At 52.9% G+C, this 230686-nt stretch carries 217 protein-coding genes and 6 tRNA genes (1 of these 223 cut by a window edge); 108 read left to right on the forward strand and 115 right to left on the reverse strand.

Features of this window, described 5'->3' with window-relative positions; translation table 11 throughout:
• Positions 1–221 precede the first annotated feature (221 nt).
• The gene (gene sleB / locus J5W02_RS08700) at positions 222–902 is read left to right on the forward strand and encodes a spore cortex-lytic enzyme (protein ID WP_219965312.1); all 681 of its coding nucleotides are present in this window, start codon (positions 222–224) and stop codon (positions 900–902) included.
• A gap of 83 nt (positions 903–985) precedes the next feature.
• Here the strand turns inward: sleB and J5W02_RS08705 are convergent, their stop codons facing one another.
• The 22 genes from J5W02_RS08705 to rpmH all read right to left on the reverse strand — a co-directional run bounded on the left by J5W02_RS08705 (position 986) and on the right by rpmH (position 20333).
• Positions 986–2209, reverse strand: coding sequence for a GH25 family lysozyme (locus tag J5W02_RS08705; RefSeq protein WP_219965313.1), 1224 nt, complete (start codon positions 2207–2209; stop codon positions 986–988).
• 228 nt (positions 2210–2437) lie between these two features.
• A complete protein-coding gene (locus J5W02_RS08710) occupies positions 2438–2950 on the reverse strand; it encodes a hypothetical protein (RefSeq protein ID WP_219965314.1) in 513 nt (170 codons plus the stop codon).
• A gap of 220 nt (positions 2951–3170) precedes the next feature.
• Positions 3171–4718 (reverse strand): ABC transporter substrate-binding protein, encoded by a 1548-nt coding sequence (locus J5W02_RS08715; RefSeq protein ID WP_219965613.1) that lies wholly within the window; start codon positions 4716–4718, stop codon positions 3171–3173.
• 390 nt (positions 4719–5108) lie between these two features.
• Positions 5109–5185, reverse strand: a tRNA-Val gene (locus tag J5W02_RS08720).
• Positions 5186–5224: 39 nt separating this feature from the next.
• A tRNA-Glu gene (locus J5W02_RS08725) sits at positions 5225–5299 on the reverse strand.
• A 6-nt stretch (positions 5300–5305) separates the two neighbouring features.
• Positions 5306–5382, reverse strand: a tRNA-Met gene (locus tag J5W02_RS08730).
• A gap of 93 nt (positions 5383–5475) precedes the next feature.
• Positions 5476–6156: an N-acetylmannosamine-6-phosphate 2-epimerase gene (locus J5W02_RS08735; protein ID WP_219965315.1), complete on the reverse strand. Its 681-nt coding sequence runs from the start codon at positions 6154–6156 to the stop codon at positions 5476–5478.
• A 30-nt stretch (positions 6157–6186) separates the two neighbouring features.
• Complete coding sequence (guaB, locus tag J5W02_RS08740) at positions 6187–7665, reverse strand: IMP dehydrogenase (RefSeq protein WP_219965316.1); 1479 nt, start codon at positions 7663–7665, stop codon at positions 6187–6189.
• A gap of 179 nt (positions 7666–7844) precedes the next feature.
• Positions 7845–8393, reverse strand: coding sequence for a GNAT family N-acetyltransferase (locus J5W02_RS08745; RefSeq protein ID WP_219965317.1), 549 nt, complete (start codon positions 8391–8393; stop codon positions 7845–7847).
• A 32-nt stretch (positions 8394–8425) separates the two neighbouring features.
• Entirely contained in the window at positions 8426–9166 is a 741-nt protein-coding gene (locus tag J5W02_RS08750) for an acyl-[acyl-carrier-protein] thioesterase (protein WP_219965318.1), read from the reverse strand.
• An 85-nt stretch (positions 9167–9251) separates the two neighbouring features.
• The gene (gene serS / locus J5W02_RS08755) at positions 9252–10529 is read right to left on the reverse strand and encodes a serine--tRNA ligase (protein ID WP_219965319.1); all 1278 of its coding nucleotides are present in this window, start codon (positions 10527–10529) and stop codon (positions 9252–9254) included.
• Between the two features lie 58 nt (positions 10530–10587).
• Complete coding sequence (locus tag J5W02_RS08760; protein ID WP_219965320.1) at positions 10588–11442, reverse strand: ParB/RepB/Spo0J family partition protein; 855 nt, start codon at positions 11440–11442, stop codon at positions 10588–10590.
• Between the two features lie 11 nt (positions 11443–11453).
• Positions 11454–12221, reverse strand: coding sequence for a ParA family protein (locus J5W02_RS08765; protein ID WP_219965321.1), 768 nt, complete (start codon positions 12219–12221; stop codon positions 11454–11456).
• Positions 12222–12460: 239 nt separating this feature from the next.
• Entirely contained in the window at positions 12461–13264 is an 804-nt protein-coding gene (locus tag J5W02_RS08770) for a ParB/RepB/Spo0J family partition protein (protein ID WP_219965322.1), read from the reverse strand.
• Between the two features lie 209 nt (positions 13265–13473).
• The gene (gene rsmG, locus J5W02_RS08775) at positions 13474–14187 is read right to left on the reverse strand and encodes a 16S rRNA (guanine(527)-N(7))-methyltransferase RsmG (RefSeq protein ID WP_219965323.1); all 714 of its coding nucleotides are present in this window, start codon (positions 14185–14187) and stop codon (positions 13474–13476) included.
• A gap of 1 nt (position 14188) precedes the next feature.
• Positions 14189–16063, reverse strand: a complete 1875-nt coding sequence (mnmG, locus tag J5W02_RS08780; RefSeq protein ID WP_219965324.1) for a tRNA uridine-5-carboxymethylaminomethyl(34) synthesis enzyme MnmG — start codon at positions 16061–16063, stop codon at positions 14189–14191.
• A 24-nt stretch (positions 16064–16087) separates the two neighbouring features.
• A complete protein-coding gene (mnmE, locus tag J5W02_RS08785; RefSeq protein WP_219965325.1) occupies positions 16088–17479 on the reverse strand; it encodes a tRNA uridine-5-carboxymethylaminomethyl(34) synthesis GTPase MnmE in 1392 nt (463 codons plus the stop codon).
• 120 nt (positions 17480–17599) lie between these two features.
• Positions 17600–18445 (reverse strand): RNA-binding cell elongation regulator Jag/EloR, encoded by an 846-nt coding sequence (jag, locus tag J5W02_RS08790; protein ID WP_219965326.1) that lies wholly within the window; start codon positions 18443–18445, stop codon positions 17600–17602.
• Positions 18446–18467: 22 nt separating this feature from the next.
• On the reverse strand, positions 18468–19532 hold the full coding sequence (locus J5W02_RS08795) for a YidC/Oxa1 family membrane protein insertase (RefSeq protein ID WP_219965327.1): 1065 nt from the start codon (positions 19530–19532) through the stop codon (positions 18468–18470).
• Between the two features lie 24 nt (positions 19533–19556).
• A complete protein-coding gene (gene yidD, locus J5W02_RS08800; protein WP_141826727.1) occupies positions 19557–19784 on the reverse strand; it encodes a membrane protein insertion efficiency factor YidD in 228 nt (75 codons plus the stop codon).
• Positions 19781–20116, reverse strand: a complete 336-nt coding sequence (gene rnpA / locus J5W02_RS08805) for a ribonuclease P protein component (RefSeq protein ID WP_219965328.1) — start codon at positions 20114–20116, stop codon at positions 19781–19783. The genes yidD and rnpA overlap by 4 nt, the downstream gene beginning before the upstream one ends.
• Before the next feature lie 82 nt (positions 20117–20198).
• Positions 20199–20333 (reverse strand): 50S ribosomal protein L34, encoded by a 135-nt coding sequence (gene rpmH / locus J5W02_RS08810; RefSeq protein ID WP_038322395.1) that lies wholly within the window; start codon positions 20331–20333, stop codon positions 20199–20201.
• 354 nt (positions 20334–20687) lie between these two features.
• Between rpmH and dnaA the strand changes: the two genes are divergently transcribed.
• The 20 genes from dnaA to J5W02_RS08910 all read left to right on the forward strand — a co-directional run bounded on the left by dnaA (position 20688) and on the right by J5W02_RS08910 (position 40272).
• A complete protein-coding gene (gene dnaA / locus J5W02_RS08815) occupies positions 20688–22001 on the forward strand; it encodes a chromosomal replication initiator protein DnaA (RefSeq protein WP_219965329.1) in 1314 nt (437 codons plus the stop codon).
• 306 nt (positions 22002–22307) lie between these two features.
• Entirely contained in the window at positions 22308–23420 is a 1113-nt protein-coding gene (gene dnaN, locus J5W02_RS08820; protein ID WP_219965330.1) for a DNA polymerase III subunit beta, read from the forward strand.
• A 2-nt stretch (positions 23421–23422) separates the two neighbouring features.
• Complete coding sequence (locus J5W02_RS08825; protein ID WP_219965614.1) at positions 23423–23635, forward strand: RNA-binding S4 domain-containing protein; 213 nt, start codon at positions 23423–23425, stop codon at positions 23633–23635.
• On the forward strand, positions 23632–24699 hold the full coding sequence (gene recF, locus J5W02_RS08830) for a DNA replication/repair protein RecF (RefSeq protein WP_219965331.1): 1068 nt from the start codon (positions 23632–23634) through the stop codon (positions 24697–24699). Before J5W02_RS08825 ends, recF begins: the two co-directional genes overlap by 4 nt.
• A gap of 15 nt (positions 24700–24714) precedes the next feature.
• Complete coding sequence (gene remB, locus J5W02_RS08835) at positions 24715–24987, forward strand: extracellular matrix regulator RemB (RefSeq protein WP_219965332.1); 273 nt, start codon at positions 24715–24717, stop codon at positions 24985–24987.
• 11 nt (positions 24988–24998) lie between these two features.
• Complete coding sequence (locus tag J5W02_RS08840; RefSeq protein ID WP_219965333.1) at positions 24999–25394, forward strand: hypothetical protein; 396 nt, start codon at positions 24999–25001, stop codon at positions 25392–25394.
• A 54-nt stretch (positions 25395–25448) separates the two neighbouring features.
• Positions 25449–27389 carry a DNA topoisomerase (ATP-hydrolyzing) subunit B gene (gene gyrB, locus J5W02_RS08845; protein WP_219965334.1) on the forward strand — a complete coding sequence of 647 codons (1941 nt, stop codon included), beginning with the start codon at positions 25449–25451 and terminating at the stop codon, positions 27387–27389.
• A 122-nt stretch (positions 27390–27511) separates the two neighbouring features.
• The gene (locus J5W02_RS08850) at positions 27512–28171 is read left to right on the forward strand and encodes a hypothetical protein (protein ID WP_219965335.1); all 660 of its coding nucleotides are present in this window, start codon (positions 27512–27514) and stop codon (positions 28169–28171) included.
• Between the two features lie 21 nt (positions 28172–28192).
• Positions 28193–28759, forward strand: a complete 567-nt coding sequence (locus J5W02_RS08855) for a YcxB family protein (protein ID WP_219965336.1) — start codon at positions 28193–28195, stop codon at positions 28757–28759.
• Positions 28760–28771: 12 nt separating this feature from the next.
• The gene (locus J5W02_RS08860; protein ID WP_219965337.1) at positions 28772–29323 is read left to right on the forward strand and encodes a YcxB family protein; all 552 of its coding nucleotides are present in this window, start codon (positions 28772–28774) and stop codon (positions 29321–29323) included.
• Complete coding sequence (gene gyrA / locus J5W02_RS08865; protein ID WP_219965338.1) at positions 29323–31869, forward strand: DNA gyrase subunit A; 2547 nt, start codon at positions 29323–29325, stop codon at positions 31867–31869. Before J5W02_RS08860 ends, gyrA begins: the two co-directional genes overlap by 1 nt.
• Positions 31870–31884: 15 nt before the next feature.
• Positions 31885–32529 (forward strand): lysozyme inhibitor LprI family protein, encoded by a 645-nt coding sequence (locus tag J5W02_RS08870; protein ID WP_219965339.1) that lies wholly within the window; start codon positions 31885–31887, stop codon positions 32527–32529.
• 147 nt (positions 32530–32676) lie between these two features.
• The gene (locus tag J5W02_RS08875; protein WP_219965340.1) at positions 32677–33222 is read left to right on the forward strand and encodes an NUDIX domain-containing protein; all 546 of its coding nucleotides are present in this window, start codon (positions 32677–32679) and stop codon (positions 33220–33222) included.
• Positions 33223–33232: 10 nt separating this feature from the next.
• Complete coding sequence (locus J5W02_RS08880) at positions 33233–33472, forward strand: hypothetical protein (RefSeq protein WP_219965341.1); 240 nt, start codon at positions 33233–33235, stop codon at positions 33470–33472.
• A gap of 218 nt (positions 33473–33690) precedes the next feature.
• The gene (locus J5W02_RS08885; RefSeq protein ID WP_219965342.1) at positions 33691–34674 is read left to right on the forward strand and encodes an ABC transporter ATP-binding protein; all 984 of its coding nucleotides are present in this window, start codon (positions 33691–33693) and stop codon (positions 34672–34674) included.
• Positions 34671–35375: an ABC transporter permease subunit gene (locus tag J5W02_RS08890; RefSeq protein WP_219965343.1), complete on the forward strand. Its 705-nt coding sequence runs from the start codon at positions 34671–34673 to the stop codon at positions 35373–35375. The genes J5W02_RS08885 and J5W02_RS08890 overlap by 4 nt, the downstream gene beginning before the upstream one ends.
• 13 nt (positions 35376–35388) lie before the next feature.
• On the forward strand, positions 35389–37062 hold the full coding sequence (locus tag J5W02_RS08895) for a Gldg family protein (protein ID WP_219965344.1): 1674 nt from the start codon (positions 35389–35391) through the stop codon (positions 37060–37062).
• Position 37063: 1 nt separating this feature from the next.
• Positions 37064–38506, forward strand: a complete 1443-nt coding sequence (locus J5W02_RS08900; RefSeq protein ID WP_219965345.1) for a DUF4340 domain-containing protein — start codon at positions 37064–37066, stop codon at positions 38504–38506.
• A 208-nt stretch (positions 38507–38714) separates the two neighbouring features.
• A complete protein-coding gene (locus tag J5W02_RS08905) occupies positions 38715–39068 on the forward strand; it encodes a P-II family nitrogen regulator (RefSeq protein ID WP_219965346.1) in 354 nt (117 codons plus the stop codon).
• Positions 39058–40272 carry a cation:proton antiporter gene (locus tag J5W02_RS08910; RefSeq protein WP_219965347.1) on the forward strand — a complete coding sequence of 405 codons (1215 nt, stop codon included), beginning with the start codon at positions 39058–39060 and terminating at the stop codon, positions 40270–40272. The genes J5W02_RS08905 and J5W02_RS08910 overlap by 11 nt, the downstream gene beginning before the upstream one ends.
• 42 nt (positions 40273–40314) lie before the next feature.
• Here the strand turns inward: J5W02_RS08910 and J5W02_RS08915 are convergent, their stop codons facing one another.
• From J5W02_RS08915 to J5W02_RS09045, 28 genes are all read right to left on the reverse strand, one after another.
• Complete coding sequence (locus tag J5W02_RS08915) at positions 40315–41397, reverse strand: type IV pilus twitching motility protein PilT (protein WP_219965348.1); 1083 nt, start codon at positions 41395–41397, stop codon at positions 40315–40317.
• 18 nt (positions 41398–41415) lie between these two features.
• Positions 41416–42033, reverse strand: a complete 618-nt coding sequence (locus tag J5W02_RS08920) for a hypothetical protein (protein WP_219965349.1) — start codon at positions 42031–42033, stop codon at positions 41416–41418.
• A gap of 13 nt (positions 42034–42046) precedes the next feature.
• Positions 42047–42490 (reverse strand): hypothetical protein, encoded by a 444-nt coding sequence (locus tag J5W02_RS08925; RefSeq protein WP_219965350.1) that lies wholly within the window; start codon positions 42488–42490, stop codon positions 42047–42049.
• Positions 42491–42503: 13 nt separating this feature from the next.
• Positions 42504–42968 carry a DUF4860 domain-containing protein gene (locus tag J5W02_RS08930; protein WP_219965351.1) on the reverse strand — a complete coding sequence of 155 codons (465 nt, stop codon included), beginning with the start codon at positions 42966–42968 and terminating at the stop codon, positions 42504–42506.
• A gap of 16 nt (positions 42969–42984) precedes the next feature.
• Entirely contained in the window at positions 42985–43311 is a 327-nt protein-coding gene (locus J5W02_RS08935) for a hypothetical protein (RefSeq protein ID WP_219965352.1), read from the reverse strand.
• Positions 43312–43339: 28 nt separating this feature from the next.
• The gene (locus tag J5W02_RS08940; RefSeq protein WP_219965353.1) at positions 43340–44410 is read right to left on the reverse strand and encodes a type II secretion system F family protein; all 1071 of its coding nucleotides are present in this window, start codon (positions 44408–44410) and stop codon (positions 43340–43342) included.
• Between the two features lie 50 nt (positions 44411–44460).
• Positions 44461–45537, reverse strand: coding sequence for a transglutaminase-like domain-containing protein (locus tag J5W02_RS08945; RefSeq protein WP_219965354.1), 1077 nt, complete (start codon positions 45535–45537; stop codon positions 44461–44463).
• Between the two features lie 32 nt (positions 45538–45569).
• Positions 45570–46784 carry a BTAD domain-containing putative transcriptional regulator gene (locus J5W02_RS08950; RefSeq protein WP_219965355.1) on the reverse strand — a complete coding sequence of 405 codons (1215 nt, stop codon included), beginning with the start codon at positions 46782–46784 and terminating at the stop codon, positions 45570–45572.
• 131 nt (positions 46785–46915) lie between these two features.
• Positions 46916–47422, reverse strand: coding sequence for an anaerobic ribonucleoside-triphosphate reductase activating protein (gene nrdG, locus J5W02_RS08955; RefSeq protein ID WP_219965356.1), 507 nt, complete (start codon positions 47420–47422; stop codon positions 46916–46918).
• Positions 47412–49745, reverse strand: coding sequence for an anaerobic ribonucleoside triphosphate reductase (locus J5W02_RS08960; RefSeq protein WP_219965357.1), 2334 nt, complete (start codon positions 49743–49745; stop codon positions 47412–47414). Before J5W02_RS08960 ends, nrdG begins: the two co-directional genes overlap by 11 nt.
• Positions 49746–49986: 241 nt before the next feature.
• Entirely contained in the window at positions 49987–51000 is a 1014-nt protein-coding gene (gene mgrA / locus J5W02_RS08965; protein ID WP_219965358.1) for an L-glyceraldehyde 3-phosphate reductase, read from the reverse strand.
• Position 51001: 1 nt separating this feature from the next.
• On the reverse strand, positions 51002–51415 hold the full coding sequence (locus J5W02_RS08970) for a winged helix-turn-helix transcriptional regulator (protein WP_219965359.1): 414 nt from the start codon (positions 51413–51415) through the stop codon (positions 51002–51004).
• A gap of 170 nt (positions 51416–51585) precedes the next feature.
• Positions 51586–52734: an MFS transporter gene (locus J5W02_RS08975; RefSeq protein ID WP_219965360.1), complete on the reverse strand. Its 1149-nt coding sequence runs from the start codon at positions 52732–52734 to the stop codon at positions 51586–51588.
• Between the two features lie 75 nt (positions 52735–52809).
• Positions 52810–53484: an epoxyqueuosine reductase QueH gene (locus J5W02_RS08980; RefSeq protein WP_219965361.1), complete on the reverse strand. Its 675-nt coding sequence runs from the start codon at positions 53482–53484 to the stop codon at positions 52810–52812.
• Positions 53485–54084: 600 nt separating this feature from the next.
• Positions 54085–55869, reverse strand: coding sequence for an aspartate--tRNA ligase (aspS, locus tag J5W02_RS08985; protein ID WP_219965362.1), 1785 nt, complete (start codon positions 55867–55869; stop codon positions 54085–54087).
• Positions 55870–55919: 50 nt separating this feature from the next.
• Complete coding sequence (hisS, locus tag J5W02_RS08990; protein ID WP_219965363.1) at positions 55920–57212, reverse strand: histidine--tRNA ligase; 1293 nt, start codon at positions 57210–57212, stop codon at positions 55920–55922.
• Between the two features lie 116 nt (positions 57213–57328).
• A complete protein-coding gene (locus J5W02_RS14745) occupies positions 57329–57457 on the reverse strand; it encodes a hypothetical protein (protein ID WP_255575658.1) in 129 nt (42 codons plus the stop codon).
• Positions 57458–57472: 15 nt separating this feature from the next.
• A complete protein-coding gene (locus J5W02_RS08995) occupies positions 57473–57877 on the reverse strand; it encodes a methylglyoxal synthase (protein ID WP_038322367.1) in 405 nt (134 codons plus the stop codon).
• Between the two features lie 35 nt (positions 57878–57912).
• A complete protein-coding gene (locus J5W02_RS09000) occupies positions 57913–58659 on the reverse strand; it encodes a nucleotide-binding protein (RefSeq protein ID WP_219965364.1) in 747 nt (248 codons plus the stop codon).
• 118 nt (positions 58660–58777) lie between these two features.
• Positions 58778–60946: a penicillin-binding transpeptidase domain-containing protein gene (locus J5W02_RS09005; RefSeq protein WP_219965365.1), complete on the reverse strand. Its 2169-nt coding sequence runs from the start codon at positions 60944–60946 to the stop codon at positions 58778–58780.
• A gap of 15 nt (positions 60947–60961) precedes the next feature.
• Positions 60962–61474 carry a rod shape-determining protein MreD gene (mreD, locus tag J5W02_RS09010; protein WP_219965366.1) on the reverse strand — a complete coding sequence of 171 codons (513 nt, stop codon included), beginning with the start codon at positions 61472–61474 and terminating at the stop codon, positions 60962–60964.
• A gap of 1 nt (position 61475) precedes the next feature.
• On the reverse strand, positions 61476–62408 hold the full coding sequence (gene mreC, locus J5W02_RS09015) for a rod shape-determining protein MreC (RefSeq protein ID WP_219965367.1): 933 nt from the start codon (positions 62406–62408) through the stop codon (positions 61476–61478).
• Positions 62409–62497: 89 nt separating this feature from the next.
• Positions 62498–63511 (reverse strand): rod shape-determining protein, encoded by a 1014-nt coding sequence (locus J5W02_RS09020; RefSeq protein ID WP_219965368.1) that lies wholly within the window; start codon positions 63509–63511, stop codon positions 62498–62500.
• A 190-nt stretch (positions 63512–63701) separates the two neighbouring features.
• The gene (locus J5W02_RS09025; protein ID WP_255575659.1) at positions 63702–64271 is read right to left on the reverse strand and encodes a Maf family protein; all 570 of its coding nucleotides are present in this window, start codon (positions 64269–64271) and stop codon (positions 63702–63704) included.
• Positions 64272–64281: 10 nt separating this feature from the next.
• Positions 64282–64548 (reverse strand): DUF4321 domain-containing protein, encoded by a 267-nt coding sequence (locus J5W02_RS09030; protein WP_219965369.1) that lies wholly within the window; start codon positions 64546–64548, stop codon positions 64282–64284.
• Complete coding sequence (gene dut, locus J5W02_RS09035) at positions 64545–65006, reverse strand: dUTP diphosphatase (RefSeq protein ID WP_219965370.1); 462 nt, start codon at positions 65004–65006, stop codon at positions 64545–64547. The genes J5W02_RS09030 and dut overlap by 4 nt, the downstream gene beginning before the upstream one ends.
• A 20-nt stretch (positions 65007–65026) precedes the next feature.
• Positions 65027–67093, reverse strand: a complete 2067-nt coding sequence (locus J5W02_RS09040) for a U32 family peptidase (RefSeq protein ID WP_255575660.1) — start codon at positions 67091–67093, stop codon at positions 65027–65029.
• Entirely contained in the window at positions 67080–67601 is a 522-nt protein-coding gene (locus J5W02_RS09045; protein ID WP_219965371.1) for a cell division protein ZapA, read from the reverse strand. Before J5W02_RS09045 ends, J5W02_RS09040 begins: the two co-directional genes overlap by 14 nt.
• Before the next feature lie 652 nt (positions 67602–68253).
• On the opposite strand from J5W02_RS09045, the gene J5W02_RS09050 reads away from it, so the two are divergent.
• Together J5W02_RS09050 and J5W02_RS09055 are read left to right on the forward strand one after the other, a co-directional pair.
• Positions 68254–70722, forward strand: coding sequence for a glycogen/starch/alpha-glucan phosphorylase (locus J5W02_RS09050; RefSeq protein WP_407928373.1), 2469 nt, complete (start codon positions 68254–68256; stop codon positions 70720–70722).
• 27 nt (positions 70723–70749) lie between these two features.
• Positions 70750–72618, forward strand: a complete 1869-nt coding sequence (locus J5W02_RS09055) for a glycoside hydrolase family 13 protein (protein WP_219965372.1) — start codon at positions 70750–70752, stop codon at positions 72616–72618.
• Between the two features lie 75 nt (positions 72619–72693).
• Here J5W02_RS09055 and J5W02_RS09060 read toward each other — a convergent pair whose 3' ends face one another.
• Positions 72694–73329 carry a helix-turn-helix transcriptional regulator gene (locus J5W02_RS09060; RefSeq protein WP_219965373.1) on the reverse strand — a complete coding sequence of 212 codons (636 nt, stop codon included), beginning with the start codon at positions 73327–73329 and terminating at the stop codon, positions 72694–72696.
• A 207-nt stretch (positions 73330–73536) separates the two neighbouring features.
• Between J5W02_RS09060 and J5W02_RS09065 the strand changes: the two genes are divergently transcribed.
• The 3 genes from J5W02_RS09065 to J5W02_RS09075 all read left to right on the forward strand — a co-directional run bounded on the left by J5W02_RS09065 (position 73537) and on the right by J5W02_RS09075 (position 74661).
• Positions 73537–73917, forward strand: coding sequence for a RidA family protein (locus J5W02_RS09065; RefSeq protein WP_219965374.1), 381 nt, complete (start codon positions 73537–73539; stop codon positions 73915–73917).
• A gap of 93 nt (positions 73918–74010) precedes the next feature.
• Positions 74011–74087: transfer RNA gene (locus tag J5W02_RS09070), tRNA-Arg, on the forward strand.
• A 349-nt stretch (positions 74088–74436) separates the two neighbouring features.
• A complete protein-coding gene (locus J5W02_RS09075; RefSeq protein WP_219965375.1) occupies positions 74437–74661 on the forward strand; it encodes a PF20097 family protein in 225 nt (74 codons plus the stop codon).
• Positions 74662–74792: 131 nt separating this feature from the next.
• Here J5W02_RS09075 and J5W02_RS09080 read toward each other — a convergent pair whose 3' ends face one another.
• On the reverse strand, positions 74793–75296 hold the full coding sequence (locus J5W02_RS09080; protein ID WP_219965376.1) for a hypothetical protein: 504 nt from the start codon (positions 75294–75296) through the stop codon (positions 74793–74795).
• 244 nt (positions 75297–75540) lie between these two features.
• Between J5W02_RS09080 and J5W02_RS09085 the strand changes: the two genes are divergently transcribed.
• The 6 genes from J5W02_RS09085 to J5W02_RS09110 all read left to right on the forward strand — a co-directional run bounded on the left by J5W02_RS09085 (position 75541) and on the right by J5W02_RS09110 (position 82789).
• Positions 75541–76293 carry a DeoR/GlpR family DNA-binding transcription regulator gene (locus tag J5W02_RS09085; RefSeq protein ID WP_255575662.1) on the forward strand — a complete coding sequence of 251 codons (753 nt, stop codon included), beginning with the start codon at positions 75541–75543 and terminating at the stop codon, positions 76291–76293.
• Positions 76294–76519: 226 nt separating this feature from the next.
• Positions 76520–77452 carry a 1-phosphofructokinase gene (gene pfkB, locus J5W02_RS09090; RefSeq protein WP_219965378.1) on the forward strand — a complete coding sequence of 311 codons (933 nt, stop codon included), beginning with the start codon at positions 76520–76522 and terminating at the stop codon, positions 77450–77452.
• Positions 77453–77477: 25 nt separating this feature from the next.
• A complete protein-coding gene (locus tag J5W02_RS09095; protein ID WP_219965379.1) occupies positions 77478–78740 on the forward strand; it encodes a zinc-binding dehydrogenase in 1263 nt (420 codons plus the stop codon).
• Positions 78741–78796: 56 nt separating this feature from the next.
• Complete coding sequence (locus tag J5W02_RS09100) at positions 78797–79951, forward strand: ABC transporter ATP-binding protein (protein ID WP_219965618.1); 1155 nt, start codon at positions 78797–78799, stop codon at positions 79949–79951.
• 2 nt (positions 79952–79953) lie between these two features.
• The gene (locus tag J5W02_RS09105) at positions 79954–81606 is read left to right on the forward strand and encodes an ABC transporter permease (RefSeq protein WP_219965380.1); all 1653 of its coding nucleotides are present in this window, start codon (positions 79954–79956) and stop codon (positions 81604–81606) included.
• 73 nt (positions 81607–81679) lie between these two features.
• Positions 81680–82789, forward strand: coding sequence for an extracellular solute-binding protein (locus tag J5W02_RS09110; RefSeq protein WP_219965381.1), 1110 nt, complete (start codon positions 81680–81682; stop codon positions 82787–82789).
• A 99-nt stretch (positions 82790–82888) separates the two neighbouring features.
• On the opposite strand, the gene J5W02_RS09115 is transcribed toward J5W02_RS09110, so the two are convergent.
• The 5 genes from J5W02_RS09115 to J5W02_RS09135 all read right to left on the reverse strand — a co-directional run bounded on the left by J5W02_RS09115 (position 82889) and on the right by J5W02_RS09135 (position 88491).
• Entirely contained in the window at positions 82889–83485 is a 597-nt protein-coding gene (locus J5W02_RS09115; protein ID WP_219965382.1) for a class II aldolase/adducin family protein, read from the reverse strand.
• Entirely contained in the window at positions 83482–84756 is a 1275-nt protein-coding gene (gene otnK / locus J5W02_RS09120; protein WP_255575663.1) for a 3-oxo-tetronate kinase, read from the reverse strand. Before otnK ends, J5W02_RS09115 begins: the two co-directional genes overlap by 4 nt.
• Positions 84757–84799: 43 nt before the next feature.
• Positions 84800–85462: an aspartate/glutamate racemase family protein gene (locus J5W02_RS09125; protein WP_219965383.1), complete on the reverse strand. Its 663-nt coding sequence runs from the start codon at positions 85460–85462 to the stop codon at positions 84800–84802.
• A 151-nt stretch (positions 85463–85613) separates the two neighbouring features.
• Positions 85614–87035 carry an NAD(P)H-dependent oxidoreductase gene (locus J5W02_RS09130; protein ID WP_219965384.1) on the reverse strand — a complete coding sequence of 474 codons (1422 nt, stop codon included), beginning with the start codon at positions 87033–87035 and terminating at the stop codon, positions 85614–85616.
• Between the two features lie 67 nt (positions 87036–87102).
• Entirely contained in the window at positions 87103–88491 is a 1389-nt protein-coding gene (locus tag J5W02_RS09135) for a CitMHS family transporter (protein WP_219965385.1), read from the reverse strand.
• Between the two features lie 207 nt (positions 88492–88698).
• Here J5W02_RS09135 and J5W02_RS09140 point away from each other — a divergent pair, with 207 nt between their 5' ends.
• The 7 genes from J5W02_RS09140 to J5W02_RS14755 all read left to right on the forward strand — a co-directional run bounded on the left by J5W02_RS09140 (position 88699) and on the right by J5W02_RS14755 (position 95953).
• Positions 88699–89565, forward strand: a complete 867-nt coding sequence (locus J5W02_RS09140) for a LysR family transcriptional regulator (protein WP_219965386.1) — start codon at positions 88699–88701, stop codon at positions 89563–89565.
• A 201-nt stretch (positions 89566–89766) separates the two neighbouring features.
• Positions 89767–90978 carry an MFS transporter gene (locus J5W02_RS09145; RefSeq protein WP_219965387.1) on the forward strand — a complete coding sequence of 404 codons (1212 nt, stop codon included), beginning with the start codon at positions 89767–89769 and terminating at the stop codon, positions 90976–90978.
• A 230-nt stretch (positions 90979–91208) separates the two neighbouring features.
• Entirely contained in the window at positions 91209–92423 is a 1215-nt protein-coding gene (locus tag J5W02_RS09150) for an MFS transporter (protein ID WP_219965388.1), read from the forward strand.
• 217 nt (positions 92424–92640) lie between these two features.
• Positions 92641–93762 (forward strand): ABC transporter ATP-binding protein, encoded by a 1122-nt coding sequence (locus tag J5W02_RS09155; protein WP_219965389.1) that lies wholly within the window; start codon positions 92641–92643, stop codon positions 93760–93762.
• Entirely contained in the window at positions 93759–94397 is a 639-nt protein-coding gene (locus J5W02_RS09160) for an ABC transporter permease (RefSeq protein WP_219965390.1), read from the forward strand. Before J5W02_RS09155 ends, J5W02_RS09160 begins: the two co-directional genes overlap by 4 nt.
• The gene (locus tag J5W02_RS14750) at positions 94394–95005 is read left to right on the forward strand and encodes an ABC transporter permease (protein ID WP_255575664.1); all 612 of its coding nucleotides are present in this window, start codon (positions 94394–94396) and stop codon (positions 95003–95005) included. The genes J5W02_RS09160 and J5W02_RS14750 overlap by 4 nt, the downstream gene beginning before the upstream one ends.
• Before the next feature lie 33 nt (positions 95006–95038).
• Positions 95039–95953, forward strand: coding sequence for a glycine betaine ABC transporter substrate-binding protein (locus tag J5W02_RS14755; protein ID WP_255575665.1), 915 nt, complete (start codon positions 95039–95041; stop codon positions 95951–95953).
• A gap of 75 nt (positions 95954–96028) precedes the next feature.
• Here J5W02_RS14755 and J5W02_RS09170 read toward each other — a convergent pair whose 3' ends face one another.
• From J5W02_RS09170 to J5W02_RS09185, 4 genes are all read right to left on the reverse strand, one after another.
• Complete coding sequence (locus J5W02_RS09170) at positions 96029–96664, reverse strand: TrkA C-terminal domain-containing protein (protein WP_219965391.1); 636 nt, start codon at positions 96662–96664, stop codon at positions 96029–96031.
• 135 nt (positions 96665–96799) lie between these two features.
• Entirely contained in the window at positions 96800–97774 is a 975-nt protein-coding gene (locus J5W02_RS09175; RefSeq protein ID WP_219965392.1) for a Gfo/Idh/MocA family protein, read from the reverse strand.
• A 155-nt stretch (positions 97775–97929) separates the two neighbouring features.
• Positions 97930–99174, reverse strand: coding sequence for a dicarboxylate/amino acid:cation symporter (locus J5W02_RS09180; RefSeq protein ID WP_219965393.1), 1245 nt, complete (start codon positions 99172–99174; stop codon positions 97930–97932).
• Positions 99175–99210: 36 nt separating this feature from the next.
• Positions 99211–100419, reverse strand: coding sequence for a MalY/PatB family protein (locus J5W02_RS09185; RefSeq protein ID WP_407928367.1), 1209 nt, complete (start codon positions 100417–100419; stop codon positions 99211–99213).
• Between the two features lie 259 nt (positions 100420–100678).
• On the opposite strand from J5W02_RS09185, the gene J5W02_RS09190 reads away from it, so the two are divergent.
• Positions 100679–101170 (forward strand): MarR family winged helix-turn-helix transcriptional regulator, encoded by a 492-nt coding sequence (locus J5W02_RS09190; RefSeq protein ID WP_219965394.1) that lies wholly within the window; start codon positions 100679–100681, stop codon positions 101168–101170.
• 219 nt (positions 101171–101389) lie between these two features.
• Entirely contained in the window at positions 101390–101614 is a 225-nt protein-coding gene (locus tag J5W02_RS09195) for a hypothetical protein (RefSeq protein ID WP_219965395.1), read from the forward strand.
• Between the two features lie 51 nt (positions 101615–101665).
• Here the strand turns inward: J5W02_RS09195 and J5W02_RS09200 are convergent, their stop codons facing one another.
• Positions 101666–102505, reverse strand: a complete 840-nt coding sequence (locus J5W02_RS09200; protein ID WP_219965396.1) for a DegV family protein — start codon at positions 102503–102505, stop codon at positions 101666–101668.
• 207 nt (positions 102506–102712) lie between these two features.
• Here J5W02_RS09200 and J5W02_RS09205 point away from each other — a divergent pair, with 207 nt between their 5' ends.
• From J5W02_RS09205 to J5W02_RS09230, 6 genes are all read left to right on the forward strand, one after another.
• Positions 102713–103264: a TIGR01440 family protein gene (locus J5W02_RS09205; protein WP_219965397.1), complete on the forward strand. Its 552-nt coding sequence runs from the start codon at positions 102713–102715 to the stop codon at positions 103262–103264.
• Between the two features lie 96 nt (positions 103265–103360).
• Positions 103361–103519 (forward strand): hypothetical protein, encoded by a 159-nt coding sequence (locus J5W02_RS09210; RefSeq protein ID WP_219965398.1) that lies wholly within the window; start codon positions 103361–103363, stop codon positions 103517–103519.
• A gap of 41 nt (positions 103520–103560) precedes the next feature.
• Positions 103561–103737 carry a hypothetical protein gene (locus J5W02_RS09215; RefSeq protein ID WP_219965399.1) on the forward strand — a complete coding sequence of 59 codons (177 nt, stop codon included), beginning with the start codon at positions 103561–103563 and terminating at the stop codon, positions 103735–103737.
• Positions 103738–104167: 430 nt separating this feature from the next.
• Positions 104168–105034, forward strand: coding sequence for a methylenetetrahydrofolate reductase [NAD(P)H] (gene metF, locus J5W02_RS09220; RefSeq protein ID WP_219965400.1), 867 nt, complete (start codon positions 104168–104170; stop codon positions 105032–105034).
• Positions 105031–105669, forward strand: coding sequence for a vitamin B12 dependent-methionine synthase activation domain-containing protein (locus tag J5W02_RS09225; RefSeq protein ID WP_219965401.1), 639 nt, complete (start codon positions 105031–105033; stop codon positions 105667–105669). The genes metF and J5W02_RS09225 overlap by 4 nt, the downstream gene beginning before the upstream one ends.
• Before the next feature lie 4 nt (positions 105670–105673).
• Entirely contained in the window at positions 105674–108037 is a 2364-nt protein-coding gene (locus J5W02_RS09230; protein WP_219965402.1) for a homocysteine S-methyltransferase family protein, read from the forward strand.
• Between the two features lie 390 nt (positions 108038–108427).
• On the opposite strand, the gene sdaAA is transcribed toward J5W02_RS09230, so the two are convergent.
• Both sdaAA and sdaAB read right to left on the reverse strand, forming a co-directional pair.
• Complete coding sequence (gene sdaAA, locus J5W02_RS09235) at positions 108428–109309, reverse strand: L-serine ammonia-lyase, iron-sulfur-dependent, subunit alpha (RefSeq protein WP_219965403.1); 882 nt, start codon at positions 109307–109309, stop codon at positions 108428–108430.
• A 35-nt stretch (positions 109310–109344) separates the two neighbouring features.
• Positions 109345–110004 carry an L-serine ammonia-lyase, iron-sulfur-dependent subunit beta gene (gene sdaAB, locus J5W02_RS09240; RefSeq protein ID WP_219965404.1) on the reverse strand — a complete coding sequence of 220 codons (660 nt, stop codon included), beginning with the start codon at positions 110002–110004 and terminating at the stop codon, positions 109345–109347.
• 291 nt (positions 110005–110295) lie between these two features.
• Between sdaAB and J5W02_RS09245 the strand changes: the two genes are divergently transcribed.
• Genes J5W02_RS09245 through J5W02_RS09305 form a run of 13 tightly spaced genes read left to right on the forward strand, consistent with a single transcriptional unit; the run spans position 110296 to position 121546 of the window.
• Positions 110296–110748 carry a MarR family winged helix-turn-helix transcriptional regulator gene (locus J5W02_RS09245; RefSeq protein ID WP_219965405.1) on the forward strand — a complete coding sequence of 151 codons (453 nt, stop codon included), beginning with the start codon at positions 110296–110298 and terminating at the stop codon, positions 110746–110748.
• 12 nt (positions 110749–110760) lie between these two features.
• Positions 110761–111609, forward strand: a complete 849-nt coding sequence (locus tag J5W02_RS09250) for a DegV family protein (RefSeq protein ID WP_219965406.1) — start codon at positions 110761–110763, stop codon at positions 111607–111609.
• A gap of 19 nt (positions 111610–111628) precedes the next feature.
• Positions 111629–112609 (forward strand): beta-ketoacyl-ACP synthase III, encoded by a 981-nt coding sequence (locus J5W02_RS09255; RefSeq protein ID WP_219965407.1) that lies wholly within the window; start codon positions 111629–111631, stop codon positions 112607–112609.
• A 16-nt stretch (positions 112610–112625) separates the two neighbouring features.
• The gene (fabK, locus tag J5W02_RS09260; RefSeq protein WP_219965408.1) at positions 112626–113573 is read left to right on the forward strand and encodes an enoyl-[acyl-carrier-protein] reductase FabK; all 948 of its coding nucleotides are present in this window, start codon (positions 112626–112628) and stop codon (positions 113571–113573) included.
• Positions 113561–114484: an ACP S-malonyltransferase gene (gene fabD, locus J5W02_RS09265; RefSeq protein ID WP_219965409.1), complete on the forward strand. Its 924-nt coding sequence runs from the start codon at positions 113561–113563 to the stop codon at positions 114482–114484. The genes fabK and fabD overlap by 13 nt, the downstream gene beginning before the upstream one ends.
• A complete protein-coding gene (gene fabG / locus J5W02_RS09270; protein ID WP_219965410.1) occupies positions 114478–115218 on the forward strand; it encodes a 3-oxoacyl-[acyl-carrier-protein] reductase in 741 nt (246 codons plus the stop codon). The genes fabD and fabG overlap by 7 nt, the downstream gene beginning before the upstream one ends.
• Positions 115219–115238: 20 nt before the next feature.
• Positions 115239–116390, forward strand: a complete 1152-nt coding sequence (locus tag J5W02_RS09275) for an NAD(P)H-dependent flavin oxidoreductase (RefSeq protein ID WP_255575666.1) — start codon at positions 115239–115241, stop codon at positions 116388–116390.
• Positions 116387–117622 (forward strand): beta-ketoacyl-ACP synthase II, encoded by a 1236-nt coding sequence (gene fabF, locus J5W02_RS09280; RefSeq protein ID WP_219965411.1) that lies wholly within the window; start codon positions 116387–116389, stop codon positions 117620–117622. The genes J5W02_RS09275 and fabF overlap by 4 nt, the downstream gene beginning before the upstream one ends.
• A gap of 9 nt (positions 117623–117631) precedes the next feature.
• Positions 117632–118084: an acetyl-CoA carboxylase biotin carboxyl carrier protein gene (accB, locus tag J5W02_RS09285; RefSeq protein WP_219965412.1), complete on the forward strand. Its 453-nt coding sequence runs from the start codon at positions 117632–117634 to the stop codon at positions 118082–118084.
• Between the two features lie 11 nt (positions 118085–118095).
• Complete coding sequence (gene fabZ / locus J5W02_RS09290) at positions 118096–118509, forward strand: 3-hydroxyacyl-ACP dehydratase FabZ (RefSeq protein ID WP_219965413.1); 414 nt, start codon at positions 118096–118098, stop codon at positions 118507–118509.
• Between the two features lie 20 nt (positions 118510–118529).
• Positions 118530–119864 carry an acetyl-CoA carboxylase biotin carboxylase subunit gene (gene accC, locus J5W02_RS09295; RefSeq protein WP_219965414.1) on the forward strand — a complete coding sequence of 445 codons (1335 nt, stop codon included), beginning with the start codon at positions 118530–118532 and terminating at the stop codon, positions 119862–119864.
• A gap of 6 nt (positions 119865–119870) precedes the next feature.
• A complete protein-coding gene (gene accD, locus J5W02_RS09300) occupies positions 119871–120740 on the forward strand; it encodes an acetyl-CoA carboxylase, carboxyltransferase subunit beta (RefSeq protein WP_219965415.1) in 870 nt (289 codons plus the stop codon).
• Entirely contained in the window at positions 120737–121546 is an 810-nt protein-coding gene (locus J5W02_RS09305; protein WP_219965416.1) for an acetyl-CoA carboxylase carboxyltransferase subunit alpha, read from the forward strand. Before accD ends, J5W02_RS09305 begins: the two co-directional genes overlap by 4 nt.
• Before the next feature lie 140 nt (positions 121547–121686).
• Here J5W02_RS09305 and J5W02_RS09310 read toward each other — a convergent pair whose 3' ends face one another.
• The 5 genes from J5W02_RS09310 to J5W02_RS09330 form a co-directional block, all read right to left on the reverse strand.
• A complete protein-coding gene (locus tag J5W02_RS09310; RefSeq protein ID WP_219965417.1) occupies positions 121687–122922 on the reverse strand; it encodes an ABC transporter permease in 1236 nt (411 codons plus the stop codon).
• Complete coding sequence (locus J5W02_RS09315) at positions 122909–123634, reverse strand: ABC transporter ATP-binding protein (protein WP_219965418.1); 726 nt, start codon at positions 123632–123634, stop codon at positions 122909–122911. The genes J5W02_RS09310 and J5W02_RS09315 overlap by 14 nt, the downstream gene beginning before the upstream one ends.
• Positions 123631–125247 carry an efflux RND transporter periplasmic adaptor subunit gene (locus J5W02_RS09320; protein WP_219965419.1) on the reverse strand — a complete coding sequence of 539 codons (1617 nt, stop codon included), beginning with the start codon at positions 125245–125247 and terminating at the stop codon, positions 123631–123633. Before J5W02_RS09320 ends, J5W02_RS09315 begins: the two co-directional genes overlap by 4 nt.
• A 224-nt stretch (positions 125248–125471) precedes the next feature.
• On the reverse strand, positions 125472–126308 hold the full coding sequence (locus J5W02_RS09325) for a TIGR03915 family putative DNA repair protein (protein ID WP_219965420.1): 837 nt from the start codon (positions 126306–126308) through the stop codon (positions 125472–125474).
• Positions 126287–127615, reverse strand: coding sequence for a putative DNA modification/repair radical SAM protein (locus tag J5W02_RS09330; protein WP_219965421.1), 1329 nt, complete (start codon positions 127613–127615; stop codon positions 126287–126289). The genes J5W02_RS09325 and J5W02_RS09330 overlap by 22 nt, the downstream gene beginning before the upstream one ends.
• 427 nt (positions 127616–128042) lie before the next feature.
• Between J5W02_RS09330 and J5W02_RS09335 the strand changes: the two genes are divergently transcribed.
• The 10 genes from J5W02_RS09335 (at position 128043) to J5W02_RS09380 (ending at position 137019) form a co-directional block, all read left to right on the forward strand.
• On the forward strand, positions 128043–128825 hold the full coding sequence (locus J5W02_RS09335) for a DeoR/GlpR family DNA-binding transcription regulator (RefSeq protein ID WP_219965422.1): 783 nt from the start codon (positions 128043–128045) through the stop codon (positions 128823–128825).
• Positions 128826–128843: 18 nt separating this feature from the next.
• A complete protein-coding gene (locus J5W02_RS09340) occupies positions 128844–129836 on the forward strand; it encodes a dihydroxyacetone kinase subunit DhaK (protein ID WP_219965423.1) in 993 nt (330 codons plus the stop codon).
• A gap of 46 nt (positions 129837–129882) precedes the next feature.
• Positions 129883–130527, forward strand: a complete 645-nt coding sequence (gene dhaL, locus J5W02_RS09345) for a dihydroxyacetone kinase subunit DhaL (RefSeq protein ID WP_255575667.1) — start codon at positions 129883–129885, stop codon at positions 130525–130527.
• 39 nt (positions 130528–130566) lie between these two features.
• Complete coding sequence (gene pfkB / locus J5W02_RS09350; protein ID WP_219965424.1) at positions 130567–131496, forward strand: 1-phosphofructokinase; 930 nt, start codon at positions 130567–130569, stop codon at positions 131494–131496.
• 19 nt (positions 131497–131515) lie between these two features.
• Positions 131516–132367, forward strand: a complete 852-nt coding sequence (fba, locus tag J5W02_RS09355; protein WP_219965425.1) for a class II fructose-1,6-bisphosphate aldolase — start codon at positions 131516–131518, stop codon at positions 132365–132367.
• A gap of 61 nt (positions 132368–132428) precedes the next feature.
• Positions 132429–133409: a substrate-binding domain-containing protein gene (locus J5W02_RS09360; protein ID WP_219965426.1), complete on the forward strand. Its 981-nt coding sequence runs from the start codon at positions 132429–132431 to the stop codon at positions 133407–133409.
• Between the two features lie 81 nt (positions 133410–133490).
• Complete coding sequence (locus J5W02_RS09365; RefSeq protein ID WP_219965427.1) at positions 133491–134996, forward strand: sugar ABC transporter ATP-binding protein; 1506 nt, start codon at positions 133491–133493, stop codon at positions 134994–134996.
• Positions 134997–135012: 16 nt separating this feature from the next.
• Positions 135013–135981 carry an ABC transporter permease gene (locus J5W02_RS09370; protein ID WP_255575668.1) on the forward strand — a complete coding sequence of 323 codons (969 nt, stop codon included), beginning with the start codon at positions 135013–135015 and terminating at the stop codon, positions 135979–135981.
• 249 nt (positions 135982–136230) lie between these two features.
• Positions 136231–136575 (forward strand): hypothetical protein, encoded by a 345-nt coding sequence (locus J5W02_RS09375; RefSeq protein ID WP_219965428.1) that lies wholly within the window; start codon positions 136231–136233, stop codon positions 136573–136575.
• Between the two features lie 21 nt (positions 136576–136596).
• Positions 136597–137019 (forward strand): GNAT family N-acetyltransferase, encoded by a 423-nt coding sequence (locus tag J5W02_RS09380; protein WP_219965429.1) that lies wholly within the window; start codon positions 136597–136599, stop codon positions 137017–137019.
• A 105-nt stretch (positions 137020–137124) separates the two neighbouring features.
• Here J5W02_RS09380 and J5W02_RS09385 read toward each other — a convergent pair whose 3' ends face one another.
• The 6 genes from J5W02_RS09385 to J5W02_RS09410 all read right to left on the reverse strand — a co-directional run bounded on the left by J5W02_RS09385 (position 137125) and on the right by J5W02_RS09410 (position 145383).
• Positions 137125–139674, reverse strand: coding sequence for a transglutaminase domain-containing protein (locus tag J5W02_RS09385; RefSeq protein ID WP_219965430.1), 2550 nt, complete (start codon positions 139672–139674; stop codon positions 137125–137127).
• A 33-nt stretch (positions 139675–139707) separates the two neighbouring features.
• Positions 139708–140688 carry an ABC transporter ATP-binding protein gene (locus J5W02_RS09390; protein WP_219965431.1) on the reverse strand — a complete coding sequence of 327 codons (981 nt, stop codon included), beginning with the start codon at positions 140686–140688 and terminating at the stop codon, positions 139708–139710.
• The gene (locus J5W02_RS09395) at positions 140681–141691 is read right to left on the reverse strand and encodes an ABC transporter ATP-binding protein (protein ID WP_219965432.1); all 1011 of its coding nucleotides are present in this window, start codon (positions 141689–141691) and stop codon (positions 140681–140683) included. Before J5W02_RS09395 ends, J5W02_RS09390 begins: the two co-directional genes overlap by 8 nt.
• A 12-nt stretch (positions 141692–141703) precedes the next feature.
• Complete coding sequence (locus tag J5W02_RS09400; RefSeq protein WP_219965433.1) at positions 141704–142630, reverse strand: ABC transporter permease; 927 nt, start codon at positions 142628–142630, stop codon at positions 141704–141706.
• Between the two features lie 4 nt (positions 142631–142634).
• Positions 142635–143576, reverse strand: coding sequence for an ABC transporter permease (locus J5W02_RS09405; RefSeq protein ID WP_219965434.1), 942 nt, complete (start codon positions 143574–143576; stop codon positions 142635–142637).
• A 160-nt stretch (positions 143577–143736) separates the two neighbouring features.
• Positions 143737–145383: a peptide ABC transporter substrate-binding protein gene (locus J5W02_RS09410; protein WP_219965435.1), complete on the reverse strand. Its 1647-nt coding sequence runs from the start codon at positions 145381–145383 to the stop codon at positions 143737–143739.
• A 313-nt stretch (positions 145384–145696) separates the two neighbouring features.
• On the opposite strand from J5W02_RS09410, the gene J5W02_RS09415 reads away from it, so the two are divergent.
• Positions 145697–146929: an ROK family transcriptional regulator gene (locus J5W02_RS09415; protein ID WP_219965436.1), complete on the forward strand. Its 1233-nt coding sequence runs from the start codon at positions 145697–145699 to the stop codon at positions 146927–146929.
• A gap of 106 nt (positions 146930–147035) precedes the next feature.
• Positions 147036–147608 (forward strand): DUF6143 family protein, encoded by a 573-nt coding sequence (locus tag J5W02_RS09420; protein ID WP_219965437.1) that lies wholly within the window; start codon positions 147036–147038, stop codon positions 147606–147608.
• Positions 147609–147645: 37 nt separating this feature from the next.
• Here J5W02_RS09420 and J5W02_RS09425 read toward each other — a convergent pair whose 3' ends face one another.
• Complete coding sequence (locus tag J5W02_RS09425) at positions 147646–149139, reverse strand: ClC family H(+)/Cl(-) exchange transporter (RefSeq protein WP_219965438.1); 1494 nt, start codon at positions 149137–149139, stop codon at positions 147646–147648.
• Between the two features lie 348 nt (positions 149140–149487).
• On the opposite strand from J5W02_RS09425, the gene J5W02_RS09430 reads away from it, so the two are divergent.
• On the forward strand, positions 149488–149751 hold the full coding sequence (locus tag J5W02_RS09430) for a helix-turn-helix transcriptional regulator (protein WP_219965439.1): 264 nt from the start codon (positions 149488–149490) through the stop codon (positions 149749–149751).
• Positions 149723–150190, forward strand: a complete 468-nt coding sequence (gene def, locus J5W02_RS09435; RefSeq protein ID WP_219965440.1) for a peptide deformylase — start codon at positions 149723–149725, stop codon at positions 150188–150190. Before J5W02_RS09430 ends, def begins: the two co-directional genes overlap by 29 nt.
• Positions 150191–150262: 72 nt before the next feature.
• Here def and J5W02_RS09440 read toward each other — a convergent pair whose 3' ends face one another.
• Together J5W02_RS09440 and J5W02_RS09445 are read right to left on the reverse strand one after the other, a co-directional pair.
• Positions 150263–150730, reverse strand: a complete 468-nt coding sequence (locus J5W02_RS09440) for a VOC family protein (RefSeq protein ID WP_219965441.1) — start codon at positions 150728–150730, stop codon at positions 150263–150265.
• 104 nt (positions 150731–150834) lie between these two features.
• Positions 150835–150923: transfer RNA gene (locus J5W02_RS09445), tRNA-Ser, on the reverse strand.
• A gap of 200 nt (positions 150924–151123) precedes the next feature.
• Between J5W02_RS09445 and J5W02_RS09450 the strand changes: the two genes are divergently transcribed.
• Together J5W02_RS09450 and J5W02_RS14760 are read left to right on the forward strand one after the other, a co-directional pair.
• On the forward strand, positions 151124–151570 hold the full coding sequence (locus J5W02_RS09450; RefSeq protein ID WP_219965442.1) for a cell wall hydrolase: 447 nt from the start codon (positions 151124–151126) through the stop codon (positions 151568–151570).
• 18 nt (positions 151571–151588) lie between these two features.
• Entirely contained in the window at positions 151589–152152 is a 564-nt protein-coding gene (locus J5W02_RS14760) for a hypothetical protein (protein WP_255575669.1), read from the forward strand.
• Positions 152153–152223: 71 nt separating this feature from the next.
• On the opposite strand, the gene J5W02_RS09460 is transcribed toward J5W02_RS14760, so the two are convergent.
• The gene (locus tag J5W02_RS09460; protein ID WP_219965443.1) at positions 152224–153045 is read right to left on the reverse strand and encodes a hypothetical protein; all 822 of its coding nucleotides are present in this window, start codon (positions 153043–153045) and stop codon (positions 152224–152226) included.
• Between the two features lie 154 nt (positions 153046–153199).
• Here J5W02_RS09460 and J5W02_RS09465 point away from each other — a divergent pair, with 154 nt between their 5' ends.
• Positions 153200–154450 (forward strand): ATP-binding protein, encoded by a 1251-nt coding sequence (locus J5W02_RS09465; protein WP_255575670.1) that lies wholly within the window; start codon positions 153200–153202, stop codon positions 154448–154450.
• Between the two features lie 20 nt (positions 154451–154470).
• A complete protein-coding gene (locus tag J5W02_RS09470; protein WP_219965444.1) occupies positions 154471–155727 on the forward strand; it encodes a peptidoglycan-binding protein in 1257 nt (418 codons plus the stop codon).
• A 160-nt stretch (positions 155728–155887) separates the two neighbouring features.
• Here the strand turns inward: J5W02_RS09470 and J5W02_RS09475 are convergent, their stop codons facing one another.
• The 10 genes from J5W02_RS09475 to J5W02_RS09520 form a co-directional block, all read right to left on the reverse strand.
• A complete protein-coding gene (locus J5W02_RS09475; RefSeq protein ID WP_219965445.1) occupies positions 155888–156703 on the reverse strand; it encodes an NlpC/P60 family protein in 816 nt (271 codons plus the stop codon).
• Position 156704: 1 nt separating this feature from the next.
• Positions 156705–157505: a serine hydrolase gene (locus J5W02_RS09480; RefSeq protein WP_219965446.1), complete on the reverse strand. Its 801-nt coding sequence runs from the start codon at positions 157503–157505 to the stop codon at positions 156705–156707.
• A gap of 1 nt (position 157506) precedes the next feature.
• Positions 157507–158424, reverse strand: a complete 918-nt coding sequence (locus J5W02_RS09485; protein WP_219965447.1) for a S66 peptidase family protein — start codon at positions 158422–158424, stop codon at positions 157507–157509.
• A gap of 1 nt (position 158425) precedes the next feature.
• On the reverse strand, positions 158426–159364 hold the full coding sequence (locus J5W02_RS09490) for an ATP-binding cassette domain-containing protein (protein WP_219965448.1): 939 nt from the start codon (positions 159362–159364) through the stop codon (positions 158426–158428).
• Positions 159357–160397, reverse strand: coding sequence for an ABC transporter ATP-binding protein (locus J5W02_RS09495; RefSeq protein ID WP_219965449.1), 1041 nt, complete (start codon positions 160395–160397; stop codon positions 159357–159359). The genes J5W02_RS09490 and J5W02_RS09495 overlap by 8 nt, the downstream gene beginning before the upstream one ends.
• 12 nt (positions 160398–160409) lie before the next feature.
• The gene (locus J5W02_RS09500; protein WP_219965450.1) at positions 160410–161405 is read right to left on the reverse strand and encodes an ABC transporter permease; all 996 of its coding nucleotides are present in this window, start codon (positions 161403–161405) and stop codon (positions 160410–160412) included.
• A complete protein-coding gene (locus J5W02_RS09505; protein WP_407928368.1) occupies positions 161405–162406 on the reverse strand; it encodes an ABC transporter permease in 1002 nt (333 codons plus the stop codon). The genes J5W02_RS09500 and J5W02_RS09505 overlap by 1 nt, the downstream gene beginning before the upstream one ends.
• Before the next feature lie 102 nt (positions 162407–162508).
• Positions 162509–164365 carry a peptide ABC transporter substrate-binding protein gene (locus tag J5W02_RS09510; RefSeq protein WP_219965451.1) on the reverse strand — a complete coding sequence of 619 codons (1857 nt, stop codon included), beginning with the start codon at positions 164363–164365 and terminating at the stop codon, positions 162509–162511.
• Positions 164366–164429: 64 nt separating this feature from the next.
• A complete protein-coding gene (locus J5W02_RS09515) occupies positions 164430–165524 on the reverse strand; it encodes a dipeptide epimerase (protein WP_219965452.1) in 1095 nt (364 codons plus the stop codon).
• 173 nt (positions 165525–165697) lie between these two features.
• Positions 165698–166465, reverse strand: coding sequence for a serine hydrolase (locus J5W02_RS09520; protein WP_219965453.1), 768 nt, complete (start codon positions 166463–166465; stop codon positions 165698–165700).
• Between the two features lie 373 nt (positions 166466–166838).
• Between J5W02_RS09520 and J5W02_RS09525 the strand changes: the two genes are divergently transcribed.
• The 7 genes from J5W02_RS09525 to J5W02_RS09555 all read left to right on the forward strand — a co-directional run bounded on the left by J5W02_RS09525 (position 166839) and on the right by J5W02_RS09555 (position 176456).
• Entirely contained in the window at positions 166839–167933 is a 1095-nt protein-coding gene (locus tag J5W02_RS09525) for a galactose ABC transporter substrate-binding protein (RefSeq protein WP_219965454.1), read from the forward strand.
• A gap of 113 nt (positions 167934–168046) precedes the next feature.
• Positions 168047–169546, forward strand: coding sequence for a sugar ABC transporter ATP-binding protein (locus J5W02_RS09530; protein ID WP_219965455.1), 1500 nt, complete (start codon positions 168047–168049; stop codon positions 169544–169546).
• A gap of 208 nt (positions 169547–169754) precedes the next feature.
• Positions 169755–170795: a galactose/methyl galactoside ABC transporter permease MglC gene (gene mglC, locus J5W02_RS09535; protein ID WP_407928374.1), complete on the forward strand. Its 1041-nt coding sequence runs from the start codon at positions 169755–169757 to the stop codon at positions 170793–170795.
• 147 nt (positions 170796–170942) lie between these two features.
• Positions 170943–172547, forward strand: a complete 1605-nt coding sequence (locus J5W02_RS09540; RefSeq protein WP_219965456.1) for a response regulator — start codon at positions 170943–170945, stop codon at positions 172545–172547.
• Between the two features lie 56 nt (positions 172548–172603).
• Positions 172604–174433, forward strand: coding sequence for a sensor histidine kinase (locus J5W02_RS09545; protein WP_219965457.1), 1830 nt, complete (start codon positions 172604–172606; stop codon positions 174431–174433).
• A complete protein-coding gene (locus J5W02_RS09550) occupies positions 174420–175394 on the forward strand; it encodes a substrate-binding domain-containing protein (RefSeq protein WP_219965458.1) in 975 nt (324 codons plus the stop codon). The genes J5W02_RS09545 and J5W02_RS09550 overlap by 14 nt, the downstream gene beginning before the upstream one ends.
• A gap of 12 nt (positions 175395–175406) precedes the next feature.
• Positions 175407–176456 (forward strand): galactose ABC transporter substrate-binding protein, encoded by a 1050-nt coding sequence (locus J5W02_RS09555; RefSeq protein WP_219965459.1) that lies wholly within the window; start codon positions 175407–175409, stop codon positions 176454–176456.
• A gap of 43 nt (positions 176457–176499) precedes the next feature.
• Here the strand turns inward: J5W02_RS09555 and galE are convergent, their stop codons facing one another.
• From galE to J5W02_RS09570, 3 genes are read right to left on the reverse strand one after another with little or no spacing between them, the layout of a single operon-like run.
• Entirely contained in the window at positions 176500–177495 is a 996-nt protein-coding gene (galE, locus tag J5W02_RS09560) for a UDP-glucose 4-epimerase GalE (RefSeq protein WP_219965460.1), read from the reverse strand.
• Positions 177492–178463 (reverse strand): galactose-1-phosphate uridylyltransferase, encoded by a 972-nt coding sequence (galT, locus tag J5W02_RS09565; protein WP_219965461.1) that lies wholly within the window; start codon positions 178461–178463, stop codon positions 177492–177494. Before galT ends, galE begins: the two co-directional genes overlap by 4 nt.
• 21 nt (positions 178464–178484) lie before the next feature.
• Positions 178485–179771 (reverse strand): galactokinase, encoded by a 1287-nt coding sequence (locus J5W02_RS09570; RefSeq protein WP_219965462.1) that lies wholly within the window; start codon positions 179769–179771, stop codon positions 178485–178487.
• 242 nt (positions 179772–180013) lie between these two features.
• Between J5W02_RS09570 and J5W02_RS09575 the strand changes: the two genes are divergently transcribed.
• A complete protein-coding gene (locus J5W02_RS09575; protein ID WP_330659717.1) occupies positions 180014–180499 on the forward strand; it encodes a sigma-70 family RNA polymerase sigma factor in 486 nt (161 codons plus the stop codon).
• On the forward strand, positions 180492–181880 hold the full coding sequence (locus J5W02_RS09580) for a serpin family protein (RefSeq protein WP_219965463.1): 1389 nt from the start codon (positions 180492–180494) through the stop codon (positions 181878–181880). The genes J5W02_RS09575 and J5W02_RS09580 overlap by 8 nt, the downstream gene beginning before the upstream one ends.
• 50 nt (positions 181881–181930) lie before the next feature.
• On the opposite strand, the gene J5W02_RS09585 is transcribed toward J5W02_RS09580, so the two are convergent.
• On the reverse strand, positions 181931–182101 hold the full coding sequence (locus tag J5W02_RS09585; protein WP_219965464.1) for a hypothetical protein: 171 nt from the start codon (positions 182099–182101) through the stop codon (positions 181931–181933).
• A 135-nt stretch (positions 182102–182236) separates the two neighbouring features.
• On the opposite strand from J5W02_RS09585, the gene J5W02_RS09590 reads away from it, so the two are divergent.
• Positions 182237–182479 carry a helix-turn-helix domain-containing protein gene (locus tag J5W02_RS09590; RefSeq protein ID WP_219965465.1) on the forward strand — a complete coding sequence of 81 codons (243 nt, stop codon included), beginning with the start codon at positions 182237–182239 and terminating at the stop codon, positions 182477–182479.
• 136 nt (positions 182480–182615) lie between these two features.
• A complete protein-coding gene (locus tag J5W02_RS09595) occupies positions 182616–183503 on the forward strand; it encodes a flagellin N-terminal helical domain-containing protein (RefSeq protein ID WP_219965466.1) in 888 nt (295 codons plus the stop codon).
• 42 nt (positions 183504–183545) lie between these two features.
• On the opposite strand, the gene J5W02_RS09600 is transcribed toward J5W02_RS09595, so the two are convergent.
• The 4 genes from J5W02_RS09600 to J5W02_RS09615 form a co-directional block, all read right to left on the reverse strand.
• A complete protein-coding gene (locus J5W02_RS09600; RefSeq protein WP_219965467.1) occupies positions 183546–185666 on the reverse strand; it encodes a cell division protein FtsA in 2121 nt (706 codons plus the stop codon).
• A 94-nt stretch (positions 185667–185760) separates the two neighbouring features.
• Positions 185761–186450 carry a Crp/Fnr family transcriptional regulator gene (locus J5W02_RS09605; RefSeq protein WP_255575671.1) on the reverse strand — a complete coding sequence of 230 codons (690 nt, stop codon included), beginning with the start codon at positions 186448–186450 and terminating at the stop codon, positions 185761–185763.
• A gap of 198 nt (positions 186451–186648) precedes the next feature.
• Positions 186649–186960: a thioredoxin gene (gene trxA / locus J5W02_RS09610; RefSeq protein ID WP_219965468.1), complete on the reverse strand. Its 312-nt coding sequence runs from the start codon at positions 186958–186960 to the stop codon at positions 186649–186651.
• An 87-nt stretch (positions 186961–187047) separates the two neighbouring features.
• A complete protein-coding gene (locus J5W02_RS09615; RefSeq protein WP_219965469.1) occupies positions 187048–187932 on the reverse strand; it encodes an NAD(P)/FAD-dependent oxidoreductase in 885 nt (294 codons plus the stop codon).
• Between the two features lie 252 nt (positions 187933–188184).
• Here J5W02_RS09615 and J5W02_RS09620 point away from each other — a divergent pair, with 252 nt between their 5' ends.
• Entirely contained in the window at positions 188185–190635 is a 2451-nt protein-coding gene (locus J5W02_RS09620; protein ID WP_219965470.1) for a DsrE/DsrF/DrsH-like family protein, read from the forward strand.
• On the opposite strand, the gene J5W02_RS09625 is transcribed toward J5W02_RS09620, so the two are convergent.
• Positions 190632–190793, reverse strand: a complete 162-nt coding sequence (locus J5W02_RS09625; RefSeq protein ID WP_219965471.1) for a hypothetical protein — start codon at positions 190791–190793, stop codon at positions 190632–190634. The two genes, J5W02_RS09620 and J5W02_RS09625, sit on opposite strands and share 4 nt — an antisense overlap.
• Before the next feature lie 157 nt (positions 190794–190950).
• Between J5W02_RS09625 and J5W02_RS09630 the strand changes: the two genes are divergently transcribed.
• Genes J5W02_RS09630 through J5W02_RS09640 form a run of 3 tightly spaced genes read left to right on the forward strand, consistent with a single transcriptional unit; the run spans position 190951 to position 194011 of the window.
• Complete coding sequence (locus J5W02_RS09630; protein WP_407928375.1) at positions 190951–192402, forward strand: NAD(P)/FAD-dependent oxidoreductase; 1452 nt, start codon at positions 190951–190953, stop codon at positions 192400–192402.
• Positions 192399–193670, forward strand: a complete 1272-nt coding sequence (locus J5W02_RS09635) for an NAD(P)/FAD-dependent oxidoreductase (RefSeq protein ID WP_219965473.1) — start codon at positions 192399–192401, stop codon at positions 193668–193670. The genes J5W02_RS09630 and J5W02_RS09635 overlap by 4 nt, the downstream gene beginning before the upstream one ends.
• The gene (locus J5W02_RS09640) at positions 193667–194011 is read left to right on the forward strand and encodes a DUF1667 domain-containing protein (RefSeq protein ID WP_219965474.1); all 345 of its coding nucleotides are present in this window, start codon (positions 193667–193669) and stop codon (positions 194009–194011) included. Before J5W02_RS09635 ends, J5W02_RS09640 begins: the two co-directional genes overlap by 4 nt.
• A gap of 59 nt (positions 194012–194070) precedes the next feature.
• Here J5W02_RS09640 and J5W02_RS09645 read toward each other — a convergent pair whose 3' ends face one another.
• The 4 genes from J5W02_RS09645 to larE form a co-directional block, all read right to left on the reverse strand.
• Positions 194071–194640, reverse strand: coding sequence for a glycerol-3-phosphate responsive antiterminator (locus J5W02_RS09645; RefSeq protein ID WP_219965475.1), 570 nt, complete (start codon positions 194638–194640; stop codon positions 194071–194073).
• A 92-nt stretch (positions 194641–194732) separates the two neighbouring features.
• A complete protein-coding gene (larC, locus tag J5W02_RS09650) occupies positions 194733–196040 on the reverse strand; it encodes a nickel pincer cofactor biosynthesis protein LarC (RefSeq protein ID WP_219965476.1) in 1308 nt (435 codons plus the stop codon).
• Positions 196040–196798, reverse strand: coding sequence for a nickel pincer cofactor biosynthesis protein LarB (larB, locus tag J5W02_RS09655; protein ID WP_219965477.1), 759 nt, complete (start codon positions 196796–196798; stop codon positions 196040–196042). The genes larC and larB overlap by 1 nt, the downstream gene beginning before the upstream one ends.
• A gap of 19 nt (positions 196799–196817) precedes the next feature.
• Complete coding sequence (larE, locus tag J5W02_RS09660; protein ID WP_219965478.1) at positions 196818–197564, reverse strand: ATP-dependent sacrificial sulfur transferase LarE; 747 nt, start codon at positions 197562–197564, stop codon at positions 196818–196820.
• A 348-nt stretch (positions 197565–197912) separates the two neighbouring features.
• Here larE and J5W02_RS09665 point away from each other — a divergent pair, with 348 nt between their 5' ends.
• From J5W02_RS09665 to J5W02_RS09685, 5 genes are all read left to right on the forward strand, one after another.
• Positions 197913–198323: a DUF3842 family protein gene (locus tag J5W02_RS09665; RefSeq protein ID WP_219965479.1), complete on the forward strand. Its 411-nt coding sequence runs from the start codon at positions 197913–197915 to the stop codon at positions 198321–198323.
• Positions 198324–198392: 69 nt separating this feature from the next.
• Positions 198393–198469 (forward strand) — tRNA-Arg (locus tag J5W02_RS09670).
• A gap of 32 nt (positions 198470–198501) precedes the next feature.
• Positions 198502–198900, forward strand: a complete 399-nt coding sequence (locus J5W02_RS09675; RefSeq protein ID WP_219965480.1) for a hypothetical protein — start codon at positions 198502–198504, stop codon at positions 198898–198900.
• Between the two features lie 30 nt (positions 198901–198930).
• On the forward strand, positions 198931–199554 hold the full coding sequence (locus tag J5W02_RS09680; RefSeq protein WP_219965481.1) for a potassium channel family protein: 624 nt from the start codon (positions 198931–198933) through the stop codon (positions 199552–199554).
• Positions 199555–199597: 43 nt separating this feature from the next.
• Complete coding sequence (locus tag J5W02_RS09685) at positions 199598–200263, forward strand: potassium channel family protein (protein WP_219965482.1); 666 nt, start codon at positions 199598–199600, stop codon at positions 200261–200263.
• Positions 200264–200354: 91 nt separating this feature from the next.
• Here the strand turns inward: J5W02_RS09685 and J5W02_RS09690 are convergent, their stop codons facing one another.
• The 3 genes from J5W02_RS09690 to J5W02_RS09700 form a co-directional block, all read right to left on the reverse strand.
• Positions 200355–201740, reverse strand: a complete 1386-nt coding sequence (locus tag J5W02_RS09690) for a TrkH family potassium uptake protein (RefSeq protein ID WP_219965483.1) — start codon at positions 201738–201740, stop codon at positions 200355–200357.
• Between the two features lie 19 nt (positions 201741–201759).
• The gene (locus J5W02_RS09695) at positions 201760–202275 is read right to left on the reverse strand and encodes a QueT transporter family protein (protein ID WP_219965484.1); all 516 of its coding nucleotides are present in this window, start codon (positions 202273–202275) and stop codon (positions 201760–201762) included.
• A 192-nt stretch (positions 202276–202467) separates the two neighbouring features.
• Positions 202468–203868 (reverse strand): hemolysin family protein, encoded by a 1401-nt coding sequence (locus tag J5W02_RS09700; RefSeq protein ID WP_219965485.1) that lies wholly within the window; start codon positions 203866–203868, stop codon positions 202468–202470.
• Positions 203869–204211: 343 nt separating this feature from the next.
• Here J5W02_RS09700 and nifJ point away from each other — a divergent pair, with 343 nt between their 5' ends.
• Positions 204212–207775 (forward strand): pyruvate:ferredoxin (flavodoxin) oxidoreductase, encoded by a 3564-nt coding sequence (gene nifJ, locus J5W02_RS09705; RefSeq protein WP_219965486.1) that lies wholly within the window; start codon positions 204212–204214, stop codon positions 207773–207775.
• A gap of 154 nt (positions 207776–207929) precedes the next feature.
• On the forward strand, positions 207930–210182 hold the full coding sequence (locus tag J5W02_RS09710) for a vitamin B12-dependent ribonucleotide reductase (protein ID WP_219965629.1): 2253 nt from the start codon (positions 207930–207932) through the stop codon (positions 210180–210182).
• A 6-nt stretch (positions 210183–210188) separates the two neighbouring features.
• Here J5W02_RS09710 and J5W02_RS09715 read toward each other — a convergent pair whose 3' ends face one another.
• On the reverse strand, positions 210189–210731 hold the full coding sequence (locus tag J5W02_RS09715) for a cob(I)yrinic acid a,c-diamide adenosyltransferase (RefSeq protein WP_255575672.1): 543 nt from the start codon (positions 210729–210731) through the stop codon (positions 210189–210191).
• 260 nt (positions 210732–210991) lie between these two features.
• Here J5W02_RS09715 and J5W02_RS09720 point away from each other — a divergent pair, with 260 nt between their 5' ends.
• On the forward strand, positions 210992–212392 hold the full coding sequence (locus J5W02_RS09720; protein ID WP_219965487.1) for a S1C family serine protease: 1401 nt from the start codon (positions 210992–210994) through the stop codon (positions 212390–212392).
• Positions 212393–212462: 70 nt separating this feature from the next.
• Here J5W02_RS09720 and J5W02_RS09725 read toward each other — a convergent pair whose 3' ends face one another.
• From J5W02_RS09725 to J5W02_RS09750, 6 genes are read right to left on the reverse strand one after another with little or no spacing between them, the layout of a single operon-like run.
• Complete coding sequence (locus J5W02_RS09725) at positions 212463–214268, reverse strand: serine hydrolase domain-containing protein (protein WP_219965488.1); 1806 nt, start codon at positions 214266–214268, stop codon at positions 212463–212465.
• 3 nt (positions 214269–214271) lie between these two features.
• Positions 214272–214769 carry a hypothetical protein gene (locus tag J5W02_RS09730; RefSeq protein WP_219965489.1) on the reverse strand — a complete coding sequence of 166 codons (498 nt, stop codon included), beginning with the start codon at positions 214767–214769 and terminating at the stop codon, positions 214272–214274.
• Positions 214766–215788, reverse strand: coding sequence for a class B sortase (gene srtB, locus J5W02_RS09735; RefSeq protein ID WP_219965490.1), 1023 nt, complete (start codon positions 215786–215788; stop codon positions 214766–214768). The genes J5W02_RS09730 and srtB overlap by 4 nt, the downstream gene beginning before the upstream one ends.
• Positions 215789–215820: 32 nt before the next feature.
• Positions 215821–217095 (reverse strand): competence/damage-inducible protein A, encoded by a 1275-nt coding sequence (locus J5W02_RS09740; RefSeq protein WP_219965491.1) that lies wholly within the window; start codon positions 217093–217095, stop codon positions 215821–215823.
• Between the two features lie 12 nt (positions 217096–217107).
• Entirely contained in the window at positions 217108–218283 is a 1176-nt protein-coding gene (thiI, locus tag J5W02_RS09745; protein WP_219965492.1) for a tRNA uracil 4-sulfurtransferase ThiI, read from the reverse strand.
• A 13-nt stretch (positions 218284–218296) separates the two neighbouring features.
• A complete protein-coding gene (locus tag J5W02_RS09750; protein ID WP_219965493.1) occupies positions 218297–219433 on the reverse strand; it encodes a cysteine desulfurase family protein in 1137 nt (378 codons plus the stop codon).
• A gap of 172 nt (positions 219434–219605) precedes the next feature.
• Between J5W02_RS09750 and J5W02_RS09755 the strand changes: the two genes are divergently transcribed.
• The gene (locus J5W02_RS09755) at positions 219606–220007 is read left to right on the forward strand and encodes a Fur family transcriptional regulator (RefSeq protein ID WP_219965494.1); all 402 of its coding nucleotides are present in this window, start codon (positions 219606–219608) and stop codon (positions 220005–220007) included.
• 61 nt (positions 220008–220068) lie between these two features.
• Here the strand turns inward: J5W02_RS09755 and J5W02_RS09760 are convergent, their stop codons facing one another.
• Positions 220069–221190 carry an MGDG synthase family glycosyltransferase gene (locus tag J5W02_RS09760; protein WP_219965495.1) on the reverse strand — a complete coding sequence of 374 codons (1122 nt, stop codon included), beginning with the start codon at positions 221188–221190 and terminating at the stop codon, positions 220069–220071.
• Between the two features lie 282 nt (positions 221191–221472).
• On the opposite strand from J5W02_RS09760, the gene J5W02_RS09765 reads away from it, so the two are divergent.
• From J5W02_RS09765 to J5W02_RS09780, 4 genes are all read left to right on the forward strand, one after another.
• A complete protein-coding gene (locus J5W02_RS09765; RefSeq protein WP_219965496.1) occupies positions 221473–223125 on the forward strand; it encodes a VanW family protein in 1653 nt (550 codons plus the stop codon).
• 193 nt (positions 223126–223318) lie between these two features.
• Positions 223319–224308, forward strand: coding sequence for a glycosyltransferase family 2 protein (locus tag J5W02_RS09770; RefSeq protein WP_219965497.1), 990 nt, complete (start codon positions 223319–223321; stop codon positions 224306–224308).
• 24 nt (positions 224309–224332) lie between these two features.
• A complete protein-coding gene (locus J5W02_RS09775) occupies positions 224333–225376 on the forward strand; it encodes a lysylphosphatidylglycerol synthase transmembrane domain-containing protein (protein ID WP_219965498.1) in 1044 nt (347 codons plus the stop codon).
• 84 nt (positions 225377–225460) lie between these two features.
• Complete coding sequence (locus J5W02_RS09780) at positions 225461–227359, forward strand: NAD(+) synthase (protein WP_219965499.1); 1899 nt, start codon at positions 225461–225463, stop codon at positions 227357–227359.
• A 232-nt stretch (positions 227360–227591) separates the two neighbouring features.
• On the opposite strand, the gene J5W02_RS09785 is transcribed toward J5W02_RS09780, so the two are convergent.
• The gene (locus J5W02_RS09785; protein WP_219965500.1) at positions 227592–228392 is read right to left on the reverse strand and encodes a lytic transglycosylase domain-containing protein; all 801 of its coding nucleotides are present in this window, start codon (positions 228390–228392) and stop codon (positions 227592–227594) included.
• A gap of 227 nt (positions 228393–228619) precedes the next feature.
• On the opposite strand from J5W02_RS09785, the gene J5W02_RS09790 reads away from it, so the two are divergent.
• Positions 228620–229063 carry a SpoVA/SpoVAEb family sporulation membrane protein gene (locus tag J5W02_RS09790; RefSeq protein ID WP_219965501.1) on the forward strand — a complete coding sequence of 148 codons (444 nt, stop codon included), beginning with the start codon at positions 228620–228622 and terminating at the stop codon, positions 229061–229063.
• Between the two features lie 17 nt (positions 229064–229080).
• Positions 229081–230100 carry a stage V sporulation protein AD gene (spoVAD, locus tag J5W02_RS09795; protein ID WP_219965502.1) on the forward strand — a complete coding sequence of 340 codons (1020 nt, stop codon included), beginning with the start codon at positions 229081–229083 and terminating at the stop codon, positions 230098–230100.
• 41 nt (positions 230101–230141) lie between these two features.
• Here the strand turns inward: spoVAD and J5W02_RS09800 are convergent, their stop codons facing one another.
• A protein-coding gene (locus tag J5W02_RS09800) for a phosphohexomutase domain-containing protein (RefSeq protein WP_219965503.1) crosses the window boundary here: on the reverse strand, positions 230142–230686 show its 3' portion. The gene runs 979 nt beyond the window's last position; only the last 545 of its 1524 coding nucleotides appear in the window; the start codon falls outside the window, past its right edge; it ends in the stop codon at positions 230142–230144.

The raw sequence follows: 230686 nt of genomic DNA on the forward strand, positions 1-230686 counted from the left end.
GTAAGGCGCTTGACTATAATACCAAATACATCCCCGTAAGTCAACCCTTTTTCTAAACTTTTTTAAACTTTTTTTAACATTTGTATTTTTACCGCGCTGTTTAGTCATTTATCCCCTGTTTTTTCGCGTATTATGATGAGTTTTTGTAAAACTTTCATTATTTCAGCCTGCTTGGGATAAATTGCAGCGGAAGGGAAAAAATTTGTACAGAGGTGTTCAATATGGAAAACAAATTCAAATATGTCTGGGCAATGATTATTGTAGTGCTGGTAAACATCCTTGTGATATCGATTGTCACCAATCTGGGCGGCTCTGTACTGACGCTTTCCAAGGTCGGTTCTCAGGGAGCAGAAGTTAAAAGTATTCAGACAAAGTTAAGAGATCAGGGATATTATAAAGGAAAGATCGACGGTATCTTTGGAAGTGGGACAAAGAGCGCCGTTGTCAGCTTTCAGAAAGCCAAAGGTCTGACCCCCGACGGAATTGCCGGCGCAAAAACACTGAAGGCGCTGGGTCTGGGCGGTTCCGCTGGCGCACAGGGCGGTTTCAGCAGCACGGATGTCACTTTGCTGGCCCGCGTCACGTCCGCTGAATCGCGGGGAGAGCCTTACTCCGGACAGGTTGCGGTTGCGGCGGTCATTCTGAACCGGATTGAGCATCCGTCGTTCCCCAACACACTGGCGGGCGTTATTTATCAGCCGGGCGCATTCAGCTGTCTGAATGACGGCGGAATCAACGCCCCGGTTTCCGACTCAGCCTACAAAGCCGCGCGCGATGCGATCAACGGCTGGGACCCGTCGGGCGGCGCCATCTATTATTATAACCCCGCAAAGTCCACAAGCAAATGGATTTTCTCCCGCCCCGTGATTACGGTCATCGGCGATCATCGCTTTTGCAGTTAAGCGGCTTTTTTCATTATAACATTGGCGCAGAACGGTTTGATCGCTCTGCGCCAATTATCTTCCTATATATATGTCAGAAATGCTTACGCCACCGTTACTACGCAGCGGCGCACCGGGCTCTGATTCGGCAGCACGGAATAAATGGAGGTGGTTCCCGCGCCGACACCCAGAATTTTTACATAATAGCTTCCGTTCTGAAGCTTCTGATAAACGATCTTTGCCACGCCGGAATTTCCGGTCGTAAAGGACGGCTTGCCGGTAATCCCGTTCGGGGTAAACTTAAACTGATAGCTCTGCCCTGGTTTTACGGAAAGCGAAAATCCCGTGTCGGAGAGAATGGTACTGTCCGCCGGCGTCTGAACCGGCGCTGCGGCCGCGGCCGAAGAAAGATAATCCGTATAGCAGTAGTCCATGTCGGAGGCGGTATTGATTCCGCCTACCAGTCCGGCGTCACTGTACTGCCACATGGTATAATTCCCGCTGTAGCCGGGGGAAGGAACATAATAGTGCGCCACCCATTTGTCGTATCCGCTCAGCGAGGGGCTGCTGAGTTTGGAGTTAAACATGCTGGTGTTACTGTAGATGCCTGTCTTGTAGCCTGAAGCGGTAATGGTGCCGCAGAAAGCGTTTACAATCGCCGCGAGCTGGTCGTTCGTCAGGGACGCATGATCGGCGTCGCCTTCAATATTGCTTTCAATATCATAAAAAACAGGATAATCCAGATGGCGGCCGTTCAGAATGGTAAGGCACATCTGCGCCTCCTGTACGGCGATCTCAGGGGTGGTTGCGTAACTGACATGATATACGCCGACTTTGATTCCGTTGGCTGTGGCGGCCATATAGTTGTCCTCAAAGCAGTCGTCCGTCTGGGTTTCCGGCATTTCGTTGCCGTAGCCGGTACGCAGAATGGCGAAGTCCACTCCCGCGGCTTTCACGGATGACCAGTCAACCAGACCCTGATGCTCGGACACGTCAATGCCCTTTAAGACCACATGCACGTCGCAGGAAGCGCTGCGGCCGTCCTGCGCAGTGACGGTAACCGTCGTTCTTCCGAGCGAATAAGCGGTCACGGTGCCGTCCGCCACAGAGGCGACGGCGGAGTTGCCCGACGCCCAACTGGCCTGCGAAACGGACGAACCGCTGTCAGTGGCCGTCAGCACGGCGGTTTCTCCTACTTTCAGATAAAGAGTTTCACTGCTGAGCACAAGGGTTCCGCCGGAAGTACCGGTATCCGCTGCAAAGGCGGCTGTGCTGAGCGATACGGCCATTGCCAGTACCAATAACAAGGCGACCCATTTTTTCTTCATTTCAGTTCCTCCATCAGTTCATATAAATTTTCCCGCATTCAGGTAAAAGATCATGATACAGATGATTTATCGTTTTGCCGGAATCTTCCATAAAATGGTATTTCTAAAAACTTATTATATTCCTGCTTCCCCGTCCGTGTCAAGAACTGAAAAAAGGAGAGCGGCGACTTTCCGTAAACAAAAAAAGGACCTTCCGGCGGATGCCGGAAAGCCCAACTGTTTCTCTGCTTATTTTTTGAACTCTTTAAACAGCTTGGTAGCTTCATCCTGATGCTGTTTGTTCTGATCGGAATCGACGGTGTCTTTATAGATCATAATATATTTTCCGCTGTCGGAAATCACCGCGGGAACGGTTTGGTTCATAATGGTGAACCGGCTGTTCGCCTTTACCTCATCCAGAACGGCAGAAGCCTCGCTGGAAAGGCTGTCGGTGTTAAATTCATAGAGCTCTACGGTAACATTGTTTTTGCCGTTGTAGGCGAACTGATATTTCGCGCCCTTTTCTGCTCCGATAAAATCCGCTTTCATTTCCGTGGGAGTACCCGAAATTGCGGAGTTGGCGGTAAGGTACTTTTCAAGGCCGTCCAAATTGTCAGCCATATTGTCCGAGCCGACCGCGGAGGAAACCGTCTGGGAAGAAGCGCTCGGCGCCGACTGGGCACCGCCCACGTCGCCCATTCCGCAGGCCGCAAGGGAACCGGCCATAACAACCGCCAGTGCAAGGATTAAAATTTTCTTCATTTTTATGATATCCTCTCTTAAACAAAAAAATCGAATTCTTTGCTGCGACGACCATGGCACAGGCATGTTTCAGGGAATCCTTAATAGCTTGCCCAAAACCAAAATTTTAATAGAAAGAAAACGCCGTCTAGGTAATTATCTGATTTTTACACCGATTTGTCAACACCATACAAAAAAATCCCCGCCTCCCGAAAGAGGCAGGGAAAAAGCAGGAGGCAGCTCAGCTGTTTTTGGTAACCCCGGCCAGCGGAAGCATGCCGGTCGCGTGATAGAGGAAGTTCTGAATTTTAGGCGAAGTAGCGATCAGGTTGGTGGAGTGCGAAATGGGAAGCCACGGCGACTCCTTCGCGATCAGCTTTTCCGCGTCGCTGTACGCGGCGTTGCGCTGTGCACCCATCGGCATCTTGACCGCCTTTGCAATCATGTCCTTGTACTGCTGATTATTGAACCGGGCGTAGTTCATCCCCGGGTCATCCACGGCAAGCAGGTTCAGGAAGTTGTCGGCGTCGCCGTTGTCGCCAATCCATCCGGCAAAGCAGATGTCAAAGTCGCCCTGCTGCTGTTTGGTCTTGTAGGTAGTCCAGTCGTACGCGTCGATGGTGCAGGTGACGCCCACTTTGGAAAGGTACCCCTGAATCGCCTCGGCAAGCGTCTGGCCGTTTGCCGGGTTATACATGCGCGCGCTGGTATAGGTAATCATATGTACCTGCGTAATGCCCGCCTCTTTCAGCGCGACTTTCGCGGCTTCCGGATCATAGGCCGCCTGCTGAACCGACTTGTCATAGCCCGGCATGAACGTGGGCAGGATGGAAGTCGCAGCTTCCGAATAGCCCTTATACAGGGTTTCGACCAGCTCAGGGACGTTGATGGCGGCGGAAATCGCCGCGCGGGCTTTCGCGTTGTTGAACGGGGCACGGCTGCAGTTGTACGCCATATAGTTGATGTTCATACCGGGTGATTTGATAATCTGATTCCCGGCTGAAGTGACCTGGTCGACTACGGTATGGTCGATTCCGTCAATGATATCCACTTCCCCGTTATTCAGCGCGACCACACGGGCGGAATTGTCCTTGATGGTGCGGAAAACTACATTTTTCGTCAGCGCCTTGGTCCCCCAGTAGTCGTCATTGCGCACCAGCACCGTGTTCTGATCTTTCTGCCAGCTGACAAATTTATACGCCCCGGTTCCCACGGGATGTTCATTGACGTTATTGTTGTTATCCTGCAGCGCCTTGGGGCTGACAATCAGTGCGCCCAGGTTCATGGCCAGGTTGTTCAGGAACGGCGTGCAGGGTTCTTTCAGGTTGATTTTGACGGTGTTCTCGTCCACCACCTGCACATCTTTTACCGCGCCGTATACAAACGAGGCGTAGCTCATGTCTTCCGTGACTTTGGGCGGAAGCTGACGGTCAATGTTGAATTTGACCGCGTCGGCGTTAAAGTCGGTGCCGTCCTGAAATTTTACCCCTTTACGCAGATGAAAGACATAGGTGAGGCCGTCGGCGCTCACGTCCCAGCTTTCCGCAAGGCAAGGCTCGACCTCCGTGGAATCCTTTTTATATTTCAGCAGGCCCTCATAAAGATTGCTCATGATCTTAACCGACTCAACATCGTCTACCAAAGCGGGGTCCAGACCGCGCGCGTCTGCCGCGGAACCGTACACCAGCGTGTCGTTTTTTCCGCTTTTCGCGGCCTGAGAGGAGCCCGCGCCGCCGGACGCGCTTTGTGCCCCCTGTTTTCCCGCGCAGCCAGCCATAGCAGACAGCATTAACGCGGCAGTCAAAACCAGAGCCGCTAATTTCTTTATCTTCACTGCTTATTACCCCTTCCTGTTCCATAGCTTATTTTTATTATCCTACCACATTAAAGGGATAAAGGCAAGAGAAATGTAAATATCGTCAGCTCTAATCCTGCATTTTTACCGCAAAATTATTAAAATATTGGCGTATATCCGTAGAATATGAATTTTTCATTTTGTATCATTCAATTTCAACAATCAGCCTCCTCAAATGCGGACGCACAGTGTCTTTTGCGCCTTCGGCGGGTGTCGCCCCAAACGGTCGGCAAAACATTCTCAACCGTACGCGAATTGCATCCGGACTCAGTCCGGTTCGAGTCCCCGATAAAAAAAAGCACCCGACTGGGTGCATTTCTTATTTGGTGGACACAAGGGGACTCGAACCCATGACCTCTCGCGTGTGAGGCGAGCGCTCTAACCAGCTGAGCTATGCGTCCATAGTCCGCGTGTACAGGATAACTTGGTTCAAAAAAATATGGTGACCCGGACGAGATTCGAACTCGTGAAACCGCCGTGAAAGGGCGGTGTCTTAACCGCTTGACCACCGGGCCATATCATGGTAGCGGCAATTGGATTTGAACCAATGACACTTCGGGTATGAACCGAATGCTCTAGCCAACTGAGCTATGCCGCCATATGCTCTGTGTTGAAACGGAGCGTTTTATATTATAACCTGATATTCTTGTGTTTGTCAACACATTCTCTCAATAATTTTAAAAAAACTATTTTAAGTCCTCTTTTTACTCCCGATTTCCCTTGTAAACCGGGCGGTAATCTCCTGCGGACGGGTAATCGCGCCGCCCACTACCGCACAGTACGCTCCCGCGTCAAGGACTGCTTTCAACTCCTGCGGAGTCTGGATTTTCCCCTCCGCAATGACGGGAACCGAAAGCTCCCGGGCCAACCGGCGAATCAGCGCCAGATTCGGCCCCGGCAGATTTTCAGAGTACGGCGTATAGCCGCAGAGCGTGGTGGAAACACAGTCAAAACCGATTTTTTCGGCATTGACCGCTTCCTCATAGGTGGAACAGTCCGCCATTGCCAAAACATTCCCGCTTTTGACCAGCGCGGCCAGATCCTCCAGTCTTTCCCCGTTCGGCCGCTTCCGCAGCGTCGCGTCCAGCGCAATCATTGCGCAGCCGGTGCGGAGCAGCTCCCGGATTTCGTTTTCCGTGGGGGTAATATAAATATCGGAATCGGCGTATTGCCTCTTGATAATTCCAATGACGGGCAGGTCGGTCACCCTCATGATTTCAAGGATGTCCTCCGTGCCCTGTGCGCGAATTCCCACAGCGCCGCCGGCTTCTGCCGCCAGCGCCATCCTGCCCATAATCATCGAGCTGTGCAGGGGCTCGCCCGGGAGTGCCTGACAGGAAACAACCAGTCCGCCTTTTATCTCACCGAGCATCAGTATCCCCCGATTTCCAATAAAAATTTATTATACGGAGAAGGAATAGTTTGGCGCTTCCTTCGTAATCTGAATATCATGCGGATGACTTTCTTTCAAGCCCGCGCCCGTAATGCGGATAAACCTTGATTTTTCATGAAGAACCTGTATGTTTTCACAGCCGGTATAGCCCATGCCGGAACGGATACCGCCGATCATCTGGAAAATAGTGTCCGACAGAGGTCCCTTGTACGGCAGACGGCCTTCCACGCCTTCCGGAACCAGCTTCTTTTGATCCTGCTGGAAGTAGCGGTCCTGGCTTCCCTGGCCCATTGCCGCAAGGCTGCCCATGCCGCGGTACACCTTAAACTGACGGCCCTGATAAAGCTCGGTCTCTCCGGGGGATTCCTCGCAGCCCGCGACCAGCGAGCCGACCATGACCACGTTTGCGCCGGCGGCGAGCGCCTTGACAATATCGCCGGAGAACTTGATTCCGCCGTCCGCGATCACCGGGATTCCGTATTTTTCCGCGGCACACGCGGCGTCATAAATCGCGGTAATCTGCGGTACGCCGATGCCCGCGACAATTCTGGTGGTACAGATGGAGCCGGGGCCGATCCCGATCTTTACGCAGTCCGCGCCCGCTTCAATCAGCGCGCGGGTCGCTTCGCCGGTGGCTACGTTTCCGGCGATCAGCTGTACGTTCGGGAACGCTTTTTTGACTTTTCTGACCGCTTCAATGACGCCGTCGTTGTGACCGTGAGCAGAGTCAAGCGCAACTACGTCCACCTGCGCCTTTACCAGCTCCGCAACACGCTCCAGCACGTCTCCGGTGGCGCCGATCGCCGCGCCGCAGAGAAGACGGCCGCCCGCGTCCCTTGCGGAACTGGGGTAACGTACGGCTTTCTCAATATCCTTAATCGTGATAAGTCCCTTCAGATTGCCCTTATCGTCAACGATCGGGAGCTTTTCAATTCTGTGTCTGCGCAGAATCTCCTGTGCCTGCGCAAGGGTTGTCCCAACCGGGGCGGTGACCAGATTTTCCTTGGTCATGACCGCGGAAATCGGCTGGTCGTAGTCCTCGTCCGTCATAAACCGCATGTCGCGGTTCGTAATGATGCCCACAAGCTTGCCGTTTTCACAGATCGGAACGCCGGAAATCCGGTATTTTGCCATAATTTCGTTTGCGTCGTGTACAAAATGCTGAGGAGAGAGGAAAAACGGATTTACAATGACCCCGTTTTCAGAACGCTTGACCCGGTCCACCATGTCGGCCTGCTTTTCAATCGGCATGTTCTTGTGGATGATACCGATGCCGCCCTCACGGGCAATCGCAATGGCCATGTTGCTTTCGGTAACGGTGTCCATGGCCGCCGTCATCAGCGGGGTGTTCAGCTTAATGGTTTTGGTAAGCTGCGTGGAAAGATCCACCTCTCTGGGCAGCACATGGGATTCCGCCGGGATCAGCAAAACATCGTCAAACGTCAGCCCTTCTTTTACAAACTTTTCTGAGTAGTTCGTATTTAACATCTTGTCCTCCTGTCACATTCACGCCGCTGTAAAAACTGTAATTTCCAGCCGCTTTCTCTCTTCATGCAATTTTTATATATTTTGTTATTATATCATTTGATTCACAAATATTCAATCGTTAAGTAGCAGATTTTCACTTTTCCATAAAGCGGAAAGCCGGCCGGGACGGCTTTCAGAATTTACAGGCTTTTCAGCATCAGCAGCTGCGCCCCGTAGCTGCCGTCTCGGTACCGGAAGGACTTTTCCATGGTACCGTATGTATGAAAACCGAACTTTTGGTACAAGGCAATGGCCCGCTCGTTCGTGGCAACGACCTCCAGCTCAAGCTGCTCATACCCCGCCTCTTTTGCGCAGGCAATGATTTCCGGAAGGATTGCCGAGGCAATTCCGATTCCCCAGTATTTTTCCTTTACCGAAATACCAAAAGCGGCGCGGTGCCGGCATCTTTCAAACGGAGCCGACGGGGAAATTCCCGCGGTCGCAACAATCTCTCCGTTTACTTCGGCGGCGATCAGCAGACTTTTCGGGTCCGACCAGTGGCTATCCAGAAAGTCACGCTCGTCCTCCTCCGTCAGGGTAATTTCATCCTCGTAGCGTGCCATAAAGACGGTTTCGCCTGAGGTCACCCGCAGTTCCTCCAGAACCGCCGCGGCGTCTTTCGCTCCCGGGCTTCTTAAAATACAGCCTTCCCCGTTTCTCAGCTTAACTTTTTTCTCTTCCAGAATCATATGTATCCTCCTAAAGCGGCCGCGCTTGCTTTTTATTTTTTCGGCACAAGAGTCGCCGAAGCGGTAAAGCCGCATCCCCTATTGTGGACGCCCTGCATCAGCACCTGACCGTTTTCCTTTGCGGCGTAGATTTTGAGGACGTCGCCCTGCGCGCTTTCATTTACATAATTGATCTGTACCTGTGCATACTGGCTGCCCTGTGCGCCGTCCGGCAGAAAATCCGTCAGGATATCGCCGTAGATGGTGTTGTTCAGGTGACGGTTATAGTCAAGGTCGGAGTAGTAAATGGGCCGTTCCCCCACCAGCGGCAGGTCGTCCGGCACCGTGATCTTCACCATCCGATTCTCCGGCGCTACCTTCTCCCCGGAAAAAATACCGTAATCGAGGAACTTTTTCGGGCGCATGACTTTATGCGTCACCGGGTCGGCTATGACGGAGGTCTGCATGACCTCAATGATTTTTTCATCCCCGCTGTATAGGATAAAATCGCGGTAAAACTGGGCTCCGTTTACCCCGCGCGGATGCGTTTTGATGGTAATTTTCTCATTATGTACCGGCATCCGTTTGATTTTGGCGCGGTTGGTAATTAAAAGAAAGACCATTCCGTCCTCATACAATTTTTCATAGCTTAGTCCCACAAGGGCAACATGCTGTTCGCTTGTTTCCTGACACATGCGCATCAGCACACTCAGCTTTAAAAGACGCTGTGCGCCCACCTCGTAGCTGGCCACCCGCACCTCGCGCGTATATTCGTTAATGATGCTTTGATTCATATTACACCCTCTGTATCTGTATAGGTAGGGAATACCCCCTGCGGAGCTTCCTTTTCAGGAACCCTCAGGGGGATTCATTTACGGTTTATCTGATGACTTCGCAGCCCATATACGGACGCAGTACCTCCGGTACGGTCACACTGCCGTCGGCGTTCTGATACTGCTCCACGATGGCGGGAATCACGCGGCTGGTCGCAAGACCGGAAGCGTTCAGCGTATGGACAAACTGCAATTTCTTGTCCTCTCCCCTGTACTTCACGTTGCCCCTTCTGGCCTGATAGTCCCTCGCGTTGGAGGCGGAGCTGACCTCTTTGTAAATCTCCATGCTGGGGATCCAGACTTCAATGTCGTAGGTGCGCGCCATGGAGAACGAGCAGTCGCCCGCGGCAAGCTTGCTCAGGCGGTAATGCAGACCGAGCTTCTGCACCAGCTTCTCCGCTTTGCCAACCAGCTCGGCAAACGCGGCGTCCGACTGTTCCGGCGTGGTGTACTGCACCATTTCCACCTTATTAAACTGATGCCCGCGGATCATGCCGCGCTCTTCGGAGCGGTAGCTGCCCGCTTCTCTGCGGTAGCACGGAGTATAGGCAATATATTTGCGCGGAAGCTCTTCCGGCGTAAGGACTTCGTCGCGGTGCAGGTTGACCAGCGCGGTTTCCGCCGTGGGAAGCATAAATTTCTTATCGGTGCTGGTCGGATTCTGAATCCAGTACACCTCATCGGTAAATTTCGGGAACTGGCCGGCCACATAGCCGCATTCATAGTTGAGCATGTGCGGGGGAAGTACCAGCTCATAGCCGTCGCTCAGATGCTCGCTGATAAAGAAGTTGAGCAGCGCCCACTCCATTCTGGCGCCCATCCCGCGGTAAACCCAGGAACCGGCACCGGCCAGCTTCGCGCCGCGCTGGTAGTCGATCATGCCAAGGCTTTCACAAAGCTCCACATGGTTTTTCGGCTCAAAATCAAACGTTGGCTGCTCTTTAAAGAAACGGATGGGTTTGTTGTTTTCCTTGCCGCCCGCCAAAAGGTCTTCATCCGGCATATTCGGTAAAGAGAGCAGCAGGGTCTTCTGCTTTTCCTCCAGCTCGCCGAGCTCGGCGTCACTCTCTTTGATTTTTTCGGAAAGCGTCTTCAGTTCCGCCATCAGGGGAGCGGTGTCTTCTCCGGCTTTTTTCATTACGGGAATTTTCTTGGTAGCGGCATTCTGTTCCGCTTTCATGGATTCGACTTTTCCGGTTACTTCACGGCGTTCCTCGTCAATTTTGAGGATGTCGTCCACCAGTGCGTCCACGTCGATGCAGCGTTTTTTCGCGCCTGCTTTTACTTGCTCCGGATTGCTGCGAATCAGTTTAATATCCAGCATATTTTATTCTCCTTTATATTCCAATGATTTCTATATTTCTTTGTTTTCCACAGTTTTGTCATTCTTTGTTGAAAAGCGCGGCCAAATCGCTCAGATCCTGCTCGCCATAAAACTCAATTTGCAGCACCCCGCGCTTCTTTGTTCCGCTGACCTGCACCTTGCGGCCCAGATGCTCGTTGAGTGCCAGCTCCACTTCACTAAAATAGGGAATGCGCTTCTTTTCTTTCGGCTGTCTGGAAACGGGCTGTCCGTTTGCCTTTTTAGACATTTTTTCCAGTTCCCTTACGGAAATACCCTGCTCCACAGCCATTTTTGCGGCCTTGAGCATTTCAGCCGGATTCGGAAAGCTCAGCAGGGTTCGGGCATGTCCCGCGGAAAGCAAGCCGGACTGCACCAGTTCAAGCACCTGCTGCGGCAAATTCAGCAGCCGGAGCGCGTTTGCCACGGTGGGGCGCGATTTTCCGACTGTTTTGGATACTTCTTCCTGTGTCATCCCGTAGGTGTCCATCAATGACTGGTAGCCCTGCGCTTCTTCCAGCGGATTCAGGTCTTCGCGCTGAAGGTTTTCTATGAGCGCCAGTTCCATGACTTCGCCGTCGCTCATTTCACGGATCACCGCGGGGATTTCGGTAACGCCCGCCATGCGCGCCGCCCGCCACCGCCGTTCGCCTGCTACGATCTGATATCCCCCTCCGAAAATCGGCCGCACCAGCAGCGGCTGCAGCACCCCGTGCTGCGAAATGGAGTCGGCGAGCTCGGCCAGCGCCTCGTCGTTAAAGTCTTTTCTTGGCTGTGCGCGGTTGGGTTCTATTTCACTGATTTTCAGCGCAACCGCCGCGTTGCGGTCCTCGGTATCGTTTTCCGCGAAAATCGCATCCAGCCCTTTCCCAAGTCCGCCTTTCTTTGCTGCCATCGCTCTCCCCCCTATCCTTTATTCGTTTGAATGATTTCATCCGCCAAAGTATCGTAGGCAACGGCTCCGCGCGAGCTTTTGTCAAAATACTGAATCGGCCTGCCGAAGCTTGGCGCTTCGGAAAGACGCACCGCGCGCGGGATTGCCGTGGCAAATACCTTTCGTGGAAAGTATTTCTTCACTTCCTGCACCACCTGCTGGGTCAGGTTCAGCCGCCCGTCGTACATGGTAAGCAGTACGCCCTCAATGTCCAGCTGGCTGTTGTACTGCCGCTTAACGCGGCGAACGGTGTTCATCAGCTGTGACAGGCCCTCCAGCGCATAGTATTCACACTGAATCGGAACCAGAAGCGTGTCCGCCACGCACAGCGCATTGGTGGTAATAATTCCAAGCGAGGGCGGGCAGTCAATAAAAATGTAATCGTAATGCTCCCTGAGCGGCACCAGCGCGTTTTTCAGGATGGATTCCCTGTGGTCAAGCGTGACCAGCTCAATTTCTGCCGCCGCCAGATCCATACTGGACGGAATAATGTCCAGATTTGTAAATTCCGTGTGAATAATCACATCCGGTGCCTTTGCTTCGCCAATCAGCACTTCGTAAATGGTGTTTTTCACCGCCCGGCGGTCCACACCGACGCCGCTTGAAGAATTCCCCTGCGGGTCAATATCCACCAGCAGCGTCTTCTTTCCTTTCGTGCCCATCGCGGCGGAAAGGTTGACAGAAGTCGTCGTTTTACCAACGCCGCCTTTTTGGTTTGCAATTGCTATAATTTTTCCCATTCTTTCCCCTCCGGTTGCAGGTATCCGCCCGCAGAAACACGGTTTTTACATAAACTTGTCCCGATTTCGGGTGTAAGCGGAATAATGTATTTATTATAGCACTCTTTCCCCGGAAGATAAAGATTTTTTGTCCCTTTTTTGCCAATGTTTCATGTGAAACAAAACAGGCCGAACGTACTGTTCGGCCTGCCTTGTGGGAAATGATATAGGGAAATAGGAGTAAACTCTTATACTTAAACTCAGGCAGGCTTTTTTCCACCGGTTGCCTGCGCTTTGGGAATGCGCACCAGACATTCAATATAATCGTCTGTTTCGCTTTTCAGCGTCTGTGCGTTGATTCCGCTTTGTTTCATGGTCTCTATGGCATGGTTAATGGTATTCAAAAACACGCGCACATCTTTAATAACAAAAGTGCGTTTGCTTTTCGGTTTTTGGTTTTCTTCCAGAAGCTTGTCCACCAAATCGTCCGTCTGCTGTACGTTCAGGTGCTTCGCAATAATTTGGCCAAGCACTTTTTCCCGGGTTTTTTCTTCCTTAATCCGCAGCAGTGCGCGGGCATGCCGTTCGGTCAGCCCGCAGGCGGTGATCTTTTCCCGCTCTTCTTCGGAAAGCTTCAGCAAGCGAAGCTTGTTGGCCAGTGTGGACTGGCTTTTTCCCAGACGAAGTGCCGCTTCTTCCTGCGTGACGTCCCACTGCTCAATCAGGCGGCGGATGCCCTCCGCTTCCTCAAAAATCTGAAGATCCTGCCGCTGAAGGTTTTCAGTCATGGCAAGGACGGCGCTGGTCTCCGGTGAACAGTCGCTAATCATGCAGGCAACCGTGGACAAGCCAGCTATCTTGCAGGCCCTCAGCCTGCGCTCACCCGCAATCAATTCGTAGCCGCCTTTTACCCGACGCACGGAAATCGGCTGAATAAGACCGTTTGTCCGGATGCTTCTCGACAGTTCCAGAAGCTCCTGTTCATTGAACGTGCGCCGCGGCTGCGCCGGATTTGGATGGATTGAATCGATGTTGATCTGCACTACTTTTCGTTTTTCACCCATAAGATGCAAATTCGCCGCCTCCTTGCTTGTCCCTTTTTGTTTAGGATAGCACGGAGCGCGGCGATATTTTGTAAAAATATGGTAATTCAAATTTTTTTTATTTGTTTCTTTTTGACAATTTGTGCATTTTCGGGTTCATTTTACACGATTCCTGTTCCTATGGAGCATTTCGCCGGTTCTAAAAACAGGTTCTGCTGCATAGGCCAAATTTAGAGCGGGCTTTTGGCGATCTTCGCCCCATGCCTGGGATAAATTGCGGACAACAATTTCGTCCGTTTCACCAGCACCAGACTGCGGCTGTCCCCGTTCGGCAGCTCAAATTTCTCAATTCTGTGCAGCTTACAACCGAGCAGCGAAATGGCGTTTTTGGCAGCAAGGACTTCTTCCTCCGGGTCAGGGCCTTTCATGGCGATAAAGACACCGCCGATTTTCAGGAACGGCAGGCAATATTCGCACAGCAGATTCAGCGGCGCGACCGCCCTTGCCGAAGCGAAATCATATTTTCCCCGATAGGCTGCCTGCCGTCCGGCCTCCTCCGCGCGCGCATGGACAAATTCCGCGGCGAAATTGAGATTCTCCGCCAGATCTTTTAAAAAGGTCAGCCGTTTGTTGAGTCCGTCCAGCAGGGTCAGTTTGATGTCCGGCCGCATAATTTTCAGCGGCACGCCGGGAAACCCCGCGCCGGTGCCGACATCTATCAGCTTTGTCCCCTGCGGCAGCTCCAGATACTTTAAGATCAGAATACTGTCCAGAAAATGCTTGTACGCAACTTCATCAGGCTCCTTAATGGCGGTCAGGTTGATTTTCTGATTCCAATTCAACAGAATCTCCAAATATTGTTGAAAACTATCCGCTTGCTCCCCGGTCAGCGCAATTCCCGCGTTTTGAGCGGCGGATGTCAGCAGTTCACGAATATCCTCCATGTTATTCCCCCTTTTTGCGTGCAAGCCAGATCAGCAGCACCGAAATATCCGCCGGGCTGACTCCAGAAATGCGGGAAGCCTGTCCCACGTTTTCCGGATTCACCTTTTGCAGCTTTTCCTGTGCTTCGGTTCTCAAACCGATAATTTCTTTATAATTGATCTTTGTGGGCAGACGGCGCCCTTCCAAACGGCGCATTTCCGCAATGTCCGCTTTCTGCCGTTTAATATAACCCTCATATTTGATTTCAATTTCCACGTTTTCAAAAACCGCGGCGGGCAGCTCCGGTCTATCCGTATCCATTTCTTTCAGAATATCATAGTTCAGCTGCGGACGGCGAATTAGCTCCGCCAGGCGCACCCCGGTGGTTACCGGCGATGTTTCATGTGAAACAAGCAGTTGATTCAGGGCTTCAGACGGGGGCAAAACGGTCTTTTCCGCCCGCAGTAGCTCCTGTTCCTTCTGTTTTTGTTTTTGCTGGAACCGTTCCCAGCGATCGTCGGAAATCAGCCCAATCTCCCTGCCGGTCGGCGTCAGCCGTTCATCGGCGTTGTCCTGACGGAGTACCAAACGGTACTCGCTGCGGGAGGTCATCATCCGGTAAGGGTCGGTGCATCCTTTGGTAATCAAATCGTCCACCAAAGTTCCAATATAGGAACCGGCGCGGTCAAGAATCATCGGTTCCCTGTTCTGTACTTTCAGTGCGGCATTGATTCCGGCCACCAATCCCTGTGCCGCCGCCTCCTCGTAACCGGAGCTGCCGTTAAACTGCCCCGCTCCGTAAAGTCCGGGAAATTCGGGGAATTCCAGCGTTGCTTCCATTTGAAGCGGGTCAACACAGTCGTATTCAATTGCGTAGGCGCAGCGCATGATTTCCACATGCTCAAAGCCCTTGATGGTACGGTAAAAAGCAATCTGCACTTCCTCCGGCAAAGAGGAACTCATCCCCTGCACATACATTTCTTCCGTATCCATCCCGCAGGGCTCTATAAAAAGCTGATGACGCTTTTTATCGGGAAAACGCATCACCTTATCTTCAAAGCTGGGGCAGTAGCGGGGCCCGACCCCCTCAATCTTTCCGCTGTATAAGGGGGAACGGCCAATATTTTTCAGAATTACCTGTTTGGTATCGTCGTTTGTCCAGGAAATGTGGCAGACCGCGCGGTTTTTCAGCGGCATCAGGGAATCGTAGGAAAAAGGAACAACGGGCTCGTCTCCGTCCTGTACCTCAAGGTCGGAAAAATCAATACTGGATTTCAGCACGCGCGCGGGGGTGCCGGTTTTAAAGCGGCGAAGACGCAGGCCGATTTTTTTCAGCGCCGCGCCGAGAAACGCGGAGGGAAACATTCCGTCCGGCCCGCCCTCGTAAGAAACGTCGCCGACATAGATTTTTCCGCCAAGATAAGTACCGGTTGCTATAATGACCGCTTTCGCACGGTAGGTCGCTTCCATTCGGGTCGTGACCAGCCAAAGCCCGTCCTCTCCCTGCTCCAGATCCACAATCTCCGCCTGTTTCAGCTGAAGATTCGGCTGTTTCTCCAGTTTGTGTTTCATGATCTTGCTGTATTCCCGGCGGTCAATCTGTGCGCGCAGCGAATGAACGGCAGGGCCCTTGCCAAGATTCAGCATTCTGCTCTGCAGCATCGCTTCGTCAGCGGTTTTCCCCATTTCTCCGCCCAGCGCGTCTATTTCGCGCACCAGATGTCCTTTTGCCGTTCCGCCGATGGATGGGTTGCAGGGGCAGTTGCCCACCGCATCCATATTGATTGTAAAAATGCAGGTGCTGCAGCCAAGGCGCGCGGATGCGAGCGCGGCCTCAATTCCGGCGTGTCCGGCGCCGATCACTACAACATCATAATTTCCGGCATCATATCTCAAGAGTATTCCTCCAATATCCTATTTTTACTTTCCCACACAGAAATGCGAAAAAACGGAATCCACAACCGCTTCCGACGCGCGTTCTCCGGTCAGCTCCAAAAGCGCGGAAACCGCGCCTTCAATCGATACCGTAACGGCGTCCAGCGTCACGCCGCTTTCCACCGCTGTCAGGGCCTCGCGCACACAGTCCCCCGCCCGCCGCGCGTCATCTCGCTGGCGCTCGGTAAACAGGATTCCGTCCGCGGGATTCAGCTCCGATGTACGCAGGACTTCCGCAACCGCGTCCCTCATCTCCTGAAGCCCATCGCCGGACAGCGCAGAAATATATACAATTTGTTGAAAATGTTTTTTAATATACTTTATGTCAATTGCAGGGGGTAAATCGCTCTTATTCACCACCGCAATTGCCGAAGAATCCCGAATCGCCGAAATCAGCTCGCGGTCCTCTTCATTCAGCTCCTGCGAAGAATCAAACACAGCCAGTACCAACTGGGCTTCGCGCAGCTTGCCGCGCGCACGGTCAACGCCGATTTTTTCCACGGGGTCATTGGTAATATGGATGCCCGCGGTATCCGACAGACACAGCGGGACGTCGCCGAGAATCACGGTATCCTCCACAATGTCTCGAGTTGTTCCGGCGTATTCGGTAACAATACTGCGCTCGCACCCGGCAAGCAGGTTCATTAAGGTGGACTTTCCAACATTGGGACGTCCGGCAATCACCGTCGCAACCCCTTCGCGGATTGCCCTGCCTGCGTCGAACTGGCGCAGAAGGGTTTCAATTTCCGACTTGACGGTCAGCAAGGTCGTTTCCAGTATTTCCGGATTGACCTCCGGAATATCGTCCTCCGGATAATCCGCCCACGCGGAAAGATGCGCGGCGGCTTCGATCAGCATCCCGCGAATTCTGATGATTTTCTTTTCCAGCGCGCCGTCATGCCCGGCAAGCGCGGCTTTCGCGGCCTGCTCCCCCTGCGCGGAAATAATCTGCATGATGGATTCCGCTTCGGTCAGTCCGATCTTCCCGTTTAAAAACGCACGGCGGGTAAATTCACCCGGCCCGGCCGGAACCGCGCCCGCGGCAAACACCGCTTTGAGTACGCGGCGCATAATATACAGTCCCCCGTGGCAGGAAAGCTCCACCACATCTTCGCCGGTAAAGCTGGCGGGAGCGGTAAAATTCAGAGCAATCGCTTCGTCTATATCCGTTTCCCCGTCGTGGACTCTGCCGTAAAGGGCGGTGTAGCCATTGATTTCCTCCAGTGTTTTTCCATGTCTGGATAGAAACACTTTTCCGGCGATTTCTTTAGCCTGCGGGCCGGAAATTCTGACAATTCCGATTCCCCCGGGCGCCTGCGGCGTAGAGATTGCCGCGATTGTTTTTGTGGACGGAGTATACCCGTTGTTATTTTTCATTCTTTACCTCGTAAGAGTCGATCCCTTTTGTACTGCGCGGCACTTTCATCTTATTGTACCGCGTATGATAAAAAACAAGGGCGATTCAAATGAACCGCCCTTAGTACTTCCGTTATAAGATTATTTCTTGACGTCAATGCGGCCATAAAGCAAAGCTTTGCCTTCATTTTTCGGCGCTTCTTTTTGCACTGGCTGCCGAACAGGAGCGGGACTGGCGCTCGGCCCGGAACCGACGCTCGGTGCGGATTTCGGCGGCCTGTTGTTAAACCCCGTGCGCGGTTTGTCATTGTACGGACGGCGGCCCTTGCCGTAGTTATTTCTGCGGGGAGCCGGGCGTTCTCCGGCTTCCGGCCCGATTACAACATGGCGGGCAAGGTCTTCACCCTCGGACCAGGATTTTGCGCCCTCAATCGTTTGAACGGCGGTATGGATGATTCTGCGCTCATAGGGGTTCATGGGTTCCAGGGAAGAATTGCGCCCGGTTTTAATCGCCTTTGCCGCAATTTTCTTTCCGAGAATTTCGAGTGTTTCCTTGCGTTTTTCGCGGTAATTTCCAATATCAATGGTAATTCTGTAATAGGAATTGTCAATATGATTGGCAACCAGACCGGTCAAGTACTGAAGCGCGTCCAGTGTTTCCCCGCGATGTCCGATGATAAAGCCAATATCATCGCCGGAAAGAGAAAGCTGAGCGCCATTCTCTTCTTCTGTAATCTGAATTTCCACCGCTGGAAGACCCATATGGTTAAGGATCTCTTTCAAGTACTTTGCCGCGGCTTCTGCCGGGCTGCTTTTGATAAAGACCCTTACCTTTGCAGGGCTTCCGCCGAAAAGGCCGAAGGTCTTTTTGGTCGGCATTTCCAAAATTTCGAATTCCGCATCATAGGATTCAACGCCGAGCTCCCTGCACGCGGCTTCTTTTGCCAGCTCAACGGTTTCACCGGTTGCAATCGCTTCTCTTATCACGGTATTCCCTCCCCGGTTCGTCTTATTTTTTCATTCCTAAATAATCATCCGAATTCGTTTTTCCGCTTTTCGTTTTTGGTTTTGCGCTGCCTGCTTTTGGGGCTGCTTTCTGCTGCTGGGTGCTTTTTTCCTGCCTTGCGTAGGAGCCGCCGGCAACAGGCTTCATTTTAGACTCATTCTCTTCCAGAAGGGCAACTCTCTGCGCTTCCGCCTTCGCGTTCAAATCCGCAGGGCTGAACCAGATATTCAGAATAATGGTTTGCAGAAAACCGAATACGGTTGATATAATCCAATAAAAGCCGACTGCCGCGGGCATTGTGCAGGCAAGCCATGCACTGAACAGCGGCATCAGATAGAGCATTCCTTTCATGCATCCCTGCTGCTGCTGCATCCCCGGCTGCATCTTCATCATAAAGTACTGGGTTACCAATGAGGAAACCAGGCACAGTGCCGGAATGATCCAAAGGTTGGAACGGAAAAGCGTGCCGAAGATATTCGCGCCGTCGCTCGGCGTGTCCAAAAGGTTCAGACCCATAAACTGGAACCCATGGCTGAAGGACTCTATTTTTGCAAGCTCACCCGCGCTGAACATCGTCAGCTGAGGTCTGAGCTGTTCAAAATGCTTGACAATTTCTATCTGTGCGTACTGCGCGGAAAAAGTTGCGCCAAGACCGGGGATCTGCTTGAGCATCTCAACAGCCTTTGTAATTCCGTCAACAGAAAGATGAAGGGCGTTTGCAAGCGGGTTTTGCACCGTATAAAACAGGCCAATCATGATGGGAAAAGGAATAAATGTCGTCAGGCAGCCGCTTGCCGGATTCACCCCTTCTTTGTCGTACATCTTCTGGGTTTCTTCCTGAAGCTTTACCTTGTCGTTTCCGTATTTTTTCTGCAGTTCTTTCTGCTTAGCAGCCATTTTGCTGTTCGCGGCCATCGATTTCTGCTGATTGATGGAAAACGGGAACATGACGATTTTCAATACAAGGGTGAACAAAATAATCGCGACGCCGTAATTCTGAATCAGCGTATAGAAAAACCAAAGCAGATAGCCGAGAATGTTTCCGAAAAAATTAAAAATCTCCGTCATATGGGCAATACTCCTCTATATTGGTTATCGCTTGTCCCGCTTTTCCGGAACGGGGTCATACCCCCCGCGGCTGAACGGGTTACAGCGCAGTATCCGAAAGAATGCAAGCCAAAATCCTTTAAACGCACCAAAACGCTCAATCGCCTCTATTGCGTAATTCGAGCAGGTGGGATAATATTTGCAGCACGGCTTTTTGTAGGGTGAAATTGCTTTCTGATAAAACCTGATAAGCAAAATAAGCGGGCGCTTCATTTTAAAACCCCCGCGTTTTTCAGCTGCACCACCATCGCACGGGAAATGTCCGTGCTTTTTACAAAAGGTGTTTTGCCCCTGGCCACAAAAATAATATCATATCCCGGAGCAATTTCCGGCACCAGGGTTCTGAAAGCTTCACGGATTACCCGACGGGAACGGTTTCTTTTCACGGCGTTGCCGATTTTTTTGCTGGTGGTAATTCCTACCCGTACATTTTTACTGCGATTTTTCAGAACATAGGAAATCACAACAGGGCTGACATACGACTTTCCCCGTGCGTAAATCCTGCGAAAATCCTTGTTTTCTTTTATGGGAATCAATAAATCCATACTTAAAATCGCACCACAATTCTGATTTGTTCCGTGAAGCAGCAAAGCTAAAAAGAAAGGCCACTCACCGTGGCCCTTTTGCTTAGTAGCTCAAACGTGCTCTGCCCTTTGCTCTGCGGCGGGCCAAAACCTTACGGCCGTTGCTTGTGGACATTCTTTTTCTGAAACCATGCTCCTTTTTTCTGTGGAGCTTCTTTGGTTGATAAGTTCTCAGCATGAAAAAACCTCCTTTCGGGGTACAAACCTTGCAATATAGCATTATATATTAAATATGCGCAGCCTGTCAACCTAAATTTTGTCCCCCGTACCGAAAAATATTGGAATTTATCACTGTACAGGCTGATTTTTTTTGGGGTTGAGCTATATAAATCAATATACCACAATTCCCTGTAAAAGAAAAGTGGAACCGACACATTTAAAAAAAATTTATATTCTATGTGTAATGCGCGCGTGCAATACAATATAGTGTATTTTAGACAATAATTGAAATTTGAAATAAATTCTGTTTTGTGGTAATATAATTTATGTTATGCCTATGAGTATAAATAATTGTTAAAATGAGGTTTAAAGAATGGAATCCTTTACCGAGGTCTGGAATCTGGTCTGCGATTATTGCAAAAGCAAGATTACCGACATTGCTTATTCCACATGGATCAAACGCATAGAACCGGTCAATCTTGACTTTGCGCAGGGAGTTGCGGTCATCAAAGTCCCAAACGAACTCCACCGGCAGACCATCAAACATTATTATATGGATATGCTTGATGAAGCATTCACACAGATTTTCGGTCAGAAAATTCAGATACGCGTCTGTACGCCGGAAGAGGCGGGGGCGGAAAAGCAGAGCGACGAAACGCCCGCCATCAACGACGATTACGAATTTACATTCGACACCTACATTGTGGGTTCCTCCAATAAATTTGCGCACGCCGCCTCCATGGCGGTAGCGAACAAGCCCGCCACCCTATATAATCCGCTTTTTATTTACGGAAATTCAGGGCTGGGCAAAACGCACCTTCTTTATGCGATCTGCAATGAAATCAGCCGGACCAATCCGGAAATGAACATTATTTATATTAAAGGCGACGAGTTTACCAACGAGCTGATTGAGGCGATCCGCCGCGGCACCACCGCGGAGTTTCACAACCGTTACCGGAAGGCGGACGTGTTCCTCGTAGACGATATTCAGTTTATTGCCGGAAAAGATTCCACCCAGGAGGAATTTTTCCATACCTTTAACACCTTATATGAAGCAAAAAAACAGATCGTACTGACTTCCGACCGGCCGCCGAAGGATATTGCCACTCTGGAGGAGCGTCTGCTCACCCGTTTTGAGTGGGGCCTGACCGCGGATATCCAGCCGCCGGACTTTGAAACGCGAATTGCCATTATTAAAAGGAAAGCGGAGCTTCTGGAAATTGATCTTCCGGACAATGTCGCCGAATACATAGCCAACCGGCTGAAGAATAACATCCGTCAGCTGGAGGGCGCGGTGAAAAAAATGAAAGCCTACTACCTGCTTGCCGGGGAAGACCCCAGCATTACGACGGCGCAGGCGGCAATCAGCGATATTATCAACAACGACCAGCCCACCCCCTTCACCGTAGAGAAAATTATTGACGAAGTCGCGCGCACTTTCGGTACGACCGGCGAGGACATCCGTTCCTCCAAGCGTTCCGCAAACATTTCAAGCGCGCGTCAGATGGCTATTTATATAGTAAGGGAAATTACGCAGCTGCCAATGACCTCCATCGGCGAGGAATTCGGCGGACGCGACCATTCTACCGTTGTCTATGCGATACAGCAGGTAGAAAAAGGGATTAAGCGCGACCAGAAAATCAAGGCGACCGTCGAAGATATTATTAAGAATATCCGTGACCGCTAAAAAGTGGAAAACCTGTTGACTTTTCAACAAATTCTGTTAATCTGCGTTTTTAACAGGTTTTTAGACCATTCGAAGTATTTAACTTGTTTTCAACATTCCCCACAGAGTTTTCAACACCCGGTTAAATACTTCTCTTTTATACGAACAGTTAACAAAATCTTAACATAAAAATCACAGACGGCAATGAACCAAAAATTCACGCCGCAACAGGGTTTCCGGAATCTTTCAACTTTTCAGTGCCGCCTACTACTCTTACTAAATTAAATCTATACTATCTATTATAAAAAGGAAGCAGAGGGTGAGTTTATGAAAATAACCTGCAAACGGCAGCAGCTGAACGAAGCTGTGTTGAATGTTCAGCGTGCCGTGTCCACAAAATCATCTGTTCCCGCCCTGGAAGGCATCCTGCTCAAAACAGGCGAGAATGAAATTACCTTATGCGGCTATGACCTGGAACTGGGCATGACCACAAAAATAGAAGCTCAGGTGGAAGAGCCGGGCAGCATCGTTCTGAGCGCCCGCCTGTTTGGCGACATTGTCCGCCGTCTGCCGGCGGAAACCGTCTACCTTGCCACTGACGAAAAAAAGATCACCTCCATCAAAAGCGGGCCCGCCGATTTCTCCATTGTGGGAATCCCCGCGGAGGAATACCCCGAGCTGCCGGCCATCACCGGAGAAACCTCCATCCGGATTGCGAACAATATCTTAAAGAGCATGATCCGGCAGACGATTTTTGCCGTCGCGGAAAGCGACGCAAAACCCATCCACACCGGTACCCTGTTTGAACTGAGCAAAAATAAGATCCGTCTGATTTCCGTGGACGGCTACCGTCTTGCTCTGCGGGAAGAAACCGCTGCCTGCGGCGAAGAAACCAGCTTTGTTGTACCGGGCAAAACACTCGGCGAAGTCCTCAAGCTTCTGAGCGACGACGACACCGAGCTGGAAATTCAAATCGGCAGACGCCACATTTTGTTCCAGATTGGAAATTACTGCGTCATTTCCCGCCTTTTAGAGGGGGAATTTCTCGACTATAAAGCCGCAATTCCAAATACCAGCTCAACAGAGATCATTGTTTCCACCCGTTCGTTCATCGACAGCGTGGAGCGTGTCTCCCTTTTGATTACGGACAGACTGAAAAGCCCGGTTCGCTGTGTGTTTGAGGACGGGGAAATCAAGGTTTCCTGCTCCACTTCCATCGGTCACGCCAACGATCAGCTTTCCGCAAAAATTGACGGCGCGGGCGTGGAAATGGGTTTTAACAACCGCTATCTGCTTGACGCTCTTCGCAACACCGAGGGCGACGAGGTAAAAATACAGCTCAACGGGGCTTTAAGCCCGATGAAAATCCTTCCGCGGGAGGGGGATGCGTTCCTCTTCCTGGTGCTGCCGGTTCGTCTGAAAAGTGAGGCTCAGATATGAAGATTGAAAAAATTGTCATCGATACCGAATTTATCCGTCTGGACGCTCTTTTAAAGCTTGGCGGCGCGGTGGACACCGGCGGCCGGGCAAAATTTGTTGTGCAGGCCGGTGAAGTGAAGGTCAACGGCGAAATCTGCACCATGCGCGGAAAGAAAATGAGAAACGGCGACAAAGCCGAGTATAACGATGTGACATATGAGGTGTGTAACGGGTGATTATCCAGCACCTGGAAGCTGAAAACTACCGAAATATCCGGCGCTGCGTGATAATTCCGCAGAATGGGATCAATATAATCTATGGAAAAAATGCGCAGGGAAAAACCAATTTACTGGAAGCGGTCTGGCTTTTTACCGGCGGCCGTTCCTTTCGGGGAGCGAAGGACGCCGACCTGATTCTGCAGGGGGAAGCCGGCGCAAAGCTCAGTCTGGAATTTTTCAGCGGCGAGCGCGTTCAGACGGCGGAAATTACGATTGAAAACGGGCGCAGAAGCGCTGCTTTAAACGGGATTCCGCAGAAAAACGCGTCCGGTCTGGTCGGAAAGTTCTTTTCCGTGATTTTTTCCCCGGAGCATATCGCGCTGGTGCGCGAGGGCCCCTCTCAGCGGCGCGATTTTATAGACGCCGCGCTCTGTCAGATCAAACCCGGTTATGCCGCGCTTTTGGCTCGATATAATCGAACGCTGAATCAGCGAAACACCCTTTTGAAAGATATTCCCCGTCATGCCGAGCTGATGGATACGCTGGAAATCTGGGATGAAAAGCTTGCTTCCTACGGCGAAGCGGTCGTCCTCGGCAGAATGGACTATATTCATAAAATCCGGGAACCGGTCAAAGAAATTTACGCCGGGATTTCCCAGCATACCGAAACCATCGATTTAACCTATCAGAAAAGTGCTGAGAACCTCAAAACGGCGCTCAAAGCGTCCCGCAGGGAGGATGTGGCACTGGGGCACACCAGCGTGGGGCCCCACCGCGACGACATGGATATTTCCATTGACCAGCGCTGTGCCCGGTCGTTCGGTTCACAGGGACAGAAGCGTTCCGCCGTCCTTGCTTTGAAGCTTGCGGAGGCCGAAATGCTTTACCGCCAGACCGGGGAAAGACCGGTGATCCTTCTCGACGACGTCATGAGCGAGCTGGATTCCGGCAGACAGGATTATCTGCTTAATCACCTGAACAGCTGTCAGGTTTTTATAACCTGCTGTGAACCCGGTGCCATAAAGCAGCTCCGGGAAGGCGCCCTGTTTGAAATGGACAGCGGCACCCTGATAAAAAAATAGGAAAGGTTTTATTTTATGTATCTTCATCTAGGGCAGGACACGGTGATTAAAGTCAGTGATATTGTGGGCATATTCGATATGGAAACTTCTACCATTTCCCGGTCGACCAGAGATTATCTTTCCGCGGCTCAAAAAAAGGGCCGGGTCGTCAATGTTTCTATGGAAATGCCGAAATCCTTTGTACTTTGCTGTGATAAAAGCAACCGGATGACCGTTTATATCACACAGATTTCTTCTTCCACCCTTCTGAAAAGAACAGGGTTTATCGACGAAATATCTAATGTTTAATGGGTGAAAAAATGAAAAAATTCCGAAAGGCACGATGTCCGCACTGCGGAAATAAACTGAGCCTGCTGCAAAGCTGGACCCTGAAAACCCAGGGCGAATACAAATGTCCTAAATGCGGCGGCTACTCCAATATTGAGCTTGATTCCGCCGTCTACATTTTTGCCATTGCCGCAATCGTGCTCAGCGGGCTGATTTATCTTGTTTGGATGATAAGCGTAGGAGTGCTCAGCCTTGTTTCCATTTTTATGATTATGCTGCCGTATTTCCTGTTTTATCTGCTCTGTTTTTTTCTGGTCAGGCTGAGAAAACCTACAGCCCGAAGAAAGCCCCCCGCCGCCGGCCGGCCGCAGCCGTCCCCCCAGCAGCAAACGCAGAAAATTTATGATAGAAACAGCAGGAGACTCTGAACCGTTTCGGCTTAAAAGAAATATACAATATGGATTATAATTGGAGGGTTAGACTTGGAGTTTAGCGAAATTACGCAATCCAAACAAAAATATGACGAAAATCAAATACAAGTACTGGAAGGTCTTGCCGCGGTCAGAAAGCGCCCCGGCATGTATATCGGCTCTACCGGACCGCGCGGTCTGCATCACCTTGTTTATGAAATCGTGGACAACGCAATCGACGAGGCTCTCGCGGGCTTCTGCGATAAAATAGAAGTGAAAATTCTGCCCGGGGACGTTATCAGCGTCTTGGACAACGGGCGCGGAATTCCGGTCGGAATCCAGCATCAGATGGGTATCCCGGCGGTTACGGTCGTTTTTACCGAGCTGCACGCGGGCGGCAAATTCGGCGGCGGCGGGTATAAAGTTGCCGGCGGTCTGCACGGCGTGGGCGCCTCCGTTGTGAACGCGCTGTCCGAGTGGCTGGAAGTCGAAGTCTATAACGAGGGCAAGGTCTATTTTCAGCGTTTTGAACGCGGAAAAATCGTGACCCAGCTGGAAGTGCGCGGGGAAACGGATAAAACCGGCACGCTGGTCACCTTTAAGCCGGACGCGGAAATTTTCCGTGAAACCACCGTTTATGACTATGAAACCCTGCAGACGAGACTGCGTGAGCAGGCATTTTTGAACGCCGGTATTCACATTGAGCTGTCCGACCTGCGCGAGGAAAGCAATCCGATTCAGGATAACTACTGCTACCACGGCGGCATCAGCAGCTTTGTGGAATTTATCAATAAGAAAAAAGCGGTCGAGATCATTCATCCCGACATTATTCATTTTACTTCCGTCGCCCCCGATAATTCGGCAACAGCGGAAGTCGCTATGCAGTATAATGATTCCTATAACGAACTGATGCTTTCCTTTGCCAACAATATTCACACAACGGACGGCGGTACGCACGAGGACGGCTTTAAGCGCGCCCTGACCCGTGTGATGAACGATTATGCCAGAAAATACAATATTCTGAAAGAAAATGATAAAAACCTTTCCGGCGACGACGTCCGTGAAGGTCTGACCGTCATTATCAGCGTAAAGATGAAGGACGCCCAGTTTGAGGGCCAGACAAAGGCCCGTCTGGGAAATACCGAAATCGGTACGCTGGTCAGCAACCTGATTACCGACAAGATGACCGCGTATCTGGAGGAGAACCCCGCAACCGCCAGAGCAATTTTTGACAAAGCGCTCGCCGCTTCCCGTGCGCGTGACGCCGCGAGGAAAGCCCGCGATCTGGTTCGGCGGAAATCCGCGCTGGAAAACGCCGCGCTGCCGGGCAAACTTGCCGACTGTCAGAGCCGGAATCCGGACGAAACAGAAATTTATATCGTTGAGGGAGATTCCGCCGGCGGTTCCGCCAAAGGCGGACGCGACCGTAAATATCAGGCAATTCTGCCGCTTTGGGGCAAAATGCTCAACGTGGAAAAAGCCAGACTTGACAAGGTGTACGGCAATGAAAAGCTGATGCCTGTCGTAACCGCGCTGGGCTGCGGAATCGGGGAAGAGTTTGACCTGAACAAACTGCGTTACGGCAAAATCATCATTATGGCCGATGCTGATGTCGACGGTTCCCACATCCGCACGCTGCTTTTGACTTTCTTCTTCCGGTTTATGAAGCCGCTTGTGGAGGAAGGCCATGTTTACCTTGCGCAGCCTCCGCTTTTCCGTTTGAGCAAAGGGAAAAACCATTACTATGCGTTCAGTGACGAGGAACGCGATCAAAAAATGGCGGAGCTTGCCAGCAACTATGAAATTCAGCGCTACAAAGGTCTAGGTGAAATGGACGCCGAGCAGCTTTGGGAAACAACCATGAATCCCGAAAGCCGCACCATGCTGCGCGTGGAAGTGGAAGACGCCGCCGCCGCGGACGAAGCCTTTACCATTTTGATGGGCGATAAGGTGGAACCGCGCCGTGCCTTTATAGAGAGCAACGCGAAGTACGCGAAGAATCTCGATATTTGACGCGTACTTTTTCCCCTTGGTTTGGCTTTTTTGCAGGCAAAATTGGGTTATAATATTTACAATATGTAAATATTGATGTATAAAATACAATTTGTAGTACATAGGCAGAAGGAGAATTTCTCATGAAACATTTTGTGAAAGAACAGGATACCGCTTCCAAACCTCCTGAACCCCGGGGGGAACAGACCCCCGACGAGGATCAGCGAGAAAAGGACAGAGTAGAATGGGACGGTTCCGAAGCGGAACTGGTTGCCGATGAAACAGCGCTTGCTTTTGAAGAACAGCAAACGGGAATCAAGCTGAAATATACGCTGACCTCCGGCGAAATTTTTAAGGTGCTCTGGAAAAGTCAGTACACCGCGGCAAGGATGACGCTTTCCGTGATTGCGGTCGTGTTAAGCGCCGTGATGACCGCCGTTTTTCTGACACAGTTCCGCGCGACGGGTGACAGCCGGTATCTTTCTCTGGCCGTGGTATGTCTGCTGCTGATTTTGACGGTCGCGGTTTTTCCGACGGCAGTCATCAGGGTGCATTCGTCAAAAATCGCGGACGGCCGGGAAATCCGCATGAAGGTTTACCCCGATCATATTGAAATGGGGCTGCCGGACAAAAAGTGGGAGATTGCGCTTGACGGAACCAGCGAATGTGTTCAGGTGGAAAATCTGATGGTACTGTACATAGACGACAGAAATATGGTGATTCTTCCGCTGCGCTGCGTGGAGCCGGCTGTTTTGCCGGAAATACAGGCGATGATTTTGGCGGGGACACACCCGAAAAGCTAGAAACGGAGAGGAGACGAAAAAATGCCGACGTTTTACGAAGGCGGGCCGGTTCACACGGTGGAACAGACCGTTGGCTCGGAAGATTACGCCGAGGCTTACTACACGGCGCAGAGCGCGGTTTCCCCCATGCATAGAAAATGGGTGCGCGCCGGAATCTGCCTTTCCGCGGCAATCGTCATCGCTTCCTTTATTCCGTTTTACCGCGCCCGGTTTTTTACCTGCTGGGGGCCTGCCTGCGGCATTGTGCTGGCGCTGGCGCTCGGATTTCTGTTCTTTTTCATTCAGCCGAACGATATTCGGAAATGGGCGGCGGAGCTGTACCGTTCCAACCGGCTTTTGGAGCTGCCGCAGAAAATAGAAATTTACCGGGACAGCGTCGTCATTGAAACCAGCTGTGAGAAAATTCTGGAATATTGGACCGATTTCAGCAAATGCATAGAAACCCCCGCCGCGTTTGTCGTGACCGGCGGGCGGGAAAGGGACTTGCTGCTGATAAAAAAGCAGGGACTGTCTAACGAACAAATTAAGAAAATTTCCGAACACCTTGCCGGCGCGTTTGCTTCGCGCTATGTGAAAAGCGGGCGTTAAGGAGGGATTTATTTGCCTGAAAGCCCAGTTTCGGTAAGCTGTCTTACCACAAAATTCGATTATGCCGACTATAAGGCCGCGGCGGCGAAAGCCGCCATGAGGAAGAGCGAAAAGATTACTCTGAAAATTACGGGAACCGTTCTGATTTTAACCGCGTTTCTGCTAAGGGCTTTTGTCTACGGAAATTTTTATCAGAACTTTATTTATGCGGCCATGGCCGCGGTCGGCGTGATTATCGGCTGTTTTTACGATATGATTGTTCTTTACGCCGTTCGGCGGCACGCCCTGAATTACTTTACGGCAAACAGTGAAAAATTTATCGCGCAGACCACGGAATTTTCTGAGGAAACCATAACCTTTCAAACCGAACGGTATACGGCGGCGATCCCCTATGAGATGCTGTATAAGGCGTATGAGGACGCGAGGGTTTTTATCATATACACCGGAATCAATGAAACGAAGTTTATCCCCAAAAGAGCGATGAACGAAAGCGAATGTACCAGGATTCACAAAATTCTTGAGACAAAGCTTCAGGAAAAATATCAGCAGGAAGGTGCCCGCTAATGGACGAATTTCAGGAGAATCAAAAAATTATAAACGTTGATCTGGAAAAGGAAATGAAACAGTCGTTTCTTGCCTATTCCATGTCGGTCATTGTTTCACGCGCGCTGCCGGATGTACGCGACGGCTTAAAACCGGTTCACAGAAGAATTCTGTATACCATGTTTGAAAACGGCCTTTCTCCGGACAAGGCTTACCGTAAATGCGCCGACACCGTCGGTTCCGTGCTGGGCCGTTACCATCCGCACGGCGACGCTTCGGTTTACGACGCGCTTGTGCGTCTGGCACAGGACTTTTCCATGCGCTATATGCTGGTGGACGGACACGGAAACTTCGGTTCCGTGGACGGCGATCCCCCGGCTGCCTACCGTTACACCGAATCCCGCATGAGCAAAATCGCCGTGGAAATGCTGGAGGATATTGACAAGGATACCGTCGATTTTCAGCCGAACTACGACGACCGTCTGAAAGAGCCGACTGTTCTGCCCAGCCATTTTCCGAACCTGCTGGTCAACGGCTCCACCGGGATTGCGGTCGGTATGGCTACGAATATTCCCCCGCACAATATGGGAGAAGTCATTGACGGCATGTGTACGCTGATTGATAATCCAGACGCTTCTTTGGATGATTTGATGCAGCATATCAAGGGGCCGGACTTCCCCACCGGCGGCATCATCATGGGCCGGGCGGGTATCCGCGCCGCTTACGCCACCGGCCGCGGCCGCATTACGGTGCGCGCCCGCGCGGAAATTGAAGAGGAAAAGAACGGTCGCTTCAACATTGTTGTGTCGGAGCTTCCGTATCAGGTCAATAAAGCAAGACTGGTCGAAAATATCGCCGAGCTGGTCAAGGACAAGCGCATCGAGGGAATTTCCAACGTGGAAGACCACTCCGACCGCGAGGGCATGCATATGCTCATCAGCGTGAAGCGCGACGCTTCCCCGCAGATTGTTTTGAATCAGCTTTATTCCTATACCCAGATGCAGACGACATTCGGCGTCATCATGATCGCCATTGTCAACGGCGAACCCAAAACGCTGACGCTGAAGGAAATGCTGCAAGAATATATTTCGTTTCAGGAAAGCGTCGTTCGGCGCCGCACCCTGTTCGACCTGAAAAAGGCCGAAGAGCGCGCCCACCTTCTGGAAGGCTTGAAGATCGCAGTAGACAACATAGACGAAGTGATTTCCATTATCCGCAGTTCCAAGGACAGAGCCACCGCAAGGGGACGTCTGACCGAGCGTTTCGGACTGGACGAGCCGCAGACACAGGCGATTGTGCAGATGCCGCTTGGTGCGCTCACCGGTCTGGAACGTCAGAAACTGCTGGACGAAATTGCCGCGCTGGAGTTGAAGATAGCGGATTACAAGGATATTCTCAGCAATGAGACGCGGCTGCTCGGCATCATCAAGGACGAGGCAATCGCGGTGAAAAATAAATTCAGCGACGAGCGCCGCACGGAAATTGCGACCGTGAGCGGAGAAGTCGATATTGAAGATTTGATTCCGCAGGAGGAATGTGTGCTGACCCTGACCAACTTCGGCTATGTCAAGCGCCAGAAGACGGACACCTACCACATTCAGCGCAGGGGCGGCCGCGGCGTAAGCGGAATGACAAGGCGTGAAGAGGATGTCGCGAGCGATATGTTCGTTATCAACAGCCACGACTATGTCATGTTCTTTACCAATCTGGGCCGTGTGTACCGGCTGAAATGCTACGAAATCCCGGAGGGTTCCCGCACAAGCAAGGGAATGAATATTGCCAACCTGCTGCCGATTGCGCAGGATGAAAAGGTTACCTCTATGATTCGTGTGCCGGAATTTGACGAAGAAAGCTATCTGTGTATGGTAACGCGCAAAGGCATTATCAAACGCACCAGCCTCTCGGCTTACAATACCGCGCGCAAGGGCGGCGTGATTGCCATTGATCTGGACGAGGGCGACGAGCTTTCGTGGGTGCGCATGACAAGCGGCGACACGCAGCTTCTGGTGGCAACCCGTCTGGGCATGGCAATCCGGTTTGATGAAAGGGATGTCCGCCCCATGGGCAGAACCGCCCGCGGGGTCAAGGCAATTACCCTGAAGGAAAGCGATTATGTAATCGGAATGAGCTCCCTGCGTGAGGGCGGTCTGGTACTGACGGTTTCCGCAACCGGCTACGGGCGTCTTTCCGACATCAACGACTATCGGATTCAGTCCAGAGGCGGTAAGGGTCTGACCAATTATCATATTCAGAAATATGGAGAGGTTGCCGCGATTAAAGTAGTCGATCTGGAAGACGACGTGATCTTGATTTCTTCCGATGGAATCATTATTCGCATCCCGGCGAATTCCATCCGCGAATGCGCAAGACCCTCCAAGGGCGTGCGCGTGATGCGGCTGAACGAAACCAGCGAGGTAGTCACCCTTGCCCGTACCGCGCACGAAGAAGATGAAGTGGATGCGCTGCCCGTGGATGAGGGCGACGCGGAGGACGGCTGCGAAGACGAGCCGGAGGATCTGGAAGAGAATCTCTCAACGGATACGCAGGAAGAAAACACCGAGGAATAAGAAAGGGTGCTGTGAATGAATCACTGGAAAAAGCTTTGCATTGCCGCGGTTCTCGCCGTGGCGGTCACGGCGTTTGCCGGGTGCGGGATGCTTAACAAGGGCGGCGAAAGCTCCGTTCCGGCGAGCAGTTTTGGCGAATCCTCGCAGGGCGTGGAGTCCCAGCCGGCAAGCAGCGCGCAAAGCGAGCCGCAAAGTTCCGGGACGGCGTCCGTGGGGCCCAGCGAACCGGCCGAATCCCAGCCCGGCCCGGTCATCGATATAGAAACAGACAGCCCGGAATTCAACGCGCTGTTTAAAAAGAATCCGATCGACAAGCAGTATATTACGGAGTCCAACAAGGCTTTCTCCAATGTGGAGATGGTTCAGCTCTCCAATAAGTACGCCGGAATCTGGAAAAAAGAAGTTAATTCCGCTTACGAAAAAGTGACGAAGCTGGCAACGGGCGACGCCCTTTCCAAGATCAAGTCCGATCAGACCGCGTGGGTCAACGGCAAAACCGCCGCGCTGAAAAAAATCAATGACGAGGCGCAGGCCGCGGGCGGAACAATGGCGCAGGTCAACGCGGCAAGCGCAACGATGGATTATTACCGCAGCCGTGCCGCTCAGGTTTACCGCCAGCTGTACTCTTTCGATCAAAACTACACTTACGCGTTCAAATAGCTTATTTTCTATACGTTCTGTTGTGTTTTCACTTACTATTACTTTATGTAGTCAATTATTCAGATAAATTTCCTTGTTCCGCCCTGCCGGACAGAAGAATCCGGCAGGAGCGGCTTACTGAAAATAGCGGTGATTAGGGAGAAAACGATGGAATTAAACGAGAAAACCCTGAGTAGAAACGATGTTTACGAAGGAAGAATCCTCAAATTTCATGTGGACAAGGTGGAGCTGATCAACGGAAAAACCTCTACCCGGGAGTGTGTTGACCACCCGGGCGGGGTCAGCGTGGCCGTTTTGACGGAAAAAGATGAAATTCTTTTAGTCCGGCAGTTCCGTTACCCCTATAAAGAAGTCGTTCTGGAAACGCCCGCGGGTAAGCTGGAGCTCGGCGAAGACCCGTTCGAGGCGATGAAGCGCGAGCAGCTGGAGGAAACCGGCACCACCGGTTCCCACTATCTCGATATGGGAAAGCTTTACCCTTCCCCCGGTTATTCCAACGAAGTGATTTATCTGTACGCCTGCCGTCTGGATACGCTGGGCAAAACCCAGTTTGACGAGGACGAGTTTCTTGAAACGGAAAAAATCCCGATTGACGAGGCGGTGCGGATGGTAATGGACGGGGAAATCCCCGACTCTAAAACCCAGGTGCTGGTTTTGAAAATCGCCCGGTTGTTAAAGGATGGAAAAATCTAAGGGGTGCGCCATGAAAAAAAGAAAATTTACAGAGCTGAGCGAGCCGCAGAAACGGTTTTATATGTATCTGGGCCTTTTGATTGCCTCCCTGTTTTTTGCCATTGGAAATCCGCAGGGCAGCTGGCTGCCAATCGGGCTTGGAATCGGGATGATCGTGGTGTACGCGCCCGACGCTCTCCGCCGGCTGAAAAACGGCAGGAAAGAACACGGTGACGGGGAACCGGAAGACCAAAACGATCAGGACAGATGAACGCCGCTCGGGAATCACGGTTCCCGAGCGGCTCTTTTCTTTTATTTCCCGACCTTTTTTCACACAGCCATCACATAAAGTTTATAAAATAGCATGGAATCATTCAAAGAAAGTTTACACTCTGAAAGCTGCGAATTGCTACAATAATATGGCGTACCGGCGGGCTTTGTCCGCTTTATGATCAATTCAAAATAATGGAAACATCAGGAGGGATCTGCATGATTGAGGTGAAAAACCTCTCAAAGCGCTACGGCCCGAACGTCGCTTTGAACAACATCAGCTTCTCGGTCGAAGAAGGAACGGTCGTCGGTTTTTTAGGGCCGAACGGCGCGGGAAAGTCAACCACTATGAATATTATAACCGGATATCTGTCGGCCAGCTCCGGTTCGGTTACGGTCGGCGGGTACAATACGCTTGACAATCCCAATGAAGTGAAAAAGCTGATCGGGTATATGCCCGAAATTCCGCCACTCTACCCGGATATGACGGTGAAGGAATACCTGAATTTTATGTATGACCTGAAAAAGGTGACCCTGCCAAGAGAGAAGCACCTGAAAGAGATCTGCGCGCTGGTGAAGATCACCGATGTTTATCCCCGTCTGATTAATAACCTGAGCAAGGGCTACAAGCAGCGTGTCGGATTTGCGCAGGCGCTTTTGGGCAACCCTCCTGTTCTGATTCTTGACGAGCCGACCGTCGGGCTTGACCCCAAACAGATTATCGAAATCCGCAATCTGATTCATAATCTGGGGAAAAAACATACGATTATTTTAAGCTCCCACATCCTGCCGGAAATTCAGGCGGTCTGTGAGCGCATCATCATTGTCAACAAAGGAAATCTGGTTGCGGACGGCACACCGGACAGTCTTTCCCAGAACCTGAGCGCCGACCATAAACTGATTCTCCGCGTAGAGGGGAACGAGACGGAAGTAAAAAATGCCCTGAAAGCCGTTAAGTTTGTGGAAACCGTACAGAGCTGCGGAGAAAAGGAACCGGGTGTTTTTGAGTATGAGGTAGAGGCTCGCGACGGCCGCGATGTGCGCCGGGAGCTTTTCCGCGCGGCCGCGTCAAAGAACTTCCCCATTCTGTCCATGACCAACGCCGGGCTTTCGCTGGAAGACGTTTTCCTGCGCCTGACCAGCGCCGCTTATCTGCAGGATACCGTTTCTGAAACCATTACGGAAGGAGAGGAAGAAGAATGAGAGCAATTACCAAACGAGAGCTGAAGGCGTACTTCACTTCCCCTATCGGCTATGTCTGCGTCGCCACCATTTTGGCGCTGTACGGCTATTACTTCTTTCAGGTACTGATGCTGCGCTCTTCCTCCTATATTTCCAACGTATACAGTACCATGTTCATCTGGAGCATGATGATTGTTCCCATCATCACCATGCGCAGTTTCAGCGAGGAAATGCGCAACCGCACCGATCAGGCGCTTCTGACCGCGCCGGTGGGCGTTACCTCCATTGTGGCAGGTAAATTTCTGGCGGCGTTCGCCGTGTTCGCCATCGCCATGGTTGGTACCCTGATTCCCGTGGCCGTGATCGGGCTGTTTTCCGCGCCGGAATGGGCGCTGATTTTCGGGAATTTCTTCGGTTCCCTGTTGTTCGGCGCGGCGATGATCTCTATCGGCGTGTTTATTTCTTCGCTTACCCAAAGCCAGATCGTCGCCGCCATCGGCACGTTCGGCGTATCCATCCTTCTGCTAGTTGTGGATCAGCTGACCGGCCTGGTCAGCAATCCGGTCGCGGTCAAGCTGATTGGATGGCTTTCCTTCAATACGCGTTATCAGCCGTTTACCAAGGGTATATTCGATATTTCAAGCCTTGTCTTTTTCCTGAGTGTCATCGCGGTCTTTATTTTCCTGACCGCCCGCAAGCTTGAAAGCAGAAGATGGAGCTAAGGGGGGTATGAAAATGAATCAGGATAAGAATCACGAGATAGAAAACGATACACCGGAAACAGAAGCCGCCGAAGAAAACACCGTGGAACAGGCGGAAATCCCCGCAGAGGAAACTACCGCGGAAAACGGGAATACACAGGAAACGGAACAGACCGAAGACACAATTTCCCCTGAAAAGAATGATAAAGACGATGGCTTTACCGCAAAAGTCAGCGCTTACACAAAAAGCAGCAAATTCCGCCGCGGGGGAATTTCCACCGCGTTTACCGCCGGCTTCATTGTCATTGTCATCCTCGTCAACGTGATCGTGAGCGTACTGGCGCAGCGGTACCCGTCCATGAACCTGGATCTGACGAAAAACAAGGTCAACACCCTTTCCGTGCAGGCACAGGAAGTGGCTGCCAAGGTCAACGTGCCCGCCACAATTTATATTATGGCGACGGAAGCCCAGACAAAGGGCGACCAGCTTCTGGCGGATTACGGCATCAAGTACAGTCAGGTGGGCGAGCTAGCTGAGAAAATCGCCGAGAAAAATTCCAATATCAAGGTGGAGTACGTTGATCTGGACAAAAATCCCACCTTTGCCAATACCTATAAAAACGACAATCTGGTTGCGGGCGACGTGCTGGTAAAAACGGAGAAACGCTACCGCGTACTGGCTTACACTGATTTGTTCAACGTACAGTACGGCGCGGACGGAAGCACAACCGAAACCTATTCCATGGTGGACAGCGCACTTGCCTCCGGGCTTAATTCCGTCATCGCGGACACGGTTGCGGTCGCTTCGTTTGACACGGGCCACAGCGAGCAGCTGGAAACCACCACCTATAAAAAGCTGCTGGAAAACAACAGCTTTGAAACGAAGGACTTTAATTTACTGACGGACGCAATCCCGGACAACACCCGTTTGGTGGTTCTGGGCTGCCCCGCTACGGACTATACCGACGCGGAGCTTGAGAAGCTGGATACTTTCCTGAGCAGCGCGGAAATTCCGGGCGACCGCTCCCTGCTGATTACCTTCCACCCCAGCCAGAAGGAAATGCCCAAGCTTTCCGCTTTTCTGAAGGAATGGGGGATTGAGGTGCCGCAGGCCGTGGTTGTGGAAAGCGACCAGAGCAAATATTACACCGACGACGCCAGTTATATCCTGTCCACGGTGCAGACGGGTCTGAGCCTGGGCGGACAGTCCGATTACGGCTACTTTACCACCCCGCAGTCCAACCCGGTGAACATTTTGTTTGAAACCAAAGGAAGCAAAACCACTTACTCTCTGGCAAAGTCCAGCGATACCTGTTATCTGGTGGACAACAATACCAAACAAGACGAAACTCCCCAGAAGGCCTCCTACAATACGGCGGTCCTTTCACAGGATACCGTAAAATCCGGCGCGAAGGAATACAAGGCGAATGTCATTGCGCTGGGAAGCACCATGATGTTCTTGGGTGAAATTATGGGCGCGAGTACCTTCGGCAACGCAAAATATGTGGTGGATCTTTCCCGCTACGCGACCGGTACCACCAACGCCGCTACCGCAATCACGGAAACCTCGGTACAGACCAATGTTTCCGACATTACCCTGAGCGCGGAAATGAGCGTTTTGCTTGGGATTGGGGTGTTTACCCTGCTGATTCCGCTGCTCGTAGCCATTGCCGGCATTTGTGTGTACCACAAGAGGAGGCGCCTGTAAAATGAAGACCAGCACAAGGAATTTGGTGATTGTGGCCGGATGCATCGTCGTGCTCGGCGGCGTGGCCGCCGCGCTGCTGATGACGGGGGAAAAAGACGGCGTTTCTTCCTCCGCGGCATCCGCTTCAACCATTGAGCTTGTCTCCAAAACAAGTCAGGACATCGTTTCCATCTCCGTAAAAAACAAAAAGGGCAGCTATACGATTGTGCCGGTGGAAAAACCGGCCGCCGCCGCTTCTTCGGTTGCTTCCGGCACTGCCTCCGCCGTGGCGGAGACTACCTATATGGTCAAGGAGCTCGGCGGGGTGCCGATTAACAGCACCGCCGCTTCTCAGGTCGTGCAGAACGGGTTCAGTCTGGTCGCAACCAAAAATCTGGGTACGGTCAGCGACCTGAGCGAATTCGGATTAAAAGACCCGCAGGCTACTGTGGAAGTCGCTTTCAAGGACGGAAGCAGCTATAATTACAAAATCGGGAATCCCTCTGCCACGGACAGCACCGCGTACTATATGTGCGGTGAAAATTCAGAAAATGTGTATATTGTCAGCATTGACAGCGGGATTCTGGAAAGTAAAACCTATTTTGTCAGCAAAGAAATTATGAACATTACCAGCAGTACCGGCGTAAACGACTTTACCAAAATAACGCTGAGCGGAACGAATTTTCCAAAACCGGTGACCGTAATGAAAAGCGGAACCGAGGGGATCATTACTTCCCCGGTCAGCGCACCCACGGACGCTGAAAAGCTAAGTGCGGTGGAGTCGGCGCTTGCCAGTTTAACCGCGGATTCTGTGGCTGATGTAAACCCGGACGCTGCGGCGCTGAAAAGTTACGGACTTGACAAACCCACGGCGGTAGCCGATTTTACGGTCAATCAGAAAAGCTACCGGCTGCTGGTCGGCGCATTGAAGGATTCTTCCTATTATGTTAAGCTCGACAATGTGGAAGCCGTGTATCTGGTGAAAGCGGAAAATCTGGACGCCTGGGTAAAAGCCAGTGCGTTCACGCTTCGCAGCAAGGACATTCTCAAACCCGACATTACAGAGGTGAAATCGCTTTCTGTGGAGGCGGGCAGCACGCTTTGGAATTTTGCCGTCGCAAGGACGAAGGATGAAACAAAGTCCACGGAAGATAAAACGGAATACACCTACGGGGTGACGGGCACAAACGGCAAAAAACTGGATTACGAGAAGAATTATACCCCGTATTTTGAACAGGTCACGGGCGTACAGCTTCTGGAACCGGCGGACACCAAACCGGCCGGAACGCCGGAGCTAAAGCTTCAATATGCTTATTTTGACAAGGACGGAACGGACACCGTCGAGTTTTACAAAACCGGTGACCGGCTGTACACCGCGGTGGTCAACGGCGTGGTCTATGGGGTGGTGACACAGGACGATGTTCAGAAAATGATTACCGGAGCAAAAGCACTGCAGGAATCATAAACAAGTGTGGAAAATAAAGGGATTTATTCTTAGTAAGAAGAATAAATCCCTTTTTGTCTGCAAAAATGCAGGATGAGAAAAATCATTATCATGTTGCACATGAAATGGTTAAAACCCGCCGCTTATTTTATTACTATCTTATTTGAAATTGAAAAGGGCGAGTGATATACTTTTATATGATAAGAAAAAAGTTTAAAGGAGGTAAGCCATGAAAGTACTGTTTTTTGTACTCAATAAAACAGAGAAGCTCGACGCGGTCCTGACGGCATTTGCTCACCGGAACATTAAGGGAGCCACTGTTTTGGAAAGCATGGGCATGGCGCGGCTGTTGAGCCGGAAGCACGATGAGGATGAAATTCCGTTTTTAGGGTCACTGCGGACCCTGTTGAATCCTGAAAGAGAAAAGAATAATGTCATTTTTGCGGTTATTGAAGACGACCAGCTGCAGGAAGCGGTTAAAATTATTGAAGAGGTTGTCGGGGATCTTTCTGTTAACAACTCAGGCGTAGTCTTTTCTGTGCCAATTGATTATTCTAAGGGGATCTTCGAAATTGGAAATTAAAATTATTTTAGACGTTGCAATTATCCTTTTCTCAGGAATTCTATTCGGCAGGATCGGTAAACTTTTTAAACTTCCGAATGTTACGGGATATCTTGTTGCAGGCCTTTTGTTGGGGCCTTCCGTTTTCAATGTAATCCCTATGGATATGGTCGATAGTTTCGCCGTAATTTCTGATATCGCGCTGGGGTTTATAGCCTTTTCGGTGGGAAGCGAGTTCAGCTTGGACTACTTTAGAAAAGTAGGGCTGGCGCCAATCATCATTGCGATAACGGAAGCATTCGGCGGAATTATTTTTGTGACGGCGGCTCTGATCTTTTTTGGATTTGACTTTAAGCTGTCCATCATGCTGGGTGCGATTGCGGCGGCCACCGCTCCTGCACAGACCATTATGGTCATTAACCAGTATAAGGTAAAAGGTTCGCTGACCTCTATGCTGCTCAGCGTAGTGGCGCTGGACGATGCGGTTGCACTGATTGCGTTTGGATTTGCCACAACATTAGTCAATATGATGAATTCAAGTGTGCATACCAATTTGCTGATGTCCATTCTGAGTCCAATTTATGAAATTGTGGTTTCGTTTATCCTTGGGGCTGTGGGAGGAGTGCTGATGAAGCTGATCTTCCGCTGGTTCAAAAAACAGTCCAACCGGATTTGTATTATTATCGGATTTATTCTGCTGACTTACTGGACGGCGGACATCGTGAACGGTTCTCCGCTGCTGGCCTGCATGACGCTGGGCGCTATTCTGGTAAATATTTATGAGGAAACCGACAGTGTGGTCAAAATTACCAATGACTTCACTCCGCCGATTTTTATGATCTTCTTTGTAATATCCGGTGCGGGTTTCAAAATATCCGCGCTCAGCGGAATTGGAGTAATCGGCCTGTTGTACGTTGTTATGCGTGTCATTGGCAAATGGGCCGGCGCCTGGTTTGGGGGTAAGGTCACAAAACAGGAAAAGAAGATCTGCAAATACTTAGGTCCCACCTTAATGCCGCAGGCTGGGGTGGCGCTGGGTCTGATTGTGGTTGCGGGCACCGCGGTGCCGAATTATGCCGCGCAAATCCGTGTCATTATTCTTTGCTCCACATTTATTTATTCCATTATTGGGCCGGTTGCCGCAAAGCTTGCTCTGCAAAAATCAGGCGAACTGGTTTTACCGCCAAAGCAAAAACCAAACGATCTTGCTTCGCAAAATCAATAAAACACATAGGAAAAGGCAGGGAGCGTTTCGCTCCCTGCCTTTTTAGCTGTCCAGTTTCTTTTTTAAGGTTTCCGGGTTAGCCGCGTAAATTAACGCGTTTTCAGCGGAAATTTTGCCTTCCTCCCAGAGCCGGAGTAAATCCATGTCCATGGCGACCATTCCGTCGCATGCGCAGGAATAAATGGTGTTGTCGATCTGATGCACCTTGGATTCCCGGATCAGGTTGCGGATGGCCGGGTTGACCAGCATAATCTCAAACGCGGGAACCAGTCCGCCGTCCACCGTGGGGATCAATTGCTGGGAAACGACCGCCTGCAGCACCATGGAAAGCTGTACGCGAATCTGCTGCTGCTGGTTCGGCGGGAAAACGTCGATAATGCGGTCAATGGTGTTTGCCGCGCCCACCGTGTGCAGGGTGGAAAGTACCAGCTGGCCGGTTTCCGCCGCGGTCATTGCGGTGGTAATCGTTTCGTAATCGCGCATTTCCCCCAGCAAAATCACGTTGGGGGCCTGCCGCAGGGCGGCGCGCAGCGCCTGCACATAGCTTTTTGTGTCGTTGGCAAGTTCTCGCTGACTCACAATGCTCCGATCGTGCCGGTGCAGATACTCGATGGGATCTTCTATCGTGATGATATGGCTGTTGCGCGTATGGTTGATCTTATCAATAATACAGGCGAGCGTGGTGGATTTTCCGCTGCCCGCCGAGCCGGTAATCAGCACAAGTCCCTTTTTAATTTTATTCAGATCGATTACCGTGTCCGGAATATGCAGAACCTTCGGGTCGGGCAGCCGGAAGGCGACCACCCTGAGTACAGCCGCCATGGAACCGCGCTGCAGGTAGGTGTTGCAGCGAAAACGGCACAGTCCCTCGATGGAAAAGGAAAAATCATCGTCCCCGCTTTGCAGAAAGGGCTGAATGTCCCGTCCGCTGCCGAGCGTATAGATCTTTTCAATGCATTTTTTGGTGTCTTCCGGCTTCAGTCGGTAGGAGCTTAATCCGTCCATGTCCACCGGATGAATCCGGTCACAGGTTTTGAAGGAAAGGGGGTAGCCCGAAATAATAAAAATATCGGACACCTTTTCTTCCACGGCTCTTTTCAGAATCTCAATAATATCGAATTCCATGCAATCACTCCATCGCGCTTATTGGGCGCTGCTGCCCTGCCAAAGCTCCAGCGTATCGCCGCCGTCGCTTTCAAGCGCCTGAGGCGTAAGCTTCCGGCCCGTGATCCGGTAGCGCTCCCTGTCCCCGAATGCACCGACCGCCAGCCGCGTTTCAATTTGCCTGCCGCTGCCCGCGTCGGATAAAAAACGGACAGTCAGCTCGCCGGTGTCCGTGGGTTCTACCGTGACTCCGTCCAGACGGGTCAGTAGCATCTGGGCAAAACTGCGGCAGCACACAGCACTTTTTTGCTCCAAAGACGCTTGGCTCTGCAAAATAGCTGTTACTTTTTGTAATTCAGATCGATTTTTATACTCATTGTAGTTTTTTAGGGCATCCAGAGGGGTTCCCGCCGCCGCTTTTGCGGCATCCTCTTTCGCGCTCAAAAGCGCGGTGTCAATTTTCTGGAGCTTTTGCTCCGCCAAAGCCGTTGCGGCGTAATAGTTTTCAACTGTTTCCGCGTTTTTGGTGGAAATCTTATTGTCCGCGTTCGCCGTGACATAGGAAAGAATCCCAAAGGTGGTCAGGCAAAGCACAACAAAAATCATCAGGATGGAGGACGCGCCCACACCCAGATGAACATTCCCTTTTCTTGTCACGGAGGCACCTCCTTCAATTTTGTGGCAGGTATTTCGCGGAGCGCAGAGAATAAAGACTGTCTTCCCCGCCGTTTTTTATCCGGCTGACGGCGATCTTCGCGGTGACCATGGTGCCGCCCTCAGAGGGACTTTTTTTCAGGGTAACGTCAACGGTGTAGCGAGGGTCGGACGCCGTCGGTTTCCACTCCTGATTGTAGTTCAGGCGGTAGCTTCCGCCGCTTTCCTGCTTTGCGGTTTTCAGCGCTTCCGGCAGCTGGTCCGGTGAAGAGAGGGCGGAAACCTGCTCCGCAATGTTTTCCGCCTGAATCACCGCGGTACTCAAATCGCTGCTCTGATGCGCGCGGTTGTTGGCCTGCACAAAAAGCTGCAGGGTAACCGTGACGGAAATTGCGAAAAACAGGATGACCAAAATCATCTCTACAAAAAAACTGTTGACCGGTACCGAAGTCCGCTTCATTCCATCACCTGCTTTATGTAAGCGAAAGACTGAGCGCAAGTCCGCGGCTGGTTTCGCCGCTGACCGAAAGGTTCAGCCTGTTCCCGTTTTTTTCCATTTTAAAAGAGGACACCGGCGTAATTCTGTCGCCGCTGCCCACGCTGAACCCGTTTTCAGCGCTGGTGAAATATTCCATAAGATAGCCGTTGCAGTAGTAAATGTAGGTTTTATATTCCCGCTCATTGTAAGCGGAACGGATCACCAGCGTCTGCTGCCCGTCAAGGGTTTCCACAGAAACATCACGGCTGTCCGCACAGTGGACTTTATTGGTAATATAGGAAAGGGTGGCGCGTGTTTCGTTGTTGCTGTCCATTTTTCCTACGATTCCGCGGTAAACGTTTGCCCCGATCAGCACCAAAAAAAGAGAGCAGACCGCAAAAAGGCAGAATATCAGCAGGATAAAAACCGTGTAGACGGAATGCGAATTTCTGCTGTTCAACCGATATCCCTCCCCGTTAAGATTCGGCGCCCTTTTCCAGCACCTGTACCGACGGCATGATATTGCTGCCCGCCGTTTCGTACTGGACGACGTATTTGCTGTGGTCGATTTCAATGCCGTAATGGTCCTCCAGATATTGAATGTCCGGGGGATAAAATCCCTCTACCGCGTAGCAGCTGATAATCGCTTTCTGCACGGCCGCCCGCGTCACCCGAAGCTTTTCCGCGCTGTTAGCGCGCACGGCGCTGGTAAACCCGCCCCAAAAAAGGAACAGCACGGCGCTGAAAACAAGGACGGAAAGCAAAAGGTCCCTGTAAGCGAATTTCTTTTTGTAAAGCCTCAAGCAATCATCCCCTTTTCCCTGTTTTTCCTTAACCGATGGAGGACATAATCCCCATCAGCGGAAGCATCACGGAAAGCAGAATCGCGCCGATAATGATGGAAAGCGCCGCTACCATGGCGGGCTCAATAATGGAAACCGCGCGGCTCACAGACTCGTCCGCGTCCTCGCTGTAAATCTCAGCCAGGTGGCGCATCACGGAATCCAGGCTTCCGGTTTTGCCGCCGACACGAACCATGCCCGAGTAGATGCCGGGGAAAATATCCGCTTCCCCCAGCGCCTGTGTAAACGAGGAACCGGCGCTCATGCGTTCGCGGCAGCGGTTGATTTTTTCAATAACGGCCTGATTGCTCAGAATGCCCGGAACCAGTTCCAGCGTCTGTTCGGTGTCGTATCCGCTGGAAAGCAGCATGGAAACGGCAGACGCGAAGCGCGCCAGCGCAATTTTTTCCGAAAGCTGCCTTGTCAGCGGAAAATTGCTCAAAAAGCCGGTCATCCAGCGGTAGCCTTTTTCCGTTTTATAAAGGAGAAGTCCGGTCAAAAGGAAAAGGAACATCAGAAAAATCAGCACCAGCGCCCAGCTGCCGATTCCATTGCCCGCGCGCATAACGGCGGCGGCCGCGTCGGAAATGTCGCTGCCCATATCCAGAAAGACCTCATTAAAAATCGGCAGGACTTTAAGAACCAGTACGGAGACAACCGCGGCCATCATCAGCACCAGGATAAACGGGTACAAAAGCGCGCCGCGCACGGAGCTGCGCAGCCTTTCATCCCGCTCGTAGTAGAGGGCCAGCGCCTCCAGTACATTGTCAAGATTGCCCGCCTTCTCCCCAATATTGACCATATTGACCATGTATTTCGGGAAAGCGCCGGTGCTGTTCAGTGCCAGATACAGCGAGCCGTGCTGTTCCACCGCCGCATGAATCCGGTGAATCAGCTCCTTGCCCTTTTCATCCGCTATGTTTTCACTGATGGTGCCGATCCCTTCCTGCAGGGGGATGCCCGCCCGCAGCAGAAGAACCACCTGAGAACAGAAAAGAGAAATATCACCCGAAGATAATGCTTTTGTTTTACGCGGAATCACAGTCGGGTTTTGATCCATGGCCAATCCTCCAAACCGCCAATAGGCTTTATTGTACCGATTCCCCGCGGTCAATAGTATTTTTCCGCCGTATAGGTTCCGGCGGACTGTCCGGCCGCGGCAAAAGTGGAATCATAGCGCTTCCACCCGTCCAGATAAATATCGTTCCAGGCGTGGTACCCCGCGCTGGTATTGCCAATGACCAGCCGCGCGGGGACTCCCTGTGAGCGGCACATGGCCGCCATCAGCGCCGCATAGTCAAAGCAGATGCCCGTTTTGCTGGAAAGCGTGCTGTCCACGCTGGGCAGATAGCCCGCTTTTACACTGGCTGCTTTTTTATAATCATACTTGATGGTAGAGGTAATAAATTGATAAATGGAAGAGACCTTCTGCGCGTTGCTGGTGGCCGAAGCGCAAAGGCTCTTTGCCTTGGCAGCCGCCGCAGAGGAAGCGGTGTAACTGACGTACTGGTTAGGGTAAAGAGTGTAGCCCCAGCCGCTGACGGCAGCGCTCAGTTCCGTGGAACAAAGCTCCGCGTAGCTGTCCCCCGAAACATTTTCCATAAAGCGGACTTTGTAGGAACCGCTGCCGCTCTGCAGCGGAAGGGTGACATACGCCCCGTCGCCCGCAAGATTGTATTGGTAATAGGCGGAGCCGCCGTTAAAATAAATCAGCACTTTGATGATCGAGGTTCCGCTGTAGCGCACCAGTATGTAACCCTGCGCGGCGTTGCTGTAATCGACCGACGCGCCGTTCCTGCTGAAGATCTCCGTCCCGGTTGCCTGCGGCATTTTTGCCGTAACGGCCGGCATCGGCTGGGGGGCCGGCTGGGAAGGAGCCGCCGTCGGCGGCAGGGACGAGCTCATCAGGATCGTTTCCGAGGAAGCGCTCAGCACCTTTGAAACAAGGCTCTGCATAGAAGAAGCCGGAGAGCTGGACGCCGCCGAAGAGGGCAAAGAGGAAGAAGAATCCGCGGCGGCGGAAGAGGTTTGTGCCGAAGAGCTTTCTTCGGATGATTCCGCCGATTGTGCCCAGGAACTCACAAAGGAAGAAACCGGCTGCGCCGAGCTGCCGGCGGGAGGATAAGAACAGGCGGGCAGCAGGAGCGCGAGCAAAAACACAAGACATATGGATTTGTATTTCCGCATAACGTTCCCCCTCAGCCCCAAATTCACACAGCCTACTCCGCTGAATCGAGCGCGTTAATTCTGGTGGAAATTTTTACGTTTTCCCGCCGGTACCGGAAGTGGAATTTCTGCATGATCCGGTCAACGACCATTTCAGCGTTTTCGTAGTTGATGAGGGGAAGCATCACAATAAACTGAGTGGCGCTGTAGGAAGCGACCGTGTCCCCTTTTCGCAGACTGTCCATAATCGTTGATTTCAGCCGTTCACTGGCGAGTTTGGAAATCCGGGGCCCCGGTGGTTCTCCGTCCAGACCACTGATTGTGAACAGCACAATAAACACCGAATTTCCGGTGCGCGTGATCGAACGCGCCTGAATCCGGTAAATCGATTTGAATACATCGTAATCGCAGTAATAAGCACCCTCTGCCGCGGAAGCTTCTTTCAGGTCGTTTTTGATGACGCCCAGATCCATTTCCACGTTGTTAATGTTGTTGACCAGCTGCTTATACAGCACGCGCATGGATTCGGAAATATCCACGCCAAGCTCCTTGTAAAACAGGTCGATCACATGGTTGTAGTGATCCAGTGCTTTGTTGCGCTGACCGGTGGAAAGGTAGCCGAACAAAATCATTTTGTGGATGGATTCCTCCAGCGGGCAATAGTTGAGCGCGTTTTCACAAACCTCAATCACTTCATGAAAACGGTGCAGGTCGATCAGCAGCCCGCAGCACCGCAGCACGCACCGATTGTAAAGGTTCGAGTAGTACGCGCTGGCGGAGATCACCCAGTTGCCGTAAAAGGATTTGGGCAGAAATTCGCCGCAGTAAAGCTGGAGTGCGCTTTGAAACGATTTCACCCGCTCCTCCTGTGTTTTGGAAACGTCGCTCCCCTGTTTGTAAAGCTCCGTAAACTGTTCCGTGTCAATGACACAGGAATAACTGTTGTTCCAGGAATATGTATTATGAATATACTGAATATATTCTGCCTTGTCGTTTCCGGAAAGGCCCTTTAAAAGTTCCCGCGCGCGGTAAACCAGGTTTTTCAGCGCGTTCAGCGGATCATTGCATTGATTGTCCGGCCACAGAACATTAATCAGTTTTTCGGTGGAAGTATTCTTATGGCGGTTGGCAATCAGGTACTGGATCAGCATCCACACTCGTTTGGTACGGCCCTTTAGATTGGTGAGCTGATTCCCATTAATCGTAATGGCAAACTCACCGAACATTTTGATTTGTATTTGTTCCTGTGCAGCGAAATCGGAGCGCATAAACACTCATCCTTTTCCCAGAATATATATATAATTATGGTAACACATGGAAAAGAAATTGACAAGAAAATTATACACAAGAGCAAATATTTTTACAAAAAAGAAGCATTCTCCGTAAGGAGAATGCTTCTCTATTCGACATCATCCAACACGATTTCACCGGCCGCCCTCGTTCGGTTCATGTCGATGACACGCTGGTTCCGGCTTCCCCGGAAAACAAGGGTCAGGTCTTTCTGTTCCAGCAGGAACGGCCCGTCGATCAGCACGTCGGCCGCCCGGAGCAGCGCGTCGGTGTCCGGGTCGTGCCGGGCGGAAAGCTCCTCATAGGGATAGCCCGTAAAAACAGTCAGATCCAGCTTTCTTCCGTGAATTTTCTCCGCCAGCTCCACCAGCGGCTTGGGCTGGCAGAAAGGCTCCCCGCCGCTGAAGGTCACGCCCTTCAGGAGCGGGTTTTCACAGATTTCGGTGAAAAGATCATCAATATCCACCCATTTGCCGCCTTCAAAATCATGCGACTGCGGGTTGTGGCAGCCGGGGCAGTGGTGGGGGCAGCCCTGTGTGAACACCACATAACGGAACCCTCTTCCGTCTACAATCGACTCCGGCTCTGTGCCGCAGATTTTCAGCTTAGAGCCCATGCTTTACTCTGTCCCTTTCCTCCGCGCGCTTCGCGTTGTTCCAGCGGTCGGTGGTTCCTACCAGATAGCCGGTGATCCTGCGGATACGCTCAAATTTGGGGCCGCCGTCGTTTTCGGTGCGGTGGCATTTGGGGCATTCGTTGTCGATAATCCCGTTGTAGCCGCAGACCGGGTCACGGTCAACCGGGTGGTTCACCGAGCCGTAGCCGATGCCGTGTTCCTTCATGCAGCGGATGACCGCTTCGAACGCGTCGATATTTTTGCAGGTGTCGCCGTCCAGCTCCACATAACTGATGTGGCCCGCGTTGGTCATTGCGTGGTACGGGGCTTCCAGTTCAATTTTCTGAAAGGCCTTGATCGGGAAATACACGGGGACATGGAACGAGTTCGTGTAGTATTCGCGGTCGGTAACGCCCGGAATTTTGCCGTATTTCTTCTGGTCAATCCGCACAAAGCGGCCGGACAGCCCCTCTGCCGGGGTGGCAAGCAGGGTGAAGTTCAAACCGGTTTTCGCCGATTCGTCGTCCATGCGCTTACGCATGTAGGAAACGATTTCCAGGCCGAGCTTCTGACTTTGGGCGCTTTCCCCGTGGTGCTTTCCGGTCAGCGCTTTCAGCGTTTCGGCAAGACCGATAAAGCCCATGCTCAGGGTGCCGTGCTTGAGGACTTCCTCTACACTGTCGTCGGGGTCCAGTTTTTCGGAATCCATCCAGACGCCCTGCCCCATCAGGAACGGATAATTATATACTTTTTTGGAGCACTGAATTTTGAACCGGTGCAGAAGCTGGCGGATAATCAGCTCCATGCGTTTGTCCAACAGCTCATAAAAGACTTTCAGGTCGCCCTTTGCTTCAATGGCAATGCGCGGAAGGTTCAAAGAGGTAAAGCTCAGGTTTCCGCGTCCGCAGGTCACTTCTTTTGTCTTGTCGTGGACATTGCCCATGACGCGGGTGCGGCAGCCCATGTAGGCTACTTCCGAATTGTAGTCGCCTTCTTTGTAGTACTGAAGGTTGAACGGGGCGTCAAGAAAGCTGAAGTTTGGGAACAGACGCTTTGCGCTTACCTTGCAGGCCAGTTTGAACAGGTCGTAGTTGGGGTCGCCCTCGTTGTAGTTGACGCCTTCCTTTACCTTGAAAATCTGTACCGGGAAAATCGGCGTTTCCCCGTCGCCCAGTCCGGTGGAGGTGGCGTTCAGCAGATTGCGGATTACCATGCGCGCTTCCGGGGAAGTGTCGGTGCCGTAGTTGATGGAGGAGAACGGAACCTGCGCGCCCGCGCGGGAATTCATGGTGTTCAGGTTATGGATTAAAGCTTCCATTGCCTGGTAGGTAGCGGCTTCGGTATTGCTGGTGCCGGTCTTTACGGCGTACCGGTGCGCGCGCAGCGCTTCCTCTTCCGTAATTTGGGCAAAGCCGTTTTTCCGCTGATGCTCCGGCAGGTAAGCTTTCAGTTTTTCACCGTACTGGTCGGCGGCGGAAAGGGTTATTTCCGCCGGGATCTCTGCGCGGATTGTTTTCGCCAGTGCGTCGGCGTCCTTTTCGTCCATGCCGTTGGCAACCTGAAAGAACTGGGAAAGCGCTTTGAAATAAGCTTTCCGGAAAGTCTTTGCGACGCCCGGCGCCATGGAATAATCAAAATTGGGGACAGCCTGTCCGCCGTGCATTTCGTTCTGGTTGGCCTGAATCGCAATACAGGCCAGCGCCGCGTAGGAGCGGATGTCGTTCGGCTCGCGCAGGGCGCCGTGTCCGGTACAGAAGCCGTTCTTGAACAGCTTAATCAGATCGATCTGGCAGCAGGTCTCCGTCAGCATATAAAAGTCCTCGTCGTGGATATGGATGTCGCCGTCAATGTGCGCGGTGGCAATATCCTTTGGAAGGACGTAGTTATTGATAAAATACTTGGAACCTTCGGAACCGTATTTCAGCATGGTTCCCATGGCGGTGTCCGCGTCAATATTCGCGTTTTCACGCTTGATGTCGGCGTCCTTGGCGTCACGGAAGGTCAGCTCCTTGTAGATGTCCATCAGGTCGCCCTCGGCCTGGCGAATCTTGGTGTGTTCCGCGCGGTACAGGATGTAAGCCTTTGCTGTTTTAGCGTAGTCGGCGGCAATCAGCGTCTCTTCCACCTTGTCCTGCACCTGCTCAACGGTGGGGACACTCTCTCCCTCAAAAGCCGCGACCACCTTTTTGGTCAGTCGGCTGAGAACAGGAGATTCCATCACCTCGTCGGCGACCGCCTGATTGGCCTTAAAAATCGCGTTGCGGATTTTTTCCTGATCGAACACGACGACAACGCCGTTGCGTTTCTGTATATTGACAGCCATTTGGATCCATTCCTTTCCAATCGAAAACTCCGTAATTTCCCGTTTTTCACAGGGGGTAATTAGAATTTTATCTCAATACCATGTGTTTGTCAAGGACAAAAAATACAAGATGTTGTGTTAATGTTTTGTCTATTTCAAATATAACGCTATATGTACCAACTTGATACAAATGTCAGTTTTGAGCACAAAGCTCCCCCCTTTCGGGAGGAGCTTGCAGGATCTGTACGGATACTGTTTACCGTCAGTCCAGAATATCATCGATTTCCCTGATTTCTTCTTCGGAAAAATCAAGGTTATTAAGCGCGCCTATATTTTCCTCCAGCTGGGAAACGCGGCTTGCGCCGATCAGTACGCTGGTCATGACCGGCTGGTGCAGTACCCACGAAAGGGCAAACTGCGCGGTGGTCTGTCCACGGCGCGCCGCCAGTTTGCCGAGCGCGACCACTTTTTCCAGCGCCTCCGGCGTTACGCGGTCCTTGTTCAAGGAGATGGAAGCACCCGCCGCGCGGGAGTCCTGCGGAATCCCGTTGTTGTACTTTCCGGTCAGCAGCCCCTGTGCCAGCGGGCTGAACGCGGTCGCGCCCATTCCACAGTCGGAAAGAGCCGTAAACAGGCCGTCGCGCTCCACTTTTCTGTCCAGCATACTGTAGCGGGACTGACAGATCAGACAGGGAACGCCCATTTCCTTCAGAAGGGCGGAAGCCTCCCTTGCCTTTTCCGGGCTGTAGTTGGAAATACCGGCGTAAAGCGCCTTGCCGCTTTTGACGGCGTGCGCCAGCGCACCCATGGTTTCTTCCAGAGGAGTCTCCGGGTCCATGCGGTGGTGATAAAAAATATCGACATAATCCAGTCCCATGCGCTTCAGGCTCTGGTCAAGGCTGGCGAGCAGGTACTTGCGGGAACCGAAGTCGCCGTACGGGCCGGGCCACATAGTATAGCCCGCTTTGGTGGTAATGACCATCTCGTCACGGTAGGGATGCATATCCTCCTTCATCAGGCGGCCGAAGGTTTCCTCCGCGCTGCCCGCCGGGGGGCCGTAGTTGTTGGCAAGGTCAAAAACGGTGATACCAAGGTCAAACGCGCGGCGGGTGACCGCGCGGGCGGTCTCATACTGGTCGTAGGTTCCGAAATTCTGCCAGTATCCGAGCGAAACGGCGCTCAGCTTCAGGCCGCTGTTGCCGCAGCGGCGGTACTGCATCTGCGCGTAGCGCGTGTCGTCCGCTGTGTAGCGGGGAACCAGTGTGTATCGTTCCATCTTATTTCTCTCCTTTGATCTGTTGTTTTAAGGCCCAGGCGCACAAAAGCTCTACCGCGGGGATCAGGTCGGCCCCCGCTGGAGTGATCCGGTACTCCACCTTCGGCGGAATCTGCTGGAACTGCTGACGCGCAATCAGCGCAGCGGCCGTCAGCTCGCGAAGGCTCTGACTGAGCATCATGTCGGTGATCGGGGGGATCTGCTGCTTGATTTCGCCGTAGCGAAGGCTTGCGTTGTTGCGCAGCGCCCATAGAATACGCAGCTTCCACTTGCCGCCCACGGCGGCCAGCGCGTACTGCAGCGGGTCTTGGGAAGGTACCGCGTCCGCCGCGATTTCCAAAATGCTTTCAGCGGAGTCCTGCCGCGGTTCCGCTCGTTTTGCCCGCTTCTTTTTCTTTTCCTTGTCCTTTTTCATGTTCTGCCTCCTACGCTTCAGGCCATCCCGTAGAACGCGCAGCCGCAAAATTACCCCGCCGTTTTCCGCCGCCTGATTTTCGACTTCCCTTATCACTCTATAATATTGAGTATATCATGAATAATAAGCATATCATAACACCCACGGGCCGGATTGTAAATAAAAAAATCTTACCGGTTTTCCGCCCGGCGAAAGATACCGTAGGACAGAAGCGCCGCCGCGCAGAAGCCCGCGCCCAGCAGCAGGCCGCCCGCCACTCCCGCCTGCGCCGCTTTGCCAAACAGCAGATTGGTGCCGGCGGACACCAGATCAGTCACTACGGAATAGGAGGAAAGCACGGCGGCCCGGTTCCCGGCGGTGACCGAGCGGTTCTGTACCTCCATCTGGATCGGTACAAACAGAGAGGCGCAGATTCGCAGCAGCATCATGCAGCCAACGGAAAGGACAGGGTTCGCGCAAACGGCCATTGCCGCGCAGGACGCCCCCGCCAATAGAAACAGCAGAACACAGGCTCTGGTTTCCCCCAGCCGGGCGACCAGCCGGTGAGAACGCGCCGCGAAAAGGCCGGCAAGAATCACGGGGATATACAGCAGACCCATGGTCTCCGGGCGGATTCCGCCGCGCAGGTACTGCAGTTGGTTGAAAAAAATGGTAATCGTCTGATTGCACTCCGCAAGCAAAGCGCTGGACAGCAAAAACAGCAAAAATATTTTATTGTTTTTCAGGCTCGCGAACATGTCGAAAGCTTGTTTGCGGAAATTTTTGGAGTTTTCAACATAGTTTTCAACTTCTGTTGAAAAGATTGTTAAAACCAGCGACAGACCGTAGCTGAATACTGTCAGAAGCGCGGACAGGGAACTGCTGCCGTGCAGAAAAACGGAGAAAACAGTCGATGCGAAGAGCAAACCGGCGGAATTCAAAGCGGAGTAGATGCCGAAAACACGCAGAGAATGGTCTTTCCCTGCCGAAAGGTAGAGGAACGCGCTGTCACAGCCGGAAAGACCGCTGATGACGACGGATAAGATCAGCCGCTCCAGCAGAAACATGGAAAAACCGGTGGCTTTCCAGAACACGATTTTAGAAACAAAAAATAGAAAATTACAGATTAACAAAGTGCGGCGGTAACCGATGCGATCCGCCAGAAACCCCCATGGAATCTCCAGCGCAAGGCTTACCACCATACTGATGCTCTCAATCAGAGTGATTTCGAAAATCCCCAGCCCGCGCTCCTGCCGGTACAGGGTGGCAATGGGCGCGTAAAACACCATCCCCTGCAACAGCGAGATGCCGTACAGCAGAGAAACATTCCTTTTATTCAATGGAAAAACCTCCGTCCGATTTCAAGAACAAAACCCGCCCCGTTGAAAATTCGGGCCGGCTTTTTCCCTGAAAACTCAGGACGGAAGGTTTTCCACAGGCTGTCCGTCCGGTGTGGAAAAGTTTTGAACTTTTAAGCGGCGTTCGTGCTCCGCTTTGGAGAACACGCACCCGCAGTAATCCTGCCGGTAAAGATCGTATTGCTCGGAAAGCTCGATGGAACGTTTGTATCCGTTTTTCTTTTTAAAATCGGAGTAAAGATAGCGCACGCCGAATTCTTTTTCCAGCTCTGCGCCGATGGCGTTCAGTTTTTCCGCGTTTTTGTAGGGGCTGATGGAAAGGGTGGTGGTGAAGTAATCGAAGCCGCCCGCCTTTGCTGCCTGTGCGGCTTCCCGCAGCCGCAGAGAGTAACAGGCGAAGCAGCGCTCGCCGCCCTCCGGTTCAGCCTCGTGCCCGTTGGCAAGGGCAAAAAAGCGGTCGGTGTCATAGTTTCCTTCCAGAAAGGAAACCGGGTGTTTTACCGGGAGCGCAGCAATCAGCCGTTTCACTTCCTCCACGCGCTTGCGGTATTCCCCTTCCGGGGAAATATTGGGATTATAATAAAATAAGGTAATGTGAAAATAGTCCGAAAGGTACTCCAGCACATAGCTGCTGCACGGCGCGCAGCAGGCGTGCAGCAGAAGAGTGGGCGCTTCGCCGTGCAGGCCGGAAATCACGCCGTCCAGCTCTTTCTGATAATTTATTTTTACCATGATACCCTCCTTTTCTGCTTTGGAGCCTTGCTTTCCCGTATATCGTCAATGAAGACCAAAGCAAGAAAATGCAGACCCCCTCAGTCAGGTTGCGCCTGCCAAGCCCCTTCGGAGAGGAGGCCGACAGAGGCCAAACCCGTTCGTATCCCTTCGTCAATGAAGACCACAGCAGTATTGTATCTCCTAAAGACACCTTGGGGATACCTGGGAGTGCAGGGGGATTTTATGGAACCCTCCCGCCGGGAATTAAAAATCCCCCTGCGCGTACTTTGCCTACTTTCGTACAAGATCGAAAGTAGGGGCCCGCCCGGCCTGAGGGCAGGACCATGCGGTCGGCAAGCGCCTATGGCGATGCTCTCAGACAGTTATATGTTAAATCGGCGGCGAAGCACTCCCGCAGCGGCTCCTTCCGATGCAGACCTGATTCAGGAAAGGGAAAAAGAATAAGGGTGTCCCGGAGGGCGTGGAAACAGGAATGCTTTTTCTATTTTTTATTATAGCAGGTTATAGGATTTGCTACAATATTTCCATTATGATAAAAAGAAAAAACCTTTCCCAAAATATAAAAGGCGCTCCGCAATACAGCGGAGCGCCGGATAGTTATTCTTTCGGAAGAATGCCGATTCCCAGCTCGGTCAGCTGCTGTTCGTCTACATCCGTCGGAGCGCCCGACATCAGCTCGGAAGAAGAAGCGACCTTCGGGAACGCAATCACTTCGCGAATGCTGTCGCAGTCAAGCATCAGCATCACCAGACGGTCAAGGCCGAACGCCATGCCGCCGTGCGGCGGGGCGCCGTAGCGGAACGCGTCAATCAGGAAGCCGAAGCGTTTCTGCGCTTCCTCGGGGGTAAAGCCCAGCGCCTTGAACATGCGCTGCTGTAATTCGGGATTGTTGATACGGATGGAACCGCCGCCCACCTCGTTGCCGTTTAAGACCATGTCGTACGCAATGGCGCAGACATTGCCCGGGTCGCTTTCAATCCTGTCGATATCCTCCACACGCGGCGCGGTGAACGGATGGTGCATTGCCATAAAGCGGTTTTCTTCCTTGCTGTACTCAAACAGAGGGAAGTCCGTCACCCACAGCAGGCAGGGCTTGCTCTTGTCAATCAGGTCAAACCGCGCGGCAAGCTCGCAGCGCAGCGCGCCCAGCGAGCTGTATACCACGGTGTCCTCGTCGCTCGCGACGATCAGCAGCACGTCGCCGGTTTCTGCGCCCATGGTTTTGCGGATCGCCGCAATCTCCTCCGGAGCAAGAAACTTTTCAAAGGAAGAGGTTTCGCCGCTTTCCGGCAGCCTTGTCCACGCGATTCCCTTTGCGCCGTAGGGCTTCACCCATTCGGTCAGCTTGTCGATCTCTTTGCGGCTGAGCTTGTCGGCCAAACCCTTCAGGTTAATGCCGCGCACGCTTCCGCCGCCCTCAATCGCGCCCTTAAACACACGGAATTCAGTATGTTTTAAGTCCTCTGTCAGGTCGATCAGCTCAAGGCCGAAGCGCAGGTCGGGCTTGTCCGAACCAAAGCGGCGCATTGCCTCGTGCCAGGTCATGCGGCGGAACGGAGTCTCTATGTCAATGTTTAGAACCTGCTTGTAGACCTGCTTCATGAAGCCTTCGCCAATGGCCATGACGTCGTCCTGATCCACAAAGGACATTTCCAGGTCGATCTGCGTAAATTCGGGCTGACGGTCAGCGCGCAGGTCCTCGTCACGGAAGCAGCGGGCAATCTGCATATAGCGGTCAAACCCGGAAAGCATCAAAAGCTGCTTGTAAAGCTGAGGCGACTGCGGCAGTGCGAAGAAATTGCCCGGGAACACACGGGAGGGCACCAGATAGTCGCGCGCCCCTTCCGGTGTGGATTTAATCAGAACCGGCGTTTCGACCTCAATAAATCCGTTGTTGTCAAAGTAGTCGTGAGCCACCTTCACGATTTTATGCCGGCCGATAATCTTATTCTGCTCATCCGGACGGCGAAGGTCAAGGTAGCGGTATTTCAGCCGCAGATCCTCTTTTACGTTGGAATTTTCCACAATTTCAAACGGCGGGGTTTCGCTCTTTGCCAGAACACGCAGCTCCTGCACCTCAATCTCAATTTCTCCGGTCGGGATTTCGGTGTTTTTAGAGGAACGCTCGCGCACAGCGCCGGAGACCGCCAGTACATATTCCGCGCGCACGGAAAACGCCTTGTCAAAAATCGCGCGGTCGGTCGCGTCGTTGAACGCAAGCTGAAGAATGCCCGTGCGGTCGCGCAGGTCGATAAAGATCAGCTGGCCCAGATCGCGCTGGCGCTGTACCCAGCCGCAGACCGTCACGGTTTTGCCGATGTCGGCGGCGCGCAGCTCGCCGCAGTAGTGGGTTCGTTTCATTCCTGTCATGAATTCTGCCATTAATATAGCCTCCAATAATCATTTTAAAAGCAAAGAATGAAGGGGAAAAATCAGAAATCGATGGAGTCCTCATCCTTCGTCTGCAGTACAACAAATTGCTCCACAAAGTCCTTACTCAGATCAATTTTCGACTTTTCACCGGTCTTCATATTTTTGATAACGGCTTTTTTGGTTTCCAGCTCGTTGTCGCCCAGAACCAGTGAATATTTCGCGGCAATCTTGTCCGCGTATTTCATCTGCGCTTTCAGCCCGCGGTCGTTGATGTCGCACGCCGCGCTGATGGAATATTCCTGTAGGCTGTGCGTCAGCTGAAATGCCGCTAGCCTTGCCGCGTCGCCGAGGGCGCCGATAAACAGATCACAGGTTTCCGGCTCCGGGAACTCGACCTTCTGCGCGTCCAGAATCATCATCAGCCGCTCCATGCCGAGGCCGAAGCCCAACGCGGGCATATGCTGGCCGCCCATTTCCTCCACCAGTCCGTCGTAACGGCCGCCGCCGCAGACGGTGCTCTGCGCGCCAAGGTCGGTGGAAATAAATTCAAACACCGTTTTGGTGTAGTAGTCCAGCCCGCGTACAATGGAGGGGTTGACGGTATATTCAATATCGACCGCGTCAAGGTAAGTTTTTACACCCTCAAAGTGCGTGCGGCAGTCGTCGCACAGATAGTCCAGCATCCGAGGCGCGCCCGCGGCGATTTTGGAGCAGATGGGGCTCTTGCAGTCCAGAATCCGCATCGGGTTGCGCTCCAGACGTCCCTGGCACGTTTCACAGAGCTGATCCTTATAATTGCTGAAATATGTCCTTAATGCCTCGTAGTATTTTGCGCGGCAGTCGGGGCAGCCGATGGAATTGATTTCAAGCCTCAGGTTCTGAACGCCGAGGCGGTTAAAAATGCTTTTTGCCGTGCCGATCAGCTCGGCGTCCGCCATGGGAGACGGAGTGCCCAGCATTTCAAGGCCGAACTGGTGGAACTCGCGCAGGCGGCCAGCCTGCGTGTTTTCATAGCGGTAGCAGGAGGTAAAGTAGTACAGCCGGAGCGGCAGCCCGTCATTGTACATGCCGTGCTCCAGCATGGCGCGCACCGCGCCCGCCGTGCCCTCCGGCCGAAGGGTAACAGAGCGCCCGCCCTTGTCGTTAAAGGTATACATCTCTTTCTGCACCACGTCGGTGGTTTCTCCCACCGAGCGCTGAAAAAGCTTGGTGTCCTCAAAAACCGGGGTGCGGATTTCCCCGAAGCCGTGAATTTTGGCCTCGCTGCGCATCACATCTTCCACAACCTGCCATTTTTCGGTTTGTGCGGGCAGTAAATCCTGTGTCCCCTTTTGTGCTTTTATCAGTTCCATAGCGTTTCTCCTTGAAAATAAAATAATATAAAAATGCAAAAAACCCCCGTCCCAGCCAAAGGGACGAGGGAGAATATCCTCGCGGTGCCACCCTTTTTCAAGAGCCGAAGCTCTCCTCAAAAGCCCCGAAACGCGGGGCGGCGCAACGGCTCACGGATGTCTTCCCCAAAGCTTTTCTGCAGGCGCGCTTTCAATCTGGGCACGCCCTCCCTGTGGCCAAGCGTTTGGGTACTCCTTCCGGTCATTGCCGAAATCAAAAATTACGCTTTCGGATTCAAAATATTGCGCCAGTCCAAATCGCCGCGCTCCAGACCGTGGATCAGAACCTCGGCGGTAGCAATGTTGGTCGCCACGGGAATGTTGTGCATGTCGCAAAGGCGCAGCAGATTCATATCGTTGGGCTCATGCGGCTTCGGATTCAGCGGATCGCGGAAAAACAGCAGCAGGTCGACTTCGTTGCAGGCAATGCGCGCGGCAATCTGCTGGTCGCCGCCCTGTGAGCCGCCTAAAAACCGCTGGATTTCCAGTCCGGTTGCTTCTGAAACCATTTTGCCCGTCGTGCCGGTTGCACAGAGCAGGTGGCGGCTTAAAACGCCGCAGTAAGCGATACAGAATTGAACCATCAGTTCTTTTTTAGCGTCATGCGCAATCAGAGCAATGTTCATATTTATTTCCCCCCTAAAACTAGGATTATGTAAAATTAAAATTTCTGCAGCGCGGCCAAAGGCACATGTTCGCCTTCCAGCCTTGCGGCAAGCCGGCCCAAAGCCATTGCGCCGACGGATTTCTGCGGGGCCGGTTCACAGTTGGAAGCGGCGGCCGCCAGATGAGTGTCCTCGGGAATCACGGCGATCAGCCGTACCCCGGCGGAGTCGATAACGGAATCAAGGTCCGGGTAGAATCCCTGCGTGTAGAAATTATGCCCGCTGAAACGGTTGATAATCAGCCGCTGCTGCTTTATTCCGGCCTGATCCAGTAAAAAATGCGCTTTATTTGCGTTTCGTACACAAATAGGGTCCGGCGTAGTAACGATCAGCGCGCGCTGAGCCGAAGCCGCCGCGCTCGCAAACCCTCCGCCTACGCCGGCGGGGCTGTCGATCAGCACATGGTCGTAATACCGGGAAAGTACCGATACGAGCTGTTTCATAATATTGGGGCTGATTACATCGTCTTCCCTTGCGGGGGCGGGTAACAGAAACAGCCTTTCCGAAAAAGGACAGGAATAAACGGCTTTCATGGGTTCGGCACGGCCCGAAACCACGTCCGCAATGTCAAAGACCTGCTGCTCCGAAACACCGAGCATATGGTCAAGGCACCCCAGACCGGCGTCGCCGTCAATCAGCAGTACCCGCCTGCCCCTGGCTGCCAAAGCAAAACCAAGGCCGGCTGTTACGGTGGATTTCCCTACACCGCCCTTACCAGATGTGATGACTGTTGCGACACCCATAATAAAAACCTCGCTCTCATATTACCACAAACATTCCTGGTAGTCAAAGCGTTTTTATTGTCGTAAATACACAAAACAAAACATTTAATATTTTATTAACAATTCAGATACGCCGGGATCAGCCCGCGGAGGAACCGGAAGAAGGGGACGACGGATTCCCCGACACGGTACCGGACACCGTACCGGAAGACGCTCCGGAGGAAGCGTTGCCGGACGCGGACGGCATCACAAGGTTTCCGTTTGCGTCCACGGTTTTGCCGTAAAAATACGCGTCGAAAATATCCTTTGCAACGGCGTTGCAGTACATGCTGGTCGCGCCGTGTTCCAGAACGACCGCCACGGCGATCTCCGGGTTTTCGTACGGCGCGAAAGCCACAAAGGTCACATTGTCGGAATGCGGGGTCTGCACCGCGGTGCCGGTCTTTGCGGCAATGGCGATCCCGTAGTTTTTAAAGGTGGAGCTCGCCGTACCGGCGGTCGCCACGCTGCGCATGGCCGCTTTGACATAATCGATGTACGACTGGGAAACGCCGATATTGTCCACCTCCTCCGGGGCGGCTTGGGTAATTACATTTTTACGGGCATAATCGGTCACCTTGTTGACAAGGTGGGGTTTCAGCCGCACGCCGTTGTTTGCAATCGTGGCGGTATAGGTTGCAAGCTGCAGCGGCGTAAACTTGTTGTCGGCCTGACCCACGGCGGCCTCGACGGTATCGGCGTCGAACCATCCGCCGCCGCCCGCGGCGGTGCGTTCCGAAGGACCGCCCAGAATACCGGCGCTTTCATGCAGTTCAATCCCGGTTTTCACGCCCAGCCCGAAGCGTTTGGCATACAGGTTCATATTGGTGATCCCCAGCCGGTATCCCACTTCATAAAAGAAGGAGTTGCTGGATTTCTGAATTGCGTAGTTCGCGGTAATCATCCCGTAGTTGCCGATACTGCCCAGAACCAGACCGGTGTCCGCAAAACGGGTGTATTTGCTGTTGCCTTCCAGACGGGTGGAGGTCGTAATCGCTTTTTCCTGCAGCGCGGCCAGCGCGACATAGGGCTTTATGATAGAGCCGGGGGTAAACACCCCGTTAAAAGCGCGGTCGATCAGCGGTTTGTCCTTGTTGTTAATCAGGGAGGTGTAATAGTTGGTGTCGTTCAGATATTCCGTCAGGTCGTAGGTGGGGTAGGTGGACGCCGCCAGCACGGAGAAATCCTTGACCCGCAGCACCACCGCGGCGCCCGCAACGCAGTCCTCGCCGTGGGCGCTTGACATCCCCTTGTAGTGCTGGGCGGAGAGCTTGCGTCCGTTTTCCTGAGTCGCTTTAATGTTGTTGGCGAGGGAAACATTGAGCACGTTCTGGACTTTGCTGTCAATGGTCAGATACACCGTATCGCCGGAGACCGGCGCGGTTTTTACCGTTTCAGAAGAGAGCGAGCCGGTGCGGGTGGTTTCCACCACTTTTTCCCCGGCTTTGCCGCGCAGCATGCTTTCAAAAGCCTGTTCAATGCCGCTTTTGCCCAGACGGTCGTTAAACGCGTAGCCCTTGTCCTTCAAGGTGTTGTATTCCTCCTGAGAAATAGAACCGATCGTCCCCAAAACATGAGGAATCAGGCTGCCGCTGGGGTACTCGCGCACAGTGGTGACCTTGACGGTCGCGCCGGGCAGCAGCGAGGAATTCTCACTGATAATCGCGATGGTGTCCCGGCTGACGTCCTGTGCAAAGGTGTACGGCGCCGAAATACCGAAAGCGGATTTTGTCATGTTATAGCGCACGGAAACAATGTTGCGCGTGTCCGCGGCGGAGTAGCCGGTCACGTCGTATTTTTCGATCAGGTGAGACATGCACAGGTCCGCCGTGGCGTAGGTGTTTACATTCGCGTAGTCCTCCGATTTCAGCGTGGCGACTTCCTTGTCCATACCGGGAATAAACTCGTACTGCCCCTTCGAATTCAGCCGGACGGGCAGGTTGTCTGTCCATTTTTCTCCGCGCTGGTTCAGCAGCTGAATCAGCTGGTAGATTGTTTTGTTCTGTGTTTCGGCTTTCATATAGGCGCGGTCAAACACAATGGCGTAGCCGGTTTTGTTTACGGCAAGGCCAACGCCGTTTACGTCAAGGATTTCGCCGCGGGCGGCATCCATCACGACGGTCGAGGAACTGGTTCTGTTTGCCGTTTCCAGAAAGGAGGCGCCGTTTAAAATCTGCCAGTCCACAAGGCGCAGGGTATAAACCGCCATAATGGCGAAAACAATCAGTCCCAGAGCCCAGTAGCGGGAATATTCCTTCAGCTTGTCCAAGGCGAAACCTCCTTTTCATTCTTCTTTTGCCCGGATTTGCAGGGCGAGCGCCCTGTTAAAGTAGTACGCAACCGGCATAATGACGATTGTGTAAACAAAGCGGGGAATGTAGTGCGCGGTCAGCGCGTAAACCGCGTGGGAGTAGCCGAACAGCAGGTAAAAGAAAACCCACTGCAGCAGAATCACCGAAGCGGTGGAAATCAATGCGATCAGCATAGAAGTCAAAAAATTCGTCTGGATCAGATTGGCCGCGATCAGCCCCACGCTGTAGCAGATTACGGAGAGCAGAAGCCCGTGAAAACCCAGCACGCCGCCTGCGCCGAAGTCGATGAGCAGACCGCACAGCAGTCCGAAGACCATGGAAGCGGTCTCTTTCTCAAACATGGCGATGGAGAGCGCAATGGGAATCAAAAGCACCGGCCGTGCGCCGAACAGGTCGGGAACAAGGCCGGGGGTTTCCTGAACCATATAGAAAACCAATATTTCAATCGTATAGGCAAAATAACGCAGAGCTTTCAGTTTTTCCATCTTATTTTCCTCCGGATGAAACGGTGGAGGAGGAGGAAGGAGTAGAGGAATTGCCGGAAGAAGGAGTGGAGGAGGAAGCGGAGCCGTCGGGAAGCGCCTGACCCTGTCCCTCAAAGGCGGTGATTACCATCACGTCGCGCACAGTTTTCACATCTACAAAAGGCTTTATCTCCGCGTAGAGCGAAACATCGTAGGGGTCGTTTTTCACCGCGTTGACCGTGCCGATGGCAAGGTTGCGCGGGTATACCCCGCCCAGACCGCTGGTCACAATGATGTCGCCGGCTTTGACCGTGGTGTCCGCGGTCAGGTAGCCGAGCTTGAGGGTTCCGCTGTCGGCAAACTTGATGTCGCTGCTGACAACGCCGGAATCACGGTTGACCTTGTCGATCGCGCTGATTTTTGTGTCGGCGGAAAGAATCGTGGTCACTCGGCTGTAGCTGGCGTTTACGCTGGAAATCCAGCCGACCACGCCGCTTTCCGTAATCACGGGGTCATTTAACGAAATACCGGCAAGGGACCCCTTGTCGATTTGGAAATTGTAAAATAGGTCGTTCGGGTCACGGCCGATCACCGCGGCAGAGACCGGTTTGAAATCCTGATTTTCGTTTTTCAGCTCCAAAAATTTGCGCAGCTGCGCGTTTTCCTGCTGGTAGCTGTAGTATTTAATCAGTTTTTTGTTCAGATCTTCAACCTGCTTTTTCAGCGCCGCGTTTTCCGCCGCAAGTTCTTCGTTGGTGCGTGTGGCGTTCTGCGCCGCGACGGCGGCGTTATTGGTGACCACGGTGCTGACCCGCTGCATCGGCGTGGAAATCAGGCTGAGCAGATTTGCGGTCAGGGAACTGCCGGTGCTTGCCGTATAGAGCATCAGTCCGAACATGACAAACACAACAGTAATCATCGTCTTAAAGCTGTTGGAATGAAAAAAGTCTTTCAACGCAGCACCTCCTTAATCAAGTCGTTCGGCGCGTTTTCCCAAAAGTGCAAAAAGCGGAGAGTTTTTACCCTCCGCTGAAGTTATTTGCCTTATTTTCTGTTGTTTTTATAGTAGGAAGAGGGCATGCTCACTTCGAGCATCTTGCCTGTTCCGTCAACAACACAGTCCAGCGGGCTTTCGGCAATATGGACGGGCATTCCGGTTTCCTGTTCGACCAGTCTGTCCAGGCCGCGCAGCAGGGCGCCGCCGCCGGTCAGCATGATGCCGTGGTCAATAATATCTGCGGAAAGCTCCGGAGGGGTTTTTTCCAGCGTGGACTTCACCGCGTCAATAATCAGCGCCAGCGGGTCACTCAGCGCTTCCCGTACTTCTTCCGCGGAAATGGTCACGTTCTTCGGCAGGCCGTCCACAAGGTTGCGGCCCTTGATTTCCACCGTGGCGTTCTCGTTGTCCTCTGTCGGGAAAGCGGAGCCGATCTTGATTTTGATTTCCTCCGCGGTACGTTCGCCGATCAGCAGATTGTATTTCTTTTTCACATAGGAGATAATGGATTCGTCAAATTTATCGCCCGCAACGCGTACGGAAACCGAGGTGACAATGTCGCCCAGCGAAATGACGGCGACCTCCGCCGTACCGCCGCCGATGTCGACGACCATGCTGCCGGTCGGTTCGCTCACGGGCAGCCCCGCGCCGATTGCCGCGGCCATGGGCTCTTCAATCAGTTCCACGTTATTGGCGCCGGCCTGACGGGCGGCGTCCTCCACCGCGCGGCGTTCCACTTCCGTAACGCCGGACGGGATACAGACAATAATATGCGGGCGGGAAAATGCGTTGGATTTTACCGCCTTGCGGATAAAGTGCTTGAGCATGGTGGCGGTAATGTCGAAGTCGGCAATGACGCCGTCCTTCAGCGGGCGAACCGCAACAATGGAGCCGGGGGTACGGCCGATCATTTCCTTTGCCTGTGCGCCTACGGCCAAAACGGTATCGGTACGGACGTCAACGGCGACAACCGAAGGCTCGCGCATGACGATCCCTTTTCCTTTCATAAAAACCAGAGTATTGGCTGTGCCCAAATCGATCCCTATATCTTTTGAAAACATGAATTTTTCCCCTTTCAAACCTGGCAAAAAATAAAATCGCAACAGCGTTTTCCATTCAACTGCAGAGTAATTTTGTGTTTCAGCCTGCAGGCATCAATAGAACTGCTGTAAATCACTTATTAGACAGTATTTATTATAACCTCAAAAGTTCTATTTCTCAACTGTTAATTCAGAAAGCGTTTAATTTTTATCAGGATTCTTTCGATGAATTTTTAAGCCCCGCCAAAATACGGTTGATTTTACCAATCGGCAGGCCCATTACGTTATAAAAATCCCCGTCGATCCGCTTGATAAAGAGCGCGCCCCGCCCCTGAATTGCGTAGGCGCCCGCCTTGTCCATTGGCTCCGGCGTTTCACAGTAGGCGCTGATTTCGGCTTCGCTCAGCGGGTAAAACTCCACTGAGGTGCATTCGTGCCCGCGAATCATTTCCTTGCCGCAGATCACGCAGTAACCGGTATAGACCTGATGGACGTTTCCGGACAAAAGCCGCAGCATTGCTTTGGCGTCTTCGGGGTCCTTTGGCTTGCCGAGTACCCGCCCTTTGTAAACGACCACGGTGTCCGCCCCAAGCACGGTGTCCTGCGGGTTCAGCTTGGCCACCGCCTCCGCTTTCCGGGCGGCGAGCTGCTCCACAATCTGGATGGGGGGCGTTCCCCGCAGATATCCCTCGCTGACGTCCGAGGACGTGACGTTAAATTCATAACCGGCCATTTTCAGCAGTTCGCTGCGGCGGGGCGAAGTGGATGCAAGAAGCAGCATGGGTATCCTCCTATTCCCTTACTTTGATTTTAATATAGGCAACAATAGAGGCCAGAAGCAGAATCGCCTGCGCGACATTGATTCCGACCATCATTCCGAAAGTGATTTTGACAACGGCAAGATTCAGCTCCACAGTGGACAGGCCGAATTTTGCCGAAGCACCGAGCCAGGAAAGATAGGAAATCCCGGCGCAGGCCGTACCAATAATCTGCCCTAAAACCACCGCCAATACAAGCAGAATAATCAACAAAAGTGTTTTGATGCCGCTTTTTTTCATTTTTTAATCCCCTGTTTTCCCGTGGAGCCGAAAGCGCCCGCGCCGCGGTCGGTCTCGCCCAGATCATCGGTTTCCTCCAGAACGGGCAGCAGCACCGGCATTACCACAAGCTGCGCGCAGCGCTCGCCCGGCTGCAGCGTATAGGGTTTGTCGCTGCAGTTAGTCATCCCCACCAGAATTTCGCCGCGGTAATCGCTGTCGATCACGCCGACCGCGTTCGGGAGGGATACGCCGTGGTTGACCCCCAGCCCGCTCCGCGCGAAAATCAGCCCCACCGTGTTTTTATCCGGCAGCGCAATGGCGATCCCCGTGGGAATCTTGTATAGTCCGCGCGGCTCAATGGTGAGCGGCGCGTCCAGACAGGCGTACAGATCAAACCCCGCCGCGCCCGTGCTGGCGCGGGTGGGAGTAACGGCATTCTGATTCAGTTTTTTTATTTTTAAAACAGTATCTGTCATAAAATCCTCTATTAATAAAGTTATTCGATTCCCCTGTAATAAAGCCCGCGGGTCAGTTCCCCGTTGCCCGGAGCGCCGGTCAGATACCGGTTGATGACTTCCTCCGCCTCATATGCGGTCTCGGTGGTAAAGCGCAGAACTCCGAAGTCCTGATTGCGTACCTCCGCAAGCCGGTCGGCCATGTAGAGCGGAACGGAGTTCAACACCTCGCTGCACGCGCCGAAGCACTGCACCGGGAAGCGGATTCCCTTCCGGTCGGTCAAAAACGGCGCCGTTTTGCAGTTCTTGCACCCGCCCGCGTTCGCCGCGGGACAGTTGCGGGTGAGCATCAGCGGCAGCCGTCCGTAAAGAAGAAGCCCCCTCGGCAGTTCCCCGCCGATGGCGGCCGCCTGCGCGAGCGTCAGTTCAAAGGAAAGCTCCGTGTCGGAAAGGCCGAATTCGCGGTACCATTCCAGAGCGGCGGTGTTGGTGATATTGAGTGAAAATCCGCCGTGTACGGTCAGCCCCAGTTTTCCGGCAAGCGCGGCCGCACCGAGGTTGCCCGCCCAAACTTCGGAAAAGCCCGCCTCTTTTGCGTTCAAAAGGCGCGCCCGCACAGCTTTTTCCATCCCGAAGATGCCGCGCGGGATTTCCAGCGCGACGGGATAGCCGTCTTCCTTTAATCTTTGGAGGGTATTCAAATCCGTATTGTACGGAAGATAAACCAGTTCACACTGCTTTGCGGCAGAGGGAAGAACCGCACTCGTAAAACGTGCTCGCAAACGCATTTTTCCGGCCGTGTGGGTGCCCGCCGCGGGAATTTCACACATCTGGAACGGAATTTCCACGCGGCGCATGCGCATCTGCTCCAGCTTTTCCAGCGCCTCGCGGCGAAGCTTGTTCAGCAGAGAGACAGGAACGGAAAGCCCCTCCCCGATCTCACAGGTGATTTCGTCGGTGTAAAACGGCGTACCGCCCGTCTTTTTCAGCTGTTCGACACAGCGCTCTTCGTCAATCGCACGGTTGAGCGCTGGCTGGGGTGGCTCCCCAAGGGTGACGCGGGCCGTGCGGCCTTCCCCGTCGGCGGCAAAAAGTTCCACCGGCTGATCCTTTTGAATGGTCAGGCGGAACGAAACGGGAATCCTCTGGTACTCCTGGTTGTAAAGGCCGTGCAGCTCTGAAAACACCGCGCTCGTCGCGCCGGTCACGTCCTCTTTGGAGCGCACGCCGAACATATCGCGGCCCAGCTTCCCGTCCAGATACCCGGTGGTAAAGCCGGAGCGCGAAAAGACCGCGTCCAGATTCTTTACCAGCTCCGGGGGAACCGGTTCCCCGTCGGCAGCCAGCCGGCTTGCGCGCGCGGCCGCGGCAACATATTCCGGCCGTTTCATACGGCCCTCTATTTTTGCGCTGAAAATCCCCGCACGGCTGAGTTCATCCATGCGGCCGATCATCGAAAGATCTTTTAAGCTCAAGTCGTGCCCGGTTCCGCCGGTAACGGAAAACGGCAGCCGACACGGCTGGGCGCAAAGGCCGCGGTTGCCGCTGCGGGAGCCTAAAACGGAGCTGAAATAGCACTGTCCGCTTACGGACATACAAAGGGCGCCGTGAACAAACGCTTCCAGCTCCACGGGAGTGGACTCGTGGATTTCCGCGATTTCTTTCAGAGACAGCTCGCGGGAAAGCACCACGCGCTTGATTCCCGCGTCATAAAGCGCCGCGGCGCCCAGCGGGGTGTGGATACTCATCTGGGTGGAGGCGTGCAGCCGCAGACCCGGCGCGCATTTCCGCAAAAGCCGGATCAGTCCGGGGTCCTGCACAATCAGCGCGTCCACCGGAAGGGTGCACGCGTAAGAAACAAAATCGAGCGCTTTTTGCAGCTCGTCCTGCAAAAGCAGCGTATTCACCGCAAGGTAGACCTTTACCCCGCGGGCATGGCAATATTCCACGGCGGATTTCAGCTCGCCGCTGTCAAAGTTTTTGGCGCTGGCTCTTGCGCTGAACGCGCTGCCGCCCAGATACACCGCGTCTGCCCCCGCGCGCACCGCGGCGGTCAGGCTTTCCGGTGATCCGGCCGGGGCCAGAACCTCTATCTTACTGTTCGTCATTTTTCTTTTCAAAGAAGCTCATAAAACCTTCCTGTTCAGCGGTAATGCTCGGATTGACGCGGGAATAGCTTCCCGCCTGCGGCCTTTGTACGGGGGAACCGGGAACAACCGGCTTCTGCGCGCGGATTTCCTGCGCGGGCTTGTCCGCGTCGGGCTCGCCGTCCTCTGCCAGACGGGCGCGAAGAGTCTGTACTTCCCTTTTCAGGCGCTCAATTTCGCGCCGGGCCTCTTCGGCCTCCATACGGGCGTGGGAAGAGTCCTCCAGATAATCCTTGATCTGGGAGCGAAGGTTGTCCGCTCCGTTCACGGATTTATGGGATTCATCGCAGAAACGCAGCGCCGTGATGACGGCTGCCATGGTGATGGAAACACGCTCGTTTTTGCCTGTGATATCGTCCATGGCTTTTTCCACTTCGTCGCCGATTGAGCGTACATAGCTCTCGCTGTCGTCCGAGCTGATGACGCACTCACAGCCGCAAATATTTAATTTTACCCTGTTTTTACTCATGAAGTCATACCCTTTCACACAACAGCGAATTTAGAATTGTTTACATTATAATATATTTTAACATAATATGAAAGAGCTTTCACTATTTTTTACGGACCTCCCGGTCGAGATGCGGACCTCCCGGTGGGGATGCGGACCTGCCGGTCGGGATGCGCCTACGGCGGCGCTCTCAGGAAGCAAGGGGAAATTCCCCCAGTCGGGCTTCGCCCGCCCGCCTCCTCAAAGCGGGGCCCAATTCCCACCTTCCTCTTAGAGGGAGATGGCGCGCCGGAAGGAGTCTTCCAGACTCATGAGAGCCCCGCCGCGTTTGTGCGCAAATGGAATTGTGATTTCTTACGGGAAAAGCAGCGGATACGCTTTTCTTTGCCTTGCAATTTTGTGAACATTGCATAATTTTCAATGAAAAATACGTTGTAATAACAGAAGAACATTTTAAAAATTAAAAACATGAAAAAACGGCTATGCGGCTTAATATTATTATATATTTCTTTTGAAATTCAGAACCCTTTCCCTGTTATTGAAAAAAAGCGAATATTGGTATATAATAGACACAAATGAAATGATGGGATTTTGGAATCCCAACAGGGAAAATGACAGATTATTGCACAAGGAGGCGCCGCAAAAACGCGGCGGTTCCCTTCTAATGGAGGATATGATGATGAATTACAGGCAGCCGGTCGGCAAAATCAAGGAAACGCTTCTGTCCACGCTTGACCGTGTTTTCGGCGTCAGCCTTGAGAACGCGACCGACGAGCAGTGCTACAAGGCGGTTGCGCTCACCGTGCGAGATTTAATGGCCGCGGGCCGCAGCGAATACATGGCAAACGCGGAAAAAACCCACACCAAACAGGTTTACTACCTGTGCATGGAGTTTCTGCTGGGCCGTTCGCTCAAAAACAACCTGTTCAATCTGGGAATCGAAGAAGATTTCCGCAAGGCGCTGGCCGAGCTGGGGCTGAAGCTGGACTGTCTTTACGAGCAGGAACCGGACGCGGGTCTGGGGAACGGCGGACTGGGCAGGCTTGCCGCCTGTTTTATGGATGCCCTTGCCACACAGGGCTACCCCGCCACGGGGTATTCCTTGCGGTACGAGTACGGCATTTTCCGCCAGAAACTGGTGGACGGCTGGCAGACGGAGCTGCCCGACTTTTGGCTTCCGGGCGGGAAAATCTGGATGCAGGCGATTCCGGAAAAGAGCGTGGAGGTTCATTTCAACGGACATATTGAGGAATACTGGAACAACCAGTACCATGTGGTCAACCATAAGGATTACACAAAAGTAACCGCCGTGCCGTACGACATGTATATTGCCGGGATGGACGGCCGCGGAATCAGCCGGCTGCGCGTTTGGGCGGCAAGCTCCGCGGAGTTTGACATGAACCTGTTTAACTCGGGCAACTATATGCGCGCGATGGAACAGAACGCCATGGCGGAAGTGATTACCAAGGTGCTTTACCCCGAGGACAACCATCTGGAGGGAAAGAGCCTTCGCCTTTCCCAGCAGTATTTTCTGGTTTCCGCCACCATTCAGGATATTATCCGCCGCCATCTATTTAAATACAGCACGCTGGACAATCTGCCGGATCTCGTGGCCATCCACCTGAACGACACCCATCCGGTGCTTGCCATTCCGGAAATGATGCGCGTGATGCTCGACGAGTGCGGTTACGGCTGGGACGCGGCGTGGGACATCGTTACCCGTACCATCGCCTATACGAACCACACGGTTATGAAAGAGGCGTTGGAGTGCTGGGGGGTCGAACTGTTCCAGTCCCGTCTGCCCCGCATTTATCAGATTGTAGAGGAAATCAACCGCCGTTTCTGCGCGCAGATGCATGAAAAGGGCGTGGACGGTTACAAGGTAGGCCGGATGGCTCCGCTGAACGACGGCTATGTGAAAATGGCAAACCTCGCGGTGGTCAGCAGCCACAGCGTCAACGGGGTCTCCCAGCTGCACAGCGACATTCTGAAAAATACCGTATTCCACGATTTTTATACCGAGATGCCGGAAAGATTTACCAACGTGACCAACGGGATCGCCCACCGGCGATGGCTGAATCAGGCGAACCCCGGGCTTGCCGGGTTGATTACCGGACTGATTGGTGATAGTTACATCCATGACGCCGCGCAGCTGCAGAAGCTTGGGCGCTTCGCGGACGACGCTTCCGTACTGGGGCAGATGGCAAAAGTAAAGCGGGAAAACAAGCTCCGTCTCGCGGAGTATATTAAAAAGGAAAACTGCATGGAAGTGGACCCGGACTCCATTTTTGACGTGCAGGTTAAGCGCATGCACGAATACAAGCGCCAGCATATGAATGCTCTGCACATTTTGTCCGTTTACCAGTGGCTGCGGGAAAATCCCAACGCGGAATTCACCCCCCATACCTATATTTTCGGCGCGAAAGCCGCCCCGGGCTACTATTTTGCAAAACAGATGATCCGCTTTATTGTTGATCTGGGCAACACCATCAACAGCGACCCGCGTGTCAATCAGAAGATGAAGGTCATCTATCTGGAGGATTACCGCGTGACGCTCGCGGAGCTTTTAACCCCTGCCGCCGACCTGAGCGAACAGATTTCGCTCGCGGGAACCGAGGCTTCCGGTACCAGCAACATGAAGTTCATGATTAACGGAGCGGTCACCATCGGTACTTTGGACGGCGCGAATGTGGAAATTCACGACGCGGTCGGCGACGACAATATTCTTTTATTCGGCATGACGGCGGCGGAGGTTGACGCGCTCAAGCCGAATTATGACCCGAGGACGTACTTCAACGCTAGCCCGGCCATGAAACAGGCGGTCGAGGAGCTGAACACCGGTTTCTGCGGCGTGAAATTCAACGATATCGCCGATTCTCTGCTGAATCACGACCCGTATATGGTGCTGGCTGATTTTGATTCCTACGCCAAAGCGCAGAAAAAGGCGGAGACTCTTTACGGCGACGCGAAAAACTGGCAGCGCATGTGCCTGATGAACACGGCAAACGCCGGCCGTTTTGCGGCCGACCGCGCCATTCGCGAGTACGCGGAAAACATCTGGCACGCCCAGCCCCTGCCGGAAGATGCCGCGGAAAAAGAAACTCCGCTCAAACGCGCGCGTCTGGGCAGAAAAAGCAAATAACTGCGTACCTTCATGGGAGGAATATCCATGTTTAATTCCCGCAATCCGGTGTTTCGCGACCCCGTCGGGGCGGTGGCGGACGGCACGCCGGTGCATTTTAAGATTACTCTGCCGCGCTCCCTGCACTGCAGTGCGGCACGGCTGATGATAAAGGACGATTTTACCGGAGAAGATCTCATTCGGGGCATGTTCTGGTGCGGCATGAACGGCGGCGACGCCGAGTGGTGGGAGTGCCACTTTACGCCGGAAAAACCGGGGCTTTTCTTTTACCGGTTCCAGACCGATACCGAACGCGGAACTTTGCAGATCGCGCGCGGCCGCGGCGGCGAAGGCATTTTCAGCGACGCGCCTGCCTTTTGGCAGCTGACGGTGTACGACCGGGAATTTACCACTCCGGACTGGCTTGCCGGCGGGATTCTGTACCAGATTTTCCCCGACCGTTTTGCCCGTTCCGGCCAGCCGAAAACCGGCGTTCCCGCCGACCGCAGGCTGCACGAAAACTGGGAGGAACAGCCCGACTGGCGGCCCAATGAGGACGGCCGGATTACCAATACCGACTATTTCGGCGGCGACCTGCGCGGGATTGAGGAAAAACTCCCCTATCTTCAGTCGCTGGGGGTCACCTGCCTGTACCTCAACCCGATTTTTGAGTCGCACTCCAACCACCGGTACGACACGGCGGACTATTCCAGAATCGACCCGCTTCTGGGCAACGAAGAGGATTTTTCCCGCTTGTGTGCCGCCGCGGAAAGGGTAGGCATCCGGGTGGTGCTGGACGGCGTGTTCAACCACACGGGCAGCGACAGCGTTTACTTTAACCGGCAGAACCGCTACGCAGCTCCCGGCGCGTACCATTCCAAAAATTCCCCGTACTACCCGTGGTACACCTTTCGTCATTGGCCGAAAGATTACGACTGCTGGTGGGATTTTATTACCCTGCCCAGCGTAAACGAAAGCGACCCCTCTTACCGGGCGTACATCAACGGAAAAGGCGGGATTATCCAAAAGTGGCTTTCTGCCGGAGCTTCCGGCTGGCGGCTGGACGTAGCCGACGAGCTGCCGGATTTTTTTCTGGAGGAACTCCGCACAACGGCAAAGACGCAAAAAAGCAACGCGCTGATTCTGGGAGAAGTCTGGGAGGACGCGTCCAATAAGACGGCTTACGGCCAAAGGCGTCGGTATCTTTTAGGAAACCAGCTTGACAGCGTGATGAACTATCCGTTCCGAAGCGCGGTTCTGGGCTTTCTGACCGGAGCGGACGCCGGGGATATGATGGAAATCATCCTCAATATTCTGGAAAATTATCCACCGCAGGTCGTCCGCCTGCTGATGAACCATATTGGCACTCACGACACCGAGCGCGCGCTCACCGTGCTTGCGGGCGAGCCTTTAAACGGACGCGGCCGTGAGTGGCAGAGCACCGCGCACCTGTCAAGGGAGCGCCGCCGCCGCGGGCTGCGGCTGATGCGGCTTGCCTCGCTGATGCAGTTCACCCTGCCCGGCGTACCCTGTGTTTACTATGGCGATGAAGCCGGAATGGAGGGCTACCGCGACCCGTTCAACCGCGCCTGCTACCCGTGGGGGCACGAGGAAAAAGAGCTGGTGGAGTGGTACCGACTGCTGGGCAGGCTCCGCCGCAACTGCCCGGCGCTGAAAGAAGGGAATTTTCTTCCGCTTTTTGCTGACGGCTCCTGCATGGGTTACGTCCGAAGGGAGAAAACATCCGTCCTGCTCTGCGTCATCAACGCGGGAGCACAGAGCCGCACGGTGGAAGTCCCCGGGGAATGGCGGCTGTCCCGCGCGGTGATCGGCGTGGTGCCGGACGAAAACAACACGCTGGTTCTTGAACCCGAGGACTGCGTCGTTCTGCTGAAAAAGGAACGGTCGGAGTTTTAAGAAGAAAAGTGAAGATAAAAACAAGAATGCGCTTTGAACAGGATGAAACCCCGTTCAAAGCGCATTTATGATCCTTCATTTTTTATTCAGATACCGGTAGACCGTTGCCTCGGAAATTCCCAAGCGGGCAGCGATTTCCGACACCGCACCTTTCATCCGTAAAATCCCCTGCTCGTTCAGCTTGCGCACGAGTCGTGTTTTTTCCTCCATGGACATCCTCTTCGGCGGAATCCCCATTTCCTGAACAGCGGCTTCAATCATGGATTTTCCCGTGGATACCACCGGACTTTCCAGATTTTCAAACACTTCGCCGGGCTCACCGTCCGCGCCGGGGAACCGACGGAGAAACGCCTCCACATCCGCGCGGAACGTACTGACCCCGGAAACGTCGTTGTTGACGCAGAGCATTCCGACCAGCCGGCCCTCGTTTTTAATGTAATAAGTGGAGGAAAGAAAATCCTTTCCGTTTCCAAAGCCATGGTAGTTGGCCAGATAATCCTTTTCCCGGTAGCTTCCGTCCTGGATAATCCTGTGCGCCAAATCCGTCATCGGGCTGCCGATGCTCCGGCCGGAGTGATTGTTGCGTACGGCAATGACCGACTGCTCCGGGTTGGAAATGTCGTGCAGCAGCACTTCGCAGCTTGGCCCGCAGATATCCGCAATAAAATCCACCATGGGAATATACATTTTCAGAAGTTCCTGGTCTGTCACAAAAAAGCCCCCGATACGGTAAGTTTCATTTTCTATTTAACATATCATTATTGACTAAGAATTACAAATACTATTTTGCCAAAGACTTTGAAAACCGATAATAAAATTATTATCATCATAATAAAAAATATTGCAAACAGTTTCCGTAACCATTATAATAGGAAGCAGAAATGCGGTACGATAATCATGATAAAGGAGTTTTTTAAAATGGGAAACAAAGTGATTCATACGGAAAATGCGCCGAAGGCAATCGGCCCTTACTCTCAGGCGGTGGTGTCAGGAGGTTTTGTATTTGTTTCCGGTCAGCTGCCGGTGGATCCCAAGACCAATGAAATGCGCGAGCCCGACTTTACCGCGCAGACCAAACAGTCCATGGAAAATATCCTGAGCATTTTAAAGGAAAACAATCTGACGGCGGACAACATTGTCAAGACGACGATTTTTGTCAGCGATCTGGGCGGCTTTGCGCAGGTAAACGAGGCCTACGCAGCCTTTTTTGACAAGACCTATCCCAGCAGAGCCTGCGTGCAGGTCAGCCGCCTTCCGAAAGACGCGCTGGTGGAAATCGAGGCTATTGCAAGCCTGTAACCCCCGAAACAAAAATATGGGAAGAAAAAATAAGTTGCATTTCCCTCCTAAATGTGATATGATACTTAGGCGGCTTAAAGAAAGCCGCTAAATGCGCTCGTAGCTCAGCTGGATAGAGTGCTTGACTACGAATCAAGAGGTCGCGGGTTCGAGTCCCTCCGGGCGCGCCAAAAATAAGGACAAGGCTTTTGCCTTGTCCTTATTTTTCGTCTGTCACGAGGCGAAAACCCCGGTGCAGGTTGGGAGCACGAACAAAATTAATATTGCATAAGTGAGTTTGCAGAAAGAGCTTTACCAGTAGCTTCAGGGTGTGGACGCCGAAGGCGCAAAAGACGCTGTGCGTCCGCGGAACGCGGGTAGAGCGTGCCAACACCCGAGTCCCTCCGGGCGCGCCAAAAGCCCCGGTGCAGACACGGTAGAGCAAAGAAGCCTTCGTGAGAAAATCAGTTTTCCCTATTCATATAATCAATTTAAGAATGTATAATATTACAGTTGTTACAGCTGATGAGGAGGGAAAGAATGATCAACGATAATATTTGTCCATATTGTGGAAATAGTATGAGTTTGGGCTATTTGGGCGGAGTCCGTTATCAACTTGAATGGATTCCAGAAGGTGAAAAAGAAAGGCGAACAATTTTATCTAAAAATACTGGAATACCCCTTAATAAAACAAGCATCTTAAAATTTAATAAAGTCTATGCCTATCATTGTGATAAATGTAATTTATTTATTATTCATAAATAAAAGTTATAATAATAAGCATTTACATTGCTGAAATACAATGATAATACAAACGCGGGTGAAGCGTGCCAACACCCGAGTCCCTCCGGGCGAAAACCCCGGTACGATTTGTGAAAATAACCGTTTCGAGTGCATCAGGTGATCCGATTAATTGACCAATAAACAGGCCCGAATGTCAGGGATAAATTAAAGGTATCCGCAAAGTAATAAAGGCCGACGACGTCGCCCGCGTTCAGCTCAACTTCGCCGGAAAGCGTTACCGTACTAGCTTGCAAAATGGCCCGAATATTCACAAGGGAAATATTAACGTCCAGAACAGGCAAATAGCCGGTAATCAGATCTGTGGCAGTGGGAGCCGACCGTCTTACCGAAAAATACGGCATAATCCCCGAGCCAAGAGTGACTTGTATGACTACGGCCAAATTGTAATTGATCGTCGCTTTTAAACCATATCTTCCGGTTGCCGGCACAGTGTAATTTCCGGAGGTCGTGTCAAAGCTGCCGCTGTTAAAAAAAGGAGACGTAATGATGGTCCAGGGATTCAGCTGAGCGTCTGCGGATTTGGTAATGGAAGAAGCGGTCGCCGCGAAACCTTCCTGTACGGGAGTGGGAAATGAAATTGGCCATATATTCAGCATGGTATTGAGTCAGCTCCTGTATTGCTGTTATCAATTTTAAAAGGAATTATACAAAAGTTGCAGGGAGATCTGCTATAATATATTCATGGATTAACCGATTTGTCCACTCTGCTGCGGAAGCTCCGTTTGCGAAACAACAAATATATTTCCGTGAAACCATCATAATCGTTTGACAAGTATTTTTTCATGCTATATAATTGTTTCAATAACTTTTGTTGTTGTTATAAAAGATAGGATGGGAAGAATGAAGCAGCGAAGAGAACAAATTGTAGAATTGGTGAACAGTGAAGGTGCAGTGAGCTTTGCGAAACTGAAGACTACCTTTCCGGAAGTTTCGGAAATGACCCTGCGCAACGATCTGAAATTTTTAGATCAGACCCGCCAGATCGTCCGCGTTTACGGCGGGGCAAAATCGGTGGAGGTCGTTATTGGAACGGATGACTTGTTCTATAAACGCAACACACGCAATATAGAAAGAAAGCGGCAGATTACTGAAAAAGCCATCAAGCTTTTGCATCCGGGAACTTCCGTGTTTTTGGATTCCGGAACCACCACCACGGAGCTGGCGCGCGTATTTCCCGATGAATCCTACCTGATTTTTACTGGTGGAATCAGCTGCGCGCTGGAGCTGGCGCATTTGACACAGTCCCAGATTCACATTTTGGGTGGACAAATGAACCGGTTCAGCCTGAGCGTGAACGGAATCAGCAGCGTCAAGGCGATTGAAAACGTCAATTTCAACATCGCTTTTCTGGGGGTGACCGGGTACAGCCAGGAGACGGGCTTTAACTGCGGAGTGGAAGATGAAAACGAACTGAAAAAAGCCATCATCCGAAAATCCGAAAAAGTGGTCGCATTAATGGATTCGGAAAAAGTGGGAATTGTCAACACTTTTACTTTTGCCACGCTCAAAGATATTGACGTTGTTATTTCGGATGACGATTTGGACCCGGATACCAAAAAAGTCTTTCAGTCCAACGGAATTGAGGTTTTGTAAGGCATAATTCTTTCAAAAATATAATGATGTTTGAGAAACCGCTTTTGTTTTATCAAAACAAAAGCGGTTTCTTGCAAAATAAAATAAATTTGTAGATTTAGTAAAAAAATTTACCATATTATTAGAAATTTTAACACTTGAACCACAACATAATTGTTGATATTATAATTACATGTTTTAAAACAATAAGTTTTCGACAATATTCTACAATATTTTGGAGATCATTATGATTACAACGGTTACACTCAATCCCGCAATGGACAAAACAGTTGAAATCCCGAATTTCACCGCGAACCTGGTGAACCGGGTCACGGCCATGCGCGCCGACCCCGGCGGAAAAGGAATCAACGTCAGCAAGGGAATTGCCTCGCTGGGCGGAACCAGCCGCGCGGTGGCGGTATTGGGGGGAGCAACGGGTTCTAAAATTGCCGATGCCCTGAAAGATGGGAATCTGCAGCCCGATTTTTTGTTTACCAATCAGGAAACGCGAACCAACACAAAAATCATCGACCCGGTTCGCCGCACCAATACCGATATTAACGAGCCCGGCAGCCCAATGGAAGAAGGTGTTCAGCGGGCCGTGCTGGCAAAGCTGAAAAACGGGCTGAAAAAAGACGACATTGTTGTACTGGCGGGCAGCCTGCCCGCGGGCGCGCCCCGCACCCTGTACCGCGACTGGATTTTGGAATGCGCCGCGGCAGGGGCAAAGGTATTTCTGGACGCCGACGGCGATTTGCTGGAACATGGAATTGAAGCGGCGCCCTACTTAATTAAGCCCAACCGCGAAGAACTTTCCAGACTGTTCCAAAGCTCCCTGAATTCGCTGGAGGAAATCATTACAGCGGCAAAAACGCTGGTACGCGGCGGCATTCAAAAGACCGCGGTTTCTCTGGGTGCGGACGGCGCGCTGCTGGTTACCTCGGGCGAAGTTCTGTATGCCGAGGGGCTGCGGGTTCCCGTGGGCAGCACAGTGGGTGCCGGCGACTCTATGGTGGCCGCTTTCGCCTACGGCGAAGAAACCGGAATGACTGCGCGGGAGACCTTCCGTCTGGCAATGGCGGCCGGAGCCGCGAGCGTCATGTGTTCCGGCACACAGGCGGCAAGCCGTTCCTCGATTGAAAAGCTGCTGCCGATGGTAAAGGTTCAGTCATTGGATTGATTGGGATAGAATAGGAGGTTAAATCATGAAAACGAAAGCACTGCGCCTGTACGGCGCGTCCGACCTGCGGCTGGAGGAATTCGAGCTGCCGGAGATTAAGGAGGACGAGATCCTTGTCAAGGTGGTGTCCGACAGTATCTGCATGTCCACCTACAAATGCGCGATTCTGGGGGAAAAACACAAGCGTGTTCCCGACAACGTAGCCCAGCACCCCACGATTATGGGCCATGAGTTTGCCGGTAATATTATAAAGGTAGGAAAAATGCATCAGGACAAATTCCGCCCCGGCATGAAATTCACATTGCAGCCCGCGCTGAATTATAAGGGAACCATGTGGTCGCCCGGGTACTCCTACGAATTCTTCGGGGGAGACGCGACCTATTGCATTATTCCTCATGAAGTAATGGAACTCGGCTGCCTTTTGGAGTATAAGGGAAAATCCTACTATGAAGCTTCTCTGGCGGAACCGATGTCCTGTTCCATCGGCGCGTTTCACGCCTGTTACCACACAAAAATGGGTGTTTATCACCATGATATGGGCATTAAGGAAGGCGGAAGCCTCGCGATTCTGGCGGGCGCCGGCCCCATGGGACTGGGCGCGCTGACCTACGCGCTGCACAGCGACCGCCGTCCCTCCCTTGTTACGGTGGCCGATATCAACGAAGACCGGCTGGCCCGTGCAAAAGCGCTGTTCCCCGCAGAGGAAGCAAAGAAGGACGGGATTGAGCTGTATTTTGTGAATACGGCCAATATGGAAAATCCCGCGGCGGAGCTGAAAAAGCTGGCGGGCGGCGGTTACGACGACGTCTTTTCCTACGCGCCGGTTCCCAGCGTGGTGGAGCTGGCCTCCGCGGTTCTGGGGCGCGACGGCTGCCTGAACTTCTTTGCCGGCCCGACCGACCCGCAGTTCAGCGCAAAGATGAATTTTTACGACGTTCACTACAATTCCACCCATGTAATGGGTACTACCGGCGGAAATACCGCGGATATGCTCGAATCCCTGGAGCTGACGGCGGCGGGCAGAATCAACCCGGCGGTCATGGTCACCCACATTGGCGGACTGGACAGCGCCGGAGAAACTACGCTGAACCTGCCGAAGATTCCCGGAGGAAAAAAGGTCATCTATACCCATATTGAAATGCCGCTGACAGCAATCAGCGATTTCCGCGAAAAGGGCAGGGAAGACAAACGGTTCGCCGTGCTTGCGGATATTGTGGAAGCGAACAACGGCCTCTGGTGTGGCAAGGCGGAGGAGTATCTGCTCAAGGAATGGGAGCAAACGGATTAATTACATAGAGAAAACGAATCAGTGCGTGCAGATTTTTCAGAATGGAGAAGGTAGTTATGAGTGTGGGAATCAAGATTAAGGATGCGGTCAAAAAATACGGGCAGAACACGGTCATTCCCGATTTGTCGCTGAACATCCGCAACGGGGAGCTGTTTACCCTTCTGGGGCCGTCCGGCTGCGGAAAAACAACACTGCTCAGGATGATTGCCGGGTTTAACAGCATTGAGGGCGGCGAGTTCTATTTTAACGACAAACAGATCAACACCATGGACCCCGGCAAGCGCAACATCGGCATGGTCTTTCAGAATTACGCAATCTTCCCCAACATGTCCGTCCGTAAAAATGTGGAGTTCGGTTTGAAAACCAAGAAAGTACCCCCGGAAACCATCAAGGAAGAGACGGACAAGTTTTTGAAGCTGGTGCATGTGGACCAGTACGCTGACCGTATGCCGGACAGGCTTTCCGGCGGTCAGCAGCAGCGCGTGGCGCTTGCCAGAGCGCTGGTCATCCGCCCGGACGTGCTTCTGATGGACGAGCCCCTGTCCAATTTGGACGCAAAGCTCCGTGTGGAAATGCGCACGGTCATCAAAAATATTCAGCGGGACGTGGGAATCACCACCGTCTACGTTACCCACGATCAGGAAGAAGCCATGGCGATTTCCGACCGGATAGCCGTTATGAAGGACGGCGTCATTCACCACTGCGGAAAACCGAAGGATATTTACCAGCGGCCGGCGGATTTGTTCGTCGCAACCTTTATCGGAAAATCCAACCTGCTGAAAGCAAGATTTCTGACGGAAAGCGGGCGTCACTACCTGGAATTCCTGAACGGATACCGTGTGCCGTTTGAAAAAGTGCTGAAAAACGCCCCGGATCAGTCGGACGTGGTGGTTTCCGCCCGCCCCGAAGAGCTGCTGGTTCACCCGGCGGGGGAAAACGCACCCAAAGAAGGACTCCGCGCGGTCATATCGGACAGCGTGTTCCTGGGACTGAACACCCATTATTTTGTTAAGCTGGAAACGGGCGAAGAGGCGGAAGTTATTCAGGAGTCCCGCATCGACTCGCTTCTGCCCCCCGGCAGCAAAATCATTCTGACCCTGAATGTGGAAAAAGCCAATGCGTTTGACGCACAGACCACAAAGAGCATCATGGAAGGGGTCAACAACAGCACGGATGCCCCGGCTGAAGCGGTAAACGGGGAGGAAGGCTGATTATGGACACAACGAAAAAGAGACTGGGTTTCTGGAGTTTTGTTTCCTTTGGAATCATGGCTTTGATCCTGCTGTTTCTGGTCTACCCGATTTTCGGGCTGATGAAAGAGGCCTTTTTTACGCAGGGCAGCGGATTTACGCTGGACGCCTTCCAGAAATTCTTCAGTAAAAACTACTATTACCAGACCATTGGCAACAGCTTTCAGGTATCGCTCGCGGTTACCGTCATCAGCCTGCTGCTGGGGATTCCCTTTTCTTATTTCTATACGTTCTTCCAGCTGAAAGGGAAAAAACTGCTGTTTGTCCTGTGTCTGCTCTGCACGCTTTCCGCGCCTTTCATCGGCGCGTATTCCTGGATTTTGCTGATGGGCAACTCCGGACTGGTCACCAATTTTTTAAAAACGTTCGGCATTACGGGAATCAGTATCTACGGCTTCGGCGGAATTGTGCTGGTTCAAACGCTCAAGCTCTTCCCTCTAGTGGTTATCTATATGAACGGAGCGTTCCGGGATATTGACAATTCCCTGATGGAAGTGGCGGAAAGCATGGGCTGCAAAGGGGTCAAGCGGTTTTTCAAGGTGCTGATGACCCTGACGATGCCCACCATTCTGGCCGCGGCGCTGCTGGTGTTTATGAGGGCTTTCGCGGACTTTGGCACGCCGGCATTGATCGGGCAGGGCTTCCAGACGTTCCCGGTACTGATTTACAACGAGTACTTAAGCGAAAACGGAGCCGACTTCCATTTTGCGGCGGCAATCAGCTTTATTGCGATTATTGTAACGGGAGTTATCTTCCTGATTCAGAAATTCGCCACCAATAAATTCAGCTTTACCATGAGCGCGCTCCACCCCATTGAACCAAAAGAGGCCAAAGGGGCGGGCGGGTTCCTGATGCACGCGTTCTGCTATCTGCTGGTCGCAATCGCGCTGGTTCCCCAGATCTATATTATCAATATGTCTTTCCGCAACTACAACAACAGCATTCTGCGCCCCGGCTATTCCCTTGTGAACTACCAGAAGGCCATACAGAAAATGCTGTACCGTTCAATCGGAAATACGATTGTCATCAGCGTGGTCACGCTTGCCATTATTATTGTGGTCGCGATTCTGATCGCTTATCTGGTGGTCAGAAAAGGAAATGTTTTCAACAACGCAATCGACACCATTTCCATGCTGCCGTACATTATGCCCGGCGCGGTCATCGGTATTTCCCTTGTCATTGCGTTCAATAAATCACCGTTTGTGCTCAACGGCACACTGGCCATTATGATTATCGCGCTGGTAATCCGAAGAATGCCCTTTACCAGCCGTTCCGCCACAGCGGCCATGATGAAAATACCGGAAAGCATTGAGGAGGCCGCCGTCAGTCTGGGCGCGTCCAAGCTGAAAACACTGGTGCGCATCACGGTTCCCATGATGTCCAGCGGGGTTATTTCCGGCGCGGTATTAAGCTGGGTTTCCATCATTACGGAAATGTCCAGCGGCGTAATCCTCTACAACAATAAGACCATTACTCTTACGGTCAGTACCTATAACGCGATTGTTCGCGGAACCTTTGGCGTAGCGGCGGTGTTTGCCGCGGTCACGACGGTCTTTACCGTGGTCTGCCTGTTTATCTATTTGAAGTTTACCAAAATTGAGGACGTCAAGCTGTAAAGCGGGTTTATTTTGGGCAAATATTCGGGAGTCGAAAACCCCGGTATTTTCAAATAACAAAGGAGAGAGAGAAATGAAAAAAAGGTTATGTATGTTCCTTGCAATGGCAATGGCGGTGACAATGGTCGCCTGCAGTGCCCCAAGCTCCACCGAATCCAAGGCTGCTTCCCAAGGGGCGGCACCAAGCGCGGCGGCCTCTTCCTCGTCTGACAGACCCTACTGGACGAAGGGTGAAGACGAAGTGACCGGCACCATCAATGTTTATACCACGATGGAAGAAACCCAGCAGCAGAGCCTGCAGGAAATGTGGGAAAAGTATTACCCGAAATGCAAAATTGAATTCCAGTCCGACTCCGTCGGCACCCTGGTCACCCGTCTGAAATCAGAAGCGAACGCACCGGTAGCGGATGTTCTGATTGGCGGCTTGTTTGAAGCGGACGGCGACAAGTATCACGATATTCTGCAGCCGTATACGGCCGTGAATGACTCCGAGCAGCAGTACCACGACAAAAGCGGTTTCTATACCCTGTATGATGTTCAGCTGATGTGCCTGATTGTCAACAAGGACCAGTGCAAGAATCTGGGTGTCGAGGTAAAGGGCTATCAGGATCTGCTCCAGCCGAAGCTGAAGGGCAAGATCATTCTGGCGGAGCCCAGCGTATCCTCCAGCGCATACCGTCAGCTTCAGACGATTCTGGCCACGATGGGCAAAAAGTTTGATGACGAAGCGGGCTGGAATTACATTAAACAGCTGATGGTTCAGTGCAACGGAATCAGCACCACCAGTTCTTCCGAAGTATACAACGACGTTATCAACGGCGAGTACGCGGTCGGTCTTTCCTATGAATCCACCGTACAGGCCATGATTCGGGACGGCGCGTCCAACTGCGAGTGCGTTTACATGAAGGAAGGCAACACTGCAATGGCCGGCGGCGCCGGAATCGTCAAGGGCGCCCCGAACAAAGCTGCCGCAGAAGCAATGATGAATCTGCTCGCCAGCAACGAGTTCCAGGATGCCCGTTCCAAGGAATCCGGCGGACGCGGCACAAACTCCCTGTGCGCAAACTCCGGTCTGCCGAAGGAAGATACTCTGGGTCTGGTCAAACTGGACTTCGACTATCTTGCCAAAAACAAGACTGCTCTTATTGACCATTGGGCAACCATGTGGAAGAGTGTAAAATAAGATTTTAGTATGCAATACAGGATTATAAAGCAACAGAGGACAGCAATCGCTGTCCTCTGTTGCTTTCGCTTGAGAAGTTATGGGAAACGCGGATCGGGGTCAGCCGATCTGCGGGCAGTTTTCGTTTCTCAGTTCCCACGCAAGGTGCGCGCTTTCCTCCAGCTCCTCCAAAGCGTAAAAAGCGGAGAGGAGGTCGGAAGAAGCGACAATCGGGCCGTGGTTTTGCAGCAGATAGCCGCGGCGGTCATCCAGGTTCCGGGAAAAAGCCGCAAACAGTTCCTGTGAGCCCGGCGGCGCGTAGGGCACAAACCCGATGTCTCCCAGCTTCATCCGCAGATACGGCGTATAGTGCGGAAAGCTTGGGCTTTTTCCTGCGGTATAGCAGGACCAAAGGGTAGCGTAAAAACTGTGGGTATGAAGAACGGCCCCGACAGAGGGGTCTTTTTGGTACAGCGACAGGTGCAGTGGGAATTCTTTGCTGGGCTTGATTCCTTCCAGGTGATTTCCGTTCAGGTCGATCACGGAGAAGGAGTCTTTTTGCAGGGTACCGAAACAGGTGCCGGTGCCGCTGATCCAGATTTTATCATCCACACGAAAACTGAGGTTGGCGCTGGAACCGGCGGTTTTTCCCCGCTCAAACAGGCTTTTTGCAACCCGGACGGCGTCGCCCAGATTTTTTTCCAATCGGTCGCTCATGAGTTCGCTCCTTTTTCCGTTATTTGCAGCGCTCTTAAAAAGAAATCACTTTGCCCGAAATTCCCGGACTTTAGGACAAGCCGGATTTCCGGATGCTCCAGCGGAACCATGACCGGCACTCCGGGGGCAATGCTTTCCCCGATTTGGTACGCGTGGTAATGGAGCGCTTTTGTGACCGCACCGGACGTTTCCCCGCCGGCCACGATGATTCTGGTGTAGCCGTTGCGCACCGCTTTCTGAGCCAGACGCGCCATGGTTTGCTCCAGAAGCTCCGCTTCGCGGTTGTCGCCGGTTTCCTTTTCCGGCTTACCGCCGCTGCCCGCGCTGTAAAACAGCACGCTGTCCGTGTCAAAAGAAGCCGCCTGCTGCCACAGGCTTTCCGCCGTCTGCTCTCCGGACAAAAGTTTGGACGCGTTTACCACAATGCCGGTTCCGCCGTTTTCCAGAAAAGAGCGTACCTGCCCCTGGGTAGCAACCGAGCAGCTTCCCGCGACAAGGATCGCTTTTCCGGTGCTTGGGGCGATATTTCCCGCCTGATTGGGGCGGCTCCGGGTGTATTCCTCGGCAAGCGGCTGCATCAGGCCGGAACCGCCGGTCAGCAGCGGCAGTTTTCCGAACAGGGAAACGATTCTTTTCGCGTCCCGGTCATCCTCATACTCCGGCACCACATAGAAGTGAGGGTTCTCTTTGGCGAAAGCCGCCACTTTTGCAATGATTTCCTCGTCCGGCGCGCTCATTTCTTCTCTGCCCAGAACCAGACACGGGTATTTGCTCTGACCGCGCATCAGGTTCGGCAGATAGCTATCCCACATGGGGGTCAGGGGATGGTTTTTCATATGGCTTTCCGACAGCGGAACCTGATCCACATAAAGGCTTCCGTCGCGGACAGTCCGTTTGTTGATCGGAAGCGACGGGCACAGAACCGTGTAAGGAATCGAATTCTTTTCCAGCAGCATATCGCCAACGGCCCCAATATTGCCGCGCGGGGTAGAATCAAAAGTCGAGCAGTATTTGAAATACAGCTGCTTTGCCCCCGCTTTTTTTAGCCATTGTGAAGCCTGAAAGGATTCTGAAACGGCTTTTTCCGCTGTTTCCGTGCGGGTTTTCAGAGCGATGACCACGGCTTCCGTGCCCTCCTCAACAGAAAAAGAGTCCTGCGGAATTCCGTTGCAGAGAACGGTCCGCATTCCGCCTTTGGCCAGAAAAGAGGCGGCGTCGCTGGCCCCCGTAAAATCATCCGCGATACATCCCAATATCATCTTGTTTTGCATAGAATACCTCCGGTAAATAGAAATACATAGGAACAGGTTACTTTTACTTCCCTTCGCGGATCAGCGCAATCATTGCCGCCGCGCCCTCTTCCGGACTGGTCATGATTTTGCTTTGGCGGCCGGGAGTAACCTTTTGTTTCGCTCCTGCCATGGAAATTTGGCACAGAACAACAGCGTCACAGCCGTCGTCCAGCAGGCTTTCCGCCGCCGCCGCGATTTTTTCGTCATGCAGATGGTTGTTTCCGGACTTCAGCGCGTCCATGGCTTCCGTCACAATCCTGACTTTTGTCCGAATGCTCCGGTGCAGCCGGGCCGCCTGCTCCTGCAGCTGTTTTTCCGCGGTCGGGCCTGCCGCGGCGGTGGTTGCCACAATCCCGACGGTTTCGCCTGCTTTACAGGCTTTTTCCAGCATGGGGGCGTCAATCGCGATCAGCGGAATCTTTACGAACTGCCTCAACAGCGGAGCATAGGCGCAAAAAATGCTGCAGGCGATGAGAATTCCGTCCGCGTCTGACTCGGCAGCGGAAAAAACCAGATTGGCAAACGCGCGCAGGGTGGATTTTTCCACTTTTCCGTCCCGGTTGACCCTTGCCAGCATCTCTTCGTTTACATAATTCACAATCTGTATGGACGGGTCCATGGATTGGAATACGTCCGTCAGGGGCTGTACGGCGCTGACGGTTGCGTGAATCATTGCTATTTTCATTTTAACCTCCGTAAAAAGCAGCGGTACGGGCGGCGGAACCCGCCGTTCCGCTCTGAAAATAGGGGTTCTGTTCATTTTGGCAGAGGGGGAGTAACGGCTCCATCCTCTGCCAAAGCAATTTTTGTTAATTTTTCTATGGAATGCGTAACTCTCAGTTGGATTTCAGGAAGGTGCGGTCCTGCAGCCTTCTCAGCTCCCACAGAGTGGAATTTTCAGGCTCTTCCACCATCTCGTAGGTGATGGTCGTCCCCTTGGGAATGTCTACTTTGGCGCGGTTGCCCGTAATCAGGTGAGCGGAAGCGTAGTTGCCGGGCGCAATCGGCTTTGCCGGAACGATTCTGGCGGTCAGCTGACTGCTGTGGTCGTTGCCGAAAACTTCACCCGCTTTCATATCCTGCGCGGCGACTTTGACCAGGTCGTACCGGGGCAGATAATCATTGGAGGCGGTGTTCAGCCCGAAAAGCCCTGCGGCCAGCAGGGTAGTGGAGGTTTCCACACCGCAGAGGTGGTAGGGCCGGTAGATGACGGCCGCGCTGCCCTGATAGTTGGCGATCTGGCCTTTCGTGGTCAGGATATAGTTCGAGTATGCGTTGTCGCAGCGCACCACCAGGTAAACGCCGCCGCCCAGCCCGGACTCGTCCTTCCTGCGGAAGCAGGTGGTCAGGTCAATGGTGCCCTCGTTCTGAAAGACGCCGCCGTCCTTTTCCGTGCAGTAGGCCACCGGAATTTCGGTGATTCTTAAAGGAGCGTGAATCAGCGTGTCCGTCTCCGGGTTCAGACCGGTGTAGTTGGCTGCAATGGTCATTTCACAAAGGTCAAAGCAACCCGGACGGGGAAGCATTTTGAAGATTTCCTTGCGTTTTTCAATGTATTCCTCAACTTTTCCCTCGGGGATCATTTCCAGATATTTCTTATCTTCCGGGGCGATTTTTACGGATTTCTGATACGGCGGCTGAATGTGTTTATCCGTGTAAATGGTTACGGTTTCATTCTGTTCGTCATATACGAATTCCCCGTCGGTGGCTTTTCCCCCGTGAAGAACCGTAAGACCGATGGATTTGGCCCATTCCACCATCTGAATCAGCAAACCGTGCTGGTCGCCGTCCACCGGTGTGTAGACCACGCCTTTTTCATCCGCCAGCTTTCTGAGAATCGGGCCTACGCTGACGTCACAGTCCTTGGTAATCACGGCCACATGTTTTCCGTTCTGAATCGCTTCCAGTGTATATCTGGCGCTGACCTCCGGGACGCCCGTGCTCTCACAGACAATGTCGATTGCGGGGATTTTGGAAATGATTTCGCTTTTGTCGGTATAGACATAATTTCCTTTTTCAATTTCCTTCTGCGCTTCTTCCGCGGTTGAGCAGTAGACCAGACGATCCTCCTCCATTCCCGCTTTTTCATATGCCTTTTTGGCATTCTCCGCCGTAATGTCCGCAACGGCGGACACGGTCAGGTGAGGGGTGTATTTCTCCTGCGTTACAATCGCGGTTCCATACGCACCAACCCCGATTACCGCGGCGTGAACGCGGTCCTTTTTTCTGAATTTCTCATAAAGCTGATAGTAAATCAATTGTAATCCATCCTTTTCCTGTCTCTCTGTCTCTTGTTTGAAAGCGAACTATCTAAAAGATAATTTCCTAATGGACATTGCTGATAACGGGAAGGGAACCGGTGACCAGCCCCGTTATAATCAGGATAATAAAGATTCCGACCGCCCATTTGCCCGCTTCTTTCTGCCATTCGCCCATGTCCAGCTTCGTCATGCTGAGCAGCAGGTAAATGAATGCGGTAAGAGGACTGAGCATATGGAAGGCCTGTCCCAGCAGGGAAGCAAAACCGATTTGGAACGAGGTAAAGCCATACTGAACACCGGTTTGCGCCAAAACGGGAAGAACGCCGTAGAAAAATCCGTCGTTTGAAAGGAAGAATCCGCCCGGCGCGGAAATCAGCGTGGTAATCAGGCACCAGTAGCGGCCGAAGGACTGCGGGATAATATGTACCAGGCTGGAAGCCAGCGCGTCGGACATACCGGAATAAGAGAAAAGTCCCATAAATACGCCCGCGCCGACAATCATGATGACGGTTTGCAAAACATCAGCTGCACTGTCCTGAATTTTTTGCTTCTGTTCATTGACGGTGCGGTAATTAATCACCAGAGCCAGTACGGTTGCCACCAGGAATATAAAGACCGGCTCGAAAGTCCCCGAAATCAGGAAGAACATAGCGCCGATGGTCAGTACTGTGTTGGCAATAGTCTGTTTCGTGCTGATCTGCGCTTTTTGCTCCGTCGCGTTCTGCGCGATCAGCAGCTCAATGTCTTCGTCCGACAAATGCTGAATACCAAGGCGCTTCCGCTCTTTCAGGCCAAGGTAATAGGAAACCCCAAGGACATAAAGAATCGCAATGGCCATGCCGGGCACCAGCGCAAGCAATATTTCATTCGCGTTGATTCCTTCCAGTACGGAAATCACACGCGCGGTCGGGCCGCTCCACGGCAGCAGGTTCAGAATGGTGTTCATTAAAATCAGGATAACGCCCAGATTCATCATTTTGAGGTTCAGCTTTTTATAAATCGGAATCAGGGCCGTGCAGCAGATCAGCGTGGTGGTGGTGCCGTCGCCGCTCAAAGAAACAATCGCCGAAATGATTCCCGTGCCCACAAGCACTTTTACCGGGTCGCCTTTTGCCAGCCTAATGACCAGTTTGGTGATCGGGTCAAACAAGCCGACATCCAGCATCAGGGAGAAGAACAGGATTGCGAAAAACAGCATAAACGCGGTGGGGGAAACCTTGGTAAGCCCTTGAACAATCCAGTCGCCCAGCAGCTTGAACTGATCCCCAAAGGTTACGTCGCTCGCCGCCATTTTGTAAGCAGTTGCCGCGGCCTCTTTATAAAGGCCGAAAAACACTCCGATAATGGTAAAAAGAAGTGGAATGGACACAATCGCCGCGAACGGATGCATCTTCTTTTTCATTATCAGAACCATGAAAACAATAATCATCAACCATGCCAGAACGGTAATCATAGTTTTGCTCCCCTTTTTTAATGGCGGAATCGAACTACCCGCCATTTTTAATCTTTTGACAAATTAACTGCACATTTCCGGAAATTATTGTGTGAATTTATTATATCCGGTCTTGTCCGTGAAGTAAAATTGTAGTATATTATGAAATAACATTCCATTTTGGAATGCTCTGTCTGCCTGCAAGGTATCCGAAAGGAAGGAATCGCCATGAAAGAATCGGACTGGAAGATTATTGATGCCCTGTCCCGCACGCCCAATATTACACAGACGGCGGAAAATCTTTTTATGACGCAGCCCACGCTTTCCAAAAGGCTTCAGCATATTGAGGAAGAGCTGGGGGTGCAGATTGTGGTGCGGTTCCCGAAAGGCGTTGTGTTTACTCCGGAGGGGGAATATCTTGCCGCGGAGGCACGCAGGCTGACCGATCAGTTCGATACGATCCGGAAAAACCTGCTGCGCATCGGCGACGGGGAATCCGGCACCATTCAGCTTGGCATGACGAACGCGTTTGCCCGTTCGATTCTGCCGCAGTTTCTGAATCAGTACAAGCAGCTGCATCCCAATGTTTATATTGATATTTCCACAGATGTCAGCACCGTTGTGGTCAGCCTGCTGGAACAGTACCGGATTCATGTGGGTTTTATCCGCGGAGAATTGGGAAAGGATTTTGAAAGGCACCTGATTTCCGTTGACCAGGCCTGTCTGGCCAGCAAGTCGGAAGTGACGCTGGAGGACCTGCCCCATATTCCGCAGATTCATTATCTGGCGGACCCGTTTGCGCAGAAGCTTCTGGAGCAGTGGTGGTACGACCGTTTCACGGTGCCGCCGTTAGTCGGGATGCACGCAAACCATGGGGATACCTGCCGGGAAATGGTTTTGAACGGCCTTGGATATGGAATCTTCCTGTCCCCCGGCTTTATTGACCATGACGCCAACCTGTTTAAGATGCCGCTTTTTTACCGGGACGGCACCCCCTTTACCCGCAAATCCTGGATTATCTGGCGAAAGGACTCTTATGAACTGCCCGTGATTAAGAAATTTATCGATTTTATGCGGGAAAATATTCATGTTTAAAGGCCATGCGTTTCGCGTGGCCTTTTCTGATGCCTGCCTTTCCAAACGGATGGTTTCTTTGCAAAAACCCGGTCAAATACAAGAATTGACAAGCGCAGGAGCGAGCATACTAAACGAAACATAGAGAAAAAAGCTGACAAATACGGTGCCAATCAGCGGGACGGAAAAGTAAAAGATTCGGTGCCGGCGGGAGGAGGACATATGATAAAGATTACGCGGGGACTGAGCATCATGCTGGCGCTCGGCTTGTGCGGAGCTTTTGCGGTTTTCAGTTCCACCATTTCAAAATCACCGATTCTGCCGGTTTTTGCAAAGAGTCTGGGCGCAAACGGCGCTCAAATCGGCTGGATTGCCTCTGCGTCCACCCTGCCGGGAATTCTGGTGAGCTATCTTGCCGGAGATCTGGCCGACCGGTTCGGGTATCAAAAAATTCTGACCGGCTCGCTGATTGTTTTTGCGAGCGCGCCGTTTGCCTATTTTCTGGTGGTCAATCCGGTGGGGCTGGCGGGGGTGCGTTTTTACCACGGGTTTGCAACCGCCGCTTTCGACCCGGTGGCCATGGCCGCAATTGCGGCCTTCAGCCGGAACAACACCGGGCAGAATCTGTCCCTTTACACTTCCGCCACCCTGGTGGGGCGGGCGCTGGCGCCGACCGTGGGCGGTGCGGCGTATGAGTACGGAGGAATTCCGGCGGTGTATGGAATCGCGGGCGGCGCCGGGATTCTGGCGCTGGCCTGCGCGCTTTGGTTTTTCCATAAAAATAAAAACATACAACAAACCAAGAAAGAAATTCAACAGGAAAAAACCAAAATCGAAAAAACTGCGTTCCTGAAAAAGCTGTGGAACATGCTGCGCTACCGGCCGCTGCTTTTGGTGGGGATTTTGAATGCCTGCGCATATTTTGCTTACAGCGCGTTTGAAATGATCTTTCCCCTGTACGCCAGACAACTGGGAATGTCCACCGGACAGATCGGCTTCGTGCTGGGCGCCCAGCTGGTGGGGATGATCCTGCTCAAACCGGCGTTCGGCCGGGTGTCCGACCGTGTGGGCCGCCTGCCGCTGATGGCGGCGGGGCTTTTTGTCTGTGCGGGCAGTTTTTTTCTGCTGGCTGCCGTCAGCAAGGTTCTGATTGTGATTCCTCTCGTTGTGGTTTACGGTCTGGGCTTTGCCCTGATTACGTCCGGAACCAACGCGCTGGCGGCGGATGTGGCGCAGAAAGGGCAGCTTGGCGCGTCGCTGGGCGTAATGAGTACGCTGATGGACGTCGGTCAAACCCTTGGCCCTCCGGCAATCGGGGCGGTCAGCGACCGGTACAGCTATACAGCGGGAATCGGCACGCTGGGCGGCATTTTGCTGCTGGCGGCGGCGGGATGCGTTTTCGCGCTTCTCCGTCAGCGGAAAAATCCGGTTTAATTCGCGCGCATGTCCTGCCTGTCTTTTTGCTCTTCCCCTTTTTTCTTGACGGTCACGAAAAGTTACGGTATCATATCATAGAGAGATCGGTAATGGAGCCGAAAAGTTTACGCAGGAGGAAAATTCATGAGTATGTCAGGCTTTTGCAGAATGATGACGCTACACCCAAACGGATTTCTTCACTGAAATACCGGTATGAGAAAATAATCATTTTGTAAAGGATTTATGTGATGCAACAGCATTGGAAAAAGAATATTGTTCTGTTTTTGGCAAGCCAGACGGTTTCCCTGTTGGGCTCGTCTCTGGTTCAGTATGCCATTATGTGGTATATTACCCTGCAGACAAAGTCGGGCGTTATGATGATGATCTCCATTCTCTGCGGCTTTGTCCCCACTTTTTTGCTTTCCCCCTTTGCGGGTGTCTGGGCGGACCGCTACAACCGGAAAATCCTGATCGCCCTGTCGGACTCCTTCATTGCGCTGTCCACACTTGTCATGGCGGTTTTGTTTCTGATTGGGTACAAAGAGATGTGGCTTCTGTTTTTCATTTCGGCGGTGCGCGCGCTGGGTTCCGCGGTGCAGACGCCGAGCGTGGGTGCGTTTCTGCCGCAGCTGGTTCCGGTGGAGAAGCTGACGCGGGTCAACGGACTGAACTCCAGCATTCAGTCGGCCATCATGCTGCTTTCGCCCATTCTCAGCGGTGCGCTGATGTCGGCCGCGCCGATTGAAACCATCTTTTTTATTGATGTGGGAACCGCTGCGGTCGGCGTTTTCACCCTGCTGTTTTTTCTTCGCGTTCCTGTGCAGGAAGGCGGCGCGGCACCCGAAAGCTCCGGATATTTTGAAGGCCTGCGGCTGGGTTTTTCCTATATTGGCACGCATCCGTACTTAAAAAAGTTTTTCCTCTTTTTCGCCCTCTTTACTTTTCTGGCGGCGCCGGCAGCTTTTCTGACCCCGCTGCAGGTTACCCGCAGTTTTGGGAGCGAGGTCTGGTACCTTACCGCCATTGAAATTGCTTTTTCACTCGGAATGATGCTGGGCGGACTGCTGATGGCCTCTTGGGGCGGACTCAAAAACCGGGTACATACCATGGCGCTTTCCAGCTTTGTGACCGGCGTCGGGGTGCTTTTTCTGGGCGTCGTTGGGGATTTCAGGGTTTATCTGGTACTGATGGGTCTTGTCGGATTCGTCATGCCCGTGTTTGACACGCCGTCTACCGTCCTGCTTCAGGAAAAGGTGGAACCGGAGTACCTTGGACGCGTGTTCGGAGTGCTGACCATGATTACCAGCATGAGCATGCCTTTGGGAATGCTTTTGTTCGGGCCCATGTCGGACTGGATTAAAATTGAATGGATGCTGGTTGTCACCGGCGTGCTGATTTTCGCGGAGGGATTTTTCCTCATTTACAGCAAAACGCTGGTGGAGGCGGGCGCACAATCGGCCTGAACCGGCAACGGAACCCAATCAAACGAGCGCATATCCTGAAAAGGGTATGCGCTTTTTCGCGTTCGGAACCGAATGAAAATGAATGCTTTTACCAAAAAATTACAGCATCTATTTGACAGAATTGATGACTTTATGATATTATAGAAATCTAAGAAGCAATCTATAAAATTTATGAAGTTGTTTCTTGTCGGATTATGAGCGGAAAAGGAGGGCATTTATGATTGAATATAAAAATGTCAGCAAGTCTTACGGAAAACAAAAAGTTGTGAAAGATTTAAGCCTTAAAATACCCGACGGTGAGTTTGTCGTACTGATCGGCCCTTCCGGCTGCGGAAAGACGACAACGCTGAAAATGCTGAACCGCCTGATCGAGATGGATTCGGGCAGCATCAGCATCGACGGAAAAAATATTATGGAGATGAATCCCGAAAAGCTGCGCAGCCACATCGGCTATGTCATTCAGCAGATCGGCCTTTTCCCCAATATGACGGTGGAAGAGAACATCTGTGTGGTGCCGCGCCTGCTGAAATGGGACAAGGAAAAAAGTCGCCGGAGGGCAAAAGAGCTTTTAGAGCTGGTCAATATGCCGTATGAAACCTACGCGCATAAATACCCGAACGAAATGAGCGGCGGGCAGCAGCAGAGGATCGGCGTGCTTCGCGCACTGGCGGCGGAACCGCCCATTATCCTGATGGATGAGCCGTTCGGCGCGCTGGACCCGATTACAAGGGACTCCCTGCAGGATGAAGTTAAGTCCCTGCAGCAGCGGCTGGGCAAGACCGTCATCTTTGTTACCCACGACATGGACGAGGCTTTGAAAATGGCGGACACGGTCGTGTTTATGAGCGAGGGTCAGATTTTGCAGGCGGATACTCCGGAAGGAATTCTCCGCGCGCCGGCCAACGATACCGTGCGGGAGTTTATGGGCAAGCATGTACATAATTTTTCTCAGAATCAGCTGGCGTGTTCCGATCTGATGAAAACCAACGTGGCAAAGGTCACACAGGACAGAAAGACGCTGGAATGCGTCAATATGATGAGCCGCAGGGAAATTGACTCCCTTGTTGTGGTGGATCAGCAGGAGCGCTATTTGGGCGTACTGCTGATTGAAACCGTGAACGAGCGCGGGAAAGCGGGAGACTCTATCAAAGATCTGATTACCGTGGATTTCCCGACCGTTACGCCCGACACTCCGGCAAAGACTGCCTTTGACATCATCAGCGGCCAGCGGGCGGAATACGTTGTTGTGCTGACCGATGACAAAAAAGTGGCCGGCATCATCACCAAAACCAGCATGTCAAAGGCGTTGGCAAGCGTAGTTTGGGGGGATGGGCAATGAGTAATTTTTTCCGTCTTTACGGAGAGAAACTCCTGAATGCCATCGGCACCCATCTGTTCTACGTTCTGATTTCCGTTTCCATTGGATTTGTGATTGCGCTGTTTCTGGGTATTCTGCTTTCCAGAGTCCCCAAAATTTCCAAATATGTACTGCCGGTTCTTTCTGTGGTACAGACGATTCCCGGCATTGTCTTTATCGGTATTTTGTTTCTGTATCTCGGTATGGTGCCCGCCACCGTGCTGGCCGCGCTCTCCATTTACGCAATCTTCCCGGTGCTGAAAAACACCTATACAGGGCTGATCGGCGTTTCGGAGCAGTACAAGGAAGCGGCGAAGGGCTGCGGGATGTCTTCCCTGCAGTCGCTGCTGCGGGTGGAGTTGCCGCTGGCGCTGCCGGCGATTATCGGCGGACTGAGAATGTCCACCGTCTATATTGTCAGCTGGGCAGTGCTGGCCTCTATGATCGGTCTGGGCGGTCTGGGGGACTTTATCTATATCGGCGTCAGTACGAACAACAACACGCTGATTATCGCAGGGGCGGTTCCGGCCGCCATTCTGGCGGTGGGGCTGGGGCTCCTGATTGACTGTTTCCAGAAGAAGGCCGTCCCGAAGGGATTGAGGAGGGATGCCAAATGAATGGAACGATGATTTTGGAACATCTTTACATTGTTTTGCTGTCCGTGGCCTTTACCGTTGTCATCGGGCTGCCGCTCGGAGTGCTGGCATACATGAAAAAATCGGTGCGAGCGGCGGTTTTATGGACAGTGGATATTCTGCAGACCGTACCCGCGCTGGCCCTGCTCGGTATGATTATGGTTTTTCTGGGCGCGGGCAAGCCGACGGTGATGATCGGGCTGGTGCTGTATTCCCTGCTGCCGGTTGTGCACAACACCTATCTCGGCCTCAGCGATATTGAACCCGCCATTAAGGAAGCCGCCGACGGCATGGGGATGAGCCGAACTTACCGGCTGCTCCATGTGGAAATCCCCATTGCCTTTCCGGTGATCTTTACCGGCATCCGGATTGCCACCGTGACGTCCATCGGCGTAGCCGTCTTTGCCACTTTTGTGGGCGGCGGCGGATTGGGGTCCATTATCTACCGCGGCATCCATATTCAGAACATGCAGCTGATTCTGTCCGGCACCCTGTCGCTGATGGCAATGGCCGTGCTGTTTGACAGCGGGATGGCATACATCGAAAAGCGGCTGTACCGCCGTGGTACTGTAAAAAGCGATAAACATTAAAATATAAAAATAAAAGAAAAGAGGGAGAAACTTATGAAAAAAATCATCGCCGTTATGATGAGCCTGATTCTGGCACTGTCCGCCGCGGGCTGTGGTTCGGGGAAGAGCGGCGGGAACGAGATCGTCATTATGGACGGTCAGTTTTCCGAAATGAAGCTGATTCACCGGATGGTAAAGCTGCTGGTGGAACAGGACACCGACGCCAAGGTCGTTATTAAGGACGAGGTCTCCCCCGTCAACGGCTTCAACGAGCTGGTCAAGGGCAGCTGCGACCTGATGAACAGCTACGACGGCACGCTGCTTACCACCTATCTGAAGCTGGACACCAAAGATATCCCCGAAGGACAGACCCTCTATGATTTTGCCAATGAAACCGCGCTGAAAGAAAAGAAGGTTTCTCTTCTGGATAAGCTCGGCATCAACAATACCTATGCGATTGCCGTTCCGCAGAAGATTGCGGATCAGTACAAGCTGGAAACCATCAGCGACCTTGTGCCGGTGGCCGACAAGCTGGTTTTCGGCGCGGAGCATGAATTTTTCAGCGAAGAAGGCAGTATGAAGTTCAACCCGTTCGTCAAATTCTACGGGCTGAATTTTAAGGAAAGCAAGCCGGTCGACCTCGGGCTGAAGTACTCCGCGGTGGAAAACGGAAACATTGACGTGACCGAAGTTTACGCCACCGACGGCCTGAACAAAAAGGCGCAGCTGAAGGTGCTCAAGGACGACAAAAATTTCTTCCCGGAGTACAACGGCGCGCTGCTCGTTCGCTCCGACCTATTTGAGCGGTTCAAGGATACGGCGCCCAACCTCAAAGAAACGCTGAACAAGCTCGGCGGCATCTTTGACAACGAAACCATGGTCAACCTGACCTACGCGGTCGATGTAGAAGGAAAGAGCGTGGATGATGTCGCGAAACAGTTCCTGCAGGAAAAGGGACTGCTCAAATAATTTATACGAAAATTCACCATCTTAAAAAAGACCCGAACCGGCTTTTCAGCCCGTTCGGGTCTTTGCATGTCCTGTTTATTCGTCATCAGGGTAAAGAAAGCTCTTTACTCTGTCCTGACAGTTGTCCTCACCGCAGTAGTAGAGCACATCGTGTTTCTGCAGAATCGCGTACGGGCCGGGGGACATCATCAGCGTATTGTCCCGCTTAATGGCAATGATGGTCGCCGCCGTGTGGTGCCAGAAATTGAGCTCGGAGAGGGATTTGTTGAGCAGGGGCGTTTTGCCCGTAATTTCCACTTCAAACGGGATAAACGGATTGATGGACTGAAAACGCTCCGTCCGGTCTATAATGCTGGAGACGGATTTGAGCAGAAATTTCGTCTCTTTTTTCTGCCGCTCAATGCTGCTCAAAATATCCTTTTTCAGATCGTTCAGCGACTGAATATCGTTATACTGATGGACGAACTTCACGGCGTTATCGTAAGATTTAATGACTACGCCGCTGCCTTTGGTCACGTCCACAATTTCCAGATCGGACAGCACGCAGATGGCGCGCCGGGCGGTTTCGGAAGAAACTTTGTACTGGCTTGCAAGGTACGACCTTGCGTATATTTTTTCTCCTACACGGTAACGGTTATCTACAATCTTTGCTGCAATGTCCGCGGCAATCTTCTGGTAAACCGGTGCCGCTACCTTCATGATGTCTTCCATAAACCTCACCTTATCCTGTGAAAATACTGTTATATTATGCTCAAAAGCACTTCCGCAAAAAAACGGAGGTGCTTTTGAGGTGCTTTTTCTTTATTTCTATCATATCACAATTATGCGGCAACAACAACAGGAAAATCAGGTTGCGCTGAACCGGATTCCCGCCTGACGGCGGCCCTGTTCCAGCAGCCCGATGCAGCAGCGCATCCGGTCACAGGCCTGCTCGTAAGCGGCTGCGTCGCGCTCCGTAATGATGCGGGCAAGCGCTTTCTGCTGAAAGTACATGGATGACCTGCGCTGTGTGGAAAGAAGGGTTTCCCCGCCATCGCGCGTATAAAGCCGGATGGCGTCCAGAGAAGTGGGGCCTTCCAGTGTAACGGTGCCGTTTTCGCCCTGAATTTCACTCGGCGAGCGGCTGACGGAAATTTTTGAAGAGGTGAGTACGGCGTTAAAGCCGTCGTATTCCAGAATCTGGGTGCTGACTCCGTCCACTCCGCTGTCAAGCAGGCTGGCAAAGCACTTGCTGCTTTTCGGCGCGCCGAACAGGGCGACGCAGAGGTAAAGATTGTAGATGCCAAGGTCGGCGAGCGCGCCGCCGTCGTACTCCGGGCTGAAAACCGGCGGGTTCTTTCCTGCTTTGTACGCGTCGTATTTGGAGGAATATTTCATGTAGTTCAAATAGACATAGTGAACCGGGGCTATTTTTGCGACTGCTTCCTTCAAAACGGCAAGATCCGGATTGTAAATGGGACGGATTGCCTCCAGCAGATAAACGTGGTTTTTCTCCGCAATTTCAAACAATTCTTCCAGCTGCGCGGAAGTTGCCATCCCCGGCTTTTCCACGATCACATGCTTGCCGGCGGAAAGGCACAGCTTCGCCTGCGGAAAATGCAGGCTGTTCGGGGAGGCGATGTAGATCACGTCCAGCTCGGGGCAGTTCGCCAGATCTTCCAGTTTGGTAAATACATGGCGGATATGGTAGTGAGAGGCGTATTCCTCCCCGGTTTCCGCTTTGCGGGAATAAACTGCGTACGGCTCGTAGCATCCTGTTTCCACAGCGCCCTGCACAAACAGGCGGGAAATTTCCGAAGTGCCGATGATTCCTAATTTCATAGAACCGTTCCTTTCCAAAACATCCTGTATGGTTAATTAAGTACAGTGTAGCATGGAACCGGCGGCTTTTCAAGCCGGAGGCGCGCCCGGTAAACGGGGTAAAAAAACAGAGACAGGATTTCTCCTGTCTCTGAAAACGGAAAGGAAAGAAAAACTCAGGCAGCTTCGGTCTTTGCTTCGGCCGCAACTTTGTCTTTCAGCCAATTTTTGCCTTCCATGATGCGGGCGATAATCATTGCCACACCGGTGTCGCCGGTGGAGTTGATGGCGGTGGCGGGAGCGTCGGTAATGGTGCCGATCAGAACCATGATCGGAATGGAAACCTCGGGGAATCCAAAAGCGGAAATGATGAAGATTTCACCGACATATCCGCCAGCGGGAATCGCGCCCATCACGGTGGAGGCGATGACCGATACCAGAATGGCTGTGAACATGATGTGCGGATCAAGGAAGTTCACATGGAACACGGAGCACATAAACGCAATTTTCAGGATGGTAATCAGGCAGGCGCCGTCTTTGTGCAGGTTTGCGCCCATGGGAATGGTGATATTTGCAATATCATCGGAAATATGCATCTGCTTTGCGGCAATCAGCTCCGCGGGAATGGACGCGGCGCTGGAGCAGGTGCCCAGAGAGGTGAGCGTGGGGGAAATAATGGGCTTCCAGAAGCGCTTGATTCCGAGCACCCCGCCGCCGATAAAGGCAAACAGCGTGTTGGACAGCGCGTAGTAGGCCACGGCCGCAAACAGATAGATGACGATGGAACGGGACAGCGGGCCGGCAATTTCACTGCCGTACTGGCCGATCAGCGTTGCGAAGAAAGCGCCCAGTCCGATGGGAGCCAGCAGCATAACATAGCCGACCATCTTCATAATAACGGCGGACAGCGCGTCAAAGAACTGCACAACCGGCTTCCCTTTTTCGCCGACCGCGACCAAAGCCACGCCGGAGATCATGGAGAACACGATCAGGGCCATCAGGCTCTTGCGGGACCACAGAAGCGAAAAGTCGTTGACGGTAAACATGGACAGGAAGTTGTTGTTGCTGGTCAGGTCGTCGACTTTTTGGTTCATTGCGATCTGAGCGCCCTTGGCGGGGTCAAAAACGCCGCAGACGACTGCCATATAGATGCTCGCAATGATTTCGGTCAGAATAAAGATGAGCATCATAATGCCGAGAATCTTACCGAGCTTCTTCAGGTTTTCCATGTTGGCAATGGAAGAAACCAGGGAAACAAAGATCATCGGAACCACACAGCAGTACAGAAGGTTCAGGAACACATCCGCAATCGGAGAGAGCACGGCGGCGCCGGAACCCCAGTACGCCCCCAGAATGGAACCCGCAAGCATGCTGCCCAGAAGGATAAAGGGAAACTTGTTGTTTTTAAAAAAAGTTGCCATATGTTTTCCTCCTCATATTTTTTTGTGAACTTTCGTTTACAGGGCCTTTATGTTTTTAATGATGTTCTCAATTGCCGCTTTCACATATTTCGGCTCGGTCGCAAGGTTCAGACGGATGAAGCCTTTGCACTGGGAACCGAACCATTCGCCGTAATCCACCGCAAGACGGCACTTGTTCTGCGTAAAGTCTTTTACGCTGTCCGGGTCCAGATACGCACGCATGTCGAGCCACATCAAATAGGTTCCTTCCAGCGGGGTAATGACAATCTTGGGAGCGCCCTCTTTCAGGGTCTTGCAGACATATTCGTAGTTTTCACGCATGACGGACAGCGCGCCTTCCAGCCAGTCCTCGCCCTGAGTGTAGGCCGCCTGTGCCGCGGTCAGACCCATGATGTTGACTTCGGTCTGGTTGACGGTCTTTGCGTAATTGTCGTACTGGGCGCGGATTTCCGGGTTCTCAATAATAATGTGGGAATTCAGCAGTCCCGCCAGATTAAAGGTTTTGGACGGAGCGGTCACCGTAATCAGGTTGTCCGCGTATTTGCCGCCCTTTACGATTGCGGACGGAATCTGCTTCTTGTCGCCCAGAATGATGTCCTGATGGATTTCGTCGGAAACGACCAGCACGTTGTGGCGCTTGCAGATGCCCAGAACCGTGTCAAGCTCGTCTTCTGTCCAGACGCGGCCGGCCGGGTTGTGCGGGGAGCACTGGATGAACAGCTTGACGTCGTTGTCAACAATGTCTTTCTCGAATTTTTCGTAGTCAATGGTGTAGCGGCCGTCGGTATTTGTCAGCTCACAGGTTACCAATTTGCGGCCGTTGTCCTTTACCGCGTTGTGGAACGGGTAGTAGACGGGGGTCAGGATCATGACGGAATCGCCGGGTTTGGTAAACGCGTTTACAAACCAGTACAGGGCGACCACCACGCCGGTGGAAAAACGCATCCAGTCCTTCTGCGGACGGTAACCGTGGTGCTTCTCTTCCCAGTTGAAAAACGCTTCGTAGTATTCGTCGGGAACAAAGGAATAGCCGAATACGCCGTGGCGGGCCCGCTCGGTCATTGCCTCAATTACTGCGTCGCAGGTACGGAACTCCATATCCGCCACCCACATGGAAATCAGATCCGGATCGCCGAACCTCACCTGTAAAGCGTCCCATTTCAGGGAGCTGGTACCCATTCTGTCTACCGCGTATTTTGCGCAAAACTGTTCTGCATTCATTCCGATCACCTTTCTCTTCTTCATTTTTTAGGGTTTCGTTTATTGTTTAGCAGTTAAACTATTTGTTGCTTAGAATATAGCACTATGCCAGTAATATGTCAATTAAATAATATTAATATTTACATATTTGTGCATTATAACAGAATATGTCGCTAAAATTTGACAATATCACAAGGATTTAGTTTAGTGAGTAAACATGTAAATTTGCGGGCGGGATGGATATATTGTAATTTGTTCCGTTTTATGGCATAATAACAATATCACAGGAAACGGGGGCTCATACATGGCAATTCAGGACCAGCGCGAGGACTTGGACAGGCTTTACCGCGAGCTGAACGCGCGTGCGGATAAGCTGTATAAGTTTGTTTTATTATACAGTGATTATATACATACGCAAAGGGATTACGGCACCGGGCAGCAAATAGGCATGATCGATGTCCACACCCTTACCTATATAGAAGAGAATCCCGGCACCACCATTACCGAGCTGGCCAAGGATTGGAACAAAACCAAGGGAGCCATTTCCCAGACCGTGAAAAAGCTGGTGGAAAGCGGGCTGGTTACCCGCAAAATGAAGGAGAACAACTCTAAAACCGTTCTTCTGTACGCCACGGAGGAAGGCACGCGGCTTTCCATTGCGCACAAAATGTACGATCTGGTAGACATTGCCCAAACCACCGAAGAGCTGATGATGAAATGTACCCCGGAAGAAATCGACACCTTCTATAAGGTGATTGACGTCTATATCAGCCTGTTTAAGCAGGACGAAAAATAATTCTCTTCTTGAAACAAGCCCTGCCGGGTGCTATAATGCAGTTAAAAGGAACCGGCGGGAAAAGGCCGGGTGCGGGAGTGGTTGCATTGACGGTGATCGACAGGTATTTTACGGAGCTGGATTTAGCGGTGGAAAACGAAGAAATGCTCCTGCAACTTGCGGGGTTGTTTGCGGAAAGTGCTTCCCTGCGGCTGAAAGGGTACGACGAAATCCGTGGGCGTGAAAAAAATCAAAGAGTTTTTCCGTGTTTTTCTGGGCAAAAACAAAGAGATGAAACATGTCTGGCAGGTTTTCCCCGAGCAGGGCGGATACCTTGTTCCGTGGGCGGCGGCCTGTGTCGGCAAAACCGGCGGCATTTTTACGCTGGAGGGAACGGACCGTGCCGTTCTGGATGATGACGGGAAAATTCTGAGCCTGACGCTCGGGATCGGAAAAAATACATAAACGAAAAGCGGCGGGAAATTTCCCGCCGCTTTTTAATACGGTGCTCCGGTGTTAGAAACCCACCAGAAACCCGCCGCTTTCCGTGTAATAGCTTGTCAGTCCGCGCGTCTGCAGAATGGTGATTTTCGTAGTCAGGCAGACGTGGGAAATCAGCTCTTTCAGCCGCTGCGCCCCTTTGGGGTTGTTGCAGTGGCTGATGACCACAGGCTGGCCCGCCATGTTCTTCAGCTTGCTCATGGTTTCCACGATCTGCTGGATGGCGCGTTCCTCGCCGCGCGGCTTGTGCAGCACCTTGATTTCGCCTTCCGGCGTGTTGGAAGCCACCGCACGGATACCGAGAGAGGTGGCGAGAATCCCCGCTACGCGGGACATGCGCCCCGACTTAATCAGGTTGTCGTAGGAACCCAGCGCGAACAATAAAAACAGGCTACGGGAGTACGCTTCCGCCTGCTGGGCGATTTCGTCAAAATCCAGGCCGGACTGAATCAGCTCCAGAGTTTTTCTCAAAATAAGCACCAGCCCGCCCGCGGTGGAACGGGAATCAATGACATAAATCTTCTTCCAGGGAAATTCTTCTGTAACCATGTCTTTTGCAACCAGGGCGCTGTTATAGGTGCCGCTCAGCGCGCTGGTCATGGTGACCGCTATGGTACAGTCGCTTTTCCGGAATTCGTCTGCCCACTCTTCGGGAGAAGGGCACGCCGAAGAAGACGGGCCTTTGTAATTTTTCATCTGGGCCAGCATGACGTTAACGTTCAGAGAATCGTCGTCAACATATTCGGTGCTGCCCACCCTTAACTTCAGCGGTACGGTGGCAAAGTGCACGCCGCAATCCTGAAAAGAGTCTGACGGTAAATCGCAGGAGCTGTCTGAAACGATACTCCAGGTCATAAAAGCACTCCCATGTCTCAAAATAATAATGTAGTTTTTAAAACGATATATTTTAGTTTATAATATCATAATATATAGCGCATATTAATCCTATTTTAGAAGTAAAAAATAATTTCTCTGCGGCAAAACTACGCGGAGTTGCAAAATTTTTTCTGTAAGCTTATAATATTTGTCAAACCTACAAATATTATAACTGGAGTTGAGGTTATGTACGATGAAATTGCGGCGCAGGCGAAAACAGCTGTCTGCGAATTGCTGAAAACCGCGGGTCTTACCGCGGGGAATATACTGGTTGTGGGCTGTTCCTCCAGCGAGATCAGCGGGCACGATATCGGTTCGTCCTCCAGCGTGGAAATTGCCAACGCGGTGTTCCATGCCATTTATCCCGTTCTCAAGGAAAAAGGGATTTATCTGGCCGCGCAGTGCTGCGAGCATCTGAACCGAGCGATCATTCTTGAAAAAGAAGCGGCGCTCCGCGACCGTCTGGAAATTGTCAACGCGGTGCCCCGCCCGAAAGCGGGCGGTTCCTTTGCCACGGCCGCCTACACAAACTTTGAGCATCCGGTGGCGGTGGAGCAAATCACCGCACAGGCGGGGCTCGATATCGGCGGTACGCTGATCGGTATGCACCTTGCCAGAGTGGCGGTGCCGGTACGGCTTTCCGTCCGCAAAATCGGAGAAGCCAACGTGACCGCTGCGCGCACCAGACCGAAATTTGTCGGCGGCGAACGTGCGAACTACGACGAGACCCTCCGATAAAGGGAAAAATTCCTAAATTAAACCGTGCGCCTCCCGCAAACACTAAAGACATTGGGGATGATCCCGGTCTGACTGTGTTGAAAGGAGGCGCTTTTTTTGAGTCATACCTTTTATCAAAACAACCCGGAGTTAAGGGAATATTTTGAAAATCTGCCCATTGACGTCAAGAACAGAATTTTGGAGTCCGGTGTGGAAATTTCCACGCTGGGTGAACTGATGCAGGTCGCGGAGCATATTTTAAATACAAAAGGATAATGATGGAAATCCTGTAAAAACTATTGCCGGAGGTGAGTCCGATGAAAGGCAAGTACAATGGTTTATACGAGCTGATCGAAGAGGACAGCGAAGCCGGTGAATACTTTGACACCCTGCCGGAATATGTGCAGGAATCCATCAGCGCGCGGGAGGAGAACATCAATTCCTTCGCAAGCCTTCGCGACTACGCTGAGAATCTGATGCGCGACGATGAATGACAGCGGCGGGGCGAAAAAACGCCCCGCCCTTTTCCTTTTTGTTCCGTTTGACAACTGCGCTTTTCTATGCTACACTAGTAAAAATATATTTTTACACGCAGGGATGGAGAAAGTACCCCTTCGGAAAGCACACAGAGACGCTTCTGCGGCATGGCCGCGCTGAAAGGAAGCGGGTGGGAAGCTGGGCGAAAATGGCTCCTGAGCGGCGCACCGAGGCCGGCTTTCCGGTTTAGGCTGCGACGGGATTTCCCGTTACAGAAAGCGGGTATAGGCGGTGGTTTTCACTGTAATACCCTTAGAGGCCCGTTTCCGCAAGGAGCAGGCAAATTTGAAGTGGTAACACGGGATTTTAGGACCCCGTCTTCAAAAGGCAATTTTGCCTTTGAAGACGGGGCTTTTTATTTTCCGGTAGTTTGAAAGGAACAAAGCCATGAAAATCAGCGAAATACTGAACAGCGGGAAAGTCACGGTTTCCTGTGAACTGTTTCCTCCGAAAAAAGACGATGACATTGATCGGGTAAAAGAAGTTGTGCGCGGCATTTCCGCGCTCAAGCCGGATTTTATGAGCGTGACCTACGGTGCGGGCGGCGGCACTTCCAAAAACACGACCCGCATCGCTTCGGAAATTCAGAGCTGTGGTGTCACCGCACTGGCGCACCTTACCTGTGTTTCCTCCACCAAGGAGGAGGTCGGGCAGATACTATCCGGGTTAAAAGAACAGAATATTGAAAATATTTTGGCTCTGCGCGGGGATATCCCAAAGGATTCCGTGTTTCCGTCGGGCGGCCAATACCGCTACGCCAGCGAGCTGGTCAGGCAGATCAGGGAATACGGCGGGTTCTGCATCGGCGCGGCCTGCTACCCGGAGGGTCACGTTGAGTGTGCCCGCAGGGAGGACGACATCGGCTACCTGAAGGAAAAGGTGGACAGCGGCTGTGATTTTCTGACTACGCAGATGTTTTTTGACAACAATATCCTCTACCAGTTTTTGTACCGTATTCTGGCAAAAGGCATTCAGATTCCCGTGGTCGCGGGCATCATGCCGGTGACCAACAGCAGCCAGATCAAGCGGATCTGCGCGCTTTCCGGCACGGAGCTTCCGCCGCGCTTCAAGGCGATTGTGGATAAATTCGCCGACAAACCCGCCGCCATGAAGCAGGCGGGCATCGCCTACGCGACGGAGCAGATTATTGACCTGATTTCCAACGGCGTCAACGCCATTCATCTCTATACGATGAACAAGCCGGATATCGCGGCGAAAATTATGGATAATTTATCGGAGATTATCAGACCATGAAAGAAACGCAAGAGGTACTGCGCTACCTGGGTTACCGTGGAAAGCCCGCGGATGAACGCACGCTGCGGACAATAGAATCCTGTATGAACGAGCTGCGGGCCGCGGTCACTCCGCGCAGCCTCAGCCTGCTTTTGCCGGTGGAGTTCGACGGGGACACGGTTCTGCTCGGAACCCTGCGGGTGGAAAGCGGGGATTTGCGGCGGCATCTTTCGGGGTGCGGCGAAGCGAACTTGTTTGCTGCCACGCTCGGGACAAAAGCGGATTTTCTTTTGGAGCGCGCCTCCAAAATCGATATGAGCCGCGCCGTGATTCTGCAGGCCTGTGCCGCCGCGCTGACAGAGAGCGTCTGCGATGAAGCGGAACAAAAACTTTCCGCCGAAGCGGCAAAGCGCGGGCTGTTTCTGCGGCCGCGCTACAGCCCCGGCTACGGCGACTTTTCCATTCTGCATCAGCGTGACCTTCTGGGAATTTTACAGGCGCAGAAAAAAATCGGCCTTGCCATGACGCAGGACAGCATGCTGGTGCCGACAAAATCCGTTACTGCGGTGATCGGGCTGACCGCGGAGCAGACCACCTGCCATATTGCGAAGTGCATGGGCTGCGAATCTTTGAACTGTCCGTTCAGAAAGGACTGATACGATGGAAATACTGGAAGAACTGGGGAAACGCATGGTCTTTTTTGACGGCGGTATGGGCACCCTTTTACAGGAAAACGGCCTTGGCCCCGGCGAATTGCCGGAGCTGTGGAACCTGACTCGCCCGGAGCTGATTGAGGATATTCACCGCCGATACCGTGCCGCGGGCGCGGACATCCTGACGGCCAACACCTTCGGCGCCAACCCGATCAAACTGCACGGCCACTCCACGGAGGAAATTGTAACGGCGGCGGTGAACCTTGCCAGAAAGGCTGCCCCGAGCGCGCTGATTGCCATGGATATCGGCCCGACCGGAAAGCTTCTCAAGCCGCTCGGCGACCTCGATTTTGAGGACGCCGTATCCGCGTTTGCCCGGGCTGCCGCCGCCGGGGAAAAAGCGGGCGCCGATCTGATCCTGATTGAAACCATGAGCGACACCTACGAGTGCAAAGCCGCCGTGCTTGCGGCGAAAGAAAGCACCCGCCTGCCCGTTTTTGTCACCATGGTGGTGGATGAACAGGGTAAGCTGCTGACCGGCGGCGATATTCCCTCCGCGGTCGCGCTGCTGGAGGGTCTCGGCGTGGACGCCATCGGGCTGAACTGCGGGTTTGGGCCGGAACAGATGAAAAAGTTTTTGCCACAGATGATACAGGCGTGTTCCCTGCCTGTGATTGTAAACCCAAACGCGGGTCTGCCCCGCACGGAAGGGGATAAGACCGTATTTGACGTAGGTCCGGAGGAATTCGCCGCCGTGATGGAGGAAATCGCGAAGGAAGGCGCCTGGATTCTGGGCGGCTGCTGCGGCACGACCCCGGAGCATATTGCGGCGGTGGTGCGGCGGTGCAAAGACCTTTCTCCCCAGCCCATCGTTCCGAAAAACCGCACGGTGGTATCCTCGTTTGCCCGCGCGGTGGTGTTCGGCGAAAAGCCGGTGCTGATCGGCGAGCGGATCAATCCCACAGGCAAATCCCGGCTGAAGCAGGCGCTGCGCGACAATGACATGGATTATCTGTTAAGGGAAGCGATTACTCAGCAGGAAAACGGCGCCCATATCCTCGACGTAAACGTCGGTCTGCCGGAAATTGACGAACCCGCGCTTCTGCGCCGCGCGGTTATGGAAATTCAGGGGATTTCCGACCTTCCCCTTCAGCTCGACACCTCCGACCCGAAAGCGATGGAGGACGCCATGCGCATTTACAATGGGAAACCGCTGGTGAATTCGGTCAACGGAAAGGCCGAATCCATGGAGGCGATTTTCCCGCTCGTGAAAAAATACGGCGGCGCCGTCATCGCGCTGACGCTGGACGAAAACGGTATTCCGTCCACGGCGCAGGGCCGGTTTGAAATCGCGGAAAAAATTGTGAAAACGGCTCAGAAATACGGAATCGAAAAGAAAGACCTTGTTTTCGATACCCTTGCCATGACCATCAGCGCCGGACAGGAAAACGCCGCCGTTACGCTGGAAGCCCTGCGGCTGATTCGTGACCGGCTGGGAGCCCACACCTCGCTCGGCGTTTCCAATATTTCGTTCGGTCTGCCCCAGCGGGAGCACATCAACGCCGCGTTTTTCACGATGGCGCTGCAAAACGGGCTGGGCGCTGCGATTGTCAACCCCAACTCCGCCGCGATGATGGACGCGTACCATGCGTACTGCGCGCTCAGCGGAAGCGACGGGCAGTGTGCGGAGTATATTGCCCGGTATTCCGCGCAGAAAACGGAAGCCGCACCGCCGCCCGCCGCGGGGGAAATCACTCTGCTGGACGCGGTTGTACGCGGATTAAAGGAAAGCGCGCACGCGGCGGCGCTCAAGCTGGTGGAAACACAGGAGCCGCTCGACATCATCAATACCCAGATGATCCCCGCGCTCGACCGTGTGGGAAAAGATTTCGAGCAGGGAGTGTTGTTTCTCCCCCAACTCCTGATGAGCGCGGAAGCGGCAAAATCTGCGTTTGAAGTCATTCGCGGGAAAATGACCGTCAACGGCGAACAGACGAAGAAGGAAAAAATCATCCTTGCGACCGTCAAGGGCGATATCCACGATATCGGCAAGAATATCGTCAAGGTGCTGCTTGAAAATTACAGCTACGATGTGATTGACCTTGGCAAGGACGTACCGCCCGAAACGGTGGTGGACGCGGCGGAAAGCGGAAACGTCAAACTGGTCGGGCTCAGCGCGCTGATGACGACGACTGTCGCCAATATGGCGGAAACCATCCGCCGGCTGCACGAAAGAGTGCCGGACTGCCGGGTGATGGTCGGCGGCGCGGTGCTTACGCCCGAATACGCGAAGCAGATTCATGCGGACGCTTATTCCAGGGACGCCATGGGCTCGGTGCATTACGCGCAGAAGCTGTTCAGCGGAGAATGATTATACAAATAGTATAAAAGCTGCCGGGGGAAAATTCCTTCGGCAGCTTTTTGTATCTCAGTCAGAATTGATAGACTTCCCCAGTCAGGCGTCACTGTTGGAGAACCCTACCGGTTTCTAATCGTCAGATCTGCCCTCAGGCCGGGCAGGCCCCTACTTTCGATCTTGTACGAAAGTAGGCAAAGGACGCGCAGGGGGATTTTGGACCTACCGGTCCGGGATGCGCCTACGGCGGACTCGACTGCAAACAAAATGATGAGTCGATCGCTAATCCCGTCGCTCTAAACAGCGCCGGGATTTCAAAATTCCCCTGCACCCCCGGTATCCCCAAAGCACCTTATGCGATACGATACTGTTGCGGTCTTCATTGACGGGGGTACGAAAAAGGAGTCAAGTGTCCCCGAAAATCTCTTTTTTCAGGCGCTTTCCGGTCGGCGTGGCGGCAAGCCCGCCTTCGGAGGTCTCCTTCAGGCTGCGGGGCATCGCGTCGCCAATCCGTTTCATCGCGATAATGACCTCGTCGGCGGGAATCGCGCTCTGAATTCCCGCGAGCGCCAGCTCCGCGCCCACAAACGCGTTTGCCACGCCCATGGCGTTGCGTTTGATGCATGGAATTTCCACAAGTCCCGCCACCGGGTCGCACACAAGGCCCAGAATATTTTTCAGGGCGATGGCACAGGCGTGCTCCGCCATTCTCGCCGTTCCGCCCGCAAGCTCCGTCAGCGCCGCCGCAGCCATGGCGGAAGCGGCGCCGCACTCTGCCTGACACCCGCCCTGTGCCCCGGCAATGCTTGCATTGTTGGCAATCACCATCCCGAACGCGGAAGAAGTAAACAGCGCCATGACCACGTCAGGCTCCGGCAGCTCCCGGTCTTCCATAATCGTCAGCAGTGCCGCGGGAATAATCCCGCAGGAACCGGCGGTCGGCGCGGCCACGATTTTGCCCATGCAGGCGTTACTTTCCGAAACCGCGAGCGCGCGCACCAGCGCGCTGCCGAACACTTTGCCGCAGAGGGTTTTCCCTTTGTCCACCGCCTGTTTCATCTTGTACGCCCCGCCGCCGGAAAGCCCGCTCACCGAGCGCATGTCCGGGTCAATGCCGTCCTCGACGGACTGCTGCATCACCCGGAAGCTTGCCAGCATGATTTCATAAAGCTCCGGTTCCGTTTTTTCCAGTTCGCGCGCCTGGTCGGCCAGCACGATTTCCGATATTTTTTTATTTTCCCGTTCGGCCGCGCTTACCAGATCTTCCACAGAATAATAGATTCCCATTTTTTCAGACCTCTCCCCCTGATTTCTTCGCTTTGTCAGTCCGGCCGCAGCATGGTGGAGCGGATGACATTCGGCAGCTTTTCAATTCCGGCGTTGCTTTCGCGGCTGAATTCCCCGTCGACCTCTATGGTCATCAGCGCCGTTTCGCCCCGGTGACCCCGGGTCAGCTTGAAATTACCGATATTGACCCCCTGCGCGGCAATATAGTTTGTCACATGGGCAATGACTCCGGGCACGTCCTTGTGCAGAATCAGAAGCGTGGTCTGCTGCCCGGTAACGTCCACTTTCATCCCGTTGATTTCGCTGATGACGATGTTACCCCCGCCTACGGAGGCACCCTGCAGGGTCACCGTGCGGCCCTGCGCGTCCGTCAGGGTAATCACCGCCGTGTTGGGGTGCGCCCCCTCAATTTCGCCCTTTTCAAAAACAACGGAAAGATTCCGTTCTTTGGCCAGCTCTAAGCTGCTGCGGATGCGGGTGTCGCTCGGCGACATCCCCATAATGCCGGCGACAAGGGCCTTGTCCGTTCCGTGTCCCCGGTAGGTCTTCGCGAACGAACCGTGTAAAAGAATGTGCGCTTTTACGGGGACACCGTCCAGCAGTGCGCCGGCAATGCGCCCGATTCTTACGGCACCGGCCGTGTGGGAGCTTGAGGGGCCGATCATGACCGGCCCGATAATATTAAAAACGTTCATACGAAGCCTCCGCAGTGCATTTTTAAAGGAAAAAAGTGGGTTTCAATTCCGCTGATATTATAGCACAACACCTGCGCGTTGGGAACGGCCGCTTTCTGTCGAAAATGATTCCCGGCGCTTTTTATTTTTTGTTGGTTTGCATATTATCATGCCCGTAACGCAAGATAATATTTGTAAAAAAATCCCAATAATTAGTTTGATATTCAAAATAATCTTGACAAACAGGCTGATTTTTGGTATAATTCCAATTGTTTTGAACTTCAAAATAAATTACGGGAGGAGTGAACGGAATTGAATCAGGAATATTCTCAGATGAATGATTTTCTTGTAAACGTGTTCAATGAAATTCTAAGAACGGAAGAAGCAAGCCTGAAAACAAAGGAATCCCACAACCTTTCCATGCGGGAAATGCATATTATTGAATCGGTGTGCGACGGAACCCGGACGGGCAGAAACACGGCTTCGGACATTGCGTGTTCGCAGGGAATTACCGCGGGTACGCTTACAACGACCATCAATACGCTGGTGAAAAAAGGCTTTGTAGAGCGGCAGCAGGACCAGCGCGACAAAAGGGTTGTCCGTATATTCCCCACGGATAAGGGGAAAAGCGTAAATGAAGTTCATTCCTCTTTTCACCACAAGATGGTTTCCGCAATCATGTCCGCCATGACGGAGGACGAATTGGCCATGTTTGTAAAAGGACTGGCGGCGGTGAAAGATTTCTTTGAAACCAGCAAAAAATAGTGGAGGGCTTTTATGGCTATTAAAATTATAACGGACAGCACGTCGGATATTGCCTTTGACCGTCAGGAGGAGCTTGGGATTAAAATCGTTTCCCTGAGCGTCCGTTTCGGCGACAAAGAGTATGTGGACGGCGTAGACCTTACCAAGCCGCAGTTTTTCCAGATGCTCCGGGAAAGCGCAGAGCTTCCCACCACGGCGCAGGTCAACCCGGAACGGTTTGAAAAAATATTTGCGGAATCCGTTCAAAACGGAGACGAGGTTATCGGAATTTTCATTTCCAGTAAGCTCAGCGGTACTTATCAGTCCGCGGTCATCGCCAAGCAGATGCTCGGCGCAGAAAACATTCATCTGATTGATTCGCTGAGTGTCAGCTTCGGGCTGGCTCTTCTTGTTTATGAAATGATAAAACTGAGGGACGCCGGAAAATCAGCGCCGGAAATCTGCTCCGCAGTGAAAGAGCTGAAAAAAAGACAGAAATTTTACGCCATTATTGATACACTCAAATATCTGAAAATGGGCGGCAGGCTGTCGGCTTCTTCCGCTTTTATCGGTTCCATGCTGCACATTAAGCCGATCATCGCCATTGAAAACGGCGAAATCAAGGCGTTTGACAAAAAGAAAGGCCACAAGGCCGCCGCTCAGCGCATTGCGGAAATGATGGAGCAGGAAAAGCCGGACTCCGCTTACCGGGTCTTTTTCGGGGACTCCGACGCCCAGCAGTTTATTAACCTGCTGAAAGACGCGGTGGAGTCCGTGGCGGACATTTCCGACAGTGAAACGGTCGCCCTCGGGTCGGTCGTCGGCACCCACGGGGGGCCGGGCTGTGTGGGCATATCCTATATTGCGCAGGAGCATTCCTGACGCGGATACGGAGGAAAAGATGAACTTTTCAATTATTGGTACGGGAAGCGCGTTTCCGTCGTGCACAAAAACCAACGAGGAACTGTCGCTTTTGATAGATACATCCGATGAATGGATCTCCACGCGCACGGGAATCAAAAGCAGACACATTTCCACAACGGAAACGCTGTGTGACTTTGCCGCCGAAGCGGCGGCCCGCGCGCTGAAGGACGCTTCCACCGCGCCGGAGGAGCTGGATTTGATTATCTGCTCCACCGCCAGGGGCGATCATATAACCCCTTCTCTTGCATGCGAAATCCAGCAAAGACTGGGCGCGGTCTGCCCGGCGTTCGACCTGAACGCGGCCTGTACCGGCTTTGTTTACGCGCTGGATGTCGCTTTTTCTTATTTTTCGGCAAATCGTGCGAAAAAAATCCTGATTGTGTCGGCAGAGGCCATGTCCAGGCTGCTGGACTGGCAGGACCGCTCCACCTGTGTGCTTTTTGGCGACGGAGCGGGAGCGGCGGTGCTGGCGCCGGGCGACAGTCTGCTTTCTATTAAAATCGGGGCGAAGGGCGAAATTGACCCGCTTTACGCGGAAAATACGCTGGGCAACTGCCCATATTCCCAGATCAGGCAGGTTGACCCCTACCTGAAAATGAGCGGCAAGGATGTTTATAAATTTGCCGTGGCCGCCATGTGCGGCGACCTTACGCAGGTTATCCGCGAGGCGGGCCTGACGGAAGAGGACGTGGACTTTGTCCTGCCACATCAGGCGAACCTGCGGATTATTGACGCGGCAAGAAGCAAGCTTACTATTGCGCCGGAAAAATACCGGCACAACATTGAACGGTTCGGCAATACCTCCTCGGCGAGCATTCCCATCCTGCTGGATGAGCTCAACCGCGCGGGGGAGCTTCACGACGGAAATATTCTGGCGCTGACCGCCTTCGGCGGCGGCATGACCACCGGAGCCTGCATCCTGCGTTGGGGGCAAAAAGACGGTTCCAATCAATCATAAAAGCGGGGGATTACAGATGATAAAAACACCATTGTGTGAACTGCTGGGGATAGAATACCCCATTATTCAGGGAGGAATGGCCTGGATTGCGGACGCGACTCTTGCGGCCGCGGTTTCCAACGGCGGCGGGCTGGGACTGATTTCCGCCATGAACGCCAATGCGGAATGGGTCAGAAAAGAAATCCGCAAGGCAAAAACGCTGACGGAAAAACCGTTCGGCGTCAATATTATGCTGATGAGTCCTTACGCGCAGGAGATTGCCCAGCTTGTCATTGACGAGGGCGTGCCGGTGGTAACGACCGGAGCGGGAAATCCCTCGCAGTATATGGGCGCGTGGATGGAAGCGGGCGTAAAGGTGCTGCCTGTGGTTCCTTCTATCGGCATCGCGAAGCGTGTGGCCCGGTGCGGCGCGGTTGCCGTGATTGCGGAGGGCTGCGAGTCGGGCGGCCACATCGGCGAACTGACCACCATGACGCTGGTGCCGCAGGTGTGCGACGCGGTGGATATTCCCGTTGTCGCGGCGGGCGGCATTGCGGACGGCAGGGGAATCGCGGCGGCGTTCCTGCTCGGCGCGGTCGGCGTACAGGTCGGAACCCGGTTTCTGGTGGCGGACGAATGCGGCGTTCATCAGAATTACAAAAATAAAATCCTTCACGCGAAGGATATTGATACCCTGACTACCGGCAAACGGACCGGGCACCCGGTCAGGGCGCTGAAAACCAGCTTTACAAGGGAATTTGCCAAAAAGGAATACGACGCTTCGGTAACCAATGAGCAGCTGAACGCGTTCGGCGCGGGCGCGCTGCGCCTTGCCGCCGTGGAGGGCGACGAGAAAAACGGATGCTTTATGGCGGGCCAGATCGCGGCCATTGTCAATAAAGAGCAGCCCGCGGCGGAAATTATCCGCGAAATGTTCGGGGAAGCGGAAACTGTGTTGGGCGGTGCGGGAAAATGGGTAAAATAGCGTTTGTTTTTTCCGGACAGGGAACCCAGTACAGCGGCATGGGCAAAGATCTTTCCGACAACAGCCCCGCCGCGAAGGAAGTGTTTGACCGTGCCGACGCGCTTCGCCCGGGAACTTCCGCGCAGTGCTTCGGCGGTACGCAGGAGGAGCTGAACCAGACCATCAACACGCAGCCGTGCGTGTTCTGTGTGGATCTGGCGGCGGCGCAGTGCCTGAAAGCCGGGGGAATTGTTCCCGACGCGGTCGCAGGTTTTTCGCTGGGCGAAGTGGCGGCGCTGACCTTTGCCGGTGCGTTCAGCACCGACGCGGGTTTCCGGCTGGTGTGCCGGAGGGCGGCCTTTATGCAGGACGCGGCGGAAAAGCAGCCGAGCGGCATGGCCGCGGTGCTCAAGCTTTCGGTGGAAACCGTACAGGAGCTCTGTGAAAAACACGAAAGCGCTTATCCGGTCAATTATAACTGCAAGGGACAGACGGTCGCGGCGATTAGCAAGAACGATCTGGACGCTTTCTGCCGGGATGTGCAGGAAGCGGGCGGCCGGGCGGTTCCGCTTGCGGTCAGCGGCGGGTTTCATTCCCCGTTTATGAACGAAGCGGCGGAAAAACTGCTGGCGGAGCTCGAAACAACGGAAATGCTTTCCCCTACCCTGCCGGTTTACTCCAATGTGGACGCAAAGCCCTACGGAGAAAACGGAAAAGTCACGCTGTCCGAGCAGATCAACCATCCGGTTTACTGGCAGAAGTCCGTGGAAAATATGATTGCGGACGGAATCGATACGTTTGTGGAAGTCGGCCCCGGGAAAACCCTGTGCGGCCTGATTAAAAAAATCTCTTCACAGGTTCGCATCCTGCATGTTGAAAACTTTGCGGAGGCGCAGGCCGCGGTGGAGGAATTAAGGAGGAACCCATGCTGACAGGAAAAACAGCCGTCGTAACCGGCGGTTCCAGAGGAATCGGCAAAGCCATCGCGCTGAAGCTGGCACAGGAAGGCGCAAACGTCGCCGTTCTCTACGCCGGAAACGAAGCGGCGGCACAGGAAACCTGCTCTCTGATTGAGCAGAGCGGCGTGAAGGCAGCGGCCTACCGGTGCGACGTGGCGGATGACGGGCAGACCAAAGAAACGGTCGACGCGATTTTGGCTGAATTCGGCGGAATCGATATTCTGGTCAACAACGCGGGCATTACGCGGGACGGGTTGCTTCTTTCGATGAAGGAAGAGGACTTCGACACCGTAGTGGATACGAACCTCAAGGGCGCATTCCACATGATTAAGCATACCTACCGTCACTTCATGAAAAAAAGAAGCGGGCGGATTATCAATATCACCTCTGTTTCCGGCGTAACCGGAAACGCGGGTCAGGCCAACTATTCCTCCGCAAAGGCGGGGCTGATCGGGCTGACCAAATCCACGGCGAAGGAGCTTGCGGGGCGAAACGTGACCTGCAACGCGATTGCGCCGGGCTTTATAGACACCGACATGACCGCCGCTCTGCCGGAGAAGGTAAAAGAGGCGGCTGTGGAAGCTATTCCGTTAAAACGGATGGGTTCCCCCGCGGACATTGCCAATCTGGCGGCGTTTCTGGCAGGGGACGCGGCGGGTTATATTACCGGCGAAGTAATCAAAATTGACGGCGGTCTTTGCATGTAGCGTTCCGTCAACCGCGTTAGATGCGGAGAATCGAGGATACGATGGCTTATTTTAATCAAAAACCCCTTGTAATCGGCGACCTTGTGGCGCAAACGCCCGTTGTGCAGGGCGGTATGGGCGTCGGCATTTCCCTCTCCGGGCTTGCCTCCGCTGTTGCCAACGAGGGCGGAATCGGCGTGCTTTCCGCCGCGGTCGTCGGTATGATGCATCAGACCGGCCCCAGCGCCCGGAATAACATTGCCGCGCTCAGGGAGGAAATCCGCCGTGCGCGCGCAAAGACTAACGGCGTGCTGGGCGTGAACGTCATGGTCGCGCTGAGCGACTTTGGGGAAATGGTGAAAACCTCCGTCGAAGAGGGCATCGACGTCATTTTTGCGGGAGCCGGGCTGCCGCTCAATCTTCCTTCTTATGTGGAAAAAGGCTGCAAAACCAAACTGGTGCCGATTATCTCCTCCGCCCGCGCGGTCAGGACGATTGCGAAATGGTGGCAAGAAAAATATAATTATACTCCCGACGCGTTTGTGGTGGAAGGCCCTATGGCCGGCGGGCATCTGGGTTTTCATAAAGACCAGATCGACGACCCGGAGTACCGGCTGGAAAAGCTGGTGCTGCAGGTGTTGGAAGCGGTTCGCCCGCTTGAGGAACGCACCGGGCTTAAAATCCCCGTGATCGCCGCGGGCGGGATATTCAGCGGCGCGGACATCCGGCGCTTTTTCAATCTGGGTGCTTCCGGAGTTCAGATGGCAACCCGCTTTGTCGCCACCGAGGAGTGCGACGCGGACATTGCTTTTAAAAACGCCTATGTCAATTGTAAAAAAGAAGACATCGGCATTGTACAGAGCCCGGTGGGAATGCCGGGGCGCGCGATTGTAAACGGGTTTCTTCAGCAGGCCGCGCAGGGGGAAAAGCACCCTACGGGCTGCCCGTTCCACTGTATCGTTCCCTGCAAGCAGCAGGAAAGCCCCTACTGCATTTCCATGGCACTGATCAACGCCTGCAGGGGCAGGCTGGAAAACGGTTTTGCCTTCATTGGGGCAAACGGTTATAAGGTAAAGGAAATTGTATCGGTTAAAAAGCTGTTCGAGACCCTTTCAGAGGAGTACCGGCAGAGTGAAGAAAGCGCGGCTGAGTCGGCGGACGCAGATGCCGCGGGAAGAGAGGATTCAATATGAAAAGAGTAGTTGTTACCGGTTTGGGCGTGATTTCGCCCGTTGGAAATACCGTGCCGGCGTTCTGGGACAGTTTAATTAACGGCCGCAGCGGAATTGATTTCATTAAGAAATTCGACACTGCCGACTATAAGGTGAAAATTGCGGCGGAAGTCAAAGATTTTGACCCGCATGATTATATGGAAAAAGGCGAGATCCGTAAAACGGATCTGTTCGCGCAGTACGCCATTGCCGCCGCCGCGCAGGCGGTGGAGGACAGCGGAATCATGGATCAGGTGGAGCCGGAGCGCTTCGGCGTTTACGTCGGTTCCGGCATCGGCGGCATGAATACCTTTATCAACGAGTGCGACAAGCTGCTAAAAGGCGGGCCGAGAAGAGTTTCTCCCCTGTTTGTTCCGATGATGATTTCCAATATGGCGTCTGGTAATATCGCCATCAAATACAACGCGCAGGGGCCCAGCCTTCCGGTTGTCACCGCCTGTGCCACCTCCACCAACGCGGTGGGCGAAGCGTTCCGCGCCATCCGTTTCGGGTACGCGGACGCCATCCTTGCGGGCGGCGCGGAAGCGACCGTCAACCCGCTTGCCATTGCGGGCTTTACCAACTGCATGGCGCTTTCCACCAAAAATATCCCGGAGGAATCCTCCATCCCGTTCGACAAGCGCCGTGACGGCTTTGTTATGGGAGAGGGCGCGGGAATTTTAATATTGGAGGAATATGAGCACGCGAAGGCGCGCGGCGCGAAGATTTACGCGGAAATCAGCGGCTACGGCAACACCTGTGACGCGCACCATATTACGGCTCCCCACCCGGAGGCGATCGGCGGCGCAAGGGCCATTTCCCTTGCCATGGAAGAAGCCGGGCTGCAGGAAGAAGCGGAAATTTATATTAACGCTCACGGTACGGGTACTCCGTTAAACGATAAATCCGAAACCATCGCAATCAAAAAGGCGCTGGGGGACAGGGCGTACCATGTCTGTATCAGCTCCACCAAATCCATGACCGGCCACATGCTCGGCGCGGCGGGTGCGGTAGAAGCAATTGTCTCTGTGCTCGCACTGAAGAACGGGGTCATCCCCCCGACCGTCGGGTATAAGGAAAAGGATGAAGACTGTGACCTGGACTATGTGCCGAACACCGCGAGGGAACGGAACGTCAACGCGGCGCTTTCCGTGTCGCTTGGCTTTGGCGGGCACAACGCCTGTATCGCTCTTCGCAAATATTGCGACGAATAGAATTGGAATTTGGAAAGGACTGGTTTTGGTTTGGATATTCAGCAAATAAAAGAACTTGCTCATACCATGCGTGAAAACGGACTGACTCTGGTTGAGATTACCGGGGACGGAACTTCCCTGCGGCTGGAGCGGGGCAGCGTGCCCGCCGAAGCGGCGCTCTCCGTTCCCGCAGCCGTTCAGGCTCCGGAGAAACAGGAAGCGGCCCCCGCCCCCGCAAAGGAATGCGGCGGGGTGGAAGTGAAATCCCCCATTGTCGGTGTGTTTTACGCCGCGGCTTCTCTGGATTCGGAGCCGTATGTTCAGGTGGGCAGCCGCGTGAAAAAGGGCGACACGCTCTGTATCATTGAAGCGATGAAGCTGCTCAACGAAATTACCGCGGAGTGCGACGGAGAAGTCACAGAAGTCTGCGCGGCCAGCGGCCAGGTAGTGGAGTACGCGCAGGTACTGTTCCGGATCAAATAGGAGGCTTTTTTATGAACAGAGAAGAAATCATGAAAATGATTCCCCACCGTGAACCCATGCTGCTGGTTGACCAAGTGGAAAAAACCGGCGAGGCGACGGCAAGGGGAACTTATACCGTCAGGGGGGACGAATGGTTTTTGAAGGGGCATTTTCCCGGAAACCCCGTCGTTCCCGGCGTCGTTCTGTGCGAAATCATGGCGCAGGCCTGCTGCATCCTGATCGGGGAGAAAATCAACGGCCGCACGCCGTACTATACGGGGCTGGATAAGGTGCGGTTTAAGCATACGGTCAACCCGGGGGATACACTCACAGTCGAGTGCAGCCTGACAAAGGAAAGAGGCCCGTTCTGCTTTGCAAGCGCCAAAGGATATGTGGGGCAGCAGCTGGCGGTTTCCGGCGAACTTTCTTTCGCGCTGGTCGGCTGACAGGAAAGGAAGTCTGAAGCTTGTTTTCAAAAATATTGATTGCAAACCGAGGCGAAATCGCCGTCCGCATTATCCGTGCCTGTAAGGAAATGGGGATTTCGAGCGTAGCGGTTTTTTCTGAGGCGGACAGCGATTCGCTGCACGTCAGCCTTGCGGACGAAAGCATCTGCATCGGCCCCGCGCAGGCAAAGGACAGCTATCTGAATATGAGCGCCATCCTTTCCGCGGCGGTGGTAACGGGCGCGCAGGCAATCCATCCCGGCTACGGCCTGCTTTCTGAAAACGCGGACTTCGCGTCTCTCTGTGAGAAATGCGGGATTGCGTTTATCGGGCCGTCTGCCGAGCTTATCCGTAAAATGGGCGACAAGGACGCGGCGCGCAAAACCATGCGTGCGGCCGGTGTTCCCGTTGTTCCGGGCTGCGATCTTCTGGAAGACCCCGCCCTGATTCAGCAGGAGGCAGACAAAATCGGTTATCCCCTTCTGGTCAAAGCCCGAGCGGGCGGCGGCGGGCGGGGAATCCGTACGGTCAACAGCGCCAAAGAGCTGAAAAACGCCTTTGCCGCGGCTTCCACCGAAGCGAAGAGCGCGTTCGGCGACGGCGCGGTCTATATGGAAAAGTATCTTTTTCCGGTCAAACATATCGAAATGCAGATTCTGTGCGACAATTACGGGAATGTCGTCTGTCTGGGCGAGCGGGAATGCTCCGTTCAGCGCAAACGCCAGAAGCTGCTGGAGGAAAGCCCCTCCCCCGCCGTCAGCGCGGAAACGCGCAGAAAAATGATGGAGGCGGCTGTCAAGGCGGCACAGGCCGTACACTATGCCAACGCGGGCACGATTGAATTTTTAATGGATAAGACCGGAAATTTCTATTTTATGGAAATGAATACAAGGTTACAGGTGGAGCACCCTGTAACAGAGATGGTCACCGGGATCGACCTTGTGAAATGGCAGATCCGCATTGCGGCCGGCGTTCCCCTCTCCTATAAACAGGAGGACATCAAGATCGAAGGCACCGCCATCGAGTGCCGCATCAACGCGGAAAATCCGCGCGACGGGTTCCGGCCCAGCTGCGGGACTATTTCTTTTCTGCATATTCCGGGTGGGCCATGGGTCCGTTTTGACACGGCCCTTTATCAGGATTATACCGTGCCGCCGTTTTATGATTCCATGATCGGCAAGCTGATTGTTCACGCCAAAACACGCGAAGAGGCCATCCGCAAAATGCAGGCGGCTCTGTGCGAGCTGGTCATTGAGGGCGTGGAGCACAACGCGGAGCAGCAGATGGATATTCTGAGCGACAGCGAGTTTATTGCCGGAGACTATTATACCGATTTGATTGAGAAACGGGGGTAACGCTTCATGCTGAAAAAAGAATTCTTCCGCAGGCCGAAAAACGAGCTTGAAAACTATAATAAATATATCAAAACGGTTTCGCCTGACGTGCCGAGCGAAATGTGCGTTTTGTGTCCCTCGTGCAGGCAGACTCTTTTTACCGGCGCGCTGAATGAGAACAGCAACGTCTGCCCCAAATGCGGATACCATTTCCGTATGAACGCCCGTCAGCGCATCAGTATGCTGGCGGATGAAAACACCTTTGAGGAGCTTTACGGCGGCATTCTTTCCAAAAACCCGATTGGTTTTCCCAATTACCCGGAAAAAATCAAGCACGCGCGGCTGGAAAGCGCCGAAAAGGAGGCCGTGGTCTGCGGTACCGCCAGAATCGGCGGAAACGACTGCGCGCTTTTTGTCATGGAACCTCATTTTATGATGGGCAGCATGGGTACGGTGGTGGGCGAGAAAATTACACGGATTTTTGAGTTTGCCCGTGACCGCTCCCTTCCGGTCGTGGGTTACACCGTTTCCGGCGGAGCCAGAATGCAGGAGGGGATTCTCTCGTTAATGCAAATGGCCAAGACCAGCGGCGCCGTCAAGCTGCACAGCGACGCGGGAAATCTGTACATTGCTGTTCTGACCGACCCGACCACCGGCGGCGTGACCGCCAGCTTTGCCATGGAGGCCGACATTATCCTTGCGGAACCGAACGCGCTGATCGGCTTTGCCGGGCCGCGCGTGATTGAGCAGACCATCCGGCAGAAGTTGCCCGCAGGCTTTCAGCGCGCGGAATTCCTGCTGGAGAAAGGGTTTGTGGACGCGATTGTCGACCGTAAAAACCAAAGGAAGCAAATCGCCAGGCTTCTTTCTTTGCACACAGGGAGGGAACGCGGATGAGCGCTTATGAGAAGGTAACCGCCGCCCGTGCAAAGGGCAGGCCGACCGGTACGGATTTTATTGCCAATATCTTCGACGATTTTGTAGAGCTGCACGGCGACCGGCGTTTCGCCGACGACAAGGCCGTTGTGGCGGGCATCGCCCGGTTAAATACTCTGCCGGTGACCGTTATCGCCCTTGAAAGGGGCCATGATACAAAAGAAAAAGTTTTCCGGAATTTCGGTTCCGCCCATCCCGAGGGGTACCGCAAGGCCCTGCGCCAGATGAAGCTGGCGGAAAAATTCGGCCGTCCCGTGGTGTGCTTTGTGGATACCTCCGGCGCGTTCTGCGGCATTGCCGCGGAGGAGCGCGGGCAGGGGCAGGCTATCGCGGAAAATTTAATGGAAATGATGACGCTGAAAGTCCCCGTCATCTCCGTGCTGATCGGGGAAGGCGGCAGCGGCGGCGCGCTTGCGCTTGCCGTAGCCGACGAGGTCTGGATGCTGGAAAACGCCATCTATTCCGTGATTTCCCCGGAGGGCTGCGCCAGCATCCTGTGGAAGGATTCTTCCAAGGTGAAAGAGGCTTCCGAGTGTCTGAAGCTGACCGCGCAGGATCTTCTGGAACTGAAGGTGATCGAGCGGGTGATTGCGGAAAACGGCAGGAACTTCCACAGAACCTATCTGGACATCAAACAGAATCTCTGGGAAACGCTTCTGACGAACCGGCAGCTTTCCCCGGAGGAACTGATTCAGAAACGCTACGAGCGCTTTCGGAAAATCGGCCCCGGACCTGCCGGTCGGGAAGCGCCTACGGCGGGACTCTAAGGAAAGCAGGGGGAAGAAAGAGGCGGCGCGCCCGGCGCGTCAGAGGGAGTACTTCTCAAAATTTTGCAAAAATAGAAAAACGCGTCCTGAAACGGCTTTACAGCCAATCAGGACGCATTTTTTATGCGCACTATTATTTTTTATTCGTACCGCAGAGCCTCAATCGGGTCGAGCTTTGCGGCTTTGTTCGCGGGGTAGTAGCCGAAGAAGATGCCGATTGCCATCGAGAAGCCTACGGCAACAGCGATGGAGGACAGCGTTGGGACAGCCGTCTGTTTCAGCAGTAAGCCGCCCGCGTAGCCAAGCCCCGCGCCAAGGATGATTCCCAGCACGCCCCCGATCAAACAGATAATCATGGATTCCACAATGAACTGGGTGCGGATGGCGCTGTCCGGTGCGCCGAGCGCCTTGCGGACGCCGATTTCTCTGGTTCGCTCCGTAACGGAAACCAGCATGATGTTCATGACCCCAATGCCGCCGACCAGCAGGGAAATAGCCGCAATGATGGAAATCGCGAGGGTAAGGGTGCCCATCATGGTGTTCATTTCCGAGATCTGGGATTCCAGACTCATAGCGAAGCATTGGAAAAATTTATTTTTTGTATAGTAGGTATTGAAGAAATTCTGTGTCTCATCGGCGAATTGTGTATAGTCAATTCCCCGGGCGGCCATTACGGTAAGGCTTGTATAGCCGTCGTCCCCGCCGGAAAGCTCCTTGGCGGTGGTGACCGGTATGTAAAAGGTGGTTCGTGTGTCCTGCCTCATAAACATGGAGGAGGAAGCTTCTTCGTATACGCCGATAACCGTGTAGGTCTGATATCCGTAATTGGTTTCCACCTTGATTTGCTTGCCGATGGGATTGTCGGCGGCGGTAAACAGCTCGCTGACCAGGCGCTCAGAAATGACGGCCACTTTTTTTACGCTCTGTTCGTCCTTCTCACTGATGAACCTGCCCTTGAGCAGAGTGATGTTGTTGACCAGAGAGGAACCTTCGTTGACACCGGACATGGAAACGTTGGAGGTTTTGTGCCCGTTTTTAATTTTTCCGGTACCTGCATTTGCTTCCAGTGAAATCGCGGTAATTTTGTCAGGATATTTTTTCTGGAATTTTTCAATCATCTCTTTGCTGATGAAATCGTTTTTCGTCATGGCAACGCCGCCGCCGCCACCCTCCTTATTGGAGAGATAAACCGAAATATTGGTAATTCCGAAATCCGCCAGCGCGTCGTTGACAGAGGTGGTCATCGCGTTGCCCACGGAGGTAATGGCAATGACGGAGCCGATTCCGATGATAATGCCCAGCATAGTCAGCAGGGCGCGCATTTTGTTGGCGATCAGTCCGTTGATGGCAAGAGAGATATTTTCAAACAGATTCATGGCTTGCCTCCTCGAAAACGGGCTGGTTTTCCCTGTCGCTCTGGATTCTGCCGTCGTGAATCGTGACAATTCGCTCGGTTTCCATTGCCAGTTCGTTGTTATGGGTAATCAAAACGATGGTTTTTCCCTGATCCCGGTGTAGCTTGTGGAACAAGTCCATGACCAGACGGCCCGTAGTGCTGTCCAGTGCGCCGGTCGGTTCATCCGCAAGGATGATCGCGGGGTCGTTTGCCATGGCGCGCGCAATGGCAATACGCTGTTTTTGTCCGCCGGAAAGCTCGTTGGGCATATGCTTGGCACGGTCCTGCATTTCCACCAGTTCCAGAAGCTCCATTGCACGGACAGCCCTTTGTTTGCCGGAAAGACCCGCGTACAGCATGGGAAGCTCCACGTTGCCCAGCGAGGTGGAACGCGGGATTAGATTAAAGGTCTGAAAAACAAACCCGATTTTTTTATTGCGGATTTCCGAAAGCTCGTTGCTGCTCATCTTGCTGATTGGAACGCCGTCCAAGCTGTAATCGCCGGAGGTCGGGCGGTCCAGCGCCCCAATGATGTTCATCAGAGTGGATTTCCCGGAGCCGGAGGCGCCTACAATAGAAACAAACTGACCCTCGTAAATATTCAGGTCGATGCCGTGCAGAATTTCCAGCTCGTTAGGCGTCCCTATGTAAAAGGTTTTGACGATGTCGTGCATATCGATTACAGCGTTCATGGTCTCATCCCTGCCGCTCTAAGGCCCTTGGCGCCTCCGCCGGATTCGGTAGCTTCCGCCGCGCCCTCAATTTTGACGGTCGCACCCGGTTTCACCTGCTTGCCGTCCGAAATGATCTGCAGGCCTTCCTTCAGTCCGTCGCCGGAAATCTCCTCTTCGGCGTCCGTTTCTATTCCGGTGGTAACGGTGATTGCTTCCACCTTAAAGCTTCCGTCCTTCTGCGGGACGGCGGCGTAAACCACACTTTTTCCGGAAGCGTCCGTGGTCACGGCGTCATACGGGACGGAAAAGACATCCTGCTTTTGTTCCAAAATAATGTCCGCGCTTCCGTTCATGCCGATTTTCAGCGGGGTGTCTTTGGAAGTGACCAGCACGTCTGCTTCAAACTCAGCATCGTTATTGCTGGCGGTTTTCCCGTCGTTGCCCTTGACGGAGGTCGGGGCGATTTTTTCCAGAACGCCCTCAAACTCTTTACCGGTAATGGCGTCAGCCGTTACGACGGCCTTCATTCCTTCTTTTAAGTTGGGGATATCGTATTCCTTGATCTTCACGGTCATTTTCAGTGCGCCGGTGTCTTCAATGACAAACATCAGGCCGCTCGCCGGGGCGTTCTGTACGGCGTAAACGGCCGTGACCGTACCGGCGGCCGGAGCGGAAATCGTACATTTCCCCAGTTTGGTCTGCAGCGCCTGCAGTTCCTTTACGGACGCCGTGTCGTCTGCGGAAAGCTTCGCGGTGATAATGTCGTCCTGTGCGCTCTTCAAGTCCTGATTGACAGAGGTCTGTGTCGCTGTAAGCGACTTGACCGCGCTGTCGTAAGCGGCCTGCGCCGCTGAAGTTGATTTGGCGTACTGTGCGCGCTCTTCATCCGCGGCTGTAACTGTGGCGTTCAGATTCTTCTGCGCGTTTTCGTAGGCAAGCTGTGCGGACTGAATCGCATCGCTCAGCTTATGGAGCTGCGATTCATATTCATAGGAGCCGTCCATGTCGTCCTTATATTCTTTTTTATAGTCATTGTAATCTCTTGTGGCAGCGTCAAGCTGATTTTTCGCAGTTGTTACATTGTTTTTGGCTGTAATTAAAGAGGTGTTCAGGTTTTCCTGGATATGCTTTTCCGCGTCGCTCTGCTTCTGCTGGGCATTTTCCAGATCGCGCTTTGCGGAATCCACCTTATCCTGTGCGGCGTTGACCTGTGTGTTCAGTCCGGCATTCAGGCTGCTGGAGGTATCGTTGTACTTCTTCTGGCTGGTCTGTATTTTCTGGTAGGCCAGCTTCGCGCTGCTGCTCAAAGCAGCCTCTTTCTGCGAAATGGTATCTTTCAAATCCTGAGAGTCCAGTTCACAAAGAACTTCTCCGGCATTTACGCGGTCCCCCACCTCTACCGGCAGCGTCTTGACGGAATAGTTCAAATCCGTGTATACCTTCACAGAGTCGGTGCTTTCCACCACTCCGGTTGTGCTGACAGTGCTGCGCAGATCCGCCTTGCTCAGGGCGGTAGACTGTACGGTTTGTACTTTGGAACCGTTTTTGGGCAGAAACGCGTTGATTGCAACGGCGGCAACGACAATAACCGCGACGGCAATCAAAATAATCTTTTTCCTCTTTTTCTTCACAGTGGTAGTCACTCCTTCGTTTGTGGGACAAAAAATACATCGATCATTGTGTACTATTTAATTAATACAATGATACAACTTGGAGATAAAAATGTCAATATTAAGACTATCGTAATTTGATTAAAAAGGGATTAAATAATTATGAAAAGAAATTGTGAATTCTGTGAACAATGCCCTGTGTGACGGGATTCACACAGGGCAGGACAGGCGGGAGCGGGATATTTTCATGATTGGTGGGGTGGTTCCATTTTGGAAGCGGGAAGAAGCTTTGCCCCGCCAGTCAGGAGGGCGGGTTCTTGGCGGCTTTTCTTGTCGGTGCTGAATTCCGTCATACAGCTCCAGTAGCGCTTTGGCATGTGGCTCATCCGGCATTTGGGGTTGTGGCGCCCCTGTACCTCAATGGTGCGGTAGAAAAGGCGCCAGAGTTCCCGGAAAGAACGTTCCTCTTCGTCGGGCTCCGGCATCTGGAAATCGTCCGCGGCAATGATTTCTGAGCGGTAGGGCTGGTAAATCAGCGCCATGGAATGGGTACGGTCGTAAATCAGGAACCGCTCCTCCGGGTACCGCTCCCGGAAATGCGGGGCCAGCAGCGGAAGTACAATGTTTTTAGGCTCTATTTCGGCAGCCAGCGCTCCGTTAAAGACGGAAAAACGCAGGAACCCTTTGAGCAGGTGGGCTTCATTGGTCAGATGCTTGACCGCCTTAAAAAGCGTGTTCACCACATCGTCCGCCAGCATATTCATCACCGACGGGCCAAAGCGAAAACCCATCCGCAGGAACAGCAGAATATACAGTTCTTTCTGCGGCAGGCAGGTCAGGTAAGCGTGCCGCACAAAGTCCAGCGCGTCGTACCCCATCTTTTTAGGAATGGAAATGAGCACACGGGCCGACTTTTGGGGGTCGGTCACAATTTCCTTCTGCGGCAGCAAAACGGTCTGCTCCGTGTCGGGCGAGAAAATATCCGCCGGAATTTCTTTTTTCTCGTAGCTTTCAAAGACGCAGCATAAAAGCCCGTCAAAGCTGCCGTCATAGCAGTAAATCAGATTTGACCGGTCAGACATTTCTGTACATCCTCCTGTGTCAGGCGCGGCTGTGGGAACAGGGAGAGCTGCTCCGGTACGGTTTCGGGCAGTCCCAGCCGGTACATTCCCAGCGCGGTGTCGGACATCAGCGAACGCAGCGCGGCGTCCTGCGTGATTTTCAGCCCGTCCGCGATTTTTCCGCCGCAGGTAATGAAGTACTGCGCCCGCTTCAGTACCACGCCCAGCTTTTTCAGTCCGTCAAAGTGCAGCGGCCCCGTTCTGCGCGCGGCGACAATGCGTTTGGCACTGGTCACGCCGATGCCCGGAATCCGCAGCAGGTCGCTGTACGGCGCGCGGTTGACCTCCATGGGGAAATATTCCATATGGCTGAGCGCCCAGTTGCACTTCGGGTCAATATAAGGGTTGAAGCTCTGGTGGCCCTCGTCCAGAATTTCATTGGCGGAAAAGCCGTAAAAACGCAAAAGCCAGTCCGCCTGGTACAGCCGGTGTTCCCGCAGCAGCGGGGGCTTGGTGCCCTGAGGGGGCAGCAGGGAGCTGGTGGAAACGGGCATATAGGCGGAAAAAAAGACGCGTTTCAGTTTATATTTGTGATAAAGCCCCTCGGTGAGGTTCAGAATCTGAAAATCCGTTTCCGGCGTGGCGCCCACAATCATCTGGGTGCTCTGTCCGGCGGGGGCAAACTTGGGGGCGTGCCGGTATTTGACAAGGTCGGTGGTGTTTTCCTGAATCCGGTTCTGAATATATCCCATCGGGGTCAGAATGGAATGCTTCGACTTGTCCGGCGCCAGAAGCTTCAGACTGCTCTGGGACGGCAGTTCAATGTTGACGCTCATCCGGTCGGCGAGCATCCCCAGACGGGAAATCAGCAGGCTGTCCGCGCCGGGAATTGCCTTTGCGTGAATATAACCCGAAAACCGGTATTCCTCGCGCAAAATCCGCAGAGCCTCTATCATCTGTTCACAGGTGTAATCCGGATTTTTCAGAATACCCGAGCTGAGGAAAAGCCCTTCTATATAATTACGGCGGTAAAAGTTGATCGTCAGCTCCGCCAGCTCGCGCGGGGTAAACGCGGCGCGGGGCGTGTCGTTGCTGCGGCGGTTCACGCAGTACTGGCAGTCATAGGCGCAGGAATTGGTCATCAGCACCTTTAAAAGGGAGATGCACCGCCCGTCCGCGGCAAAACTGTGGCAGATGCCGCAGGCGGTGGCGCTGCCAATTCCCCCGCGCGAAGCCTTTTTATCCACTCCGCTGGAGGTACAGGCCACGTCGTACTTTGCCGCGTCAGTCAGAATTTTCAGTTTATCGAAGACGTCCACTTTCAGCATCCCCTTCTTTTCGATAAGCTAATCATAGCACAGAACATATGTTCCTGTAAAGAGGGAAATTATCATTGTTCAGTCAGCTTTCACAAAAGCAAATCGCTGTTTCAAACAAATTTTCAGTTTTCGTCATAAACCCCCTGATTGCTGTTTAAAACGTAAGTTTACGAAAGATAGAAAGACAGCTTTGCGTTGGGAAAAGCATAAAAATTACACAAACGAATCAATATGAGGATGGTAAATTTCAAAATATTTTGACTAATATTCCTATATACTATATAATGTACTTATAAATTATGAGAAAAAGGGGCAAAAACGGAGGACTTTCGGAAAAGAAAAGCAAAAAGTTTCATAAATTTATTTTTTTATAAAATCTATTGACTTATGAAAGATAATGATATAATATTAAAACACAACGAAAGGGAGAGCAAATATGCTTACTGTAGAAAAAAAGAACCTGATCCTTTCCATGCTGCAAGAAAAACCGGTCGTAACCGTACCGGAACTGAGCCAGGCGCTGGAAACTTCCGAGGTGACCGTGCGCAAGATTCTGAATGAACTGGACGAGCAGGGTCTTTTAAGACGCACCCGCGGCGGTGCGGTCAACAACTCCACCATTCGTGAATTTGAGGAAAAAGAAAAGGAAAAGAAGAACACGAGCGAAAAACGGGCGATTGCCAAAAAGGCGTATGAGTACATCAATCCCACCGACACCGTTTTTATTGACGCCGGTTCCACCACACTGGAGCTTGTCAAGCTGATTAAAAACGGTAACAAGCGTGACATTGTGGTCATCACCAACGCGCTGAACATCGCGTTTGAGCTTCTGGATGCCGACGACATTGAGCTGGTGTTCATCGGCGGGAGCGTCCGCCACAAGATCATGTCCTGTGTGGGCGGCTTCGCGGAAAATACCATTAACAGCCTCTGTATGGATAAAGCGTTTATCGGGTGTAATAGTATTACCGTAGAAACGGGAATTACCACCCCGAATCTTTATGAAGCACAGGTGAAACAGTGCGTGCTCAAAGCCGCGCGCGAAACGATTCTGATCTCCGATTCCACCAAATTCGGGCACACGTCCATGGCACGGATCAGCCCGATTAAAAATATCACCAGGCTGATTACCGACAGCCGGATTCCCCCTCAGCTGAGAAACCAGATTGAAAGTACGGGGGTCGATCTTGTTGTGGTAGATCCGGAGGAAAACAATTAACGGGAAGGACAATGGATTTTGAATAAGATCATCAACGAACCCGAACAGATGATAGCGGAGATGCTGGAAGGCTACATTGCCACCTGCCCCGATCTTCTGGAATCCCTGCCCCAGTCAAAGGGCATTCTGATGAGGGAAAAAAAGGACAAGGTGTCCATTGTGACGGGCGGCGGCTCCGGAAACGAACCGTGGATCATCGGCTATGTGGGCAAGGGGCTCGCGGACGGCGCGGCGCTGGGTAATGTGTATATTGCGCCTCCCGCGCGGGCAATTCTAAATGTGACAAAAGCGGTCAACCACAAAAAAGGCGTCATCTATATCTGTACCAACCACGCGGGCGACGTGCTGAATTTTGAGCTGGTCGGCGAGCTTGCCGAAATGGACGGCATCCGGACGCGCTGCGTGTTTGTGGCGGACGATATTACCAGCGCCCCGCGGGAACAGCAGAGCGAGCGCCGCGGCGTAGCGGGGGTCGCAATGGTGATGAAGGTCGCCGGCGCGGCGTGTGACGCCGGGCTGGAGCTGGACGAAGCCGTAAGGGTGATTCAGAAGGCAAACCGGAACACGTTTACGTTCAGCGTGACGACCTCTCCGGGGTATCTGCCCAGCGGAAAGGCCATGTGTGAGATGCCGGACGGCTTTATCGAATACGGGATGGGATTTAACGGGGAACCCGGCGTTCTGCGCACGGAGCTGAAGACCGCAAATGAAATTGCGGACACCATGCTGAAGTACCTGCTGGACGACAGCGGGATTACCCGCGGCGACGAAATTGCCGTCATGGTAAATGGGTTCGGTTTTACCAGCCTGCTGGAATTAAGCATCGTCAACCGCAGAATCGCCGAAAGCCTTACGGAAAAGGGAATTATCCTGCATGATATTTTTATCGATACGCTTTTTCAGCCGCAGGGCACCGGCGGGTTCTCTATTTCCATGCTGAAGCTGGATGACGAGCTGAAACCGTATTACGACGCGCCCGCCTATTCGCCGTTCTTTAAAAAGTACAGATAAAATACGGGCGTGCTTTGCAGGCGCCGGATTTTTTAGGAGACAGAGTATGGAAAACACCATGAATACGCGTCAGCTGAGAGATATGTTCCTTTCGGTGGCACATAAGGTAGTGGAAAGTGAAGATTTCTTAACGGAAATCGATTTGAAAATAGGGGACGGCGACCACGGCTTCGGCATGGCGCTCGGGTTCAAAGCAGTGAAAACGGCTCTGGAGGGAAAGGACTTCCCCACCGTGGAAGCTCTTTTTCAGGAAGTGGGCATGACCCTGCTGGACACGATGGGCGGCGCTTCCGGAGTGCTCTTCGGTACCATGTTTATCAGCGGGGTCGCGAAGCAGGAACCCCATGAAGAGGCTGATCTGGCTCTGCTGGCCGGAATTTTCCGCCGGGCGCTGGAAGCGCTGAAAAGAAGGGGAAAAGCGCGGGTCGGCGACAAAACCATGGTGGACGCGTTTGAACCGGCGGCTGCCGGTCTGGAAGAGGGCGCGGCAAAAGGCGTTTCTCTGAAAGAGGGCCTTGCCCTGTGCGCGGACGGCGCCAAAAAAGGAATGGAATACACCCGGGAATGTGTGGCCCGGTTCGGCCGCGCAAAGTCATATGGAACGAAGGCAATCGGCCTTCAGGATGCCGGAGCGACCTCTGTGTGGATTATTTTTCAGGCAATGTCGGACTGGGCTTCAGAAAATATCTAACCATTAGAATCAATAACATTAATAAGGTGGGTACAAAAGATGATAACCACACTTACGCTGAACCCGTGCATCGACAGAACCGTAACCGTTGACGGCTTTACCTACGGGGGAACCAATCATGTGGAAAATTTCCGGTGCGATGTTTCCGGCAAGGGAATCAATGTCAGCATCGCGCTGAACAATATAGGGGAAGCCACCCGCTGCCTGGGCTTTAATTATATGGACGGCGGGTCGCTCCTGACAGATTTTTTAAACGAAGAGAAAATCAGCAATGATTTTCTGAATGTAAGCGGCCAGCTTCGCACCAACATTAAAATTTTCGACCGGAAAGCCAGTGTGATGAGCGAGCTGAACGAAAGCGGAAATTTTGTGAATGGGGACTGTATTGCGGATCTTGTGAAAAAGGTGGAGGAATATCTTCCGGAAACCTCGCTGCTCGTACTGGACGGCAGCGTACCGCCGGGTGTTTCCAAGGATATCTATAAAATCCTGACGGACAAGGCAAGAGAATACGGCGTAAAAACCGTGATTGACGCTTACGGCGAACTGCTTCTGGAGGGCATCAAGGCAAGTCCGTATCTGATTAAGCCGAACAAGGACGAGCTGGAAGAAGCTTTCGGCGAGAAGATTCAGTCAAAGGAAGACGCCATCCGCGTCGCGCGCAAAATTATTGCGCAGGGCGTCACCATGGTCTGTGTCTCTATGGGAAAAGGCGGCGCGATGCTGATTACAGAGGACAAAGCCTATTTCTGCGCGGGTGCCGAGATCGAGGTGAAGGGCGTGCAGGGCGCCGGGGACTCTCTGGTGGCCGGCATGTGCTACGCGATCGTCCACGGACTTTCCTGCGCAGAGATGCTCCGTTACGGCGTGGCCGTGGCGCACGGCTCCCTGACGCTGGAGGGCACCCAGATGTGTACGCTGGAAAGCTTCCAAAAAATGCTTCCGCTGATTCATACCGAGGAAATTTAATAAGAATGGAGTCTTCATCATGCCATTGGTAACGACCAGAGATATTTTGCTGGACGCAAGGCGCGGCGGCTACGCGGTGGCCGCATTCAATATTGAAAATATGGAAATGGCTCAGGCGGTCATCCAGACCGCCACCGAAATGCGGAGCCCCGTTATCATACAGACCACGCCGGGAACGGTGAACTACGCCGGATTTGACATGCTGCGCGCAATGGTCGCCGTGGAAGCGGCAAAGACAGACATGCCGGTGGCTGTGCATCTTGACCACGGCGACAGCTACGAACGCTGCGCGGCGGCACTCAATTCCGGCTACACCTCCGTTATGATCGACGGTTCCAAGCTTCCTTATGAGGAAAATATCGCCGTTACCAAAGCGGTGGTTGACCTTGCGGCGAAAATGAGCGTCGACGTGGAGGGCGAGCTGGGTACGGTCGGCGGCAAGGAAGATACCCACGAGGTAAAAGCCGGTGAGGATATCTACACCAACCCGGAGCAGGCCAAAGATTTTGCCGAAAGAACGGGCGTGCATTCCTTAGCGGTTGCAATCGGCACCGCGCATGGTTTCTATAAAGGGGAGCCGAAGCTTGACTTTGACCGCCTGCAAAAAATCATTGAGCTGGTCAATGTTCCGATCGTACTCCACGGCGCCTCCGGCGTACCGGACGAAGCGGTCCGCCACGCGGTCGGGCTGGGCGTGTGCAAGGTGAACTTTGCCACCGAGCTGCGCGCCGCGCTGACCAAAGGGGTGCGTGAGGCTCTGAGGGACGAAGCCGTCTATGATCCGAAGGTATTTATGAAGCTGGGCAAAAAACAGGTCGCGGAAACCGTGAAACACAAAATTCTGGTGTGCGGCTGCGACAACAGAGCTTGAAAATATTTTAAAAGACGAATTTGGATTCCATCCATTTTCATAAATTTTTAGGAGGATTAAAATGAAAAGGTTTAGCAAATTATTAGGAATTGTATTAGCAGCGGCAACTTTAATTTCCACTCTTGCGGCTTGTTCCGGCCCGGGTACCGCCAGCGCAAGCAGCGCGGCGGCGAGTGCACCCGCCTCCACAGCGGACACAGCGAAGAAGGAGATCACCGTCGGTGTCAGCCTTCTGACCAGAGAGCACGTTTTCTACAACAATATTGAAACCGCTTTGAACAGCAAAGCAAAAGAACTCGGCGTAAAGCTCGTTGTTCAGGACGCCAATCAGGACGCCAGCAAACAGCTCAGCCAGGTTCAGGACTTTATTACACAGAAGGTTGACGCGATTCTTCTCTGCCCCACAAACTCAGCGGGCAGCAAATCCATGGTTGAACTGGCGGAAAAGGCAAACATTCCGGTTCTGACAATGGATGTTCCGTCCGACGGAAAAACCGTAAGCCATATTTCCACCGATAACTACAAGGGCGGCGAGCTGGCTGCCGAATATCTTGTCAAGAGCGTGCTTACCGCTAAAAAAGGGAACGCAGCGGTCATTACCTACTCCGAAATCGAAGGCTGCGTAAACCGTGAAAAAGGCTTCACAGAGTGGCTTGCAAAGAACGCTCCCGACGTGAAGGTCGTAGACGTTCAGAACTATTCCGGTGACCAGGCAAAGGCTGCCGACGTCATGCAGAACATGCTCCAGAAGCACGCCGACCTTGACGCGGTTTTCTGCGTGGGCGATCCGGCCGCTATGGGCGCTCTTTCCTCCATTAAATCAGCGAATAAAAAAGTAAAGATCATCGGCTTTGACGGAAACGCGGAAGGCGTAGCCGAAATCAAAAAAGAAGGCAGCCTCTGGGTTGCAGACGTTGCACAGGACCCTGCTAAGATCGGCGAGACCGCTCTTCAGGCAGCGGTGGACACTGTAAACGGCAAATCCGTTGAGAAACTGATCGCAATTTCTCCGTATATCATTGATAAATCCAACGCCAAATAAGCCTACCTGATTTTTCCGCGGGGATGGGTGAGCCATTGCCTGTCCCCGCCATTTAATTTTGTATGGAAAGGAAGCATACAAATGGGGCAGAAACCGATTGTAGAGTTGTCCAATATCAATAAGTCCTTTCCCGGGGTTAAAGCGCTGTCCGATATTTCGGTAGATTTTTATCCGGGCGAAGTCCATGTCCTTTTAGGGGAGAACGGAGCCGGAAAATCCACGCTGATTAAGATCATTTCCGGAGTATACCAGACCGACAGCGGCAGCCTGAAAGTCAACGGTGAAGAGGTGCGCTTTATGAACACCCGCGAGGGGCTGGCGCACGGAATCAGTGTCATCCATCAGGAATTAAGCGTTATTCCCGATTTAACCGTAGCGGAAAACATTTTTCTTGGGCGGGAGCCGAAAATAGCGGGAACCGGCCTGATCGACAAAAAAAGCATGAATCAGCAAACACAGGAAATTTTAGATTCCATCGGCGTAAAAATCAGCGCCAAGGCCATGATCCGCCGACTGAACAATGCCGACAGGCAGATGGTGGAAATTGCCAGAGCGGTTTCGCAGGACAGTTCACTGGTCATTATGGACGAACCGACCTCCTCTCTTTCCAACAAAGAGGTGGACGCACTGTTTACTGTCATTAATAAATTGAAAAAAAATAATGTCGCGGTTATTTATATATCGCACAGGCTGAAAGAAATTACAGCCATCGGCGACCGTATCAGCATCCTGCGCGACGGACAGCTGATTAAAACGGCTCTTCTCTCCGAAATTTCGGAGGACGACATGATTACCCTGATGGTCGGGCGGCAGATGACCCAGTTCTACTACCGGCCGGAAAAGGAAGCGATCAAGGACGAAATTGTGCTGAAAGCGGAGCATCTGACGCGCAGCGGCGTGTTTGAGGATGTTTCCTTCGAACTTAGAAGGGGCGAAATTTTGGGCGTTGCCGGTCTGATCGGCGCGGGCAGAACCGAAGTGATGCGCGCGATTTTCGGAGCGGATAAACTGGACGGCGGCAAATGCTCTGTCTTTGGGCAGGAGGTTCACTTCCGCTCCCCGCGTGAGGCAATCAAGGCGGGAATCGGGCTGATTCCCGAGGACCGCAGAGGGCAGGGACTGCTGCTGCAGAAGTCTGTAAAGGAAAACACTTCGCTCGCCAGCCTTTACGCCAATTCCAGCCACGGGGTGATTGACCAGAAATGGGAAACGGACGTTGCGCGGGACTATATTAAGCGGCTCCATACCAAGACCCCGGACGAAAACGCGCGTACCAAAAACCTTTCCGGCGGAAATCAGCAAAAGGTGGTTATCGCCAAGTGGCTGGTCGCAAAATCGAAAATCCTGATTATGGATGAGCCAACCCGAGGGATCGACGTCAACGCAAAAGCCGAAATCTACGCCCTGATGAAGGAATTTGTGGAAAACGGCGGCAGCATTATCATGGTATCGTCCGAAATGCCGGAGGTGATCGGCGTTTCCACCCGCATCATGATTATGCGCGAGGGACGCGTTTCCGGAATGCTTGACAATACCGATGTAGCTGAAAAAGACATAATGAAGCTTGCCAGCCTGAACGCTGGCTGAGCCGGGAGGCATAAAAATGAAAAATGAAAATGCGATGAAAAAGCTCAGACATATTACCCAGGATTATACGATGGTGCTCTTTTTGGCGGCGCTGTTCATTGTTTCCCTGATCTCTGTGCCGCGCTTTGCCGAAGTGGGCAACCTCATTAACGTACTGATGCAGATTACCATCAACGCGCTGATTGCTACGGGCATGACCTTTGTCATTCTGACCGGGGGCATCGACCTTTCCGTCGGTTCGGTGGCGGCCCTTTCCGGCATTGTGTCCACCTCGCTGATTCAGCTGACCCCCAACGCCGGTATTCCGATGAGCCTGCTGGTCATCTTCGGCACCTCCCTTGTGGTCGGCGGCATCTGCGGCGCCATTACGGCGTTCAACATTGCAAAGCTTCGCGTACCTCCGTTTGTCGCGACGCTGGCCATGATGAGCATTGCGAGGGGACTTGCTTACGTCTACACCAACGCGAAGCCGGTTTTCGGGCTTCCGGACGCGTACGCGTGGCTGGGACTCGGCTATATTGGCCCGATTCCGGTGATGGTCATTATCATGATTATCATTCTGGCGGTCGCTTTCCTGATTCTGCGCAGAACCTGCTTTGGCCGCTATGTGTTTGCCGTAGGCAGCAGCGAGGACGTTTCCCAGCTGAGCGGAATCAATGTAAAACGCGTTAAGTTTTATGTATACATCATCTGCGCCGTTCTGGCGGCTCTTGCGGGCGCGGTACTTTCCTCCCGCCTGCAGGCGGGCCAGCCCGCGGCGGCAAACGGATACGAACTGAACGCAATCGCGGCGGTCGCCATGGGCGGCACCAGCATGAGCGGCGGACGCGGCGGTATCAGCCAGACCATCCTCGGCCTGTGCGTCATCGGCATTATCAACAATGCGCTCAGCCTTCTGGGCATCTCCTCCTACTGGCAGACGATTGCCATGGGCGCGATTATCCTGATTGCGGTGATCTTTGACCAGAACAAAAAAGATTTATAATGATAGAAAATTCCCTATTCATTGGACAGGGACCGTTCCGGCAATCGACCGGGACGGCCCCTGTTTGTTGTTAAGAGGGAGAAATAGAAGCTCGGATATTGGGTCGAAATTCCCAGAAAATAAAATAGATTTTGCTCTATACAGAAGCCGGTATTCAATGCTATAATTGGCATGAAAACGGAATTTGATTCCCTCTGCGCAAAAAGACAGGAAGACAGGAAAGAATTGAAATTAGGAGGAATGCCGGGAATGGATCAAAAATTGCTGCTGCATGTACTGGGAAGAAATTTGTTTATTTTGGCTTTTACGATCATCATGACGGGGTATTTTATGCGGGATGTCCGTCAGGCCCTTTATATACCGGCCAACATGGGTACGCTCAGTGTCGGCGGCGTTCAGTATACGCCTTTGCAAATGAACATAGACGTGATACAGAACGGTTCTCATACTCTTTACAGCGTCCTCAATTATCCGCTGATCCCGCTGATTCTGGGAGCCGTCTACAATCTGTATGTCGCGGTGAAAATATTTCTGCAAAAAGACGATACATCCAAAGCCGGAGCCAAAAAGGAAAAATCAAAGAAAACCGTTTAAAATGGAAGGGAATGAAGCCATGTGGCAATAGAATACCGCCATGAAATTACCGTGGAGGATTACAACGCGCTGCGCAGGTCGGTCGGGTGGGACCCGATTGAGCCCGCTCAGGCAAAGGAGGGACTGCGCAATTCCGCTTATCTTATTTGTGCCCTGGATGGGGACAACATTGTCGGGCACGCCCGCGCCATCAGCGACGGCGGGTATGTCGTGCTGATTTCCGACGTGATCGTCCATCCGGATTACCAGAAAAACGGTATCGCCAAAACAATGATACAGGAGCTGATGGCGTTTTTCACCTCCCGGCTGAAAAGCGGACAGGCAATTCTTTTCAACCTGATGGCCGCGAAAGGCAGGGAATCCTTTTATAAGCAGCTCGGCTTTACGGAGCGCCCAAACGAAACGGTGGGCGCCGGTATGTCACAGCGGTACACAAAAGCATAATCATACATATATATTACTTCAGTTCCATAAAAACAGACACCGCCAGCTTACGGCAGTCCCGTAAGCAGGCGGTGTTTTTGTTCTTGTAATCAGGTTGGGTTCCCCTCAGCTTTTGGTGTCGGCAGCCGCAATGATTTTCATCAGCAGGTCGGCAATGCCCACGTTGTAGCCGCTGCAGGCGTAAATGCTCCGGTCGCTCCGCGCAACGATGGTGAGCGGCAGCTTTTCCGGGTCTACAAAGGTTCTGCGCGCCAGCGGGGCGGCGGTTTCCGCAAAGTCCGAATAATAGACGCGCGCGCCGGGAAGAGCCCTGCACGCCTTTGCAAAGGTATCGTTTTCCCACGCACAGCGGTCGCGGATGACAAAGATCATCTCGCAGTCCAGTGCGTTGAGCTTGCTTTGGGCTTCTATAAATTCGTTGAGGATGTGTTCCGTGGGTTCGCGCCCCTCTTCCAGCCAGACCATCACGGCGGTTTTTCCGTCGATGACGGCCGTGGAAGAAACGGGTTCGCCGTTTTCGCTCAAGAGCTGGAACGGCGGCAGCGGAATATCGACAAACAGGTCGGAAATCTGCGTCTGGAACAGGGAAACGGCAAGTTCTTTTTTCTCTTTATCCGCAAGGTGGAAACAGTACTTCCTGGCAAACTGGTTGCCGTTGGGCGTGCGGCTGGAGGTAATCAGCCGGTAATGTCCCGGAAGCAGGGAAAGCGTCAGTGCTCCGTCCGTCCAGACGGAATTTGTCAGTTCCAGAGTTTGGTACACGCCGTTTTTCAGTACGGACATGGTCCAATTGTGAAGGTACGACCAGTTTTCTTCGCCGCCCAGAAGTGTCAGTTCAGCGCCGCCGCTTTCCCCGGCAGATTCCCGTGCGTTTTGAAAGGCTCCGTTCTGATAGTACTGAGGGTATAAATCAATAGGATTGATACGAGCAGGAATCCCGAGCGTGCGGCAGATGGCGGTAAACAGGATGCCGCGTCCCATTTCGTTCGCCTGACCGCTGGAAAGGATACCGGCCGGAGTGCCGGAAAGCCGTTCGCTGTCGCGCTCCGGCGGTGTCTGAAAGCGGGAAATGGATTCCCACACCCGTTCGGGCTGGTTGCGGTATGCCGCCGTCTGTTCGGCCAAAAGACCGGAAAGCAGCCTGCTGTAAGGCGTCAGCTGCTCAAAATGTGCCCGGGGGCAAAGAATGAAGGGAACAAAGATCTCTTCGGGATAATCCGCTTGATACCGGAGTGAATGCGCGAAGTGCTCCGCAAGAAGGTTGGCTTCGACATCCCGCCAGTCCTTTTTCGCAAGGGATTGAAGCATTTTCAGCTGAAGTTCGCGCGTTCCCGCACCGAAATCCTTGGAAAGAAAGCGGTACAGCTCCTCAAAGTTGCCCTCGGCCGCTTTGAGGACCGCCAGAACCTCCTGCGGGTTGGCAAAGTTCGCGGCGAGCCTTTCGGCCTTCTCTTTTTGATAAAAGCTTTTGGCGTACTGCTGTCGCTTTTGCTCGGCGCAATCGATGGTCTGCCTGCGCAGTTCTTTTTGCTCCGGAGTCAGCAGAACCATATTTCTGGTGCTGTCCTTCGGGGCACGAAAGCGAAACTCTTCCAGCATTTCCGGCTCCGAATGTACCGCTTCGGAAAAATCAACGGCGACGGTGTCGGTCTCTTCCGTGTCGGCAAAAGTTTCGGCGAATTTACCGTCCTTTTCAACATGGATATGTACGCTGCCGAATCCCAGCGTAACCCCGGCTTTGCCCGCTTCGTCGGTAACGACGGACGCGACGGGGTAAAATTCGGCGCCGTTAAGCAGCTCAAACCCCACGGTCGCGCCGGAAACCGGGCCGGCTTTGCCCGTAACCGTGACCGTGAACCGGCGAGCCTCCGCGTACCGGCGGATTTCGTTTAAAATGAGCGTCTGCCCGTCCGTGCAGATGGCTTCCTCCCCGTCAATGGGCAGGAAGGACTTGCTGTCCATCAGCATGGAGCGGGCGGCGGCTTCTGTAAACCAGCCGCGGTTCAAAACCGGCTCCGGCTCGCACGCGCCGAGGAAATACCATTCCCCGTCGCACCAGACCTCCACCCACGCGTGGTTGTCGTCGCAGTGCGCCCAGCGGGGGGTGTAGACCTGCCGTGCGGGAATTCCCACACTGCGCAGAGCGGTGACGGTGAACGTGGATTCTTCGCCGCATCTGCCGTAAGAGGATTTCAGCGCGGTCAGCGGGGAAACCGTTCTTTCGTCGGTGGCCTGATAGGTGACGTGCTCGGCGCACCAGATGTTGACTTCCAGCGCGGCTTCCTTCATGCTCATCCCCCTGATCCGTTCGTGCAGGGCGTCATAAAAGAATTTACGGCAGTCTTCTATCTTTTCATTATTGATGCGGTAATACAAAACATAATTCAGGAAAATTGGCTCCGGAATCCGGCTGCCCCACGGGGAGTTCTCCCTCAGGAACAGGCCGAAATCCACATAGTTCAGATAGAGGGAAAAATCGCAGTCCCCCAGATCGGCGGACGGCATCGTACTATAAAAAAACTCCATTGCGGTTCGCCGGTCTCCCTCGCAGCCCTCCAGCCGCGAAAGAATTTCCCCGCCGCGCAGCCCCAGAGTGGACTGCGTTTTGAGGAACTGCTGGTGAACGGAGTCCTGTAACTCCTGTGAAAATGTCATTTACATGATCCTCCTAACATACGCCCTGACCGCCTATTTGCAGGGGGACGGAATCAAATGGCACGCTACCCAGTGACCCGGCTGTGCCTCCACCATTTCCGGAGCTTTCTTTTTGCAGAGCTCCGTGGCTTTTGGGCAGCGGGAACAGAAATGGCAGCACTCCGGCAGATTGATCGGGCTGGGGATGCTTCCCTCCAGCACCACGCGGCTGCGGGATTGCTCCAAGTCCGGGTCCGGCAGAGGAATCGCGGAAAGAAGCGCTTGTGTGTAGGGATGCAGGGGATTGTCGAACAATTCCTGACTGGAGGCCAGCTCCGCCATGCTGCCAAGGTACATGACGCCTACGCGGTCGCTGATGTGCTTGACCATGGAAAGGTCATGCGCAATGAACAGGTAAGTCAGCTGACGCTGCTCCTGCAGCTTTTTCAGCAGGTTGATGACCTGCGCCTGAATGGAAACGTCCAGCGCGGAAATCGGTTCGTCCGCAATGATGAAGTCCGGGTTGACCGCCAGTGCGCGGGCAATGCCGATGCGCTGGCGCTGGCCGCCGGAAAATTCGTGCGGGAAACGGTTGGCGTGCTCTTCCTGCAGGCCGACGACCTCCAAAAGGTCGATGACCATCTGGGCGCGTTCCTGCGCGGACTTTGCCAGCCCGTGCGCGTCGATTCCCTCCGCAACGATGTCCATGACCTTCATGCGCGGGTTCAGGGAAGCGTACGGATCCTGAAAGATCATCTGCATCCGGCGGGAAAGCTCGTGGCTCTGCGCTCCGCTCAGTTTGCCGTGTACGTTGACTCCGTCAAACAAAACTTCGCCGCCGGTCGCGCCGTAAAGGCGGATGATGGTGCGGCCCAGCGTGGATTTCCCGCAGCCGGACTCGCCGACCAGACCGAAGGTTTCGCCCTTATAGACCGTAAAGCTGACGTTGTCGACCGCTTTCAGGGTCTGGTTTTTGCCTACGTTGAAATATCGCTTTAAATTCTTGACTTCAAGAATCACTTTTTGCTCAGACATGATTTTCGCCCTCCTTTGCGGCTTCCTGCTGCGCCCGGCTGTCAAGAAGCCAGCAGGCGGCGCAGTGCGTGTCGGAAAGATGGGTATATTCCGGCATAAATTCCTGACACACCTTCATTGTGTGCGGGCAGCGCGCGGCGAACGGACAGCCCTTTGGCGGGTCCATCAGGTCGGGCGGCGTACCGGGGATAGAGAAAAGCTGCTGCTCGTTTTCGTGCAGCTTCGGGATGGAGGCCAGAAGTCCCTTCGTATAGGGATGGGCGGTGTGGTAGAACAGGTCGCGCACGCTGCCGGTTTCCACCAGCTTGCCGCCGTACATCACGGCCACGCGGTTCGCAATGTTGGCGACCACGCCCAGATTGTGAGTGATAATAATAATAGAGGTGTCGATTTTCCCCTGCAGATCCTTCATCAAATCCAGAATCTGCGCCTGAATGGTCACGTCCAGCGAGGTGGTGGGTTCATCCGCAATCAGCACCTTCGGGCTGCACGCAAGCGCAATCGCGATGACCACGCGCTGGCGCATACCGCCGGAAAGCTGATGAGGGTACTGCCCGAACCGTGTTTCCGGGTTGGACAGGCCGACCAGCTTGATCTGCTCAAGAGCTTTTTGCTTTAACTGTTCTTTGGTCAGCTCATGGTGGTGCTCATGCAGGACTTCCATAATCTGCTTGCCCACCGTCATGGTCGGGTTCAGGGAAGTCATGGGGTCCTGAAAAATCATGGAGATGTCGCAGCCCCTAATTTTCTGCATCTCGTGCTCGCTGAGCGAAGCAAGGTCTTTCCCCTCCAGATGGACGGAGCCCTCCGCAATTTTACCGTTTGAGGGCAGCAGACCCATTACGCCCTTGACCGTGATGGATTTTCCGGAGCCGGACTCGCCCACAATGGCGAGGGTTTCCCCTTTTTCCAGTGAAAAGCTCACGCCGCGCACCGCCTGCACAATCCCGTGCTGTGTTTTGATATGGACATTCAGATTTTCAACTTCCAAAAGCTTACTCATAGCGCGCCCTCCTCACTGTCTCATTCTCGGGTCAAGCGCGTCGCGCAGCCCGTCGCCCAAAATGCTGAAGCAGACCATGATTAAAACAATGACCACGGCCGGGAAGATCAGCAGGAACGGGAAATTCTGAAGCACCTGATACCCGTTGTTAATCAGAACACCGAGCGAGGCCTGCGGTTCCGCCAGACCGATTCCGATAAAGCTCAGAAACGCTTCGGTGAAAATCGCCGACGGAATGGTGAACATGGCGTTAATAACAATGACGCCCACGGTATTCGGAATTAAATGTTTTAGAATAATTTCTCTGTTGCCGGTACCCAGAACACGGGCGGCCAGAACAAATTCCTGATTTTTCAGCTTTAAAATCTGCGCGCGCACCAAACGCGCCATGTTGACCCATCCGGTAATGGAAAGAGCCACTACAATCGTCCAGATCCCTGCCGGCATGACCATCATCAGCAGAATGACGATAATCAGCTGCGGAATTCCGACCAGAATTTCTATGATTCTCTGCATGACCGCGTCCACTTTGCCGCCGAACAGCGCGGAAACCGCGCCGAAGGTAACGCCGATGAACAGATCAATAAACGCCGCGGCAACGGCAATCAGCAGGGAAATCCGCGTGCCCTGCCAGATACGCGCCCACTGGTCGCGCCCGAACTGGTCGGTGCCGAACAGATGCGTCGCACTGGGCCCGTTGTAAGTATGCAGATAATCGGTGTCATAAAAGGTGTATTTGGAGAAGATCGGCCCGAAGACAGCCAGCAGGATAATCACAACCAGAATCGCCAGACTGACGACCGCCGCCTTGTTTTTCTTCAGCCGCAGCCAGCCGTCCTGAAACGCGGTCAGGTTGGGGCGGGCAATATGTTCTCTCTCGTCTTTGTCTACCACGGCTTTTGTGAAAAGCTCCTGTGAAATTTCTGTTTTCTGCGCCATACTGTCACTCCCCCTTCCCGCCGGATGCCAGGCGAATTCTCGGATCAATTACCGAATAAAGGATGTCGACCACCATTACCACAAAAATGTAGAACGCGCTGTAGAAAATCGTGATTCCCATAATGGTGGAATAGTCGTTTGTCTTAATGGAATCGACAAAAAGGCTGCCTATGCCCGGGATGCTGTAGATGTTCTCCACCGCCAGCGAACCGGTCAGCAGATTGACCACAATCGGCCCCAGGATAGTGACGACGGGGATGATGGAATTGCGCACCGCGTGGCGCATCAGAACCTTGAACTGGTTCAGCCCCTTCGCCCTTGCGGTGACAATATAGTCCTGCTCCAGAACATCCAGCATTTCGGTTCGCATAAACCGCGCGATCATGGCGGTCACGCCGAACGACAGCGCGACAGAGGGCAGAATGGAGCTTTTCCAGCTTTGCCAGAAGGCGACGGGCAAAACGCCCCACTTTAAGCCTACATAATACTGTAAAAGCGCCGCGGCCACAAAGTTTGGCACAGAAACACCCAGAACGGCGACCACCATGGTAAAGTAATCAATGCCGCTGTTGTGCCGCCAGGCGGCGATGATTCCCAGAATCAGCCCTACGGAAAGTCCGATCAGGATTGCCTGAAGACCAATCAGGGCGGACGGGCCGATACGACCCATAATTACCCCGGAAACCGGCTGGCCCGTGTAGAAGAAGGATGTTCCGAAATCCCCCCTGAACACATTGCCGATGTATTTCCCGTACTGCACGATGACCGGATCGTTCAGGCCGTATTTTTCAAGGAACTGTGCCTGCTGTGCCGCCGACAGCAAATTGAAGCGCTCCGCGTCAAACGGGGTGCCCGGCAGCTGCTTCATCAGAAAGAATGTTGTGGTGACAATAATCAGCAGGGTAATCAGCAGATACACAATCCGCTTACAGATATATTTGAACATTCCGTATGCCCTCCTTTATCTTAATAGCATTTCCAGTTGATTCTGCAACAAGTTTGCGTTTCTTCCCGCAAACTGAATGGAATTGCCGTAGTGATGACAAAGAGGAGGTCATTTGATGATCCTCCTCTTTGTCTTTATAGCATGTTTAATGTAGGGTGAATTATTTTAAGGAAGCATATTTGAATTCGATCGGCGGCCCAAACGGATGAGTTACCAGATTCACTACGTTCGGTTTTGTCAGGTAGGCAAAGCCTCTGTAGAACAGCGGGGAAACCACTGCGTCGTCTGCAACCAGCGTCTTTTCCGCGGTGAGCATATCCTGAAGGCGCTTCGCGTCGTCCGTCTGCTTCTTCGCGTCGGCAATCAGGGAGTTGTAGGTTTCGCTCTTGTAGTTGCCGCGGTACGGGGTGCCGTTGGTCCACAGATCCATGTAGGTCATAGCGTCGTCATAATCTGCGCCCCATGCGGTGATCGCCATCTGGTAGTTGTTGTCGTCCATCAGCTGGTTCTTTGCTTTCTTTGTTTTGGAATCGATCTTAACATCGATGCCCAGGTTCTTTTTGAATTCGCCCTGAATATAAGTAGCAACCGTCTTGGTTACGGAATCGTCTTCTGTCAGAAGGGTAATGGCGGGAGCACTGCCCAGTTCCTTAACGCCCTTTTCCCAGTATTCCTTGGCTTTTGCTGCGTCAAAGGTGGTGATGTCGCTGTTGAGCTCACGGAAGGTTTTGCTGCCGTCACCGAACATGCCGTTCGCAATCAGGCCGGTAGCCGGAGCGGAGCCGTCTGCAAGGATAACGTCTGCAAGGGTCTTGCGGTCCATGGCATAGCCGAGGGCAAGACGGATGTTTTTGTTGGAAACCACTTTGTCGGTTGTGTTGAACTGGAGGTAAGTGGTTCTGAATTCGCTGGTGGAGCTGAATTCCGCGTTGGATTTCATTGCCGGTACGTCGGAAGAGGAAAGCGTTACTCTGGAGAGCTCACCGGATTTGTAAGCGTTGAGCGCGGTGGCCTGCTCCTTGATGATGCGTACGTTTACGTTGGAAACCTTTACGTTTGCCGCATCCCAGTAGCTGTCGTTCTTCTTAAGGGTGCTGCCGCTTGCCGGGTCATAGGTGGCAAGGGTGTACGGGCCGCAGTAGATCATGTTGTCTGCCTTCAAGCCATAGTTTGCGCCCTGGGATTTGACATATTCTTCGTTGAGCGGGAAGAACATGGGCAGAACGGTCAGTCTTACAAAATACGGAGTGGGCTGCTTGAGTTTAACTTCCAAAGTTTTGTCGTCCAGCGCCTTAATGCCGACGTCTTCCGCTTTGGCCTTGTTGTCAAGGTACTCCGCACCGTTTACGATGTAGTCGGTCATAATGAAGGAGTAGCCGTTGGTGGCGTCCGTGCTCATCTGCTTGAGCCAGGAAAATACAAAGTCCTTTGCGGTGAGGGCGGTGCCGTTGCTCCATTTGAGGCCGTCCCTCAGGGTAAAGGTGTAGGTCAGTTTGTCGTCGGAAACCTTGTAGCTTTCCGCCAGTGCCGGTTCCGGCTCATGTTTTTCGTTCAGTCTGTAAAGACCTTCGGAAACGTTGTTCAGAATGGTAAAGGAGTTGTTGTCGGACGCAGCCCACTGTACCATTGTTCTGATTTCATTGGTGTCATAAACAGTAATAGTGCCGTCCGAGGTTTTGGTTGTGCTTTCGGATTGGGCCGGACCGGATGCCGCGGTGCTGCTCGCTGTGCCGGTAAAGCCACAGCCGCTGGTAGCCAGTACCATGGAAGCGGCCAGAATCAGTGCAAGCAGTTTGCTCTTTTTCATAAAATCAATCACTTCTCTTTCTTGTAGTTAATATTGTTGAATTCTGTACAAAGTTAACAGTTTCTTTCTACAGAATACGCTGATGGAAAACACGACGGGCTGAATGATTGTTTCCTAAAAAATTCAAAATTATTAGTTTGTTTTGTTTCCGAACTATTAACAGCTTTGATATTACCACCATCTTTGTAAAATGTCAATCGAAACAAGGGCTTTTTATTTAAAATCCAGGTATTGTAATTAATATTCTCCCGTGATATGATTAATTAAAAAGTTCGTATAGATTACGAACTATACCTAATTTGAACGGATCGTGATGAACATCAAACAAACTGTAGATCAAACACATATCAGGTCCATTAATCAAAGAGTGATTCTGGACAAAATCTATAGCGATGAGCCTATTTCAAGGGCCGAATTGGCGCGTGAACTGTTCATCAGCAAGTCCGCTATGACAGAAAATATTGCAGCTTTGCTGAATATTGGCATCATACAGGAGTTCGGTGAGGGGGTTTCCATGTCCTCCGGCGGCAGAAAACCGATTCTGTTGAAATTCAACAAAATATTCCAGTATATTATTGCCATTGAGCTGAATTTCGAGGACCCGATTTTCGTGCTTGCCAATCTGGGCGGAGAAATCATCAATAAGTTTACGGTAAATATTTCCAACGATTCCCCCTACGCAACCCGGCTGGAGCTGGTGCTCAACGCGGTCAAGCTTCTGCTTTCCTCCAACAACCTGACCAGTAAAGATCTGGCGATTATTGCGATCTCCTGTCCGGGCATCTATGACTCCGTTAACCGGACCTTTTTTGCCAACTCCAACTTTGCCAACTGGAACATGGGAGATTTTTCGCGGCAGATGGAGGAGCAATTCAGCACTTCGGTGCTGGTGGTCAACGACGTAAACGCGGCCGCCGTGGGAGAATTCACCAGCGGTGCGGGAAAATATTCCAAAGATCTGGTGTACGTCAGCGGCGGACTGGGGCTGGGTGCCGGCATCATCCTCAACGGGGAAATTTACGAGGGAAGCACCAACTGTGCCGGTGAAATCGCGAACGAGATCACCATTCACAACGATATGGTGCGCGCGCGCGGGATGTCCTTCAACAATCTGGGCGGCTCGACCAATATCAACGGGCTGACCGCCAGAATCCGTGCGGAAGCGCCGCAGGGTACTCGGGAAGCGTTTGCCGCGCTGGGGAAAAGCGTGGAGAAAATCGGATTCAAAGACATTATCCGGGTCTGGCGGGACGGCGACCCGTTCCTGAAGGAATGTGTGGACGATATCGCCGTGATTATCGGCGGATGCATTTCCAATATAGTCTGCCTGCTCAACTGCGATCTGGCGATCTTCGGCGGGGAGTACACCGTTTTCCATTCACAGATGCTCCCGATCATCAACCGAATTGTGCAGGAAAACGCGTTTACCCCGGTAAAGGTTGTTCCCGCTCTTTTGGAGAAAAATTCGGGAATATACGGACTTTTCGCGCTGTCCAAAGAAGTGATCTTCGACAGGCTGTGCAATCAGGGCCACGAGCGTACTTAATCGGCACCTTAGTATTCCTTTTGACATAATATACACAGACGGCAGCATGATGATTCTGTGAGATTACACAACAAAAAAACCGCTGCCGAAAAGGTGTGAGTTGCAGATGGACTACAGAAATCAGGTTCCCTGCTATAACAGCTACAATGGCCGATTTGAAGAATACGAGAAAGCGGTCAATATTCCGATAGAACTGTATGAGTCCGTAAAAGGAAAGTATTTTATTGGTTACGCTGACAATTTAACCTTCGCAAACGGTACAAGCGCCTGGGCAAGGCTTTACAATCCCCGCGGGTCCGGCGTAAACCTGCATGTGAACGTGTGGACGGTCTCGGATATTTCCGAATCGCCCTTCCGCGCCCAGTTTTGGTTCAACGCGGACCCGCCGGGAGTTCCGGAAGAATCAACGCTGGTCACCCCGTCCAACACGGCCATTCAGCCGGCCCCAAGACCGAGGGTCAAGCTGCAGCAGGCGTCCGATGTCCGCGGGGAGCCAAAATACGGCGTCAGGGCGTTTGTGCGCATTGGAGAACCCGGGGTCACTCTGGTAGAGACGGAAAACGGAAAGCTGATTTTCCCGCCCGGCGGTTCTTTTTTGGTATATGTAACGCTTCAGGAAGATGCAAAAGCTGCCGCCTCCGGCAAAATCGCCTTCGGCTGGTGGGAAGAAAAAATTTAGCTGACTCGTTTTCGAGCCGCCCTTCGGGGCGGTTTTTTTACGGGTCTGCGTGGCAAAGCTCCGTGAACGAGCGGTTCATCTCATCAAATCTCTGCTCGGTGGAGAGTACAACCAGGTAATCGCCGGGCAAAATCTCTGTGTCGCCGTTGGGGAGCAGCTCCTTTTTGCCCCTGCAAAGAGAGACAATCAGCGCTCCTTCCGGCCAGCTGACGTCTTTTACCTTTTTGCCCGCGACCGTGCAGCCCAGTTCCACGGGAATTTCAATAATGGCACCCGGCTTTTTCTCGGCAGCGCTGCCTTTGCTTTGACCGGTCAGCCGTTCCAGCAGCACCTCGTAAATCGGTGAAATATTCAGAAGGTCGGAGGTAAGCAGCGCAAGGAAGGCTACCGCTGCGACCGGCATTAGGTGAATCAATGAGCCTGTCATTTCCGCCATCAGCAGAATGCTGGTGACGGGCGCCTTGACGGAACCGGACATTACCCCGGCCATCGCACAGACGCAGAACGCCGGAATATAGTCCGTAGACAGTCCCCATACGGCGACCAGTTTCCCGAAAATACACCCGGTCATGGCTCCGATGGAAAGAATGGGCATGAAGATTCCGCCGGGAATTCCGCTTCCAAAGCAAATGCAGGTAAACAGAAGCTTCATTACGAGGAAGAGGGTAAGCAAGGAAATGCCGATCTGAGCGCCCTCCGACATTTTAATCAGGTTCTGACCTCCGCCCAGAACCTGAGGAAGCAGCAGGCCAAACGGCAAGGCCAGCAAAAGGGCGGCTCCCGGCCGCAGAAAAGCGGGCAGCTTGGCGTAAAAAGTGTCAATGCCCAGCAGGCCTTTGTTGGTGACCGCGCCTACGATTCCGCAAATAACCCCAAGCGGCAGTAAAACGACATAGTATCGAATGGGCAGCTGCGGGATACTTGTGTACTGAAGAACCGGTTTCAGCCCGAAAAAGTACTTGGACACCACGTCGGCGGTCAACGCGGCGGTGGTTGCGGCAATGAGGATGTTCGGGGAAAAAGTCCGGTGAATCTCTTCGAGTGCGAACATAATTCCGGACAGCGGTGCGTTGAAGGCGGCGGAAAGCCCCGCGGAAGCCCCGGCGGTAATCAGATAATTTTCCTCCAGCTTGTTTTTGCCGAATTTCTCCGCGAATGCCTGACTTCCGGCGGCACCAATCTGAATAGACGGCCCTTCTCTGCCCAGGGATACGCCGAAAAGGGAAGTGAGGATTCCCGCCAGATACCGGACAATCAGAATGGTGTGCCATTTCATTTTCATACCGAACAGGACGATCCCCTCTACCTGAGGGATTCCGCTTCCCTTCGCGTACGGTTCCAGCTTTACCAGCCGGTATGTAAGATATCCCACCGCGGCAATCAGAAATAACCACGGTACGATGTAAATCGGATGAAGCTTCAAAAACCGGTAGGCAATCAGTGATTTTTCAGTACCGAATTCAATTCCCAAACGGTAGAGTGCCACCAAAAGCCCCGCGACCAGCCCAGCGATCACTCCTTTATAGGTCACACTCTATTTCAGCCGGTTTAAATCGGACAGTATTTTGTAAACTCTTGATTGATCCATTTGCCTGAGCGCCTCCAAGTTAACTGAAAATATGCAGTTTTCTGCATGTATATAAAAGCTGTTTATAAATAGGGACAGCCTTGCATCGTAAAAAATTTCCCTTGGGGTCTAAGAATACCTGTATGATTATACCATAAAAGTCAAAAAATTTGAATGCTGCGCGGTGTTTTCATGTAAAAATATGCCGAGTATGATTCATTTACAAAAAATTTCTATGTAAGGTTAAGTTGACATGTTTTGCTGTGTCTGTTAATATAAATGTAAGGTAGACTTTACTTTGGAGGAATCAGGATGAGAAACAGAGTGAAAGAGCTCAGGGAACTGTTTGGGCTTACCCAGGAACAGCTGGGGGAAATGGTCGGAACATCCCGGCAGGCGATCAACGCGATTGAGACCGGAAAAAACGAGCCTTCCATATGGCTTGCGTATGATATTTCAAAGGTATTCGGGGAAACCATTGAAAACGTATTTTTGTTTGAAGACAGTGAGAAAAAATCCAGAGCGGAATCGAGCAGGAGGATGACAGATGGCGTTGCGGGAAATCAGAACATTTGACGACGAAGTACTCAGGAAGGTCTGTAAACCGGTTGCAAAAGTGGATGACCATGTCCGCCAGATTCTTGACGATATGGCGGAGACCATGTATCATGCCCCGAACGGGGGAGGTCTTGCCGCAAATCAGGTCGGAATTTTACGGCGGCTGATAGTCGTGGACATGGGTGAAGGGCTTTATAAGCTGGTAAATCCTGAAATTGTAGAATCGTCGGGAGAAGTGGTCGGGCTGGAAGGCTGCCTGAGTTTTCCCGGCGTCTGGGGAAAGGTGAAACGCCCCGCCCGCGTTGTGGTAAAGGCTCTGGACGAAAACGGAAGTCCGGTTACGCTGGACGTTACAGGGGATATGGCCAAGTGCCTCTGTCATGAAACAGACCATTTAAACGGAATTGTTTTTACCAGTAAAATTATTGAGTATGTTGATATGGACGAAGAGGAATAAACCAGCGAAAACGAAAGCCGCCACATTTGTGGCGGCTTTTTCGTTGCTGTTTCCCATTGGGGTTCCCCGGCTTCAGCGATTGCACGCATTCACAAATTTGACAGGTACATCCATTCTTTTCGCTGTTTCTTCAACAGTCATTCCGCCATCCAGAAAACGTCTGCACACGACCTTCATGTTTTCGCCGACTTCAATAATATGTTGATCCGGGTCGTAAAAACGGACAACCCTTTGTCCCCACCTATGCTCAATTACCGGATGGACATACTTGATTCCCTCCATACTCTTGAGCTTTTCCATGAATTCGTCGAAATTATCTTCCTCAAAGTATATTTCTGAATCCTTGGCACCGAAAACAATATCATCGTTTACTGAATGAATAAAATTTTTCCAACTGTCTTTTGTTTGCAGGCAGACACCGCCTGTAAGAGTAACATTCGACCCAAAATCCAGAATGACGCGGAGTCCTAAAACGTCTTTATAAAACATTTTAGACCTTTCCATGTCTGTGACTACCAATAAAGGACTTTTAAACTTCATGCTCTCCTCCAAACAATCAATATTTCGTTTCAAATTTCTGCTTTTTATTATACCATACGCAAATAACAAACAACAGCCCAGCCATAAGGCTGAGCTGTTGTTTGTGGCGGAAGCGGTGGGATTCGAACCCACGAGACCTTGCGGTCTACCTGATTTCGAGTCAGGGCCGTTATGACCACTTCGATACGCTTCCGGATTCTGTTTGTTGTGGACATTCCGTTAAGTACGCCGGAAAGCCACTTATACATTTTATAGATTCGAAGCTGAAAAGTCAAGTGTTTTTCTATTTTGCCCGGAATGTAAAAAAATAACGGCACAGTCTAGGATGTTGTGCCGCAGGAGCAGCAAAGAACATATTATGCCATTAGACAACTTATAAAATCAGGTGATAATATGCCACTTACAACCAGAGAACTATTAGCTAAACTTATCAAATGTGAAGCGGGCGGGGAAGGGGACGACGGCATGCGTGCTGTCGCTTCTGTGATTGTCAACCGCGCGCAAGTCCCAAACGGGGAATTTGCCCGGGTCAGTCAGGGCGGCGATATTCGCAGAATTATTGAGCAGCAGGGGCAGTTTACCTGTATGAAAGAAGTAGTAGCAGGCGCTTACAATTCCCAGAACGTATGGAATATGGACCCCGAGCAGATCCATTATGAAATAGCGGACTGGGCCATTGCCGGGAACACCTTTTCCGGTACGGGAAACTGTCTTTTCTATTTTAATCCATTTAATCCCCAGTGTCCGCCTTATTTTCCGCCGGGAGGGGCCGGTGTGATTTTTAACCGAATCAATCAGCACTGTTACTATTCCCCTACCTCAGTCTATGCCACTACATGATTCTAAGGAGGAGTCAAAATGATGGACATCAACAATTCCGTTGGTGATTACAAAATGCCTCCCTGTGCCGCCGCCGGCTGCTCCGGCGTTCAGACATCCGGAGACATTTCGAGCTATAACTACCTGAACCCCATGCCGCAGATGCAGAGCATGCCCCAGTCGGTGGCGGGTGTATCCCAGACCGCCCCTTCGCAGATGATGGGGGGTTCCATGCAGCAAACCGCCGCCTTGCCGCAGATGCCGGCACAGCAGTCAACAATGGATATCTTTCGGCAGTCCGGCGGCGGAACCATGGCTCCGACAGGCGGCCAGCAGGGGACAACATCGGCAACGATGGTTCAGACCGGGATGCCGCCGAGCGTGGTTACGCCGGACAGTCTGCAATACCTGAACGGCTTTATGAGAACGCAGATCGGCAAGCCGGTACTTGTCACTTTTTTGGTTGGCACCAATACTTTGACGGATCGTACCGGGACTCTGCTGGGTGTGGGCATTAACTACATTCTAATCAGAGAAACGCGAACCGATGACATTCTGGCGTGCGACTTCTATAATATCAAATTCATCAGGTTTTACCAGTAAGAGTTTTTGTCTCCCTTCGCGGGCCCCGCAGCCGGCAGGGCCCGTCAAAGGGAGTGAAACCGGCGATTACTCTAACCGGCGGCTTGCACCGTTTGGGCGGCGGAGGCATCGGCGGGCAGCTCCACGGCGGGCGCCTTGCCGATTCCCGTAATATTCCCGCTGATCTCGCATTTGGAGACGGTCACCGTGGTGCCGCTTCCGTCTATATTCTGGAAAATTTGATTGACTGCTTCTGTTGCGTCAAGCTCTACCCGCACAATCTGACTGGCGGCTTCGTCCACATAGCAGTAGCCGTAAATGGCGGGCGCGCTGTCCAGCAGAGTTTGGACGACGGTCTGGGAACCCTTGGACATGCCTGTGGCGGTAACGATATTTTCAATGGTGCTGCGCAGCACCTCACTCTGAAAAGTCAGTTCAATTTTATGTACCTTTACAGAATCCAGCGTCGTTTCCCGTACATATTTCTGGGCGGTAACATTGCCGAAAAGCCGCAGAATGTCGATCTGTTCCAGCGGGGTGGAGGCGATTCCTTCCGCGGTGGTTTTCTGCCATCCGCTTCCCGCGTTCGAGTAGAACCATACCCCGTCACTGTCGGAAACGGTGTAGGACACGCTGCTGCCCGTTACGCCCCCCAAAAGGGAGGTCTGGGTGGATTTCAGCGCGAAGGGCTTTGCCCAGTATACGCTGGTACTGTCCGTTTGATAGGTAAACGGTTTGTTGTTTGCGCTGAATTCCAGTGTATTGTTAATGGTGGCAGTGCAGTTCTGAATGGCGTTGGCATTGGTTTTGGCCTCGCGCATCAGCACATCGGCGTCCGCTTTTTTGCCGCAGGCAGCCAGGCTCAGCAAGAGTGCCGCCGCCAAAAAGAAGGTTGCCAGTTTTGAAATTTTCATAATTTCCCTCTTTGCTTATATTTCGACATTATCTAGTATCATATCAAATTTTTATTGGAATCGCAACCCAATTGCCTCCCATAACTTGACATAATACCCGCAACAAGGGTAAAATAACAGGTATTAACTTTATGATTATCTAAGGGAGTTTGGCATGAATGAGATAACGCGGGCCGCGGCAAAAATGGCATCCCTTTCGATTTATAAGGGCATTTTGAACCGCACTGTCCCCAGAGCCTTTTACCGTCTTCTGTGGTCGGCCGGCCGGTCGGAGGAAGAATTTCTGAACGCGTGGGGCGACTTCTTTGCCGTGCTGTGCGAGCGGGGGTACAGTGAAAATCTGGCCGGATGCATTACCGGCACGGCGCTGTATGACGAAAACGCTTATTCGCTTTCCGCGGCGGCCGGGAAAGCGGAATTTCCTCAGCCGCTGATGGACGCGGTAGAACGCGATCTGCAGATTATTCTCGATATTTCTTCCATTACCCCGGAACAGCTTCTGGCTGACTGCGGATTTGAACAGGATCTGTCCTCGCTTCGTTTACCCCGCTGGAAAACCGGGGAGCCGGTGAGCGCGCTCAGGGGAGAATTGAAGGATAACATTCCTCAGATGACGGAGTATTACCGCGCAAACGGATGCGGCATGTATGCCCGTTACCGTGCGTTTATCTGGCGGGATAAAAAAATCCAGCCTGTCGCGTATCCCGACAAAACGTCGCTTGCCGACCTGAAGGGGTACGAGCTGCAGCGCGGACTGGCAACGGACAACACCCTCTCTTTTTTACAGGGGCTGCCCGCCAACAACTGTCTGCTTTACGGCGACCGGGGAACGGGAAAATCCTCCACAGTCAAGGCACTGCTGAATGCTTATTACACAAAAGGACTGCGGATGATTGAAATGCCGAAGGAATCCCTGATGGATTTTCCGCTTCTGGTAGATCAAATCGCCGCCGTTCCGATGAAATTCATTATTTTCATTGACGACCTCTCTTTTTCCAAACAGAACGATACTTACGCCGCGCTGAAGGCGGTGCTGGAAGGCGGACTGGCCGCAAGGCCGGAAAACACGCTCATCTACGCCACCTCCAACCGGCGCCATCTGGTACGGGAGACCTTTTCCGATCGGGAGGGCGACGATATCCACCGCGGTGACACCATGCAGGAAAGCCTTTCTCTGGCCGACCGTTTCGGCCTTTCCATCAGCTTTACCCTGCCCGACAGGGAACGCTATCTGGAAATTATCCGCCTGCTGGCCGGACAGCGTCAGCTTGAGGAATACATAAACGAGCTGGAAAAAGGTGCGGAGCGCTGGGCCACCGCGCGCGGCGGACGTTCCCCGCGCTGCGCCAGACAGTATATCGACGACGCGGAGGCGCGCATCCGACGCGGACAAAAGATTTTATAAGAGACGGAAAGGAGCATACCATGCTGAAAAAAATAACGGCGGCACTGCTGTGCATTGCCATAGCTGTAGGAACTCTTGCGGCCTGCGGACCCAAAAACGATATTTCCTCCGGTGCCGGAGCGAAGGACTTCCCGGTGACCATCGGGAACGTCACAATCAGTGAGGAACCCGCGGGGGTCGCGGTGCTTTCCCCGAACATTGCCGACGTAATTCTTGCCATGGGGTATGAAGCCCAGCTGAAGGCAAAGAGTGCGGAATGTACCCAAAGCGATCTTTCCGTTTTGCCGGATGTGACCGTGGACGACGCACAAAAGATCAAGGATCTTGGCGCTCAGCTGGTCTTTACCGATACAAAGCCCACTGAGGAGCAGATGTCCGCGCTGAACAAAGCGGGAATTTCGGTGCTGACGATTGCGAAAGCAACCGGCAGGGAAGACTTTGACAGGCTGTATTCCCAGGTCGGCTCAGCCATGAAGGGCGCGAAAACCGGTTATGAAAAAGGAAAGAAAATTTCTCAGGGGATTTTCCTGACCATAGACGACATCAGCCGCATTATCCCATCCGGCGACACACCCACCACCGTCGCCTATCTTTACGATACGGAAGGCGGAACCGTCACCGGCGATACGCTGGAGGGCGCTTTAATTGAATCGGCCGGGCTGGTCAACGCCGCTTCCGACGGAACCGGGAACCATGTTTCCGCAAGCACCCTGCTGCTGGCGGACCCGAAATATATCTTCTGTCCCACCGGTTTAAAAGCGGAACTGGCGCAGTCCGAAGAATACAAAAAGCTCAGTGCGGTCAAAGAGGGCAGAGTGTATGAAATGGACCCGAATCTGATGCTGCTGCAGGGCAGGTGTGTGGTGGACGCGGTCAGCTTTATGGCCGGAACCGTTTATCCGGAGCTTTTGGAAGGAACGGAGGCCTCCAGTGCGCCGTCCGCCTCATCCAGCCCCTCCTCCGCTTCTTCCGGGACATCGTCCCAGCCCTCTGTGAACAGTGGGAGCAGTTCCTCAACCACCTCTTCAGCTGTCACATCGGCAAATACCAATCTTACGCTGAAAAAAGGCGACAAGAGCGACGAGGTGCTGAAAATGCAGAATCGTCTGAAAGAGCTTGGCTATATGTTCGTGACGCCGACCGGCGAGTTTGCGGAGGGCACGGAGCAGAGCGTCAAGGACTTCCAGCTGTTAAACGGCCTTGTGGTTACCGGCATTGCCGACTCGAACACTCTTCAGCTTCTGTATTCCGCCAATCCGGTTGCGCGTAAGGATTGATTCAAAACACAAAAGGCCTTGTACCATTTTATATGAGCGGTACAGGGCCTTTATTCATCAATATGGATTTGATTTCCTTGCGGAATTTTTACTGCCCAAATAGATTCTTCACTGATAACTACCGCCCTGCTGTAGGAAATGCAGCAGGGCGGTTATTTTATCAGAATATGCTGCCGGTACAGAGCAGCTTTTCGGGCAGGTCGGCGCGGTAATCCGGGGCTTTGGGGTCAAGGCTGTTGATGACGACGCCGTGGCAGTTGTTGCCCGCCGTTGCGTGGATGTACCGGCTGTCACCCAGGTACATGGCGACATGGCCGGGGAAAAACAGCAGGTCGCCTTCTTTGATGTCCTTAAAAGCGATCTCGTGCATATCGAACTCCGGAAGAATATGCGCGTCGCGGCAGATGATGATCCCGTTGAGCAGATAAGCCATGGAACACAGGCCGCTGCAGTCAATGCCGAGCGGCGTTTTTCCGCCCCAGCGGTACTGTGTGCCGAAATAGCTGAGCGCGGCGTTTACCAGTGCTTTGCGCAGAGCGGGTTCATTTTCTTTGCTCCACCAAGAAATGTATTCACCGAGAAACGCGCTCCATGTGAAGCCTTCGCGCCCATCGCAGAAGCGGACGCGCTGCCAGCCGTTCTCCGGCTGACCCACGGGGCAGAGCAGGCCGCCGCGTGTGACTTCACCCACAAGATGACCCTGTACTTTCGGCGTGTCCAGAACATCCGCGTAGGCCTGAAAAACGACTTTTTTCGGAGCAGTGTTCCAATATTCAACCAAAGCCTCATCAAAGCAAAGTGCTTCCTCATTGACCCAGCCCTCATAGCCGTAATGAGTGCGCACGCGCGTCCAGCCGTTCTGCCGTTCCAGAATCTCCACGGTCATGCCGCAGAGCGCTTCGTCGGTCAGTTCGCTGCTGCGGGTAGGGAGCTCCATCAGCGGTGCTATGGCGTCTTTAATCAGTCCGTATTCCATCTTATCCCTCTTTATAATAGTCGTAAACCGCCCGGGACAGCCTGCCGATCAGCTTCTTGGACGGCTCATTCTCCTTGGTGTCGTCCACGGAGTCGGTGACAAAGCAGCCGAAGTAGTAATTGTGCCCGGGCAGCGAAAAGATGCCTGTGTCGTGGTTCAGGTAATTCAGCCCGCCGGTTTTGTGCGCGGCGGAGAAATCCTTGTCGGCAATGTACCGCAGCGCCATACTGAAATCGCGCTGCTGACCCAGAATGCCCAGCGCGTAACGGCAGAGTTCCGGCGTCAAAATGGAGGCGCGGTACAGGTTCTGAAAAACGGTCAGCTGATCCTGCGCGCTGGTGTAATTGTTGCGCCCCTGCCGGATTGCCTCCCAGTCGAGCATTTTCCGTTCCAGAACGGTGGCTTTCAGCCCCAGCCTTTGGCAGTAGGCGTTCATGGCGTTCATGCCCAGAAATTCAATCAGCACGTTGGTGGCGGTGTTGTCGCTGTTGACGATCATCCAGGTGAGCAGCTCTTCCAGAGAGTACTCTCTGATGCCCCGGTCGAAAACCTCGGTGTCGTCCAGAATTTCCTTTGCGGGGACGGGAATCCGCTGGTCTGTTTTGAGCTTTCCGCTCTGCACCAGATCCAACGCCGTCAGCAAAATGGGCGTTTTGATGGTGCTGGCGGAAACGACCTGATTTTCCGCGTGAAAGGAAAGCAGTGTCTCATTCTGATCCAGATCATAGACCAGAAGAGAAACATTCGCGTTGATATCAATGATTTCTGTTTCGGCATAATAGCGCAGTTCTTGTTGTTTCATATTATCCCTCCAATACGGTGATTTTTCCGGAGATGGAGTTCATTTCAATTTCTTTCCCAAGCGGCAGGGACATACTGGGCATGCTGTGGCCGCAGGCCAGATTCATCAGCGCGGGTTTGTGCTCCGGCACAAGCAGTTCTTCAAAAACCTGCTGCAGCGTCAGCGATCTTTCCGGGTCTTGTGCAGAGCAGTCGGTGAAAGAGCCGAGAAGGATTCCGGCGCAATCCCGGAATTTTCCGGCCATTTTCAGGTGGTTCAGCATTCCGTCAATCCGGTACGGTTCCTCGCCCACGTCTTCAAGGAACAGGATTTTATCTTTGGTGTTGATTTCATAGCAGGTCCCGAGTGACGACGACACAAGCGAAAGGTTGCCGCCGGTCAGGATTCCCCGTGCGCAGCCGCCGACCAGCGTCTTGACCGGCAGGATGGCCGGGTTTTGCAGCTCGCCGATTTTTCCGCCGAACAGCACCTTTTTCAGGCTTTGGGCGGAGTATTCGTCCAGCCCCCGGTACCATTCCGTAGAGGGCATGGGGGTGTGATAGGTGACGAGACCGCACTGCTGGTTTAAAACAATATGCAAAGAGGTAATATCGCTGTACCCGCAGAAGAATTTGGGGTGCCTGCGAATGCTGTTCCAGTCGATGAGATTCATCAGGCGCTGTGCGCCGTAGCCCCCGCGAATGCAGAGGATACCGTCAATTTCCCTGTCCGCGAACGCGGCGTTAACGTCGTTTGCGCGCAGACGGTCGTCCCCGGCAAGGTAGCCGTGCGCCCTGCGGCAGCTCTCAAAAATCACGGGTTTCAGAGAAAGTTCCTCCACCGCCCGCACTGCCGGGCCAAAGCGCTCCGGGGGAACCGGGCCGGCCGGAGCAATCAGCGCAACGCGCGCGCCGGGGAACAGTGGTTTTGGCGTAAACATGTTATTCCTCCAGTATTTTTCTGTACTCCGCAAGTTCGGGCTCGTTCGCCAGTACAAAATGGCCGGGCTCTATTTCGCTCCAAATCGGCTGATTGACCGAATAGTCGTGCATTTCCGGGTCGTATACCAGAAGCTGTTTGTTCTTTTCCGCGGCCGGGTCGGGCAGCGGAATCGCGGAAAGCAGCGCGCGGGTGTAGGGGTGTAGCGGGTGCGCGAACAGCCGCTCCGTTTCAGCCAGTTCTACCAGCACGCCTTTGTGAATGACCGCGATGCGGTCGGAAATAAAGCGCACGACGGAAAGGTCGTGGGCAATAAACAGATACGTCAGACCGCGCTTTTTCTGCAGTTGGGAAAGCAGGTTCAGTACCTGCGCACGGATGGAAACGTCGAGCGCGCTGATGGGTTCGTCGGCAATGATGAAATCCGGCTGCATAATCAGCGCCCGTGCAATGCCGATGCGCTGCCGCTGTCCGCCGGAAAATTCGTGCGGGAAACGGCTGGCGAATTCGGGCAGCAGGCCCACGTCGGTCAGCGCGCGGTCAACTTCTTCCCGGCGCTGCGCTTCACTCTGGCATCTTCTGCAGTTGTAAAGTCCCTCTGAAACAATATAGTCCACCTTGGCGCGCTCGTTCAGGCTCGCCATCGGGTCCTGAAAAATCATCTGAATCCGGCGGGTCAGCTCACGATCCAGTTCTTTGGGAATCGGCCCGTTTATTTTTTGGCCTTTATACAGGATTTCCCCGCCCGAGGTCGGGTTGATGCGGATAATCGAGCGGCCGATGGTTGTTTTTCCGGAGCCGGATTCCCCGACCAGACCGAAGGTTTCGCCTTCGTAAATCGTAAAGCTGACGCCGTTCACGGCGGTAAATTTCTGTTTTTTCGTGCCGAAAGTAACTTTCAGGTCCTTTACTTCCAGCACAGGCGTTTTTTTCTCAGACATTGCCGCTTACCTCCCGGCGCAGATTTTGGATGATCTCCGGCGGATCCACTTTGGGGGCGCGGGGGTCCAAAAGCCATGTGCGCGCCTTGTGGGTGGGGCTTACGTCAAAGTACGGCGGGCGCTTGACAAAGTCGATTTTCAGCGCGCGCGGGTTGCGCGGCGCAAACGCGTCGCCCTCAATGTGCGTAAACAGGTTCGGCGGGGCGCCCTTGATGGAATACAGGTTTTCTCCCTTGACGCCGAGCTGCGGCAGGGAGGAGAGCAGCGCCCAGGTGTACGGATGGCGGGGATTGTAGAACACTTCCTCGCATTTGCCGATTTCCACAATGTCGCCCGCGTACATGACCGCGATGCGGTCGGCCACGTTGGCGACCACGCCCAGGTCGTGAGTGATATAGATCGTGGTCAGATCGTATTTCTCTTTTAAATCCTTGAGCAGCTTTAAAATCTGCGCCTGAATGGTTACGTCCAGCGCGGTGGTCGGTTCGTCGCAGATCAGAATTTTCGGCCTGCACGCAACGGCAATGGCAATGACCACGCGCTGGCGCATTCCTCCGGAAAATTCATGGGGATACTGGTGAATCCGGTGCTCTGCGTCGGGAATCCCGACGTCCTCCAGAATGGAAACCGCCGCCGCTTTCGCTTCTGCCCCTTTCAGACCCTGATGAAGCTCGATTGCCTCACAGATCTGGTAGCCGATGGTTTTGAGCGGGTTCAGGCTGGTCATGGGGTCCTGAAGTACCATGGCGATTTCTTTGCCGCGTACCGCCAGCCATTCCTTTTCGGTTTTCAGCTTGCTTAAATCCTTGCCGTCATAACGGATTTCTCCGTTGGTTATCGTGCCGTTCGCGTCCAGCAGTCCCATAAAGGTTTTGACCAGAACGGACTTGCCGGAGCCGGATTCCCCGACGATGGCAAGGCTTTCCCTCTTGTATAAATCCAGAGAAATTCCCCGGATTGCGTGCAGAATCCGTCCGCGAAGGTTGAATTTTACTTCCAGGTCCTTAACGGAGAGAATGATTTCCTGTTCCATGATTCAGCCTCCTTAAACGTGATTTTTCGGGTCGGACGCGTCCGCGAACGCATTGCCGATGATATAGAACGAAATGGTGACGACCGAAAGCGCGATTGCCGGGAAGAACAGCTGGTACCGCAGCGCGGCGGAGGTCATCAGCACGCGGCCCTCGTTAATCAGGTTGCCGAGCGACGGGATGCTGACCGGAAGCCCCAGCCCGATGTAGGTGAGGAATACCTCGTTGCCGATCGCCGCGGGAATGGCAAGCGCCATGCGCAGCATAATCACGGACACAAGGTACGGCAGCAGGTTTTTCAGCATAATGCGGCGCGTCGGCGTACCCAGACAGCGGGAAGCCAGATTGTAGTCCCGGTCGCGGATAATCAGAATCTGGTTGCGGATAAACCGCGCCATGTCCAGCCAGCCTGTCAGGCACATGGCGAACACCAGCGTGGAGATGCTGGGCCGCATAATGTAGGAAAATAAAATCAGGACGACGGTCTGGGGAATATTGTCCAGCACGTTGTAAATTTCAGTGAACAGCCGGTCAAGCTTGCGGACATAGCCCCAAAGCACACCCATCAGGATGCCGAGCACCGCTTCACTGAGCGCGACGGCAAAGCCGATCAGCAGCGAAGTGCGCGTGCCGCTCCAGACACGGCTCCACAAATCCTGACCGATGGAGTTGGTGCCGAACCAGAACTCCCCGCCGGGCTGCAGGTTTCTCAGCTGCATGCCGGAGGCGTCGTTGAAAATTTCCGTCGCGGAGCGCTGGCCGGGAATCATCGGCTGGATAAAGGTGAACAGGAGGATGACTCCCATTAAAATCAGAAGGGACAGGGCCACCTTGTTTTTCAGAAAGACCTGAAAAGTGGAGCGCCAGTAGGAGTAGTCCGAGTATCCGGAGCGCTCCGCCGCCGCCTCGTCAAAACCGGAAAAGGTAAACAGCTCGTCGTCGGATAAGTTTTTGAGGGACTGGTTGATGCTGTCCTCCACAGCGGCGGTTTTTTGATGTCTCAGTGCCATTACCGCGCACCTCCCTTTTTCACAAAGCTGATGCGCGGATCCATCAGGTTCATCAGCACGTCGCCCAGCAGCAGGCCCACAATGCCCACTGCGGAGTAGATCAGCACCAGCGCCTGCACCATGTTGTTGTCCTGGCGCTGAATGACGTTGACCAGCAGGCCGCCCATGCCGGGGACGGAGTACAGGGATTCAATATAGATGGAACCCGCGATGGTATACAGCAGGGAAGTCGGAAGATACTGCACCATCGGCACAAACGCGTTGCGGAACACATGATTTTTCATGATGGACTTGCTGTCCACGCCCTTTGCGCGCGCAAGCCGGATGTAGTCCTTGTTCAGTTCGTCAACCATGTACCGCCTGAGCCACATGGCGTAATAGGCAATGTTGCCGAGCGACAGTGACACGGTGGGCAGAACCCAGCTTACCGGGTTTGCCGCGCTGAACAGAATCGGCAGGCCGAACCAGTCGGTAAAGTAGAGCTGTACCAGCAGGTAGTAAACGGCGGCGGGTACGGCGGTGATGAATACGATGAACGCGGTGCCGAATTTATCCCAGAAGCCGCTTTTGCCCCGCGCCATGGCGGTGCCGAGCGGAAGCCCCAGCAGGAGGGCGATTGCCATGGACGCAAGCCCCATAAAGATGGATACCGGCGCTTTCGACCCGATGATTTCCATGACCGGCACATTGGGCCGGTAAATCATGGAATTTCCAAGACTGCCGTGCAGAATCTGAAGGTAGAAGTTTTTCAGCTGGATCGGCAGCGGGTCAAGCAGCCCCATGCTCTGCAGGGCGGTATGAATTTGGTTTTTATCCAGCTTGTCGAAATTCTGGAAATACCCTTCGACCGGCATCAGCCTCATCAGGGAAAACACAATGGTGATGATGATAAAAAGGGTAATCAGGGACTGTACCAGCCGTTTGGCTGTGTATTTTAACATGGCAATGCTCCTTTGCGGCAGGATATGAGAACAGACACTTCCGTGAATGACCATTCTCATATCCTGATAAAATCAAAATACGAATAATGGCTCCGCCGCGCTTCAACGGAGCCATTATTCTTTCAGCTATCCTTTGGTTTTCAACGGGGGATAAAACCCGTCTTATTTTGCTGCTTTGGCAAGCGCGGCCGCGCGCTCTTCGTTCCATTTCTTTTCCGCCGCGTAGTATTCGTCCATGCTCATGGGCTTTTCAAGCAGGTGCTGCCCCTTGTAGCGGAGGATGGAAACGCCGAACGGAGCGTACTGGTAGTCAAATTCATTCCGCTTTGTGACCTGATATCCGTCGGTGTTCAGGCCGTAGGGAATGACGAACGCGTTGTTGATGAGGAAGGCCTCTGCTTTCGCAAACGCGTTGTAGCGCTTGCTAAGGTCAAGGGATTCTCCCATAGCGGCCTTTAAAAGGTTTGAGTAGGTCTTGCTGCCGTCGGCGTCAGTGTAACCCTGCACCTTTTCAGGCCAGTTGTAGTTACCGCCGCCCTCGCCGTTTGCGTCGTTCGGCTGGAACGGGTCGGTGAAGGTCTGCGGGTCGGCGTAGTCGGGGCCGAAGTTGACCTTCATCAGCGCGTATTTACCGGCGCGGCGTGTTGCGGAGAGGAATCCGGTCGAAGGGCCGGCTTCCGGAACAATATCAATGTAATCCTTGCCGAGCAAACCTTCCAGCTGCTGCTCCACCACCTGGCATTCCTTATCCCAGTTGGCGGTGGTCGGGTTGTACGGCATCAAAATCTTGACCGGAAGGGTCGCGCCTGCGGCCTTCAGTTCTGTTTTTGCCTTTTCCGCGTACTTCTTGGCTTCGTCCGCCTGGAAGGAGTCGCGGGCGGTAATCGCTTTCAGGTCGCCGATATTGGTGTAATCCGTGCCGTTCAGGTCAACCAGGGCGGGCGGAGTGACCGTGTTCAGAAGCTGTTTGTCCGGATTGTACGGTTCCGCGACGGAAAGCGCCTTGATACGGTCAAGTCCGTAGAAGATGGATTTGCGGAAGTTTTCATTGTTGACGGCCTTGGTCCAGTTGTCCGGCTCGTACTGCGCGTCAAACTTCGGGTTGAAGTTGAAAGCGTAGAAGTAGGAGTAGCACTGGCTGCGGCTCGGGCTGACCAGATTCTTGGTGGCGTCGTCCTTCATCCACTGGTCGAGAATATCGGAGGAAATGTACGCCTGGTCGATCTCACCGCGCTTATACATTTCCGGGGCAAGCGTATTTTTTTCTTTATTATAGGTCTCGGTAATCGTACCGATATAAACCTTGTCTTTATCCCAGTATTTGTCGTTCTTGGTGTAGACGTGGGAGACCTGCGGCTCATAGGTGGTCAGAAGGTACGCACCGTTATACAGAAGGCTGGCGTTGTCCACACCGAAATTCGCTCCCTTTTCCTTCAGAAAGTCGCCGTTTGCGGGCAGGAAGCAAACGTAGACAAGCATGGAAAGGAAATACGGGGTCGGTTTTTTCAGCGTGTAGACCAGTGTGCTGTCGTCGGTTGCCTTGACGCCGACCTGTGAAAAGTCCGTGATCTTCTTATTGTAGTAGTCCTCCGCGTTTTTTACCACACTGTAAAAAATGTTGGCGGTTTCGGATTTATAGGTGTCCGTTAAAAGATACTGGGCGGCATCCACAAAGTCCTGCGCCTTTACGTCGGCGACTTCCTTGCCGGTGCTGTCCACCCATTTTACGCCCTTGCGCAGGTGGAAGGTCCAGGTGAGCTGGTCATCGCTGGTTTCCCATTTTTCCGCAAGGCCGGGCTGCACGACGCCGTATTTGTCGTATTCGATCAGGCCGTCCACGCCGTTTGCCGCAACGGCCTGCTCGGTTTGGCTTCCGGAAATCAGATAATTCATGGTTGTAAACTCTTCGGAGTACAGCTTGCGGTAGTTTTCGGACGAGCCTGCGGCTTTCTGGCCGCATCCCGCCAGCGTGCCGAGCAGCATTGCGGCGCACAGCAGCATTGATAACAGCTTTTTCATTGTTGATCCTCTCTTCTCTCAGTGTTCTCAAATATTCGATGTATATAAAAAGACGGCAAGTGCCTTATTTGCCGGCCTCTTTGAATGCGGGAACGGTCTGAATTCCGATGCCGGGCAGGTCGTTCATCACAATCCGGTTTTCCAGAAAATCCGGCCCGCCTTTAAACGGGTCGATTTTGCACAGGGACGGGCCGTCCAGATCGGCGCGGGTGATAATCCCCTTTGCCGCCGCAAGGTGCGCCGCCGCGCTGACGGCCAGCTTGCTTTCCAGCATGCAGCCGATCATGCACTCCACGCCGTAGGTTTCTGCAATGGCGCAGATTTTCAGAGCGCCGTAAATGCCCCCGGTTTTCATCAGCTTGATATTGATAAGGTCCGCCGCGCCCGTGCGGATGATCTCCACCGCGTCTTCGGCCGAAAAAACGCTCTCGTCCGCCAGAATGGGGGTTGCGACCGACTGTGTTACCGTTCTCATCCCGTTGAGGTCGTGTGCTTTTACCGGCTGCTCGCACAGCTCGATGTCCAGACCCCGGTCTTCCATCGCGGTCAGAATATGTACGGCTTCCTTGGCGGTCCAGCCCTGGTTTGCGTCTACGCGGATTTTTACGTCCGGCCCTACCGCTTCACGGATGGCGGCAATGCGTTCAATATCCTTCGCGCCCTCTTTTCCAACCTTGGTCTTTAAAATGCGGTAGCCGCGTTTCACCGCGTCCACACTGTCGCGCACCATCTCGTCAATCGGGTTGACGCTGATGGTCAGGTCGGTTTCCAGTTCGCGGCGGTACCCACCCAGAAGCCGGTAGAGCGGAGCGCCGTAGCGCTTTCCGTACAGGTCGTAAAGCGCCATATCCACACAGGCCTTGGCGCTGGTGTTTTTTTGGATGCAGGAGTGCAGCTTCTGCATAACGCCATCCAGATTCTCAATTTCCATCCCCACAATCGCCGGGCGGATGAAGTCACGAATCGCACAGACGACGGAGCCTTTCGTATCGCCGGTAATCACCGCGGTGGGCGGCGCTTCCCCGTAGCCGACTTCTCCGGTGTCGGTCGTAATCCGAATGACAATGTCCTCTACATTTTCCACTGTGCGCAGCGCGGTTTTGAAAGGGGTTGCAAGGGGAACGAAAATCTCACCGATTTCAATTTCCTTTATTCGCAAAAGAGCGCCTCCTCAATCTTGTGTTTCTGCAAATAATGCAATTCCAAATAAATTAAAATTCATACATGGCTAATTATACCACTGCAACTTAGCACTGTAAAGGAGAAATGACGCCTGATAGTCTCAAAAATTCATTACAGCTTTGTCACCAAATCGGCCTCGGTGCGGCCCGGTCATTGCTCATACTGCAGGTCAACCAACAGCCGGGTGAGGTCCTGGATGGCCCTTTCAAAGAGCGGCACATCCGTTTTGTTGGAGCAGAAACACGCCACAAAGGGCTGGGGCGCAAAGACGATGCCCACGTCGTGAGTGATCCCGCTGTCCTCTCCGGTCTTATGCGCAATTTTGACCTTCCCATTCAAATGGAACGGCATTTTTCCATTTAAGCGCTGATTCATTAAAATAGAAATCATTTCTTCGGAGGCCTTTTGCGAAATCAGCTCTCCGCAGTACATCTTTTCCAGTAAAAGACCGATTTCCTTTGCGCTGATATAGTTTTCCCTGCCCGCCGCGGATGCCTCTGCGTCGAAAAGCAGGCGGTTGACGGTGGTGACGGTCAAACCCAGCCCCCTCATGCGCCGGTTGATCTGTTCCATGCCGAATTTTTTAATCAGCAGATTTGTAGCCGTGTTGTCGCTCAGAATAATCATCAGGGTATACAGATCTTCCAGAGTGACCTCCAGACCGGTGTGCAGGTAGTTCAGCGCACCGCAGGAAGGCAGCTTATCCTCCTCCTGAATCCGGCAGCGCTCGTTTTTGTCGGCAGTACCTGCTTCCAGCTGTGCAAAAACCTCTGCCAGCACAGGAATTTTGATGACGCTCGCGGCTACCAGCGGCTCGCCGGAGCGAACCTCCCACTCCTCGCCCGTTGTCAGATTTTTATAATAAAATTCGGTTTTCCCCGGTATTCCGTTCAGAGTTTCAAGAATTTTTTCGTTCATAGATCCGCTTCCCAATCTGTATAAATTCTACATTATTATAGCTGTTTTGCCCGCCGGGTACAACAAAAATTTAGCCGGAAAGCATGGGTAAAGAAAACAGGGAAATACTTTCCTGTTAGAGTCACAAAACCGCCTGTTTTATTGGTTTTTCCTGGTGTTTTTATAAAAAATAACCAATATATATTCCCTGTTTGTTTATGGTTTAGCTAATCTTGTGAAGAAATTTAATAGAAGAGAAAAGAAAATCATATGGATTTTTTTCGTTTCGGCAGTTATACTATCCAATAGAACGATGCAAACGTCTTAAAATTTGTGCAATAGCACAAGAAGAGGAGACTTTGCGAACAACTAAAAGAAAGTAGGGGATTTTTTAATGAAAAAAATTGTTGCATTGATTCTGGCCACATTGATGATGGCCTCAGCAGCAGCAGGCTGCTCAAGTGCACCGGCAGCGAGCCAAGCGGCTTCTGCGGCAGAAAGCAAAGCGGCGGAGAGCGCAGCGGCAAGCACAGCGGCTGCTTCCGATGTGAACGTCGGTGTCTGCATCTACAAATTCGATGATACTTTTATGACAGGTGTCCGCAACAATATGACAGCGCAGGCTGGCACATTGGGTGCGAAGCTTGACATCGTGGATTCCCAGAACAAACAGCCGACCCAGAACGAGCAGGTCGATACATTCATCACCAAGGGCGTTACCGCACTTGCAATTAACGCAGTTGACCGTACAGCGGCTGCTCCGTTGGTAGAAAAAGCAAAAGCTGCCAGCCTCCCGGTCGTGTTCTTAAATCGTGAGCCGGAAGCGGACGTCATGAAGAGCTACGACAAAGTTTGGTATGTAGGCGCAAAGGCAGAGCAGTCCGGCACAATGTCCGGTGAAATCATTGCCGATTACTTCAAAGCAAATAAAACTGCCGACAAGAACGGCGACGGCAAAGTACAGTATGTCATGCTGCAGGGCGAGCCTGGCCATCAGGACGCTACTCTGCGCACACAGTATTCCGTACAGGCTATTAAAGATGCAGGCTTCGAGCCGGTGAAACTGGCTGCGGATACCGCAATGTGGGATAAAGTGAAAGCAACAGACCTGATGAACACCTTCATTTCCTCCCAGGGCCTTGACAAGATCGAAGCAGTCCTCGCCAACAACGACGACATGGCTCTCGGCGCAATCGAAGCTCTGAAAGCACAGGGCTACAACAAGGGCGACAAAACGAAGTATATTCCGGTAGTCGGCGTTGACGCTACAGCTCCTGCACTGGCAGCTATGGCAGACGGCTCCCTGCTGGGCACCGTTCTGAACGATGGTGAGAACCAGGGCAAAGCAACCGTGAACATCGCAGTTGCAGCTGCTCAGGGCAAAGAAATCACAAAAGATTCTGTCGGCTATGAAATCACAGACGGCAAATATGTTTGGATTCCTTATGTTAAGGTAACAGCAGAGAACTACAAACAGTTCCAGAAGTAATTTCAACTAATTCTCGGTTGAATTAGTAGTTTCAGGGGTTACTGTTCAACGGGGAATGCCGAAGCGGACGCTTTGCGTTCCCCGTTGATTTTAGCAAAAAGGAGGAATGGTGTATGGGCGAATATGTGTTGGAGATGAACAGCATTACCAAAGTATTCCCCGGTGTAAAAGCACTGGACAATGTCAGCCTGAAAGTTCGGCCGGGCAGTGTTCACGCGCTGATGGGCGAAAACGGAGCCGGGAAATCCACCCTGATGAAATGTCTTTTCGGAATTTATCAGGAAGATGGCGGAGAGATCATTTTAGACGGGAAAAAAGAAAATATTACAAGCTCTAAGCAGGCGCTCGATCTGGGCGTATCCATGATTCACCAGGAGCTGCACCCCATTCGTTTCAGGCCGGTTATGGAAAATATCTGGCTGGGGCGCTTTCCGATGAGAGGAATTGCGGTGGACCGCAGGGCCATGATCCGCAAAACCAAGGATCTTTTCAAAGAAATTGACTTGGACGTGAATCCGGAGGTACTTGCAGGCAGCCTGTCCGCATCCAACCTTCAGCTGGTTGAGATTGCAAAAGCTGTCAGCTATAATTCGAAAATTATTATCATGGATGAACCGACATCGTCTTTAACAGATAATGAAACGGAGCATCTCTTTAAAATAATCCGTCAGCTCAAGTCGAAGGGCTGTGCCATTATTTACATCTCGCATAAGATGGAGGAAATTCTGAAAATTGCGGATGAAGTTACCATCATGCGTGACGGACAGTATGTCGGCACCTGGCCATCCACGGAGCTTACCACCGACCTGATTATCAGCCGAATGGTCGGTCGCGACATGACGAACCGCTTCCCGCCCAGGACCCATACTCCGGGCAAAGAAGTTGTGTTTAAGGTTTCCGACCTTTGTTCCCCCCTTCCCAAATCCTTTCAACACGTCAGTTTTGACCTGCACAAAGGCGAAATTCTTGGAATCGGCGGTCTGGTCGGCGCACAGCGCACCGAACTGGTGGAGGCGCTGTTCGGATTGAGGGCTATCTCTTCCGGTACGGTTGAAAAAGACGGCAAGGAATTCAAAGTGAAGTCCGTGTCGGACGCCAAAGAGCACGGAATCGCGCTTTTGACAGAGGAACGCCGTGCCACGGGCGTGTTCGGCATCCTTTCCGTTCTGGACAATACCGTCATTGCCAGCCAGAAGGACTACGCGAAAAAGGGCGTGCTTCAGCAGGGCAGACGGCAGAAGGCTGCAAAGGAATCCAACCAGCAGCTGAATGTAAAAACGCCTACACTGGAAACGCTGATGCAGAATCTTTCAGGCGGCAATCAGCAAAAAGTTTTGATCGCCCGCTGGCTGCTTACGCATCCGGACATTCTGATTCTGGACGAACCGACCCGCGGAATCGACGTCGGCGCAAAATATGAAATCTATACGATTATGCTGGATTTGATCCGGCAAGGGAAATCCATCATTATGATTTCTTCCGAAATGCCGGAGCTTCTGGGCATGTCCGACAGAGTTATGGTCATGTGCGAGGGCAGGGTATCAGGAATGCTGAACCGCGATGAAGCCGACCAGATTGAGATCATGCGTCTGGCTACAAAGTTCGTCAAGTAGTGTAAAAATGAAAGTGAGGTTGCGTATGATGCAAGGAGAGAAAATCATCCCCCGGCAAAAATTCGCGATAATTTACATAGCCGTCGGCGTGGCGCTTGCGGTTATCGGAGTTATTCTGAAATTTGCCGTTTACAGCAAAAAAATGTATGACATGCCGCTGATCCTGATTGGAATCGGTGTGATCCTGTGTATTTACGCCGGGGTGCAGATGCTTACCTCGGAGCGCTTGGGAGATGTCGTGCTTTCCGGTAAGGCGGCAAAGACCTTTTTGACAAACAACGCGATTATCCTTGCGCTGCTCGCGCTGGTAGTCGTTATTATCTTTATTGAACCCCGTTTCATGCAGATCAAGGTTCTGCTCGACATTATGACGCAGTCGTCCACAAGATTGATTATCGCTCTGGGCATCTGCTTTACCCTGCTGATTGCAGGTACGGACCTTTCCGCAGGCCGTATGGTCGGTCTTGCTGCGGTTATTTCCACTTCAATGATGCAGACGGCAACCTATGCCAACCGTTTTTACCCCAATCTTCCCCAGCTGCCTGTGATTGTTGCCATTGTAGCGGCTGTAATCGCGTGCCTTTTGTTTGGTGTATTAAACGGCTATCTAGTTGCCCGCTTCGACATGCATCCGTTTATCGCGACCTTGGCGGTACAGGTTATTATTTACGGCGCATGTTCCCTGTACTTCGATCTGCCCCCGAACAATTCTCAGCCAATCGGCGGTATCCGTCCGGATTTTGCCCTGCTTGGTCAGCAGAAGTTCGTAAAATCCTTTTTCGGCGGGTTTTCCGTACTGATCCCGATTGCGCTTTTAACCACGGTTATCATCTGGTTTGTTTTGAATAAAACGGTGTTCGGCAAAAATGTTTACGCCATCGGCGGCAACCGCGAGGCTGCCATTGTTTCCGGCGTCAATGTATTTGCCACCATCATGGGTATCTTTATTCTCGCCAGCGGCCTTTACGGCATCGGTGGTGTACTGGAAGCGGCAAGAACTGCAGGAGCTACCAATAACTACGGCAACGGCTATGAGCTGGACGCCATTGCGGCCTGCGTGGTCGGAGGCGTCTCTCTGAACGGCGGTGTCGGCAAGATCCGCGGGATTGTAACCGGCGTTTTGATCTTCACAGTTATTCAGTATGGTCTTCAGTTTATCAATGTCAGCCCGATGTGGCAGCAGATCATCAAGGGCATCATCATTGCCGTCGCTGTCGCAATCGATCTTTCCAAGTACAGAAAAAAGTGATTATTCCGTTTTACGTCTCATACTATTCCCGCAAACGGCCCGTGCAGCTTTGCTGCGCGGGCCGTTTGCGCTCAGGTATTGATTGCACATCAGGCAAAATAATGGTACAATAATAACAGTTGTGGCACCGATTGGAGTGGAAATTTTATGGCACTTTACCGTGTTCTTCTTGTGGATGACGAAGAAGAGATACGAGAAGGAATTATCCGAAAAATAGATTGGAACCGTTTGGGTTACACCATTGTTGGCGACGCGGAAAACGGGCTGGAGGCGCTTGAAAAAGCGGAGCATTTACACCCGGACGTCGTCATGACCGACATCAAAATGCCGTTTATGGACGGGCTTGAGCTGGGCGAACGCCTGAGGGTGGTACTGCCTTCAGCCAAACTGATTATTTTTTCGGGATTTGACGATTTTGAATATGCCCAGAAAGCAATTAAAATCAACGTGGCGGAATACGTTTTAAAGCCGATCAATTCCAATGAACTGACGGAAACGTTAAAAAAACTGAAGCAGCAGCTTGATCGGGAATTTGCGGAAAAACGCGACGTGGAAATGCTGCGCAGAAATTATATGGACAGCCTCCCCGTAATGCGGGAACAGTTTTTGGTCGGCCTGATTGAAGGCCGCATTTCCGAGGAGCGTCTGCGCGCCCAGGCGCCCCTTCTGCGGATTGACCTTACTTCGGCGGACCAGTGGGCGGTCGCGCTTGTACGGGCGGATTCCGCACCGAAGGCCGACGCGGCCCTGCACGGGGAAGAAGAACTGATCCCGATTTCCCTGAAATGCACGGTCGATGAGATTCTGGGGTACTACTGCACCTTTACGGGGTTTCTTTATTCGGACTGCGTTGCGGTTATCGCGGAGCTGAAGCCGGAAAGCGGCATCGTTTCGCTGATGAACGGTATGAATCAGATCTGTAAATCCGCAGAGCGGGTGCTTGGCGTGAAAGTGATGGCCGGGGTTGGGACGGTGTGCTCCGCTTTGACGGAAATCCGCCATTCCTACCGGGAAGCGCAGAACGCGCTGGATTACAGCGCGACCATGGGCACCGGCAAGGTCATTTATATTGCGGACATTGAGCCGGAAACCTCTGTCAAGCTGCAGTTTGACGAGCACGACGAGCGCGAGATTACCAACGCGATCAAGATGGGCTCCGAGCAGGAGATCGCCGACCGAATTAACGCGCTCTTTACCCGTTTTGAAACGCTGCTGCTTCCGCTCAGCCAGTACCAGATTTATGTAATGGAAATGATGACCTCCCTGCTGAAGGTCATGCATGCCTATGAACTGAGTACGGAAGAAATTTTCGGCGTGGATTTCAATTATGTCAATACCATCGCCACCCTTCATTCTCCGGCAGAAATGAAGCAGTGGTGCAAAGACTGCTGTATTAAAATCAGCACACTGATTAAGCGCGAGCGAGTGGACTCTACCAAGCTGCTGGCGCAGAACGCAAAACAGTATATTGCGGGGAATTATCAGAACGCCGGTCTTTCGGTAGAAAGCCTGTGCTCGTTCCTGCACGTCAGCCCTGCCTATTTTTCAACGGTCTTTAAGCGGGAGACCGGCATGAGCTTTGTCGCGTATCTGACGGAAGTGCGCCTGCAGGAGGCGGTCAACCTGTTAAATACCACCAGCGACAAGACCTATGTCATTGCGGGCAAGGTGGGTTATACCGAGCCGAACTATTTCAGCTATGTCTTTAAAAAGAAATTTGGTGTGTCGCCATCAAAATACCGAAGCAATTGAAGCATGGGCTAAATGCCTTCGCACCGTTTTGGGGCGGGGGGCTTGGAGTTGATAAAATGCGGAAAAAAGCAAGGGACATTATCGATAAAATAACCCAGCTTCTGCAGAAAAAAAGCCTGCAGTTTACGATTTCCATCACTTTTACCGCTGTTTCGGTGGTGGGAATGCTGATTGTCGGCGGTTCCCTGTCCATGCGTTTTATCAGTTCCAGTGAAAAAATGGTGTCCGACGACAGCACGCGTATGGTCGATCAGGTCAATCTGAATCTGGACAACTATCTGCGCAACATGATGCGTATTTCCGACTCCATGTATTACCGTGTAATCAAAAATGCCGATCTGTCTACCGACAACATCAGCAACGATATGAGCCTGCTGTATGAAACAAACCGAGATCTGCTCATCAGTATCGGCGTATTTTCCAATTCCGGAAAGGTAATCGCCGCCGAGCCGCTGACGCAGCTGAAGCCTTCCGCCAACGTAAGCGGGGAAAGCTGGTTTAAAGACGCCGCGCGCAAAATTGAAAACTGCCATTTTTCCACGCCGCATGTGCAGAACCTGTTTGTGGATCCGGACAATAAGTACCGGTGGGTTGTTTCGCTCAGCCGTTCGGTCGAGCTGACCAGCGCCGGTTCTATTACCCACGGCGTTTTGCTGGTCGACATGAACTTCAGCGGGATTGAGCAGATCTGCAAAAATGTCGATTTGGGCGAGTCGGGCTATATTTACCTGATTGACGGCAGCGGGGAAATCATCTACCACCCCCGCCAGCAGCTCATTTATTCCAATTTAATCCATGAAAATAATTACGCCGCCGCGAAATACGACGACGGAAATCATAACGAGACCTTTGAGGGGCAGCAGCGGCTGGTTACGGTGAAGACCGCCGGGTATACCGGCTGGAAAATCATTGCCGTCACCCCCACACAGGATATTACCTCTAACTATCAGCAGTTCCAGATTTTTGCCCTGTTCTTTATTTTCTTTGCCATATTTTTAATGATCTTTGTCAATATGTTCCTGTCTTCCCGCATTGCCAATCCGCTCAAGGAACTGGAGCATTCCGTCAAAGAGCTGGACCAGGGGAACCTGAGCGGAGTGGATATTTCCGTTTCGGGCTCCTATGAGGTGCAGCACCTGGGTAAAACAATTCGCTCCATGGTCGATCAGCTCCACCGGCTGATGGACGACATTGTGGCGGAACAGGAATCCAAGCGAAAGAGCGAGCTGGACGCGCTGCAGTCGCAGATCAACCCGCACTTCCTGTACAATACGCTGGATTCCATCATCTGGATGATTGAAAATGAACGGTACGACGGCGCGGTCACCATGGTAACGGCACTTGCGCGGCTTTTCCGTATCAGCCTGTCGAAGGGGAAAAATATCATTACCGTGGGGGATGAGCTGGAGCATGTGCGCAACTATCTGACGATTCAGAAAATGCGCTATAAAAACAAGTTCAGCTACGAAGTTTCAGCGGAACCGGAAACACTTCCGTGCGCTACCATTAAGCTGATTGTGCAGCCGCTGGTGGAAAACGCTATCTACCACGGAATGGAATTTATGAGCGGAGACGGAGAAATTCGAATTAAAGCCTATCACGAGGGAAATGATTTATATATCGATATCATTGACAACGGCCTCGGGATGCCGCAGGAGCAGGCGGATGCGCTGTTGACAGAAGAAACCACCAAGGTCCGCGGAAAAGGCTCGGGCATCGGGCTGAAAAATGTGCAGGAACGCATTCAGCTGTATTTCGGCAGTGAATACGGGCTGGCTATTTACAGCGAACCGGACGAGGGAACCACCGCCAGAATCCATCTGCCGCTGAAATCACTGGAAGAAGCCGAAGGAAGCAAAGGGGGCGGGCCAAATGACCAGAAATAAAGTAAAAGCCTTCATCCTGATTCTGTTCGTGTTTGCAGGTTCCTTTCTGATTCTGAACCGGGACCGGTTTCTGGAAAAGAAAAACAGCGACCCTTATGAAATATCCGTGATCTGGCGCAGTAAAAGCACGGAAAGCAGCACCACCATCAAGCAGGGAATCGATCAGGCGGCAAGGGATTTTAACGCGGAGGTCAGCTTTATTACCCTTTCCGGGGAAAACAACGCGGGGGAGCAGATTTCCCTGCTTCAGCGCGAGATCAAAAACGGTGCGGACGCCATTGTAATTGCCCCTGTCAATTCCACGGATTTGAAGGAACCGATCCAAAAAGCGCAGAAGGGTATCCCGGTGGTTGCCATGCAGTCCACGGTGACGACGATCAAGGATCTTCCCTCTATTTCATGTGACAATGAGAAGCTGGGCAGCGCGCTGGCAGAGACTATCCTAGAAAATTCGAAGAGCCACGGTCATATTGCCATCCTGCGCAACAGCATGGACTGCAGCAATATTCAGCAGCGTTACCTCGGCGTGCTGAAAACACTGAAAACCGCAAAGGATGAAATAGAGTACTGGGAAATTCCAAACGACTCCCAGGAAGCGTACGATACCGTAAAGGGAATGCTGCAGACCAGTCAGGCGGACACTCTGGTGGCGCTGGACGCCACCACGCTGGAAGCCGCCGCGAAAGCGGAAAAGGATCTTTTGAAAACAGGCAGCGCACAGGTGAAAATTTACGGAATCGGCCGCACAAATACGGTGGTATCGCTGCTGGAAGAGCAGATCATCAATTCCATTGGGGTGGAGAACGAGTATAATCTGGGGTATCTCAGTATTCGCACCGCGGTGGAGAAAATCAATAAGGCGCAGACAACCGGTCAGTCCAATATTAACTTTGCGATTGTAAACCATGAAAACATGTATAATTCCGACAATCAGAGGCTGCTTTTTCCGTTTGTAAGATAATGGGGGAGAGAAATGAAGAGCTTTATCAGAATCATGGCCTTGGTACTTCTCACCGCAATGCTTCTTCCTATGTCCGCCTGTGATTCAGGCAGAACGAGCGGTAAGGTGGAAACGGTAAAAATCGGCATTTCGCTTTACCGCAAGGATGATACCTTTGTGGCAAGTCTTTGCACCTACCTTGAAAAGGTGGCTAAACAGAAGGAAGCCGAGTCAGGGAAAAAAATTGTGGTCAACATGGTGGACGGACAGTCCAGTCAGGCGCTGCAGAACGATCAGGTGGACAGCTTTATTTCGCAGAATTACGACGTAGTTTGTGTCAATATGGTTGACCGCACCGCCGCGGCGGTGATTGTGGACAAGGCAAAAGCGGCCAATATTCCGGTGATTTTTTTTAACAGGGAACCGGTGGAGGAAGACCTGCGCCTGTGGGAGCGGGCCTACTATGTCGGAGCTGACGCGGCGGAGTCCGGCCGCCTTCAGGGGCAGATCATTGCGGAGGGCTTTGCCAAAAACCGCGCTGAAATCGATAAAAACGGCGACGGCAAAATTCAGTATGTTATGCTGGAAGGCGAGCAGGGGCATCAGGACGCGCTTCTCAGAACGGAATATTCCATTAAGGCCGTGACCGGGGCGGGAATTCAGGTGGAGAAGCTGGCGAACGACACTGCCAACTGGCAGCGCGCGCAGGGGTCCGCAAAAATGACCCAGTGGCTCGCAAAATTCGGCAGCCGGATCGAAGTCGTTTTCTGCAACAACGACGATATGGCGCTCGGCGCCATTGACGCGCTGAAAGACAGCAAATCCAAGGTGCACCCCGTGATTGTCGGAGTGGACGCAACGGAAAGCGGGCTGAACGCCATTAAGGACGGCAGTATGTTCGGGACGGTCTTTAACGACGCACAGGGACAGGCAAAGGCAATTTTTGATTTATCCTACGCGCTTGCCTCAGGGGAAAGCCAGTCTTCTCAGTTAAATATCCAGAGCGGGCATTATATCCGAATTCCTTACCGTGCGGTTACGGAAAGCAACGCTGATGAAATCCTGAGCATTCTGAAGGAATAAAAAAGCAGCGCCGGAACTCCGGCGCTGCTTTTGAATAGATCCCTTATTTGTTTTTTATAAAATTCCAGCTGTCACGGCACATTTCGTCAAGTCCGTACTTGGCTTGCCAGCCAAGGTCGTTTTTGGCTTTGGAAACGTCCGCGTAGCACTCGGCAATATCCCCGGGGCGGCGGGGGGCAATCTGGTAATTGACCTTTTTTCCGCTGGCTTTTTCAAAGGAGTGAACCACGTCCAGCACGCTGCTGCCTTTTCCGGTTCCAAGGTTGTAAGCCTGTGCGCCGTCGATCTGCGGCAGCTTTTCCAGCGCTTTCAGGTGTCCGGCGGCAAGATCGCACACATGGATGTAGTCGCGTACGCCGGTGCCGTCCGGGGTCGGGTAGTCGTCGCCGTAAACGCTCAGGCAGGGGAGCTTTCCAACCGCTACCTTCATGATATAGGGCATCAGGTTGTTTGGAATACCGTTCGGGTTTTCGCCGATCAGGCCACTCTGGTGCGCGCCGATGGGGTTGAAGTAGCGAAGGAGCGCAACCTTCCAGTTTTTATCCGCAAAGCAGAGGTCCCTTAAAATATTTTCGATCATCAGCTTGGTTGTGCCGTAAGGGTTGGTGGTGGAAAGCGGCATATCCTCGTTGAACGGCGCGGTGTTGTTCATCCCGTAAACCGTGGCGGAAGAACTGAACACCAATTGGTAGACCTCATACTGCTTCATCAGGCGGAGCAGGTTGATGGTGCCAACCAGGTTATTGTGGTAGTATTCCAGCGGCTTTCCGACTGATTCGCCGACTGCTTTCAGTCCGGCAAAATGGATCACGGCGTCTATTTTGTTTTCCTTAAAAATCTTTTCAAACCCGTCATAATCGAGCATGTCGCATTCATAGATGGGAAAAGTCTTATTGGTGAGCGTTTCCACGATCTTTAAAACGTCGGGGGAGGAGTTGCAGTAATTGTCCATGACTACAATTTCATATCCGTTGTTTAAAAGCTCAATGCAGGTGTGGGAACCGATGTACCCTGCGCCGCCGGTAACCAATACTCTCATTTCTGATTCTCCTTATAACGTTTGTATGCCTCGCGGAGTTCCTGTGCGGTCTCTTCGGGGCAGGTGGGGTTGCAGCTGGCCCATGCGCCTGTTTCGCTGGAGGCGTTGAATTTCTGCTTTTCAGCGCTCCTCATCGGCGGAAAAAATTCAATGTGGAAATGAAAATCCTTTGAATAGTCGCCCATGTTGACGGGAGCGTTGTGCATACACATCATATACGGGAAGCGGAACCCGAACAAGCTGTCCAGCATCCCGACAGTGTCGCGGATGGTCAGCCCGAGGGACGCCTTTTCTTCCTCGGTAAAATTCGTCATATATTCCGTATGACGATTGGATATAATGTATACGCCGTAAGGATATTCGCTGTAAAACGGAAGAAAAACGGTAAAATGTTCGTTGCTGAAAATAATTCGCTGGTTCTCCTTCCGTTCGTTTTTGAGCATGTCGCAGAACAGACACTCGTGCCTTTCTTCATAATACTCTTTTGCCGCGCTGGTTTCAAGTTCCAACTTTTTTGGCAGAAACGGGTAACCGTAAATCTGGCCGTGGGGGTGGGGCATGGTAACGCCCACCAGTTCCCCGCGGTTCTCAAACGGGAATACATATTTGATTTTTTCATCGGCGCGCATCGCGTCAAAGCGCTCGCACCATAAATCCACCAGCTTTTTCATATGACTGTCGGAAAGCTCCGGCAGGGTCACTGTGTGGCCGGGCGAATATAAGATGACCTCGCATTTGCCGTAGCTTGGCCGTACCTTGAAGAAATCCGTCGCAACGTCGTCCGGCTCCGGTGGATTCTGTGAAAGAGCGGGAAAATCATTGTCGTATTTCATTACGTCGTAGTCCGGCACATTGCCGAAGCTGGGGCAGAACGGGCAGTAATCCTTGGGCATCTGCGGGCGGTTCTGCCTGTTGGAAGCGATCATAATCCAATCCTTGATTAAAGGATGCCATCTTAACTCAGCCATGAAAAAGTCCTCCCGAAATTCTTAAAGTATCTTTGTGCCGCCGACCGGGCGGATGGACAGGATGTGGCAGCTTCCCTCGCCCAGTACCGCTTCCATTTTCTCCACGAATTCGCCGAGAAATTCCTGCGGTACAAACGTCTGTACCGTTCCGGCAAAGCCGCCGCCGTGCACACGGTAAGCGCCGCCAACACTGCTTAAAAACCTCTCGCAGAGCGCCAGCGTCAGGGACATACCCTGATCCTGCACATGCGCGGGGGAAAATACATTCTGCAGGTACATATAGGACGAATATCCGCTTTCAATAATCAGCTGCTTAAATGTATCGAAATCGTTGTTCTTTAAAGCTGCGACTTCTTTTTGAACCCTTAAACAGTCGTTATAATAGTGCATGGCGCGCAGCACCGCGCGGTCTCCCGCTTTTTCCCGCAGCGCGGGAATGTTCTGATACAGCATTTCCTCCGGTACCTCCGACAGTACCTCTTTTCCGAAGAAGGCTGCCACCTTGCGCATTTCGGCGGGTACCGCCGCGTAGTCCGGGGTCAGGTCGGCGTGGTTGCCCTTCGTGTCTATGATGCAAAGAGCGTAGCCGCATTTTGCAAAGTCAAAATGAACCTGCTCAACCTTCGGGGACTCCGCGTCCATGAAGTCGATGGTGACAAACCCGCCGACGGAGCTGGCCGCCTGGTCCATCAGCCCGCAGGGCTTTCCGAAATAAACATTTTCGGCGTACTGGCTGATCTGCGCAATTTTGAGCGCGCTTTCTTTTCCGCCGCAGAACAAATCGTTGACGATGGTGCCGATCAGTACCTCAAAGGCGGCGGAGGAGGAGAGGCCGGAACCCGCAAGCACATTGGAGGTCGTGTAAGCGTCAAATCCGCCTACAGGGTAGCCGAGCTGAGAAAAGCGGCTTAAAACTCCGCGAATGAGCGAGACGGATTTGTTGCGCTCGCTTTCTTTGACATCCAGTTCCGCTGCATTTAAGTTATCCATGGGGTAACCTTCGGATTTTACCTGTACCCGGCCGCTGTCGCTGACGGCAACAACCGCAATCACGTCGAGGTTTACGCTTGCCGCGAGCACGCGTCCGCGCTGATGGTCGGTGTGGTTGCCGCCCACTTCCGTTCTGCCGGGCGCGCTGAAGATGCTGATGTCCCGATCCCCGCCGAACAGTTTTTCAAAATTTTCAACCGCAAGCAGCAGCCTTCTGCGGTAATCCGCCGCTTTTTCGTAGTCGCAGACATAAAGATAGGATAGGTTTTCATCCAGTTTTCCCTGAGAAATCCATTCTTTTACTTTTGCAGACAGCATTTTGTTACCCCCTGTATTTTTTTAATGAGGACAAAAATAATGATTATGCAATATCCGACTATATTCTATTCTAATCATCGGCTGTTTGCAAGGACAATATACTCAATTTTATAGACTTATGTTGCACTGAAAGAGTCGGGTTCGAGCGTTTTGGGAATGGGAGAAAAATATTTCTGCGGAATTTCCATAAAGTGCAAGCTGGGTGCTTTTTCAATCGTATTGTAACTGAAGGGGGCGAAAAGGTGAAATCAACAATTGACGCGGACAGCAGGATTCTGTCGTGCCTTGCCCGCTATTCCGACATGGTCGTGCGCATTGCGTTTCAGAATGTAAAAAGCAGAGCGGAAGCGGAGGACATTGCGCAGGAGGTCTTTCTTCGGCTGTTTACGCGGAGGCCGGACTTTGAGGACGACGAGCATGAGAAAGCGTGGATGATCCGCGTGACGGTCAATCTTTGCAAGGATTACCTGAAATCTTCATGGTTCCGGAAAAGGGCCGATCTGGGGGATAATCTCCTGTCCCGCGACGGGAACGGAGAGGTTCTGGACGCGGTGATGCGGCTGCCCGTAAAATTCAGAAATGTCATTTATCTGCATTACTACGAGGATATGAGCGTGACTGAAATCGCGTCTGTTTTACAGCAAAAGGAGAATACGGTTTCTTCGTGGCTGCACCGGGCGCGAAAGCAGCTGAAAGTGACGTTGACAGGAGGCTTTGGCGATGAATAGAGAAAAATATATTTCCGAATTAAATGAAATAAAGGCATCGGAAGATTTTCAACAGAAAACAGCGGGATTGTTGAAAAATTTCCCGCAGGGAACAGAGCCGCAAAAGAAAAAAAGACCGCTGCGGCTGGTGCTGGTTCCCGCGCTTGCGGTTGTGATCGTTTGCGGACTTTTCTTCAGCGGGATACTGTCTCCCTTTCCTACGGTCAGTGCCGCTGAAAACCTGATGGACGGGATAACGGCAAATAAAATCGACCTGCAGGGCGACATCAGTCCCGACTTTATTCGCGCACAGCAGGATTTTTCCGTCCGCCTGTTTCAAAATTCCGTGAGCAAGGGTAAAAATTCCCTTGCTTCCCCGGTTTCGGTTTCCCTTGCGCTCGGCATGACGGCAAACGGCGCGGCGAGCGAAACGCTGACCCAGTTTGAAAAAGTGCTGGGAAACGGTATGAATCTTTCCGAGTTTAACCGGAACGAGTACCTGTTTGCAAATCAGCTGAAATCCATTACGGACGGCAAGCTGCAGATTGCCAATTCCATTTGGTACCGTAACAAAAACCTGACGGTGGAAAAGGGATTTCTGCAGAAAAACGCCGATTATTTCGGCGCGGGCGCGTTTCAGCTCGATTTTGGAAAGCAGTCTACCGTGAATAAAATCAACGGCTGGGTAAAGGAAAATACCGGCGGGAAAATCGATAAAATGGTCGATAGAATCGACAATTCCACGGTAATGTATTTGATTAACGCACTCTATTTCGAATCGGATTGGCAGATTCCATATGCCGATTACAACGTTATTGACAAGGAATTCCAAGCCCCGGGCAGCAAGGTGACCGTGCCGTTTATGGGTTCCGAGGAAACCTATCTTCACGGAGGGAACGCCGACGGCATCCTGAAACCCTTTAAGGACGACCGCTTTGCTTTCATGGCGATTTTGCCGAAGGAAGGAGTCGGTTTGGACGAATATATCGCGCAGATGACAGGGGAATCTTTTTCGGCACTGCTCGCCTCAGCGGGGGACGAAACCGCCGACAGCTCCCTGCCAAAATTCAAGTACGAGTTTTCTGTGGATTTAAATGATCCGCTCAAAGCGCTGGGCCTGACCGACGCCTTTGATTCCGATCGCGCGGACTTCCGTTCCATGGGCAGTTCTCCGGACGGAAAGCTTTTTATCAGCGATGTGCTGCACAAGACGTTTATTCAGGTGGATGAGCTGGGCGCGAAAGCCGGCGCCGCTACTTCCGTGTCAATGGCTGCGACGAGCTCCGCGCCCGTGGCCGAAAAAAAGAAAGTCGTTTTCAACCGCCCGTTCGTTTACGCGATTGTAGACGTACAGACGGGGCTGCCCGTCTTTATCGGCACAGTCAGCAATCCGAAAGAATAATACTGGAAAAAACAGAGGGGGCGACGGTTAAAAGCCGTCGCCCCTGCTTTTTATGGATGAAAATTGGTCTTTTTCGGAGTCTCACAAATCCGGAATTCTGTGATGACAGGACTTTCGTCCACATAATCATTTTCCCCTTTTTGCTGTGCTTTCACAAGCAGTTCTACGGCATCTTCGACTTTTGCCGCAAGTTCAAAATACATTTTTCGATAGTCCGGCATATCAATGTCCTCCTTTGTATAATTAGTGCTATATCACTAATTATATCACAAAACGAATTGTAGTGCTATATCACTAACAAATTGCTTTTCTTTTAGTTATTCTCTATCTAGTGATATAACACTGGGAGGGTTATTATGAATGCAAGACAGGCAGTCGCAGACAGAATTATTGAGCTGTGTAAGGAAAGGAATATGACGCCGAATGCATTGAGCTACCGTGCTGCGGTACCGCAGTCGACGATTAAGAGTATCTTAAATAATGAAAGTCAAAATCCAGGAATTGTGACGATTAAGAAGCTGTGCGACGGGTTAGGCATTTCCTTGCCCGATTTTTTCGATACGCCCGAGTTCCGTAATTTAGAGCAGGAAATCAAGTGACCTTCCCGGTCAAGATTATTTTATGTTTTTATTTGGAATTATGTAAATTTCATAACGGAAGCAACGATATATTAAATAGAACTTAAAAAAGGCGGCGAAAGGACTCGCTGTTTTCGGATTTTAGGGAGTAATGGAAATGGTAATCCAGCATAACCTCAGCGCGCTTTTCGTGCTGCGGCAGATTTCCATCAATCAGGCGCTGTGCGACAAAAGTATCAGAAGGCTTTCGTCTGGATACCGCATCAATTCCGCTGCGGATGACCCGGCGGGCCTTGCCGTATCTGAAAAAATGCGGGCGCAGATCCGCGGGCTGCAGGCCGCGCAGCAAAACACACAGGACGGGATCAGCCTGGTCCAGACCGCGGAAGGAAACCTGAACGAAACGCAGTCGATTCTGAACAGAATGATGGAGCTTGCGGTGCAGTCCTCCAATGGAACCTACCAGAATGATACGGATAGAAAAAATTCGAGCAAGGAGTTTGAGTCTCTGAAGCAGGAGATTGACCGGATTGCCAATACGACGGATTTTAACGGCACTAAGCTGCTGAACGGCAGCCTGGCTGAAATTACCGACCCTGCCAGCCCGGAGTACGGGAAGGGCGGCATTACGCTGCAGGTTGGTGCGGATAATTCGAAAGACGGCCAGTATACCATTCATATTCCCAATCTGGGGATACAGGGGCTGGGTTTGGACGGTACTTCCATTGCCACGCAGGAGGGCGCCCAAAAGGCCGTTGATCTGATTAAAAAGGCGGCCGACACGGTTGCCGGCGCGCGCGGAAGTCTGGGCGCCGCGCAAAATGGGCTGGAGCGTCAGCTGAGCTGCCTTTCCACCATGGAGGACAATCTTACGGCGGCGGAAAGCCGCATCCGTGACGTGGATATGGCGCGGGAAATGATGGAGCTGGCACAGCACAATATTCTGGTGCAGGCGGGCATGGCAATGCTGGCGCAGGCAAACCTGCAGCCGCAGAGAATTTTAAAGCTGCTGGAAGACAGCCTTCCGAAAAACAACCGGGATTAAAAAAGACGAAGCGAAATTTTTCGCTCCGTCTTTATTTCTATATCACGATGGCCGCTGGGTATGATCCCAGAAAATCTCAACTTTATCCCCGTCCGCAAGCACCTGAAGGTAAGCCGAGTCCTGCCCGTTAATATGTAAAACGATGTTTCCCTGCGGCTTGGACAGGTCAAAGTCCACCAGATTGAGCATGTCGATCAGCCGGTAGGGGGTCTTGTCCGGCTTGGCTTTCAGGGCAAGTGGCGCTCCGTTTAAGGTGACGCGAAGCGCGGCGGCCTCCGGCGGCTCATCCTCCCGCAGTACTTCTGCGGTTTGCGGTTCAGCTTCCTGTACCGGTTCGTCAAAAACCGGTTCCGGCGGCGCTTCCGCCTGGATGATAATGGGGGCGTACTCTATCTGATCTCCCGCGGCAAGCGGGCTTTCCGGGTCGGCGAGCTGTCCGTTCAAAAGATACGGGCGTGTCTCGTCTTCCCCGGCAAAAATAAGAAGCTCCCGAAGGGTTTTAATCGGGAAGGTCTGAACCCGGTCGCGCGCGCAAAGGGGGTGTTCCGGTCCTGCGGGCTGACCGTTGACGATGGCGCGGGTACCCACGGAAAACTCTGAACCGTTCAGGAATACCGTGCAGGTTTGTTCCAGACTGACTAAATCACCCAGCAGCGGGTGAGCGTCTTCGCCCGCAACGGCAGGAGTAAAGTCAATACTGTCCCCGGCTTTGATCGTGGCGGCAATGTTGCTCTCCGCGCCGTTGAGCAAAATGCGCGCCGCGGCGGGATGCCCGCCGTAGATAATTTTCTTTTCCCCGTTCAGCTCCACAATCATACTCTGCCCGGAACGGCTGATGAGTTGATTATAGCTGAACCCGTTCATCAGCAGCACATCCAGAACAGAAAGTTTGCCGCTGCGAAAGAGCTTTGCACGGCTTCCGTTCAGCGTAATGGTAAAGCTGTCGTTGATGAGATTCAGCGCGGCGGATACGGCAATGCCCAGCGGGGTGGCGTATTCCGGCCCGGTTACGTTTTCTTCCGAAGAGGAGATATGCACCATAAAATTGCTTCCGCCAATGGCCACGCGGGTGACGGGCAGATTGAGGTATTCCGCCACGCACTCACACATCCCCGGCAGCTTGCTGCCGCCGCCCACCAGAAAGACAGCCGACGGAGGGCCGCCGTTGGTCTGTACGATTCGCTGGGAAATTTCCTCGCAGAGCGCGCGCATCACCGGTTCGGTCTGACTGCGGATTTCCTCCGGCGTGACCGTATGTTCAAAGCCCAGAATATCGGTAAAGACGATATCCCGTTCTCCGCTCATTTTCAATTTAATTTCTTCCGCGGTGTTGAAGTCGACCAGATAAATTTTCATGATTGCTTCGGTGACCTCGTCGCCCGCCACGGTGGCCATGGTGTAGCCCACAACGCCGCCGTCCTTGGAAATCGCGATGTCTGACGTGCCCGCGCCGATGTCCACCAGAGCAAGGTTTAACAGGCGCAGCTTCTGCGGGATCGCCGCGTTCATGGCGGCAATCGGTTCCAGCGTCAGGCTGGAGACCTCCAGCCCGGTTTTATGCATGGTGGTATACAGGCTGTCCACCACTTCCCGGGGCAGAAAGGTGGCGATGACCTCCACGCCGATGTTTTGTCCGCGATGTTCCAGCAGGTTGGAAATGGGGTAGCGGTCCAGCGTGTACTGAATGACGGAATAGCCCACCAAATAAAAGACGGGCTGGTTTTCGTCCGGGGTTTCGGGGTTGAACTGCCGTTCGGCCGCTTCAATCGCCCCTGCTTCCAGCCGGCACACCAACTCTTCGTCAATCACCTGTGACTGCTTCAGCGCCAGCTCGTAAGAGGCCTTCTGTGTTTTCAGTGCGCGCCCTGCCGCCGCAACGCAGACATGACGCAGCGGATACCCAACGCGTTTTTCCAGTTTTTCCTTGACTTGCTTCGCCACCCGGCTTACCTGTTCGATATCTTCAATCTGGCCGTCAATCATGGCGCGTTTCGGGTGTTCAACCTGTTCTACGGCGGAGATGCGCAGCTTTTCCTTCTCCAAAGTCCCTACAATGCCGATGACGCTTCTGGTTCCGATGTCAAGCGCGAACACATAATCCTCGGGAGCCGCCGCCCCATCCGCGGGTTTTGCCAGAGAATCCGGCTGTATTTCAGTTTGCATAGGGATCGCCTCCGCTTCGCAGAAATTCGTCTGTTTTCGACGTTATTTACCATTTGATTTTACTACAGTTTTCCAGCAATTGCAATCGGAGCGGTTATTTCTCAAACTGCGCAAGCCGTTCCAGCTTCTTGGAGTCGCTGATGGTAACTCCCCCGCGCGAAAGAGTCACCATTCCCTCACTTTGAAAATATTTCAGCATACGGGTAACCACCTCGCGGGCGGTACCCAGATTTTTTGCAATCGTTTCGTGTGTGATGCTCAGCACATTGCCGCCGGCTATGGTGGCCTGTTCCAGAAGAAAGCTGGCCAAACGGCGGTCAAAGCTCATGAACAGCACCTGTTCCATTACCCACATCACGTCTGAAAAGCGGGAGGAAATCAGCTGGCCGGTAAAGTTGGAAACAGCCAGACAGGTCTGGTTCAGCTCATTGTATACCGGTGTGGGAATCAGCAGAATCCGGGTGTCCTCTTCCGCCTCTATGTAAATATCGAAACTGATGTTTTTCAGCATGCAGGATGCCGAAAAGATACAGATATCCCGATCAAACAGGCGGTAAATGGTGATTTCCTTTCCCGCGTCGGAAAGGATAAAAGCGCGCAGATGTCCGCTGAGCACCAGAATCAGCCCCATGCAGTCCTGTGCGCCGTCGTGGAGGCGCTCTCCTTTTTGATAGGAAGAACAGCCCACCGACTGTTCCAGCAGATTTTTCTGCTTTGGCGTCAGCTGTCCCCAGAAGGGAAAAGCATCTCTCATAAAAGCAAGTTCTTGCGGTGTAACGGCCATTCTGGCTGCCTCCTCGTCGACCGTCAGCCGCGCGGGGCGGCTGATGTTCCTTTTTAGGCTTATTATACTACAGAATGACAAAAGAAAAAAGCCCCGCATCAGTCGATGCGGGGCTTGAGGCTGTCGATAAAGTCGCTTTTGTTTTTGGCTCCCCCTTTGAGAGAGGTTCTCATTGGATTTCGCGTCTTTCGGGTTTGTTTATTGGACCATGCTCAGGATGGATTCCTTGCTTTTGGTGCCGACGGAGGAAGTAACGACTTTTCCGTCCTTCATAACAACAAGGGTCGGGATGCTCATGACGCCGAACTGGGCGGCGAGCTCCGGCTGCTCATCCACATTGACCTTGCCCACTTTAACGGTGGCCTCGGCTTCATCGGCAATTTCGTCCACAATGGGCGAAACCATGCGGCAAGGTCCGCACCAGGGCGCCCAGAAATCAATAAGTACCGTCTTGTCGGAATTGACCGCTTCCTGTGTAAAATTATCTTTTGTCAATGTTAAAACTGGCATCTTCATTCTCCTTTATCCATGTTCAAATTAGATTTTCTGTTTGTGACCTTATTATATGCCAAATAATGAATTTCTTCCGTGACTAAATCACGTTTTGACAGAATCGCCTGTTTTTTTGCGGCCGCGCAGATATTGAATCGCGCTGGTTGCCGCCCTTGCGCCGTCGTAAACCGCTTTGGAAATCTGGTACATGCCGCCGGTGCAGTCGCCCGCTGCGTACAATCCGGGAATGCTCGTCTGCATGCTGTCGTTGACAACGATTCGGCTGCCTTCGGTTTCAGCGCCCATGGTACGGGCAAAATCCGCGCTGGAAGCCACGCCCAGTGCAATAAACAATCCGCTCAGCGGCTGAGTGGAGCCGTCACGGAAAGCGATGGACTCCAAAACGCTGTCCCCCCGCAGCGCCTCAATTTCCTTTGTAATGACGGAAATCTGTTCGGGAAATTGAGCGGAAGGTGTACGGCCGTTGGTCAGCACCGTGACGGAACCGACCACGGGCAGAAGCTCGCTTGCCTCATGAAGGGCATAGTCCCCGTCCCCGAGCACGGCCACGGCTTTTCCGCGGTAGAAAAACGCGTCGCAGACAGCACAGTAGCTGACGCCTTTCCCCTCGAATTTGCTGAGCCCTTCAATCCGCGGCACTTTTCTGGAAGCGCCCGTCGCAAGAATGACGCAGGGAGCCTGGTAGGTACCCTGTTTGGACTGAACGGTAAACTCTCCGTCATAGCTGACGCCTAAAACCTCGTCGCTGATAACGGAAACCCCAAGCCTCGCGGCCTGGTCAATTCCGTTTTGCACCAGCTGCTCGCCGGAAATAGGGGCGGGAAAGCCGTAATAATTTTCGATTTCCCCCGCCTTGGACAAAGCCCCGCTGTCGCGTCCTATTACAATCGTGTCCAGCCCGGCCCGTGCCGTATAGGCAGCCGAGGAAATTCCGGCGGGACCGTTTCCCAAGATGATGATATCAGCCATCGTTTCACCTTCTCTTTTGATTGTTTTATTATATGCAAAAAAAATCGTTTATTCTGTGACATGGTCACATCCAACCCTCTTGTGTTATGTGATTTAGTCACGGAATCCTATCTTCATTTATGATAACATAAAAGTGTAAAAATTTACACAAATATTTGATTAAAAGTAAAAGAGCCGTCTTCAGAAAAGAAGCAAATGCTTTTCGGGAATCGGCTGACATTGACTGATCTATTAAGGAGAGGTGGAAATACAATGAAGGTACTGATTGTCGGTGGTGTAGCGGGCGGAGCGGGCGCGGCCACCAGGCTGCGCAGGCAGAGCGAAGACGCCCAGATTATTCTGTTCGAAAAAGGCGAGTACATTTCTTACGCAAACTGCGGTCTTCCCTACTATATTGGGGGAATCATCAAGGAAAAGGAAAAGCTGATTGTCACACAGCCGGAGCTGCTGCGCAGCAGATTCCGCATTGATGTGCGCACAAAGAGCGAGGTCGTAAAAATAGACCGCGAAAAAAAGACCGTGACCGTACAGAATCACGCGGACGGCACCGTTTATGAAGAAAGCTACGACAAACTGATTCTGTCTCCCGGCGCGGTACCGAAGCGCCCGAATCTTCCCGGCATAGACAGCGAGGGAATTTTTACGCTTCGCACGGTGCCGGACACCTATCAGATTGACGCCTATATAAAGGAAAAGAACGCAAAAACGGCGGTGGTGGTCGGCGCGGGCTTTATCGGGGTGGAAATGGCCGAAAATCTGAAGGAGCGCGGCCTTGACGTTACCATTGTTGAATTTCTGGATCAGGCGATTGCCTCCCTTGACCCGGAAATGGCGGCGATTCTTCACCGCCACATGAGAGAAAACGGAATTAAATTACTGTTCGGTACGGGAGTGCAGGGCTTTGAAAAGGGCGACGGACTGAAAGTGAAGCTGACCGGCGACCGGGAAATTCCGGCAGATGTGGTGATTCTGAGCATCGGCGTCGCACCAGACAGCCGCCTTGCCAAAGAAGCCGGGCTGGAACTGGGGGTCGGCGGCAGTATTCAAGTTGACGATACCTTTGCAACCTCCGATCCGGATATTTTCGCGGTCGGCGACGCAATTTCCGTGCGTCAGATCGTTACCGGGGACAAAACGCTGATTCCCCTTGCCGGGCCCGCCAACAAACAGGGACGACTCGCCGGAGACAATGTGCTGGGGCAGAGAATCACAAAGGACAGCGGCGTACAGGGCAGCGCGGTATTAAAGGTTTTTGACATGACCGCCGCCTCCACCGGGCTGAATGAAAAGCAGCTGAAGGCACAGAAAGTTCCGTATCAGAAAACTTATGTCCATCCTTCCAGCCACGCGGGGTACTACCCCGGCTCCTCGCAGCTCAGCATGAAACTGCTGTTTGCGCCGGACGGAAAAATCCTGGGCGCGCAGGCGGTCGGCTTTGACGGCGTGGAGAAACGCATTGACGTGCTTGCCACCGCGCTTCGGCTTGGCGGAACGGTTTACGACCTTGAAAAGCTGGAGCTTTGTTATGCCCCTCCGTATTCTTCGGCAAAGGATCCGGTCAACATGCTGGGCTTTACGGCGGCCAATATCCTGCGCGGCGACGTAAAAGTATTCCACTTTGACGAGGTGGATTCCCTTGACCGCGAAAAAGTTACTCTGCTGGACGTAAGAACACCCGATGAAATGAAAATGGGTACATTGGACGGCGCGGCGGGAATTCCGCTGGACAGTCTGCGCGAGCGGATGAGTGAACTGCCAAAGAACAAACCGGTGTACGCGTTCTGTCAGGTGGGCCTGCGCGGATACCTTGCCGCAAGGATTCTGGTGCAGAACGGCTACGACGTCTACAACCTCAGCGGCGGATACAAGACCTATATTACCGCTAAGGGCGATCAAGAGAGTCCGACGGGCGCCGACTGTGTCGGCGTAAAAAAAAACAGTAACGGCGCAGAAGCTGTAAAATCCGCCTGCTGTCAAGAGGCAAAAATGATTGAGGTGGACGCCTGCGGTCTGCAGTGCCCTGGCCCGATCATGAAAGCCTCTGAAGGGATCAAAAGCATCAAAGACGGCGACTGCCTTGTGATCCGGGCCACGGACCCGGCGTTTGCCTCAGACATCAGCGTCTGGTGCGAAAGAACGGGGAACCTGCTGCTCGGCGTACAGCGCGACGGTGCAACTTATACGGTACGGATTCAAAAAGGCGCGCAGGCGCCCGCGGTTGCGGCGCCGAGCGGGAACGACAAAAGCATGGTGGTGTTCAGCGGCGATCTGGACAAAGCGCTTGCGGCGCTCATTATTGCCAACGGCGCGGCTTCCATGGGCAGAAAGGTTACGATGTTCTTTACCTTCTGGGGATTGAACATTTTGCGAAAAAGCGAAAAGGTTTCTGTGAAAAAGAACTTTATAGAGAACATGTTCGGCATCATGATGCCGCGCGGAAGCAAAAAGCTGGGGCTGTCTAAAATGAATATGATGGGGATGGGCTCCAAAATGATCCGCGGGGTCATGAAAAGCAAAAATGTCACTTCGCTGGAGGAACTTCTCCGCTCCGCTATGGACAGCGGGGTAAAGATTGTTGCCTGCCAGATGTCCATGGATATTATGGGGATTAGACCGGAGGAACTGATCGACGGGGTGGAAATCGCCGGTGTGGCTACTTTCCTCGGTTCCGCAGAGCAGTCTGACACCAACCTGTTTATTTAGGAACCATTCGGGTTTTGGAAGGATTCCCGGCCTTCGGTCATATTGCACAGGGAATGCGCTTTGGGGTGGGTGATTATCACCTGCTCCAAAGCGCTTTTTATACAAATTGTCAGATTTTGCTTTACAAAAAGTGGCAGGCGGATGGGTTCTATATCCATTGACAAATCGGAATAGCCGGTGTAAAATATACACAGAAATTGAATACAAAAGCATGGAGATTTTTGAGTAATGCTGAATTTAACCGTAACTGGTTAAATTTGCGTTGCTCTTTTTTTATTGCTTTTAAGACAAAATCAGCATTCAGAAAGGATGTCTATTATGTATGATGTAGCAATTATCGGCTGCGGCGTCATCGGGGCGGCAACTGCTTACGAGCTTTCCCGCTACGACCTGAAGATTGCCGTTTTGGAAAAGGAAAACGACATTGCCGACGGCACAACCAAGGCGAACAGCGCCATTGTCCACGCGGGGTATGATCCGGAGCCCGGCACAGCGATGGCAAGGCTTAATGTTCTGGGCAACGCCATGATTGAAGATATTGCGAAAAAACTGAATGTTCACTATCAGAAATGCGGGTCATTGGTTCTGGCATTTAATGAGGACGACCTGCATATGATTTACCGGCTTTACAGGCAGGGCGTTATAAACGGCGTGCCCGGCGTCCGGATTCTGAACGCAAGGGAAACCCTTGATATGGAACCGAATTTAAGCACGGAGGTCATGGGCGCCCTGTACGCACCGTCCGGCGCGATCGTCAGCCCGTGGGAGCTGTGCATTGCCATGGCGGATACCGCCAAGCGCAACGGGGTGGACTTCTTCCTCAACAGCAAGGTGGACCGCATTGAGCGCACCGGTACGTCGTACCGCCTGCACTGCGGCGACAAAGTGTACGAAGCGGCCCGCGTGGTCAACGCGGCAGGCCTTCATTCCGACGATGTCCACAATCTGGTGGCGGACGTTCCGGAGTTTAAAATCATCCCGAGCAAGGGGCAGTATTATCTGTTGGATAAAAGCCAGGGCAGCCTGGTCAGCAAAGTCATCTTCCAGTGCCCCAGCAAGGTGGGAAAAGGCGTTCTGGTATCCCCGACCGTACACGGAAACCTGATTGTCGGGCCGGACGCGGTGGAAATTGACAGCGACGACGATGTTTCCACCACCCAGCAGGGACTTGACTTTGTCCGTGAAACAGCGGTGAAGTCCGTTCCGGGCATCAATTTCCGCGACTCCATCCGCAATTTCGCGGGGGTTCGCGCACAGAGCGAGCGGTCGGACTTCATTATTGAGGAATCGACTTCCGCAAAGGGCTTTATCAATCTGGCCGGCATCAAGTCGCCCGGCCTGACCAGCGCCCCGGCCATTGCGCTTGACTGCATCAAGCTTTTGGAAAAAACGGGCGTGTATCTGAAGAAAAAAGAACATTTTATAGAGGAAAGACAGAAAGTCAACTTCAAATCCCTGTCCCCGGAGGAAAAAGCGGCTCTGATCGAGAAAAATCCGCTTTACGGCAGAGTGATCTGCCGCTGCGAAACCATTACGGAGGGTGAGATCGTTGACGCGATTCACAGCCCGATTACTCCGCGCACCGTGGACGCGATCAAAAAGAGGTGCAACGCCGGTATGGGGCGCTGCCAGGGCGGCTTCTGCGGCCCGCGTGTACAAGAAATTCTCGCCAGGGAGTTAGGAATTCCGCTGGAAGAAGTGCTTCTGAACAAGGAAGGCACTTACATTCTGACCGGAGAGACGAAAAAGGGAGGAGTACAGCAATGATAACGGAAACTTATGATTTAGTCGTCGTCGGCGGCGGCCCGGCAGGGCTTGCGGCCGCTCTGGAGGGTTACAGCAACGGCGCTCAAAGTGTGCTGATTCTGGAGCGTGACAAGGAGCTGGGCGGCATCCTCAACCAGTGTATTCACAACGGATTCGGTCTCCATTACTTTAAAGAAGAGCTGACCGGCCCCGAATACGCCCAGCGGTTCGTCGATATGCTGCGCGACACCAATGTGCAGGTGAAGCTGGACACCATGGTGCTGGAAATTACGCGCGGCAAACAGATTCACTGCATGAACAGCAAAGACGGCTACATGGTGATTCAGGCCAAGGCAATTGTACTGGCAATGGGCTGCCGCGAAAGAACGCGCGGTGCCATCGCGATTCCGGGCGACCGTCCCGCGGGCATTTTTACCGCGGGTACCGCGCAGCGCTACGTCAATATGGAAGGCTACATGGTCGGCAAAAGGGTCATCATCCTCGGCTCCGGCGACATCGGGCTGATTATGGCGCGCCGCATGACGCTGGAGGGCGCAAAGGTGCTTGCCTGCGTGGAGCTGATGCCGTACTCCAACGGACTGAACCGCAACATTGTGCAGTGCCTGAAGGATTATGATATTCCGCTTTACCTTGCCCATACCATTACGGATATTCAGGGAGACGGCAGGGTGGAAAAGGTTGTGGTGTCCAAGGTGGACGAAAACAGAAAGCCGATTCCGGGAACGGAAATGACCTTTGACTGTGACACGGTTCTGCTTTCCGTCGGACTGATTCCGGAAAACGAGCTTTCCAAGTCCGCGGGACTGGCAATGGACAGACGCACCAGCGGCCCGGTCGTGTTTGAAAACATGGAAACCTCCATACAGGGGATTTTCGCCTGCGGCAACGTGGTGCATGTGCACGATCTGGTGGACTTCGTAACGGCGGAAAGCCAGCGGGCCGGACGCGCCGCCGGAAAATATATTGCGGGCGGGGAACAGAAATCCGAAAGTTTGCTGGAAGTACAGAACGGCAGCTGTGTCAATTATACGGTTCCGCAGAAAATCCGCACGGAAAATGTGGAAAAGGCGGCGGAAATTTTCTTCCGCGTCAACAATGTTTATAAAAATGTTGTGATTAAAGTAACCGACGGCGATCACGAAATCGTCAGGTTTAAAAGAGAGCATATGGCGCCGGGAGAAATGGAGAAGATCACGGTTCCCAAGGCGCTGCTGGAAAATATTGCGGGTACGCTGACCGTTTCGGTCGGGAAGGAGGAAACAGCATGACGGAACTGATTTGCATTGTATGTCCCAAGGGGTGCCACTTGAAGGTGGACGAGCAGAATGATTACGCGGTGACCGGTAACGGCTGCAAAAGGGGCGAGGCTTACGGCAAAAAAGAACTGACCAATCCCACAAGGGTGGTTCCCTCCACCGTGAAGATCATCGGCGGGGCTCACCGCCGTCTGCCGGTAAAAACCAGCGAGCCCATTCCCAAAGCAATGATTTTTGACGCGATGAAGCTGCTGGACACCGTTACGGTCAACGCCCCCGTAAAACGCGGCGACGTGGTGTATCGCAATATTCTGGAAACCGGTATTGATTTTATCGCTACCAAAGATATGTAACTGCAAAAATGCCCTGAAACAGCTCATTGAGCCGGTTCAGGGCATTCTTTTACGCAAATTTATATTTGATCCCAGATCTTTGTGCTGGTAGAGGAGATTGCGTCCGCGCCGGCCCCAAGGGCGGCTACCACGTCTTCCTTGTCGGACACCAGCCCCCCGGCAATAATCGGCACATTGACAATTTTCTGAATAGAACGGAGCACCTTCGGAATGCACCCCGGCATGATCTCAATGCAGTCCGGGCTGCACAGGCTCACCTGTTTGGAAACGTTGTGATACGACATGGAATCAATCAGAAAGAAGCGGTGAATGGTGTACAGCCCCCTGCTGTTCGCCGCCTTAATCAGGGAGGCTCTGGTGCTGATAATGCCGTCCGCGCCCGTCGTTTCCTTGATAAAGTCAATCACCACGTCTTTAGTGGACGTTCCTTCAATCAAGTCAACATGGACAAAAGCGTATTTACCCTCCCGCTTGACCCGGTGCACAATATTTGCGATGCTGCACAGGCTTCCGTACAAAATAAATACAATTTTACATCTGGAGTGCAGAACGTTTTCCAGCCCTTCGTCGCTGTTAATCGCCGCGATGATCGGATTGTCGCTGAGCAGGTTTAAAATGTCCTCTTTCATAGCAACCTCCAAATACAGGGAAAATTGGTATATTATGACTACAGTATACCGCATTATTGCATGAAAGCAAAGACGTTTTTATCAATTTGAATTTATTTTGTTTTTTCCGTTTCCGTCACCGCCTGCTTGTAGACGGAATCGTAGGGGACGCCGTGTTTTTGGGCGGCGGCCTGCACATCGGCGTACTCCGGCTTGTACTTGGTGATTCCCGAGCCGCTGCTCACTTTCATGCGGATGGGACCGTAAACCGTTTCCACCGTTCGGAAGGAAGAGGTCAGAATCGTGCGCGCGCACCGGACCTCCCGTACACCGAGCGTGGTGGTGTGCAAAAGCATCAGGCGCACCAGTTTTTCCTTATCGTCCGGCCTGCACAGGCAGGTCAGCATGGTGGAAGGACGGCTTTTCTTCATATAAATCGGTGTGGAAAAAACATCCAGCGCGCCCGCGGAAAGAAGCAGCTCCGTCGCGCAGCCGATTGCTTCCGGGGTCATATCGTCCAGATTGCAGCTCAGTTCCGCAATCTCGTCGCAGCTGTCCTCACTTTGCGCCCAGAAAGCACGCACGCAGTTGGCCGCCGGAAAGTCCTTAACACCCATGCCGCAGCCGATTTTATTCACTGTCATCGGTGCCATCGGGCCGAATTTAGAGACGAAATGCTTCAAAAGCGCGGCGCCCGTCGGGGTGCAGAGTTCCCCGCGGATTTCTCCGCTGTAAATGGGAACCCCCTTTAAAATGGCCGCCGTAGCCGGTGCGGGTACGGGAAGAATCCCGTGTGCGCAGCGTACAAATCCGCTGCCCACATGAACCGGCGACGCCGTAATGGAATCCGGCCCCAGCAGGTGGAAAAGCAAACAGCAGCCCACGACATCCACAACAGCGTCCAGAGAACCGACTTCATGGAAATGAATCTGTTCCACGGGAACGCCGTGCACGGAGGACTCCGCTTCCCCAATCAGCGCATAGACCGCCAAAGCGTCTTTTTTTACCTGCTCCGGAACGGGCATCTGCGCAATCTTTTCTTTCAGTGCTTCATAGCTGATATGGCTGTGACTGTGGGTGTGCGGCTCTGCGTGGCCGTCTTCATGATTATGCTCATGGCTATGAGAATGGTCGTGGTCATGGGTGTGCTCGTGCTCATGGTGGTGGTCATCACCGTGGCTGTGCAGCTCGTCGGCACTCACGTCTTTTGCGGTTTCTTCTTCGCCGTGCACGATGACGTCGATGTGACTTCCGTTGATCCCGCATTTCTGCGCGGGAACACAACGAACCGTAACACCGTCAAGACCGAGCGAATTCATCTGTTTTAAGAAGCCTTCCTTATCCGGATACAGCTCCAGAAGGGCAGCCATCAGCATATCGCCGGCGGCGCCCATATTGCATTCGAGGTACAGTTTTTTCATCAGCGGTTTCCCCCTATATGGTTAATCATGCTGGCGAGGTAACCCGCGCCGAAACCGTTGTCAATATTGACCACGCTGACGCCGCTGGCGCAGGAGTTCAGCATGGAAAGCAATGCGGAAAGGCCGTTGAAGTTGGAACCGTAGCCGATACTGGTCGGTACGGCGATGACCGGGCAGTCCACCAGACCGCCGACCACGCTGGCGAGCGCCCCTTCCATCCCCGCGACGGCGATGACGACCTGCGCATCCATCAGGACGTCCAGCTTAGACAGCAGACGGTGCAGACCCGCCACGCCCACGTCGTAAAGACGGACGACCTTGTTGCCCAGAACCTCCGCCGTCAGGGCCGCCTCCTCTGCTACGGGCATGTCACTGGTACCGCCGGTTGCCACCGCAATGGTGCCGGACGCCGTGATCTCGCTTTTTCGCCCCACAATGCCGATTTTGGACATAGGGTCGTAGGTAAGAGGAATTTGTTCTCCCACAATTTTTGCGGATTCGGTACAAAGGCGGGTAATCAGGATATTTTCCCCGCCGCGCGCCTGCATAGCGGAAGCGATGCCGATAATCTGCTCCGGTGTTTTGCCGCTGCCGAAAATCACTTCCGGAATCCCCTGGCGAAGTTCCCGGTGCAGGTCGATTTTTGCGTATCCCAAATCCTCGAAGGGACTCATTTTCAGCTTCAGGACGGCTTCTTCCGGGGAAAGCTCCCCGTCCTTGACTTTTTGCAGCAGCTCCAGTGCCTTTTGCTGTTCCATATTGTGTAAACCTCTCTCTTTATACTCTGGGTGTCAGATCGAGCAGTACCCCGTCAAAATAAGGGGCAAGAGCCTGATTCAGTTCATTCTTCTTTTCGATTGCCATTGAAAATTGATTTTCCGGAAGCTGGATTTTCGCCGCGCCGTGGAAAAGCCGGATTCTGAAATCCGTAAAGCCCATGGCAAACATCCTGTTTTCGCCCTGTTCCACCTTTTGCAGCATGTCCTCCGTAATGGCGGTGCCGGTGGGAACTCTGGTGGCAAGGCAGGCGTAAGAGGGCTTTTCGGAAGTGAACAGCCCCGCTTTCCGGGAAAGCTCACGGATATCCGCCTTTGTCAGGCCGCATTCGCGCAGGGGAGAACGCACGTCCAGTTCCTGCAGCGCGCGCATTCCCGGCCGCCCTTCAAAGCTGTCGGAAGCGTTGGTGCCGTCCATCAGAAGAGTGCAGCCGTCTTTGGCGGCCAGCTTTCTCAGCTGTGTGAACAGCGTGGTTTTGCAGTAATAGCAGCGCAGTTCGTCGTTTGCAACCACCTGCGGGTTCTCCAGTGCGTTAAATTCCGCCACGGTAAAGGGAACATGCAGCTGCTCCGCCAGCCTGCGCGCGTCGTCCAGTTCAAACTGAGGCTGGAACGCAGACTTGATAAAATATGCATGGACGTCACATCCATACTGCTTTGCCGCGTACAGCAGGTAAGAGGAATCCACTCCTCCCGAAAAGGCGAGCGCCGCGCGCGGATTTTGCTCAAAAAACGTTTTTAAATCCATCAAAATAACTCCTAACAAAAGATAAAGGCTCACAATGCTGTGAGCCTTCTGGCAAAGCGCACAGCTGCAGCCGGGCGCTGAATAATTTATGGAAATCTGTTTTTTTGATTTTATGCGACATGCTTCTGCATATCAATATTAATATGTATCTTACAATATTAATGGGTTTTTGTCAATGCCTGCGCGTGCCTGTCAAAAGATGGAGTCAGTCCTGTTTTTCCGTACGGCTCTTTGGGAAAGATATCCGGCCGCATTGATTGATTGACGGAAGGGAACACTTGTGTTATTATTTCCGTTACAGGAATGTATATCGGTTCGATTTTAGAATAGACAGGCGGAGGGTTTAAAATGAAAATAGTCGTAATTGACGGTCAGGGCGGCGGGATTGGCCGAAGCATCGTGGAAAAGCTGAAAGAAGAACTTCCGGGTGCCGAACTCATTGCGGTGGGAACCAATGCCCTTGCCACTTCGTCCATGCTGAGGGCGGGCGCGGACGCGGGCGCCACCGGAGAAAATGCGGTTATCTACAACTGCGCCCATGCGGATATTATCGCCGGGCCGATGGGGATTATCCTTGTCAATGCCATGCTGGGGGAAATTTCCCCCGCCATGGCGCAGGCGGTTTCCGGCAGCAGGGCAGAAAAGGTGCTGGTGCCGGTGTCGGCCTGCGGGGTATATGTCGCGGGAGTGGAAGAGAAACCCATGTCCAGATATATTGAAATCGCGGTGGCGGCAATTCGGAAAATCTGCGGGGCGTAACCCCGCATTTTCTGACTGTTTCCATTGACTTCCGTACGAATTATGCTATAATAACCTTTGGCTATATATCCGCCCGTAGCGAAGCTGGATATCGCAGCAGATTCCGATTCTGAAGGCCGGGGGTTCGAATCCCTCCGGGCGGGCCAAATTAGAAATCAGTTTATGGAGAACAGCTCCGGTGAAAGAAGGCACAAGCTCCCGAACGGAGGGTGAGAACCCCCCGGTGCAGAATGGGAGCAGCACCGGAAATCCTGACCACGAAGGAAACGAAGGGACTCGCGGAACGCGGGTAAAGAATGCACCACCTTCGAATCCCTCCGGGCGGGCCAAAAGAAATCAGTTTATGGACAACAGCTCCGGTGAAAAAAGCACAGGCTCCCGAACGGAGGGTGAGAACCCCCCAGTGCAGGATGCGAGTAGCACCGGAAACCCTGACCACGAAGGAAACGAAGGGACTCGCGGAACGAAGGTAAAGAATGCACCACCTTCGAATCCCTCCGGGCGGGCCAAAAGAAATCAGTTTATGGACAACAGCTCCGGTGAAAGAAAGCACAGACTAGTTATCATGCTCTGCTGACGTAAAAGCAGGCAAGAGGAGAGGTTTTTAGTGAACGTTCTTGTAGTAGGTTGCGGCAGATTGGGAACCCGTCTGGCGGGACTGCTTGATGAGCACGGCCATGACGTTGCCGTAATTGATTCCAATCCGGACGCGTTTCGCAATCTGAGCGAAAGCTTCAGCGGGATTACGGTTACCGGTATGCCAATGGATATGACGGTGCTGCAGAACGCCGGCGTGGAAAGCTGCGATGCGGTTGCCGTGGTAACTCCCGACGATAATCTGAATATTACCGTATCACAGATTGTACGCGAGTTTTTCGGGGTACAGAATGTGGTTGCGCGTATTTCCGACCCGGCCCGCGAAAACGTGTTTGAGCGGTTCGGCTTAAAAACCGTCTGCCCGACCAATCTGGCGGGCGATTCTATTTTAACGGCGTTGACGCAGCCGCTTGCTTCCAAGAATCTGTCTTTTGAAAGCGCAACGGCGACTTTTCACTTCCGCGCTGTGGATCAGGCACATGAGGGGATTCCCGTTTCAGCAGCACCCAAAGATGTGGGAGAGACTGTTTTTGGAGTCCTTCATAAAAACGGTACGCTGGAGCTTTATTCCGCTGACCGCAAAATCATTCTCACCGAAGGCGACAAGGTCATTTTCGCAAAGGTCATCGACTGAACCAACGGGGTTCTGTTAAATTTGGAGGATATGTAGAAGAGATATGAGAATTGTAATTGTGGGCGGCGGCAAACTGGGTCATCAGATTGCCCGAAATATGCTCGAAAGAAAATACAGCGTGAAGCTGATTGAGAAAGACAAGCTCAAATGCATGCGTCTGGCGAACGAGCTGGATGCGGAAGTAATTTGCGGCGACGGCACGGAAATAGAAGTGTTGGACGATGCGGGCACCAAAAATGCCGACTGCTTTATCGCGGTTACGGGCAGCGATCAGGACAATCTGGTTGCTTCACAGCTTGCCAGAAAAGAATTCAAGGCCGGAAAGGTAATTGCCAGAGCAAACGACCCCCGGAATCTGGCGGCGCTGCGCAAACTGGGCGCGGACATTGCCGTAAGCAGTACGGAAATCATTACCAACCTGATTGAGCAGGAAGTCGACGTCTCAAAGATGCATCTGCTTGCCACGCTGAACAAAGGCAAGGCGGGCATCTGCGCGATTACGCTTCCACGCAACACCGCGCTGGACGGCGTACAGCTGCGCGAGATTACCCTTCCGAAGGGCTCGCTGATTATTTCGGTCGTACGCGGGGACTCCATGATGATTCCAAACGGTTTTACGGTGATCCGGGCTAACGACGAAATTGTGGCTGTCTGTGAGAATAAGACTCAAAAGGAATTGATGGGCATTCTCGGCGCTCAAAAAGAATAAACAAAAATCCCGTAGCCCAAGGCGACGGGATTTTTTGTACTGAAATTTTGAAAGCCCCCGGCACAGCCGGGGGCTTTCGATTTATGGAATATCAGCCGACAATGACTTTCCCTTCCGGCAAAATCGTGCCCGCGCAGCGGTGCCCTTTGTGGATCGTCAGCGCAAGCCCAAGGGAAACGGGGCCGACACGGCCGATAAACATAGTCAGTGTTACCGCAAGCTTGGAAATCCAGCTCAAAGTTGATGTAACGCCGGCGGTCAGACCAACCGTGCCAAAACCTGAGGTGGCTTCAAACAAGGCATCCACGCCGGTAACGTCCGGGTCGGCGGAAAGAATGATTCCGGTGGTGATGAAAACCATGGTGGCCGCGCCGGAAAGAATGGCCAGTGCGCGGTAAACCGTAGATTTGTCTATTCTGCGTTTTAAAAGAGTGGTTTCTTCATTCCCGCGCATCACACTGGCTACGGTAGCCAGCAGGACAATAAATGTAGTGGTTTTAATACCGCCGCCGGTACCGGCCGGGGAAGCGCCGATGAACATGAGGATTACCGTGATGATTTTTGTAAAATCGTGTTCCCTTGCAATGTCAACCGTACAGAAGCCCGCGGTACGCGCGCTGATGGACTGGAAAAGGGAAGCGTTCAGCTGCGTTCCGAAATTCATGCCCAAAAGAGTGTTGTCGTATTCGCAGACAAGGAAAAGCACTGTTCCGGAAACGATCAGGATCCCGGTCATCATCAGTACCAGAGTGGAGTGAAAATTTAAGTGAATCGGTTTGCGTCTGCGGATGCGCGGAAGAAGCTGCGCATTATAAATATCACTGATGACCACAAAGCCCAATCCGCCAATCACAATCAGCCCCCCGACCGTCAGGCAGACCAGCGGGTCGCTGACATAAGGAATCAGATTGCCGTCCTTCATGACAAAGCCAAGAATGTCGAATCCGGCGTTGCAGAAAGCAGAAATTGCCGTAAACGCGGCGATCCAGATTCCCTTTGCCCCAAACTGCGGAACAAAGCGGAACATGAGCAGAACCGCTCCGGTCATTTCACAGAAAAAAGTGAAGATCAAAATGATCTTTATCAGATGTTTAATGTTAATGGTATCACCGCTCGTGTTTTCCGTAGCAAGCTGTAAATCGCGCAGTCCGATTTTCCGGCGCACCAGCATGGAAAATCCGGTGGTAAATGTGATAACCCCCAGCCCGCCGATCTGAATCAGCAGGATGATAATGACCTGACCAAGTAAATTCCAATGCGTCCATGTGTCAAACACAACCAGGCCGGTGACACAGGTCGCCGAGGTTGCGGTAAACAGCGAGTCAATAAACCCTGTCGGCATCCCGCTGCGCGAAGAAATCGGCAGCGTGAGCAGAATTGCGCCCACAAGAATGACAATGGCAAAGCTCACCACAATCAATCTGACCGGCGGTACGTTTTTCAACCGCTTCTTCACATAGAACTGTTCTTCCCCCATTGCTAGTTACACCTCAAAATCAGAATATTTTTCTCTTTTTCCCTAATTTCTGCAAGGCAGCAGCCAAAGGAAGTCCCAGACCGTAGCAGATCACAAGTTCCCCTAAACCGACGGAAAGCGCCGCGCCCCAAAATCCGATCCACGAAAAACCCTCTGCGGAAAAAACCGCGATTTCAATCCCGATAATTACCGCGTTAAACAGCACGGGCGGGAGCGGGGCAAGGATGGGAATTTTATTAATCCGGATGTTTCTGACCATTCTGGTGCAAATCGCCGCTAAAAGAGTTGCTGAAGTGCCAAACACCATATCCGCCGCGCCGTAGCCGCTCCATATATTGGAAAGCAGACAGCCGACCGCAAGCCCCGGAACCGCTGCCGGGGTAAAAATGGGCAGAATGGTGAGCGCTTCGGAAAAACGGAACTGCACCGGGCCGTAAGCCAGGTTTGCCAAAGCCGCAAGCAAGGTCAAAACCATGTAAATGGCGCCGATCATGGCGCCCTGCGCAAGATACTGCGCACGCTGAGACTGTTTCATATTTAGTTTCCTCCGTAGTTTTATTTAAGGTCAGGATTTTGCGACTGACCATACCGGAAATACTGTATCCGGTAATTACAATACCATACTACAAAATTGCGACAAAAGCAACTGATTTCCACAAATATCCGGCGTAAATACGGCGCAGCAAAAAAGAGCCTGATGCCGCGGCATCAGGCTCTCTGTTTATGGTTAATCTTCGCTGTCCGGATCACTGTCGCGCTGTTCCGGCAGGACTTCAATCAGTATTTTGGAAATGCGCCGTTCCTCCACCTTCTGAACAGTCAGAATCAGGTTTTCAATCTGTATGCTCGGGTTTTCATCCGGCCTTGGAATCCTTCCGAGCATCTCTACGACCAGACCGGCGATGGTATCGTAATCCCCCTCCGGAAGATCAACACCCACCAGATCGGAAATCTCATCGATGGAAGTGCCGCCGTCAACGGTAAATTTGTGATCGTCCACCCTATGTATTTCCTCTTCCTCGTGGTCATATTCGTCCTGAATGTCGCCGACAATGGATTCGAGCAGGTCTTCCATGGTAATAATTCCCTCGGTCCCGCCGTATTCGTCAACAATAATCGCAATCTGTGTTCTGCGCTCGGCCATCTCTGTGAAAAGCTGGCTGCAGCGTTTGCCTTCCGGCACAAAATACGCGGGGCGCATCAGATCGGTAATTTTAATGCTGGCATCCAGCTCGCTGCCGACATACTGGAGCAGATCTTTTACATAAATCACACCCAGCACATTGTCCAGATCCTCGTGGTAAACCGGGATTCTGGAATGTCCGTCCGCAATGGAAAGGCTGACCACGTCCTGGATGGTGGCGGTGTCTTCCACTGCGTCCACCTCGGTGCGGTGGGTCATGATTTCACTGGCGGTAATGTCGCTGAAATCGAAAATATTGGAGATCATATCCTTGGCGGTTTCGCCGATGACGCCTTTTTCCTCGCCGGCGTCTACCATCATCAGAATTTCTTCTTCGGTGACCGTTTCTTCTGAAGCGTTGGGGTCAAAGCCCAGCATTTTCAGAACCACGTTGGTGGAAAAGGAAAGAAAGGAAATAAACGGCTTGAAAACGGTGGAAGTGCCGTCCAGTATTCCGATAAATTTAAAAGACAGTTCCTCCGCCCTTTGCATGGCGATTTTTTTCGGAACCAGCTCGCCCAGTACCAGTGAAAAATACGACAGCAGCACGGTGATTAGTACCGTGGATACTCCGTAAATGACGCCGGTGGGCACGGGCAGGAAAGAAAGTCTTTCTGCCAGCTTGCCGGAAAAGCTCTGGGAAGCCGAAGCGGAAGTCAGAAATCCGCTCAGCGTAACGCCAACCTGGATGGTTGCAAGAAACCGGCTGGAGTTTTCCGTCAGCTTCAGTACCTTGGCGGCTTTTTTATTGCCGTCCTCCGCCATTTTTTTCAGCTTGTTGTCGTTCAGGGTAATCACCGCGATTTCGCTTGCGGCAAAGAAGGCGTTTACCAATATCAGGGCAAACAGCAGCAAAATGGATAAAAATCCATTGGGCCGCTGTTCAGCGGCGGCGGGCAGCACGCTCAGTAAATGAAAAAAGGAGCCGTCAGGTTCGGGAGACATGTATTTGTTTTCCCCTTTCGGAAATAAAATCATAATAATATTATTGTATAGTATGAATCATACTAATGTCAAACAGTTTGTGGAGTATCTGCGCATCTATGCGCGGGAGCAAAGCCGAGTGGCAGGGTTGTGGCGGGGTAAAGCCGCTTTACACGGTGGAATGGCCGCCAAAATAAACGAATTTCGAATTCCTGTTTTCAATATTAATAAAAGATGTAAATTATCTGGTCATTTCAGCAAATTTTCTTTACATGTCCTGTAAAAGATGATAAAATTTAGGCAGGTGCAGTTTGTTTGTGCCTCGGGAAAATTGATTATCCTTAAAAGGAGGAAAATAATTATAATGGATTCAAGAAAGATGAAAACAATGGATGGCAACAACGCTGCCGCACATGTGTCTTATGCGTTTACAGATGTTGCTGCGATCTACCCCATTACCCCGTCGTCCGTTATGGCAGATGAAACGGACAAGTATGCCGCCGCCGGCAGAAAAAACCTTTTCGGCAGAGAAGTTAGGGTTACCGAGATGCAGTCCGAAGCAGGCGCTGCGGGTGCAGTGCACGGCTCTTTGGCAGCAGGCGCGCTGACCACTACCTACACTGCTTCTCAGGGCTTGCTCCTGATGATTCCGAACATGTACAAGATGGCTGGCGAATTCCTTCCCAGCGTTATCCACTGTTCGGCTCGTTCCCTGTCAACCCACGCACTTTGCATTTTTGGCGATCATTCCGACATTTATGCATGCCGTCAGACAGGCTACGCAATGCTCTGCTCCAACAGCCCGCAAGAGGTTATGGATCTGGGCGCGGTTGCCCACCTTTCCGCTATTAAGGGCCGTGTGCCGTTCCTGCACTTCTTCGACGGTTTCCGTACTTCCCATGAAGTACAGAAGATCCACATGTGGGATTACGCCGATCTGAGCGAAATGCTCGACTGGGATGCAGTTGACGCTTTCCGCCGCAACTCAATGAACCCGGAGCATCCGGTAACACGCGGCACCGCACAGAACGACGATTTCTTCTTCCAGGCAAGTGAAGCCGGCAACAAATATTACGACGATCTTCCGGACGTTGTGATTGACTACATGAATAAAGTCAACGCAAAGATCGGTACCGACTACAAGCCGTTCAACTACTACGGCGCTCCGGACGCCGAAAGAGTTATCATCGCAATGGGTTCCGTCTGCGAAGCAGCGGAAGAAGTTGTTGATTACCTGAACGCGGCAGGCGACAAGGTCGGCCTGATTAAAGTCAGACTGTACCGTCCGTTCGTTGCCCAGTATCTGCTCGACGTCATGCCGAAGACAGTTAAGAAGATTTCCGTACTCGACAGAACCAGAGAGCCGGGTTCCATCGGCGAGCCGCTCTTCCTGGATGTTCTGGCTGCCGTCAACGGCACAGAGTTCGGTTCCGTTCCGATTTACACCGGCCGCTACGGTCTTGGTTCCAAGGACACCACCCCGGGCCAGATCGTTGCCGTGTACCGCAACATGGAAACCGACGCGCCGAAGAAGCGTTTCACCATCGGCATTATTGATGATGTTACACATCTTTCCCTCGACGTTAAGGAAACTCCCGACACAACCCCGAAGGGTACGCATTCCTGCAAATTCTGGGGCCTTGGCGCAGACGGCACCGTCGGCGCAAACAAGAACTCCATTAAAATTATCGGTGACCACACCGACATGTACGCTCAGGGCTACTTCGCCTACGACTCCAAAAAGTCCGGCGGCCTGACCGTTTCCCATCTGCGTTTCGGCAGCAAGCCGATCAAGTCCACCTACTACATCAGCCAGGCTGACTTCGTTGCCTGCCACAAGCCCTCCTATGTCGACGAGTACGACATGGTTCAGGACCTGAAGCCGGGCGGAAGCTTCCTGCTGAACTGCCAGTGGGATCTGGAAGAGCTTGACAAGAGACTGCCGGGCAAAATGAAGAAATTCATTGCCGACAACAACATCAACTTCTACACCATCGACGGTATCAAGCTTGGTAAAGAGATCGGCCTCGGCGGCCGCATCAACACCATCCTCCAGTCCGCATTCTTTAAGATTGCCAACATCATTCCTTCCGAGCAGGCAATTCAGTATATGAAGGACGCCGCCCTGCATTCCTACGCGAAGAAGGGCCAGAAGATCGTTGACATGAACTATGCCGCTATTGAGCGCGGTGCAACCGACTTCGTCAAAGTAGAAGTTCCCCAGTCCTGGAAAAACTGCACAGACGACACCAAGGCTCATGTCTTCACCGAGGGCAGACCGGAAACGCTGGAGTATGTCAACAACGTCATGGTTCCCGCAAACAAATACAAGGGCAACCAGCTTCCTGTATCCGCTTTTGTTAAGATGGCTGACGGCACTGTTCCGTCCGGCTCCGCTGCATACGAGAAACGCGGCATTGCCATTGATATTCCTGAGTGGCATCCGGAAAACTGTATCCAGTGTACTTTCTGCTCCTATGTCTGCCCGCACGCCGTTATCCGCCCGATCGCAATGACCGCGGAGGAGGCTGCCGCAGCTCCGGCAAGCCAGAAGACCAAGGATATGACCGGTATGCCCGGCATGAAGTTTGCAATCACCATTTCTTCCTATGACTGCACCGGCTGCGGTTCCTGCGCATCCGTCTGCCCGGGCACGAAGGGTGAAAAAGCACTGGTCATGAAGCCGATGGAAACTCAGCTCCAGAGCCAGGACGGCTTTGACTACGGCAGAGCTCTGCCGGAGAAGCCGGAAGTCGTTGAGAAATTCAAGGCTTCTTCCATCAAGGGCAGCCAGTTCAAGCAGCCGCTGCTTGAGTTCTCCGGCGCGTGCGCGGGCTGCGGTGAAACACCGTACGCAAAGCTCGTCACACAGCTCTTCGGTGATAGAATGTATATTGCCAACGCAACAGGCTGCTCCTCCATCTGGGGCGGTTCCGCACCGGCCACACCGTACACCGTCAACAAGAAGGGTTACGGCCCCGCATGGAACAACTCCCTGTTTGAGGACAACGCAGAATTCGGCCTCGGCATGACGCTCGCTCAGAACGCAATCCGCGGCAGACTTTCCGAGTACGTTGAGAATATCGAAGCTTCCGAAGCCGCTTCCGCTTCCCTGAAGGAAGCCTGCAAGAGCTACCTTGCAACCAAGGAAGACAGCAACCTGAACCGTGCCGCAGCAGACACTCTGATTGCGGAGCTGGAGAAAGTTGCAAACGGCAGCGACGATGTTGCAAAGCTTGCTAAGAAAACGCTTGCTGACAAAGACTACCTCGCCAAGAAATCCATGTGGATCTTCGGCGGCGACGGCTGGGCTTATGATATCGGCTTCGGCGGTGTTGACCATGTTCTCGCTTCCGGCGAAAATGTCAACATTCTCGTATTCGACACCGAAGTTTACTCCAATACAGGCGGCCAGGCTTCCAAGTCCACCCCGATCGGTTCCGTCGCTCAGTTCGCGGCAACCGGTAAGGCGACAAAGAAGAAGGACCTTGCCGCTATCGCAATGACCTATGGTTATGTTTATGTAGCGCGCGTCGCAATGGGCGCCGACTACAACCAGACCATCAAGGCAATTTCGGAAGCCGAAAGCTACAACGGACCTTCTATCGTCATTGCTTACGCTCCCTGTATCAACCACGGTATCAAGGGCGGCATGAGCATCTCCCAGATGGAAGAGAAGAAGGCGGTTGAGGCCGGTTACTGGTCAAACTTCCGTTATGATCCGCGTCTTGCGGAGCAGGGCAAGAATCCGTTCCACCTCGACAGCAAGGCTCCTACAGCCAGCTACCGTGATTTCATCATGGGCGAGGTTCGTTACAACTCCCTGACCCGTGCATTCCCGGAGCGTGCAGAAGTTCTGTTTACAAAGGCTGAAAAGATTGCAGCCGAAAACTACGAGCGTCTTGCAAAACTCTCCAATATGGAATAATCTTTCTTGAATCAGTTGGCCCCGCACGGTTTTACCGTGCGGGGCCTTCTTCTTTATTTCTAAATTCGACAAAATATTCACAATATATTGACTTATTAAAATGAAGTGGTACAATATATGGTATCACTAAATGGATAGGGAAGGAAATGTGGCCATGACCATTTCACAAAACGCACTAACAGTATTACAAAAAAGATATTTGATACGGAATGAAAAGGGAGAAATCACGGAGACCGTGGACGGTCTGTTCCATCGCGTAGCCGCCGCTATTGCGGCGCCGGACAAGCTGCACGATGCCAAAGCAGACGTAAAAAAGACGGAGGAAACCTTTTTCCATATGATGCAGGAGCTGGAGTTTCTGCCCAATTCTCCCACCCTGATGAACGCCGGGCGGCCGCTGGGGCAGCTGTCGGCTTGCTTTGTGCTGCCGGTTGCGGACAGCATGGAGGATATTTTTGAGGCGATTAAGCAGGCGGCGCTGATTCATAAGTCCGGCGGCGGAACGGGCTTCTCTTTTTCGCGTCTTCGCCCGCAGGGCAGCACCGTCAATTCGACCGGCGGGGTCGCCTCCGGCCCAATCAGCTTTATGAAGGTGTTTAACATGGCGACGGAGGCCGTCAAGCAGGGCGGTACCCGGCGCGGTGCGAACATGGGAATCCTGCGGATCGATCACCCGGATATTCTCGATTTTATCGACTGCAAGGCAAATAATAACGAAATCAATAATTTTAATATTTCCGTCGGGCTGACCGAAAAGTTCATGGAGGCCGTGGAGAAGGATACGGACTATGATCTGATTGATCCCCATACAAAAAAGGCTGTTTCCACGCTGCACGCCCGCACGGTGTTTGACCGGATTGTAGACGCGGCGTGGCGCAACGGGGAGCCGGGCATTATTTTCCTTGACCGCCTCAACCGGGACAATATTGTGCCTTCTCAGGGTGAAATCGAGTCCACCAACCCCTGCGGCGAGCAGCCGCTTCTTCCGTATGAGTCCTGCAATCTCGGTTCTATTAATCTGCTCAAAATGCTGAAGGCGGCGGACGGGAAAACGGAGTTCGACTGGGACAAGCTTGGGGCAACCGTAAAAAACGCCGTGCATTTTCTGGACAACGTCATCGACGCCAACCAGTACCCGCTTGAAAATATTGACCGCGTGACCAAACAGACAAGGAAAATCGGGCTGGGCGTCATGGGCTGGGCCGACAGTTTGCTGCAGATGGGAATCCCGTACAATTCCGACGAAGCAATCGCATTGGGCGAAAAGGTCATGAACTTCATCACGGAACGCGGGCGCGAAGAAAGCGCGGCGCTTGCCGAAAAACGCGGCGCGTTTCCGCTTTTCGCCGAAAGCATCCTGCCGCAGGACAAGCCGATGCGCAACGGCACCATCACGACCATAGCGCCTACCGGCACTCTGTCCATCATTGCAAACTGTTCCAGCGGTGTAGAGCCGGTATTCGGCTATGTTTACATCCGCAACATCATGGACGGAACGGAAATGATCGAGGTCAATCCGATTCTGAAAGCCGAGCTGGAAAAGCGCGGACTGTACTCGGACGAACTGATGAAACGCATTGCCAAAGAGGGGACGGTCGCCCACATTGAGGAGCTGCCGGAGGATCTGCGCCGGGTGTTTGTATCCGCGCACGACATCAGCCCGGAGTACCATATCCGTATGCAGGCCGCGTTCCAGAAGGGAACGGACAACGCGGTTTCTAAAACGGTGAACTTTTCCAACAGTGCCGCAAGGGAAGACGTGGCGAGTGTGTATACCCTCGCGTTCCGTCTAGGCTGCAAGGGTGTGACGATTTACCGGGACGGCAGCCGCGCGGAGCAGGTGCTCAATATTGGGCAGGTAAAAAAAGAAGGCCAGCCCGAAGCGAAAGCGCCCGAGCATGGCCGGATTGTGCCGCGCCCGCGCCCGGACACGGTGATCGGGATTACGGAGCGGGTGAAAATCGGCTGCGGCAATCTGTATATTACCGTCAACTACGACGATCAGGGAATCTGCGAGGTGTTCACCAATACCGGCAAAGCCGGGGGATGCCCGTCCCAGTCGGAGGCAACCGCGCGCCTTGCGTCCATCGCCCTGCGCAGCGGGATGGAGGTCGAGAGCATCGTTGACCAGCTGCGCGGAATTCGCTGTCCGTCGACCATCCGCCAGCCGGGGCTGAAATGCACCTCCTGTCCCGACGCAATTGCAAAGGCGATTGAACGCGTTTATAAGGAACAGGTGCAGCTGGGAAAATGGTCGGCTCCCGCGCCGCTTAAACAGAAACCGATGCGGGAAACTGCGGACGATGCCCCGGGGAAAATGCACTTCTGCCCGGAGTGCGGGGAAAAGCTGGAGCATGAGGGCGGCTGCGTGATGTGCCGCCAGTGTGGGTACTCCCGCTGCGGCTGATCCCGTCTAAAATTCAATTCCCCTGCGCGCGGGAATATTCCTGTCGAAGGGGTGCTTCACTTTCCGTATTTCAGAAATATAATCGGCAAGCTCCAGAACCTCCGGTTTTGGGTCGCGCCCTGTCAGAACAAGCTCCAGATTCTGGGGCTTGTTTTTTATGAAATCGGTCAGCATTCCGTTATCCAGCAGACCGCAGCGGATCGTCGCGAAAATTTCATCCAGAATCAGCAGGTCGCATTCCCCGGACTTTGCCGCCGCCGCGGCTTTGCAAAATAGATTTCCGCACAGAACAGCGGTTTCTTCCAGTTCTTTTTTATTCATTTGAAAAGTAAATTTCACGGTGGAAACCGTGGGCATCACACTGAAATTTTCCAGCTGTTTCAGGGCGGTCAGCTCACCGGAACCGCTTCCTTTCAAAAACTGCACCATCAGCACCCGCTTTCCGCATCCGCAGGCGCGCACCCCCAGCCCCACGGCGGCGGTGGTCTTGCCTTTTCCGTCTCCGCAGTAAATATGAGTCAGTCCGTTCATCACACACTCTCCGTCCATACAAAATATATTTCTTTTCCTATCATAGCACATTTTGACGCAAATCCGCCGGGAAAATAAATCTTTTCAGGCGGTCCCTGCGGAAAGAGAAAAGAAAAATGGAATATTCCTTTGCGGCATTCATAGTTTGCTTAAATTCAGGTTACATATTTTTCTTAAAAATATCATAAAAATATAAACTAATAATCACATCATTTTCACATAATACAGGTATCATAACAATCACAGCAAGCAAATCACCGCAGAAAGGAATGATTTAGATGTTTAATCCATTTTCAGATGATGAAAAAAACAAAAACCTGACAAATCATGGTTTAAACAGTAGCGATACGGAACACCAAAACGAGAATCAGACGCAGTGGCAGGGGGATTATTACCGCTACAGCAGGCCCACGAACGAACCGCCGGTTTACAGCTGGGAGCAGCCGTCCGTTCCCCAGCAGCCCGCCGTCAATTTTCAGGAACCGCGCAAAAAGAAACGCGGCGGCAAAAAGATTTTCGTCAAGGTGCTGGCGGGGGTCATGTGCTGCCTGATGATTTCAGCCGGCTCCATCGCCGGGTTTACGGCGCTGGTCAACAATGGATATATTAAGTTCGGAACAAGCACCAGTGATCCGGCGTTTACCGTAACAAAGCTGGTCAACAGCGGTACTACCAATACCGCAGCCGTGACCGGAGAGCTGACCAAGCAGCAGATCGCTGAAAAAGTGGTTCCGTCGGTCGTCTGCATCCAGAACTATCAGCTTGGTCAAAGCGCCCGTTACACCATGGGAGGGGACACAACGGGCAACGCGGGCGGCAGCAATGACGACAGCGCGGTTACCCCGACCAGTGAAGGCTCCGGCATTATCGCCACCAGTGACGGCTACATCATTACCAACGCGCATGTGGTGGAAGGTGCGTCCTCCCTCAAGGTAATCTTGTCCAACGGTACAAAATATGAGGCAAAGCTGATCGGCAGCGATAGTGTTACCGATCTGGCCGTCATCAAAATCGACGCTAAGGGCCTGACCGCCGCGGAATTCGGTTCCTCCGACGACCTGAAGGTTGCGGATACCGTGATGGCAATCGGCAACCCGGGCGGCATGGAGTTCAACTCCAGTGTTACCATCGGTTATGTGTCGGCGCTGAACCGTGAAATCACAAATTCTGAGACGGGTTATACCATGAAGTGCATCCAGACCGACGCCGCGATCAATCCGGGCAATTCCGGCGGCGCGCTGGTCAACATGTACGGTCAGGTAATCGGCATCAATTCTTCCAAAATTGTTGCCACCGGCTACGAAGGACTCGGCTTTTCGATTCCCATCAACGTGGCTCAGCCCATCATCAGCGACCTGAAGCAGTACGGCTATGTGAAAGACAGAGCGGTGCTCGGCATCTCCGGCCAGTTTATCGACACGATGACTTCCCGCTTTTATAATCTGCCCGTCGGCATGTACGTCGGCTCCGTGACCAATCCGGCCGTAACTTCTGCCGGGATTAAAAAGGGCGACGTCATCACAAAGATTGACGGCAAAGACGTAACCAGCCAGAACGTAATCACCGGGGTGATTACGGGTAAGAAACCGGGGGACACGGTTACCCTGAATGTCTCCAATTCCCTCACGGGTGAAACGTTTACCGCCAAGGTAAAACTGGCCCAGTCTACCGGAAAATAAGATCACTACGACTTTTTCATAATACTCCCTTCTTTGTAAAAGAGGCGAAACCCATTGGGTTCCGCCTCTTTTATGTTTTGCCGAACACAGTACCCTTCGCGCGCGGCCGCATAATATTGTCCACACGCGCGGCCATACGCTCCTGAGAAATAGCGTCGATCAGCATTTTGTCTATGTTGTTTCCGCTTCCGCCGACCAGCCCGAACAGCATTTTTGTCGCGGCCTCCACGGTGGGGTGCTCATAAAAGCGAATGAGCAGCTTTTCCCCGTAAAAAATGAATTTCATTACACGCAGGCAGGGCGTTTCCATATAGGAGAGGTACAGAATCATGACGGTTCGGTCTTCCTCGTCCGTCGTCAGCTTTGCCGTTGCCCCGACCGTGTAAACGTCTCCGTTCAGCGTTACGTCGCTCCGGCGGGGAACGCCGTCCAGCCCGGCGAGAATGCCATTTTCATCGTTGCCGTCATACAGCGTGATTTTGCAAAGATCAGGTTCAAACGAAAAGGAAACGCGCGTAATGCCCCCGGAAAAATTGTTGGTCACACATTGCAGAATCAGCGGAAGCAGCGCTCCGTAGCTGTTCCCCAGCCGGTACTCCCGTTTGTCGATTCCCGCGGCGAGCAGGGGCAGCTTTTCAGCCTTTGTGGGGAAAAACCGTTGTAGGAATGCGGAGAACAGGCCGGTTTTCCGGGGTTTGGGGGCTGTTTCCGGTACCGCGTACAGGCTGTCCAGCCGGTCTTTCAGAGAGCGGAGCGCACGGATATTCCGGGGCAGCGGGCGGTCAAAGATTTTTTCCGCATCGTCGCCGAAGTATTTTTCCACCAGTTCGGTGGAACCGTCTGAAAACAGGTTCTGGCTCCCGCTGGTAATGGCCACCACCATGTCGTGTTTGGGAAGGACAATCACATACTGGCCGAATACGCCGTTGTACTGGTACGCGTCCGACGCGCGGAAGTCCCATACCTGGTACCCGTAGCCGACCGGGCGGCCGCTTTCACGGGGCGGGGTCTGTACCCTGGTCGATTCCCGGATCCACTCTTCCGGAATCAGCTGTTTCATTTGACCTTCCACTTCCCAGCGGCCGCCCTGCAGATAGAGCTGACCGAGCTTTGCCATATCCGCAATATGCAGGAAAAGCCCCCAGCCGCCCTTTTCAATTCCCAGCGGGCAGGTCTCCCAGTCCACATCCTCAATCCCCAGCGGGGCGAAAAGACGGGGCGTCAGGTACTCCACCAGCCCCATGCCGGATTTTTTGCGCACAATGGCGCTGAGCAAGTAGGAATTCATGCTGTTGTAGCTGAATTCGCTGCCGGGCTCAAACACGCAGTCCGACAGCAGGTACGCCCTTACCCAGTCCTTTTCCACAAAGGAACCGGCCTCATTGAACTTGATGCCGCTGGTCATGTTCAGTAGGTGCCGAACGGTGATGTTGTTGATTCTGGGGCTGCGGAACATCACGCCCTTTTCGGGGAAGATGTCGATGATCTTTTCGTCAAGGGAAAGAAGACCCTCTTCTATGGCGATTCCCACCGCCATACCGGTTATGCTCTTGGAAAGGGAAAACATCATATGGGGATAGGCCGGGGAATAGGGTTTGAAGCTGCCCTGCGCAATCAATTTGCCGTGGCGCAGCAGCATGACGCTGTGCGGCCGGACGTCGGGGGAATCAGAAAGCTCCTCAAAAAACTGCTCAATATATTCGCTGGGAATCCCCTCGTTCTCCGGTGTGGAGGCGGGAATCCCGCCCAGATCGGTTTTAGGAGTATTCTTTTTCTTTTGCGGCTGAAACGGATACGGCGTAATCCGCCGCATATCGCCGCGGACAAATTTTATGACCAGATCAACGGTTTTCATCTGGGACAGTAAATCCAACATCGGTTAAACCCCCGGGTTAAAAGTCTTCATGGAGCTCTCAATCATTTCTTCAAACGGTTCCCGCTCTTCGGCGGGAAAATCCGCCATCAGCCCGAATTTCAGCGCAAGACGCTCAAAAGCGGCGGGCAGCATCCGCGAAAGCTCTTCCGGTTCATCCGGCAGCACCGCAATCGCCTGATTCAGGCTTTCAATCAGGTACCCGGTTTTCTCTTCGCCGGTCAGGCGCAGAACGCCTTTCGGCTCCCCGGACGCAGCGACGGGAATATGCAGAATCTGAAAAAGCGGCGCCGCGCATCCCGGCCTGCTTTCCGGGGAATCGCTCACCACAAAAACAAAGGGGAGCGTGCGCAGAAGGTGCGCCATGGTCGAGCTGAGGTCAGCCTTTTTGGCGCATATTTTTACGTCGGAAAGTCCCGCTCCGTAAAAATCGAGTGCCTCTTCTATTTTATTCTGGCAGCGCAGAGTTCTGTGCGCAAAATAAAAAATCAGTCCCGCATTCATTCTTTTTCCCCCCATGAAAGCAGATTTTGTTTGACCGCTTCTTCGTAGGTTTCCGGCCAGTCCGGCTTTTTGCCGCCGTGCTTTGCGTACCAGCAGTCCGGGTACACGGTTTTACTGTTATAGAATGCCTTTGATACATCCGCTTCGCTGCTTTCGCCGTCACGAACCTTGCGGGCAACCACGACCTCCCTGAAATCCTTGAATTCGTAGGAGCAGGTGGAGAGCAGCACAATCCGGTCGTCCTTGTTTACACTTACGCCTGTGTTGTATAGGGAACGGATCCGCATCTGATAGATAAAATTCAAAAAGTCGCTGTCGTTTTTAAACTCGGTTTTCATGTAATTGAAGGGTTTCCCCTGTTCCGGCAGGGTGTTGGTCAAAAATACGGAAATGACCTTCCACTGTGACGGACTGTCGGCCGTATCAAACGTAAATACCGGCGTCTTCTTATAAAAATCCAGCGATTTGTACCGGTCAAGCTGGGTGAACATTCGGCCTGAGTTAAGCGAATGGCCGTAAAGAACAATGCTGCGCGATTTTCCATTTTCCACGGAGCAGTGTGCATCTACAAAGACGCTGCCGTACCCGGAGTACCGGTCGCGGTAGTCGTGGGTCAGGTAGAATTCCGGGTCTTTTTCGGTTGCCTGCAGCACCGGCAGGTCGATGATGGTGTTGGGTACCTTAATCCACCCTACAATGGAAGAATTGATTTTCCGCAGATTTTCAAAAGAAAGCGTCTGCTCCTGCACGGAAGCGGAAGCGTGGGAATCGTCCCCGGAATCATCCGGCGCATCGGAGCTTTCCGCATAATAAATGCTTTTAATATCCTGCTGCTCCGTGTCCGCCGCGGCGGGCAGAAGCACAAGATCCCAGAAAAGATAAAGGGCGCAGCCAAGAAAAACGCAGACGGCAAGTAAGCTGACGGTTTTGTAAAAAATCAGCTTTTTGCTGTCGCCCTTCCAGGGCAGCAGGGCGCGGTAAAAAGGAACCCTCTTGCGGTTTCCGTTCTGCGGTTTCATGGCGGCACCCCCTGTTTATAATGGAAAATATTTTATATTTTTTTAGAGTAGGCGGCTTCTTCCAGCCCTGTGCAGCCCGTCAGATACCGGCGCACCATGTCCAGCGCGTTGGAGGAGGCCAGCCAGCGCAGGTATTCCCGCCCCTTGGAGGCACCGGCGTGCTGCATTTTGCGCACCCAGGTATGTTCTCCGTCGCAAAGGGCAATGTAGATTAAACCGACCGGCTTTTCCGGTGTCCCGCCGTCCGGCCCCGCGATGCCGGTGATACCGATGCCCAGCTCACTGCCGGATTTTGCCCGTACGCCCTTAGCCATGGCGCGCGCGGTCTGTTCGCTTACCGCGCCGTACTGCTTCAGGGTGGACTCTGGTACGCCGAGCAGAAGCGTCTTGATTTCGTTCGCGTAGGTGACGGCGCCCATCTGAAAGACCTGACTCGCACCCGCAATATCGGTGAGCCGCTTAGACAGCAGGCCGCCGGTGCAGGATTCTGCGGTGGCAAGATGCAGCCCACGCTTGCCGAGCTCCGTGACTACGACCTCTTCCAGACTTTCCACGTCGATGCCGTAAATAAAGTCCTCAAAGCGGGATTTCAGTTCCTCCACAACGGGGGCGCACATCGCCTCCGCCTTTTCCTCGCTTTCCGCGCGGGCGGTTACGCGTACGAACATTTCGCCGTCCTTGGCGTAGGTTGCCGCCGTGGGGTTGGCGCAGTCCGTCAGGTCGGCGATTTTTTCCGCGACAAACCCTTCCCCCAGCCCGAAAACCCGGACAATTTTGGAAACGATCACCGCTTTTTCGCCCCTTGTCAGGTAGGGGATCGCGTAGTTTTTCAGCATGGGAATCAGCTCCGACGGCGGGCCGGGCAGCATGATGATGGTTTTGCCGTCGGCGGTTTCAAAGCCGCAGCCCGGCGCGGTGCCGTGGTCGTTGGGGAACACGGTGCAGCCTTCGGGCAGCATGGCCTGCTTTTTCTGGGTTTCCCCCAGTTCTCTTCCTTTGAAATAGCTGACGATCCTGTCCATGCTTTCCTGATGCATTACCAGCTTTTTGCCCGCGGTTTCCGCAATGGTTTCTTTGGTCAGGTCGTCGCCGGTGGGCCCGAGGCCGCCCGTGGTAATGACGAGATCACTGCGGCTCAGCGCGCTTTCCAGCGCTTCTTTCAGCCGGGGTACATTGTCGCCCACGGTTCCCGCAAACAGAAGGTTGACGCCGATGGTGGAAAGCTCCCTTGCGACAAAGGAAGCGTCTGTATTAATGGTATGGCCGAGCAGAAGCTCGGTTCCTACGGAAATAATTTCAGCGTTCATGGTTTTCCTCCGTTATTGATTTGGATAAATTTTTGTAAGACGGACGTTATTGACACAATCCTCAATCAGTGCCTCACAGTCCAGCGCCTTTTCCGCTTCCAGAAGCTCCTCGAGCTTCGGTTGGGTGCGGGGATGCTTCGGCGTGAACACGGTGCAGCAGTCCTCAAACGGTTCTATGGAAATGTCAAAGGTATTGATTCTGCGCGAAATTTCAATAATTTCCAGTTTGTCCATGCCGATCAGAGGGCGAAGAACCGGCATTTGAGCCGCCTGATCGGTGCAGACAATCGCCCGCAGCGTCTGGCTGGCCACCTGACCCAGGCTTTCGCCGGTAATCAGCGCGGAACAGTTTTCCCGGAGTGCAATCTGTTCGCTGATGCGCATCATAAACCGGCGCATAATCAGGGTGAACAGATCCTCCGGACATTTCGCCATAATTTCTTCCTGCACTTTTGCGAAAGGAACGGTAAACAGAGTCATCCTGCCCGAGTATTCACTGACGCGGGACAAAAGATTGTGTACCTTCTGCTCCGCGCGTTCGCTGGTGTACGGCGGACTGGCAAAGTGAATGGCGGTCAGCTCCAGCCCGCGCTTGGCCATTGTCCACGCGGCAACGGGGCTGTCGATTCCGCCGCTGATAAGGATGGCCGCGTTTCCGCCGGTGCCGACCGGGATTCCGCCCGCGCCCCGCAGAGCCTGTCCGTGAACATAGGCTCCAAAATCGCGCACCTCCACCCGGACGGTGATGTCGGGATTGTGTACGTCAACACAGAGGTGCGGGTATTTTTCCAGCAGGTATTCGCCCACCTGCGCGGAAATTTCCGGCGATTTCAGCGGGAAAATCTTATCGGCGCGTTTCGTTTCCACCTTAAAGGTCTTCGCGGCCAGCAGCTCCATTTTCAGGTATTCCGCGGATGCCTCCAAAATGGCGGGCATCTCTTTCTTAATGACGCAGGCGCGGGAAAACGCGGCAATGCCGAATATTTTAGAGACCCGTTCCACTGCTTCGTCCAGATCGGCGCCCTCGTGCGGGGTGACGTAGACGGTTGACTGGGCGGTTTTTACGTCAAAGCCGCCCAGATAATTCAACCGGCGTTTAATATTCCGAATCAGGGCGGCTTCAAAGACGTTGCGGTTCAGCCCTTTCAGAACCATTTCTCCGAGTTTGATTAAGATGATTTCGTCCATTCCAATTCTCCTGTTATGGTTTTTTAGTCAGTGAGGAAAGTCCCTCATTTATAGCGTCTATCAGCCGGTCAACGTCCTCAAAGGTGTTGTAGCGGGAAAAGCTGAGCCGCAGGGAAGAGGCAATCCGTTCACGGGGAAGCCCCATCGCGGTCAGAACATGGCTCGCTTTGCCTTTGGAGCAGGCGGAGCCGGAGGAAACGTAGATTTCTTTGGCGGAGAGGTAGTGCAGCATGGTTTCCGCCTTGACGCCGCCGGCGGAGAAGTTCACAATATAGGGCAGCGCGCCGTCGGGAGAGTTCAGCGTAACGCCGCCGATTTCCGTCAGCCTCTGGCGGCAGTACGCGCTGAGCCTAGCCATTTCCTGCAGCTGGGCGCCCGGCTCCGGCAGCGCCCGAACCGCCGCGCCAAAGCCCGCAATCAGCGGAGCGCTTTCGGTTCCCGGGCGGATATTTTTTTCCTGTCCGCCGCCGTAGGTGCGCGGGACAAGATGGACGCCTTTCCGCAGGTACAGCGCGCCCACGCCTTTCGGCCCGTGGATTTTGTGTGCGCTCATGCTCATCAGGTCAACCTTTAGTCTGCCCGGTTTTACAGGCATTTTGCCAAATGCCTGTACCGCGTCAACGTGAAAAAGTGCCGGGGATTTTGCGGCGGCAATCGCGGCGGGAACCGCTTCCAGCGGCAAAAGGGTGCCGACCTCGTTGTTTACGCACATCATGCTGACCAGAATCGTGTGGGGAGTTACCGCCCGAAACACCTGCTCCGGCTGGATATTTCCGCTGCCGTCCGGCTTCAGATAGGTAACGGTAAACCCTTCCTTTTCCAGCTGATTCATCACGTTGATTACGGATGGATGCTCAATCATCGTGGTCACGATATGATTTCCCCGACGCCGCATCGCGTGCGCCGCGCCGAAAATCGCAAGGTTGTTGCTTTCCGTTCCCCCGGAGGTAAAGTAAATTTCTTCCTGCTGAACCCCGAGCAGCGTGGCAATTTCCTGCCTTGCGGCGGAAAGCTCCTGCTCCGCGTAAAAGCCTTTTGTATGAAGGCTGGAGGGGTTTCCGTAATTGTTAGTCATCAGCTCCATCACCTTGTCGGCGGCCTCTCTGCAAACCATGGTGGTGGAGGAATTGTCAAGATATATTTCACCCAATGGGGATACCTCCAAGTCATTGATTGATATTACTATATTATACACCTTGCGGTAATTTTGAGCAACGAAAATGCCTGATAGGGAGTTTGCATTTTTATTAATTTGTATTATAATAAACGAAGATGAAAAGTCGCGGGAAACATTTTATTTTAAGAAGAGAGGAAAGGGAAAGATGCTGAAAAATACAAAGCAGCGGTGCGCGATCATGCAGGTTCTGAAACAGAGCGGAGACCCTGTAAGCGCAGAGGATATTTTTGCTGCGCTGAAAGACGAATATCCGAACCTGGCCCTTTCCACTATTTACCGGAACTTGGAGCGCTTTGCCGCGGACGGGCTGGTGAAAAGGGACGTCTGGAGAGACGGCATTGTGCGGTATTCCCTTGCGCAGGAGCATCACGGTCATTACCTGATCTGCACCGGATGCAGCGCGAAGATTAAAATAGAGGATTGCCCCCTCACCGGTATTGAACAGGGGCTGGCTCATGATACGGGCTATGAGATAGAAGGGCATACGCTGACAATATACGGAAAGTGCCCGAAATGCCTTCGCCGCGGAAAAACACAGAATCAATAAAAAAGGAAGCGGACGGCCGTCCGCTTCCTTTTTATATGGAACCCGCACTGTATGGGGCAAATTATGAATTGCGCTCCGACAGCTCGTTGATGAGAGAGAAAATATTTTTCCCCGAGTCGGACATGTCGAAGGTTTCCAGAGACGCGCGCATTTCCTCCAGCCTTTTGTTGTCTTCCAAAAGGGAAAGGATGGTTTCTCCGGGGTCAAGACCCTTTTCCAGCTTCACCGCCATATTGTGGGAAAGCAGGAAGTTCGCGTTGTCCTCTTCCTGACCGGGAATCGCGTCAAACACCGCCAGCGGGATGTTGCACGCCAGCGCTTCCGAAACGGTCAGCCCGCCGGGCTTTGTAATAATCAGGTCGGACGCGTGCATGTAATTTTCCACTTCATCCGTGAAAAAGACCAGCTTGGTCTTTTTGGGGCTTTGTGCGATGACCGGGGCGAACGCCTCGTACAGCTTCTGGTTTCGGCCGGTAATGACGATTACCTGAAATTCCGTGGGAAGCTGCATCAGGTTTTTATAGATTTTCATAATATTGGTAACGCCGAAGCTTCCCGCCATAATCAGGATTGTCGGCAGATTCGCGTCCATTCCGAACTTGTTCAGCAGGGCCGGTTTGTCGCCCTTGCTGTAAAAAACATCCCCAACGGGAATGCCGAACGGATAAATCTTTTCGGCGGGAACGCCCATTGCGCTCATCTGGGGAATCATGTCTTTCGTGGAGACGATGTACGCGTCAACGTGCTCCGCAATCCACGCCCTGTGAGGGCCGTAATCCGTCATCAGACAGATCAGCGGGGCGGTTACAATCCCCTTGCCTTTTAAGTGGGAGACCATTTCCGTTGCAAACGGATGGGTAGAGATAATGACGTCCGGTTTCTGCTCTTCCATCAGCGGAATCAGCTTCTGGCTGAAGGCGCTGGAAAAACGCGTGACCAGGTTGGCCAGCAGGCTTTCCTGATTGGTCTTGCGGTAGAGCTGACCAAACACCTTTGGCGTTTTCGTCGCTAAAAAATGATACCCGTCACAAACGGTTTTGTCCAAAATGGCGTTGATGCTCTTGAGCGCGTCAACAACGGCAACCTCATTGCCCGTGGAATTTTCGGCGATATATTTTTCGATGGCATGGGAGGCTCTCAGATGTCCCCCGCCCGTTGCAGCCGAAAGAATTAAGATCTTCACACCAATCCTCCTTTAAACACGGATTTCCTCTGTTATCATACCGCGGCTGTTCCGAAAAGCAGCGGGAAGCCCGAGCCGGATTTTTCGGATTGCCATATATTTAGTAATTATATCATATATTTGTAAAAGTTGCCACTGAAATTCCCCGCCGCAGGCGGTCTGCACGCGCGGAGCGGTTATAAAGCTGTAACTTTACTTTTGCCGGTCAGCGTTATATAATATACCAGTATCTTGAGGATATACCAGTAAATTGAGAATTTGCTATTATTTGGGAGGCCCAGTATGACCGATGCGAACATGATTGATATTTCTTCCGGAGCACCGAGCTCCGGCGGGAAGAAGCGCGCCATAATCGCTGCCGCAATTGCCGGAGTGGTTCTGCTTGCTACGGTCGGCGGCCTGTTTGGAAAGCAGCTGTATGCGAGTTACCAGCACCGCAAAGAGGTCGCCTCGGTTCTGGATGTCGACACCTTTTACAAGGGAATTGCCGTTGCGGGCGTTGATCTGGGCGGCAAGACCATGGAACAGGCAAAAACTGCCGTTACCGCGGCGGAGCCCGGGCTGCGCGGAAAATATGACATTCGGCTTGTGTATCAGAATAAAACATGGCAGCTGACGGAAGACGACCTCAACTTCCAGTTCAATACGGACGAGGTGCTGAAAGAAGCTTACGCATATGCCCGCACCGGGGACCGGGAAGAGCGCTATCAGCAGGTGCTGGCACTGCAGACCAGTCCGAAAACGTACAATGTCACCAACACAATGAATTATGACAACCTTGACGCCAAGCTGAAAGAAACCGTCAAGGATATTGCTTATGACCCGGTGGATGCAACGGTTGCCTCCTTTGATACCAAGACCGCTACTTTCCGCTATGCGGACGGCAAAAACGGCCTTGCAGTCGATGAGAACAAACTTTACACGCAGGTGGAAGCGCTGATTAACGGCCCCAAAACGGGTACGGTACAGGTGCCGACTACGGTGGTGCCGTTCAGTAAAACCATTGCGGAAGTGAAAAGCCATCTGCAGAAGCTGGGCACTTACAGCACAACCTCTACCAATAACGCAAACGGCACTCATAATATGGCGCTGGCCCTTTCCAGAATCAACGGAACCAGTATACCGGCGGGCGGAACCTTTTCGTTTAACGCCATTGTCGGCGACTCGACCAGCAAGAGCAGCGGCTTTTTGGAAGCGGGGGCAATCCTGAACGGCAGACTGATCCAGTCCTACGGCGGCGGGATCTGTCAGGCGTCCACCACTGTCTACGGTGCGGCGCTCCGTTCCAACATGAAAATCACCCAGCGTTCCAACCATACGCTACAGTCCACCTACTGCCCGATCGGCCAGGACGCCGCGGTCAGTTATCCGGAACTCGATTTCAAATTTCAGAATCCTACCGACTATCCGGTCTATATTATTTCCGGCATTAAGGGAAAAGTGCTTACCGTCACCTTCTACGGCTACCAGTCGCCGGATTACGATCAGATTGTTGTGACGTCGAAGAAGACAGAGACCATCCCCGCGCCGACGACCCCCAAGTACATTGTTGACAAGACTTTGGCAAAAGGGGTTGTGAAGCTGGATTCCAAGGCACGCACGGGAGCGCGGGCAACCGCCCAGCGCATTTACTACAAAAACGGCGCCGTGGTAAAAACCGAAAACCTGCCTTCTTCCTATTATCGCGCGCAGCCCGCCTATTATTCCATCGGGCCCGGAACCACGGTGAATGGAATTCCGTCGTCCTCCGCTTCTTCTCAGCCGTCAAGTTCCTCCAAGCCGCCCGCCAGCTCTTCCAAACCGGCGAGCTCTTCCTCTGCTCCGGCCTCCGGCAGCCCGTCCTCCTCGTCCTCTTCGACCGGACAGAGCAGCGGCGTGGATTCCGGAGACACCGATTCAGACGCAGTTCCGGCGGACACCATCATTCCCGAATAAACGGCTTTACAGGGTGTGGCTCAGGCTGCACCCTGGTTTTAAATTTGACTTGACTTTTTGTCTTATATCTGCAAAAATGAAAAAGAGAATGAGATTATTATTTGATTCTCAGAACAAAATAAATAGCATACGAGTAAAACGATACAATATAAAAAAGCGGCTGTACCGCCGCAGGCCAAGAAAGGATGAGCTGATGTTGTCTGAAAAGGTAGCAGAACCGAAGATTAGCATTATCATACCGGTTTACAATGTGGAAAAATATATCGGTAAATGCCTGTCTTCTTTGGTCAGCCAGACGTTCACAGATTTTGAAATTATAGCCGTCAACGACGGCTCCAAAGACGATTCTCTCGGTATTCTCCAGCGTTTTGAGGAAAGATATGATTTTATTAAGGTAATCAACCAGAAAAACGGGGGGATTGCCAACGCGCGCAACAATGGCCTTGCGGTCGCCCGCGGGGAATATGTCTGCTTTGTCGACAGCGACGACTACGTTTCCCCCACTTATCTGGAAGAGCTGTACAACGCCTGTGTGGACACGGGCAGCGATATTTCCTGCTGCTATTATTATTTCCATTTTGTGGAGAATAACTTTCTGTTTGAGTATCCGTTCCGCTGCCGTGGGATTTTTAAGCCTTCCGACGCGATGAAGAAGCTTTTGCGTGACGTTGAAATACAGAGCCTTGTCTGGAACAAGATGTATAAACGCACTCTTTTTACAGACTATGATATTAAGTTTCCGACGATGTGTTTTGAGGACATGGCTGTTGCAAACAGGATTTTTGCAAACGCGAATCAGGTGGTCGTCATTGACCGCCCGCTTTATTATTACAATCAGCACCCCTCCAGCACACTGGCCACTATGAATGCGGACAAGATCAACGATTTTATCCGCGCCATTGCCATGGTTCGTATTTCGCTGGAAAAGAACGGGCTTTATGAGAAATACAAAAAAAGTTATCTGGCGCTCACCAGGAAAACTTGCGCCTGCTGCTATTTGTATGTATTAAAGCTGCATAATGAGAAAAAATGTATGCGTGGGTGCATGACAAACATGCGCCGTATTTCACGCGCCATCAGGCATTATTCTGCGGATGAATTCAGTCCCACGACCATGTTCAGCGAACTGCCGGACGTGGTGGATTCCCCCGAAAAGCTGGAAAAGGACTACTCCACCCGCTGAGGAAAGTGGGAGTAATCGGAGAATATGAGCGAAAGCAGGGACACGCCCTCTAAAATATTTCAAATGGTGCTTTTTGCGCTGACTTTGGGATTGCTGTCTTATTTCTGCATTTCCGACAATAATCTGATGACCCTTTTATGCAGCCTGCCCTTGCTGAATCCATATTGGCTTATGGGTGCTTTTGGCTGTGTGATGCTTAGCTGGATGATGGAAAGTTTTGTCACAAAGAATCTTGTAGCGGCTTCTTACAAGGAAGAGTACAGCTTCCGGCACGCGTTTAAAGTGACGATGGTCGGACAGTACTTCAATTTGGTGTCGCCGTTCGCGGCGGCCGGCCAGCCGATGCAGGTGCTTGCTCTGACAAGGCAGGGTGTGACCTCCGGAATCGCTCTGTCCGCTTTGGTGCGCAAATTTTTGGTTTACCAGATTTCCGTTACCGTCTATTCCATGGCGGTTATCCTGATGAAATATTCGTTTTTCCGAAGTAAAATCCAGGGCTTTATGGCGCTGGCGGTTGCCGGGTTCCTGTGCCAGTGCGCCGTGGTAGTTCTGCTGCTTCTGTTCAGCTACAGCCCCGCGTTTACCACAAAACTGATTCATGGCTGCGTGTGGGTTTTTACGAAGCTACACATTGTAAAGAATCCGCGGCAGGCTGACGAAAAGGTAAAAAGCCAGCTTGAATATTACACGAAAAACAACAGGGAGATGCTGGGGAACCGGCGGATGAAGGTCAGGGTATACGGGTACACCGTGGTTCAGCTTACAGCCGTTTTCGCGGTGCCTTTTTTTATCTATAAAGCTTTTCACAGTCCCGGCGCACCGGTTGTGGACATGATAGCGGCTCAGAGCTTTGTGACCATGATCTCCACTTATACGCCGCTGCCGGGTGCCGCGGGAGCGGCGGAGGGCAGTTTTCTGGTTATTTTCCGGATCTTTTTCCGGGAAGAGCTTCTCCGTCAGGCCATGCTGCTCTGGCGGTTTATCGCTTACTATTTCTGCATCATCGTCGGCGCGTTTTTCGCCGGGATGGACAGGAAGAAAAGACGGCGATTTCGGCATGGGGAATGATGATCCTATTAATCAATTTCAGGAGGGGAGGGACAGGCATCGGTGCTTGCCCGTTTTTCACAACGGGACACGGTGCTGGTTTCTATGAATGACGGTTTTTTCAAGGTGGCTGCGGCAACGCCGTCCATTAAGGTTGCCGATTGTGAATATAATAAAAATCAGATTCTTGAACAAATGCGGGAATGCGAAAAACGCGGGGTGACCGCGGTGGTTTTTCCGGAGCTTTGTCTGACCGGATACACCTGCGGCGACCTGTTCCGTGACCGCACGCTGATTACGGCGGCGCAGAAAGCGCTCGGTGAGATTCTGGAACAGACCCGCAGCATGAATCTGCTCGCGGTCATCGGGCTTCCGGTACCGGTGGGCGCGGACCTTTACAACTGCGCTGCGGTCATCTGCCGCGGAAAGCTGCTGGGGCTGCCGGCAAAGAGCAGCATTCCGAATTACAGTGAATTTTACGAAGCACGGCATTTTACGCCTGCGCCCGCCTACGCGGAAACCCGTTTCTGCGGTAAAACTGTTCCGCTGGGAAACAGCTTGATCTTCCGGTGCGAAAGCATGCCGGAGCTGGTGGTGGGTGTAGAAATCTGCGAGGATCTTTGGACGGCCTGTCCGCCGTCCGCGCAGCTGGCGCAGTGCGGCGCAACCTTACTTTTAAATCCTTCCGCAAGCGATGAAATCATCGGCAAGGCGCCTTACCGCCGCAATCTGGTCAACGGGCAGTCCGCCCGGCTGATCGCGGCCTACGCTTACGCCGACGCGGGGGAGGGGGAATCCTCCACTGATCTGGTGTATGCCGGACATAATGTGATTGCCGAAAATGGAACGGTCCTCGCGGAATCTACCCTGTTTACGACCGGGCTGACCGTGGCGGACGTAGACTTGCAGCGTATGCTGCAGGAGCGCCTGCGCACTACCACTTGGTCCAATGCGGGCGAAGCCTACGAAGTCAGTTTTACCATGGACATGCCGGTCGCTTCTCTGGAGCGGAAATTCCCGGCGCTCCCCTTTGTACCGGATGATACAAAGGACTTGAGTGAGCGCTGTGAAATGATTCTGAACATGCAGGCGGCCGGACTCAAGACAAGGCTGAAGCATACCGGTTCCAAATGCGCGGTAATCGGTGTTTCGGGCGGGCTGGATTCCACGCTTGCCCTGCTGGTGATTGTTCGCGCGTTTGACCTTTTGAAGCTGGATCGCAAAGGGATATTGGCGGTCACGATGCCGGGCTTCGGTACGACCAAACGAACCAAGAGCAACGCACAGCGGCTTTCCGAAATGCTGGGAGTAACGCTAAAGGAAATTCCCATCGGGGACTCGGTGTCCAAACATTTTGAAGATATTGACCATGACCCGAATGTACGGGATGTCACCTATGAGAACGCGCAGGCGCGCGAGCGCACACAGGTATTAATGGACTTGGCAAACCAGTGCGGCGGGCTTGTCATCGGAACGGGCGACCTTTCCGAGCTTGCGCTCGGCTGGGCGACCTATAACGGCGACATTATGTCCATGTACGGCGTAAACTGCTCCATCCCCAAAACGCTGGTTCGGCACCTTGTGCACCACGCCGCCATTACAGGGGGGAAAGAGCTGTGCGCGCTGCTGGAGGATGTACTTGACACCCCGGTCAGCCCGGAGCTTCTGCCGCCGGAAAACGGGGTTATTGCCCAGAAAACGGAAAATATTGTCGGCCCTTACGAGCTGCATGACTTCTTCCTGTACTACATGCTCCGCTTCGGATTTACACCTTCAAAGATTTTTCACATGGCGCAGAGCGCGTTTGCCGGAATTTACGACGACGCGACCATTAAAAAATGGCTGACAACTTTTTACAAGCGTTTCTTTATGCATCAGTTCAAGCGCTCCTGCCTGCCGGACGGCCCCAAGGTCGGCAGCGTCACGCTGTCCCCCCGCGGGGACTGGCGGATGCCCAGCGACGCTTCCTCCGCTCTCTGGCTCAGGGAAATCGAATCGCTGTAATCAATCCGTGATTGGCCCTTCTTGCTTTTTCTCTGCTCCCATAAGCGCATCGCCGTAATTCAACAGATAACTATCTGAGAGCATCGCCGTAGGCACTTGCCGACCGCATGGCCCTGCCCTCAGGCCGGGCGGGTCCCTACGACGTAAATACGAAACAACAAATCCCCTTTCCAACCGCTTGGCGGTATTGGAAAGGGGATTTTCATATCTGTCTGCATTTAATGATACTGATTTATAGCAGTGACATCGAGCTGTCCGTATCGGACGAAGAAAGGCCCGAAATGTCGGAGGACATCATCTGGGTGGTGTTCATCTGCATCTGCGCAATATAAAGCTGCAAAAACGTCAGATAATCGTCATAGGTGTACGATGTGCCGGAGGTACCGGTTCCGGCAGCACCGGTCGCCGGAAAACCGGTCAGGGCGGAAAGTCCCGTCAGGCCTGACGTTCCGGGGAGCGTGCCGGTCAGAAGCGAGCTTAATTCGGAAAGCTGGTCGGTCGGCGCGGAAACATCCCCGCCCGCGGCATCCAGCACCTTGGAAATGTAAGCCTGCGTCTCTTTAAACGGAGGAACTCCGCCGTATTTGGCCACGTTTCCGCTGCCCGCGTTGTAAGCGGCAAGCGCCAGCTTTGCGTCTCCGTTGTACCGGTCGAGCATCTGGCTCAGGTATTTTGCGCCGCCCATGATATTCTGCTCCGCGTCAAAAGAATTCTGTACGCCCAGCGAGGCGGCGGTTCCCGGCATCAGCTGCATGACGCCCTGCGCCCCGCAGCTGGATACAGCGTCCGCGTCGAAGCCGGACTCCACTTTGGCGACCGCTTTCAGCAGATTAAGCGGAACGTTATATTTTTCAGAGGCGGTACGGAAGATATCTTCCATACTGCTGTTTTTTTTCTGGCTGTCCATTGCGCCCACCGCGTTTTGCAGCAGACCGGAAAATACGGAGGAGGCCGTACTGCCGGTTGACGTGGAATTCGCGCGGCTTTTTGCGGATATTTGACTGGTATAATCGGAAAGAATACGGTTGTCCATGCTTACACTCCACATTTTATTTTCCAAATATTGAAATTATTATCTTTATCATAGCGTATTTTGTCGGAAAAGCCAACCTTTTTAAGAAAATTATTTTTTAACGTATTTTTGTGACCGCGTAAAAAACGATTCCGTTTGCGTTCACAATGATGACAATGAAAAAGCACGCGCGATTCGTATATTTTACGCGGCGGGTTGGCAGAATATTTTTCGAAGGAGGTGCCAAGATGACAATATCAAAAAATGAATATAAGAAAATGGCGGATAAGGCTTCGCCCGGAACAACATATGGCAAAAACATGTTTTTTGCCTTTGTGGTCGGCGGCGGTATCTGCGCGCTTGGACAGGCACTGGCCAATCTGTACGTGCGGTACGGTTTGGAGCTTAAGGACGCGCGCGCGTGGGTTTCCATCAGTCTAATCGCGCTCAGCGCGCTGTTGACTGCTCTGAAAATTTACGACAATCTTGCCAAGCACGCCGGAGCGGGTACGCTGGTGCCGATTACGGGGTTTGCCAATTCCATTGTCGCGCCGGCCATGGAGTTCAAGAGTGAGGGCTATGTGATCGGCATGGGCGGGAAAATGTTCGTAATAGCCGGGCCGGTACTGGTTTACGGAATTGCGGCTTCGATTTTATACGGACTGATTATATGGTTTTTCCATTTATACTAAAATGAGGAGGAATGGCTATGCCTACCCGAATCGGCAAATATACGATTGAAATGGGCAGTAAGCCGGTGATTCTCGGCTTTGCCTCTGTCGTCGGCAAAAAAGAGGGGGAAGGCCCCCTCGGAGAGTACTACGACCAGTGTCACAACGACACCACGCTGGGTGAGTCAAGCTGGGAGAAAGCGGAAAGCCGCCTGCAAAATGAGGCGGTGGTGTTGGCGCTGGGCAAAGCAAACCTGAAAAATACGGATATTGACTGTATTTTGGCCGGGGATTTGCTGAATCAGTGTATTTCCTCCACCTTTGGCCTGCGCAGTCTGAACATTCCGTTCCTCGGCCAGTTCGGCGCGTGCTCCACCATGGCGCAGACGCTGGCAATCGCTTCGCTGTTTGCGGAGTCCGGCGCGGCGCGGCACGCGGTTGCGGTAACTTCCTCCCACTTCTGTTCCGCGGAGCGGCAGTTCCGTTTTCCGTTGGAGTACGGCGGGCAGCGCACGCCTACGGCGCAGTGGACAGCCACGGCTGCCGGAGCGATTGTAATGGGTTCCCCGCAGCAGAAACAGGAAGGGCAGATCGTTGTAAATTCCGTTTCCTTCGGCCGGATAACGGATTTCGGAATCAAAGACGCGGCAAATATGGGGGCCGCCATGGCACCGGCGGCAGCGCAGACACTGCTGGACTATTTTTCAGACACCGGCTCTTCGCCAAAGGATTACGACCTGATTCTGACCGGTGACCTTGGCAGAATCGGCAGCGACCTGATGGAAGAACTGCTGATGAAGGACAAGATCGACATCAGTGCCGTACACAATGACTGCGGACTGATGATTTATGACCGCGAAAAGCAGGACGTCCACGCGGGCGGTTCCGGCTGCGGGTGTTCCGGCGCGGTGCTCTGCTCCTATATCATGCAGCAGATGATGGCGGGTAAACTGCACAAGGTGTTGTTTTTGGGTACGGGTGCTCTGATGTCGCCCACCTCCTCCCAGCAGGGAGAAAGCATCCCGGGAGTGGCGCATCTGGTCTATTTGATGGCATGATATAAAAAAGGGGCGGCTGATAGCCGTCCCTTTACTGGTTTTTATCCGATATATTTTTCCAGAGGAGAGATATCCAGTCCGGAGCAAGTGCGCAAAAAGCCGTAGAGCTGTTTCGCGATCTGTTTATTTCCACCCGGAATGTCGCTCTCTATGTTCAGCGGCATCAGGGGGTCATGTACGCTCAGCCGGAGCAAAAACCAGCCGTTTCCGTTCTCTTTCCCAAAGGAAATGCGGATGCCCTCGCGGTTGTCGGGCGCAATCAGCCAGCCCGGCTGCTGTTTGGCGTAGGCTTCCAAATCCGAAATGACTTTGCTGCCACATTCCCGGAAGTTTTCTTCCAAAATCGGGAAGCGCAGCTCCGCGGCTTCCGCCGGTTCGGCCAACGGTTCCAGCAGGCTTTCCAGCGTTTTTCCCTGCGTGCGAAGCTGTGCCATTTTAATAATTATTTTTGTTACCAGATAAGCGCCGTCGTCCAAAAAATAATTCTCTCGCAGAGCGGCGTGGCCGGAGGTCTCTATGGCCAGCGGACAGTTAACGCCGTCTTCGTTCAGGCGGATCGCCTCGTTGATAACGTTCTTATAGCCTC

It is taken from the genome of Caproiciproducens faecalis (genome assembly GCF_019448085.1).
Taxonomy (GTDB): Bacteria; Bacillota; Clostridia; order Oscillospirales; family Acutalibacteraceae; genus Caproiciproducens; species Caproiciproducens faecalis.

Excerpts from the sequence above, each read along its gene's own strand:
- sleB (WP_219965312.1), top strand. The coding sequence starts at position 222 with ATGGAAAACAAATTCAAATATGTCTGGGCAATGATTATTGTAGTGCTG.
- J5W02_RS08705 (WP_219965313.1), bottom strand. The coding sequence starts at position 2,209 with ATGAAGAAAAAATGGGTCGCCTTGTTATTGGTACTGGCAATGGCCGTA.
- J5W02_RS08710 (WP_219965314.1), bottom strand. The coding sequence starts at position 2,950 with ATGAAGAAAATTTTAATCCTTGCACTGGCGGTTGTTATGGCCGGTTCC.
- J5W02_RS08715 (WP_219965613.1), bottom strand. The coding sequence starts at position 4,718 with ATGCTGTCTGCTATGGCTGGCTGCGCGGGAAAACAGGGGGCACAAAGC.
- J5W02_RS08735 (WP_219965315.1), bottom strand. The coding sequence starts at position 6,156 with ATGCTCGGTGAGATAAAAGGCGGACTGGTTGTTTCCTGTCAGGCACTC.
- guaB (WP_219965316.1), bottom strand. The coding sequence starts at position 7,665 with ATGTTAAATACGAACTACTCAGAAAAGTTTGTAAAAGAAGGGCTGACG.
- J5W02_RS08745 (WP_219965317.1), bottom strand. The coding sequence starts at position 8,393 with ATGATTCTGGAAGAGAAAAAAGTTAAGCTGAGAAACGGGGAAGGCTGT.
- J5W02_RS08750 (WP_219965318.1), bottom strand. The coding sequence starts at position 9,166 with ATGAATCAAAGCATCATTAACGAATATACGCGCGAGGTGCGGGTGGCC.
- serS (WP_219965319.1), bottom strand. The coding sequence starts at position 10,529 with ATGCTGGATATTAAACTGATTCGCAGCAATCCGGAGCAAGTAAAAGCA.
- J5W02_RS08760 (WP_219965320.1), bottom strand. The coding sequence starts at position 11,442 with ATGGCAGCAAAGAAAGGCGGACTTGGGAAAGGGCTGGATGCGATTTTC.
- J5W02_RS08765 (WP_219965321.1), bottom strand. The coding sequence starts at position 12,221 with ATGGGAAAAATTATAGCAATTGCAAACCAAAAAGGCGGCGTTGGTAAA.
- J5W02_RS08770 (WP_219965322.1), bottom strand. The coding sequence starts at position 13,264 with ATGGGTGAAAAACGAAAAGTAGTGCAGATCAACATCGATTCAATCCAT.
- rsmG (WP_219965323.1), bottom strand. The coding sequence starts at position 14,187 with ATGGAGGATATTCGTGAACTGCTGACATCCGCCGCTCAAAACGCGGGA.
- mnmE (WP_219965325.1), bottom strand. The coding sequence starts at position 17,479 with ATGAAAAATAACAACGGGTATACTCCGTCCACAAAAACAATCGCGGCA.
- J5W02_RS08795 (WP_219965327.1), bottom strand. The coding sequence starts at position 19,532 with ATGACGGAGATTTTTAATTTTTTCGGAAACATTCTCGGCTATCTGCTT.
- yidD (WP_141826727.1), bottom strand. The coding sequence starts at position 19,784 with ATGAAGCGCCCGCTTATTTTGCTTATCAGGTTTTATCAGAAAGCAATT.
- rnpA (WP_219965328.1), bottom strand. The coding sequence starts at position 20,116 with ATGGATTTATTGATTCCCATAAAAGAAAACAAGGATTTTCGCAGGATT.
- rpmH (WP_038322395.1), bottom strand. The coding sequence starts at position 20,333 with ATGCTGAGAACTTATCAACCAAAGAAGCTCCACAGAAAAAAGGAGCAT.
- dnaA (WP_219965329.1), top strand. The coding sequence starts at position 20,688 with ATGGAATCCTTTACCGAGGTCTGGAATCTGGTCTGCGATTATTGCAAA.
- dnaN (WP_219965330.1), top strand. The coding sequence starts at position 22,308 with ATGAAAATAACCTGCAAACGGCAGCAGCTGAACGAAGCTGTGTTGAAT.
- remB (WP_219965332.1), top strand. The coding sequence starts at position 24,715 with ATGTATCTTCATCTAGGGCAGGACACGGTGATTAAAGTCAGTGATATT.
- J5W02_RS08840 (WP_219965333.1), top strand. The coding sequence starts at position 24,999 with ATGAAAAAATTCCGAAAGGCACGATGTCCGCACTGCGGAAATAAACTG.
- J5W02_RS08850 (WP_219965335.1), top strand. The coding sequence starts at position 27,512 with ATGAAACATTTTGTGAAAGAACAGGATACCGCTTCCAAACCTCCTGAA.
- J5W02_RS08855 (WP_219965336.1), top strand. The coding sequence starts at position 28,193 with ATGCCGACGTTTTACGAAGGCGGGCCGGTTCACACGGTGGAACAGACC.
- gyrA (WP_219965338.1), top strand. The coding sequence starts at position 29,323 with ATGGACGAATTTCAGGAGAATCAAAAAATTATAAACGTTGATCTGGAA.
- J5W02_RS08870 (WP_219965339.1), top strand. The coding sequence starts at position 31,885 with ATGAATCACTGGAAAAAGCTTTGCATTGCCGCGGTTCTCGCCGTGGCG.
- J5W02_RS08875 (WP_219965340.1), top strand. The coding sequence starts at position 32,677 with ATGGAATTAAACGAGAAAACCCTGAGTAGAAACGATGTTTACGAAGGA.
- J5W02_RS08880 (WP_219965341.1), top strand. The coding sequence starts at position 33,233 with ATGAAAAAAAGAAAATTTACAGAGCTGAGCGAGCCGCAGAAACGGTTT.
- J5W02_RS08885 (WP_219965342.1), top strand. The coding sequence starts at position 33,691 with ATGATTGAGGTGAAAAACCTCTCAAAGCGCTACGGCCCGAACGTCGCT.
- J5W02_RS08890 (WP_219965343.1), top strand. The coding sequence starts at position 34,671 with ATGAGAGCAATTACCAAACGAGAGCTGAAGGCGTACTTCACTTCCCCT.
- J5W02_RS08895 (WP_219965344.1), top strand. The coding sequence starts at position 35,389 with ATGAATCAGGATAAGAATCACGAGATAGAAAACGATACACCGGAAACA.
- J5W02_RS08900 (WP_219965345.1), top strand. The coding sequence starts at position 37,064 with ATGAAGACCAGCACAAGGAATTTGGTGATTGTGGCCGGATGCATCGTC.
- J5W02_RS08905 (WP_219965346.1), top strand. The coding sequence starts at position 38,715 with ATGAAAGTACTGTTTTTTGTACTCAATAAAACAGAGAAGCTCGACGCG.
- J5W02_RS08915 (WP_219965348.1), bottom strand. The coding sequence starts at position 41,397 with ATGGAATTCGATATTATTGAGATTCTGAAAAGAGCCGTGGAAGAAAAG.
- J5W02_RS08925 (WP_219965350.1), bottom strand. The coding sequence starts at position 42,490 with ATGAAGCGGACTTCGGTACCGGTCAACAGTTTTTTTGTAGAGATGATT.
- J5W02_RS08940 (WP_219965353.1), bottom strand. The coding sequence starts at position 44,410 with ATGGATCAAAACCCGACTGTGATTCCGCGTAAAACAAAAGCATTATCT.
- J5W02_RS08945 (WP_219965354.1), bottom strand. The coding sequence starts at position 45,537 with ATGCGGAAATACAAATCCATATGTCTTGTGTTTTTGCTCGCGCTCCTG.
- J5W02_RS08950 (WP_219965355.1), bottom strand. The coding sequence starts at position 46,784 with ATGCGCTCCGATTTCGCTGCACAGGAACAAATACAAATCAAAATGTTC.
- nrdG (WP_219965356.1), bottom strand. The coding sequence starts at position 47,422 with ATGGGCTCTAAGCTGAAAATCTGCGGCACAGAGCCGGAGTCGATTGTA.
- J5W02_RS08960 (WP_219965357.1), bottom strand. The coding sequence starts at position 49,745 with ATGGCTGTCAATATACAGAAACGCAACGGCGTTGTCGTCGTGTTCGAT.
- mgrA (WP_219965358.1), bottom strand. The coding sequence starts at position 51,000 with ATGGAACGATACACACTGGTTCCCCGCTACACAGCGGACGACACGCGC.
- J5W02_RS08970 (WP_219965359.1), bottom strand. The coding sequence starts at position 51,415 with ATGAAAAAGGACAAGGAAAAGAAAAAGAAGCGGGCAAAACGAGCGGAA.
- J5W02_RS08980 (WP_219965361.1), bottom strand. The coding sequence starts at position 53,484 with ATGGTAAAAATAAATTATCAGAAAGAGCTGGACGGCGTGATTTCCGGC.
- aspS (WP_219965362.1), bottom strand. The coding sequence starts at position 55,869 with ATGGCAGAATTCATGACAGGAATGAAACGAACCCACTACTGCGGCGAG.
- hisS (WP_219965363.1), bottom strand. The coding sequence starts at position 57,212 with ATGGAACTGATAAAAGCACAAAAGGGGACACAGGATTTACTGCCCGCA.
- J5W02_RS14745 (WP_255575658.1), bottom strand. The coding sequence starts at position 57,457 with ATGACCGGAAGGAGTACCCAAACGCTTGGCCACAGGGAGGGCGTGCCC.
- J5W02_RS08995 (WP_038322367.1), bottom strand. The coding sequence starts at position 57,877 with ATGAACATTGCTCTGATTGCGCATGACGCTAAAAAAGAACTGATGGTT.
- J5W02_RS09000 (WP_219965364.1), bottom strand. The coding sequence starts at position 58,659 with ATGGGTGTCGCAACAGTCATCACATCTGGTAAGGGCGGTGTAGGGAAA.
- mreD (WP_219965366.1), bottom strand. The coding sequence starts at position 61,474 with ATGGAAAAACTGAAAGCTCTGCGTTATTTTGCCTATACGATTGAAATA.
- J5W02_RS09020 (WP_219965368.1), bottom strand. The coding sequence starts at position 63,511 with ATGTTTTCAAAAGATATAGGGATCGATTTGGGCACAGCCAATACTCTG.
- J5W02_RS09025 (WP_255575659.1), bottom strand. The coding sequence starts at position 64,271 with ATGCTGCTTCTTGCATCCACTTCGCCCCGCCGCAGCGAACTGCTGAAA.
- J5W02_RS09030 (WP_219965369.1), bottom strand. The coding sequence starts at position 64,548 with ATGAAAAAAAGCGGCATCAAAACACTTTTGTTGATTATTCTGCTTGTA.
- dut (WP_219965370.1), bottom strand. The coding sequence starts at position 65,006 with ATGACAGATACTGTTTTAAAAATAAAAAAACTGAATCAGAATGCCGTT.
- J5W02_RS09040 (WP_255575660.1), bottom strand. The coding sequence starts at position 67,093 with ATGACGAACAGTAAGATAGAGGTTCTGGCCCCGGCCGGATCACCGGAA.
- J5W02_RS09045 (WP_219965371.1), bottom strand. The coding sequence starts at position 67,601 with ATGAGTAAAAACAGGGTAAAATTAAATATTTGCGGCTGTGAGTGCGTC.
- J5W02_RS09050 (WP_407928373.1), top strand. The coding sequence starts at position 68,254 with ATGATGATGAATTACAGGCAGCCGGTCGGCAAAATCAAGGAAACGCTT.
- J5W02_RS09055 (WP_219965372.1), top strand. The coding sequence starts at position 70,750 with ATGTTTAATTCCCGCAATCCGGTGTTTCGCGACCCCGTCGGGGCGGTG.
- J5W02_RS09065 (WP_219965374.1), top strand. The coding sequence starts at position 73,537 with ATGGGAAACAAAGTGATTCATACGGAAAATGCGCCGAAGGCAATCGGC.
- J5W02_RS09075 (WP_219965375.1), top strand. The coding sequence starts at position 74,437 with ATGATCAACGATAATATTTGTCCATATTGTGGAAATAGTATGAGTTTG.
- J5W02_RS09080 (WP_219965376.1), bottom strand. The coding sequence starts at position 75,296 with ATGCTGAATATATGGCCAATTTCATTTCCCACTCCCGTACAGGAAGGT.
- J5W02_RS09085 (WP_255575662.1), top strand. The coding sequence starts at position 75,541 with ATGAAGCAGCGAAGAGAACAAATTGTAGAATTGGTGAACAGTGAAGGT.
- pfkB (WP_219965378.1), top strand. The coding sequence starts at position 76,520 with ATGATTACAACGGTTACACTCAATCCCGCAATGGACAAAACAGTTGAA.
- J5W02_RS09095 (WP_219965379.1), top strand. The coding sequence starts at position 77,478 with ATGAAAACGAAAGCACTGCGCCTGTACGGCGCGTCCGACCTGCGGCTG.
- J5W02_RS09100 (WP_219965618.1), top strand. The coding sequence starts at position 78,797 with ATGAGTGTGGGAATCAAGATTAAGGATGCGGTCAAAAAATACGGGCAG.
- J5W02_RS09105 (WP_219965380.1), top strand. The coding sequence starts at position 79,954 with ATGGACACAACGAAAAAGAGACTGGGTTTCTGGAGTTTTGTTTCCTTT.
- J5W02_RS09110 (WP_219965381.1), top strand. The coding sequence starts at position 81,680 with ATGAAAAAAAGGTTATGTATGTTCCTTGCAATGGCAATGGCGGTGACA.
- J5W02_RS09115 (WP_219965382.1), bottom strand. The coding sequence starts at position 83,485 with ATGAGCGACCGATTGGAAAAAAATCTGGGCGACGCCGTCCGGGTTGCA.
- otnK (WP_255575663.1), bottom strand. The coding sequence starts at position 84,756 with ATGCAAAACAAGATGATATTGGGATGTATCGCGGATGATTTTACGGGG.
- J5W02_RS09125 (WP_219965383.1), bottom strand. The coding sequence starts at position 85,462 with ATGAAAATAGCAATGATTCACGCAACCGTCAGCGCCGTACAGCCCCTG.
- J5W02_RS09135 (WP_219965385.1), bottom strand. The coding sequence starts at position 88,491 with ATGATTACCGTTCTGGCATGGTTGATGATTATTGTTTTCATGGTTCTG.
- J5W02_RS09140 (WP_219965386.1), top strand. The coding sequence starts at position 88,699 with ATGAAAGAATCGGACTGGAAGATTATTGATGCCCTGTCCCGCACGCCC.
- J5W02_RS09145 (WP_219965387.1), top strand. The coding sequence starts at position 89,767 with ATGATAAAGATTACGCGGGGACTGAGCATCATGCTGGCGCTCGGCTTG.
- J5W02_RS09150 (WP_219965388.1), top strand. The coding sequence starts at position 91,209 with ATGCAACAGCATTGGAAAAAGAATATTGTTCTGTTTTTGGCAAGCCAG.
- J5W02_RS09155 (WP_219965389.1), top strand. The coding sequence starts at position 92,641 with ATGATTGAATATAAAAATGTCAGCAAGTCTTACGGAAAACAAAAAGTT.
- J5W02_RS09160 (WP_219965390.1), top strand. The coding sequence starts at position 93,759 with ATGAGTAATTTTTTCCGTCTTTACGGAGAGAAACTCCTGAATGCCATC.
- J5W02_RS14750 (WP_255575664.1), top strand. The coding sequence starts at position 94,394 with ATGAATGGAACGATGATTTTGGAACATCTTTACATTGTTTTGCTGTCC.
- J5W02_RS14755 (WP_255575665.1), top strand. The coding sequence starts at position 95,039 with ATGAAAAAAATCATCGCCGTTATGATGAGCCTGATTCTGGCACTGTCC.
- J5W02_RS09170 (WP_219965391.1), bottom strand. The coding sequence starts at position 96,664 with ATGGAAGACATCATGAAGGTAGCGGCACCGGTTTACCAGAAGATTGCC.
- J5W02_RS09175 (WP_219965392.1), bottom strand. The coding sequence starts at position 97,774 with ATGAAATTAGGAATCATCGGCACTTCGGAAATTTCCCGCCTGTTTGTG.
- J5W02_RS09180 (WP_219965393.1), bottom strand. The coding sequence starts at position 99,174 with ATGGCAACTTTTTTTAAAAACAACAAGTTTCCCTTTATCCTTCTGGGC.
- J5W02_RS09185 (WP_407928367.1), bottom strand. The coding sequence starts at position 100,419 with ATGAAGAAGAGAAAGGTGATCGGAATGAATGCAGAACAGTTTTGCGCA.
- J5W02_RS09190 (WP_219965394.1), top strand. The coding sequence starts at position 100,679 with ATGGCAATTCAGGACCAGCGCGAGGACTTGGACAGGCTTTACCGCGAG.
- J5W02_RS09200 (WP_219965396.1), bottom strand. The coding sequence starts at position 102,505 with ATGACCTGGAGTATCGTTTCAGACAGCTCCTGCGATTTACCGTCAGAC.
- J5W02_RS09205 (WP_219965397.1), top strand. The coding sequence starts at position 102,713 with ATGTACGATGAAATTGCGGCGCAGGCGAAAACAGCTGTCTGCGAATTG.
- J5W02_RS09215 (WP_219965399.1), top strand. The coding sequence starts at position 103,561 with ATGAAAGGCAAGTACAATGGTTTATACGAGCTGATCGAAGAGGACAGC.
- metF (WP_219965400.1), top strand. The coding sequence starts at position 104,168 with ATGAAAATCAGCGAAATACTGAACAGCGGGAAAGTCACGGTTTCCTGT.
- J5W02_RS09225 (WP_219965401.1), top strand. The coding sequence starts at position 105,031 with ATGAAAGAAACGCAAGAGGTACTGCGCTACCTGGGTTACCGTGGAAAG.
- J5W02_RS09230 (WP_219965402.1), top strand. The coding sequence starts at position 105,674 with ATGGAAATACTGGAAGAACTGGGGAAACGCATGGTCTTTTTTGACGGC.
- sdaAA (WP_219965403.1), bottom strand. The coding sequence starts at position 109,309 with ATGGGAATCTATTATTCTGTGGAAGATCTGGTAAGCGCGGCCGAACGG.
- sdaAB (WP_219965404.1), bottom strand. The coding sequence starts at position 110,004 with ATGAACGTTTTTAATATTATCGGGCCGGTCATGATCGGCCCCTCAAGC.
- J5W02_RS09250 (WP_219965406.1), top strand. The coding sequence starts at position 110,761 with ATGGCTATTAAAATTATAACGGACAGCACGTCGGATATTGCCTTTGAC.
- J5W02_RS09255 (WP_219965407.1), top strand. The coding sequence starts at position 111,629 with ATGAACTTTTCAATTATTGGTACGGGAAGCGCGTTTCCGTCGTGCACA.
- fabK (WP_219965408.1), top strand. The coding sequence starts at position 112,626 with ATGATAAAAACACCATTGTGTGAACTGCTGGGGATAGAATACCCCATT.
- fabD (WP_219965409.1), top strand. The coding sequence starts at position 113,561 with ATGGGTAAAATAGCGTTTGTTTTTTCCGGACAGGGAACCCAGTACAGC.
- fabG (WP_219965410.1), top strand. The coding sequence starts at position 114,478 with ATGCTGACAGGAAAAACAGCCGTCGTAACCGGCGGTTCCAGAGGAATC.
- J5W02_RS09275 (WP_255575666.1), top strand. The coding sequence starts at position 115,239 with ATGCGGAGAATCGAGGATACGATGGCTTATTTTAATCAAAAACCCCTT.
- fabF (WP_219965411.1), top strand. The coding sequence starts at position 116,387 with ATGAAAAGAGTAGTTGTTACCGGTTTGGGCGTGATTTCGCCCGTTGGA.
- fabZ (WP_219965413.1), top strand. The coding sequence starts at position 118,096 with ATGAACAGAGAAGAAATCATGAAAATGATTCCCCACCGTGAACCCATG.
- accD (WP_219965415.1), top strand. The coding sequence starts at position 119,871 with ATGCTGAAAAAAGAATTCTTCCGCAGGCCGAAAAACGAGCTTGAAAAC.
- J5W02_RS09305 (WP_219965416.1), top strand. The coding sequence starts at position 120,737 with ATGAGCGCTTATGAGAAGGTAACCGCCGCCCGTGCAAAGGGCAGGCCG.
- J5W02_RS09310 (WP_219965417.1), bottom strand. The coding sequence starts at position 122,922 with ATGAATCTGTTTGAAAATATCTCTCTTGCCATCAACGGACTGATCGCC.
- J5W02_RS09315 (WP_219965418.1), bottom strand. The coding sequence starts at position 123,634 with ATGAACGCTGTAATCGATATGCACGACATCGTCAAAACCTTTTACATA.
- J5W02_RS09325 (WP_219965420.1), bottom strand. The coding sequence starts at position 126,308 with ATGTCTGACCGGTCAAATCTGATTTACTGCTATGACGGCAGCTTTGAC.
- J5W02_RS09330 (WP_219965421.1), bottom strand. The coding sequence starts at position 127,615 with ATGCTGAAAGTGGACGTCTTCGATAAACTGAAAATTCTGACTGACGCG.
- J5W02_RS09335 (WP_219965422.1), top strand. The coding sequence starts at position 128,043 with ATGCTTACTGTAGAAAAAAAGAACCTGATCCTTTCCATGCTGCAAGAA.
- dhaL (WP_255575667.1), top strand. The coding sequence starts at position 129,883 with ATGGAAAACACCATGAATACGCGTCAGCTGAGAGATATGTTCCTTTCG.
- pfkB (WP_219965424.1), top strand. The coding sequence starts at position 130,567 with ATGATAACCACACTTACGCTGAACCCGTGCATCGACAGAACCGTAACC.
- fba (WP_219965425.1), top strand. The coding sequence starts at position 131,516 with ATGCCATTGGTAACGACCAGAGATATTTTGCTGGACGCAAGGCGCGGC.
- J5W02_RS09360 (WP_219965426.1), top strand. The coding sequence starts at position 132,429 with ATGAAAAGGTTTAGCAAATTATTAGGAATTGTATTAGCAGCGGCAACT.
- J5W02_RS09365 (WP_219965427.1), top strand. The coding sequence starts at position 133,491 with ATGGGGCAGAAACCGATTGTAGAGTTGTCCAATATCAATAAGTCCTTT.
- J5W02_RS09370 (WP_255575668.1), top strand. The coding sequence starts at position 135,013 with ATGAAAAATGAAAATGCGATGAAAAAGCTCAGACATATTACCCAGGAT.
- J5W02_RS09375 (WP_219965428.1), top strand. The coding sequence starts at position 136,231 with ATGGATCAAAAATTGCTGCTGCATGTACTGGGAAGAAATTTGTTTATT.
- J5W02_RS09385 (WP_219965430.1), bottom strand. The coding sequence starts at position 139,674 with ATGACATTTTCACAGGAGTTACAGGACTCCGTTCACCAGCAGTTCCTC.
- J5W02_RS09390 (WP_219965431.1), bottom strand. The coding sequence starts at position 140,688 with ATGTCTGAGCAAAAAGTGATTCTTGAAGTCAAGAATTTAAAGCGATAT.
- J5W02_RS09395 (WP_219965432.1), bottom strand. The coding sequence starts at position 141,691 with ATGAGTAAGCTTTTGGAAGTTGAAAATCTGAATGTCCATATCAAAACA.
- J5W02_RS09400 (WP_219965433.1), bottom strand. The coding sequence starts at position 142,630 with ATGGCGCAGAAAACAGAAATTTCACAGGAGCTTTTCACAAAAGCCGTG.
- J5W02_RS09405 (WP_219965434.1), bottom strand. The coding sequence starts at position 143,576 with ATGTTCAAATATATCTGTAAGCGGATTGTGTATCTGCTGATTACCCTG.
- J5W02_RS09410 (WP_219965435.1), bottom strand. The coding sequence starts at position 145,383 with ATGAAAAAGAGCAAACTGCTTGCACTGATTCTGGCCGCTTCCATGGTA.
- J5W02_RS09415 (WP_219965436.1), top strand. The coding sequence starts at position 145,697 with ATGAACATCAAACAAACTGTAGATCAAACACATATCAGGTCCATTAAT.
- J5W02_RS09420 (WP_219965437.1), top strand. The coding sequence starts at position 147,036 with ATGGACTACAGAAATCAGGTTCCCTGCTATAACAGCTACAATGGCCGA.
- J5W02_RS09430 (WP_219965439.1), top strand. The coding sequence starts at position 149,488 with ATGAGAAACAGAGTGAAAGAGCTCAGGGAACTGTTTGGGCTTACCCAG.
- def (WP_219965440.1), top strand. The coding sequence starts at position 149,723 with ATGGCGTTGCGGGAAATCAGAACATTTGACGACGAAGTACTCAGGAAG.
- J5W02_RS09440 (WP_219965441.1), bottom strand. The coding sequence starts at position 150,730 with ATGAAGTTTAAAAGTCCTTTATTGGTAGTCACAGACATGGAAAGGTCT.
- J5W02_RS09450 (WP_219965442.1), top strand. The coding sequence starts at position 151,124 with ATGCCACTTACAACCAGAGAACTATTAGCTAAACTTATCAAATGTGAA.
- J5W02_RS14760 (WP_255575669.1), top strand. The coding sequence starts at position 151,589 with ATGATGGACATCAACAATTCCGTTGGTGATTACAAAATGCCTCCCTGT.
- J5W02_RS09460 (WP_219965443.1), bottom strand. The coding sequence starts at position 153,045 with ATGAAAATTTCAAAACTGGCAACCTTCTTTTTGGCGGCGGCACTCTTG.
- J5W02_RS09465 (WP_255575670.1), top strand. The coding sequence starts at position 153,200 with ATGAATGAGATAACGCGGGCCGCGGCAAAAATGGCATCCCTTTCGATT.
- J5W02_RS09470 (WP_219965444.1), top strand. The coding sequence starts at position 154,471 with ATGCTGAAAAAAATAACGGCGGCACTGCTGTGCATTGCCATAGCTGTA.
- J5W02_RS09475 (WP_219965445.1), bottom strand. The coding sequence starts at position 156,703 with ATGGAATACGGACTGATTAAAGACGCCATAGCACCGCTGATGGAGCTC.
- J5W02_RS09480 (WP_219965446.1), bottom strand. The coding sequence starts at position 157,505 with ATGAAACAACAAGAACTGCGCTATTATGCCGAAACAGAAATCATTGAT.
- J5W02_RS09485 (WP_219965447.1), bottom strand. The coding sequence starts at position 158,424 with ATGTTTACGCCAAAACCACTGTTCCCCGGCGCGCGCGTTGCGCTGATT.
- J5W02_RS09490 (WP_219965448.1), bottom strand. The coding sequence starts at position 159,364 with ATGTCTGAGAAAAAAACGCCTGTGCTGGAAGTAAAGGACCTGAAAGTT.
- J5W02_RS09495 (WP_219965449.1), bottom strand. The coding sequence starts at position 160,397 with ATGGAACAGGAAATCATTCTCTCCGTTAAGGACCTGGAAGTAAAATTC.
- J5W02_RS09500 (WP_219965450.1), bottom strand. The coding sequence starts at position 161,405 with ATGGCACTGAGACATCAAAAAACCGCCGCTGTGGAGGACAGCATCAAC.
- J5W02_RS09505 (WP_407928368.1), bottom strand. The coding sequence starts at position 162,406 with ATGAGAATGGTCATTCACGGAAGTGTCTGTTCTCATATCCTGCCGCAA.
- J5W02_RS09510 (WP_219965451.1), bottom strand. The coding sequence starts at position 164,365 with ATGAAAAAGCTGTTATCAATGCTGCTGTGCGCCGCAATGCTGCTCGGC.
- J5W02_RS09520 (WP_219965453.1), bottom strand. The coding sequence starts at position 166,465 with ATGAACGAAAAAATTCTTGAAACTCTGAACGGAATACCGGGGAAAACC.
- J5W02_RS09525 (WP_219965454.1), top strand. The coding sequence starts at position 166,839 with ATGAAAAAAATTGTTGCATTGATTCTGGCCACATTGATGATGGCCTCA.
- J5W02_RS09530 (WP_219965455.1), top strand. The coding sequence starts at position 168,047 with ATGGGCGAATATGTGTTGGAGATGAACAGCATTACCAAAGTATTCCCC.
- mglC (WP_407928374.1), top strand. The coding sequence starts at position 169,755 with ATGCTTACCTCGGAGCGCTTGGGAGATGTCGTGCTTTCCGGTAAGGCG.
- J5W02_RS09540 (WP_219965456.1), top strand. The coding sequence starts at position 170,943 with ATGGCACTTTACCGTGTTCTTCTTGTGGATGACGAAGAAGAGATACGA.
- J5W02_RS09545 (WP_219965457.1), top strand. The coding sequence starts at position 172,604 with ATGCGGAAAAAAGCAAGGGACATTATCGATAAAATAACCCAGCTTCTG.
- J5W02_RS09550 (WP_219965458.1), top strand. The coding sequence starts at position 174,420 with ATGACCAGAAATAAAGTAAAAGCCTTCATCCTGATTCTGTTCGTGTTT.
- J5W02_RS09555 (WP_219965459.1), top strand. The coding sequence starts at position 175,407 with ATGAAGAGCTTTATCAGAATCATGGCCTTGGTACTTCTCACCGCAATG.
- galE (WP_219965460.1), bottom strand. The coding sequence starts at position 177,495 with ATGAGAGTATTGGTTACCGGCGGCGCAGGGTACATCGGTTCCCACACC.
- galT (WP_219965461.1), bottom strand. The coding sequence starts at position 178,463 with ATGGCTGAGTTAAGATGGCATCCTTTAATCAAGGATTGGATTATGATC.
- J5W02_RS09570 (WP_219965462.1), bottom strand. The coding sequence starts at position 179,771 with ATGCTGTCTGCAAAAGTAAAAGAATGGATTTCTCAGGGAAAACTGGAT.
- J5W02_RS09580 (WP_219965463.1), top strand. The coding sequence starts at position 180,492 with ATGAATAGAGAAAAATATATTTCCGAATTAAATGAAATAAAGGCATCG.
- J5W02_RS09585 (WP_219965464.1), bottom strand. The coding sequence starts at position 182,101 with ATGCCGGACTATCGAAAAATGTATTTTGAACTTGCGGCAAAAGTCGAA.
- J5W02_RS09590 (WP_219965465.1), top strand. The coding sequence starts at position 182,237 with ATGAATGCAAGACAGGCAGTCGCAGACAGAATTATTGAGCTGTGTAAG.
- J5W02_RS09595 (WP_219965466.1), top strand. The coding sequence starts at position 182,616 with ATGGTAATCCAGCATAACCTCAGCGCGCTTTTCGTGCTGCGGCAGATT.
- J5W02_RS09600 (WP_219965467.1), bottom strand. The coding sequence starts at position 185,666 with ATGCAAACTGAAATACAGCCGGATTCTCTGGCAAAACCCGCGGATGGG.
- J5W02_RS09605 (WP_255575671.1), bottom strand. The coding sequence starts at position 186,450 with ATGGCCGTTACACCGCAAGAACTTGCTTTTATGAGAGATGCTTTTCCC.
- trxA (WP_219965468.1), bottom strand. The coding sequence starts at position 186,960 with ATGCCAGTTTTAACATTGACAAAAGATAATTTTACACAGGAAGCGGTC.
- J5W02_RS09615 (WP_219965469.1), bottom strand. The coding sequence starts at position 187,932 with ATGGCTGATATCATCATCTTGGGAAACGGTCCCGCCGGAATTTCCTCG.
- J5W02_RS09620 (WP_219965470.1), top strand. The coding sequence starts at position 188,185 with ATGAAGGTACTGATTGTCGGTGGTGTAGCGGGCGGAGCGGGCGCGGCC.
- J5W02_RS09625 (WP_219965471.1), bottom strand. The coding sequence starts at position 190,793 with ATGGATATAGAACCCATCCGCCTGCCACTTTTTGTAAAGCAAAATCTG.
- J5W02_RS09635 (WP_219965473.1), top strand. The coding sequence starts at position 192,399 with ATGATAACGGAAACTTATGATTTAGTCGTCGTCGGCGGCGGCCCGGCA.
- J5W02_RS09640 (WP_219965474.1), top strand. The coding sequence starts at position 193,667 with ATGACGGAACTGATTTGCATTGTATGTCCCAAGGGGTGCCACTTGAAG.
- J5W02_RS09645 (WP_219965475.1), bottom strand. The coding sequence starts at position 194,640 with ATGAAAGAGGACATTTTAAACCTGCTCAGCGACAATCCGATCATCGCG.
- larC (WP_219965476.1), bottom strand. The coding sequence starts at position 196,040 with ATGAAAAAACTGTACCTCGAATGCAATATGGGCGCCGCCGGCGATATG.
- larB (WP_219965477.1), bottom strand. The coding sequence starts at position 196,798 with ATGGAACAGCAAAAGGCACTGGAGCTGCTGCAAAAAGTCAAGGACGGG.
- larE (WP_219965478.1), bottom strand. The coding sequence starts at position 197,564 with ATGGATTTAAAAACGTTTTTTGAGCAAAATCCGCGCGCGGCGCTCGCC.
- J5W02_RS09665 (WP_219965479.1), top strand. The coding sequence starts at position 197,913 with ATGAAAATAGTCGTAATTGACGGTCAGGGCGGCGGGATTGGCCGAAGC.
- J5W02_RS09685 (WP_219965482.1), top strand. The coding sequence starts at position 199,598 with ATGAGAATTGTAATTGTGGGCGGCGGCAAACTGGGTCATCAGATTGCC.
- J5W02_RS09690 (WP_219965483.1), bottom strand. The coding sequence starts at position 201,740 with ATGGGGGAAGAACAGTTCTATGTGAAGAAGCGGTTGAAAAACGTACCG.
- J5W02_RS09695 (WP_219965484.1), bottom strand. The coding sequence starts at position 202,275 with ATGAAACAGTCTCAGCGTGCGCAGTATCTTGCGCAGGGCGCCATGATC.
- J5W02_RS09700 (WP_219965485.1), bottom strand. The coding sequence starts at position 203,868 with ATGTCTCCCGAACCTGACGGCTCCTTTTTTCATTTACTGAGCGTGCTG.
- nifJ (WP_219965486.1), top strand. The coding sequence starts at position 204,212 with ATGGATTCAAGAAAGATGAAAACAATGGATGGCAACAACGCTGCCGCA.
- J5W02_RS09710 (WP_219965629.1), top strand. The coding sequence starts at position 207,930 with ATGACCATTTCACAAAACGCACTAACAGTATTACAAAAAAGATATTTG.
- J5W02_RS09715 (WP_255575672.1), bottom strand. The coding sequence starts at position 210,731 with ATGGACGGAGAGTGTGTGATGAACGGACTGACTCATATTTACTGCGGA.
- J5W02_RS09720 (WP_219965487.1), top strand. The coding sequence starts at position 210,992 with ATGTTTAATCCATTTTCAGATGATGAAAAAAACAAAAACCTGACAAAT.
- J5W02_RS09725 (WP_219965488.1), bottom strand. The coding sequence starts at position 214,268 with ATGTTGGATTTACTGTCCCAGATGAAAACCGTTGATCTGGTCATAAAA.
- J5W02_RS09730 (WP_219965489.1), bottom strand. The coding sequence starts at position 214,769 with ATGAATGCGGGACTGATTTTTTATTTTGCGCACAGAACTCTGCGCTGC.
- srtB (WP_219965490.1), bottom strand. The coding sequence starts at position 215,788 with ATGAAACCGCAGAACGGAAACCGCAAGAGGGTTCCTTTTTACCGCGCC.
- J5W02_RS09740 (WP_219965491.1), bottom strand. The coding sequence starts at position 217,095 with ATGAACGCTGAAATTATTTCCGTAGGAACCGAGCTTCTGCTCGGCCAT.
- thiI (WP_219965492.1), bottom strand. The coding sequence starts at position 218,283 with ATGGACGAAATCATCTTAATCAAACTCGGAGAAATGGTTCTGAAAGGG.
- J5W02_RS09755 (WP_219965494.1), top strand. The coding sequence starts at position 219,606 with ATGCTGAAAAATACAAAGCAGCGGTGCGCGATCATGCAGGTTCTGAAA.
- J5W02_RS09765 (WP_219965496.1), top strand. The coding sequence starts at position 221,473 with ATGACCGATGCGAACATGATTGATATTTCTTCCGGAGCACCGAGCTCC.
- J5W02_RS09770 (WP_219965497.1), top strand. The coding sequence starts at position 223,319 with ATGTTGTCTGAAAAGGTAGCAGAACCGAAGATTAGCATTATCATACCG.
- J5W02_RS09775 (WP_219965498.1), top strand. The coding sequence starts at position 224,333 with ATGAGCGAAAGCAGGGACACGCCCTCTAAAATATTTCAAATGGTGCTT.
- J5W02_RS09780 (WP_219965499.1), top strand. The coding sequence starts at position 225,461 with ATGAATGACGGTTTTTTCAAGGTGGCTGCGGCAACGCCGTCCATTAAG.
- J5W02_RS09785 (WP_219965500.1), bottom strand. The coding sequence starts at position 228,392 with ATGGACAACCGTATTCTTTCCGATTATACCAGTCAAATATCCGCAAAA.
- J5W02_RS09790 (WP_219965501.1), top strand. The coding sequence starts at position 228,620 with ATGACAATATCAAAAAATGAATATAAGAAAATGGCGGATAAGGCTTCG.
- spoVAD (WP_219965502.1), top strand. The coding sequence starts at position 229,081 with ATGCCTACCCGAATCGGCAAATATACGATTGAAATGGGCAGTAAGCCG.